The organism is Acidovorax sp. GW821-FHT11A03, from assembly GCF_058809075.1.
Genome location: NZ_JBXASG010000005.1, coordinates 279,884 through 503,861 on the forward strand (window position 1 = coordinate 279,884; position 223,978 = coordinate 503,861).

Here is a 223,978-nt window from a genome sequence, read left to right on the forward strand (position 1 = left end):
GGTCGATGAAGCGCACCGAGATCAACGCGGCGTGCACGGCGATGGACACGCCCAGCGCCAGCTGCAGCGTGCTGAAGGTGCGAAGGAAGGCGGGCAGTTTCATTTCAGGGATGTCCCCGAATCCAACGCGGCCCCCTCGGGGGGCCGGGGCCAGACGGGGCCGGGGAGCGTGGGGGCCATGTTCACGGGGTGGGATTATCAGCGGTGGCGGGTTCGGCCTCGTTCACATCCACGGCGATGGCGATGGGCCCCGCCACGGTGTCGTCTTCTTCCTCGGCGTCCTCCACCGGGCCGTCGTCGCTGCTATCGGCCGGGTCGTCCAGGCGCTCGATCACGGTGCCGTGGATGTCCAGGGTGATCTCGTCCACCTCGCCCAGCTTCACCAGGAGGCGCGCGCCGCGCGGCAGGTTCTGCGCGCCCAGCACCGGGAAGACCAGCGGAATGTCGTCCGCCCGCACCAAAAAGCTGCCGCCCGGGCCTTCCTTGAAGACGGTGGCGTTCAGCTCGGTGATGCCGTGCTGCTCCACATACTTGAGCGTCCAGAAGCGTTCCATGCCGGCCTGGTAGCCGTTGTAGGCGCTGTAGGCACCGTCGAAGCTGCTGATGATGGAGAACAGGTCCGCGTCCTTGGGCTTGAAGGGCGCGGCCAGCGCGGCGGTCTTGCCGTGGCGGGCGCAGGCAATGATCTGCCACTGGTTGACCAGGTCGGTGTAGCGGCGCAGGGGCGATGTGGCCCATGAATACGCCTTCACGCCGATGCCCGCATGCGGCAGTGCCTTGGTGCCCATGCGCACCTTCACGCCCGGCGCCATGCTGGCCTGGCTGCGGTAGATGCCGGGCACGCCCAGCTCGGCCATCCAGCTGCCCCAGGTGCTGTTGGCCACGATCATGGCCTCGGCCACGATGAGGTCGAGCGGCGCGCCGCGCTGGCGCACGCTGATCTGCACTTGTTCATCACCCGTGGGCTCGGCGCCGTTGTTGCCGACCAGGCGGAAGTTGTAGTCCGGCCGGTTGAAGTTCTCGGGCTTGCCGCGCACGACTTCGCGGCGGGCCTTGAGGTCCTTGGCCAGGCGGTGCAAAAATGATAGCTGGGGGCGCAGTTCGGACAAGCGCTGGGGGTCATTTTGATGCTCGAACGCCGGGTTGGACAGCCATTCTTCGGTCACCACCGCATCGAGCTGGTCGTGGCGCAGGTTGGCGACCACGTGCACGCGCTCGAGCTTGGTCTCGGAGCTCTTGAACTCCAGCGTGGCCTCGTCGATGGTCACGTACAGCGACACGGCCGGGTTGGCGCGGCCCTCGTCCAGCGTGTAGGTCTGCACCACGTCGTCGGGCAGCATGGTGATCTTGTAGCCTGGCATGTACACCGTGGACAGGCGCGCGCGGCCGAGCTGGTCGATGGCGCTGCCCGGCTGGATCGCCAGGCCGGGCGCCGCGATGTGGATGCCCAGTACCACGGTGCCCGTGCCCAGGCCCTGCACCGACAGCGCATCGTCGATTTCGGTGGTCTGCGAATCGTCGATGGAATACGCCTGCGCGGGCGACAGCGGCAGCTCGTCCGCAATGGCGGGCGCCGTGACGGCTGGAAAGCCCGTGCCCTTGGGGAAGTTCTCGAACAAGAAGCGCTTCCAGTGGAACTGGTAGGCCGAGTCGATGGCGCCGGCCTTTTGCAGCAGATCGAGCGGTGCGGTGTGCGTGGCGCGGCTGGCGTCCACCACGGCCTTGTATTCGGGCGCGTTCTTGTCGGGCTTGAACAGAATCTTGTAAAGCTGGTCGCGGATGGGCTGGGGGCACTCACCGCGCCCGAGCGCTGCGGCCCATTCGTCGATCTGCGCGAGGACGGCCTTTTTCTTCTCGATGGCCGCCAGCGCCTGCTGCAGGATCTCGGCCGATGCCTTCTTGAACCGGCCCTTGCCCGCGCGGCGGAAATAGTGGGGCGCGTCGTACAGGCGGAACAGCGCACCGGCCTGCTGGGCCAGCGTGGCGTTGTCGGAGAAATAGTCGCGCGCCAGGTCGGCAAAGCCGAATTCGTCCTCGGGCGCGAATTCCCAGGCCAGGTCCAGCTCGATGGTCTCGGCCACGGCCTGGGCCTGGGCGACCAGCTCGGCGGGAGCAGGTTTCTCGAATTTCAGGAGGAGGTTGGCGGCCTTGACCTTGACCCGTTTGCCCGAGTCGAGCTCGACCTGGGCGGAGGTGTCGGCTTCGGACAGGATACGGCCGGCCATGAACTTGCCGGCTTCTTCAAACAATGCATGCATGGCCGGCATTCTCCCATGGGTGCCGGGCGCCGATTGTCAGATCTCCAGGACCAGTCCGGGAGCGAACGCCTTGTTTTCCACCACGCCCTGGGGCGCGTAGCCCCGTGGATTGGCGACGACGCGCGTGGCGCCGATGGTGTAGTCGAAGCTGTCGTGCACGTGGCCGTGCAGCCACAGGCGGGGTTGCCAGCGCAGGATGCGCTCCTCCAGGTCGGAGACGAAGCAGGCATTGAGCGGCGAGCCGGCGAACTGGCTGGCAATGCTGCCGCGCGCCGGCGCGAAGTGCGTGACGACCACGCTGGGGCCGTCAAACGGCTCGGCAAAACGCTCTTCCAGCCAGGCGACGGACTGGTCGAAGAGCATCTGCGACACTGCGGGGGTGAACGGCTGGGGAAATTCGGGCGCCACGCGGATGCGGGTGAAGTCGCGCACCAGTTCCACGGCCTTGGCCAGGGTCTCGTCGCGTTGCTGCGGCGAGTCAAAAAGCCGGTAGTCCGACCACAGCGTGCACCCCAGGAAACGCACGCCGCCGTGGCGCCACTCGCCACGTTCGAGTACCCGCACGCCGCTGCCCTCGGCATGCGCGCGCAGCTGCGCCATGGTGGTCACGAGGTCCGAGCCGTAGAACTCGTGGTTGCCCGCCACGAAGACCGTGGGCAGTTCCAGCTGCCGTGCCCACGCCATGGCCTGCGCGGGCCGCTGCAGGTCTCCGGCCAGCACCACCACGTCGGCGTCGGGCACGGCAAGGGCCAGGGGCTGCACGGACAGGTGCAGGTCGGAAAGCAGGGCGATTCTCATGGGGTGTGCGAGGAAGTTGCCTGGTGGAGATGTTACCGGCGGCCCGGGAGCTCCCGCCGGGCGGGAGGACGGCAGGGCAGGTGCGGGCAGGCGGCGGCGCGCGGGGTGCGAAACCAGCCCCTATGATCCAGGGTCCTTCATGATGGCACGGTTCTATCGACATGCTTTTTGATGCCATTGCCGCACCGCTGGCGTTGCTCGCAGTGGTCTTGCCGTTCCTCTTCGCCTTCACCGACTCTCCGATCTCCAATTTCTGGCCCGTGCTGGTGTCGTGGGTGTGCGTGGCCGTGCTCCTGCTGCTGGGGGCCTGGTCGGTGCACGCGGAGGCACCCCGGCGCGGAGGGCGCGCCTGGTGGGGAATGCTGCTGGCCGGCGGGCTGGGCGCGGCCGCGGTCGTGGCCAGCGCCATCGGACTTGTCCAGTACGTGGCGGGCGATGTGGGCCTGGGCCCCTGGATCCACGCCTCCGTGCCCGGGCAGGCCGTGGGCAATCTGCGCCAGCGCAACCAGCAGGCGACCTTGCTCAGCCTGGGCACATGGGCCTGGCTGTGGTGGGCGCTGCATGCCCGGCCGTCCCACGCAGGGGAACGCGGCGGGGAAGCGCCGGGCCCGGGGCGGTGGCCGCCATCCACCGCGCTCGCGAACGTGCTTGCCGCGGCAGCGCTGGCGGGGATCGCCGTGGGCGAGGCCGCCACGGCGTCGCGGACAGTCGCCGTGCAGTGGCTGCTCATCCTGGGGCTGCTGGTGCTGTGGCGGGGGCCCGGCAGGGGCAGCGCGCTGCGCATGGGCGCCGTGGGGTTTTCGATTTTTCTCGCGGCCGCATGGCTGCTGCCCGAACTGCTCTGGCAGTTCCAGGGCGTCCGTGCAGATGCGCTGTTCCATCGCTTCACTGATGGCGCGCACGCGTGCACCAGCCGCCGGGTGCTGTGGTCCAACATGTTCACCCTGATTGCGCAAAAGCCCTGGCTGGGCTGGGGCTGGGGGGAGCTGGACTATGCGCACTACATCACGCTGTTTCCCGGCGAGCGCTTTTGCGTGCTGCTGGACAACGCGCACAACCTGCCCCTGCACCTGGCCGTGGAGCTGGGCCTGCCGGCGGCCCTGGCGCTGTGCGGGGCGTTCGTGGCCTGGTGCGTGCACGCCCGGCCGTGGCGCGAGACCGATCCCGCGCGCCAGCTGGCCTGGGGTGCCCTGGCGATCATCGGGCTGCACAGCATGCTGGAGTACCCGCTGTGGTACGGGCCTTTTCAGCTGGTGGCCCTGCTGTCGGTGGCGCTGCTGGCCTGGCCGCGGCGGGCGGCGGGCGGCCCCGCGCCGGGGGCGGGGCTTGCGGGGCTGGTGGTGGCCGTGGCGGTCCTCGCCGTGTGCGGCGTTGCCGCCTGGGACTACCACCGCGTGAGCCAGTTCTACAAGCCCAGCGCGCAAAGGGCCCCGGCGTACCGGGATGACCTGCCTGGCCGGGTGTCCTCTTCCGTGATGTTTGCGAGCCAGCTGGACTTCGCGCGCCTCACCACGATGGCGCTCTCGCGGGACAACGCGCAGCAGATGAATGCCCTGGCCCACGAGCTGCTCCATTACTCTCCCGAGCCCCGCGTCATCGAGGCACTGATCGAAAGCGCCGTGATGCTGGGCAAGGACGATGAAGCCGCGTTCCACATGAAGCGCTACCGCATCGCCTACCCGGACGACCATGCCCGCTGGATGGGGGCGGGTGGCGCCGGGGCGTCCCGCGCCCGCTGAGCACAGGCGCCCCCGTGGCGCTGGTGGTCAGGCCAGGCGCAGGAACTGCGCCACCTGGGGCAGGTGGTCGCTGAAATTGGCGAGGGCGTGTTCGCCCCCCTCCTGCACGATCCGCCACGCATGCGGGTAGCGCGCCGCCATTTCCCGCCAGTCCAGCACTTCGTCGCCCTTGGCGATGATGGCCATCTCCGGGGCGGCGGGGGGCTGGTCCGAAGTGTCCAGCGCCCGCAGCTCGCCGATGTACTCCGGCTGGAAGTAGAACCGCTGTGCCGGGTCGTGCCAGGAGGTCTGCTCGCCGATGTGGCGCTCCAGGTCGCGCGCCGGGTGGACGGCGGGGTTGAGCATCACGCTGGGGCAGCCCTTGTGGTGCGCCACCCAGCTGGCATAGAAACCGCCGAGCGACGAGCCGACCACCGCCATGGCCGCGCCGGGCCAGTGGGCGATGCCCTGCGCCACCAGCGCCATCGCCGCCCGGGGCGACGGCGGCAGCTGGGGGCACCAGAAGGTGACGCCCGGATGGTGCAGCGCCACGTACGCCGCCATCTGCCGGGCCTTGGCGGACTGGGGAGAGGAGCGAAAGCCGTGCAGGTACAGGAGGTGGGTGGTGGTCATGGAGGGGGAAAACGACAAGGCAGGGGAATCACTGCTGCAAAGGGCGGTGGCCCAGACATAAGATGCGTGGCATGGGCGCCACACGGTGGAGCCCGCAGCCTTGATCCCACCATGACTGATTTTGCCCCGCTTTCCACCGCCAAACGCTGGGCCCTGGGATCCGCCGAGAAGCCGCCCGCTTCATTGGGGAGGTTCGAGCTGAAAAGGCTTCTGGGCCGGGGCGCCCAGGCCACGGTGTGGCTGGCGCTGGACCCGCGCCTGCAGCGCGAGGTGGCCATCAAGCTCATGCGCCCCGTGCAGGACCAGGACCCGTCGGTGCTCGAACACTGGCTGCGCGAGGCCCGGCACGTGGGGCGCCTCGCGCACCCCTTCATCGTGCCGGTGTTCGAGGCGGACGTGCAGGGCCGCCAGCCCTACATCGTCTTCGAGTACGTGCCGGGCAGGACACTGGCCGAACACCTGGCGCAGCAGGGGCGCTGCACGCCCCACGATGCCGTGGCCCTGATGGTGGACGTGCTCGACGGCCTGCAGGCCGCGCACCAGGCGGGCATCGTGCACCGCGACCTCAAGCCGTCCAACATCATGATCGACGCCCAGCGCCACGCCCGGGTCATGGACTTCGGCATGGCGGCGCCCATGCAGGCCGCGCCGGATGCCCAGATGGCCAGCGGCACCCCGGCCTACCTGGCGCCCGAGGCCGCGGCGGGCGCGGCGCCCGCGCCCGCCATGGATGTGTATTCCGCGGCGCTGGTGCTGGTGGAGATGCTCACCGGCCATCCGCTGGTCCACCAGAAGGACACCTGGCAGGCGCTGTACCACATCGCTAATGAAGCCCTGCAGCTGCCGCAGGACCTGGGCCCGGGCGTGGACGACGGGCTGCGGGCCATCCTGCAGCGCGCCATGGCCCGCGAGCCGGGCGGGCGCTACGCCTCGGCGGCGGAGTTTCGCGATGCCCTGCGCGCCTGGGCCGCGCCCGCGAGCGCGCCCACGGCGGCCAGCAACGCCACGCTCGACTTCCTGCTGCGGCGCATGCGCCACAAGAGCGATTTCCCGGCGCTCTCCGATTCGGTGGCGCGCATCCAGCGCGTCGCCAACTCCGAGGACGACAGCATCAGCGACCTCACGCACGAGATCCTGAAGGATGTGGCGCTCACCAACAAGCTGCTGCGCCTGGTCAACAGCGTGCACTACGCCCATGCGGGGCGCGGCACGATCAGCACCGTGTCGCGCGCGGTGAGCCTGGTGGGTTTCAACGCCGTGCGCAACATGGCGCTCAGCCTGGTGCTGCTGGACCACATGCAGGACAAGGCCCATGCGAGCCAGATGCGCGAGGAGTTCCTGCGCGCCATGATGGCCGGCTCGGTGGCGGCCGAACTGTGCGCATCGGCCCAGGCGGCCGAGGAGGCTTTCATCGGGGCCATGTTCCAGAACCTGGGGCGCATGCTGTGCGAGTTCTATTTTCCGGAAGAGGCGCGGCAGGTGCGCAGCCTGCTGGCGTCGGGCCGCGTGGAAGGCGGCGAAGAAGCCGCCGCGCTGCAGGTGCTGGGCCTGGGGTTCGAGGACCTGGGTGTGGGCGTGGCCCGCGTCTGGGGGCTGCCCGAGAGCCTGCAGCGTTGCATGCGAAAGCCCCTGGGCTCGCCGATGCAGCGCGCCCCGGAGCAGGGGGTGGAGCGCCTGCGGTGGGTGGCCATGGCGGCCAACGAGGTGGCCAGCACGCTGCTGCTGAGCGAGCCGGCCGCGCTGGAAGGGCGCCTTGGCCAGATCGGCACGCGCTATTCGCGCACGCTGGCGTTGTCCGCCGACGCGATCTCCGATGCCACCCTGCGTGCCCGCCACAAGCTGGTGGCGCTGGCCGAGGCGCTGGACCTGCGCGTGGAACCGGGCACGCCCGCCGCGCGGCTGCTGAAGCTGCCGCCCCCGACGGGCGCCGCCATGCCGCAGGACGACCCCCTGGGCTCGCACGAGCTGCGGGCCAGCGAAACCCAGCCGCTGCCCGCGGTGCTCGAGTCCCAGGCCGGCGGCGCGGTGTCGGTGGCGCAGGTCAACGAGGTGCTGGCCGCGGGCATCCAGGATGTCACCAACGCCATGGTCGAGAGCTTTCAGCTCAACGACGTGCTGCGCATGATCCTGGAGACCATGTTTCGCGCGCTGGGGTTCCGGCGCATGGTGTTTTGCCTGCGCGAGGCGCGCACCGACCTGCTGACCGGCCGCTTCGGCCTGGGCGAAGGCAGCGAGGCCGCCGTGCGCGCCATGAAAGTGCCGCTCAAGGCCCAGGGAGACCTGTTCGCCGCCGTCTGCCTGCGCGGCGCCGACACGCTCATCAACGACGCGACCGAGCCCAGGATGCAGTCCCGCCTGCCCGAGTGGTACCGCACGGGGCTCAACGCACCCTCGTTCCTGCTGCTTCCGCTGCAGATCAAGGGCCAGACCTTCGCGCTCATCTACGCCGATCAGTCCATGGCCGGGGGCATCGTCGTGGACGACAAGGCCCTCGGGCTGCTGCGCACCCTGCGCAACCAGGCGGTGATGGCCTTTCGCCAGGCGGGGTGAACGCCGCCTGGTGCGGGCGGGCCCCGGGGCCACGATAATCCCGCGATGTCCGTTGTTTTTGAGAAACCCACGCTCGCCCAGCGTTTTCTTCCCCTGTTTCGCGGGTTCGACCTGCCGCTGCTCCTGGTGGTGGTGCTGCTGGCATGCGCCGGGCTGCTGGCCATGTATTCGTCGGGCTACGACCACGGCACGCGCTTCATGGACCATGGGCGCAACATGCTCATCGCGGGGGCGATCCTGTTCATGGTGGCCCAGGTGCCGCCGCAGAAGATCATGGTGTTCGCCGTGCCGCTGTATGCGGCGGGCGTGGCGCTGCTCGTGGCGGTGGCGCTGTTCGGCATCACCAAAAAAGGCGCGCAGCGCTGGGTCAACGTCGGTATCGTCATCCAGCCCAGCGAAATCCTGAAAATTGCCATGCCGCTGATGCTCGCGTGGTGGTTCCAGAAGCGGGAAGGGACCCTGCGCCCGCTCGACTTTGCCGCCGCGGGGCTGCTGCTGGCCCTGCCGGTGGGGCTGATCATGAAGCAGCCCGACCTGGGCACCTCGCTGCTGGTGCTGGCGGCGGGGCTGTCGGTGATCTTCTTCGCGGGCCTGTCCTGGAAACTGGTGCTTCCGCCGGTGCTGCTGGGGGGCATTGGCGTGCTGGCGCTGGTGCTCCTGGGCGACCAGCTGTGCGCGGACGGCGTGCGCTGGTCGGTGCTGCATGACTACCAGCAGCAGCGCATCTGCACCCTGCTGGACCCGACGCGCGATCCGCTGGGCAAGGGATTCCACATCATCCAGGGCATGATCGCCATCGGCTCCGGGGGCATGTGGGGCAAGGGCTTCATGGCGGGCACGCAGACGCACCTGGAGTTCATCCCGGAGCGCACCACCGACTTCATCTTTGCCGCGTTTTCCGAGGAATTCGGCCTGGCGGGCAACCTTTTCCTGCTGGTCTGCTTCCTGATGCTGGTCTGGCGCGGGCTGTCCATCGCCGCGGGTGCTACGAGCCTGTTCGGGCGCCTCATGGCCGGGGCGGTCTCCATGATCTTCTTCACCTACGCCTTCGTGAACATGGGCATGGTCAGCGGAATACTGCCCGTGGTGGGCGTGCCACTGCCCTTCATCAGCTATGGCGGCACCGCCATGGTCACGCTGGGCCTGGCACTGGGCATCCTGATGTCGGTCGCCCGCGCCCAGAAGCAGGAACCCAAGGACGCGCGTCCCGCGCTGTAGCGCACCGCGCCGGGGCGGCGTGGCCCCGGATGAATCTTGGCAAGGCCCAGGGTCTCTGCCCGGGCGTTGCGTGGGCCGCCGCAAGAGGGTACAAACCGGCAGGCCAACTGTGCCTTGGCCTCAGAGCAACCGAAGGGATTCCCCATGGCGGCGAAGTTCGAGCTGAAGAAGTCGAAGAACGATAAATTTGTCTTCAACCTGCTGGCCACCAACGGCCAGGTGATCCTGACCAGCGAGCTGTACGAATCCCGGGCCAGCGCGCTGGGCGGGATCGAGGCCGTGCGCAAGAACGCGCCCGAGGGCGGCCGGTTCGGACGCCTGAGCGCCAAGGACGGATCCCCTTACTTCACGCTCAAGGCGGGCAATGGCCAGGTCATCGGGCAAAGCCAGATGTACTCCGGCGCCAAGGCGCGGGATGCGGGCATCGAATCCGTGCAGGCGCACGCCTCGCAGGCCGGCCTGGACGATCAGACGGCAGCCTGAGCATCGGGGCGGCCGCGTGATGCGGCATAGGGACATACCGCTTCGTGCCCTGCCGGGCATGGCCGCGCGCCTAAAATGCCCCGATGACTTCCCGCTCCACCACTGCCGCGCCCCAGCGCGCGGCCACCAGCCAGCGCATCGACGTCGCTCGCGAACTGCTGCTGACCCCCTTCGGGCTCGATGAGAGCCATCTCGCACGGGCATTGGCCGAGATCCGCACCCACCAGGTGGACGATGCGGACCTGTACTTCCAGTACACGCGCAGCGAGGGCTGGAGCCTGGAAGAGGGCATCGTCAAGACGGGCTCCTTCAGCATCGACCAGGGGGTGGGGGTGCGGGCGGTCAGCGGGGAAAAGACGGCGTTTGCCTACTCGGACGACATCTCGCAGGCTTCCTTGATGGATGCGGCCCGCACGGTGCGATCCATTTCGTCTGCAGCGCAGGCGGGGAAAGCGCGGGTAGCTACTAAAAAGATAGCTGCTGGCCGCAGCCTGTACCCCGGCGTGGACCCGATCGCCTCCCTGGACAGCACCGCCAAGGTGGCGCTGCTCGAGAAGCTGGAACAGCGCGCGCGCGCGAAGGACCCGCGCGTGGCGCAGGTGATGGCGGGCCTGGCCAGCGAGTACGACGTGGTGCTGGTGGCCCGGGCCGACGGTACGCTGGCGGCCGATGTGCGCCCCCTGGTGCGCCTGTCGGTGACGGTGATCGCCGAGCAGAACGGCCGCCGCGAGATGGGGTCCGCCGGCGGCGGTGGCCGCTTCGGCCTGGCCTACTTCGACGACGAGCAGATGAGCCGCTACGTGGACGAAGCGGTCCATGCCGCGCTGGTGAACCTGGAGTCCCGCCCCGCGCCTGCTGGCGAAATGACCGTGGTGCTGGGCCCTGGCTGGCCTGGCATCCTGCTGCACGAGGCCATCGGTCATGGGCTGGAAGGCGACTTCAACCGCAAGGGCTCCAGCGCATTCAGCGGGCGGATCGGCCAGCGCGTGGCGGCCAAGGGCGTCACGGTGCTGGACGATGGCACCATCGCCGACCGCCGCGGCTCGCTCAACGTGGACGACGAAGGCCACGCCAGCCAGCGCAACGTGCTCATCGAGGACGGCATCCTCAAGGGCTACATCCAGGATTCCCTCAACGCACGCCTGATGGGCGTGGCGCCCACCGGCAACGGCCGTCGCGAGAGCTACGCCCACATCCCAATGCCGCGCATGACCAACACCTACATGCTGGGCGGCGACAAGGATCCCCAGGAGATCGTGGCCAGTATCAAGAAAGGCCTGTTCGCGAGCAACTTCGGCGGCGGCCAGGTGGACATCACTTCGGGCAAGTTCGTGTTCTCCGCCAGCGAGGCCTACTGGGTCGAGAACGGCAAGATCCTCTACCCCGTGAAGGGCGCCACCATCATCGGCAGCGGCCCCGAGTCGCTCAAGAAGGTGACCATGATCGGCAACGACATGCGCCTGGACAGCGGCGTGGGCACCTGCGGCAAGGAAGGCCAGAGCGTACCCGTGGGCGTCGGCCAGCCTACCTTGCGCATCGAGGGGCTGACGGTGGGCGGCACGGCCTGACTGACGGGACAGTATTTTTTCTGACTGCCACCACGGTGTATGCGTGCGCAATCCAGTGGCCTGCTTGCCTTGGAGGGCGCTTTGCCTGAGCGGCCGGTCTTGTTTTCCAATCGGGCTGCATGCTTGAGAAAAAGCCTGAAACCCAAAGGGACGATTCATAGACAGGCTGCTGGTTTTCTGAGGGATCTGGCTTGCCTGTTGGGGCTAGTTCTTCCCGGCGTGGGGGCTCATGCACAAACATGCATGGTGCAGACTGCCAATCCCTCCGCACCAGTCAGGCAGCTGTATGTTGTTGCCGGGCAGTCGAATGCTGTTGGGCTGGCGTCTGTCAGGGACATTGGCGTAGGGAAAAAAAAGTATGCCCATGAAAATACTGTCTACCCCAACGTGAGTGTTTATGGGATCTACGGTGCGCCACCGGGTGTGGCAGGCAATGATGATGCGGTACGCTCCCAGGATGTCAATTGGAGTGATTTTGCAGGATGGGGGGTGGCAAGACCAGGGTTTGGTTATAAGAACTTGACTGGCAGCCCTCATTTTTTCCCATTTGGCACAAAATCAACGGACTTGTTTGGGCTGGAATTGCATCTTGCACAATTTTTAAATGATCAGCCGCCATATGATCATTACATTGCCAAATTGGCGGTTTCAAATACGTCACTGAACTACACCGCATCTGCCGATCATTGGGCTCCAGGCGGCCACCTGTACGTTGAACTGCTGGAGTTGATTGCAAATGCTTATAATTCAAAGCGAATGAATGTACGGATGAGGGTTGCCGGGCTTTTTTTCATGCAAGGTGAAACTGATGCGCTGGATGAAACATGGGCGCGGAGTTATGGAAGTAATCTAAAGAACTTCATCACAAAAATAAGGCGGGATGTGAATGGCATGGGCTGTTCCGATGACCTGGATTTTCCGGTGATTGTTGGGAGAATTCAGGACAATCCTGCCTGGAAATATAGAAAATATGTGAGATCCGCTCAGATGGATGTGGCGCGGAGCTTGCCGCAAGTGGGCGTTGTGGATACGGACGATTTTGCGGAGCATCTTGTGGCCGGAGGGGTTCACTTCAATGAGTATGGTCAATTTCACCTGGGTGCAAGAGCGTATCAGGCGCTTGTGGGCAGGGCTGCGATAGGAAACCTTCAGAGTGTGGTGTGGAAAAAAGTGAAATCCAAACGGCAGAACTCGACTCCCATCACGGAAGCGCTCGAGAGAGTGCCTTGCTGCAAGCCTGGTGATTTGATCGACCGGCAGCTTCAGAAGTACTTCCCCTGGACATACGGATATGGCGGGGCATGCCGAGGCTACGCATGCGCCCCAGTGTATTGAAAGGCCATGTGTAAAATGCGTACATTATTTATGTTTGCGGCACTTGTTCTGGTATTTTGATATAAAGGCTTGTACGTTGTGAATATATTGGGTATATCATCATACTACCATGATAGTGCCGCCGCGCTGTTGCAGTCTGGTCGGATAATTGCTGCGGCGCAAGAAGAACGGTTCACGCGGCAAAAGCATGATGCGCAGTTTCCCAGGCATGCTATTGAATATTGCCTGCAAGAAGCTGGGGTGCGCTCGCATGATCTGGATTCCATCGTATTCTACGATAAGCCTATTTTAAAATTCGAGCGCTTGCTGGATACGTATCTAAGCTATGCACCCCGTGGATTTCAATCATTTGTCACTGCGGTGCCGATATGGTTGAAAGAAAAGCTGTATTTAAAGAAAACTCTCAAGAGGGAGCTTGCCGGCCTGCTGTCGTGCAAGGAATCCGACCTGCCGCCGATCCTGTTTGCAGAGCATCATGAATCGCATGCGGCTTCTGCGTTTTATCCGAGCCCGTACAAGAAGGCTGCGGTATTGTGCCTGGATGGGGTCGGTGAGTGGGCAACTACGTCCGCCTGGCTGGGGGATGGTCCAGAATTGACTCCCTTGTGGCAGATCAATTTTCCGCATTCCCTGGGATTGCTGTATTCTGCGTTCACCTATTACCTTGGGTTCAAGGTGAATTCTGGAGAATACAAGCTGATGGGTTTGGCACCATACGGCAAGCCAACGTATGTCGATCTGATTTTTGATAACCTGATCGATGTCAAGGAAGATGGGTCATTCCGCCTGAATCTGGAGTATTTTGATTACTGCACGGGCCTGCAGATGACCAATCGGAAATTCTCCGATTTGTTTGGTGGCCCGCCCCGTGGTGCCGAAACAGCCCCGACCCAGCGCGACATGGATATAGCTGCGTCCATACAGGTGGTGACGGAGGAGGTTGTACTGAAGTTGGCGAGGCAGCTGCAGAAAGAAACCGGCGCGGAGTACTTATGCATGGCGGGGGGCGTGGCGCTGAACTGTGTTGCGAATGGGCGGTTGCTGCGGGAAGGTATTTTCAAGGACATTTGGATTCAGCCAGCCGCAGGGGATGCCGGCGGAGCGCTGGGTGCCGCTTATGCCGCCTTCCACAAATTCAGAAAAGAAGAACGGAAGTATTTCAACGGAGTGGATCAGATGCAGGGGTCTCTATTGGGGCCCAAGTTCGCGCAGCTGGATATTGTTGAAAAACTGGATGCGCTGGGGGCAAGCTACACGGTCTTGGATCAGACGGGCCTGTACGAAACGGTTGCAGGCTTGCTCGCAGATGAAAAGGTGGTGGGTTGGTTCCAGAACAGGATGGAATTTGGACCAAGGGCGCTGGGCGCCAGATCCATATTGGCGGACCCCCGTTCGACGGCGATGCAATCGCAACTGAATCTGAAGATAAAATTCCGCGAATCATTTCGCCCGTTTGCACCTGCCGTCAAAGAGGAAAATGTAGAAAAATATTTTGATCTTGACCGGCCCAGCCCCTACATGTTGCTTGTTGCACAGGTGAATGAAGATATTCAACGGAAACCCGATGAATCCCTGCAAGGCTTGGCGCAGCTGCATCAGGTACGTTCGGATATTCCTGCGGTAACCCATGTGGATTATTCCGCGCGGGTCCAGACGGTGAGCAGGACGAGCAACCCCGAATTTTACCAGCTTCTGAGCGCTTTTGAGCGACAGACGGGGTGCTCGGTTCTGGTGAATACCTCTTTCAACGTCCGGGGCGAGCCCATCGTGTGCACGCCGGAGGACGCCTATCGCTGTTTTATGGGAACGGATATGGATTATCTCGTATTGGGCAATGTACTGCTGTCCAAGGATGCGCAGAACAATGCGTTGGTAGGTCAGCGCAAGGGTGCGCTCGCCCTGGATTGAGTATTCTTCATATGATGAAAACAGCTCTGGAAAAAAGCATGAATGAGCGCAAGCAGGAGCTGCGCAAATTCGGCTATGTCATGGGGGGCTTCGTTGCCCTGATTTTCGGCTTGCTGCTTCCCTGGTTGTGGTCGGCCAGATGGCCCCACTGGCCCTGGATCGTTGCGGGCATATTTTTCCTGGTAGCTACTGTTTTTCCTGTTGCGCTGCGCCTGGTTTATAAATACTGGATGCGCGTCGGCGAAGTGCTGGGTTGGATCAACACCCGAATCATCCTGGGCATTGTTTATATTTTAGTATTTTCTCCGCTAGGTTTTCTGATGCGTATCCTTGGCAAGGATACGCTGCAGAAGAAGTGGAATGGCGATTTGCAGACATATCGAATTAACAAGATGCCCCGAAAACCTGAACACATGGAGCGCCAATTCTGATGCTGGAACTTATCAAGGAGCTTATTTTATTTTTCCGCGAGCACAAGAGGTATGTGTTGATTCCCGTGCTGGCGGTCCTGTTGCTGCTGGGGGCTCTGCTCGTGTTCGGTCAAGGCTCGGTAATAGCTCCGTTTATTTATACTTTATTTTGAATGATGAAGAAATTTCTATATTTCTTCCTTCCTTCATTTCTGCTGTGCTCGCTGGTGGCTGTCGGATACTGGGCAGGAGGGTATGTCGCGGCGGGAAAATTCGAGCGAACCATTCGCTGGGTGGAACAAGGTGAAACCTTGGCGGGCGTGTTGTCTGCCACCAAGCTGACAGACGAGCAACGCAACAACTATCGCAATGCCTATAGCGACCCGTCTGTCGATACCGGCAAGATCAGCTGGTCGGTTCCTAATCAGCCCACGCCTTTTGTAGGGACGGCCCCGGCACCGGGGCAGCACCACAATGCCCATATCAACTCCTGGCAGATGCGGAGCCAGCAGGAGCTGGTGAATCCGAAGCCCAATGGGTCCTATCGCATTTTCCTGACGGGGGGGTCAACCGCTTTTGGTTCTGGTTCTCCGAGCCAGGAACAGACTATTGGCAGTATTCTTGGTGATCTTCTCAATGCGAATGCAACGGAGAAGGACAAGGCCCGCTTCGAGGTTTTCACGTTCGCGAACCCCGCATGGTCTTCTACCCATGAGCGCATTGCCATTGAGAACTATCTTTCCGAGCTTCAACCAGATCTGGTCATCTCACTCTCGGGAAATAACGATGTTTTCTGGGCTGATGCGGGGCGAAATGTGTTGTGGTTCAGCGCATTCGCCGATGACTACTACCGGTCTCTGGTGAACATTGCCCTGAAGGTGGCTGGAAGGCAGGAGTTGCCCGAGTTGGTCAATGCGCGTCCGGCCGCTCAGCCGGTGTCGCCGCAAATCGTAGCCCGCCGGATTGAAAAGAATGCACGCTTGGGTGCGTATGCACTGCAGGAAGGTAAAGTGGATTGGATATTTTTCCTGCAGCCCACTCTTTCCGTGACGAAGAAGGATCTGACCCAGCGTGAAAGAGACTTCATTTCGGCTTCGAAAGATTATTACATTGACTGCTATAAGGCCATGTCTTCAAATCTCTCGAACCTGAAATTGGATAATTTCACTTTTGTGGATTTGTCCGGCATCTTCGACCGGTACTCGGCGAAGGATGACATGTTCCTGGATCAGTTTCATTTTGGAGACAAGGGCAATGCCGTGATCGCCAAAGCTATTTTTTCTGAAGTGTCCAAAAAGTTGAGTGCGGTGCGGCGGGCGCCATAGCCTCCGCCGGATCGCGTTTTCGCGGCATGGGGCAGGGCTGTTTGTTCTGAGGCCAGAGTGGTGGGCTTCTTGCGAGATTCAATCAAACGACCCGGCTCGCGCACAATACGTCCATGACTTCCACGCGTTTTGGCTCGCAGTATTCGGGCCAGTCGTTCGGTGACCTCAGCCGCTTCTTGCGGGAGGGGGTGGCTGACGAGGAGTCGCGGGAGCTGCGCGAAAGTCTCGGGCTGATGTCGCAACTCATTGACGAGGCCGTCAGGGCCCGGCGGGGAGGCGCTGACCCCCAGGCGATCCTTTCGTGTGTGGCCACGCTGGTTCGGGCGCTGCGCGAACACCAATTGCTTCTTACCGGCCTGGGATCGGCCTGGCACGCACTGTATGAGTTTGGCGCCTATCAGCGTGCGTTGCGGGAATTGCGGAACGCCATTGCAGCCTGGCAGCAGATGTTGGAGCGCCGCAGTGCCAAAGAAGGCGCCAGCTTCGATCACTTCGAACTCCTGGCCTGGCGCACGCTGGGCGAGGCGCTTTTGCTCATCGATATGTATGAACACCAAAGCGATCCCCTCAGTGATCTGCCAGACGCGCCACGGCGCAAGCCGTCCGCCTTGCAGCGCGCACGTGAATGGCTTCGCGGCTGGGGGCGGTAAACCAGAAGCTTGGCCGCGGCCATGCTGCTGACTTGTAGTGAATTCACAACATTTCAAACTTGCTGCACTGCCGCACTCCTGTGCTACATTGGTCGCCATGCAAGTTCGCAGCGCGTTTTATTTTTGGTTTTTTATCTCGGTCCCCGGCGGATGAGAGGAAAACGCGCAAGCTGACACAACCTTCCCATACCAACCGCCGACGCTGCAAAGCCCGGCGGTTTTTGTTTTTCCGCCCTCCCGTTTTCCCATCCACTTCAACTGACTCCACGAGGAAGCAACCATGACGGCCCCTACCACCCCCACCAGCGATGCCTGGTACCGCAGCGTCGAGAAAACCAGCCAGACCGACGACGAACGTATCAAGGACATCACCGTGTTGCCTCCTCCAGAGCACCTGATCCGCTTTTTCCCGATCCGCGGCACGCCGGTCGAGACGCTGATTACCCAGACCCGCAAGAACATCCACAACATCATGGCGGGCAAGGACGACCGCCTGCTGGTCGTCATCGGGCCGTGTTCCATCCACGATCCGGCCGCTGCCCTGGAATATGCACGCCGCCTGATGGCCGTGCGCGCGCAGTACGCCGACACCCTGGAAATCGTGATGCGCGTGTACTTCGAGAAGCCGCGCACCACGGTGGGGTGGAAGGGCCTCATCAACGATCCCTACCTCGATGAGACCTACCGCATCGACGAAGGGCTGCGCATCGCGCGGCAGTTGCTGATCGACATCAACCGACTGGGCATGCCGGCGGGCAGCGAGTTCCTGGACGTGATCTCGCCCCAGTACATCGGCGATCTCATCAGCTGGGGCGCGATCGGTGCCCGCACCACCGAGAGCCAGGTGCACCGCGAACTGGCGTCCGGCATCTCGGCGCCCATTGGCTTCAAGAACGGCACGGACGGCAACATCCGCATCGCCACCGATGCCATCCAGTCGGCCAGCCGGGGCCACCACTTCCTGTCGGTGCACAAGAACGGCCAAGTGGCCATCGTCAACACCAAGGGCAACAAGGACTGCCATGTGATCCTGCGGGGCGGCAAGGCTCCCAACTATGACGCCGCCAGCGTGGCCGCTGCCTGCAAGGACCTCGAGGCCGCCAAGCTGCCCGCCACGCTGATGGTGGACTGCAGCCATGCCAACAGCAGCAAGCAGCATGAAAAGCAGCTGGACGTGGCACGCGACATCGCGGCGCAGCTCGCCGGCGGATCGCGCAGCGTGTTCGGTCTCATGATCGAAAGCCATCTCATCGCCGGTGCCCAGAAGTTCTCGCCCGGCAAGGACCAGCCCGGCGCGCTGGAGTACGGCAAGAGCATCACGGACGCCTGCCTGGGGTGGGATGACTCGCTGGTGTCGCTCTCCGAGCTGTCCGACGCGGTCAAGGCGCGCCGCGCGCGTTGACGGCGGACGGGCCGATGGTCCGCGCCGCAGGCGGGAGGCCCTAAACTGCAAGCCTGTGGCGGCCCGTGCGATGACGCACGGGAAGCACCACGGCTTCAGAAGAAAGGCAAACCATCATGCACAGCGAAGTGTCGGTCCATCTGGCCGGAAACCAGGAATTCCGTTTCGATCTGGAGGGCGCCGAGCCCATGGGCCATGAGGCCGGAAGGCGCTGGCTCGACGACCAGTTCACCGCGCTCGATTGCGAACCCTTGCGCGCCAGCGGCAAGGTGCTGCTGGCCGACAAGGTGCTTACCGTCGCACGCGCGGCAGGGGCCTCGCTCCTGACCGATCCGGCATGGTCCCGCGACTTTGCGCGGGCCGCCAGCGCCGCCCTGGCCAAGCCGGTGGTGCGCGTGGACGTGCCGGGCATGGCCGTGTCGTTCTGACCCTTCTGGATAAAATAGGGCCCTAGCGCTTGTCATACAAGCGCAGGCAGCTATTTATTTTGTAGCAAATCCAGCAGCTTCGCATGGATTCCGCCAAATCCGCCGTTGCTCATGCACACGATGTGGTCACCCGGGCGGGCTGCCGCGGTGACTTGCTGCACCAGGGTGGCGATGTCGCCGGCAGTCTGTGCCCGCAGGCCCGGGCCCACGCCCAGGGGGGCGAGGGCTTCGGCTGCATCCCAGTCCAGCCCGGCCGTGTGGCAGAACGCGAGATCGGCGGGTTCCAGCGCCCACGGCAACTGCGCCTTCATCGCGCCCAGCTTCATGGTGTTGCTGCGGGGCTCGAACACCGCGAGGATGCGCACGCCGTGGCCCAGGCTGCGGCGCAGGCCGTCCAGGGTGGTTCTCAGGGCGGTGGGGTGGTGCGCGAAGTCGTCATACACGGCAATCCCGTGCACGGTCCCGCGCAGCTCCATGCGCCGCTTCACATTCTGGAAGGCCGCCAGTGCCGTGGCCGCCTGCTGGGGGCTGACGCCCACATGGTGCGCGGCGGCAATGGCCGCCAGCGCGTTGAGCTGGTTGTGCACGCCGGTCAGCGCCCATTCCACCCGGGCCACCTTGCGCCCCTGGTGCAGCACATCAAACGCCTGGGGATCGCCCTCGGCCGAAAAGTCGCTGACGGCCTCCCCAAAGCTGGCCACCTCGCTCCAGCAACCCGTGTGCAGCACGCGGGCGAGGCTTTCCTCGAGGCCGTTGACGACCACCCGGCCCGACGGGGGCACGGTGCGCACGAGGTGGTGGAACTGCCGCTCGATGGCTGCCAAGTTGTCAAAGATGTCCGCGTGGTCGAACTCCAGGTTGTTCAGCACGGCGGTGCGGGGCCGGTAGTGCACGAATTTGCTGCGCTTGTCGAAGAACGCGGTGTCGTATTCGTCCGCCTCGATCACGAACAGCGGCGCCGCACCGAGTGGCGAGGGCGCGGGCACCGGGCGCCGGGGTGCGCCCAGCCGGGCCGACAACCCGAAATTGAGGGGTACGCCGCCAATCAGAAAGCCCGGCTGCTGGCCCGCGCTTTCCAGGATCCAGGCCAGCATCGAGGTTGTCGTCGTCTTGCCATGGGTGCCCGCGACCGCGAGCACGTGGCGGCCTTGCAGCACCTGTTCGGCCAGCCACTGGGGGCCGCTGGTGTAGGGCAGGCCGGCGTCCAGGATGGCTTCCATCAGGGGAAACTTGGGCGATCCATCGGGCTGCCGAACCCGGCTGACCACGTTGCCGACCACAAACACATCGGGCTGCAGGTCAAGCTGGTCGGCCCCGAACCCTTCGATCAGGTCGATGCCCAGCGCGCGGAGCTGGTCGCTCATCGGCGGATAGACCCCCGCATCGCAGCCCGTCACCTTGTGGCCCGCCTCGCGTGCGAGTGCGGCGAGGCCTCCCATGAACGTGCCGCAAATGCCCAGTATGTGTATATGCATGGGCGCAGATTCTAAGGTTCAACAGAAAACGGGGCTCCAGCGCTTGGCTGGCAAGCGCAAGAAGCTATGAAAAATATAGTAAATGCGGGTGTGGCCGGAGTGGAGACTAGGGTCAACCCGTAGTCCTGGTGGGCGGTTCGGGCCACAATGCGGTTTCGTTCCTTGCTGCCTTCCCACTGCCATGCACACACCTTTGAGCGACGAAATCGCCCACACCACGGCCCGGCTGGTGGTGGAGGAAGGGCTTGAATGGGGCCCGGCCAAGCGCCGGGCGCTGCGCCAGATGGGGCTGCCCGCCCGCACCCCCCTGCCGGACAACGACCAGGTTGAGGCCGCGGTGCGGGAGTACATCCAGCTTTTCTGTGCCGACACCCAGCCGCGCGAGTTGCGGGCGCTGCGCCAGCTCGCCCTGGTGTGGATGGAGCGCATGGCGGCCTTCCGCCCCCATCTGGCGGGCGCGGTCTGGCATGGAACGGCCACGCGGTTGTCCGATATTTATCTGCAATTGTTCTGCGATGACCCGAAATCGGCAGAAATAGCCCTGATCGACCACCACGTCGACTATGAACCGCGCACGGTGACCGGTTTCCATGGCGAGTCGGTCGAAGCATTGAGCCTGGGCAGCAAATCCCCCGAACTCAATGAGATGATCGGGGTGCACCTGCTGATCTATGACCTTGACGACCTGCGCGGCGCCTTGCGCCCGGACGCGAAGGGACGTGTGCCGCGGGGCGACATGACCGCCGTACGGCGCCTGCTCCAGGAAACCCCAGCCCCATGACGACACCTTCTTCCGATCACCCTGCCTCTGCGGCCCCCGTCCCTGGCACTGCGCCCGCAGCCTCCCGCAGGCGCCTGCTCTATGCGGGCGTGGCGGGCGCCGCCGCGCTGGGCGGCGCGGGCCTGGCCTGGTGGAAATTCCAGCCCCACGCGATGGAGCAGGGGGCCGAGCAAGCGCTCTGGACCATGGAATTCGAAAAACCGGAAGGCGGCTCGGTGGCGCTCAAGTCGCTGGCCGGCAAACCCTTGTTGCTGAACTTCTGGGCGACGTGGTGCCCGCCTTGCGTGGAGGAGCTTCCCATGCTCAATGCCTTCTACCGCGAACATGGAGCGAACGGATGGCAAGTTCTTGGATTGGCCATCGACCAGCCGTCCGCCGTGCGCAAATTCCTGCAGCGCATCCCGCTGGAATTCCCTGTGGGGCTGGCCGGCCTGGGCGGCACGGACCTGGGCAGATCGCTGGGCAATCTCACGGGAGGTTTGCCGTTCACCGTGGTCCTGGGCGGCAGCGGCCGTGTCCTGCACCGTAAAATGGGGCAGATCACCCCGCAGGATCTGCAGCGCTGGGCTGCCTTGCGCTGACCCCTCGCACCGGCCGTCTGGCGGTTCCGCTGGGATATCCGGCGGTTATTGGCATGATGTAGTTCATGAAAAATACCCGTGGAAGACGGTGATAGGCCGAAATTGGAGTAAATTCGCGCCCTATTCAGTTTTATAGCCGTTGGAGCTCCCATGGATCTGCGAAAACTCAAAACCCTCATCGATCTCGTGTCCGAGTCGAACGTATCCGAACTCGAAATCACGGAGGCCGAGGGCAAAGTCCGCATCGTCAAGAGCGTGGGGGGCGTGGTTCAGCAGTATGTGCCCGCCCCGGTGCAGGCGCCTGCCGCCCCCGCACCCGCCGCCGCGCAGGTGGCCGAGCTGCCTGCGCCTTCCGCACCCGCAGCCCCTGCGGGCCACATCGTCAAGTCGCCCATGGTCGGTACGTTCTACCGCTCCTCCAGCCCCGGCGCGAAGGCTTTTGTCGAAGTGGGCAGCCAGGTCAAGGAAGGCGAGACCATCTGCATCATCGAGGCGATGAAGATCCTCAACGAGATCGAGGCCGACAAATCGGGCATGGTCACCCGCATCCTGGGTGAAAACGGCCAGGCCGTGGAATACGGACAGCCGCTGTTCGTGATCGAATAAGGCGCTCATGTTCAAGAAGATTCTTGTTGCCAATCGCGGCGAAATCGCGCTGCGCATCCAGCGCGCCTGCCATGAGCTGGGCGTGAAGGCGGTGATGGTCTACTCCGAGGCCGACCGCGACGCCAAGTACGTCAAGCTGGCGGAAGAAGCGGTGTGCATCGGCCCCGCCCCGTCCCCGCTGTCCTACCTCAACATGCCCGCCATCATCTCCGCCGCCGAGGTGACCGATGCCGAGGCCATCCACCCCGGCTACGGCTTCCTGTCCGAGAACGCGGACTTCGCCGAGCGCGTGGAAAAGAGCGGGTTCCAGTTCATCGGCCCCACGCCCGAGTCCATCCGCATCATGGGCGACAAGGTCTCGGCCAAGCAGGCCATGATCCGCGCGGGCGTACCTTGCGTGCCCGGCTCCGAGGGCGAGCTGCCCGATGACCCGGTGCAGATCCGCCGCATTGCCAAGGCCGTGGGCTACCCCGTGATCATCAAGGCCGCCGGCGGCGGCGGTGGCCGCGGCATGCGCGTGGTGCACACCGAAGCCGCCCTGGTCAATGCCGTGCAGATGACCAAGGCCGAAGCGGGCGCCGCCTTCGGCAATCCTGCGGTGTACATGGAGAAGTTCCTCCAGAACCCGCGCCACATCGAGATCCAGATCCTGGCCGACAAGCACCGCAACGCGGTCTACCTGGGCGAGCGGGACTGCTCCATGCAGCGCCGCCACCAGAAGGTCATCGAAGAGGCGCCGGCACCCGGCATCCCCCGCAAGCTGATCGAAAAGATCGGTGAGCGCTGCGTGGCGGCCTGCAAGAAGATCGGCTACCGCGGCGCGGGCACGTTCGAGTTCCTGTACGAGAACGGCGAGTTCTACTTCATCGAGATGAACACGCGCGTGCAGGTCGAGCACCCCGTGACCGAGTGGATCACCGGCGTGGACATCGTGAAGACGCAGATCATGGTGGCGGCCGGCGAGAAGCTGCCGTTCACCCAGCGCCAGATCGAGATCCGGGGCCATGCCATCGAGTGCCGGATCAATGCGGAAGACCCCTACAAGTTCATCCCCTCGCCCGGGCGCATCACCACCTGGCACCCACCAGGCGGCCCCGGCGTGCGCGTGGATTCACATGCGTACACCAACTACTTCGTGCCGCCCAACTACGACTCGATGATCGGCAAGATCATCGTGCACGGTGACACGCGCGAGCAGGCCCTGGCCCGCATGCGCACGGCGCTGAACGAGACCGTGATCGAAGGCATCAACACCAACGTGCCGCTGCACCGCGAGCTGATGGTGGACGCCAAGTTCATGGCTGGCGGCACCAACATCCACTATCTGGAAGAGTGGCTGTCGCAGCACAAGCGCTGAGATTGCGGCTGCGCACGGTCATTCGCATGCTGGCTCCTGGCGACGGGTGCCAGCATTTCATTTTTTCTGAGAGGCGCCTATGTTTGAGCTGAGCCTGATGTGCCCCGAGGACCGGATCGAAGCGGTCAGCGATGCCCTGGATGCACTGGATGCACTGAGCGTGTCGGTGGAGGATGCCGATGCGCAGACCGATGCCGAACAGGCCCTGTTCGGCGAGCCTGGCATGCCGCCGCCCAAGGATGGCTGGCAGCGCAGCCGGGTGACGGCGCTCTTCCCCTCCGAAGGGGCTGCGCGCGATGCGCAGCAGCTGCTGGCCGTGCAGGACTTCTTTGCCGGCTGCCAGGTCCTGGGTGTGTCCCAGGTGGCCGACCAGGACTGGGTGCGCCTGACGCAATCGCAGTTCGCACCCGTGGACATCACCCCGGACTTCTGGATCGTTCCCACCTGGCATGAACTGCCGGCGCAGGCGAAGCGCAGCATCCGGCTGGACCCGGGCCTGGCCTTCGGCACCGGCACCCATCCCACGACACGCATGTGCCTGCGCTGGATTGCCCGCAACGGTGCCACCGAGTCGTCCATGGGCAATCCGCTGGGCCGGGTTCTGGACTATGGCTGCGGCTCCGGCATCCTGGCGATTGGCGCGGCGAAGTTTGGTGCCACGGACATTGATGCGGTGGATATCGATCCTGCCGCCGTGGAATCCACGGCGCTGAACGCGCAAGCCAATGAGGTGCAGCTGCATGCCGGCCTGCCCGACAAGGCCCGGGGCGCATACCAGACCGTGCTGGCGAACATACTTGCCACCCCCTTGCGGGTGCTCGCGCCCCTCCTGTGCGGGCATGTGATGCCGGGCGGGCACCTGGTGCTGGCGGGCATCCTGGAGCGCCAGGCCGATGAGCTGAAAGAAGCCTATGCACCCTGGATTCGGCTCGAGGTGGCCGACCTGGAGGACGGCTGGATCCTGATGACCGCACGGCGCGACGAGGCGGCGTAGGCAGAGCCACACGCCCGGCGGGGTTGCGTGCGCCGCTATCTACAATCCATCGCTGATGAGCCAGATCACTCGCTGCCCGTCCTGTCTTACCTCCTTCAAGGTGGTGGCAGACCAATTGCGCATCTCCGAAGGATGGGTGCGCTGCGGCCAATGCAAAGAGGTTTTCGATGCGTCGGCGCATCTGCTGCCAGCGGCCCCTCCCGCGCTTTTGCCGGATGTGTCCTTGACCGACGTGCGTCCGCCGCCGGTGCCCGTGGCGCGCAGGGCGGATGCCGAGCGCGCATGGGGCGAGCCTTTCTCTCCACCGCCTGCTTCACCGTCTCCGGCGGTGTCGCCGGCAAGCGGGCCCGCGCAGGCCGCGCTTCCGCAATTGCCCGCAACCCCTGTCCTGGATGTCCCTCAGCCGGCGGTGCCTGCCTTTCTTGCCGCGGTAAGCGGGGACGTGGCTGACGGCGAGGACGCCCGCATGGCGCGCCTGACGCGATTTGCGTGGCGTCCGGAAGATTCTTCGTCGCCTGGCAGTCCCGATGGCGCGGCACCGGCACCGGCTCCGGTGCCGCCTTCCTCCCCCGTGGTCTCGGATCCCTTGCCCGCCGCACGGCCGGATGTGGCCGTTGAGTCCGTGCCGGGCGGGTATGAATTGCCGTACGCCGCGTTGCGAGACCCCGAGGAGGAGCCTGAACCGGTTTCGCCAGCGGCCCTGACCGACATGGGCTATCCAGCGCTCGAGTTGCCTGTGAAACCGGCGGCCGCCTCCGCGCCGGAGGAGGACGGTGGCGTCGAGGTGGCACCCGCCGCGCCGGACGGCGCCGCAGAGCCCCTGCCGCCAGTGGAGTTTGTGCGGGAGTCCGTGGTGCCCGGGCCGGAGGCCTTGGCGCTCGTGGAGGACCGTTCTCCCGCAGCCGTCTTGCTGGCGCCCTCGCGCAATTCGCCCCGGGACGCGCCAGACCTGGATGACGACGAGGACGAGGGAGTGGATGCCGGGCAGGAGGTCAGCTTTGTCGTCGCGGCGCGGCGAAAGGCGTTCTGGCGCAAGCCGATGGTGCGCGTGGGGCTTGCCCTCGTGCTGTTGTTGTCGGTCGCGGCGCTCGCGCTGCAGGTCGCCATTCAGGAGCGTGACCGCGTGGCGGCGATGGATCCGCGCACAAGACCATGGTTGATGGCGTTGTGCGTTCCGTTGCAATGCCAGATTGCGCCGCAGCGCCAGATTGCGGATGTGGTCATCGACAGCTCCTCCTTCAACAAGGCCCGGGGTGACAGCTATCAGCTGGCCCTGGCCATGAAGAGCAAGGCCTCGATACCCCTGGCCATGCCCGCCGTGGAGCTGACCCTGACGGACGCGCAGGACCAGCCCGTTCTCCGGCGTGTCCTGCTGCCGGCCGACCTGGGGGCTCCGATGGAGTTGCCGGCGCGCGGTGAATGGAGCGCCTCGGTGTCGGTGATCGTGACCACTGGCGGGGCGCGTGTGGCCGGCTATCGGCTGCTGGCGTTCTATCCCTGATACTGATTTCTACCAACCTACTTTTCTGATATGGCTGCCCTTATTTGCGGTTCCCTGGCATTCGACACCATCATGACCTTCGAGGGCCGCTTCGCCGAGCAGATACTGCCGGACCAGCTGCACATCCTGAATGTCTCTTTCCTGGTGCCTTCGTTGCGCCGTGATTTCGGGGGGTGCGCGGGCAACATCGCGTACAGCCTCAAGCTGCTGGGCGGCGAACCATTGCCCATGGCGACATTGGGAAGCGACGGAGCGGACTACTTGCAGCGGCTGCGAACGCTGGGCATCAGCACCGAATTTGTGCGGCAAGTGGACGACAGCTTCACGGCCCAGGCCATGATCATGAACGACCGTGACAACAACCAGATCACGGCTTTCCATCCCGGGGCGATGCAGCAGGCGCACATCACGCGCGTTGCCGCGCGCGGAGACATCCGCCTTGGCATCGTCGCACCCGACGGGCGTGAGGCGATGCTGCAGCATGCAGAGCAATTCAAGGCGGCGGATATTCCCTTTGTGTTCGATCCTGGCCAGGGCCTGCCCATGTTCGACGGCAAGGAGCTTGCGCATTTCGTGGATCTTGCCAGCTGGGTGGTGGTCAACGACTACGAGGGGAAAATGCTCTCGCAGCGCACGGGCTGGAGCCTGGCCGACATCTCCCGGCGTGTGCGCGGGCTGGTCGTGACCCTGGCTGCGGAAGGCTGCGAAGTCTGGATTGACGGCGAGCGCGAGCATGTGCCCGCCGCGAAGCCGGCTGCCGTGGTCGAGCCCACGGGTTGTGGCGATGCCTGGCGTGGCGCGCTGTTGTTCGGCCTGGAAAAGGGCTGGCCGTTGGCCCGCTGCGCCGAATTGGGCAACCGGGTCGGGGCCCTCAAGATTGCGCAGCGCGGCCCGCAGAACTACACGCTGGATTTCACCCCCGCGTGAGGGGGTGGTGCCTGCGGGGCAGGCGGGTGGGGGCGGCTTCGGTTCGAGGTGCCGCTTTGCCCGAAGCGCGTGTCTCGGCAGGCATAAAAAAACCCGGTGCAACGGCACCGGGTTGAGCGCGTAATACGTGCTGATTACGGCTTGTTGCCCGTAGGGAAGGGCCAGGCTGCCTGAGGGTTCAGGGTAGTCTGTGCTGCAGGAGCGGCCGCAGGGGCAGGCGCCTTGGGGGCCTTCTTGGCCGGTGCAGCTTTCTTCGCGGGGGCGGCCTTGGCGGGTGCAGCCTTCTTTGCTGCTGCTGCCTTCTTGGCGGGAGCGGCCTTCTTGGCTGGTGCTGCTGCCTTCTTGGCAGGCGCAGCCTTCTTTGCTGCTACTGCCTTCTTGGCGGGAGCGGCCTTCTTGGCTGGTGCTGCTGCCTTCTTGGCAGGTGCAGCCTTCTTCGCTGCTACTGCCTTCTTGGCGGGAGCGGCCTTCTTGGCTGGTGCTGCTGCCTTCTTGGCGGGCGCAGCCTTCTTCGCTGCTACTGCCTTCTTGGCGGGAGCGGCCTTCTTGGCTGGCGCTGCTGCCTTCTTGGCAGGTGCAGCCTTCTTCGCTGCTACTGCCTTCTTGGCGGGAGCGGCCTTCTTGGCCGGTGCAGCCTTCTTTGCCGCTACGGGCTTTGCCGATGCGGCCTTTTTCGCTGGGGCTGCCTTCTTGGCGGCCGTTTTTTTCGCAGTTGCCATCATGTTCTCCTTGGGTCAATTTGCAAAGAGCACTTCGTGTCTGCAGTGGACACGAAGCGATCCATGGCGATGGAGAAAACCCCCATCGCCATGAACACGGGAACGCCCCGCACGGCAACGCTCTGCGGCGCTGTCTGTGTGGGGCGTGGTGTAAAAATCCATGGTGGTGTGATGCGAAAGGCGCTAGTCCCAGGACAGCGCACCACCGGACTGGTATTCAATAACCCGGGTCTCGAAGAAGTTGCGTTCCTTCTTGAGGTCAATCATCTCGCTCATCCACGGGAACGGGTTCTCTTCGTTGGGGAACAGCGTTTCCAGTCCGATCTGCGTGGCACGGCGATTGGCGATGTAGCGCAGGTAGCCCTTGAACATGGACGCGTTCATGCCCAGCACGCCGCGGGGCATGGTGTCTTCGGCGTAGCGGTATTCCAGCTCGACCGCCTTGAGGAACAGCGCCTTGATCTCGGCCTTGAATTCGGCTGTCCAGAGGTGCGGGTTCTCGAGCTTGAGCTGGTTGATCAGGTCGATGCCGAAGTTGCAGTGCATCGACTCGTCGCGCAGGATGTACTGGTATTGCTCGGCAGCGCCGGTCATCTTGTTTTGCCGGCCCAGCGCCAGGATCTGCGTGAAGCCGACATAGAAGAACAGGCCTTCCATCAGGCAGGCGAAAACGATCAGCGACTTGAGCAGCGTCTGGTCGTTTTCGGGGGTGCCGGTGTGGAAGTTGGGGTCCATGATCGCTTCGATGAAAGGGATCAGGAACTGGTCCTTGTCACGGATCGACTGGACTTCGTTGTAGGCGTTGAAGATCTCGGACTCGTCCAGTCCGAGCGACTCCACGATGTACTGGTAGGCGTGCGTGTGGATGGCTTCTTCAAAGGCCTGGCGCAGCAGGAACTGGCGGCACTCGGGCGCCGTGATGTGGCGGTAGGTGCCCAGCACGATGTTGTTGGCGGCCAGCGAGTCGGCGGTCACGAAGAAGCCGAGATTGCGCTTGATGATGCGGCGCTCGTCATCGGTCAGGCCGTTCGGGTCCTTCCACAACGCGATGTCGCGCGTCATGTTCACTTCCTGCGGCATCCAGTGGTTGGCGCAGGTGGCGAGGTACTTTTCCCACGCCCACTTGTACTTGAACGGGACCAGCTGGTTGACGTCGGTCTGGCCGTTGATGATGCGCTTGTCGGCGGCATTGACGCGCCGATGCACTGCAGTGGACTCCGCCACTTGCGGGTCGGCCGCGGCCGTTGCGGTCGCAGCAACGGGGTGCAGCGAGGGGGACTGAAAAGACAGAGGCGGTTGCCCCGCCGGGCGGTTGTTTTGCAGACCGCCGTCCAGTTGATTTTGCGATGAGGGCTTGACTTCTTCGTCCCAGGTCAACATAGATTTTCCAGTGTTCGGATTATGAAAGCAGTGCTGCGAAAAGAAAAGCACTGAAGCGTTGTGTGGCAACGATTTGTTGCTTCACAGCACATGCGCAACGCCTCGGATGTGTCGAGGCGTTGCGCGCGAAGTCCTTATTGGCAGGCTTCGCAGGTTGGATCGTCGATTGCGCAGAACTTGATGTCCGTGGCGGGCAGCGCGGCGGCCTGCGCGGCGGCCGCTGCCGCGGCGGCTTCCAGCGCGCTGGGCTTGGCCTGCGGGGACGCGGAGGCCTGTGGCGCACCGCCGTCGTTGCCGGACGAAACCGCGTTGAGCTGGCGCGTGTTCACGGTGCTCATCTCGACGTGCGTGGCGCTCTGCGTGCGCAGGTAGTAGGTGGTCTTCAGACCGCGCACCCAGGCCAGCTTGTAGGTGTCGTCAAGCTTCTTGCCCGATGCGCCAGCCATGTAGATGTTCAGGCTCTGCGCCTGGTCGATCCATTTCTGGCGGCGCGATGCGGCCTCCACCAGCCAGTGGGGCTCCACCTCGAAGGCGGTCGAATACAGCGCCTTGATGTCTGGCGGCACGCGATCGATGGGGTGCAGGGAGCCCTTGAAATGCTTGAGATCCATGATCATCACGTCATCCCACAGTCCCAGGCGCTTGAGGTCGCGCACCAGGCCGCCGTTGATGACGGTGAATTCGCCCGACAGGTTGGACTTCACGGACAGGTTGCCGAACGAGGGCTCGATCGATGCATCCACGCCGATGATGTTGGAGATGGTCGCGGTGGGCGCGATGGCCACGCAATTCGAGTTGCGCATGCCGTCCTGCGCGATCTTCTTGCGCAGGGCGTCCCAGTCCAGGGTGGAAGAGCGGTCCACTTCCACATACCCGCCCCGGGCATCCGACAGCATGTCCAGCGTGTCGAACGGGAGGATGCCGCGGTCCCACAGCGAGCCCTTGTAGCTGGAGTACTGGCCGCGTTCCCGCGCCAGTTCGGTGGAGGCCCAGTAGGCGTAGTAGCAGATGGCTTCCATCGACTTGTCGGCGAACTCCACGGCCTCTTGCGACGCGTAGGGAATGCGCAGCTCATACAGGCTGTCCTGGAACGCCATCACCCCCAGGCCCACCGGGCGATGGCGCAGGTTGGAGTCGCGCGCCTTCTTGACGGCGTAGTAGTTGATGTCGATCACGTTGTCGAGCATGCGCATGGCGACCTTGATGGTCCTCTTGAGCTTGTCGTGGTCGATCTGGCCGTCCTTCAGATGCTGCAGCAGGTTGACCGAGCCGAGGTTGCACACGGCGGTCTCGGTGTCGCTGGTGTTCAGCGTGATCTCGGTGCACAGGTTGGACGAGTGCACCACGCCGGCGTGCTGCTGGGGCGAGCGCACGTTGCAGGCGTCCTTGAACGTGATCCAGGGGTGGCCGGTCTCGAACAGCATGGTCAGCATCTTGCGCCACATGTCGGTGGCCTGCACCGTCTTGGAAGGCTTGATCTCGCCGCGCGCGGCCTTTTCCTCGTAGGCCACGTAGGCTTTCTCGAAGTCGGCGCCGAAGAGGTCGTGCAGGTCGGGCACGTTGGAAGGGGAGAACAGGGTCCAGGTGCCCTTTTCCATCACGCGGCGCATGAACAGGTCGGGAATCCAGTTCGCCGTGTTCATGTCGTGCGTGCGGCGGCGGTCGTCGCCCGTGTTCTTGCGCAGCTCCAGGAATTCTTCGATGTCGAGGTGCCAGGATTCCAGGTAGGTGCAGACAGCGCCCTTGCGCTTGCCGCCCTGGTTCACGGCCACGGCCGTGTCGTTGACGACCTTGAGGAAAGGCACCACGCCTTGCGATTCGCCGTTGGTGCCCTTGATGTGGCTGCCCAGCGCGCGCACCCGGGTCCAGTCGTTGCCCAGGCCGCCCGCGAACTTGGACAGCAGTGCGTTTTCCTTGATCGACTCGTAGATGCCGTCCAGGTCGTCGGGCACCGTGGTCAGGTAGCACGAAGACAGCTGCGAGCGCAGCGTGCCGCTGTTGAACAGCGTGGGCGTGCTGGACATGAAGTCGAACGACGAGAGCACTTCATAGAACTCGATGGCGCGGGCTTCGCGGTCGACTTCGTTGAGGGCCAGGCCCATGGCCACGCGCATGAAGAAAGCCTGGGGCAACTCGATGCGCGTCTTTTTGACGTGCAGGAAGTAACGGTCGTACAGGGTCTGCAGTCCGAGGTAGTCGAACTTCAGGTCGCGGTCCGCCTGCAGGGCGGCGCCCAGGCGCTGCAGGTCATATTGCAGCAGGCGCTCGTCCAGCAGCTCGTTTTCCACGCCCTTCTTGATGAATTCGGGGAAGTAGTCGATATAGGCTTGTCCCATCGCGCTCTGGGTCACCTCGCGGCCCAGGACTTCGCGCACGATCGTGTGCAGCAGCAGGCGGGCGGTGGCGTAGGTGTAGTCGGGGTCTTTTTCGATGAGCGTGCGGGCCGCCAGGATGGAGGCCTTGTAGACCTCGTCCATGGGAACGCCGTCGTACAGGTTGCGCATGGTTTCGGCAACGATGGGGTCTGCGCTGACGTCCGCGCCAAGATTCACGCAGGCCGACTCGATCAATGCCTGCAGCCGGTGGAGGTCGAGGGCGACGCGTTCTCCGCCGTCCAGCACGTGGAGCAGCGGAGCGGGGGCGGACGGAGCCTGCTGCTCGACCTGGCGTGCACGCTCCTGGGTGCGGCGCTCGCGGTACAGCACGTAGGCGCGGGCAATCTCATGGTGGCCGCCACGCATCAGTCCGAGTTCCACCTGGTCCTGTACATCTTCAATATGAAAGGTGCCGCCTCCGGGGCGCGACCGCACCAGGGCGCGGGTGACATTCTGGGTCAGGGTGTCCACGACTTCGCGCACGCTGGCGGACGCGGCGCCTTGTGTGCCATGCACCGCCAGGAAGGCCTTCATCATCGCCACCGCGATCTTTTGCGGCTCAAACGGCACCACCGCCCCGTTGCGGCGGATGATCTGGTAGTGCGCCAGCGAGTTGGCCGCCGACGTTGGCGCGGGCTGCGAAGCCGGAGCTTGCGCTGGGTTGGCGTGGGTGGTGGAAGGCGTAGTCAAAGCAGCTTGCATGGGTGTCCTCTTCTGTGGGCTGTCTGGGATGTGTGGCGCGGGGCGTGAAGCCGCCGCAAGGTGTGAGTGATGGGCCGGACTTCTGTCTGCCGCACACTATATATGGTGTGTCAGGTGCATTCAAGACACTACCGGTAGTGTACCGCCCCAAACCCCTGGGAAAAGGGAAACAGCATGTTTTCAATGCTGCGAGTTCTTGCGATGACCCCGCTGGAATCCCTTGTCCCACCGAAAAAGCAGCAGCGAATCCGCGCCGCGGCGGGCGATTCGGGCGGTTTTTCTTCGCGAGGCCGCGTGGAGCTTGGCGATGCGGCTTTGTGCGGTTGCACAAAGAAAAAGTTGCTGTGACGCGGCGCTGCGACAGCGCGTTCAGCTGGCGGCCAGGATGGCGGGCCGGGTCGCCGCGGGAAAACGGTGCGGCGGCCAGCGCAACGCCTTTTGTACCTTCACCCAGTCGAAGCCGGGGCCGGGATCCTGCTTGCGCCCGGGCGCTATGTGCTCATGTCCCGCAATGTGCGCGATGGGATAGCGCCGCGCGATGTCCTGGCAGAGCGTGGCCAGCGTCCGGTACTGGGCGGGTTCGAACGCCAGGCCCTCCAGGCCCTCCAGCTCGATGCCGATCGAGTCGTCATTGCACTGGCTGCGCCCGCGGTAGGCCGACTGGCCTGCGTGCCAGGCCCGCAGATCACAATCCACGAACTGCCAGAGCGCACCGGTGCGCTCGATGAAGAAATGCGACGACACCGCCAGTCCGCGGATGCTCTGGTAGTAGGGATGGGCATCCCAGTCCAGGGTGTTGGTGAACAGCTGTTGCACTGCACCCCCCCCGTACTCGCCCGGCGGCAGGCTGATGGAATGCACCACGATCAGGTCGATGGCGGACCTGGCCGCTGCCGGGCGCGTGCCATGGTTGGGGGATGGGAGCCTCGTGGCCGCGCGGTGCCAGCCGCCGTCCCACGGCGGTGGGTCCGCCGGCGCTGCCTCCTCAGCCCACGTCGTCATGCGGGTCCTGGTCGTTGGGCACGGCGATGTTCAGCCGGGCGATCCTGTAGCGTATCTGGCGCAGGCTGATGCCCAGCCGGGCGGCGGTGGCGGTCCGGTTGAAGCCCGCCTCGCGCAGGGCGCGGATCAGGATGTCGCGCTCCTGCTGGTCAAGCCATGCCTGAAGATCGCTGGGCAGCGTCACCAGGCTGCCCGCGCCGGGCGGCGGCGCGGCCGGGTAGGCGCTCTGCGGGTCGGCGGGGGACGGCATCGCGGGCGCCGGCGCCGCCCGTGTCCTCGGGGACTCGGCGGCTCCCCCCGAGGGCCCGTCCACATGCAGCTCTTCCCCATCGCTGAGCGCCACGGCCCGGTGCAGCAGGTTTTCAAGCTCCCGGACGTTGCCGGTCAGCGGGTGCGCGGCGATGGCGTGGAGCGCGCTGTCGGTCAGCGGGGGGACCGGCATGCCCGATTCCTGCGCGATGCGCGAGAGCAGCGCGGCGCACAGCACCGGCAGGTCCTCGCGCCGCTCGCGCAGAGGGGGGATCAGGATCTCGATCACGTTGAGTCGGTAGTACAGATCCTGCCGGAAGCGGCCCGATTGCACATCGGCGGCCAGGTCGCGGTGCGTGGCGCTGACGATGCGCACATCCACCGTCTCCTCCTGCGTCGAGCCCAGGGGCCGCACGCTGCGCTCCTGGATCGCACGCAGCAATTTGGACTGCATGGCCAGGGGCAGGTCGCCGATCTCGTCGAGAAACAGCGTGCCGCCACGGGCCGCCTGAAAGTAGCCGTCGCGATCCTGGGCGGCGCCGGTGTAGGAGCCCTTGCGGGCGCCGAAGAACTCCGCCTCGAGCAGGTTCTCGGGAATGGCACCACAGTTCACGGCCACCAGCGGGCCATCCGCGCGCTGGCTGCTGGCATGCAGGGCCTGCGCCACCAGTTCCTTGCCCGTGCCTGATTCACCGTGAATCAGCACGGGCGCCATGCCGCGCGCGACCTTGGCCACCCGCTGCTTGACGTTGCGGATCGCCTCGGAGGTGCCCACCAGCCGGTCCAGGGCGGTGCCCGCCGCCAGGGGATCCGCGCCGGCCGGCGCCGGCCGGCCTTGCACTCCACCGCTGCGCGCGGCCCGGGGCGCGGGGACACCACCCGTGCCCTGCACCGCGGAGGCGACAACCGATCGGAACTGCTTGAGGTCCACCGGCTTGGTCATGTAGTCGAACGCGCCGGAGCGCAGGGCTTCCACGGCGTTCTCGGCCGACCCGTAGGCCGTCATGACCACGCAGCGTTCGCGGCGCTGCTGGTCACGCAGGTCCTGCAGCAGTTCCATGCCGAACCCGTCGGGCAGGCGCATGTCGGTGATGACGGCATCGAACCGGTGGGCCTTGAGCTGCTCGCGTGCCTCCTGCACGCTGGACGCAGTCTCCACACGATAGCCTTCGCGCAGCAGCGTCAGCTCGTACAAGGTGCGCAGGTCGGGTTCGTCGTCCACGACGAGGATGGAGGCGGCAGGGGCGTTCATGGCAATGCGTTTCAGACCACGATGGTGTCAAACAGCGTGGCGGCTTCGGTGGGGCGTGTGGTGCGGCGAAAGCCCACGGTGAAGGCGTTGCCTCCCACCTCGCCCCGCAGGGTGGTGCGGGTAAGCCGCTGGTAGCTGATGGACGCCCCATGGCGCTGGCACAGCTCGCGGCAAATATACAGGCCCAGGCCGCTGGAGCGGCTTTCGGATGAAAAGAAGGGCTCGAACAGGTGGCGCTCCACCGATTTGTCCATGGGGGCGCCGTCGCTCCAGACTTGCAGGCTGATCTGTCCCGACGGCAGGGCCCGGGTGGTCACCGTGAGCGAATCGGGCTCCTGGCCCATGTAGCGCAGCGCATTGTCCAGCAGGTTCACGAGCACGCGGCGCAGATGCTCCGTGTCGAATTCCACCTGGGTATTGCCCGCTTCGAGCATCACCACCGCGCGGCGCTGCAGGGGGTCCTGCGCCTGCCAGTCATTCCAGACCAGCGCCACGGTTTCATCCAGCGGCAAGGTGGATGCCGGCGCGTGGCTGATCTGGTGCTGCACACGGGCGATGTCCAGCACCTCTTCGGCGATGCGGGCCAGGCGGTCCGCATTCTGCTGCACCATGCGCGCCAGCCGTTTCTGGGCGGGGTCGTGCAGGTCTTCCTCGAGCAGGGCGTTGGCCTGCACGATGGCGGCCAGCGGGTTGCGGATCTCATGCGCCACGGCGGCGGACATGCGGCCCATGGCGGCGAGCTTTTCCGTGCGCAGCCGGGCTTCCATCTCCCGCAGATCGTGCAGGAACATCACGCACAGGCGCTCGGTCTGCGCCTGGCGCGCGGCTTCGCGCGTCGAGGTCAGCCAGGTGCGCACATGCAGTCCGGTGGGGCTCTGTCCAGGATGGAGCAGGTCCACGTCCGCGGTCTGGGAATGTTCCTGGCGGAAAGTCCTCCGTGCCAGGGTGACCAGCGGGTTCCAGGGCGTCTCGGACGACAGGATGAAGGGCAGTTCGGGCAGGGCCGCGCCGCCGAGAAGCTGGAGCCCGGCGGGATTGGCAATGCGCACCACATCGCTTTCGTCCACCACCAGGACCCCGTCGGTGAGGTTCTGGATGACCAGCGCGCTGACCTGGGTCTGCACCCGGGCGGCGACCTGGCTTTGCTGCGCCACTTCCTGCTCGCGGGCCAGGCGGGTCGCGAGCTGGTGCACGAGGTAGCTCACGATGAAGTAGCCCGTGCCAGTCAGCGCGCTTTGCAGGTAGCGCGGCGCATCGTCGCCCGCGGTGCCGGAGCCCATCCACCAGGCCCAGCCCAGCAGCAGCAGCGTCACGCCCGCCGTGGTGCCCAGTGCCAGGGTCAGGGTCCCCAGCACGGCCGCCATCAGGATGGGCAGGCCAAACAGGGGGGTGTAGTTCATGGTGCCCGCATGCAGCAATTGCAGCGCGGCGATGGCGGCGAGGTCCACCCCGATGGAGGGCAGCCATTGCGGGCCGGCCCCCGGCGACGGCGGGCGGTGCCTTGCCAGGATGCGCAGCAAGGTGGTGGCCGCGAGATACAGCGCACACACCACCAGCACGGCCGGCTCCGTGGCCTGGTTGATGGCCTGACCCGCACCTTGTAGCACGAGGAGAGCCAGTGCCACCATGACGCGGCCGGTCAGGAATCCCCGCCACAGCCGCACGAACGGCGCCTCGACCGCGGATGTGAAGGTGCTGGCGGACAGCGCTGGCATGGCCGGTCTCAGGCCGGGCCCAAGCGCCGGTGCTCGGCGCAGCAGTAGGCCTGGGGGCCGACCATCAGCGCTTCGGCCTGGGGAACGTGAACGCCGCAGTGGGCACAGGCAAGCATGTCTTGCGGAAGCGCCAGGGGCGGGGGTCTGGAAGACTCCGCGCCGGTCGCGCGGCGTCCGCGCCAGATACCGATGGCAACGACCAGCACCACCAGCAAGACCAGGTATTTCATGCGTTGCGGCCCAGAACGACTTCCATGACAAAGCGGGATCCCACGTAGGCCAGCAGCAGCAACGCCGAGCCTGCGTACAGCACGCGCACCGCATTGCGGCCCCGCCACCCGAAGCGCGCACGCCCCACCAGAAGGGTGGCGAACGTGAGCCAGGACAGCAGGGAGAACACGGCCTTGTGGTCCCACCGCCAGGCCCTTCCATACAGCGTGTCGCCAAACAGCCAGCCCGCCAGCAGGGTCGCGGTCAGCAGAATGAAGCCCGCGGTCACGAAGCGAAAGGTCAGGCGTTCGAGGGTCAGCAACGGAATGCCGCTGTGCGGGTCTTCGGCCTGCCGGATATGGCGCTCGGCGCGGGTCATGAGCCATGCATGCACCACGGCGGCGCCAAAGAGGCCGTAGCAGGCGATGCCCAGCGCCAGGTGCAGGGGCAGCCAGGCGGAGGCCGCGACATGCAGGGGCTGGCCCGGGAAAACCAAGGCCAGCACCACGGCGATGGCGCCGAGCGCGGCCAGGATCCACCGGGCCTGCATCTGCGGAAACAGCTGCCGTTCCACCGCATACACCGTGAGCACGAGCCAGGCCGTCATCGACAGGGCCGGGGCAAAGCCAAAGCGGGGCGCCTCGCCCCAAAGCCCCCACACCAGCACCGCGCCATGCAGTATCCAGGCGACCAGCAGCGCATTGCGTGCTGCCGCGGCCCCCAGCCGCGAGGCGGCTGCGGCGGGCACCGCGTATGCCACGGCCGCGGCCAGGGCCAGCAGCCAGCTGACGGGGGAAGCACTGGGTAAAATCATGGGTACAGTTTAGCCTTTCGCCCCACCGCCAGCGCCCTGGCGGGCCCGCGTGCACAACGACAGCGTTGATGGCGCGCAGGCAATACCGGAACTTCTCCTATGGCCTCCGCCCTTACCGACAAACTCACGCGCCTCGTCAAGGAGATGCGTGGCCAGGCCCGCATCACCGAGTCCAACGTCACGGACATGCTGCGCGAGGTGCGCATGGCCCTGCTCGAGGCCGACGTGGCCCTGCCCGTGGTGCGCGACTTCATCGCGCGCGTCAAGGAAAAGGCACTGGGCCAGGAGGTGCTGGGCTCGCTCAAGCCGGGCCAGACGCTGGTGAGCATCGTCAACCGCGAACTCGCCGCCACCATGGGCGAAGGCGTGGCCGACATCAACCTGGCTGCGCAGCCGCCGGCCGTGATCCTGATGGCTGGCCTGCAGGGGGCGGGAAAGACCACCACCACGGCCAAGCTGGCCAAGCACCTGATCGAAAAACGCAAGAAGAAGGTGCTCACCGTCTCGGGCGACGTGTACCGCCCGGCGGCCATCGAACAGCTCAAGACGGTGACAAAGCAGGCCGGTGCGGAGTGGTTCCCGAGCACGCCGGACCAGAAGCCGCTCGATATCGCGCACGCCGCGCTCGACTACGCCAAGAAGCACTACTTCGATGTGCTGCTGGTCGATACCGCTGGCCGCCTGGCCATCGATGAAGCCCTGATGAAGGAAATCAAGGACCTGCATGCGGCGCTGAACCCGGTCGAGACCCTGTTCGTGGTCGATGCCATGCAGGGCCAGGATGCGATCAACACGGCCAAGGCCTTCAAGGAGGCGCTGCCGCTCACCGGCATCGTGCTCACCAAGCTCGATGGCGATTCGCGCGGCGGTGCGGCGCTGTCGGTGCGGCAGATCACGGGCGCGCCGATCAAGTTCGCGGGCGTGTCCGAGAAGCTCGACGGCCTGGAGGTGTTCGATGCCGAGCGCCACGCGGGCCGCATCCTGGGCATGGGCGACATCGTGGCGCTGGTGGAGCAGGTCACGGCGGGCGTGGACATGGAGGCAGCGCAAAAGCTGGCGGCCAAGGTCAAGAGCGGTGACGGCTTCGACCTGAACGACTTTCTTTCCCAGATCCAGCAGATGAAGCAGATGGGCGGGCTTTCCAGCCTCATGGACAAGCTCCCGTCCCAGCTCACCGCCAAGGCCGGCGCCATGGACATGGACAAGGCCGAGAAGGACATCAAGCGCAAGGAGGGCATCATCCAGAGCATGACGCCGCTGGAGCGGCGCAAGCCCGACCTCATCAAGGCCACGCGCAAGAAACGCATCGCCAACGGCGCGGGCGTACATGTGCAGGAAGTCAACCGCCTGCTCAAGGAGTTCGAGCAGATGCAGGGCATGATGAAGAAGATGAAGGGCGGCGGCCTGATGAAGATGATGAAGAAGATGGGCGGCATGAAGGGCCTGGGCGGGGGTGGCATGCCCAAGATGCCCTTCTGAGATAGAGGCATTTCGGCCTCTGGCGCTGATGGATAAAGAGCGAAAAGCTATAAAAAATATAGCAAAATAAAAAGCCGGCATGCATGCCGGCTTTTTTTGTGGGCGATGTGATCGCGAGGAGGCGGCGGACTAGGCTGCCTTCAGCATCGGCTGTGCCAGGCGGCTGGCATGCAGCCATGCGCGGCGCAGCACGGGGGGCGACCAGGACTCCTCGGGAATCAGCAGCAGGCGCTGTGCGCGCATCGCCTTGCCCAGCGCGATCTGGCTGGTGAGCACGGCCAGCGGAATCGCCAGCGCCAGGGGCAGGCCCACGGGCATCAGCCACAGGAGGGCGCTGCTGTCGATCAGCGCAACACCCAGCGCCAGCAGGCCGATCACCACGCTCATGGGGGCCAGCTGGCGCACGGCATGGAGCCAGGGCACGGCGTGGGCCTCGCGCGGAGGCGATTTCCATTCCAGCTTCAGGCCCGTGAGCGCGATCAGTACGAACAGCGAATGCGCCAGCATGCGGATGGGGGCCTGCAGGATGGCCAGCACGCTTTCGAGCGCGGCGCTCTTGAGCAGGCTGAAGGCGCCGCCGTACTCCTTTTGCTCGCGGCGCATGAACACCGCGGCCACTCCCAGGATGCGAGGCAGGAACAGCATGCACAGCGTCCATGCCCACAGCGAGAGCAGTTCGGCCGGCAGGATGTGCCAGTCGGCCACGAGCTTGGCGCCCGAGAGCCACAGCGCCGTGCCCAGGGTGAGGAAGGCCAGCCACAATGGGGCCGAGAGGTAGGCCATGGCGCCCGTGATGAACATCGAGCGGTGCACGGCGTGGAGGCCGGGCTCGGCCATGAGGCGAGCGTTCTGCAGATTGCCCTGGCACCAGCGGCGGTCGCGTTGCAGTTCGGCCAGCAGGTCGGGAGGCTGTTGCTCGTAGCTGCCGACCAGGTCGGCCACCAGCCACACGTGGTAGCCCGCGCGGCGCATCAGGGCTGCTTCCACGAAATCGTGCGACATGATGCCGCCCGCCAGACCGCCCTTGCCCTTGATGGGTGCGAGTGCGCAATGCTCCATGAAAGGAGCTACGCGGATGATGGCGTTGTGGCCCCAGTAGTGGGATTCGCCCAGTTGCCAGTACTGCATGCCCAGGGTGAAGAGGCGGCCTGTGACGCGCGAGGCGAACTGCTGCGCGCGGGCGTGCAGCGTGACGTGGCCGATGGCCTGCGTGGCTGTCTGGATGATGCCGGCGCTGGGGTTGGCTTCCATCAGCTTGGCCATCGAGACGATGCAGTCGCCGCTCATCACGCTGTCGGCGTCCAGCACCACCATGTAGCGGTAGTCCTTGCCCCAGCGGCGGCAGAAGTCGGCCACATTGCCGGCCTTGCGGTGCGTGCGGCGGGTGCGCAGGCGGTAGTACACCTGCACTTGCGGCTGCTGGCCGTGCTGGGCGAGGGCATCGCGCAGCGCCTCCCATGCGGCACGCTCGGCCTGGGCGATGGCGGGGTCGTAGCTGTCGGACAGCACGAACACGTCGAAGGTGGCGCCGTGGCCGGTCGATGCGACCGACTCGCACGTGGCCCGCAGCCCGGCAAACACCGTAGCCACATCTTCGTTGCAGATCGGCATGATGATGGCCGTGCGCGCGTCGGGCGCCAGTTCGTGCTCCAGCACGCTGCGCACGGACAGCGCGTGCCGGTCACCGCGCAGCATCACCCAGAAACCCATCAGGCCGGTCAGGAAACCGGTGACCACCCAGGCGGAGAGCAGCGCAAACAGCGCGATCTGGCCGTACCCCAGCCAGGCGTTTTCATAGTCGGGCTGCACGCCCGCAAACAGAAAGCTGGCCAGGGCCGTGGTCAACGCGGTCAGCACGGCAAAGGTCCAGCGGCGGCGCTGCGCGGCGCCCTCCCAGGCCTGGGCCACGGCGGGGGCCGCGGGCAGGGCCGGGTGGGGCGCTGCGCTGCGGCCTGTCAGGCGCAGCAAAAGGGCGGTGCCCATGCTGTTCCAGAAGCCGCGCCAGGGCAACGGTGCCATGGAGCCCCGGTTGACCGGGGGCGCGGTCACGGCATTGGGGTGCCGTTCCTCGCGCAGCGTGCTGCGCGGGATGCCGACAGTCCGGTGCTGCTGTAGGGGGCTTACTCGGGAAGAATGATGTGCGTCCATGTTTCACTCACAGCGTGGTTGTCGTGTTGAAGAAAAGCGCGCAGCTCGATCGGGCGATCGGCCTTTTGGCGCTGTACGCGAACGGTCATGCGCCACTGCTCGGTGGCGGGATTGCGGTAGACGATGTTTTCAAGCACCTTGCCGTTGGCATCGCTGGTCACCACGGCCTTCACGGTGGCGTCGGCGGGCAGGACCTTGAGGGCGGGGCCGTCGAAATCGACCACGTACTGGGCCTGCTGGCGCAGGGCCTCGGCGGTTTGTTTGGTGTAGCCCATGCCCCGGCGCGATTGCGTGGCCCAGGCCCCGGGGGGGCGCTGCTGCTCGTCGCCCTGCCAGCTCAGCTCATAGGCAAATTCCAGGGGCTGGCCGGGGGCCGGCATCTGGGCCGGAACCCAATACGCCACGATGTTGTCGTGCGTTTCGTCGGGGGTGTGGAGCTGCACCAGTTCCACGCGGCCAGCGCCCCAGTCGTGCAGGGGGCGCACCCAGGCGCTGGGGCGGCGCTCATACCGGGCTTCCACGTCCTCATAGTTCGACCACTGGCGGTCGCGCTGCATCAGGCCAAAGCCCTTGGGGTTTTGGGTGGCAAACGATGTGACCAGTGTCTGCCTGGGGTTCTGCAGCGGCCGCCACAGCCATTCGCCCTCGCCCGTGGCGATCATCAGGCCGTCGGAGTCATGCACTTCGGGCCGGAAGTCGTCCTTGCGGGGCTGGTTCTCGCCAAAGAAGAACATGCTGGTCAGCGGCGCGACCCCGAGCGTGGCGATGGGCTTGCCGGAGCCGGGCCGCACAAAAATGCGGCTGCGCACGGTGGTGGTGGTCTGCGCGCCGGGCTGGATGTCGAAGCGGTAGGCGCCGGTGGCGCGGGGCGAATCCAGCAGCGCGTACACCGTGACCTGTGTGGACAAGGGGTCGGGCCGTACCAGCCAGAACTCGGTGAAACGCGGGAACTCCTCGCCACTGCCGCCCACGGTGTCGATGGCCAGCCCCCGGGCCGACAGGCCGTACTGCTGGCCCTTGCCAAGCGCGCGGAAGTAGCTCGCGCCCTGGAAGACCACCAGCTCATCCTTGTAGGCGCTGGAGTTGAGGTGGTTGTGCAGGCGAAAGCCTGCAAAGCCCAGGTCTCCCCAGGCCTCAGGCCGCACCTGGTTCTTGCCATAGTCGAAGTCCGCACGGCTGTAGCCGATGTGGCGCGCGCCCTGCGGCGTGACTTCGTTGATCAGCACCGGCTCTTTCTGGTACAGGCCCAGGTGGAAGAACATGGCCTCGAACGGCAGCTTCTCGGTGCGCCACAGGGCACGGTCGGGGCGCCAGCGGATGTCGCGCACCTGGTCGTAGTTGAGTTTTGCGAGGTCGGCGGGCAGCTTGTCGCTGGATGCGCGATACGGCTTCTGTGCCCGCTCCCGGGCGAGGCGGGTGACGCTGTCGAAATCGAAGCCTTGCGCCTGCGCAGTGCCTGCGAGCAGGGCGGCGGCCAGCGCCATCACGGCCCGCGGGAGGCGGCCGATGGCGCGTGAACGGAGAGAAAAAACAGCTTGCATGCCGGAACTAGGGCAAACCCTGTGCCAGCTTGAAAAAACTGTTCTAAATCAAATGCTTAGGCCATCAATTGCATGTAAGCAGATGTGCAACCCCGCCATGGGAGCCGAAATGCCGTCTTTTTGTCGCCATCTGGCGACAGCGAATGGGGTTGCTGCTAAAAAATCCAGATAAATCAAATACTTAGTCGTGTCGCCCATCGGCGACGTCGTCGTTGTCCGGGGCGTCATTCTTGAAGTTTCCGGGGGTCAGCGCGTGTTTTTGCAGCAGCCGGTAGAACTCCGTGCGGTTGCGCTGCGCCAGGCGCGCCGCATCGGCCACGTTGCCGTCCGTCATCTTGAGCAGGCCCACCAGGTACTCGCGCTCGAAGCGTTGCCGGGCTTCGGCAAAGCTCAGCACCTGGGTGGACGGCGTGCGCAGTGCGCGCTGCACCAGCGTCAGGGGCACCAGAGGGGTGGTGGACAGCGTGCACACCTGCTCGACAACGTTGTAGAGCTGGCGCACATTGCCGGGCCAGGCGGCCAGGGTCAGGGCCTTGAGCGCCTCGGGCGCAAAACCCGACAGGCGCTTGTCGTACTTGCGCGCCAGCTTGTCCAGAAAGTGGTTGGCCAGCAGCGCGATGTCCTCGCGCCGGTCTGCGAGGGTGGGCAGCATCAGCGTGACCACGTTCAGGCGGTAGTACAGGTCTTCGCGGAACTGGGCCGTGGCCATCGCCGCCTCCAGGTCGCGGTGCGTGGCCGAGATGATGCGCACGTTGATCGGGATCGCCTGGCTGGCCCCCACGGGGCGCACCGCGCGCTCCTGCAGCACCCGCAGCAGCTTGACCTGCAGTGCGGGGGGCATGTCGCCGATCTCGTCCAGCAGCAAGGTGCCGCCTTCGGCGGCCTGGAACAGCCCCTTGTGGTTGGTCACCGCGTCGGTGAAGGCGCCCTTGACGTGGCCAAACAGTTCGGACTCCAGCAGGGCCTCGGGGATGGCGCCGCAGTTGACCGCCACAAAGGGGTGGCTCGCACGGGGGCTGGCGCGGTGGATGGCCTGGGCCAGCAGCTCCTTGCCCGAGCCGCTGTCGCCCAGCAACAGCACGCTCGCATCAGACTGGGCCACCATGTAGGCTTCGGCCAGCAGGTCGGTCATGCGATTGGAGCGGCTCACGATCTCGGCGCGCCATGCCTCGTTGGCATGGGCATGTGCCACCGCAGGGGCGCTGAGCGCCAGGGCCTGGGCGATTTTCTCGAGCAGCTCCTTGCCGTCGTAAGGCTTGGTGAGGTAGGTGAACACCCCGCGCGACGTGGCTTCCACCGCATCGGGAATGGTGCCGTGGGCGGTGAGCAGGATGACCGGCAGCGAGGGGTGGCGTGCACGCACTTCGTCGAACAGCGCGAGTCCGTCGCGCCCTGGCAGGCGCACATCGCTCAGCACGAGCTGGGGGCGCGCCATGTCGAGCTGGGCCAGCGCGGCCTCGGCCGAGCCCACGGCCACCACGTCGTATCCGGCGGCATGGAGCCGCAGGGACAACAGCCGCAGCATGTCGGCGTCATCGTCCACCACAAGAATGCGGGCGGCGGGCGTTGCGCGGGAGGGGCGGGGAGCGGCTGCCATGGTCGTTGTCTCGCAAGCTCAGGGTGCCGGGCGCTGCGGGCTGCTGCCTGGGGTTGATGCCGGTGTGGCAGGAAGCGGGACGGGGCGCGTGGTCAGGCTGCGTTCGATGGCGCGCACGGCCTCCAGCCGTTCGTTGAGCTGGTCGTTGCGGCGCTGTGCATCGCGCAGTTGTTGTGCCTGGCGCTCCAGCTGGTCTTCAAGCCGGCGTTGCTGCAGCAGCCGTGCCTCCATGAGGCGCGCCAGGGGATGCAGGGGCTGCGCCGCGGCAGCGGTGTTGCCCATCACGCGCTGCACCAGCCCGAGGGCACGTGCCGTATCGACGGGCTGGCGTGTCTGCGCAAGCGCAACAGCCAGGAGAAGCGGGGTTTCCGCCGTCGCGTCTTCCGCCTCGCCGAGGCGGGCGATTTCCCTGGCCAGTTCTGCAGCGGGCATGCGCAGCGTCCGGTCGGCCTGGGCCAGCACCTGCAGCACCGGTTCGGCGGCCTGGGTTGTGCCGGCGGCCGCGGCCTCGCCCGCCGGGAAGGACTCCGGTGCGTCCGGGGCCGGGGCGGCAACCGCCACGATGGGGGCGGGCGCTCCTGCCGCCGCTGCTGCCGCCTTGGGCGAGGTGGCATTGCAGCCCGTCAGCACGAGCGCTGCGGCCAGCGGCAAGATCCATGCAGGGGAATTCAGCGCTTGCTGGCCGGCAGGGCGGCAAGGGAAACAACTAGGCGGCATGTGGTAGTTCCATGCGAAAAAAGGAGTGGACGCCGTCTTCCACCAGCCGCACGCGGCCACCGTGGGCAACAACGTACTCGTGGACGATGGAAAGCCCGATGCCGGTGCCTCGCACTGCATCGTCGGGCTGGCGTATGCCCCGGTAAAAGGGTTCAAACACGCGGTCGCGGTCGGCGCTGGCCACCCCGGGCCCCTGGTCGGAGACATCCACGCGCACGTGGTCGGCGTGGCGCGAGAGGGACAGCCGCACCGTTCCGCCCTTGGGGGAGAAACGGATGGCGTTGGACAGCAGGTTACTGACGGCCGAGGCGATTTTGTCGGCATCGATCTGCAGGGACACAGCCGGTCCCTCCACCAGCACGCGCAGGCCACGGGCCTGCCATTGCAGGCGCTGGGCCTCCACCTGGGCCTCCAGCAGCGCAAGCAGATCGGTGTCGCGCCGCTGCAGCTGGCGTGCCTCGAACGCCGCGGCATTGAAGCGCAGCAAGGCTTCGATCTCCCCCTGCAGCACCAGCGTGTTGTGGTGCAGGATCTGCGTCACTTCGCGCTGGCCGGCGTTGAGCTCGCCGGTCACGCCGTCCTGCAGCAGCGCCACGCCTTCCCGCAGCGCGGCCAGGGGGGTCTTGAGCTCGTGCGAGACATGGCGAAGAAAGCGGGCCTTGTCGGCGTCCAGCTCCAGCAGCCGCAGCCGCAGCCATTCCAGTTGCTGACCGACCCGGCGCACGTCGTCGGGGCCCGAGATCACCACGGGCGCCTCGAGCTGGTTCTCTCCCAGCCGCCGGATCGTGCCTTCGAGCCGCTTGAAGGGGCGGGCGAGCCAGATGCCCAGCGCCAGGGCCAGCACCAGGGCCAGGACGATCACCCCCACCACCTGGTGGGTCACGCTGCGGCGGCTCGCCTCGACCCGGTCCTGCAGTTCACGGTTGCGTTGGGCATTGATGTCCTGCACCGATTGCGCAATGGTGGTGTGCAGCGCCTCCAGCGTGATGAATTCTTCCGCCACCAGCCGCTCGTTCTCCAGCGCCCGCTCTGGCGGGGCATCGAGCAGATCCTTGACGGCGTCCAGATGCCTGCGCCATTGCGCGGACTGCTCTTCGGGGAGTCCGCCCTTGTGCAGTTGGTCGAGAACGGCCAGCGCCTCCACGGACATCTCGTTGAAGCTGCGGCGCAGCGGCGCGTCCCGCAGCACCAGGGACTGGCGGGCCGCGCGCTCCAGCGCCTGCCCACGCTGGTTCAGCGTTTGGGCGGCCGTGCTCAGGGCTGTTGCCTCCGCGCCGCCGTGGCGGCTTTGCACCATGAGCTGTTCCAGCGTATAGAGCGCCCGCAGGGAGCTCACGCCCAGCAGGCCCGCTATGAGCAGGAACGCCAGGAGCAGCAGTTGCTGAAACGAGAGGCCATGCAGAGGGCCGTCGACCCTCTGCGAATCCGCGTGTGGCAGGTGTTCAGGCATTGCCACGGGTGTCTGCTGCGTCTCAGGCGGCGTATGCCGCCTCGCGGGTGCGCACTTCGCCGCGCAGCGTATAGGCCTTGGCCTCGGTGATCGTTACATCCACCATCTGCCCCACCAGGCGGGGCTGGCCCACAAAGTTGACCACGCGGTTGCATTCGGTGCGGCCCATGAGCTCGGTGGCGTCGCGCTTGGAGGCGCCTTCCACCAGGATGCGCTGCACCGAGCCCACGCGGCTTTCGCTGATGGATTTGATGTTGGCGTTGATGACGCCTTGCAAGTGTTGCAGGCGGCGCAGTTTCACGTCGTGCGGCGTGTCGTCGTGCAGGCCGGCGGCGGGCGTGCCGGGGCGCGGGCTGAAGATGAAACTGAAGCTGTTGTCGAAGTGGATGTCGTCGATGAGCTTCATCATCTTGTTGAAATCGTCCTCCGTCTCGCCGGGAAAGCCCACGATGAAGTCGCTGCTCATGGCCAGGTCGGGGCGGATGGCGCGCAGCTTGCGCACCGTGCTCTTGTATTCCATGGCGGTGTAGCCGCGCTTCATGGCCATCAGGATGCGGTCGCTGCCATGCTGCACGGGCAGGTGCAGGTGGCTGGCCAGCTTGGGCAGCCTGGCGTAGGCCTCGATCAGGCGGGGCGTGAATTCGTTGGGGTGGCTCGTGGTGTAGCGGATGCGCTCGATGCCCGGGATGTCGGACACGTATTCGAGCAGCAGCGCGAAGTCGGCGATCTCTGCCGTGCCGCCCATCTTGCCCAGGTAGGCGTTCACGTTCTGGCCCAGCAGGGTGATTTCCTTCACGCCCTGGTCGGCCAGGCCCGCCACTTCCACCAGCACATCGTCGAACGGGCGGCTCACCTCTTCGCCGCGCGTGTAGGGCACCACGCAGTAGCTGCAGTATTTGCTGCAGCCTTCCATGATGGAGACAAAGGCGCTCGCGCCCTCGACCCGCGCCGGGGGCAGGTGGTCGAACTTCTCGATCTCGGGGAAGCTGATGTCCACCTGGGGCTTGTCCAGGCGTTCGCGCTGGTTCAGCATCTCGGGCAGGCGGTGCAGGGTCTGCGGGCCGAACACCACGTCCACATAGGGCGCGCGCTTGATGATCTCGGCGCCTTCCTGGCTGGCCACGCAGCCGCCCACGCCGATCTTCACGCCGCGCGCCTTCAGGTGCTTGATGCGGCCCAGGTCGCTGAACACCTTCTCCTGCGCCTTCTCGCGCACCGAGCAGGTGTTGAACAGAATGAGGTCGGCTTCGTCCACGTTCTGCGTGGGCTCGTAGCCCTGGGCGGCATTGAGCACGTCGGCCATCTTGTCCGAGTCGTACTCGTTCATCTGGCAGCCGAAGGTTTTGATAAAGACTTTTTTGGCCATGGCGGGCTCGCGATCGGGAAAGGGATAAGGCGGGGCGCCCGGCGCTCCGCAAGCATGCAATCGGCTGCGCCGTTGCGCAGGGCGCAGCCGCCGTGTTACTTCTTGATGGGGTCGGATTCCGCGCGGTAGTTGCGCTCGACCGTGTCACTGCCCTTGCGGGGTTGTTCGGCTTCACCCTGGGTCAGGATCCAGGCGGTGATCAGCATGCCGGTGCTGTTTTCGATGACGTAGTTCACCTTGTAGCTCTGGCCCAGCACCGTGTGCGCCATCACCAGCGTGTTCTGCGGGCTCAGCAGGCGCATGCCGGGTGCCATGCGGATGGTGCGGCCGTTGAGCGTGGCTTCCGACACCGTATTGAGGGTCAAGGTGCCGCGCAGGGCCGCATCAGGGAACGTGCGCATGCCTCCGAGGCCAGGCTGTACCTGGGCGGTGGCGGGCAGAGCGGCGTACACGAGGGCGCAAGCGAGCCCGGCGACGATGTGGTGGCGTAGGTTCCGTGCGGGAACGCGGTGGGGAACAGTGCAGCGATTCATGGTTTACATCCAGGGGCTGAAGGGAGAATTCTAGGGCGGACCTGCCGTTGGGGGTGCGTGAGCCAGCAAACCGTCCGAGGCGGGAAATGACCCCATCGGCTGTGGAGGGGCCTGCGCATTGTCAGGGCCAGCCCAGGCAACACGAAAGCCCGGCACCAAAGAAAAACCCACAGTGGGTTGCCGCACTGTGGGTTGGATGTGGTGGTCGTAGGTGGACTTGAACCACCGACATCAGCATTATGAATGCTGCGCTCTAACCAACTGAGCTATACGACCGTAGCCCCAAATTATAGAACAAAAATTATTGGTGTGTGAAGTTCGCTGTGCGTTTGTTCATGAAAGCGTCCATGCCTTCCTTCTGGTCCTGGGTCGAGAACAGGGCGTGGAAGAGGCGGCGCTCGAACATGACGCCGTCCGACAGGCTGCCTTCGAAGGCGCGGTTGACGGACTCCTTGGCCGCCATCACGGCGATTTGCGAGAAGCCTGCAATGATGATCGCGGCGCCCAGCGCCTCGTCCATGAGCTTGTCGTAGGGCACCACGCGGCTGACCAGCCCGGCGCGCTCGGCTTCCGCGGCGTCCATCATGCGGCCCGTCAGGGCCATGTCCATGGCCTTGGCCTTGCCGACGGCGCGCGGCAGCCGCTGCGTGCCACCCGCGCCAGGGATCACACCCAGCTTGATTTCAGGCTGGCCGAACCGGGCGTTGTCGGCGGCGATGATGAAGTCGCACATCATGGCCAGCTCGCAGCCGCCCCCCAATGCAAAGCCGCTGACGGCGGCGATCACGGGCTTGCGGATGGACCGGATGGCCTCCCAGTTGCGGGTGATGTAGTCGCCCTTGTAGGTGTCCGCAAAGCTGTACTTCGCCATCGCTCCAATGTCCGCGCCCGCCGCGAACGCCTTTTCGCTTCCCGTGACGATGATGCAGCCGATCTTCTCGTCCGCGTCGAAGGCCTTCAGCGCGGTGCCCAGTTCGTTCATGAGCTGGTCATTCAGCGCGTTGAGCTGCTTGGGGCGGTTGAGCGTGATGATGCCAACCTTGTCCGCCTCGGTGCGGACCTCGATGGTTTCGTAGGACATGGAAATCTCCTGGATTTATAGGTGGTTATGACGGCGTGAACGAATATACCCAAGCGAGGCTGCAGCGCGCGGAGGTAGGTAGAACACCGTACCGCGCAGCGGGAATCAGTTCAGCCAGCGCCCCACCGCGGCCGCGTTGGCAACCGACAGGCTGATCGTGTCAGGAACGGCAGGGGCTGGCACGGGGCCGCGGGCGGTTTTTCTGGGCGCGGAGGACGGGCCCCGGGACGGGAGTTCCAGCGCCAGGCGCAGCAGGCGGCCATCGCGCGCCACCAGGGCCGTCAATGCCGTCTCGGTGCCTGCATAGAACGCCACGTCCTCCAGCTTGCTGATGCGCCATCCCTGCTGGTTCACCTCGATGCCCAGCCATTCGTCGCCTGGCGTCATGCCCGCCTTTTCCGCGGCACCGCCGCGCAATACGGTCTTGATGTGCACGCTGTGGCTTTCTCCCACCCGCAGCCCGAGCCGCTGGGCCCATTGGGGTGTTTCGGCCTTGAGGTGCACGCCGTGGGCCGCCAGCAGTTCCGTCAGCGGAAGCTCCGTGGTGCCGTGCACCCACTGCGCCAGTTCAGCATCAAAGGATCGGCCGGCCAGCTCTTCCAATACCGCGCGCAGATCGTCCTCGGCCATGGGGCCGCCATGGCAGCGTGTCCAGAGCGCGCGCATGACCTCGTCCAGGCTGGTCTTGCTTTCGCGGCGCAGGGCGAGGTCCAGGCAAAGGGCCACCAGCGAGCCCTTTGTGTAGTAGCTGACGGTCGCGTTGGGCGTATTCTCGTCCTGGCGGTAGTACTTGACCCAGGCATCGAAGCTGGCCTGTGCCACCGTCTGTACGGCCCTGCCGGGGGTCTGCAGTACCTGGTTGATGGTCTTGGTGACGAGCTTCAGGTATGTGGACTCATCGATCAGCCCCGCGCGGCGCAGCAGCAGGTCATCGTAGTAGCTGGTGAAGCCCTCGAAGAACCAGAGCAGCTGCGTGTAGTTCTCCCGCGAGTAGTCGTGCTCGGTGAACTCGGACGGGCGCAGCCGCTTGACGTTCCAGGTGTGGAAGTACTCATGGCTGATGAGGCCCAGCAGGGTGGTGTAGCCTTCCGCGGCGCGTGTTTCCCCGAGCCGCGGCAGGTCGCGGCGCCCGCAGATGAGCGCGGTCGAGTTGCGGTGCTCCAGCCCCCCGTAGCCGTCGCCCACGGCATTGAGCATGAACAGGTAGCTCCTGAAGGGAGCCTTGCCATCTCCATGCCAGAAGCGGATCGCGGTTTCGCAGATCTTCTGGGTGTCCGCCAGCAGGCGCTTGCCATCAAACGATGGCGCCGCCCCGGCCACCACAAAGCGGTGCGCAATGCCCCCGGCCGTGAACCGGCCGATCCAGAACATGCCCATCTCCACCGGGCAATCGACCAGCTCGTCGTAGTCTTGGGCGGCATACAGGCCAAAGCCCTTTTTGTCGGCCTTGAGCGCGGCAAGCCCGGTGGCGACCGACCATCCGGCCGTGGCGGGCGTGCTGGCGATGTCGAGGGTGTGGCGTTGCTTTTCCTGTCCATGCACGCGCAGGCACAGGCTGGTGCCATTGAAAAAGCCCCGGGATGTGTCGAGCCAGGCCGTGCGCACGGAGGTGTCGTAGGCGCAGACGCAATAGGTCAGCACCAGGGGTTTGTCCACGCTGCAGTCCGCCTGCCACCGGTGCTTGTCCAACTGGATCAGCGCCACCTCGCGCTTGCCCTGGTGGGCCTTGAGTTCCTGCAGGTTCTTGGAGAATTCGCGCACCAGATAGCTCCCCGGAATCCAGACCGGCAGCGAGACCTCCTGCAGGGCCTGGGGACGGGTGATCGTCAGTGCCACGCGAAAGAGATGGGCGTACAGGTCGGAGGGCTCGACGCGGTAGTGGATGGCGGCGGGTTCTGGCGTGCGGGAAGAGGGCATGGGCAGCTGCAGGTTCAGGCTTGCGGGCAGATGGCACAGCCCGTGGGAGAGGGCGTCAACGGCGGCGCAACGCGGGTCAGTTCGCTGCGGAGGGTTCGCTGCTGGCCTCGGCCAGGCGCTTTTCCACTTCCTTCGCACCGATCGCGCCCGGCACGCGGGCCCCGTTGGCAAAGATCAACGTGGGGGTGCCCGTGATCTTGTGCTTGCGCCCAAAGGCCAGATTGCGCTGCAAGGCACTGGTGTCGCAGCTTGCCGCAGCCGCGGGCTTGTCCCGCACCATCAGGTCCTGCCAGGCGGTCACAGGGTCCTTGGCGCACCAGATGTTGCGCGATTTTTCGGCGGAGTCTGGGCTGAGGATGGGGTACAGGAACAGGTAAACCGTCACGTTGTCCACGTTCTGCAGGTCGCGTTCGAAGCGCTTGCAGTACCCGCAATTGGGGTCTTCAAAAACGGCCACCTTGCGTTTCCCGTCGCCCCGCACGATGGTGAAGGCATCCTTGAGGGGCAGGGCGGAGAACTCGACCGCGGTGAGTTTGGCGATGCGGTCTTCCGTCAGGTTGCGGCGCGCCTTCGCATCGATCAGCTCGCCCTGGATCACATAGTTGCCCTTGGCATCGGTGTAGAACAGATCCGTCCCGATGCGCACTTCGTACAGGCCCTTCATGGGCGTGGGGCGCACTTCGTCGATCTTGTCCATTTGCGGAATGCGCTCGGCGAGGGCCTTGCGGATATCTGCCTCCTGCGCGGAGGCGGCAATGCCTGAAGCCAGGGCGGCTGCGGCGAGCAGGGTGGGAATCAGTTTCATGGTGTTCTTGTTCCGGAGATCTGTCGGCCTCCCGGTGGAGGCCGCAATGTGGTCAATGTATTCCCATGGCCTGGCGGGCCACGAAGTTCTTCAAGGGGCCGCTTAGCTCAAAGCCCTTCATTCCCCAGTTGCGCAATGCCTGCAGGGGGCCCTCGTGGCGGGAGAAAAGCTGCTGCAGCCCGTCCGTCGCCAAACCCATCGGCAGGAGCGCGGCCTTGCGCTCCCTTTCATAGCGCCGAAGCAGCCGCACATCCGCCACGCTGCGCCAGTAGTCGCGTCCCTGCAGCATGCCTGCCAGGGCCTGCGCATCGGCCAGGCCCAGGTTCAGCCCCTGGCCCGCCAGCGGGTGCACGTTGTGCGCCGCATCGCCGGCCAGCACCCAGCTGCGCGGGTTCTTGCCGCTGGCGGGCAGGGCCCCGCACCAGCGATCCGCCTTGGCAAGCTGAAGGGGCCAGGCTGCGCGCTCCGCACTCAGCACCAACTTTCCCAGCACCTCCTGGCTGCCCGCCTGGAGCTTTTTCGCGAATTCTTCAGGCGGCAAGGCCATCAGCGGCGCCGCCTGGTCCTGCAAGACGGACCATACAACCGCCACGGAGTTCCCCTGGGGTCCGCCCAAGGGCAAAAAAGCCAGGATGCCGTCGGGCAAGAACCACTGGCGCGCCACCTGTCCATGCGCACGTTCGCACTCCAAGCGGGTGGCGATGGCGTGCTGGGGATAGGGCGTCACCTGAAAATCCACGCCAAATTCTTGGCGCGTGCTGCTGGCGCGGCCCTCGCACACCACCGTCAGCGCCGCGGGCACGGGCGACTCCACCCATTCCACCTGCGGCTGGTAGCGCACGGCTTCCGTGAGGCGTGCTTCCAGGGCGGGCACGTCGACGATCCAGGCCAGGGCATCCACCCCCTGGGTGGCCGCGTCGAAATGGACGGCGCCGTCGTGGTCACCCTGCACCTGCATGGTCCGCACCGGCGTGGCGTGTTGCTCGTCCGGCCAGCTGCGCAGCGATTCGAGCAGATGGCGCGAGGCCGCATTCAGCGCGTAGGCCCGCACATCGGCGGCTGCGGCGCCTCTGGGGCCGGGGGCCGGCAGCAGGGCCACTTTCAGCCGTTCGCGGGCCAGCAGCAGCGCCAGGGTCTTGCCCACGATGCCGGTGCCGCGAATACAGATATCAAAGGTTTGGGCCATGGCGGCATTGTAGGAGGGGGCTTGTGCCCGCGCGCGCAGTGCAGAATCGGGGCCCGCATCCCCGCCCGTTTTTCAAGGAGTACCCCGGCGTGAGCTTCAACCCTGATTCCGATCTGTCGGGCACCATCGCACGGCTGTTCGTCTATCCCGTCAAGTCGTGCGCCGGCATTGAAGTGCAGGAGGCGCTGCTCACGGAGACCGGGCTGGACCTGGACCGCGCCTGGATGGTGGTGGATGCCAAGGGCATGTTCCTGACCCAGCGCGTCCTGCCCCGCATGGCGCTCATCCGGCCGCAGCTCAAGAGCGACGAAATGGTCTTGCGCGCGCCCGGCATGCTGGCCCTGCACGTGTCCATCGATGCGGTCGAGGCGCCTGCCACCGTGACCGTGTGGCGGGATACGGTGCCCGCCTGGGACATGGGCGCGGTGGCCGCCCAGTGGTTCACGGATTTCCTGGGCCAGCCGTGCCGGCTTGTCCGTTTCGACCCTGAGCACCGCCGCCTGTCCAGCATGGAGTGGACGGGGGGGATCGAGGCGCCCAATCAGTTCGCCGACGGGTTTCCCGTGCTGGTGGCCAGCGAGGCTTCCCTGCAGGAGCTGAATGCGCGGCTGCAGGCGGCAGGCCATGCCCCCGTGGGGATGGAGCGGTTCCGGCCCAATGTGGTGCTGGCCGGCGTGGATGCCCATGACGAAGACCGTGTGGACATGATTCGGGTGGAGGCCCCGGAAGGCGGGATCCACCTGCAGCCCGTGAAGCCGTGTTCACGATGCCCCATCCCCGACATCGACCCCGCCACGGCCGAAAGCACCCCCGCAGTGGGCGACATGCTGCGGACCTACCGCCAGGACAAGCGCCTCGATGGTGCGACCACCTTCGGCATGAATGCCATCGTGGCCCGGGGCGCGGGCCAGATGCTGCGCGTGGGGCAGCGGGTGGGGGCGGATCTGCGCTTCGATTGAGGCGCGAACCTGCCCCCGAACGGCGGTTGCCGGCGGGCCCGTAAAATCGGCGGTTTGTCTCCGAATTCCAGAAAGCCCTGCCATGAGCCTCCAATGCGGCATCGTGGGCCTGCCCAACGTCGGCAAGTCCACCCTTTTCAACGCGCTGACCAAGGCCGGCATCGCCGCCGAAAACTATCCCTTCTGCACCATTGAGCCCAATGTGGGCGTGGTGGAGGTGCCGGACCCCCGCCTGCAGCAGCTGGCCAGCATCATCTCGCCCGAGCGCATCGTGCCTGCGATCGTCGAGTTCGTGGACATCGCCGGCCTGGTGGCGGGCGCCAGCCAGGGCGAAGGCCTGGGCAACCAGTTCCTGGCCCACATCCGCGAGACGGACGCCATCGTCAACGTGGTGCGCTGCTTCGAGGATGACAACGTGATCCACGTGGCTGGCCGCGTGGACCCGATCTCCGATATCGAAGTCATCCAGACCGAGCTGTGCCTGGCCGACATGGGCACCGTGGAGAAGGCGCTCAACCGCTACACCAAGGCCGCCAAGTCGGGCAACGACAAGGATGCCGCCAAGCTGGTGGCGCTGCTCACGCGCATCCAGGCCGCGCTCAACGAGGGCAAGCCCGCCCGCTCGGTGGAGATCACCAAGGAAGAGCAGCCCCTGCTCAAGTCCCTGTGCCTGATCACCGCCAAGCCCGCGATGTTCGTGGGCAACGTGAGCGAGGACGGCTTCGAGAACAACCCTTTCCTGGACCGGTTGAAGGAATACGCCGCCAGCCAGAACGCGCCCGTGGTGGCCATCTGCGCCAAGATGGAAGCCGAGATGGCCGAGATGAGCGACGAGGACCGCGACATGTTCCTGGCCGAGATGGGCCAGACGGAGCCCGGCCTGGCCCGGCTGATCCGCGGCGCCTTCAAGCTGCTGGGCCTGCAGACCTACTTCACCGCGGGCGTGAAGGAAGTGCGCGCCTGGACCATCCACATCGGCGACACGGCGCCCCAGGCGGCCGGCGTGATCCACGGCGACTTCGAGCGCGGGTTCATCCGTGCACAGACCATTGCGTTTGAGGACTTCATCGCGCTCAAGGGCGAGCAGGGCGCCAAGGATGCAGGCAAGATGCGCGCCGAAGGCAAGGAGTACGTGGTCAAGGATGGCGACGTGCTGAACTTCCTGTTCAACGTCTAGGGGTTGGGAGGCTGAAAGCTCCGCCGGGCCATGGGCCCGATGGCATCGCATCCCTGCACGGCCCCTGGCATGCAGGGATTTTTTTCGACCGTTCGAAGGGGCCTGCGCGCCCCTGGCACCACCGATTTCTATGAACACTGGAATCCTCTACGCCGCGCTGGCCTATGCCGCCTGGGGCCTGTTCCCGCTGTATTTCAAGCAGGTGGCGGATGTGCCCTCGCTGGAGGTGGTGATGCACCGCACGGTGTGGTCGCTGGTGTTTGTCTTTGGCGTGCTGATGGTGCGCAGGCAATGGTCCTGGATGGGCGCCGTGCTGCGCCAGCCCCGTGTGCTGGGCGCGTTCGTGCTGTCGGCGATGCTGCTGTCGGGCAACTGGCTCACCTATGTGTGGGCGGTGCAGAACCAGCATGTGGTGGATGCCAGCCTGGGCTATTTCATTTTGCCGCTGGTGAACGTGGCGCTGGGCTTCGTGTTCCTGAAAGAGCGGCCTCGCCCGGGCCAGTGGCTTGCGGTGGCCGTGGCTGCCGCGGGAGTGCTGTGGCTTGCGGTGCAGGCGGGCCGCCTGCCCTGGATTGCGCTGGTGCTGGCCCTGAGCTTTGGCTTCTACGGGTTGCTGCGCAAGCTTGCCGTGCTGGGCGCGCTGGAGGGGCTGGCGCTGGAAACCCTGGTGCTCGCGCCGGTGGCCGCCATCATGCTGGGCTGGTGGGCCTGGCAGGGCGAGGGCGCACTGGTCCAGGGGCCGCCAGCCGCCGTGGGATGGCTGTTGCTCGCGGGCCCCATGACGGCCGTTCCGCTGCTGCTGTTTGCCGCGGGTGCCCGCCTGATCCCGATGTCCACCTTGGGCATCCTGCAGTACATCTCCCCGAGCCTGCAGTTTGCGCTGGGCGTGTGGCTGTTCCATGAACCCTTCCAGCCTGCGCGCCTCGTGGGGTTTGTGTTGATCTGGACTGCGCTGCTGGTCTACAGCCTGGAAGGCTGGTGGACACGCCGGCAGGTTGCGGCGGCCTGAAGAGGCATCTTTTTCCGGGCGCAAACAGTGGCCGCAAGGCGGGGTGCGCGGCGCCAAACGCCGCCCGCAGGGTGCGCTGCAGCGCGCGAGCTACTGGAAAACACGGAGCGCTTCCGTGTCAGTTCTGCGTAAGATGCGCGGGCCCGTCTGCCGGGCGTCAGCGCTGGCGGACTGTGTATTTCGGTGAACCTGTCACCCGAACGAACCCGGGCCCACGCCTGCCTCCGCATGTTCTTTGGCCGCAAGAATCCGTTTTCGGCGACGGACGCCTTTCCGCTGTCCGACGCCGTCATGGAATTCGATGACTCATCGTCGGCCATGGCGCGTCCCGCGCGCAGGGCCATGGATGGCCTGGGGCCGCGAAGCGGGCGCAGCGCGGGGCAGAAATGGCGGCTGGCCGGGGGGCTGATCGGCCTGTATGTATTGGCGATGGCCGGGTTCTATGCGCTGGGCATGGTGGATGTGCAGGTGCTCGCCGTCCTGGCCGTATTGGTGGTGCTGGGATGCGGGGCCTTCTGGGGGATTTTCAGTTCGGGCCTGCACAAGAAGGTGCGGCACAGGCACCTGAAGCTGGCCATTGTGGCCACGGCATTGGCCTGCATGGTCGGGGTGTTCTATCTGGCGCCGGTCACGCAGATCCTGCTGGTTCCGTTCACCTTCGTGGCGGTGGCCTACGGGATCTTCACCGTGCCGCGACCCGCGCTGCTGGCGCTGGCGGCCTGCATGCTGTGCCTGTACGCCGTGGTGGTGGGGCTCCATTACGTGGAGCAGAAAAATGACGCGCTGCTGCGCCTGGAAGCGCTGCACTGGCTGGCCCTGGCGCTATCGTTGCCCACCTACATCCTCCTGATGGGCAGGGTCCAGCGCCTCTACCGCAGCCTGTACCACGCCAGCCGGAAGATCAAGAACATCCAGGAAGACGCCCAGCGCGACCCCCTGGTCGGATGTTTCAACCGCCGCTACGTGCTGGCCGCGCTGGAGGAACAAAAGCAGCTGGCGGATGAAAGCGGCATTCCCCTGTGCCTCGCCGTGGTGGATATCGACCATTTCAAGCGCATCAACGATGAACTGGGGCATCTGGGGGGTGACGAGGTGCTGCGCACGTTCGCCCGCGTGGCACAGCAGGGGGTGCGCGCAGGCGATGTGTTCGGGCGCTATGGGGGCGAGGAGTTCCTGCTCATCTTTCCCGCCACATCCCTGCTGCCTGCGCTCAATACCTGCGAGCGCATCCGCGCCCAGGTCGAGATCCATGCATGGGCCGGGCTTCTCAAGGGGCGGGTGACGGTGTCGATCGGCGTGACCCAGTACGTGCTGGGAGAGTCGGTGCTGGAGTTCTTCTCCCGGGCCGATACCGCGATGTACATGGCCAAGGAAGGCGGGCGCAACCAGGTGGTGGTCGAGGAGCCGGTGGCCAAGGAGAACTCGTTGCTGCCGGAATCCGGCCACCACACGCTCCTGTGACATGCAGCGCCCCGGAATCGCGGGCGCATGCCACGAACTGGCCCCCCGTTGGCACCGCCGGGTTTTCCACAAGACCGTCCATCAAGTGCGGCCGGAAGCGAGGGCGACGGCCTTCATGACGTGGTCGACTTCCGCCTCCGCCATGCCCGGAAAAAGGGGAAGCGCGAGCGCCTGCTGGGCGTGTGCTTGGGCGTGCGGAAGGTGCACGCCGGGGAAGCGCTTCAGGTATGCCGGTTGCCTGTGGATCGGGGCGCTGTAGTAGATGCGGGTTTGCACACCTGCTTGCGCGAGGGCCGCGCGCAGCCTGTCACGCTGCGTGCACCGCAGGACAAAGTAGTTCCAGGCGTGTCCTTCGTGATGGCAAGGCAGTGAAATGCCGTCAAGCCCCGCCAGGCCTTCCAGGTAGCGCGACGCAATGCTCTTGCGCTCGTCCAGCCAGCTGTCGAGCTGGCCCAGGCCTTGCACCAGAGCGGCGGCCTGAAATTCATCCATGCGGCTGTTGTAGCCCACGTCGGAATGGCATCCGGCGTGCAGCCCGTGATTGCGCAGCGACATCGCACGCTCGATGAAATGAGCATGGCGGCTGGTCAATGCGCCGGCGTCGCCCGGCGCGCCCAGCGTTTTCGTGGGGTAGAAGCTGAGCGTTCCCAGGTCACCCAAGGTACTGGCCTGCTGCCACCCGCGCTCTTCGGTATGCACCCGCGCACCCAGCGCCTGCGCGGCATCCTCTATCAGTGGCACCCCCATGGCGCGGCAACTTCGTGCGATGGCGGGAATCGCGCTCGCATCGCCAAACAGTGGAACCGCCATGACGGCGCGCGTGCGGGCGGTCATGCAGGCCACAACCTCCTTCTCGCTGCAGAGGAAATCGTGGGCCTGGGAGTCGCACAGAACCGGCACGGCCCCCGCGCGGACCACGGCCTCAAAACAGGCAAAGAACGTGTAGGAGGGAAGAACGACCTCGTCGCCGGGTTGCAGCTCCAACAACCGCAGCGCGAGCACGAGGGCGTCCGTGCCGGAGTTCAGGGCCGCCACTGGCTGGGCTCCCAGCCTGGCGGAGAGTTCGCGTTCAAACTCGTGCACAGCCCTTCCGAGGATGTACTGGCCACTCTGCAGGATATGGGCAAAGGTGGCACCGAGGCTGTCTGCGTTGGAGGGGGTTTGCCAGGGACTGCGAAAAAACGGTACGTTCATAGTCGTGCCGCTATCGCCAGGGCGCGTCGGGCGGCGGTGGCCCCGTCCATGGCGCTGGCCAGGTGCGAATGCTGCCCCGTCAGCACCTCGTGAAAGGCGGTGTACTGCCGGGTGAGTGCGTCCGTCTGGGCAAGGTCCGCGCGGTGCGAGAGGGGCAGCTCGCACATGGCGGCGGCCCCTTGCCAGCGGATGGTGGCGCTGGAAGTGTCCGCGCCATGCAGGGCATGAAAGTCCACGACTGCCGTACCCATCGCCACCTGCGCGGATACGCCTCCCCCATGTTCCTGTACGCCAAGGATGTGAAATGAATCCGGTGCCTGGCAGCGCAGCAGGTGGGCGGCCAGATCCAGGTCATGGACCATCAGGTCCAACACCACGGAGTGGCTGCACCCGGGAAGGCGCGACTGTCGTGAAAACACGATGTTCCCCGGCGTTGTGTCCCAGGGCGCGGGCGTCAGCGCCTGATTGAAGCGCTCGATATGTCCCGTGAAGAGCCGGCGGCGGGTCGCCTGGGCAGCATCGAGCATGGTGTCGATCTCCGCCTCCGAGGTCGCCAGGGGTTTCTCCACCAGCACATCGATCCCCCGGTGCATCAACGCGATTGCAATCTCGGCGTGGGTATCTGCGGGGGTCACCACCGAGGCCGCCTCCACGCCACGGGGGAGGCCATCCAGGGAAGCGATGGCGTTGAATCCATCGGCTTGCGCGGTGTCGCGTGCACCGGGTTGGGGGTCGACCACACACAGCACGTCGAACGCAGGATGTGCCTGGGCACGCAGGGCATGCACGCGTCCAAAGCGGCCATAGCCAATCACTGCGATGCGGGTGCGGTTCGCCATGGAGTCCACTTCAGTGCTGAAGTGCAAAGGACTGCACCAATTGTCGCAGGTGCTGGGCCTGTATGACGTGCTTGTAAATACCGGCCAGACGTCGCTCTTCGCCAATGCGCTCGAAACTGGGCATCGTGTCCGGGACCTTGTCGTCTTCATAGGGGGTGCGGCGCGCTGTGTACAGACACTCCGTGGCGAACGCTTGCTGCCCATAGCCATCCAGCATGGTCTGTAGCTCTTGCTCGAGCACCGGGCTGCAACGCCGGGCGTAGTCTTGCATCTTTGCGAGTTTCTGGGTCAGCTCTGGCGCAGACAGGGTGATCTTGACCTCGGCCTGTTCATCGTAGGCGGGGTCACAGGGGTGGCCGACCAGTGGAATCTCCAGGTTGCGGACCTGCCGTCCGGCCTGCCCCATCTGCCGCACCAGACAATTGGCCAGTACCCGGCACAGGTCGTGCGTTGGGTTGTAGCCCTCCGCCTGGTCGGACACCAGCACATCGATGCCCTCCTGCAGGGCGGCCTGGGTGAGCTGGGTCAGCCAACCGGCAAACGGGGATGGTGCGGTGCCGAGCAAGGCTTGGTACACCGCAGCGTCTGACACCGGCTCCAGCCAGTCGCAGCGCACGCGAACGCCGATGTCGGCGAGCAGATCCTGGGTGTCGCTCAGGCGTGCCTGCCCGATGGAGCCGTCACCGTTCGTCAGGATCACCACATGGGGCTTCACTCGGCGCACCCACTCAAAAATGCGCAGTTCGTGGCCTGGGTGGGCTACCAAAAGAAGAGGCTTCATGGTCGTTGGTGTTTAAGTGCTTCGGTGCGCCCCGAGCCAGCGCAGGGGCGCGGTCAATCGCCAGGACCAGCTGGCACGCAGTGCGCCAATTTGCCGCTCCAGATCTGCCGCCAGAGCCTTCGTGGCCGCCAGCTCCTGCGCCTGTGGAGCGGAGTCGGGGCGGACGTCTGGCGCTGGCGGGGCGGCGATGGGCGATGCCGAACTGCGCAGCGCATTCAGCGATTCGACCCGCTCAAGCAGGATGCCGGTTTGCACCGCCACCTGTGCAACGCCAAACGGCATGAGATTGTCCGCAACATGCTGGGCAAACTCGCGGAGTTCTTCCTGGGGGCTGATCGGGCGGTGGGTCGTTTCGGCATGGACCACGCGTTGTGCCAGGCGCTCCATTGCGTCTGCGGTGGCGGCCAGTGAGACATGCTCGCGCACGTAGGCACTCACGGCCTGCGCATCTGGCGCACAGTAGCGTTGTATCTCCTGCTCGATGGCCTCGCGGTGAATGCGCTGTTGCATCAGCCGGCGCCCAAAGTTCCAGCGATGCCATTCCTTGACGTTGCCTGGCGTGACCAGGCCTGCCAGGCCCGTGCCCTCGTTGAGCAGGATGACCGCACACCCCACCGCCATCGCCTCCATGGCACAGCGGGCCTTGGCAAACACAAGGTCAAACTGTGCCAGGACTTTTTCTGGGGAAGCCTCTTGTCGCCCGACGCCTTTTCCGATCACCTCCAGCGATATGCCAAATGCCGCGCAGGCTGATCGGATGGCTGCGGTTTCTTCGCTCTCCGTGGAGTAATTGCTGAATATCGCCGCGCGCAGCGGTTTGGCGGGCAAAGGTGGGCGAGGGCGGAATCGTTCCAGATCGACGCCATTGGAAATGATTTCTAAAGACGATCGCGGAATGCCATTTTCGAGATACAGGCGCTCCGCACAATTCTCATCCACAGCCACATGTTGCCGAATGCGGGTCAAGCGCGGCGGTTTTCCGTGTAAAGCTGTGCGGTCGTGGCAAATGGATATGGCCGGGGTGGACAGAAAATGCGCCATGCAGGCCACGGTATCGTCGCGCATATTTCCGATAATGATGTCTGGCGTTTCGGACACACAAGACAACTCGGCAACGCAGGCGATACAGCGTGAGCGCAGTTCATCCGCCAGATCACCCATGATGGGGGCATACACCACGACGGAATGGCCACGCTGGTGCAGGGCGAGTGCAAGATCGCGAACAAAAAGCTCTGCACCGCTGCGATATTGCATGCCGCACACTGCAATAAGGATTTGCACAGGGGACCTTTGAACTCTGGGATGTCTGAAGGCGAAGCTGTAGCGGGCGCTTGCCAGTAAAGGAAATGATACGCGATGGGCCTCCAGCATTACTGGCAGCGGCTTTGCAAAGGCCGAGCGGCGCAAGCGCCCTTGCCAGCCCTTCCCCCCATGCCGATCATCGTCGGCTCACCCCGATCGGGGACGACCCTTTTGCGGCTGATGCTGGATGCACACCCTGCGCTCGCCATTCCGCCAGAGACCGGGTTTCTCGCCATGCCCCTGGACGGTTTTGGCACGCCCGATCCGCGCACCTGGTTTTGCAACGCCGTCACGGGCTTTCCGCCCCATGCGCCGGGATGGGCGGACTTTGGCATCGACCGGGCTGCTTTTTCACAGGCTCTGGAATGCGTCGATCCCTTCAGTCTCCCCGACGGTTTCCGGGTGTTCTATCGGATGTATGCGGCCAGGTTCCACAAGACGCGGTGGGGCGACAAGACGCCGCTGTATGGCCTGCACATGCCCTATCTGCAGCAACTGCTGCCGGAAGCGCATTTCATCCACATCGTCCGCGATGGCCGGGCGTGCGCTGCCTCGCTGCGGGATCAGTGGTTTTCACCCGGGAGATCCATGGCTGTCCAGGCGCGGCACTGGCGGGACAACGTCACCACCACAAGAAACAACGGCGCGCTGTGCCAGAACTACCTGGAAATCCGCTACGAAAACCTCATCGCCGACACCGAGGCAGAACTGCGAAGGGTGTGCGATTTCATCCGGCTCGATTTTGATCCTGCCATGCTGGACTACCACACCCGAAGCGGGGAGCGGCTTCAGGAGCACCAAGGCCGTGCGACCGCAGATGGCGTGGTCATCGTGTCCGCCGAGCGGCGGCGGGCGCAGCAGGCCAGAACCCGGCAAGCACCAGACCCCCGTTTGCGGGATGCCTGGCGCGGCATCTTGTCAGCGGACGAGATCCTCGAATTTGAAGAGGTTGCGAATGACTTGCTCAGGGAGCTGGGCTACAACGCCTGATGCTGCGGCCTGCGCCAGCACACATCGCCGCCGCCGTCACCGCACGATGTGCTCGGGCATGAAGTACAGCAGCACGCTGGTCATGACCAGGTAGCGGAAGAACTTGCCCACTGCCATGTACGCCAGGCAGGGCCAGAATGGCAACTTCAACCAACCCGCCACGGCGCACAGCGGGTCGCCCACCACGGGCAGCCAGCTCATCAGGCAGGCGCGTGCGCCAAAGCGCTGAAGCCAGTGGAGTGCGCGCACGTCGGTGGCGTTGCCACGGGCCTTGTCCACCGCCTTGTGGGCGCCTAGGCCCATCCACCAGCTCACACCACCTCCGAGCGTGTTGCCGGCCGTGGCCACCAGGATGGCAGGCCAGAAGAGTTCAGGGTTGATCTTGATCAGGCCGAACACCGCAGGCTCCGAGACCAGCGGCAGCAGCGTGGCCGAGATGAACGAAACGACAAAGACCGTGCTCAGGCCGAACTGCGGCAGCGCAAGCCATTCCAGCAGCTGGTGCATCCAGATTTCCATGGGAGGAAGTGTAGGGCGGCGGCGGCATCGCTTTCATGCCAGGGGGCGCTGTCCTACGCAGGGGTGCGCCATCCGCGCATGGCCGTGGGCGGCGCCTATTTGTACCGTGAAGCAACACCGTCCCTGAATGAATTTACCCCGGGAGGCTTCATGCATTGTTTCGCAATCCCTGCCATCGCCCGCCCGGCACCTGCCGCCGTGCCGGTGGGCACCCGCTGGTCGTCAGCGGCCCTGGCGCTGCTGCTGGCCGCCTGCGTGCACAGCCCGCAGGCGGCGGTGCCCCCTGTGTCTTCTTCGCTGCCGCCGGCTCCGCACGCGCATGCCGGCAGCGGTAGCGGCTGCAGCGAGATGCCCGGTGGGCGCGCCGCGCTGGATGGCGTGGCCCGGGAGCTGCAGGCGCAAGGCATGGCACTTGAAGCCACCTGCCCCGTCGCCGCCGGCGAATGGGTGGTGCGGGTGCGGGTGGTGGACGGCATGAAGGCCAGCAAGGTCGTGCGCGGCCCCCTGGCCGATGGGCACGATGTGGACATGGGCACGCCCGCCGGCGTGAGGCAGGGGGGCGCGGAGCTGGCCGCGCGGGGCTTCTCGCCGGATGTGCTGCACAACCGCCAGTGGCTGCGCACGCTGATGGCGCGCCATGAATTCGACAATGCCGCCGATGCCTGGTGGCGCTTTGCGCAACGTGCCCGGGTTCCTGCACCGACGGCGGAAACCGACCTCGCCGCGCGTTGACCGTGGCGGCCGTGCGTCGCCGCGCCGGAGAGCATCGGGGTGGACAGGGGCGTCATTTCAGTGGGCGTAACATTTCATTTGCTGAAATTTTGAGCAGGTACAATCCTGCCTCCTTTTTCAGCATTCGCTGCTGCACCTACCGCGCCCCTTCATGCACATCGGCCACATTCCTCTGGCGAACCGCTTGTTCGTCGCCCCGATGGCGGGCGTCACGGACCGGCCGTTTCGCCAGCTGTGCAAGGCGCTGGGCGCGGGCTACGCGGTGAGCGAGATGGTGACCTCGCGCAAGGACTTGTGGAACAGCCTCAAGACCTCGCGCCGGGCCAACCATGAAGGGGAGCCCGGGCCCATCGCCGTGCAGATCGCAGGCACCGATGCGCCGATGATGGCCGAGGCCGCGGTCTACAACGTGGAGCGCGGCGCGCAGATCATCGACATCAACATGGGTTGCCCGGCCAAGAAGGTCTGCAACAAGTGGGCGGGCTCCGCCCTGATGCAGAACGAGGCGCTGGCCGTGGAGATCGCCGAGGCCGTGGTACAGGCGTGCGCGCCCTTCAACGTGCCCGTCACGCTGAAGATGCGCACCGGCTGGTGCCAGGAGCACAAGAACGCCGTGGCGCTGGCCCGCGCGTTCGAGGGCGTGGGCATCCAGATGCTCACCGTGCACGGCCGCACGCGCGAGCAGGGCTACAAGGGCCATGCGGAGTACGACACCATCGCGGCGGTGAAGGCGGCGGTGAGGGTGCCCGTGGTGGCCAATGGCGACATCACTTCGCCCGAGAAGGCGCGCGACGTGCTGGCCGCCACCGGGGCCGACGCGATCATGATCGGCCGTGCCGCACAGGGCCGGCCGTGGATCTTCCGCGAGATCGGCCACTTCCTGGCCACGGGCGAGCACCTGGCGCCACCGCTGGTGGCTGAGGTGCGGCGCCTGTTGCTGGACCACCTGCAAGACCACTACAGCCTGTATGGCGAGCTGACCGGGGTGCGCAGTGCGCGCAAGCACATCGCGTGGTACCTGCGTGCGCTGCCCGGCGGCGAGGCCTTCAGGCAACACATCAATACGATCGAGGACTGCGCCGCGCAGTGGCAGGCCGTGGCCGACCACCTGGATGCGCTTGCGCAACAGATGGACCGGCTGCCCGCCGCCACCGGCACGGACGCAGAACCAGAAGAACAAGAGGGAATGGCTGCATGAGCAAGAAACACATAGAAGAATGCGTGCGCGAGAGCCTGCAAGGCTACTTTCGCGACCTGGGCGGAGAGACGCCCGACGGCATGTACGACATGCTGGTGCGCGTGGTCGAAAAACCGCTGCTGGAAGTGGTGATGACCCATGCCGACAACAACCAGTCCCGCGCCGCCGAATGGCTGGGCCTGAACCGCAACACGCTGCGCAAGAAGCTGGCCCTGCACAAGCTGCTCTGACCGGCGCACGATTGCTATTAAATGTATAGCTGTTGGCGCTTATCCATAAAGCGCCAGGCCCTTTTTTCATTCAAACTCTCCCCACCACCACTGCCATGAACGCACTTCTTTCCGTCTCCGACAAGACCGGCATCGTCGAATTTGCACAGGCCCTGCATGCACTGGGCATCAAGCTGCTGTCCACCGGCGGCACCGCCAAGCTGCTGGCCGACCAGGGCCTGCCCGTGACCGAGGTGGCCGAGGTCACCCAGTTCCCCGAGATGCTGGACGGCCGCGTGAAGACGCTGCACCCCAAGGTGCACGGCGGCCTGCTGGCGCGCCGCGAGCTGCCCGAGCACATGGCCGCGCTCCAGGAGCATGGCATCGACACCATCGACCTGCTGGTGGTCAACCTGTACCCCTTCGAGTCCACCGTGGCCAAGGCGGGCTGCACGCTGGCCGACGCCATCGAGAACATCGACATCGGCGGCCCGGCCATGGTGCGCAGTGCCGCCAAGAACTGGAAGGACGTTGGCGTGCTGACCGACGCCTCGCAGTACCCCGCCGTGCTGGCCGAGCTGAAGGAAAACGGCAAGCTTTCCGACAAGCTGCGCTTCGCGCTGTCGGTGGCCGCGTTCAACCGCATCGCGCAGTACGACGGCGCCATCAGCGACTACCTCTCGTCCGTCACCTTCGAAGAGGAAAAGCTGTCCGAAACCTACGTGCCCGCGCGTGCCCAGTTCGCTGGCCAGAGCAACGGCATCTTCACCAAGGTGCAGGACCTGCGCTACGGCGAGAACGCGCACCAGCAGGCCGCGCTGTACCGCGACCTGTACCCCGCGCCCGGCTCGCTGGTCACGGCCGAGCAGGTGCAGGGCAAGGAGCTGTCGTACAACAACATCGCCGACGCCGATGCGGCGTGGGAATGCGTCAAGAGCTTCGAGGCGCCTGCCTGCGTCATCGTCAAGCACGCCAACCCCTGCGGCGTGGCCGTGGGCCTGGACGCGCTCGATGCCTACAGCAAGGCCTTCCAGACGGACCCCACCAGCGCCTTCGGCGGTATCATCGCCTTCAACCGCACGGTGGATGGCGGCGCCGCCCAGCAGATCGCCAAGCAGTTCGTCGAAGTGCTGATGGCGCCGGAGTTCACGCCCGAGGCGCTGGAGGTGTTCAAGGCCAAGGCCAATGTGCGCCTGCTCAAGATCGCCCTGCCGCCGCATGCCGGCAAGGCGCAGCAGCTCACCGACTGGCAGCGGGGCCGCAACGCCATGGACGCCAAGCGCATCGGCTCCGGCTTGCTGCTGCAGACCGCGGACAACCACGAGCTGTCGCTCATCGACCTGAAGGTGGTCACGCACAAGCAGCCCACGCTGGAAGAGATGGAAGACCTGCTGTTCGCCTGGAAGGTGGCCAAGTACGTCAAGAGCAATGCCATCGTCTTCTGCAAGGGCGGCATGACCATGGGCGTGGGCGCCGGCCAGATGAGCCGCCTGGACTCGGCCCGCATCGCCAGCATCAAGGCGGGCCACGCGGGCCTCACGCTGCAGGGCACCGTGGTGGCCAGCGACGCATTCTTCCCCTTCCGCGACGGCCTCGATGTGGTGGTCGATGCAGGTGCGACCTGCGTGATACAGCCCGGTGGCTCCATGCGCGACAACGAAGTGATCGATGCCGCCAACGAGCGCGGCGTGGCCATGGTGTTCAGCGGGGTGCGCCACTTCCGCCACTGATTCGGGCGGCGGGGCGCCATGCAAGAAGCGGCTTCCTGGGAAGCCGCTTTTTTTTTGGGAGGTACTCTCGGAACGGGGAGAGAGTCAGGTTCCGAAGTTCATCGGTAGCCCTACGTAGTTCTCGGCCAGTGAGACCGAGGCTGCGCGCGAGTGCACCAGGTATTCCAGCTCGGCTTCCTGAATCTTCTGGCCGAATTCGCCAGTCTCTGGAAAACGGTGCATCAACGAGGTGAACCACCACGAGAAGCGCTCGGCGCGCCACACGCGGCGCAGGCAGCGGTCGGAATAGGTGTCGATGCCGGCGCTCGACTTCTCGCCGTAGTAGTCGGCGAACGCATTCCACAGGTAGCCCACGTCACTCGCCGCCAGGTTCAGGCCCTTGGCGCCGGTGGGCGGCACGATGTGGGCGGCGTCGCCCGCCAGGAACAGGCGGCCAAAGCGCATGGGCTCGGCCACGAAGCTGCGCAGCGGGGCGATGCTCATCTCCAGCGCCGGGCCGGTGACCAGGTTCTCGCGCGCCTCGGGGTCCAGGCGGTTGCCCAGTTCGGCCCAGAACTGCTCGATGCTCCACTGCTCCACCTTGTCGGTCGATGGCACCTGCAGGTAGTAGCGGCTGCGCGTGTTGCTGCGCATGCTGCACAGCGCAAAGCCGCGCTCGGTGTTGGCGTAGATCAGCTCGTGCGAGACAGGCTTCACGTCGGCCAGCACGCCCAGCCAGCCGAAGGGGTAGACGCGCTCGTAGGTGCGCAGCGCACCCTCGGGCACGCTGGCGCGGCACACGCCGTGGTAGCCGTCGCAGCCTGCGATGAAGTCGCACAGCACCTCGTGCGTCTGGCCGTCCTTCTCGTAGGTCACGCGCGGCTGCTGGCCGTCGAAGTCGTGCACGCTCACGTTCTGGGCGTCGTACACCGTGGTCAGGCCTTCGGCGGCGCGGGCGTCCATCAGGTCGCGGGTGACTTCGGTCTGGCCGTACACCGTCACGCGGCTGCCGCCGGTCAGCGCGTGCAGGTCGATGCGGTGCCGCGCGCCCTTGAACAGCAGCTCGATGCCGTCGTGTGGCAGTCCTTCGGCATGGGCGCGGGCGCCGACACCCGCCTGGTCCAGCAGGTCCATGCTGACCTGCTCCAGCACGCCGGCGCGGATGCGGCCCAGCACGTAGTCGGGGCTGCGCTGTTCGATGATGACGGCGTCGATGCCGGACTTGTAAAGCAACTGGCCGAGCAGCAGGCCGGCGGGGCCTGCGCCGATGATGGCAACCTGGGTACGCATGGTGGACAACCTCACAAAGCAAACAAGGGCGCTGGAAAGCGCTAAGACAACAGCGCCAAGCGTAGGTTGATCCATGTCAACGCGGCGCCCGCCCGGCGCCCTGGCGCGCGGTGGGTGGACGTGATGTGCGATCATCGCGCAATCTTCCACAGCCCCCGGCGCATCGGGCGCCCGCACCCCGGGCATCGACCGGCCGACCATGGACCCCCGCATGACCACCGTTCCCATCGCCAAGGCAGATTTCATCGAAGGCATGGCCAAGGGCCTGGCGGTGCTGGAGAGTTTCGACACCGAGCGCCAGCGGCTCAATGCCACGCTGGCCGCGCAGCGCACCGGCCTCACGCGCGCGGCGGCGCGCCGCCACCTGCTCACGCTGGCGCACCTGGGTTATCTGGAGACGGATGGCAGCTACTTCTGGCTGGCGCCCAAGGTGCTGCGGTTTTCGGGCAGCTACCTGGCATCGGCCCGGCTGCCGCGGGTGCTGCAGCCCACGCTCAACCGGCTGGCGGCACAGACGCAGCAGTCATTCTCGGCCGTGGTGCTGGATGGCGGCGAGGTGGTGATCGTGGCGCGCAGCGGGGTGTACGGCGCGCCGTCGCGCGTGCTGGCCTATGGGCTACACCTGGGGGCGCGGCTGCCGGCGCACCCCACGTCCACGGGGCGCGTGCTGCTGGCAGCCTTGCCACCGGCGGCGCTGACGGCGTGGCTCAAGGCCTGCCCGCTGCACCGGCTCACTCCCCACACCATCACCCAGGTCGGCCCGCTGCGGCAGGTGATTGCCAAGGCGCGGCGCGACGACCATTGCCTGGCGGTGGAGGAGCACGAGCTGGGCGTGCACGCGCTGGCCGTGCCCCTGCGCAATCTGCAGGGCGACACGGTGGCCGCACTCAATGTGGTGGCGTCGCCCAAGCAGGTGGACGAGCGCAGCCTGCAGCGCGACATGCTGCCACTGCTGCAGGAGGCCGCCCGCGAGCTGCGGGGGCTGCTGTGAACGAATGCCAACGTCGAGTTAGCAAGCAGGAATATTCATAAAAATGGCCGATAGCGCTTGATGGGTAAGCGCTGGTAGCTATTATTTTGATAGTTCCTTGAAGACTTCGCGGGCGGCTGCCACGGTGGCGGCGATGTCGTCGGCGGTGTGTGCCGCGCTCACGAAGCCCGCCTCGTACAGCGCCGGCGCGATGTAGATACCGCGATCGAGCAGGCCGTGGAACAGCTGGTTGAAACGCGCGCTGTCGGTCTTGAGCACCTGGGCGTAGTTCTGGGGCAGCTCGGGCATCAGGAAGAAGCCGAACATGCCGCCTTCGCTGTCGGTGCTGAAGGGCACGCCTTCGGCCGCCGCCGCGGCAGCCAGCCCATCGACCAGCGAGCGCGTGGTGGCCGACAGGGCGTCGAAGAAACCCGGCTTCCTGATCTCGCGCAGCGTGGCCAGCCCGCAGGCCGTGGCCACCGGGTTGCCCGACAACGTGCCCGCCTGGTACACGGCCCCCAGCGGTGCCAGGTGTTCCATGATGGCGCGCGGGCCCCCAAAGGCGGCCAGCGGCATGCCGCCACCGATCACCTTGCCCAGCACCGTGATGTCGGGCTTGAAGCCCGGGATGCTCCGGGCGTACACGCTCTGGGCGCTGCCCAGGGCCACGCGAAAGCCCGTCATCACCTCGTCGAGCACCAGCAGCGCGCCGTATTCGGTGCACAGCTCGCGGCAGCGCTTCATGAACGGAACGCTGGCGCGCACCAGGTTCATGTTGCCCGCGATGGGCTCGATCATCACGCAGGCCAGTTCCTTGCCATGCAGGGCAAAGGCTTCTTCCAGCTGGGCGACGTTGTTGTATTCGAGCACCAGGGTGTGCTGCACCACCTCGGGCGGCACGCCTGCGCTGGTGGCGTTGCCGAACGTGGCCAGGCCCGAACCGGCCTTGACCAGCAGGGAGTCGGCATGGCCGTGGTAGCAGCCCTCGAACTTGATGAATTTGCTGCGGCCCGTGGCACCGCGCGCCAGTCGGATGGCGCTCATGCCCGCTTCGGTGCCCGAGCTGACCAGGCGGATCATCTCCATCGAAGGGACGAGGCTCAGGATTTCCTCGGCCAGCTCCACTTCGCGCTCGGTCGGCGCGCCAAAACTGAAGCCTTCGAGCGCTGCGCTCTGCACGGCTTCGAGCACGGCGGGGTGGCCGTGGCCCAGGATCATCGGACCCCAGGAGCCGATGTAGTCGATGAAGCGCTGGTCGTTGGCGTCCCAGAAGTAGGCGCCCTGGGCGCGCTTCACGAAACGCGGCGTGCCGCCCACGGCCTTGAAGGCCCGCACGGGCGAGTTCACGCCGCCGGGGATCAGCGCCTTGGCGCGTTCGAACAGGGGGATGTTGAGGTCAGTGCTTGGTGTCATGGGGTGGCATCACAAAGCCTTCGAGGGCCTGTGCTTCGTCAATCGGGGGTTCTTCTTCATCGCCGTCGGCCTCGTCGTCGTCGGGCTGGGCCCAGAACATGCGGTCGGGCACGATGTGCCCCATGCCGGGGCGAAAGCCGGCGTCCAGGCAGCGGTCGAGGTAGCCCAGGGCCTCGCTGGTGGCCTCGCCCAGGTCGTTGCCGCTGGCCACCAGGGCGGTGAGCGCGGCGGACAAGGTGTCGCCAGCGCCGGAGAAGGTGGCGTCGAACAACTCGAACTTGCCGCTGCCCAGCACGGTCTGGGGCGAGGCCAGCACGTTCTCGACAAATTGCTCGGGCAGCGGAATACCGGTGACCAGGGTGTAGGGCACACCCATCTCGGAGGCGGCCCGGGCGATGTCGCGCGCGGTCGGGCTGCGGTCGCTGGTCCAGTCCGGCAGCAGCCAGCGCCACAGGGTGCTGTGGTTTCCAACCAACACCGAGGTCTGCGGTAACAACAATTCCCGGAAGGCGTCCAGGTACTCGTCGATCAGCTCGTCGCGCCACCAGGACAGATTGGGCATGTAGGCGATCACGGGCACTTCGTCGTAGTCGGTCGTGATCTCGGCGATGGTGCTGATGTTCTCCGGGCTGCCCACGAAACCGACCTTGATGGCCTGTACCGGCAGGTCCTCCAGGACGGCGCGGGCCTGCTCGGCCACGGCCTCGTCGTCAAAACTGAAGTGGTCGAAAATCTCCGCGGTATCGCGGGCGTACGCACCGCAGACCACGGCGATCGGGTGCCCGCCCACGGAGGCGATGGTGGTGATGTCGGCCGTCAGTCCGCCGGCGCCGCTGGGGTCGCTGGCGTTGAAGACGAGCACGCACGCAGGGCTTGCGTCCTCCGAACCGTCATCTTCGAGATCTATGATTTCTGGGGGGGGAGGGGATGCTTTGGCGGTCATGGACCAGATCCTGCTTGAGGGGCGGCACCGGCGCCGTGGCCCGCGGAGATGACTAGATACAATCGTTGCATTCTATGTGAAGGCCCTTTAAGCTGTGACCGACTCTAAAACTTGGATGTGTTTGATTTGCGGTTGGATTTATGACGAAGCAGAGGGTTCACCTGAGCACGGCATTGCACCCAACACTCCATGGGATCAGGTTCCCATGAATTGGACCTGCCCTGAATGTGGCGCCCGCAAGGAAGACTTCGAGATGGTTCAGATTTGAGGCGCACCAGCATCATGTGCTGCCGCGTTGTTTATTTTTCCATCGGGAGCAGTAACAATTGACTACAACAGGCGCATCTTTCAAAGTGCTAGTGGTGGATGACAGCAACACCATCCGTCGAAGCGCCGAGATTTTTCTCAAGCAGGGGGGGCACGAAGTCTTGTTGGCCGACGACGGCTTTGATGCTTTGGCCAAAGTCAACGATTACCAGCCTCAGCTGATTTTCTGCGACATCCTCATGCCCAAGCTCGACGGGTACCAGACCTGCGCCATCATCAAGCGCAACGCCCGTTTTGCAGATACTCCGGTGGTAATGCTGTCTTCCAAGGACGGCGTATTCGACAAGGCGCGCGGGCGCATGGTCGGCTGCCAGGAATATCTCACCAAACCGTTTACCAAAGACCAGCTGCTGCAGGCAGTGCAGCAGTTTGGCAATTCCCAACAAGGAGCGATGTAAATGCCCATCCAGAAAGTACTGGTCGTCGACGACTCGAAGACCGAGTTGATGTTTTTGACGGACCTGCTTCAGAAAAAAGGCATGCAGGTACGCACCGCTGAAAATGCCGATGAAGCCTTTCGCCGCCTGGCGGAAGAAAAGCCCGATCTGATCCTCATGGATGTCGTGATGCCCGGCCAGAATGGCTTTCAACTCACGCGCGCCATCACCCGCGACCCGCTGTATGCCGACGTGCCCATCATCATGTGCACCAGCAAGAATCAGGAAACGGATCGCGTCTGGGGGATGCGGCAGGGTGCGCGGGGCTACATCACCAAGCCCGTCGATCCCGCCGAACTGCAGGCCAAAATCGACGCCCTGAACTGAGGCTGCGGCGCGTTCATGGCCAACCGCGAAGCCCTGCGAGAGCTCCAGACCCGACTTGCCAGCCGCCTTCAGGCCGCAAGAACCGAAGGGACCTCTGTGTCATCCTGGCTGGCTGTCGAGTCCGCCGGGAGTTTCTATTTGCTGCCCCTTGGACAGTCGGGGGAGATTTTCCCCTGGGTCTCGATCCAGGCGGTGCCCTATACCCAAAGCTGGTTCCTGGGCGTTGCCAACCTGCGCGGCGGGCTGGTCGGCGTGGTGGATCTCGCGGGGCTCCTGGGTTCCGCGGCGCCCCGTACCGAACAGGCCCTGTCGGAGGCCAGCCTCCTGGCTTTCAACGCGGCCCTCGAAGTCAATGCCGCTTTGCTGGTGGACCGCCTGGCCGGCCTGCGCGGGACCGATGCGTTCGTGTCCTCCGAGCCTCCGGCCGAGGATTCCCCTGCATTCTTCGGCACCACGTATATCGATTCCAGCGGCGCGCGCTGGCAGGAACTGAACTTGCAGATCCTGTCCCAACATCCCGCTTTCCTGAGCATCAGTGCTTGAGTTTTTCTGTAAGGCTGCACCATGTCCGTCGTCAATCAATTTGGAAAACTGTTCAACCGGAAACCTGCCACACCGGATGCAGGCGCGATTGCCGGCACGGCCGACGACGGGCAGGATATTCTTGCCACGGGTTCGCTGGACGGCGCGCAATTGCGCGACGCGTACCAGGCCGAAGCCATGAACAGTGTTCAGGGTGACCCGGACGGCTATGCCCCCGAGCAGTCTGCCCAGGACGCGGAGGAAGACCTCATCTCCCTGCCACTGCTGGGCCGCTCGACCGCTGCAGCCCACCAGCGCCGCCTGCTCGGCCTGCTGGCTGTGGGCGTGATCGTCCTGGCCTTGATCGCTGCCTGGGTGCTGCGGCAGGCCGACCGCTCCGCGCAGCAGCTTGCTGCAACGGGCCAGTCCCTCATGCAGTCGCAGCGCCTGGCGAAGTCGGTGTCGCAGGCGCTGGTGGGAAGTCCGCAGGCCTTCCCGGACGTGGTGGAAAGCTCCGGCGTGCTGGCGCGCAATGTGCGCGCCCTGAATGCGGGTGATGGCGAACTCGGCGTGGAATCGCTGGGCGAGCCCTACAAGCCCGATCTGGACGCCGTGAACCCGCTCATGGAACGTGCCGAGCGCAATGCCAGCGTGGTGATGGGCCAGCAGAAGATCCTGACGCAGGTGGGGGACGCTCTGCGCACCATCAACCGCCAATCGTCCGACCTGCTGGAAATCGCCGAGACGGTGTCGTCCCTCAAGCTGCAGCAGAACGCGCCTGCCGCCGAGATTTCCGCCGCCGGCCAGCTCGTGATGCTGACCCAGCGTATCGGCAAGTCGGCCAACGAATTCCAGACCATGGAAGGCGTGAGCCCCGAGGCCGTGTTCCTGCTGGGCAAGGACTTGAATTCGTTCAAGGAAATCGCCCAGGGCCTGCTCGATGGCAGCCCTGAACTGCGCCTGGCCGCCACCAAGGATGCCCAGACCCGCGAACAGCTCGAAGCCCTGGTCAAGCTCTATGAGCAGACCCGCACGCAAGCCAGCGCCATTCTGGGCAACCTGCAAGGCCTGGTGTCTGCCCGCGAAGCCCAGTCGGCGATCATTGCCGACAGCGAACCCCTGCGCCGCCAGCTCGAAGGCCTGCAGAGCAAGCTGTCCGCCCAGACGGGTGTGGGCGGTGGACAGCTCGCTGCCCTGGCCCTCGCCGGCCTGTTCGTGATCTTTTGCGGCGTGGGCATCTCGCGCGTGCAGCTGCTGGACAGCCGTGGCCGCCAGGCTGCTGCCGAAATGCAGCAGAAGGACGCCAAGCGCCAGGAGCAGGAAGCCAAGCGCGTCAATGACGCCAACCAGGCCGCCATTTTGCGGCTGATGAACGAACTGCAGTCGGTCGCTGAAGGTGACCTGACCCAGGAAGCCACCGTGACGGAAGACATCACGGGCGCCATCGCCGACTCGGTGAACTACACGGTGGAAGAACTGCGCCAGCTGGTGGGCAGCGTGCAGAACACGGCCACGCGGGTGGCGCAGACGACGGCCCAGGTGGACAACACGTCCACGGAGCTGCTGGCGGCATCCACCGAGCAGCTGCGCGAAATTCGTGAAACCGGCCGTTCGGTGCTCGACATGGCCACCCGAATCAACGAGGTGTCCACACAAGCGCAAGAGTCCGCCACGGTGGCCCGTCAATCGCTGCAAGCTGCCGACTCGGGCCTGCAGGCCGTGCAGAACGCCATCGGCGGTATGAACTCCATCCGCGACCAGATCCAGGACACCTCCAAGCGGATCAAGCGCCTGGGCGAATCCTCGCAGGAGATCGGTGAAATCACCGAACTGATTTCCGACATTACCGAGCAGACGAACGTGCTGGCCCTGAACGCTGCCATCCAGGCAGCGTCCGCCGGTGAAGCCGGCCGAGGCTTCTCGGTGGTGGCCGAAGAAGTGCAGCGACTGGCTGAACGTTCGGCAGACGCCACGCGCCAGATCTCGGCGCTCGTGAAGGCGATTCAGACCGACACGCAGGATGCCGTGGCCGCTATGGAACGCTCCACGCAGGGTGTGGTGGAAGGGGCGCGCCTGTCCGACAGCGCCGGTACCGCACTGACCGAGATCGACCGCGTGTCGCGCCGCCTTGCCGAACTGATTGAGCAGATTTCGTCCTCGACATCCCGGGAAGCCGTTCTGGCCAACGAAGTGGCCGACAACATCCAGCACATTTTTGCGGTGACCGAGCAAACGGGTGAAGGTACCCGAACCACAGCGCAGCAGGTGCGCGAGCTCTCGCACATGGCTGAAGAACTGCGCCAATCGGTGGCACGGTTCAAGATCGCCTGACGCTGTAGTCATCAACCAGCTGGCTCATAGCAGCCGGGGACGAATCCATGTCATCTATTGATGTCAACAATGCACCGGCCGCGGATGGGACCCAGGGAGATCAGGACCTGGGTCCTTTGGCGTGGGTGCTTGACGAACTGCGCAAATCCCTTGACGGTGCTGTCAAGGCCATGCGCCGCTTTGTGCGCGATGCGGAAGCCGCCCGCGAATCGGATCTCGCGGCGCTCGATGCCGGCCCGCTGCGCATTGCCCGGCAGCAGCTGCACCAGGCGTGCGGCGCGCTGGAAATGGTGGGCATGGGCCCGCCGGCGCTGGTCCTGCGGGCCATGGAGTCTGCCGTCCAGAAGTTCGTGCAGCGGCCCGAGACCTGCAGCGACGACGCCGCGGCCGTCATCGAGCGTGCGAGCTTTGCGCTGATCGAATACCTGGAAACCGTTCTGGCGGGCAAGGCGGCTTCGCCCGTTGCGCTGTTCCCCCAGTACCGCGACGCGCAGGCGCTGGCCGGCGCGGACCGCGTCCACCCTGCCGACCTGTGGCCTGTGGAGCGCAGGTTTCGCGAGCCCGAGGGTGCAGTCTCGGTCACGCCGCTGCCGTACGGTCCTGAAGCGCGCGCGCGCCTGGACGCCGCGGTGCTGCGAATCGTCAAATCCGGTGATCTGCGGGCCTCGTTGAGCCTGAGGGACACCTGCCTGGGCTTCGTGGCGGCCCAGCCGGACCGCCAGTCCCGCGCTTTCTGGAAGATCTGCGCGGGCTTCTTCGAGGCCTTTGGCTCCGGCCTGCTGCCCGCGGATGTCTACGTCAAGCGCGTGGCGTCCCGTGTGCTGATGCAGTACGCCACCCTGGCCAAGGGCGACACGACCATTGCAGACCGCCTGGTGCAGGACCTGCTGTTCTTCTGTTCCCAGGCCAGGCCGGCCGATGCGGCCGCCAGCGACGTGCCCTCGCTGCAGGCCGTGCGGCAGGCCTTCGCGCTGGACCGGTTCAAGCCGGTCGACTATGAAGCTGCGCGGTTCGGCCGTTTTGACCCCGCCATGCTGGCGCAGGCACGCAAGCGGATCGCCGCGGCCACCGAGACCTGGTCCGCGCTGGCCGGCGGGGACCGCAACAAGCTCAAGCCCGCGGCGGATCAATTCAGCCTGGTGTGCGACTCGCTGCGCAAGCTGCATCCCGGAAGCGAAAGCCTTGCGCAGGCCCTGACGCGCGCACTGGAATCCACCACCCGTTCCGGCGAACCGCCCTCGGCCGCCTTGGCCATGGAAGTGGCAACCTCGGTCCTGTACCTGCAGGCGGCCTTTGAAGAGCTGGATGCGGGCGACGACCAAATGGAAATCCGCGCGGGCAGGCTCGCGCAGCGCCTGGATGCCGTCGGCGCGGGCGCGGAGCCCGAGCCCCTGGAACAGTGGATGGAGGAGCTGTACCGCCGGGTCAGCGACAACCAGACCATGGGCAGCGTTGTCGACGAACTGCGCTCCACGCTGGGCGAAGCCGAGAAGGCGCTGGATCAGTTTTTCCGCAATCCGCAGGACACGGCGGTCCTGGCGACCGTCCCCGGCCATCTCGCGCAGATGCGCGGTGTGCTGTCCGTGCTGGGCCTGGACCAGGCGTCGCTCGCGGTGGTTCGCATGCGCGACATGGTGGAGCGCCTGCTCATCAACGAGGTGCCCGAGGCCGATCGCCAGGGTGTCTTCGAGAAGCTGGGCAACAGCCTCGGCGCGCTGGGGTTCCTGATCGACATGCTCAGCTACCAGCGCACCATGGCCCGCAAGCTGTTCGTGTACGACGAAGAGCTCGGTGAACTGCGCATCCTCATGGGCAAGACCCGTCCGCGTGCGTCGGATGCCGTGGAAGAGGCGCCAGCCAAGCTGGAAGAGCGGGCCGCCATCCCATTGCCCGACGTGGTGCCACGTTTTCCCGTGCCGGAACCCTTCGGCGAGCCCACGGATTTCGGATCCCTGCCTTCCCTGCCGGACATGCCGTCCGAGGTGGCCCCTGCGCAGCTGGCGCCGGTGGATCCGGGGTCGCTCGCACCCGATATTTCCTTTGATCTGCCCGTCGCCACAGAGGGTGGCGGCGCGCCGGTGCCCCAGGCGGCAGCGCCCGCGCCCGCAGCGGCGCAGGCACCGGAGATCGAGGATGAACTGCTGGAGGTCTTCCTGGAGGAGGCCCGCGAAGTGGTGGTCAATGGCCTGGCCGCCATTGACGTGCTTCAGGATGAGCCGGGCAACCTCAGCGAACAGACCACGCTGCGCCGTGCCTTCCACACGCTCAAGGGCAGTTCGCGGATGGTCGGGCTGAACGATTTCGGTGAAGCGGCCTGGTCCATGGAACAGGTGCTCAACGCCTGGTTGGCAGAGCAAAAGCCGATGCAGCCTAGCCTGCTGCAGCTGTCCGCGGACGCGCTGCGGGCATTCAGCCGCTGGGCGGACGATATCGCCGCGGGCCAGGCTTCGGGCTGGCAGCCAGACGCATTCCGCAAGTCCGCGGATGCCATGCGGCTCGACGGCACCCTGCTGCCGCTGGCCACCCCGTTCGCCAGCGAGGACAGCCCCCCGCAGGCTGCACCCGCGCAGGAGCAGATGCAGGAAGCTGCGGCCCTGGACGGCGTGCCCATCGAATCGCTGGAGCCAGAAGCTGCAGACGCACCACAGGCGGTGGAAGAGGCGCTGGCCATCCCCGACTTCGAAGCCACCGAAATCTTCGACCACGCACCCGAAGTGCCGGCGGATCAGGCCGTGGCCTCCCCCGAGGTGGCCGAGGAGATCGATTTCTCCGTGTTTGCAGCCGCGCTGGACGAAGCGCCCGCAGACGCCGCGGTGATCGACCCTTCCAGTGCCGACTTCGTGCTGGATCTCGAACTGCCCGACCTGGAACCCGCCGTGGCGGCGCCTGAGGCCGAACTTCCGGCGCCAGCGCCCGCGTTGTCCGACGAACTGACTGAGGACGAAGTGGCCGGGCTGCTGTCGGCGCAATCCCTGGATGCCGCCGAGCCGCTGGAAGCCCCGGAGCCGGTGGAACTGGAGGCGCTGGAGCCATTGCCGGAGGCCGGTGCGCCCGAGCCCGAAGCCCTCGTGCCTGCCGAAGCGGTGGAAACCGTGGACCCCGAGCCCGTTGCTGCAACGCCGGAACTGGCCGAGGCCCTGCCGCTGGAAGACAGCAGCAGCGACGAAGCGGTCAAGGTGATCGACACGCTGCGCATTGGCATTCCGCTCTACAACGTCTATCTGAACGAAGCCGATGAGTGGTCCCGCCGCCTGGTGACCTGCCTGCAGGAATGGTCGCTGGAACTGCACGAGCCCCTGCCGGACATCGCGGTGGCGTTGTCGCACTCGCTCGCGGGCAGCTCCGCCACCGTGGGCTTCAATGCCCTGTCCGAAATGGCGCGCGTACTGGAGCATGCGCTCCAGCACGTGACATTGCAGTCCGGCGGCACCCAGGAACAGGCCCAGGCCTTCATGGCGGCGGCGGAAGATATCCGCCGGTTGCTGCACCAGTTCGCGGCCGGTTTCCTCAAGGAGCCCAGCCAGGAAGTGCTGGAGCAACTGCGCCAGATCCTGCAGACCGAGGTGGACAACACCCTGTCGCCGCCCGAAGAAGATGCGGAAGCCGCAGACGGGCTGGTGGCGGAGCCGGTGGCACCGATCGGCGCGGAAGCCGCGCAGCCGCTGCCCCCAGCCGAACCCGTACCCGATGTCCCCGCCGAGCTGACGCCCATGCCGGTCCCCAAGGGGCATGTGGCGCCCGCGCTGTCCGCCGTGGTGCACGACCACGACCAGATGGTCGACGACGCGATTGCCCATGCCGTGGCGCTGGGTTCGGACGTGGATGACGACATCGATGCGATCGACGTCATCGATCCGGACCTGTTTCCGATCTTCGAGGAAGAGGCCGCGGAACTGCTGCCGCAGCTCGGTGGAGCCCTGCGCCAGTGGGCTTCGCGCCCGGACAACCTGGGTGCGCGCAGCGAGGTGCTGCGGGCATTGCACACCCTCAAGGGCAGCTCGCGCCTGGCGGGTGCCATGCGTTTGGGCGAAATGGCCCACCGCCTCGAATCCGCCATCGAGCAACTGGACGCCGAGACGGTCACCTCCGACCAGATCGAGCCCCTGCAGGCCAGCTTTGACGGCCTGCAGGCCAACTTCGAAGCCCTGCGGACCATTGGGCAGAGCCCCGCCGACACGGTGGTGTCGCTGCCGGTCGAGGCCGTGCGCGCCAGTTCCCCGGTGGACCTGTCGGCAGTGCCGGTGGATGCGCCTGCACAGGCGCTGGCAACGCCGCCATCGGCGCCTGCCGTGCGCCTGCCGGCACCCTCCCAGCTTGCGCCGCTGCGCGTGGCGTCCAACCAGTCGGTGCGTGTGCGTGCGCAGCTGCTGGACCGCCTGGTGAATCAGGCGGGCGAAGTGATGATCAGCCGATCGCGCCTGGACGTGCGGCTGGGCCAGTTCCGCAGTTCGCTGGCCGACCTGTCGGGCAATCTGGACCGCCTGCGCCAGCAGCTGCGGGACATCGAGGTGCAGGCCGAATCGCAGATGCAGTCGCGCCTGGCCCTGTCCAAGGATTCGGCCGCTGGTTTCGATCCGCTGGAGTTCGACCGCTTCACCCGCGTGCAGGAACTCACGCGCATGATGGCCGAGTCGGTGAACGACGTGGCCACCGTGCAGCGCAACCTGCAGCGCACCATGGAAGGCGCCGAAGACGACCTGATCGCCCAGGGCCGCCAGGCGCGCGAACTGCAGCGCGACCTGCTGCGCACCCGCATGGTGGAGTTCGAAGGCATTGCCGAGCGCCTGTACGCCGTGGTGCGCCAGGCCTCCAAGGAAACCGGCAAGCAGATCAAGCTCGATATCACCGGCGGCTCCATCGAGATGGACCGTGGCGTGCTGGACCGCATGACCCCGGCGTTCGAACATCTGCTGCGCAACTGCGTGGCCCACGGGATCGAGAACCCCGAGGACCGGGTCGCCGCGGGCAAACCGGCGTCCGGCACCATCACGGTGGATCTGCACCACGAAGGCAACGACGTGTCGGTGGAGTTCCGTGACGATGGCGCTGGCCTGAACCTGCCGCGCATCCGGGAAAAGGCACTGTCCCAGGGCCTGATCGAACCCGATGCGCAGTTGAGCGATGCCGAAGCGGCCAACCTGATCTTCACGCCCGGTTTCAGTACCGCCAGCGAAGTGACCGGCCTGGCGGGCCGGGGCATCGGCATGGACGTGGTGCGCTCGGAGATCAATGCACTGGGCGGGCGCATCGAGACCTCGACCGAGGCCGGCAAGGGCGCTGCCTTCCGCATGGTGCTGCCACTGACCACGGCGGTGACGCAGGTGGTGATGCTGCGTGCCGGCGATCTGGCGATCGGCGTGCCCGCCAACGTGGTCGAGATCGTGCGGCGCACCTCGGCGGCAGACCTTGAAGTTGCATACCGTACCGGCCATTTCGACGATGGCACGGAGCAGTTGCCGTTCTTCTGGGCCGGGGCGCTGCTGCAGGCTTCTGCGCGCAGCAACGAGCCGGCTGGCAAGACGCGACCTGTGGTGATTTTCCGCAGCGCATCGCAGCGCATCGCCATGCACGTGGACGAAGTGCTGGGCAACCAAGAAGTCGTGGTGAAGAACCTCGGGCCCCAGTTGTCCCGCCTGCCGGGCCTGGCGGGCATGTCGGTGCTGGCCTCGGGTGCCGTGGTGCTGATCTACAACCCCGTGGCGCTGGCCACGGTGTACGGCGATCAGGTGCGGGCAGCCCATGTGGATCTGCCTCCCGTGCTGGAGGCCGATGGTTCGGGCGCTGGCGGCAAATCCGTGGTGTCGCTCCAGCTGGCGGGCCCCAGCCAGGTGCCCCTGGTGCTGGTGGTGGACGATTCGATCACGGTGCGCCGCGTCACGCAGCGCCTGCTGCAGCGCGAAGGCTACCGTGTGGCGCTGGCCGCCGACGGCCTGCAGGCGCTCGAGCGGCTGCAGGAAGAGCGTCCCACGGTGGTGCTGTCGGACATCGAAATGCCCCGCATGGACGGCTTCGACCTGGCGCGCAACATCCGCGCGGACGGTGCGTTGCGCGACCTCCCCATCATCATGATCACGTCGCGCATCGCCGAGAAGCACCGCGAGCATGCCATGGAGCTGGGCGTCAACCACTACCTGGGCAAGCCGTACTCCGACGAAGAACTGCTGAGCCTCATTCAGCACTACGCACGCATCGCGGCGACCGCAGAGGCCTGACCACCATGCACGCGGACTGCTGGCCTGCCCTTGCCCGGCAGGCCTGTGGCCTGCCAGCGGCAGGGCCGCTTCCGGCCACTGAATTGCGCCTCTTGCTTCCGGGCTTGTCCTGATGGAAGCGGCCGCAACACCATCTCCCGACCCTCGCCTGCTGGCCTGCCTGGCCGTGGTGGTGCGGGAGCGGGCGTCTGATCTTTTCATCATGGCGGGAGCGCCGCCCACGCTCAAGCGGCAGGGCGTCTTCGTGGCCATCGGGCAGCAGGTGCTGTCGGCGGACGACGTGCGGCAGATGGCCTACTCCATTCTTCGCGAAGCGCAGCGGCAGGAGTTCGAATCCACCATGGAGTGCGACCTCTCCCTGCAGGCGGCGGAGGGCGAGCGGTTCCGCGTGAACGTGCACCGGCAGCGGGGGCAGGTGGGCATGGTGATCCGCCATGTCATTGCCCGCATCCCCAGCCTGGAGGCGCTCGGCCTTCCGCCCGTGCTCAAGCAGCTGGCGTTCCTCAAGGGCGGGCTGGTTCTTACCGTGGGGTCTGCGGGCTCGGGCAAGACCACCACGCTCGCTGCGCTGCTGGACCACCGCAACCTCCACGTCGGCGGGCATATCCTGACCGTGGAAGACCCCATCGAATACCTGCATGCCCACAAGAAATCGCTGATCACGCAGCGCGAAGTGGGGCTGGACACGCTGTCCTACGACGAGGCGCTGCGCCGCGCGATGCGCGAGGCCCCCAACGTGATCATGATTGGCGAAATCCGCGATCGGGCCACCATGCAGCATGCGCTGCACTATGCCGAGTCCGGCCACCTGTGCGTGTCCACCTTGCATGCCAACAACGCCAACCAGGCGGTGCAGCGGATACTGAACTTCTTCCCCGAGGATGCCCACCGCCAGTTGCTCATGGACTTGTCCCTCAATCTGCGCGCGGTGGTGGCGCAGCGGCTGGTGCCGGGGCTTTCGGGCAGCCTGGTGCCCGCCACCGAGATCATGCTGCTCACGCCCTACGTGGCCGAGCTGATCCAAAAGGGCCAGATCGACGAGCTCAAGACCGCCATCACCCGCAGCGGCGAGCAGGGCATGTGGAGTTTCGACCAGTCGCTGCTGGCCATGGTCGAGACCGGGGCGATATCGCCCGAAGAGGCCATTGCCAACGCCGACAATCGCACCGACGTGCGCCTGCGCCTGCGGCTTGCGGCGGGTGCGTCGCTGGGCGGCGAGGGCATGCAGATGAGCCCGGATGACCCCGCGCCGGGAGAACCCCCACCCGCCGCGCTCCGCTGAGGCAGAAGGGGCAGGGGTCAGGCGGAAGCCGCCTTCACCACCGCATACCGCTCCAGGGTCCGCTGCCGCGCGGCAGCGTGCTCCACCACGGGCAGCGGATAGTGGTCCCCCAGGCGGATGCCCGCTTCCTGCAATTCCAGCGGCTGTGCCAGCCAAGGGGCATGCAATGCCTTGGTGGCGAGCCGGGCCAGCTGCGGCAGATAGCGGCGGATGAATCGGCCCTCCGGGTCGAACTTCTCGCTCTGGCTGACCGGGTTGAAGATGCGAAAGTACGGCTGCGCGTCGCAGCCGCTGGAACTGGCCCACTGCCAGCCGCCGTTGTTGGCGGCCAGGTCGAAGTCATTGAGGTGCGTGGCAAAGTAGGCTTCGCCCCGGCGCCAGTCAATACCCAAGTCTTTGACCAGAAAGCTCGCCACCACCATGCGCAGGCGGTTGTGCATATAGCCCGTCTGGTTGATCTGCGCCATGGCGGCATCTACCAGCGGATAACCCGTGCGCCCCTCGCACCAAGCGGCAAACAGGGCGTCGGCCTCGGGGCCGGACTCCCACTGGATCGCGTCATACGCGGGCTTGAAACTGCGGCCCACCACATGGGGGTGGTGGTGCAGGATCTGAAAGTAGAAGTCCCGCCAGATCAGTTCGCTGAGCCAGGTCGTAGCGCCCGGGTTGCCTTGCAGCATCAGCCCGTGCGCGGTGCGCGCGAGCAGGCGCGGCGAGATGGTGCCAAAACGCAGGTGCACGCTGAGGTAACTCGGCCCTTTGAGCGCCGGAAAGTTGCGCGTGTCCTCGTACCGCTCAATGCGGCCGAGAAAATCGTCGAACAACTGCTGTGCGCCGCTGGCACCGGTCGGCAGCTTGAGCTGCGACAGGGCCGTGGCCTCGAAACCCAGCGACGCCAGGGTCGGCACCGCTTGGCAGTGCTCCTGCGGGCGGGGGGCCAGGCGGTGTGCATGGCGTTCCACAGGGTAGCTTGTGAGTTGAAAGGCATCCACCTTGTTGAGCCAGGCGTTCTTGTAAGGGGTGAACACGCTGTACGGGTTGCCGGTTTGCGTGAGCACCTCGCTGCGTTCCAGAATGGTGTGGTCCTTGAAGGTGTGAAAGGCCCTTCCGGCAGTGGCCAGCTGTGTGCGCACCTGGCTGTCGCGTTCCAGGGCTTGGGGCTCGTCATCGTGGTTGACAAATACAGCTTGCACGCCCAGCGCGTTGGCCAGTGCCGGAATCGCATCGCTGGCCACCGCGTGCAGCACGATAAGGCCACCCTGTGCATGCCTAGAAAGCATGCGCAGCGTTTCATCCAGCTTCACCAGCGACTCGCGGATGAACTCCACCCGCCGGTCAGTCCGGGGCAGGGCATTCAGGATCTCGCGGTCAAAAACAAAGGCGCAATGCACCTGCTGGCACTGCGTGAGTGCGCGGTACAGGGCGGCCTGATCGTTCGCGCGCAGGTCGCGGCGGAACCAGACAAGACCGCAGGGGTAAGAAGGCTCGGAGGATGGGGCCATGTTCACCGTTAAAATTGCCGGATGTCTTTCGATTCTGCGCCCATCAACCTGACGCATCACTTCCTGATCGCGATGCCCGGTCTGGAAGATGAGTCTTTCTCGCGCAGCGTCGTTTACCTGTGCGAGCACAGCGAACGCGGTGCACTCGGCCTCATCATCAACAAGCCTTCGGACATCACCCTCAAAGGCCTTTTTGACAAGGTGGACCTGTCCTTGCGGCGTGAAGACCTCACCAAGGAGCCCGTGTTCCAAGGCGGCCCGGTGCAGACCGAGCGCGGCTTTGTGCTGCACGAGCCTATGCTCATGGACAGGGCCGAAACCGATGAATCGGTCTATGCCTCCACCATGACCATCCCTGGCGGGCTGGAGATGACCACTTCCAAGGACGTACTCGAAGCGCTGTCCACGGGCGCAGGCCCCCGCCGCGTGCTCATCACGCTGGGCTACTCGTCGTGGGGCGAGGGCCAGCTCGAGTCCGAGCTGGCCGAAAACGCCTGGCTCACCGTGGCGGCCGACCTGTCGGTGATCTTCGACACCCCGGTGCCCGAGCGCTACGACCGCGCCTTGTCGCTGCTGGGCCTCAAGGCCTGGATGCTGTCGCCCGAGGCGGGGCACGCATGACCGGCTTGCCCGCTCAGCCCGCCGTTCCCGCGCACTTCCAGACCTTTCTTGCTTTCGACTTTGGCCTCAAGCGCACGGGCGTGGCCACGGGCAACCGCATGCTGCGCAGCGCCGCGCCGCAAGCCACGATCAAGGCCGAAGGCGACGCGCGTTTCGTTCAGGTCGCGCAGCGCATCAAGGAATGGCAGCCCGACGCGCTGGTGATCGGCGTGCCCTACCACCCCGATGGCGCGAGCCACGAGAACACCGAACGTGCGCTCAAGTTCGGGCGCCAGCTGCGCGGCCGCTTCGGCCTGCCGGTGTTCGAGGTGGACGAGCGCTACAGCACCACAGAGGCCATCGCCGGCGGTGCCAAGGATGCGGACGCCGCTTCGGCCTGCATCATCCTGGAACAGTTTTTGAGGAACCTCCCATGAGCAGCAACCCATCCCCCGGCGCGTCCGGCAGTCTCGTGCTGGATGCCGAGGCCCTGTACCGCGAGCTTTTGCGCGGCGTGCGCAGCCTGTGGACCCCCACGACGCGCCTGGCGGGCATCGCCTCGGGCGGTGCCTGGCTGGCCGAGCGCCTGCAGAAGGACTTGGGCCTGGAGGGCGCGCCCGGCGTGTTGTCTTCCGTGATGCACCGCGACGATTTCGCCCAGCGCGGCCTCTCGGCCAGTGCGCAGACCTCGCTGCCGTTCGACGTGAACGGCGCCGACGTGCTGGTGCTCGACGACGTGCTCTACACGGGCCGCACCATCCGCGCGGTGGTTAATGAGCTGTTCGACTACGGCCGCCCTGCCAGCGTGCGCCTGGCCGTGCTGGTGGACCGGGGCGGGCGCGAGCTGCCCGTGCAGGCCGACTTCGCCGCGGCCCGCGTGGCCTTGCCCGCCGCCCAGTCGCTGGCCCTGGCGCGTGGCGACAGCGGTACCTTCCACTTCCAAGTCAAAGAGGCCTGACCGTGCTGAAGAAGCGCAACCCCCAACTCAACGGCAACGGCGAACTCATCCACCTGCTGTCCATCGAGGGCCTGCCGCGCGACATCGTCACGCACATCCTCGACACGGCCGCCAACTTCGTCTCCGTCAACGACCGCGAGGTCAAGAAGGTGCCGCTCTTGCGCGGCAAGAGCGTGTTCAACCTGTTCTTCGAGAACAGCACGCGCACGCGCACTACGTTCGAGATCGCGGCCAAGCGCCTGTCGGCCGACGTGATCAACCTCGACATCGCGCGCAGCTCGGCCAGCAAAGGCGAATCCCTGCTCGACACCATCGCCAACCTCAGCGCGATGGCGGCTGACATCTTCGTGGTGCGGCACAGCGAATCGGGCGCGCCCTACCTCATTGCCCAGCACGTGGCACCGCATGTGCACGTGATCAACGCGGGCGACGGCCGGCATGCCCATCCCACGCAGGGGCTGCTGGACATGTACACCATCCGCCACTACAAGAAGGATTTTTCCAACCTCACCGTGGCCATCGTGGGCGACGTGCTGCACTCGCGTGTGGCGCGCTCCGACATCCATGGCCTGACCACGCTGGGCTGCGCCGAAGTGCGCGTGGTGGGGCCGCGCACCCTGGTGCCGTCCGACATGGCGCAGATGGGCGTGCGTGTGTGCCACACGCTCGAAGAAGGCATCAAGGACGCGGACGTGATCATCACGCTGCGCCTGCAGAACGAGCGCATGAGCGGCGCGCTGCTGCCGTCGAGCCAGGAGTATTTCAAGAGCTTCGGCCTCACGCAGGACAAGCTGCAGCTGGCCAAGCCCGATGCCATCGTGATGCACCCCGGCCCCATCAACCGGGGGGTCGAGATTGACTCCGCCGTGGTCGATGGCAAGCAGAGCGTGATCCTGCCGCAGGTGACTTTCGGCATCGCTGTGCGCATGGCCGTCATGTCCATAGTGGCGGGGAACGAGGCGTGATGCCCGGAATGAATACTCCTGTTTTCATAGCTGCTAGCGCTTATCCAATAAGCGCTAGCAGCCAATTTGGCTTCAAATCATGAAGATACTGATCCAGAACGGCCGTGTGATCGACCCCGCTTCGGGCCTCGACCAGACCTGTGACATCGCCATCGCGGCGGGCCGCATCGTCGGCGTCAACCGCGTGCCGCCCGACTTTGCGCCCAAGCGCGTGGTGGACGCCACGGGCTGCATCGTGCTGCCCGGCCTGGTGGACCTGGCCGCGCGCCTGCGAGAGCCCGGCCATGAGCACGAGGGCATGCTCGAATCCGAGATGGCGGCCGCCGTGGCCGGGGGCGTGACCAGCCTGGTGTGCCCGCCCGATACCGACCCCGTGCTCGACGAGCCGGGCTTGGTGGAGATGCTCAAGTTCCGCGCCGAGAAGCTGCACCAGTCGCGCCTGTTCCCGCTGGGTGCGCTCACGCGTGGCCTCGCCGGCGAGGTGCTGACCGAGATGGCCGAGTTGACCGAATCGGGCTGCGTGGGCTTCGGCCAGGCCGAAGTGCCCCTGGCCAGCACCCAGGTGCTGCAGCGCGCGCTGCAGTACGCCGCCACCTTTGGCTACACCGTGTGGCTGCGCCCGCAGGAAATGCACCTCGGCAAAGGCGTGGCCGCCAGCGGTGCGCTGGCCACGCGCCTGGGCCTGTCGGGCGTGCCCGTGGCAGCCGAGACCATTGCGCTGCACACCATCTTCGAGCTGCTCAAGACCACCGGTGCGCGCGTGCACCTGTGCCGCCTCAGCAGCGCGGCCGGTGTCGAGCTGGTGCGCCGGGCCAAGGCCGAGGGACTCAACGTGACCTGCGACATCAGCATCAACACGCTGCACCTGACCGAAAACGACATTGGCTTCTTCGACAGCCGCGCGCGCTTGACGCCCCCGCTGCGCCAGCAGCGCGACCGCGATGCCCTGAGCGCGGCGCTACTGGATGGCACCGTCGATGCGCTGGTGTCCGACCACACCCCTGTTGATGAAGACGCCAAGACCCTGCCGTTCGCCGAGGCCGAACCCGGTGCCACGGGTCTGGAGCTGCTGCTGAGCCTGGCGCTCAAGTGGTCGCAGGACAGCGGCGTGCCGCTCGTGCGCGCGCTGGCCACGGTCACGTCCGAACCCGCGCGCGTGCTGGGCAGTGCCCTGGGCACGCTGCAGGCCAGCGTGGGCCAGATCGTCGAAGGCGGCGTGGGCGACCTGTGCATCTTCGACCCCCAGGCCGCGTGGACCGTGCAGGACGATGCGCTGCGCAGCCAGGGCAAGCACACGCCGTTTTCCGGCTACGAGCTGCCAGGCCGGGTGCGCATGACGCTGGTGGGCGGGCAGGTGGCGTACGGGTGACCCCCCTGTGCCGCTTCGCGCCATCCCCCGAGGGGGACGCCGCCGGTGGTCCGGCAGGGCCGGTTCCACGGTGGCACCGGCATCGGCCAGGCCCGTTGCGTGGGCCATGGGCATGGCGAATCGCCACGGACGGCTGAGATGAGGCATCTGCGCGCCTGCTGGCGCCTGCTGCGCCTGCTGGGCCACATCGCCAAGGGGCTGGCCATCGTGGCGCTGCGTTTTCCGGCGCTGTCGCCCGATCAGCAGCATGCGCGGGTGCAGGTGTGGTCGCTGCAACTGCTGGCCCATGCCGGCATCAGCCTGCGCATCGTGGGGCAGCCGCCAGTGGCGGGGCCGGTGATGCTGGTCGCGAACCACATCTCGTGGCTTGACATTCCCGTGATGCACGCGGCCCGGCATTGCCGCTTCGTGTCCAAGTCCGACGTGCAGGGCTGGCCGCTGATCGGCACGCTGGCCACCGCCGCCGGCACCCTCTACATCGAGCGTAGTTCGCGCCGCGATGCGCTGCGCATGGTGCGGTCCATGCACGAGGCGCTGGAGCGCGGCGAGGTGCTCGCGGTGTTTCCCGAGGGCACCACGGGCGATGGCCGCGAGATGCTGCCGTTTCATGCCAACCTGCTGCAGGCCGCCGTCACCGCCAGCGCGCCGGTGCAGCCCGTGGGCCTGCGCTTTGCCGACAGGGCCACCGGCGCCACCAGTTTCGCGCCCAGCTACATCGGCGACGAGACCCTGGTGGGCTCGATCTGGCGCACGCTGTGCGCGCCGTCCATCGACGCCGTGGTGCACTACGGCGACCCGCAGCCGGCCGAAGGCCGCGACCGGCGCGCATGGGCGCAGCACCTGCACGACACCGTCGACCAGTTGCGGAAAACCTGAGGCGGCGGCAGCGGCGGGCGGGCCAGGCGCGCCGCTCCTCCCGCGTGCGCGGCGCGCAAGCGGGGTGGTTCTGCGGCCCAAAAACGTGCATATTCCACGTTTGCGGCGGCGACGGTGTGGCAACAGCGCCCAATTGCGGGCAATTTCCCGTATCGTCCGCGTCTTTCGGCCTGCGGCACGACGGCAGCAGGCACCACTCACACTGCCGGGAGGGCACCATGAACCTGATTGAGCGCGCCAAGAGCATTCTTCTGCAACCCAAGGAGACCTGGGTCGCCATCGAATCCGAATCCACCGATGCGGCGACCCTGTTCACCCGCTACTACATGATCCTGGCCGCGATCCCGGTGGTCTGCGGCTTCATCGGCCTGTCGCTGATCGGCTTCGGCGGCTTTGGCGTGACCGTTCGCGTGCCCCTGGTTTCCGGCCTGGTGAACATGGTGGTGTCGTACGTGCTCAGCCTGGTGGGCGTGTTCGTGCTCGCGCTCATCATTGATGCGCTCGCCCCTGCGTTCGGGGGGCAGAAGAACCAGATCCAGGCCCTCAAGGTGGCGGTCTATGCCAGCACGGCCGCCATGCTGGGCGGGGTGTTCAGCCTGCTGCCGGCGCTGGCCATGCTGGGTTTGCTGGCGGCGCTGTATTCCATCTACCTGCTCTACACCGGCCTGCCCGTGCTGATGAAGAGCGCACCGGAGAAGTCGGTGGCATACACCGTGGTCGTCATCATCGCGGCCATCGTCATGGGCGTGGTCATCGGTGCCGTCAGCTCGGTCTTCATGCCCGGTGGCGGAAGCCTGTTCGGCGGCGCCGCGGCGCCTGCCGTCACCCTGAACACGCCCAAGGGGTCGGTGTCCATCGACACCGCCGGCCTGGAAGCTGCCGGCAAGAAGATGGAAGAAGCCGCGCGCCAGCTGGAGCAGGCCCAGAAGGGCCAGGACCCCGCCGCCATCGCGGCCGCCACCGGCAAGGCCGCAGCGGCCGCGGCGGGCGCGCTGGGGGGCGGCCAGGCCATTGCCGCGCAATCGCTCAAGGCCGCGCTGCCCGAAAGCCTGGCGGGCCTGCCGCGCACCGGCTTCGACGTGCAGGACGGCGCGGCGCTGGGCCTGCCCACCAGCCAGGCCAGCGCGCAATACGGCAGCGACAGCAAGCAGGTGCGCCTGGAGATCACCGACATCGGCGGCCTGGGCCAGATGGCGGTGATGGCCATGGGCATGGCCCAGGGCGAGAAGGAAGACCAGACCAGCGCCGAGAAGACGTGGCAGGAGGGCGGCCGCACGCTGCACCAGCGCTACGAGAAGGACGGCAGCCATGCCGAGTTCAAGGCCATCCTGAAGAACGGGCTGGTGGTCAGCGTCGAGGGCGACCACATGGGCGTCAAGGACTTGCGGGGCATCCTGGGCCAGGTGGACCTCAATGGCCTGGAGGGCCTGCAGCGCAAGGGCAAGTCCTGACGCCCCGGCGTACGCGGCGCACGCCCCGGGCATGGGCACCGTGCCCCCTGCACAGGCAAGCCGGCACGCGCCGGCTTTTTTTCGTGTCCGGGCCTGCGAAGCAACCGGTGTCCGCGCGCTAGACTGGCGGGCAGGCGCGGGCCCTGCCGGTTCGTTTCCCTTGCCGGTGCGGCCGGACGCTGCGCGCCGCCAGATCTTCCTGCCCCTTCCCATGCCTGCTCCCACCCTTGCTTCCCTGTACCAGCGCGCCATGGGCCCGGCCTTCGGGCGCCTGGCGCCTGCGCTGGCGCGGTTTCACAGCCTGTCGGGCCGGCACAGGCTTCGGGGCAAGGTGGTGGTCGAGGCTCCGGCGGGCGCGATGGGCCGCCTGCTCGCGTGGGCGCTGGGGGCGCCACTGCGCCCGGTCCAGGGCGACATCGTCTTCGAGCTGGATGCCACTCCCGGCGCCGAGGTGTGGACGCGTTGCTTCCCCGCGCGGACCATGCGCTCCACCCTGCGCGAATCCGGTGGCCGGGTGGTGGAGCATCTGGGGGCCGCGCGGCTGGGCTTCGTGCTCGATGAACAGCAGGGCCGGCTGGTCATGCGCTTGCAGCACCTGCATTTCCTGGGCATCCCTTGCCCCGCGTGGCTGCGCCCGCGCGTGGTGGCCGAGGAGACCGGGCGGGGCGATACCCTGCATTTCCACGTGCAGGCCACCGTGCCGTGGGTGGGGCGGGTGGTTCACTACCGGGGCCACCTGGTCGTGCCAGCCACCGAGGGGCTTCCTCCATGATCGTGGTGTTCGACGCGCAGTGCCTGCTGTGCAACGGCTGGGTGCGGTTCCTGCTGCGGCACGACCGCGCGGGGCGCATCCGTTTCGCCTCCATGCAGGGCGCCACCGGCCGGCGGCTGCTGGCCGGCGCGGGCCTGCAGGTGGATGGGCTGCAGACCCTGCTCGTCATCGAGGGTGGCCGCAGCTGGCAGCACACGGCGGCCATCCTGCGCGTGCTGCACCGCCTGGGGTGGCCCTGGCGCCTGGCCTGGTTGGGATGGCTGGTGCCCGCGCCCGTGCGCGACGCGCTCTACCGCCGGGTGGCGCGCAATCGCTACCGGATATGGGGGCGCTCCGAGACCTGCCTGGTGCCCGCGCCCGGGATGGCCGCGCGGTTCCTGGACTGACGCGGCATCGGGCCGCGCACGCCGTCACTCGCGGGGAAAGGTCACCACATGGTCCACCTGCGCGCGGATGCCGATCCATTCGCCCAGGGCGTGGTCGTGGTGGCTGGGCACGTGGGCCAGCATGGTCTGGCCGCTGGCCAGGCGCAGCGTGTAGAGGAATTCGGCGCCCCGGAACGACTTGCGCACGATCTGCGCCTGCACCGGCGCATCGTCGTCGTGCACGATGTCGTCGGCGCGCAGCAGCACATCGCATTCGCCGCCGGGGTAGCTGCCGGGCAGGGGGCATTCGTCCAGGTCGGTCAGTTCGCCCAGGGGCGTTTGCGCCACCACGTTGTTGCCGCGCTGCACCAGCGTGGCGGGGGCGAACACGCCGTGCCCGATGAAGTCGGCCACGAAGCGCGTGGCGGGGCGGTGGTACAGGGTGTACGCGTCGTCCCACTGGTGCAGGCGGCCCTCGTGCATCACGCCGATCACATCGCCGATGGCAAAGGCCTCGAACTGGTCGTGCGTGACGAACAGCGCCGTGGCGCCCGCGGCCTTGAGGATGCCGCGCACCTCGTGCGCGAGGCGCTCGCGCAGGTCCACGTCGAGGTTGGAGAAGGGCTCGTCCAGCAGCATGAGCTGCGGGCGCGGCGCCAGGGCGCGTGCCAGCGCCACGCGCTGTTGCTGGCCTCCGGAGAGTTCGTGCGGAAAGCGGTTCTCGCTGCCTTCCAGCCCCACCAGCTGAAGCACCTCGGTCACGCGCGCGGCCTGCTCGGCCCGGGGCAGCGCGTGGATGCCGAACGCCACGTTGCGGCCCACCGACAGGTGCGGAAACAGGGCGTAGTCCTGGAACACCATGCCGATGCGCCGCAGTTCGGGCGGCACGCTCAGCGCGGCACTGCTCACGAGGCCCTTGGTCAGCCGGATTTCGCCGCCGCTCACCGGCTCCAGCCCCGCCACCGCGCGCAGCAGCGTCGTCTTGCCGCAGCCCGAGGGGCCGATCAGCACGCCGATATCGCCTGCGTGCAGGCCCAGCGTGACACCTTGCACCGCGGCCTGCGCACGGCCCGCATAGCGCACTTCGAGTTGGGAGACCTCAAGAAACATGTCTGCATTTTATGGGGTAGGGGAGTGAATGCTTAAAATTCGCATTTGCATTCCTGAGCGTTGCCCGGTTGCCGTCCGTGCGGGTGTGCGTTTTCTTCCCACCCCCTCTGCCGAGCTCCCGCCCCTTGCGCCGCACGCCCTTCGCCTTTCGCACCATTCCCCTGGTCCTGTTCGCAGGCTTTCTGGCATTGCCCGTGCTGGCGGTGCTGGCCTCGTGGTTTCCGTTCTCCCCCTCGGGCCCGGGCGACGCCCAGGCCGGGGCCATCCTGCGCGAGATGGCCGCCACCGTGCTGCCCGGCTATGTGTGGACCACATTGCAGCTGAGCGTGATGGTAGCGCTGGGCGCCGCCATCGTGGGCACCAGCGCCGCGGCGGCCGTGACGCTGTTCGACTTTCCCGGCCGCCGCACCCTGGAGTGGCTGCTGCTGCTGCCGCTGGCCATGCCCGCCTATGTGACGGCCTACGCGTACACCGACTTCCTGCAGTTCAGCGGCCCCCTGCAGGTGGGCCTGCGCAGCACCTTTGGCCTCGAAGGCCGCCTCCTGCCCGAAGTGCGCAGCCTGGGCGGCGCGGTGTGGGTGTTCATCTTCTCGCTGTACCCGTATGTCTACCTGCTGGCGCGCACGGCGCTGGGCGAGCGTGCCGCGCACCTCATGGAGGCCGCGCGCCTGCTGGGCGCGCCGCTGCCGCGCCGCATCCGCGCGGTGGCCCTGCCGCTGGCGCGCCCCGCCGTCGCCGCCGGCGTGGCGCTGGTGCTGATGGAAACCCTGGCCGACTTCGGCGTGGCGAGCTATTTCGGCATCCAGACCTTCACTACCGGCATCTACAAGGCCTGGCTGTCCATGGACAACCGCCTGGCGGCCGCGCAACTGGCCACCATGCTGCTGGTGGTGGTGATGGTGCTGCTGCACATGGAGCACCGTGCGCAAAAGCGCATGCGTTTTGCCACCGGCGGCGGGCGAGCGGGCTCGGCCGAGGCGCAGCCCCTGGCGCTGCGCGGAGCGCGCCGCTGGGCGGCATGGGCGGTCTGCACGGTGCCGGTGGTCATGGGTTTCGTGGCGCCAGTGGCCTTCATGCTGCGGCCGCTGGCGGCCGACTGGTCGGTGCTGCCGTGGGAGCGCTTCATGGAATGGGCCTGGCACAGCGTGCGCCTGGGCGGCATCACGGCCGCGCTGGCGGTGGCCATCGCGCTGGCGCTGGCCTTTGCGGTGCGCCGCCAGCCCGACCCCGTCACGCGCGGCGTGGTGCAGCTGGCCAGCGTCGGCTATGCGGTGCCGGGCGCCGTCATCGTGGTGGGCCTGCTGCTGCCCGTGGGCTGGCTGCAGGCGGCCATGCCGCAGTGGGGCGTGGGCGCGCTCGTCACCGCCACGGCGTTTGGCATCGTCTGGGCCTACCTCGTGCGGTTCTGCGCGGTGGCCCTGCAGTCCATGCAGAGCGGCTACGCGCGCATTCCGCTCAGCCTGGACGACTCGGCCCGCATGCTGGGTGTCGGCAGCCGCGGGCTGCTGGCGCGCGTGCACTGGCCGCTGCTCAAGCGTTCCACCGCCGCCGCCGCGCTGCTGGTGTTCGTGGACGTGATGAAGGAGCTGCCCGCCACGATGGTGCTGCGCCCCTTCAACAGCGACACCCTCGCCGTGGTGGCCTACCAGCTGGCGCGCGACGAGCGGCTGGGCGAGGCGGCCTTGCCGTCGCTGGCGCTGGTGGCGGTGGGGCTGGTTCCCGTGATTTTGCTCAGCCGCACCCTGCGCAGCCGGGCCTGAGGCCGTCAGCACTTTCCGGGCGCCTGCGCAATGAACAAAGCCGCCCGAGGGCGGCTTTGTTCATGGGGCATGTGAGCAGTGCCCGGGCGCTCGTTCATTCGCTCCAGTCGGCGTGCTTCTCGCACAGCTTGTTGGTTTCCTTGCCCTTGCGGGTTTCGGAGAAGGTCACCAGGTTGCCCTTGAAGTCCTCGGGCGTTTCGTTCCACATGCAGGTGCACCACGCCTGGGCCTTGGTCTGGCCCTTGATGGGGCTGGCTTCGTTACCACCCTGGTAGACCTTGGCGGAATGGCTCAGGCACTGGCGAAACTGCGCGTCGCCCGCGGGTGGGCGGTTGTAGTCATCTGCGGCGTGCACCGCGCTGCTGGCCGAAAGAACAAGGGCCAGGGCGGCGAAGAGGGGGGAGATTTTCATGGCGCAGATTCCCCGTGCGGGGGGATGAAGAAGAGAGGGCAGGGATGGACACTGCCGCCCGCGAAACAAGGCGGCATCGTCAGTGTAACCATTAGATACATTTTTGGAGTCCGCCCTGCGGCTTTATCTTTGCGGGCCCTGCCGCGTGGCGGCTTGCAGACGGTGGGCGTGCCGCCCCTGGCATGTTCTCGCACCCGGTTGCCGGGCGCGCCACCACCAGCATGGGCATTGTTTGCTATTAATAGAATAGCTGTCAGCGCTTTACCCATGAGCGCTTGCGAGCCATTTTGCTCAAAACCCGGCGGGTGGTGCGCCGTGCCCGCGCACCACCGTCCGCAGGGCCGGTGATGCGGGAAGGCCCCCCGGTTCAGGCCTGTGTGTAGGCGGTCTTCACCGTTGTGTAGAACTCGGCGGCGTAGCGGCCCTGCTCGCGCGGGCCGTAGCTGCTGCTCTTGCGGCCGCCGAAGGGCACGTGGTAGTCCACGCCCGCCGTGGGCAGGTTCACCATCACCATGCCGGCTTGCGCGTGGCGCTTGAAGTGCGTGGCGTGCTTGAGGCTGGTGGTGGCGATGCCGCTGGCCAGACCGAAGGGCGTGTCGTTGGCCAGGGCCAGCGCTTCGTCGTAGTTCTTCGCGCGCAACACGCTCACCACGGGGCCGAAGATCTCTTCGCGGTTGATGCGCATGCCAGGCGTGGTCTCGGTGAACAGGGCCGGGCGGAGGTAGAAGCCGGGTGCGCCGTCGGCGTTCTTCTCCAGGGCCTCGCCGCCGTAGGCGAGCTTGGCCCCCTCCTGCCGGCCGATGCCGATGTATTCCAGGTCCTGCGCCAGCTGGCGGTCGTCCACCACGGGGCCGATGTCGGTGCCGGCCTTGCGCGCGTCGTCCACCTTCAGGGTCTTCATCTTCTCGACCATGGCGGCCACGAAGCGGTCGTGGATGCCCTCGGTCACGATCACGCGGCTGCTGGCGGTGCAGCGCTGGCCGGTGGAGAAGAAGCCGCTGTTGACGGCGGCGCCCACGGCCACGGCCAGGTCGGCGTCGTCCAGCACCACGAAGGGGTTCTTGCCGCCCATCTCCAGCTGCACCTTGGCGCCGCGCGGCACGCAGGCCGCCGCCACGCGCTGGCCCGTGCCCACCGATCCGGTGAAGCTCACGCCCGCGATGCGCTCATCTTCCAGCAGCACCTGGCCCACGTCCGAGCCGCGGCCCATCACCAGATTGAACACGCCGGCCGGCAGGCCCGCGCGGTGCAGGATGTCGGCCAGCGCCCAGGCGGAGCCGGGCACCACTTCGGCGGGCTTGAACACCACGCAGTTGCCATAGGCCAGTGCCGGGGCGATCTTCCAGGCCGGGATGGCGATGGGGAAGTTCCACGGCGTGATGATGCCGATCACGCCCAGGGGCTCGCGCGTGATCTCGATGCCCACGCCGGGGCGCACGGACGGCATCACTTCGCCACCGGGGCGCAGCGCCTCGCCGGCGAAGAACTTGAAGATGGCGGCCGCGCGGCCCACTTCACCAATCGCCTCGGGCAGCGTCTTGCCCTCTTCGCGTGCCAGCAGGTCGCCGAGCTCGGCCTTGCGGGCGATGATCTCGTTGCCCACCGCGTCCAGGATGTCAAAACGCTGCTGGGGCGTGGACACGCTCCAGGCCGGGAAGGCCGCGTGGGCTGCCGACACGGCCTCCAGCGCCTGCTCGCGGCTGGCCACGGCGTAGTCGCCGATCACGTCGCGGGTGTCCGAGGGGTTGGTGTTGCTATAGGTACGGACGCCGTCTGTCCAGGCGCCGCCGATCAGGTTTGCATGCATGGCTGTGGTGGGTTGGTGAGTGAAGTGAAAAGGGTGTGCGGAAGGCAGTGCCTGCCCTCGGCGGAATGCCGCGCCGCGCCCAGGGCCCGTGGCGGGGCGCCGACGGGCTGTGGCTGCGCAGCGTACCGCAAGGCCGGGTGGCGGTGGCGCGGCGCGGGCAGCTCGCCCGCAGGTGCCGGCCGCCATCTGCCATCGTGCGGCCAACGGGTTTGAAAGTCTTGTTGTATGTCATCGTACAACATTTTAGACCTCTCAGACCTGCGGGTTAGTACTGATGAGACAACCGGGCACTTCGCATCTGGCAGAGGAGAGGGCCGATGCCCACGGCGCGGGCGCGTCAACTCGCCTCGGCCTGCGCGCGCCGCCTGCGCTCGCGGCTGTTGGCCAGATGGGTGCGCATGGCGGCCCGCGCGGCGTCGGGGTCCTGGCCCACGATGGCGTCGTAGATGCTTTCGTGTTCGCCATTGACGCGGCGCAGGTACTGGCGCCGTTCATCGTCCCCCGAATCCGGTGAGGCCAGCCGCGCGCGCGGGATGATCATGCTGCCCAGCGTGCCCATCAGTTCGGCGAAATGGCTGTTCTGCGTGGCGCGCGCAATTTCCAGGTGGAACTGGAAATCCGCCGCCACCGCGTCGCGGCCGGCATCCACGGCGGCGGCCACCGCATCAAGCGCCTCGCGCATGGCCTTCAGGTTGGCCTCGGTGCGGCGCTGGGCGGCCAATGCGGCCGCCTCGGTTTCCACGCCGATGCGCAGCTCCAGCACCGCGATCACGTCGCGCAGCGTGCTGAACTGGTCGGGGGTGATCTTGAAGCCCGGTGCCTGCCCCAGCCCCAGCACAAAGGTGCCGATGCCGTGCCGTGTTTCCACCAGGCCGGAGGCCTGCAGCTTGGAAATCGCCTCGCGCACGACGGTGCGGCTGACGCTGAACTCGGCCATGATGGCCGCTTCGGTGGGGAGCTTGTCGCCCAGTGCCAGGCTGCCATCGCGGATGCGGTCCCCCAGGGAATCGACCAGTTCCAGGGCCAGGGTGCGGGGCTTGCGGCGAAGCGCGGTATCGGTGTTCATCTCTTGGTGTTATCCCTATGTGGCGCCGTGGGGAGAAGCAGTACATTGCATTTTTGTTGTACGACAACTGATGACGTTCAACAGAATCTGTTGCCACTGTACCAAGAACCCCCGCCTTTGTAACCGCCATGCCTTGCCATCCCACCCCCATCCGTTTCCAACGCTTGTTACTGACCGGGGCGGCCGGGGGGCTGGGGCGCGAGCTGCGCACGCGCCTGAAAGCCTACTGCGGTACCTTGCGCCTGTCCGACGTGGCCGACCTGGGCCAGGAAGGCGCGGGGGAAGAGGTGCGCCCCGCGCGGCTGGAGGATGCCGGTGCCATGCTCGCGCTGCTGGAGGGCGTCGACGCCGTGGTGCATCTGGGCGGCGTGTCCACCGAACAGCCCTGGGAGCCGATCCTGCAGGCCAACATCATCGGTGCCTACAACCTGTATGAGGCGGCGCGCAAGCAGGGCGTCAAGCGGGTGGTGTTCGCCAGTTCCAACCACGTCACCGGCTTCTACCGGCAAGACGAGGTGGTGGGCCTCAAGGACCCGGCCCGGCCCGACGGCCTGTACGGCCTGTCCAAGGCGTTTGGCGAAGACCTCTCCCGTTTTTACTTCGACCGCCATGGCATCGAGACGGTGTGCCTGCGCATCGGCTCCTCGTTCCCGGAACCCCGCAACCGCCGGATGCTCGCCACCTGGATGAGCTATGACGACCTGGAGCGCCTGGTGGTCGCCAGCCTGACCGCTCCGGTGGTGGGCCACAGCACCATCTACGGCATGGGCGACAACACCACCACCTGGTGGGACAACACGCTGGCGCGCCACATCGGCTACCGGCCGCAGGACAGCTCCGAGCCCTTCCGCGCCAAGGTCGAGGCGGCCGACCCGCACCCCGACCTGACCGACCCCGCCGTGATCTACCAGGGCGGCCCGTTCGTGCGCACGGGTCCCTTCGAATGAGCGCCCCGATGACGTCCCCCGTGGACCTGCTGCTGCCCCACCACCGCGACCAGGTGGGCGAAAGCCCCGTCTGGAGCCCCGCCGAGCAGGCGCTCTACTGGGTGGACATCGAAGGCCGCCAGCTGCACCGCTGGACCTATGCGGACCAGCGCGTGCAAAGCTGGGAGACGGTGGAGCGCCCCGCCTGCATCGCGCTGCATGCGGCCGGCGGGCTGATCGCAGGCATGGACACGGGCGTCTTTCACCTGCAGCCCCAAGTGGGGGGCACCCTGGCCGCCACCCTGCTGGCCGGCGTGGACCACCCCCGGCCCGGCATGCGCTTCAACGACGGCCGCTGCGACCGCCAGGGCCGCTTCTGGGCGGGCACCATGGTGCGCGACATGTCGCTGGCGCAGGCCGCGGGCAGCCTGTACCGCATGGACGGACAGCGCGGCCTGTCGGCACCGCAGGTGCAGGGACTGGTCACGCAGAACGGCCTGGGCTTCAGCCCCGACGGCAAGACCCTGTACCTGAGCGACAGCCACCCGAGCGTGCAGCAGATCTGGCAGTTGCCGCTGCACGACGATGGGTCCCTGGGCGAGCGCTCGCTGTTCGTGGACATGCGCGATCTGCCCGGCCGGCCCGACGGCGGCGCGGTGGATGCCGACGGCTGCTACTGGATCTGCGGCAACGACGCTGGCGTGGTGCACCGCTTCACGCCCGACGGCCGGCTGGACCGGTCCATCGCCGTGCCCACCAGCAAGCCCTCGATGTGCAGCTTCGGCGGCCCGGGGCTGGACGTGCTGTTCATCACCTCCATCCGCCCCGGGCAGCCCCAGGGCGACGGCGTGGCGCTGGGCGGCGCCATTTTTGCCACCCGCCCCGGCGTGGCGGGGTTGCCGGAAACACCCTATCGGAGCGCCTGAAGACAACAGGCTTCGGAACTCTCCCCCATTCACAACACTTCAACCCAGGAGACAACCATGAAAATTCCCCAATTGATGGGCCGCGTGGCGTTTGCCGCCAGCATCGTGCTCGGCGGCCTCACCGCGCAGGCCACGGAATTCCGCTCGTCGGACATCCACCCCGAGGACTACCCCACCGTGCTGGCCGTGCGCCACATGGGCGAGACACTGTCCAAGGCCACGGGCGGCAAGCACAGCATCAAGGTGTACGCCAAGGGCTCCCTGGGCATCGAGAAGGACACCATCGAGCAGACCAAGCTGGGCGCCATCGCCATGACGCGCGTGAACGTCGCGCCCATGAATAACATCTGCCCCGCCACCATGGTGCCCACCATGCCCTTCCTGTTCCGCGACAAGGAACACATGCGCAAGGTCCTCGACGGAGCCATCGGTGACGAGATCCTGAAGGACTGCGAATCGCAGGGCTTCGTGGGCCTGGCCTTCTACGACAGCGGCGCGCGCTCGATCTACACCGTGAAGAAGCCCGTCAAGACCCTGGCCGACGTCAAGGGCCTGAAGGTGCGCGTGCAGCAGAGCGACCTGTGGGTGTCCCTGCTCGAGGCCATGGGCGCCAACGCCACCCCCATGCCCTTCGGCGAGGTCTACACCGCGCTCAAGACCGGCCTGGTGGACGCCGCCGAAAACAACTACCCCAGCTACGAAAGCTCGCGCCACTTCGAAGTGGCCAAGTACTTCAACAAGACCGAGCACTCGATGGCGCCCGAGATCCTGCTGTTCAGCAAGCGCGTGTGGGACACGCTGAGCGCCGACGACCAGAAGGCCATCCGCGCCGCCGCCAAGGAATCGGTGGGCTTCATGCGCAAGATCTGGGACGAGCGTGAAGAAAAGTCCCTGGCCACCGTCAAGGCCGGCGGCGCACAGATCGTGGAGATCGACAAGGCGGCCTTCAAGACCGCGATGAAGCCGGTGTATGACAAGTTCCTGAAGGACCCCAAGCTCCAGGACATGGTCAAGCGCATCGACGCGGTGCAGTAATCCTGGCGTTCCATGCCGCAGGGCCGTGCGTCCTGCGGCGGGTCCCTCCTTCCGTCTTCCGAATGTTCTCTATGTACACGCGTCTTTGCGCCTTCATCGCGCGCTCTTGTCTGCAACTGGGGGTGGCGGGGCTGGTGCTGCTGGTCTGCGCCGTGCTTTACCAGGTCATCGGCCGCTACATCTTCAACAACACGCCGACCTGGGCCGAAAGCGGCGCGGTGCTGCTGGTGTTGTACGTCACCATGCTGGGCATGGCGGTGGGTGTGCGTGACGCGGGCCATATCGGCCTCGAATCGTTCCTGGTACTGGCGCCCGACTGGCTGCGCCACAAGCTGGAAATCGTGATCCACGTGCTGGTGCTGGTCTTCGGCGTGGTCATGGCCTGGAACTGCGGCGTGCTGGCCGAGTCCGTGGCGCCCTACAAGATTCCCACGCTCGGCATCTCCGAAGCGTTCAAGTACGTTCCCCCCGCGCTCGCTGGCGTGCTGGTGGCGATGTTCTCCCTGGAGCACATCATCGCCCTGGTCCGCGGGACAGAGGTCGAGCCCGCCTGGCATTGAGATGAAGCACACCCCCCTGAGCGCTTTCAGCGCTTCCCCCCGCTCTCGCATGGCTGCGCCACGCGGGCAGGGGGACGCAGCCCTCGCGGCGGGGCGGCCCTGGCTCGGCTGCCCTGGCCTGGGTCACGCCCGCCGCATGCGGAGCGCCCCGGGGACGATCGAAGCAATCCCAGCGTACCGCCCAGCACCCTAACGTTCCTGTAAAGATTCCACCATCATGGCGTTGACCATTCTGTGCGTGACCTTCACGCTCCTGCTGCTGCTGGGCGTGCCCGTGGCGTTTTCCATCGGCCTGTCGTCGCTGGCCACCATCCTGTATGAAGGCCTGCCGCTGGCCGTGGGCTTCCAGCAGATGATTTCGGGCATGAATCCGTTTTCGTTCCTGGCGATCCCGTTCTTCATCTTCGCGGGCGAGATCATGATGTACGGCGGCATCGCCGACCGCATCGTGGACTTTGCCAAGAGCGTGGCCGGCCATGTGCGCGGCGGTCTGGGCATGAGCAATGTGCTCGCCTGCACGCTGTTCGGCGGTGTGTCGGGTTCGCCCGTGGCCGACGTGTCCGCCATGGGCGCCGTGCTCATCCCGCAGATGAAGAAAGAGGGCTACCACGCCGACTATGCGGTGAACGTGACCACGCACGCCTCGCTGGTGGGCGCGCTCATGCCCACGTCGCACAACCTGATCATCTTCACCTTGGCCGCGGGCGGCAAGGTGAGCATCGCGGCGCTGATCCTCGCGGGCATCGTGCCGGCGCTGCTGCTCACGGTGTGCAATCTGCTGGCGGCCTACCTGGTGGCCGTCAAGCGCGGCTACCCTGCGGGCACTTTCCCCGGCTGGGAGATCGTGTGGATCTCCTTCAGAGCGTCAGTCCCCGGGCTGGCGGTGGTGGTCATCATCATCGCGGGCATTCTGTCGGGGGCGTTCACGGCCACCGAATCTGCCTCGGTGGCCGTGGTGTGGGCCCTGGTGCTGTCGGTCTTCGTCTACAAGAAGCTCACGCGCGAACAGTTCCTCAAGGCCGCCTCCAAGGCCGTCAAGACCACGGGCACCGTGCTGCTGCTGATCGGCATCTCGTCCATGTTCGGCTACCTGATCGGCCTGTACGGCGTGGCCGAGCTGACGGGCGATGCGCTCAAGTCCATGAGCACCTCGCCCTGGGTGATCTTCCTGTGCGTGAACATCATCCTGTTCGTGCTCGGCACCTTCCTGGACATGGCGGCCACCATCCTCATCTGCACGCCCATCTTCCTGCCCATCTGCCAGCAATTCGGCATGACCACCGAGCAGTTCGGCATCGTCATGCTCATCAACTGCGCGCTGGGCCTGAACACGCCGCCGGTGGGCACCACGCAGTTCATCGGCTGCACCATCGGCGGCATCTCCGTGGGCGAGGTGATGAAGACCATCTGGCCGTTCTACAGCGCACTCATCGTGGCGCTGATGCTGGTGACCTACGTGCCTCAGTTTTCGATGTGGTTGCCGGACCTGGTGCTGAAGGCCGGTGGATGAGCACGGCCGTGCAAAACACGAAGCGGACATGAAGTGAACGACCCGATGCGAGAACCCCTCACCATCCGCATGCACGCGGACGACAACGTCGCCATCGTCGCCAACGACGGTGGCCTGCCCGCAGGCACGGTGCTGCCCGAGGGCGTGCCGGGCGCGGGCGTCACCCTGCGCGACAAGGTGCCCCAAGGCCACAAGGTGGCGTTGACGGACATGGCCGAAGGGGAGGTGGTGCGCCGCTACAACGTGCCCATCGGCTACGCGCTCAAGCCCATCCCGGCAGGCAGCTGGGTGCACGAGCGCCTGCTGCAGATGCCTTCGGCCCGCGCGCTGGAGGGCCTGCCCATGGCCACCGTGAAGCCGCCCGTGCTGGAACCGCTCACGGGCTACACCTTCGAGGGCTACCGCAACGCGGACGGCTCGGTGGGCACGCGCAACATCCTGGCCATCACCACCACCGTGCAGTGTGTGGCGGGGGTCGTGGCCCTGGCGGTGCGCCGCATCAAGACGGAGCTGCTGCCGCTGTACCCGCAGGTGGATGACGTGATCGGCCTGGAGCACACCTATGGCTGCGGCGTGGCCATCGATGCGCCCGACGCCATCATCCCCATCCGCACCCTGCGCAACATCAGCCTCAATCCCAACTTTGGGGGTGAGGTCATGGTGGTGAGCCTGGGCTGCGAAAAGCTCCAGCCCGACCGCCTGCTGCCCCCGGGCAGCTTTCCCATCAGCGACGAGCGTGATGCGGCGCTGGGCCCGGAGACCGTGTGCCTGCAGGCCGAAGAGCATGTGGGCTTCATGTCCATGCTCGACCACATCGTGCAAAGCGCGCGCCCGCACCTCACGCGGCTGAACGCCCGCCGCCGCGAGACCCTGCCCGCCAGCGAGCTGGTGCTGGGCGTGCAGTGCGGCGGCAGCGATGCGTTCTCGGGCGTCACCGCCAACCCGGCCGTGGGCTTTTGCGCCGACCTGCTGGTGCGCGCCGGCGCCACCGTGATGTTCAGTGAAAACACCGAGGTGCGCGATGCGGTGGAGCAGCTCACCAGCCGCGCCGCCACGCCCGAAGTGGCCCAGGCCATCGTGCGCGAACTGGGCTGGTACGACCAGTACCTCGACCGGGGCCGCGTGGACCGCGCCGCCAACACCACGCCGGGCAACAAGGCGGGTGGCTTGTCCAACATCGCCGAAAAGGCCATGGGCTCCATCATCAAGAGCGGCACCGCTCCGATCTCGCACGTGCTGGCCCCCGGCGAGAAACTGCGCCATGACCAGCGCGGCCTGGTGTACGCCGCCACGCCCGCCAGCGACTTCATCTGCGGCACGCTGCAACTGGCCGCTGGCATGAACCTGCACGTGTTCACCACCGGCCGGGGCACGCCCTACGGCCTGGCCGAATGCCCCGTGGTCAAGGTGGCCACGCGCACCGACCTGGCCCGCCGCTGGAATGACCTGATGGACATCAACGCCGGCAAGATCGCCGACGGCGAGGCCAGCATTGAAGACCTGGGCTGGGAGATGTTCCACCTGCTGCTCGACGTGGCCAGCGGTCGCAAGAAGACCTGGGCCGAGCAGTGGAAGCTGCACAACGCGCTGGTGCTGTTCAATCCCGCGCCGGTGACTTGAAGTGACACCCCCTGAGTCGCTTCGCGCCTTCCCCCTCTCTCGCATTGCTGCGCAATGCGGGAGGGGGACGCTCCCAGCGCGGCGGGGCGGCCCTTGCACGGGAGCTCTGGCTTGGCTCGCGCCCGTTGCATGCGGCGGGGTGACACATAGGTAAATAAATCATTGAAATGTCGTTCTTGCAGCCTGCGTCCCTGAGCGCTTGAACACCCCTCAACAGCCCGTCTTAGCGCGGGCTGTTTCACTAGAGAGACACGATTTCACATGGGTCACACCCGATTTTCCGACCGCAAGGTCGTCGTGGCGCTGGCGCTGCTGTGCTGCCTGCTCTGGGGCAGCTCGTACCCTGCCATCAAGACCGGCTACGCCTGGTTTGGCATTGCCAGGAGCGACATTCCCTCGCAGCTGGTATTCGCCGGCTGGCGCTTCCTGGGGGCGGGGCTGATCCTGCTGGCCTGGGCCGTGGCCATGCGCAAGGTCGTCTGGAGCCTGGGCTTGGCAGCAGGGCGACAGCTGGTGGTGCTGGGCCTGGCGCAGACCACGCTGCAGTACGTGTTCTTCTACGTGGGGCTGGCGCACACCACCGGGGTCAAGGGTTCGATCATGAATGCCACGGGCACGTTCTTCAGCGTGCTGCTGGCGCACTGGGTCTATCACAACGACCGACTGAGCCACGCCAAGCTCTGGGGCTGCCTAGTGGGCTTTGTGGGCGTGATGGTGGTCAACCTGGGGCGCGGCACGCTGGACATGGACTTCACGCTGCTGGGCGAAGGCTTCGTGGTGATCGCCGCCTTCGTGCTGGCCGCGGCCAGCATCTACGGCAAGCAGGTGTCGCAGCGCATGGACTCTGTGGTGATGACAGGCTGGCAACTGGGACTGGGTGGCGCCGCGCTGCTGGCCCTCGGCTGGGGCCTGGGGGGCTCGCTCTCGGGCTGCACCTGGGGCTCGGCCGCGCTGCTGGTGTACCTGGCGCTGTTGTCGTCGGCCGCGTTCTCGCTGTGGAGCATCCTGCTCAAACACAACCGCGTGAGCCAGGTCACGGTGTTCAACTTCACCGTGCCGATCTTTGGCGCGGCGCTGTCGGCACTGTTTTTGGGCGAGGCGCTGTGGGAGTGGAAGAACCTGCTGGCCCTGGTGCTGGTGTGCGCGGGCATCTGGCTGGTGACGCGCGATGCGCCAGCCGCGCCACCCGCCGCCAAATAGAGGCCCCCTAAACTTGCGGCCATGGCTTACTCCCTTTCCCGCGAAGCGTTTCAACAAGAGCTCCACGGCCAGCGCACCGACCTGTTCACCCTGCGTGGCGGGGGCGGGCTGCAGGTGGCCGTGAGCAACTACGGCGCCCGCCTGGTGCAGGTGGCGGTGCCCGACGGGCAGGATGGCCTGGCCGATGTGGCGCTGGGCTACGACAGCCTGCAGGGCTACCTGGACGGCCAGCTCTCCATGGGCGCATTGATCGGGCGCTGGGCCGGGCGTTTGCGCGCAGGCAAGCTGACCCTGCCGGATGGTTCGCTTTTGCAATTGCCCACCAACAGCGGTCCCCACCACCACCATGGCGGTCCCCGGGGCAGCCGCTTCCAGGTGTTTGCGGTGGAGGAGGTGCGGGCCGATGCGCTCACCCTGGGCCACACCTTTCGCACCGAAGACGACGGTGTGCCGGGCACGGTGCGCCTGCAGCTTCGCTTGCAGGTCACGGCCGACAACGCGCTGCACATGGCCTGGACGGCCGAGGCGCTGTACGCACCCACCGTGCTGAACCTCACCGGGCATGCGTTCTTCAACCTGGCGGGCCGTGGCAGTACCCACGGCCACACCCTGCAGGTGCCCGCCAGCCGCTATGTGCCGCTGGCCGCCGACGTGTGCCCCACGGGCGCGCGGGCTGGCGTGCAGGGCACGCCATTCGACTTTCGCAAGGCCCGCCATGTGGGCGACGCTGTGGCGGCGCCCAGCGAACAACTGGCCCAGGCCGGCGGGCTGGACCACTACCTGGTGCTGGACGAGCCGGATGCATCCCGTGCGCCGCCCGTGTCATCCATCACCCCGTCGGGCCTTCGGCTGGCCGCGCTGCTGAGCGAGCCCGTCAGCCGCCGTGCGCTGGAGGTCTGGAGCACAGCGCCCGGCGTGCAGGTCTATGCGGGCCATGGCCTGAAGGCGGACCCGGCGCGGGACCGGGGCCGTGGCGCGCAGCAGGGCAACTGGCTCTGGCAGCCGGGTGACGGTATCTGCCTGGAACCCATGGAGTACCCTGATGCGCCCAACCACGCGGCCTTTCCCATGCGCTGGTTGGCGCCCGGGGAGGTGGTGCGGGGCGCGATCGTGTACCGGTTTCGCGGCCTCTGAGCGCGGTGGCCGGCGAGGGCCCCGATTTTCGGCAGGTCGCGCTACCATGCCACCTGGCTTTCAACCGAGGTCGCTCATGGATACAACCGTTGCACCCAGCACTGACTGGAAGGAAGTGGTGGCGCCCGACGAAGCCCGGCGCTTTGCCGGGTATGCCCGCCAGTTCGCCGAACTACAGGCGCGCAAGTCGCACAAGTACGGCAACGGCCGTGGCCTGCACCGCAAGCAGCTCACCGCCGCGCGGGGCCAGCTGCAGGTGCTGGGCGATCTGCCTGCGTTTGCGTCCCACGGGCTGTTTGCCCAGCCCGCACAGTACGACGTGCGGGTGCGGCTGAGCAATGGCGGCATGGACAAGGCCTCCGACCGCAAGCCCGACATCCGGGGCTTTTCGTTCAGCGTGCTGGGGGTGAAGGGCGATTCCGCCCTGGGCAACGGGCCCGCCAAAAGCCAGGACTTCACGCTCATCAACCAGGAGAAGTTCGCCTTTCCCCAAAGCGGCGAGTTCGTGGACTTTGTGGTGGCTGCCTCGCATGGCGGCGGCGCGCTGATCAAGTTCCTGGTGCAGCGCCACGGGCTGCTGGGGGCCGCCAGGCAGATCGCCAAGACGGCCAAGACTTTCGGCCGGCCCTTCGGCGGCTTTGCCGCCCATGCCGTGCACAGTGCCGCGCCCATCGCGTGTGGGCCCTATGCGGTGCGCGTGCGTCTGGTGCCCCATGTCGCCAATGGCGCGCCGGTCACCCAGGTGCAGGACGATTGGAACGCCGAGTTTTCGGCCCGCCTGCGCCAGCAGGACCTGGTGTGGGACCTGCAACTGCAGCCCTTCGTGGACGAGGCCACCACCCCCATCGAAGATGCCAGCGTGGACTGGCCCACACCCTACACCACCGTGGCCCGGCTGACCCTGCCCCGGCAGGATCCTGCGGCCGACCCCGCGCTGGCTGCCGAGGTGGAGGCCGCCGTGTTCGACCCCTGGCAGGCACTGGCGGCGCACCGGCCGCTGGGCGACGTGATGCGCGCCCGCAAGGTGGTGTACTTCGAGAGCCAGAAGGGGCGCGGGGCCTCATAGTCTGCGGCTTTTTTTGCAGGGAGCCCCGCCGTCCACGGCGTCCGCTCCGTGCCACCGGAGCGCCCCGGAGTGCCTCTAAGTTTCGTCTAAGTGTTGGTGTCCACACTGCCCTCCATCGCAACTCCGATTGGAAAGGCACCACACCATGAACACGACCACGCTGACCTCCAACCCCCGCCACCTCATCCTGGCCCTGGTGGCCGCAGGGGCGGTGGGCGCCACGGGCGCGGGCCTCATCACCGGGCACCAGGCACGCGCTTTGACCCCCACCGCGCCCATCGTTGCGCAGACCCCGGCAGCCCCCGGCGGCGCGCTGCCCAGCTTTGCCCAGATCACCGCGCAGAACGGCCCGGCCGTCGTCAACATCAGTGTCACGGGCAGCACCAAGACGGCGATGGCCAGCGACGAAGACGACGATGAAGGGCAACCCGCCGCGCGCCAGCGCCGGGGCCCGCAGATCGACCCGAACGATCCGTTCTACGAGTTCTTCCGCCAGTTCGGTTTTCCCGGCGGGGGTGCGCAGGGCCAGCCCAACGTGCCCACGCACGGCCAGGGCTCGGGCTTCATCGTGAGCCCCGACGGCCTGGTGCTGACCAACGCCCATGTGGTCAAGGGCGCGAGCGAGGTCATCGTCAAGCTCACCGACCGGCGCGAGTTCCGGGCCAAGGTGCTGGGCTCCGATCCCAAGACCGACGTGGCCGTGCTCAGGATCGACGCCAAGAACCTGCCCACCGTGCGCCTGGGCAGCACGCGCGACCTGCAGGTGGGCGAATGGGTGCTGGCCATCGGCTCGCCCTTCGGCTTCGAGAACAGCGTGACGGCGGGCGTGGTCAGCGCCAAGGGCCGCTCGCTGCCCGACGACAGCCTGGTGCCCTTCATCCAGACCGATGTGGCCGTGAACCCCGGCAACTCGGGCGGGCCGCTGTTCAATGCGCGCGGCGAGGTGGTGGGCATCAACTCGCAGATCTACAGCCGCTCGGGCGGCTACCAGGGCGTGTCGTTCTCCATCCCCATCGAGCTGGCCGCCAAGATCAAGGACCAGATCGTCGCCACCGGCAAGGTGCGCCACGCGCAATTGGGCGTGGCCGTGCAGGAGGTGAACCAGGCGTTTGCCGAATCGTTCGCGCTCGACAAGCCCGAGGGCGCCCTGGTCGCCAGCGTCAGCAAGGGCAGCCCGGCCGACAAGGCGGGCCTGCAGGCCGGCGACGTGATCCGCCAGGTGGACGGCCAGCCCATCGTGGCCTCGGGCGACCTGCCCGCCTGGGTGGGGCAGGCGCAGCCGGGCCAGCAGGCCAGGCTCTCGGTGTGGCGCCAGGGCAAGCCGCTGGAGCTGACCGCCACGCTGGGTGATTCCAGCGACAAGGCCAGCAAGCAGGCGCGCAACGACGATGCCGTGGGCAAGGGCCAGCTGGGGCTGTCGCTGCGCCCGCTGGACCCGCAGGAGCGCCGCGAGGCGGGCGTGGGCGAGGGCCTGGTGATCGAGCAGGCGCGGGGCCCCGCCGCGGCGGCCGGTGTGCAGCCCGGCGACGTGCTGCTGGCCATCAACGGCGCGCCGGCCCGGAACATCGAGCAGGTGCGCACGGCCATGGCCAAGGCGGGCAAGTCGGTGGCGCTGCTCATCGAGCGCAACGGCGACAAGATCTTCGTGCCGGTGCGCCTGGGGTAAGCCGTGGGGGAGGCCCGCCGTCGGAAAAGATCCTGCGGCGGGCTGCGCGCATCAGCGCGGCAGCGCCTCCACTTCCTTGGTCCAGCGGTCGATCAGGCGCCTGCGCTCTGCGGCCTTGCCGTATTTCTCGAAGTCGTATTTGATGAGCTTGACGTTGTCCAGCGTCGGGATGCGCGGGTCCATCTTGAAGCTCTTGTTGGCGGGCACCTGGTAGCTGCCGACCTGGGCGCCCACGGCCTGGCCTTCGGGGCTCATCAGCCAGTCGTAGTATTTCTTGGCGTTCTCCATGTTGCGCGCGCCTTTCACCAGCGCGATGCCGCCCACCTCGTAGCTGGTGCCTTCGCAAGGCGCCTGGGTCTTGACCGGGTACTTGTCGGCCTTCCACTTCTCGAAGTTGAACATGAAGGTGATGCCCACGCCCACCTCGCCCTTGGCCACGTTGGGTGCCTGCGCCTGGCCGCTGCGGGTGTAGGTGGTGGTGTTCTTGTGCAGCGCCTTGAGGTAGTCGAAGGCCTTCTCCTCGCCCATGAGCTGCACCAGCCCCGCGATCACCGTGTAGGCCGTGCCGCTGGAGGCAGGGTGCGAGATTTCCACTTCGCCCTTGTACTGGGGCTTGATCACATCGGCCCAGCACTGCGGCTCGGGCAGCTTTTTCTTCTTGAGCGTCTCGGTGTTGTAGCCAAAGCCGATGGCCGAGCTGTAGAAGCCCCCCACCTGGTGGCCCGACATCGCGTACTGGCGCACGCTCCAGCCGTGCAGGTCATGCAGGTAGGCCGGGCGGTATTCGGCCAGAAGGCCCTGCTCGGCCGCTTGCAGGAAAGGGTCGCCCGTGCCGCCCCACCAGATGTCGGTCTTGGGGTTGTTGGCCTCGGCGCGCAATTGGGCCGCGATCTCGCCCGTGCCTTTGTGGGCCTGGTTGACCTTGATGCCGGTCTTCCTGGTGAACTCCTTGGCGGCGGCTTCGCACCAGGGGGCGTCGGTGCTGCACAGCGCGTTGACCGCGCCCTGTGCCTGGGCGCCTGCCGACAGCGCGGCCAGCACGGCCGCGGCGGAAATGAACCGAATCTTGTGGAATGCCATCGATCTTGCTCCTTGTTCTCTGTTGGTATGGATCGAACTGAGGGTCGGGCAGTGGGCCCGACGCACGATGATTGTGACAGTGATGTGACAGAAAAACGGCGAACGGGATGCTCCGCATTGCGGTGGGCCGTGGCGCCACCGCTATCCTTTGAGGGGCGATTCCCCTCGATCCATTGAACCCATTGCCATGCGCCTCCTGCTTGTTGAAGACGACCCCATGATCGGCGAAGCCGTGCAGGACCTGCTGCGCGCCGAGCACTACGCCGTGGACTGGGCGCGCGACGGCGATGCGGCCGACACCGCTTTGCGCACCCAGCCCTACGACCTTGTGCTGCTGGACCTGGGCCTGCCCAAGCGCGATGGCCTGGCCGTGCTGCGCGACCTGCGGGCCCGCAAGAACCGCACCCCCGTGCTGGTGGCCACCGCGCGCGACGCCGTGGCGCAGCGCATCGAAGGGCTCGACGCCGGGGCCGACGACTACGTGCTCAAGCCCTATGACCTGGACGAGCTGCTCGCCCGCATCCGCGCGCTGCTGCGCCGCGCCGCCGGGCGGGCCGAGCCGGTGTACGAGCACAAGGGCGTGTGCATCAACCCCGCCACGCGCGAGGCCACGGTGCAGGGTGTTCCCGTCGTGCTCTCGGCGCGCGAATGGGCGGTGCTGGAGCCGCTCATCGCCCGGCCCGGCATGGTGCTGTCGCGCCAGCAGCTCGAAGACAAGCTCTACGGCTGGGGCGACGAGGTGAGCAGCAACGCGGTGGAGGTCTACATCCACGGCCTGCGCAAGAAGCTCGGCGCGGAGGTGCTGCTCAACGTGCGCGGCGTCGGCTATCTCGTACCCAAGGCATGACCCGCAAGCTCACCCAGGCCCTCCAGGGGCTGCTTCCCCGATCCCTGCGCATGCGGCTGCTGGTGTTTCTGCTCGCGGCCATCGTGCTGGCCGGGGCGGTGCAGGGCGCGCTGGCCTACCGGGGCGCGCTCGCCGAGGCCGATGCGCTGTTCGATTACCACATGCAGCAGACCGCGCTGGCCCTGCGTTCGGGCCTGCCGGTGGATGCGCAGGGCCTGGGGCCGGGCCTGGACCCCGAGGACGAGAACCACGAATTCATCGTGCAGGTGTGGACCAACGAGGGCCTGCGCATCTTTGAATCGGCCGTGGGCGCGGCCCTGCCGCAGATCGCCGTGCTGGGCTTCACCGACGTGCAGGCGCGCGGCGGCACCTACCGGGTGTTTTCGATGCAGACGCGCTCGCAGGTCATCCAGGTGGCGCAGAACATGGCCGCGCGGCGCGACATGGCCCGCAGCCTGGCGCTGCGCACGCTGGCGCCGCTGGCCATCATGGCGCCGCTGCTGGTGCTGGCCGTGTGGTGGGGCGTGAGCCGCTCGCTGGCCCCAGTGGAGCGCGTGCGCCGGCAGCTGGCCCAGCGGCAGGCCGACGATCTCTCGCCGGTGAGCGACGCGCAGCTGCCCGACGAAGTGCAGCCGCTGGTGAGTGAACTCAACCTGCTGTTCGAACGCGTGCAGCGCGCCTTCACCGCCCAGCAGCACTTTGTGGCCGATGCGGCGCACGAGCTGCGCTCGCCCCTGGCCGCGCTGCGCCTGCAGCTGCAGGGCCTGCAGCGCGCGGGCGACGATGTGGCGCGCGCCGCCGCCATCGAACGCCTGTCCGCCGGCATCGACCGTGCCACGCGCCTGGTGGAGCAACTGCTCACCCTCGCCCGGCAAGAGGCCGGAACGGCCGCCACCGACCCCGTGGACCTGCGCGCCGTGGCCCAGCTGGCCCTGGCCGACGTGGCCCCCGCCGCCCAGGTGCGCGGCATGGATGTGGGCCTGCTCGATTCCGACGCCGCCACCGTGCCCGGCAACGCCGAGGCCCTGCGCATGCTGGCGCGCAACCTGCTCGACAACGCCATCAAATACACCCCGCCCGGCGGCCGGGTGGACCTGCAGGTGCGCGCCGACAACGGCCATGCCATGCTCACGGTGGAAGACAGCGGCCCGGGCATCGCCCCCGAACACCGCGAGCGCGTGATGCAGCGTTTTGTGCGCGAAACCGCCGATGGCGCTCCCGGCAGCGGCCTGGGCCTGGCCATCGTGCAGGCCATCGCGCAAGGCCATGGCGCCACCGTGCAACTGGGGGCCTCGCCGCGCCTGGGCGGCTTGCTGGTGACCGTGCGGTTTGGTGCAGGTCTGCTGGCGGCAAACCCCCTGGACGCAGGCGCCATGGGTTGATGGTGCTTCAAATTTAATAGCTTTTGGCGCTTGATGGATAAGCGCTGAGGGCCAAAAACACTCAAAATCTGAAGGCTGGAGGTGTCCGCAGACACCGTCGCCTCTGCGCCAGGCCCCGTGGGCGCGCCGCCGCACAATGCGCAGGCGCCGCACCCACTGTGGCGCCCTGTCTCCCATTGCCCAAGGAAGCACCCGCATGCACTTCATCGTTCTCGGCGCAGGCGCCATTGGCTGTTATGTGGGGGGGCGCCTGGCAGCGCACGGCCAGCCGGTCTGCCTGGTGGGGCGCCCGCATGCGCTGGAGCCCATCGCCCAGCAGGGCTTGAAGGTGACGGACCTGGACGGGTTCGACCGCACCGTGCCCGTGTCTGCGCTGCGGCTGGCCCCCACGCTGGCCGACGCCGCCCCCGGCGCCGACAGCATCATCCTGCTGTGCGTCAAGAGCGGCGCCACCGAGTCCGCCGCGCGCGAACTGGCGGCGGCCTGCGCGCCCGGCACCCCCGTCATCTCGCTGCAGAACGGCGTGGACAACGTGGCCCGCGTGGCGGCGCTGGCCCCCGGCCTGAACGTGCTGGCGGGCATGGTGCCGTACAACGTGGTGCTGCGTGGCGCCCAGGTGCACCGCGCCACCGCGGGGCATCTGCAGCTGCAGCGCGACGCCGCCACCGAGCGCATCGCGCCGGTGTTCGATGCGGCGGGCCTGGCCACCGTGCTGCCCGCCGACATCCGCGCGGTGCAGTGGGGCAAGCTGCTGCTCAACCTGAACAACCCGGTCAATGCGCTGTCGGACCTGCCCTTGCGGCAGGAACTGCTCGACCGCGACTGCCGCCGCGTCTTCGCCGCCCTGCAGACCGAGGCGCTGCGCGTGATGGCGCGCGCGGGCATCACCCCCGCCCAGGTCACCGCCGTGTCGCCCACGCTGCTGCCCCATGTGCTGCGCCTGCCCAACTGGCTGTTCGCCCGGCTGGCCAAACGCATGCTGCAGATCGACGCCAAGGCGCGCTCGTCGATGTGGGACGACCTGGAAGCCGGGCGCGTGACCGAGATCGATGCGCTCAGCGGCGCGGTGGTGCGGCTGGCGGCGCAGCATGGGGCACGGGCACCGCTCAACGCGCGCATGTGCGAACTGCTCGGCGGCCCGCGCCAGCGGCTGAGCGGCAAGCAGATGCGGCGGGCGCTGGGGCTGTGACCAGTCAGGCCAGCGCCTTGTCCAGCGGCACCCGCAGCCCCGACTTGAGGCTGCCCAGCGCCACCGAGGTGCGAAAGCGCCGCACATTGTCATCCCCCTCGAACAGCCGCTGCGTCAGGGCCTCGTAGTCCGCCATCGACGCCACGGTGACCACCAGCAGGTAGTCGGCCTCCCCCGTCACGCTGTAGCACTGCTGCACCGCGCCCTCGGCCGCGATGCGCGCGCGCAGCGGGGCGGTGCGGTCGGGGCGCTCGTTCTCCAGGTGCACCTCCAGCACGATGGTCAGCGGCATGCCCACTTTCACCGGGTCGAGCACGGCCACGTTGGCGCGGATGACGCCGCTGTCGTGCAGCCGCCGGATGCGCCGCTGCACGGCGGGCGCCGACAGGTTCACCGCCTGCGCAATCACCCGCTGGGGCGTGGTGTTGTCGGTCTGCAGGATGTCCAGGATCGCGAGGTCGAAGCGGTCGAGCGGGGGCGGGGTGGGCATGGAATCCTCTCAAGCAGCGAGCGAAAGTTGCGTGCACGGCCCGAAATAAGAGAAAAAAGCACGCACAGGTCGAACTATATTTTTACCTATGACCGCGTCGCGCTTTCAACGATTCTTTCCCTTCCTGGCTGTTCTGGGCTCCGTCACCGCCCTGGGCATTGGCACATCCTGGGCCAAGCAGCTGCTGTTTCCCGCCGTGGGCGCGCAGGGCACGACCGCCTTGCGCGTGGGTTTTTCCGCCGTGCTGGTGCTGCTGCTGTGGCGGCCGTGGCGCTGGCGGCTGTCGCGCGCGGATGCCGCAGCCCTTGCCTGCTATGGCGCGGCGCTCGGGGGGATGAACCTGATGTTCTACATGTCGCTGCGCACGCTGCCGTTTGGCCTGGCCGTGGCCATCGAATTCTCGGGGCCCCTGGCGGTGGCCATCTGGTCGTCGCGCCGCGCGGTGGATTTCGTGTGGGTGGCCCTGGCGATGGCCGGGCTGGGCATGCTGCTGCCGCTGGGGCTCAACGGCAGCACCCTGGACCCGGTGGGGGTGCTGTATGCCCTGGGCGCGGCCGTGTTCTGGGCGCTGTACATCGTGTTCGGCAAGCGCGCCGGGCACCTGCACGCGGGGCATTCGGTATCGCTGGGCCTCCTGGTGGCGGCGCTGGTGGTGGTGCCGGTGGGCGTGGCGCATGCGGGCGCTGCGCTGCTGTCGCCGGCCTTGCTGCTCATCGGGGTGGCGGTGGCGGCGGTCTCCAGCGCCATTCCGATCTCGCTGGAGATGATGGCGCTCAAGCGCCTGCCCAAGGAGGCTTTCGGCATCATGATCAGCATGGAGCCCGCCGTGGCCGCCGTGCTGGCCGTGGGCCTGCTGGACGAGCACCTGAGCCTGCTGCAATGGCTGGCCATCGGCTGCATCGTGGCGGCGTCGATGGGAAGCGCGTTCACGGCGGGGCGGTCCGCCGCACCGGGGCACGCCGCGCCGCATCCGGCCTGACACGGCGGGCGTTGCCCGCCGCGACGGTTCCGTCGCGGACAGGCTCCAATCTGGCGGGCGCGGCCCTCTCTCCGATCCCTTGCCCACCCGACGGCGGCCCGGCGCGGGGCGATGCCTGGGTTGTGTTACCGCGATTCCCACACCCGAACCTCGCGGTGGCCTACGTCATCGCGCCGCCGCCTTTTCTACCGTGGAAGCCATGGAGGGATGGCACGCTGGCATCCCCGATGCCCGCCCGGGCGCGGCCCCGCGCCGGGGGCAGGAGCGGTGGCCGTCCGCTGGACGCTGCACCGATCGATATACCCACCACAGTCCCTACAGGAGTCGCCCATGCGCATTCCCCCGCTGCCCCAATCCGAAGTCGACGAGGCTGAACGCAAGGTCAGCGCCATCCTGGAAGACCTCGAAGAAACCACCGATTCCGATGTCAAGGACATCGACCTGGAAGACGTCGTGGAAACCGATACCGCCAGCGGCAAACCCGCCGTGCACCAGACCGTGGACATCACCGTCCAGCCGCGTGCCCGGCGCAAGTGGCTCAAATGACGACCACGCCCCAGGAGATGGGTGGCCTGCGGTGGGCCTGCCTGCCCGCCGGTCACCCGGTGGCCGAACCCCGGCCTTCGCGCCACTGCAGCACACGCGCCACCAGTTCGGCATAGCCGGGCTCGGCGTGCGCCAGCAAGGGCAAGCCCGTCTCTCGCACCGAGTGCCCGACTGCCGGGGCCCACTGCGGGGTTCCAGGTTCTGCCTGGCGGCGGGCCATCTTTGCCAGCACCAGTTCCTGGCCCCAGAAGTACACCTGCTGCGCGTGCACGTTCGATTGCATGCGCTGCACATTCGCCAGGGCCTGGGGTTCGGCCAGCCCGAGCCAGATGTCGGCATACAGAAAATCGACGGGCGCGCCCTGGGGTTGCCATTGCAGCGCATCGGACTGAACCAGTGCCACCTTGCGCGCGGCGGCATCGGGCAGCCCCTCCAGCACACGGCACAGGCCAAACAGCTGCAGCACGTCCTGGTCTCGCTCGACCACCGTCACGCGGTCCACCGCCGGCTGCAGCGCCATGTTGGCCGCAACCCAGCCCATGCCCAGCCCCATCACGACGACGTGGCCGCGGACATGGCGCAAGGGCAGCTCCTGGCTTTCGATTTCCATGGGCGAGAGCGACATCCAGGTGTCCCACCCGCCCTTGCCGTTCTCGCGCATCAGCACGGCTGAACCCGAGGCGACACACGGGCCGCTGTGGTAGCCGCAGTCCAGCCCGACGCCGCCACGCCTGATCCGCCAGGGGCCCACGGCACCATCAGGGTAGTGCGGCGTGTGCCAGGGCGATGTGAAGACGGGCAACCCGAGCGCTTGCGCCAGCACGCTGGCGGAAGGCTCTGAAAAGGAAGCGGCGGGCAGAGGAGGGGATGGTGGCGGTGTGGACACGCGGCTATCTTAGAGGACGCCTTCGTGGCCAGAAGCAGGGCGCGGTGGTCCAAGATCGGCCCCCGCCCGGACGTCTTTCACGCCTGGGGCCGTGCCTTGGTTGCGAGTGTCCGGGTTCAGATGCGCGCGATGGGCCGGGTCGAGCACGGCATCCGGCCTGGCGCGTGGTGCTTTCAGCTACGGCTCTCCCATCGGAGTGCATCCTCTGGCGGGCTTGGTTTGTGGCCCGCCTCCTACGGCAGCACGCCACGGTACGGCGCCCAATGGGTTTTCTGCCCAAGGAGCGCACCATGGCCACCGACCCCAACGAACACCCCGCCCACCGAGTCCCCGAGGAATTTCCTCTGCCCCCGGGCGATCTGCCGCCCAGCACCGAACCGCCGACCCTGCCACCACAACCGCAGCTGCCCGATGGCTCCGGTCCAGATCCTTACCAGGGCGAAGTTGAGAACGAGGACGATGACCCGGTCGGCAAGCCGCCGAGGATGTGAGCCGATAGCCGCCCTGGCGCTCCGCCTGAACGAGGGGGCCGGCTCCACCAAGCCTGCGCAGCCCTGACGGCGCTTGTATCTCGGCAACCAGGGCACATGCCTCTCCTCGGGCGACTGTGACGCTGGGTGTGGGTGACGCCATGCGTACGGTGAGGCCTAAAGCAATCTTGCACCGTAGACCGCGGCAGGGCGCGGCCCCGCTCTCGAAGAATGGCGGGCTGTCAGCTGCCAGGCGGCTGATGCAGGGGCAGGCCTTCAGCTGTGGTGATCGGAGTTGGCGCGGTAAGTGATCCAGCCCGCGGTAGTCGGCACGCCGCCCGGACGATCTTTTGGATGGCTGCGACCTTCCAGCACAGGCACCTCGTCAAAGTCGAACGGGCTGAGCCCATCGATGCAGGCGACGTTCACACCATACTGCGTGGGCACGGAACGCCGGGAGTGGAAGGTGTATATCCCGCACACGGAGCAGAAATAGTGCTTGGCCTGTCCGGTGTTGAATTGATAGAGCGTCAGTTTGTCCTCACCCGCATGCACATGAACGTCATCCAGGTTGACAGAGACTGCTACCGCGCCCCGCATGCCGCAGTACGAGCAGTTGCACCGGCGCGCACTGCGCAATCCATCGGTCAAAAGCAAAGTGAACTTCACGGCGCCGCAATGGCAACTGGCGTGAAGCTCTTTGCGGCCGTCGAAATCAGCTGGGGTCAAAATCGCCTCCACTAACGAATCAGCACATGAACAGATGAGCCATCCGGATCGACTGGCGCAACGCCAGGTCCGCTCCTGGCCGGATTCTGCCCGATGACGAACGGTGCGGCGCCCGCGGCGCCTAGGTTCGAGCTGGCGGCATCTGGTCGAAAGCCGAGAGCGGCATTTCCGTCCCGTCATGAGCGACCACCACGCCTGCCGTGGAATCGGAAATCTCAATCGGACGGCTCCAGAACTCACTCTTGGGAGGTGGCTCCTTCCGATTCTGGTCCGCAACGGCGCCATAGCATCGGGTGATGTACAAGTCCTCTGCCTGCTGGGCTGTGAGGATGATCTTCTGGGGGTACTTGTTTTCGTGGTCACGCCAGTGGGTGCGGAACGCGTTCGAGATGCGGCGGAATACATCCAGCATGCCTGGGCGATAAGGGGGGAGGTCAACAATGTTCTGGGCTGCCATGGGTTCGATTTTGCCCATGAAACCCGGAAGAAAAAAAAGCCCGCACTCAGCGGGCTTTAACTTGCTCAAGGCAAGGAGGGGAGGGTTGTCGCAGAGGAGGGCGACGGAGCAATCGTACGGGGGCTGACGGTCTGCTTTTGTCAGACAACGCCGCATGAATCCATGGCGGGCTGGGGGAAGGAGCGCCGTCTCAATGCCCGTAGGCGCGGGGCCAGCCAAGCGGCGAGGGCAGGCGCAAGCGGGCTGCAGCTGTGGGAGTTACGGGTCGATCTCACTGCCGTACCGTGGTGCTCCCACAATGTCACCGGGAACGGATCGTTGGGCGTAAGCCGTTGATTCACGAGGGGGCTCGTGGTTTCGACGGCTCTCACATTCTGCCCACCAAGTCGCATGAATACTCACTTCTAGGAAGCACACACGCCGAGGGCTTGGGCCTGTATCTCGAAATCGCCAAGGCTGGCGGGCGCTACTGGCGCATGAAGTACCGCTTCGCCGGAAAAGAAAAGCGCCTGGCCTTTGGCGTGCACCCCGACATCAGCCTGAAGATAGCCAGGGAGTCCGCCAGCAAGGCCCGCAAGCTCCTTCAGGACAACCAAGACCCGGGGAGGCCCGCAAGGAGCAAAAGGCCCGGGTCGTCCACGAAAACCGCAACACCCTCGAAGCCGTGGCCCGCGACTGGATCGAACACCAGTCAGCCCGTTGGGAGCCGGTCACCATGGGCCGCATACAGGCCTCACTCGAAAACGATATCTTTCCCGCGCTGGGTTCGCGCCCCATGGCCAGCCTGAAAGCCCGGGACGTCATGGATGCAGTCAAACAGGTGGAAGCACGCGGCGCGGCCGATCAGGCCGACCGCGTGCTGCAGCGCGTGAAGGCCATCTACCGCTGGACCGTCACGCACCAGCGCATCGAGACCAACCCCATGCTCGATCTGGTGCCCTCGGAAATTCTCAAACCCCGCACGGTCCAACACCGGGCCGCCCTGGCGGAAAAAGAGCTGCCCGAGTTCATGCGCAAGCTCGCTGCCTATGACGGGGCCTCGAGCATCGTGCTGGGCCTGCGCATGCTCATGCTCACGGCCTGCAGGCCCGGGGAAGTGCGCGGCGCGCGCTGGGTGGAGTTCGACCGCAAGGCGGCCCTGTGGACCATCCCAGATGAGCGCATGAAGATGCGCGAGGAACACCGGGTGCCCCTGTCCAAACAAGCCCTCGAAGTGCTGGACAAGATCGACGCCATCAGCGGCGGCCGCGAGCTGGTGTTCCCCAGTCCCTACTACCCTAGCAAGCCACTGAGCGAGAACACCTTCAACTCAGCGCTCGCGCGCATGGGCTACAAGAGCATCGCCACGGCCCACGGATTCCGGGCCTTGTTCTCGACCGTGGCCAACGAGCACGGGTGGAACCCGGATGTGATCGAGAGGCAGCTGGCGCACCGAGAGCAGAACGAGATCCGGGCGGCGTATCACCGGACCACGTACATGGCGGACAGGACGAAGTTGATGCAGTGGTGGGCGGATTTCTTGGGGGGAATGCGGTCGACGCGCCCTTAGGGGGCGCATGTCCTCTGGTGATGTTGTTCGCTTGGTCAGTCACTGTGGGGCGCTGAGGGCTGCGGGAAAAACACACGGTGGGACTAGAAATTCGGCAACACGTGCTTAGCATAGCGATATGAACGACCAAAATGCCTCCGCGATCCCAATAGTAAAAGTTGACCCGAATGAACATGTGCGGGAGTACCTCAACTATTACATCGAGTTCAAACACGCGCCTCACTACGCAGTTCTTTTAAAGGGGGTGTGGGGTATCGGGAAAACCTTCCTGATTCGGCAGATTCTGGATGCCTACTATGCAGAAAAAGAAAGCACGTATATCTACGTGAGCCTCTATGGGTTGTCGAGCTATGAGGATTTGGATCGTGCACTCCGCAATGCCATCTATCCCATATTGGACAACAAAGCAACGGTTGTTGGCACGAAAGTGGCCAAAGCTGCGCTGGGATTTTTAAAGGTAAACACAGACCTTAACTTAGGAGACTTTACGTCAAAGTTCAAGGATGCGCTCTATGTGTTTGATGATCTGGAGCGTTGCGCACTTCCCATGCAAAAAGTGATGGGGTATATCAATGAGTTTGTTGAGCACGACAGTTGCAAGGTCGTGATCATTGCCAATGAAGAGGCCATTAAGGAAAAAACTGATTACTTCGAAAGGCGTGAAAAAACTGTGGGCAAAGTGCTGGAGGTTCAGTCATCAATCGATGATGCCCTCAAATTTTTCCTGTCCAAGGTTGAAGACTCTGACACACGGGCCCTTTTGAGTGCAAGCACAGATCAAATAGTCGTTCTTTTTGCACAATCAGGCTTACATAATCTTCGCATTCTTCAGCAAACCTTTTGGGATTTCGAACGCCTGTACAAAATCATCGCCCCCACGCACCGCAAGAGCGAAGCAGGCATGGGGGTCTTATTGAGTTTTTTCTTTGCGTTCTCGTTTGACGTCAAAGCTGGAAAGCTTACCGACAAAGACGTTGCGACACGATACAGCTACCAATGGTTCAGCTTCTTCGCAGAAGAGCCGAAGGAGGGAGCAGTGCCCACAAGCATGCAGCAATCTATTGTCCGCTATCCCCGAGTCGATCTGACCGATGCAATCCTATCCACTGAAATCCTCACCGATATCCTATTCAAGGGGTTGCTTCGCCAGGATTCCATCAATTCGTGCCTTGCGGAAAGTCATCATTTCCAGAAGGCTTCCGAGCAATCGTCATGGCGATTGGTGTGGCACTTGATGGACGTATCCGACGACGTTTTTGCCGCGGCGTTGACGAAGATGGAAGAGCAATTTTTGAAGCATGAATTTGTCATTATTGGTGAAGTGCTTCACGTGTTCGGCCTTCGCTTTATGTGCGCAACTGATGGTCTTCTAGACATCACGCGCGAACGAGCTTTTGAGCAAGGCAAGGCTTACATAGACCACCTTTTCATAAATGGCAAGCTTGATACAAGAAAGCCAGGAATATTGCTCGATCGAGATAGCGGTCACGATGGCCTGGGCTTCCAAGAAGCACGTTCAAGTGACTTCAAAAATCTAGTGGCCTACTTATCCGAGAAATGTGATGAAGCGCAAAAAAATCAATATGCCGTATGGGGACAAGAAATATTGACTGACATGAGAAACAACGCCGATATTTTTTCAAAAATTGCGACGCAACAGGGTGTCCCAAACCTCTATTGCCGTATCCCAGTTCTCTCTACCATCGAGCCCGCGCAATTTGTACACACTTGGCTTGAAATGGACCTGGATGCTCAGAATAAGGTAGGCGTAGCGCTGGAGGGACGGTATGAATTTGACATGCTTTTGCGGGACCTGAAGGATGAATTTTCCTGGCTTCAAAAGATTAGCGTTGAATCTGAGAATCAGCTCGGGGATAAGGCTCGACCAACCCGCGTTCGATTCGGCAGGATTTTGGATTACTCCGTAAAAAAGATTCTGCGGAAACACCAGTTCGCGATCTCATCGGAGTAGCGATTGCAGGTTGAGGTTCACAGTCTCCAGCACGCGAGACGGTGTTTACTTTGTCAAACCTTGGTCGCTTAGTCATTTCACCGGCCCTCACGGACTCATGGTGGGACATGGACCTACCAAAGGTCATTTAAACGGGCATTTTTTGGCGCCCGTAGACAGTGAAACGCCGTATAGATTTTTACCATGGTCACCCACTTAGAGCCCTCGCGGCGGCCCTGCTAGCCCATCTGGGGGCCTCAGACAGCCCGTACGTATTGAGAGGCCCCTTACCTTCAAGCAGAAGCGGGGGCGCGCAGTGGAGACCCCGCCTCACCTGCCCGCTAAATAGACCGATTGTGCTGACCCCGCCGACTGTGGACTTTGCGAGGTGTGGTGCGGCTTTGCGGCCAATTTTCGAGCGGCTTCGAGTGCCCGGATTTGACGGCTTTTGTCTGACCACTTTTGCGCGAATTCGAGTGCCGAGTTACGTTACGGGACTTATGCTGGCTGCGCGTCAAAATCCGGCCAGGAGCGGACCTTCAATGCGTCAACCCAATTTTTCAGTCCAATGCGCCCCTTGACATATTTCTCTCTCGTATCAAACGGTTCACTAGTGCGGCACGGAGAACAAGATGTGATGGTTCCTTGGTGGAGCTTTACGAAGACAGTTCTGGCGGCAGCGTCTCTGTCACTGGTGCGTGATGGGATTGTTCGACTCGATGACGTAGTCCTTGAAGGTCCGTTCACGTTGCGTCAGCTGCTGAGACATGAAGCCGGGCTGGCTGACTACGGTGAACTTGTCGAGTACCACGCTGCCGTTGCTCGCGGCGATGCGCCCTGGCAGGCGGATGAAATGTTGCAACGCCTCGATGCCACGAGGTTGCGTTATGCCCCTGGAGTGGGGTGGCAGTATTCGAACGTCGGCTACTTGTACGTAGCGAGATTTATCGAGCGTGCGACAGGTCTCGCACTTGAGGAAGCGCTTATGCAACAAGCGTTGGCGCCCTTGGGCCTGCTGAGAGTTCGTAGCGCAAAAACGCCAGCTGACTTGGAAGGCGTGTGCATGGGGGCCATTTCGACTTATGACCCGAGATGGGTTTATCACGGCTTGCTTGTTGGTTCTCTCTCCGACGCTGCCCTCTTTCTAGACCGCCTGATGGCTGGACACCTTCTGCCTGATTTGCTGGTGCAGGAGATGCAAGCTGCACGCGCCCTTGGCGGACCTCTTCCTGGGCGCCCATGGAAGTCGCCGGCATACGGCCTCGGGCTGATGCAAGGCGTGTTGCATACGGGGCTAACATTGTGTGGGCACACCGGTGCTGGGCCGGGCAGCGTGGTGGCCGTCTATCGCAGAACCAACGGCTCTAACACGGCGACTTGTGCTGTCTTTCACGCAGGTTCCGACGAAGGCCTTGCAGAGGAGGAGGTCGTCAAGCGGTTGTCGGCGTCCCTGAAGTCTGGTGATTGACGATGCGTGTCCTCTTAGCGTCTGCTTTCAAAAAGCGAATATGACAGCTTTGGGCCCTGAGCCGCCGTTGGACAAAATTACCCCATAGCATCCGTTGATTCTCTAGCCGCTACCTTGCAATCCAAACCGCGCTGCCTAAGCGTCCGGTGCCAGCCTACTGGCAAGCTATAGTTTGCTGAGTTGATGCTTGCCGGGTTTGTCAGAATTTTATCCCTGTGCTTTTGAATAGCGCACTGACCGCAAGCCCAAGCTGCAAGCCACGTCCAGGAGAAACCAGTGTCCAGAATATCCCGCACGGTCCAGTTTATCCCGCAGGTTTTGCGGGATACATCACGTTAGAGCTCTCATCCGATGCCCACACCAGAACGCATACTCGCTTCGTTGCGCGGTAACACTCACCCTGACGCAATGGTCCTGGTTCAGCTCGCAGAAACAGGCTCTGACCTCCAGAAAGCTCATTTGCCAGAGTTCGCATTCGAGGTTGAGAGTGAGACAGTAGCTCAAGCCATTGCTAACGAGCTCGCTGGCTTGAACTTTGATGTTGAGCTGCATTTGCCGCAGGTAGAAGAAGATGAGAACCCCAACCACTGGGTGATCGCCAAGCGAACCATGATCCTTGAGTTGGCAGTCGTGTGTGAGCTGTCTGCACAGTTCGAGGCTCTGGCAGCAAAGCACAGCGCTAGCTACGACGGTTGGGGGGCGGAGATCGTGGAATGACTGGCCAGCTGAATCTCGCTCTAGCACGCGCGCGCTTTGACCTGTCGGTCAATTCGTGCGGCCAAAGGAAGGCCGCTTACTTCGTCCGTTGGGGTCTACTTTCACTAGCCGCGACCGGCTGCTTATGGCCGAATGACGACAATGAAAAAAAGGCCCCGACATCACTGCCGGGGCCTTTTGCTTTTCAGCGCCAGGGCACGCGCCCGGCTCGCTTCATCGCCACGTCAGGCGGCCGCCTCCGCCCGCTGCAACTGAAGCGCCTGCACCGGCGTGAGGTACGCGCGCCCCGCGAACGCCCCCAGCTCCAGCACGCCCAGCGGCTCCACCTCGGGCTGCTGCTGCGCCTCCGGTCGCTCCAGCGCCACGGCCGACAGGCGCTGCCAGATGAACTTCATGCGGTAGGCCCGCGCATCGTCCGAACAACGGTCAACGCCCAAGGGGTCGGGTACATGCACCATCAGCGCCATGGCCCGCGTGAGCGCCTCCTCGCAATCCGCCAGGGCCTTGCAGGCCTCCAGCCGCGCATAGGCGGCATCGTAGGTATTCGCATAGCGCTCCGCTGCGCGGGATGCGGCGGCCTGAATGGGCAGCGCCGTGCGCTCCGAATCGGCCAGCGCATCGCGCAATTCCTCGGCGATGGCCAGCGCATCGTTCTTCGCGAACAGCGCCTCCTTGACCGCCTTGGTCTTTCGGCGCGGCTGGGGGCATATCCGTGCCGAACTGGGGGCACATCTGGCCGCAGCGTGGTGGGTTCGGTGGGTTTCAGGGGCCTGTTTTGGCCCGCTGGCGCGCGGAAAACACCCCTGGGGCCGTCCTTGGCCATGGGGGGCATCTGGCCCCCGGGTGGGGGCATAAATGAAATGTGCCCCCACTTTTGAAAAATGTGCCCCCAAATGTGCCCCCAATTCGCGCGGATGGGGGTGGACGGGTCTGGACGGGTGCGGACAGCTAAGATGCTGATTTCAAAGGAGAAATAAAAAAGTCCGGAAGAGTTTGGACTCTTACGGACTGGTCACTGGTCCCCTCGACAGGAATCGAACCTGTATCTAGCGCTTAGGAGGCACTCGTTCTATCCATTGAACTACGAGGAGGCAGCCGCGCATTGTAGTGGGGCCGCGCGTGCCTTCCCGGAGGTGGGGCCTCAGTCGTACTTCACCGTGTAGATGATGTCCACCGCGCTCTTCTCGCCGGTCTGCCCGCGCAGCGTGAGGCGGCGCGAGAGGTCGTAGAAGATGTACAGCGTGCCCAGCGTGCCCGACAGGCTGCGTTCGTAGGTCACGTACAGGTCCTTGGACAGGCGCTTGCCGAAGGTGAGGGCGGCGGCGCTGGCGTCTTCGCCGGAGCCGGGGCCCTTGAAGCCGATCTCGTCCAGGCCGACCCGGCTGGCCATGTTGGCCGCCGTGTTGTTGTTGCCGCCCCTCCCCAGCAGCGCCAGCGCGGCCTGCTGCAGCACGGCGGCCTCGGCGCCGCCCGCGGCTGCGTTGCGGCCCAGCACCACCCACGAGAGTTTTTCCGCGTCGGGCAGTTCGGGGTCGGAATACAGGCGCACGCGGGGGGCCTGGGCGCTGCCCGTGACCTGCACGCCCGCGCGCACGCTGATGTTGGGGCGCAGCGCGAGGATGTCCAGCGACGGGTTGTTGTACGGGCCGTTGAAGCGGATGAGCCCGGTCTCCACGTCCAGCATCTGTCCCCAGGCCCGGTAGCGGCCTTCCTCGGTGCGCACCTCGCCCGTCACGCGGGGTGGGGCGCCGGGCACGGCGCTGCTGCGGATGTCCACCTCGCCCGTCAGCCGGGTGGTGATGCCATGGCCGCTCAGCGCGAAGTCGCGGCCCAGGTTGAGGGTGACCGCGATGTCGGGCGGCTTGGCGGTTTCTGCCTGCGCCGCCACCTGGCTGGCCTTCGCGGCGGCCTGCGCCCTGGCCTGGTCCTCGCGGTCCTTGGCGGCCGAGCGCACGACGACGTCCGAGCCCAGGCTGGGGGCGTTTTCGTCGGGCAGGATGATGGTGGCCCGGTCGGTGGTGAGCTTGCCGCGCAGGCTGATCTGGCCCTGCTGCAGCTGGGCCTGCAGCTGGCCCGACACGCTGATCTGCCGGTCTGCGCGCACGAGCACCTGCAGGGCCTTGGCTTCCGCCTGAAAACCCATGGCAATGCCCGAGAGGCCGTTGGCGGCATCGCCCCAGGTGATGCGGCCGGTGCCGGTGAGGGTGCCGCCGTCCTGCGGCGCGGCCGTGCGGTTGCCGCTGAAGCCCGCGATGCGCGCGCCGCTGCCGCGCCCGCCCTGCAGGCGGAACTCGGTGATGTCGAGCTGGTTGCCTTGCAGCGTGGCACGCAGGCGGCCGCCCTGCAGGTCCACGCCGTCCACGGCGGACCGCACCGCCAGGTCGTCCGCGCCCAGGGTTCCCGACCAGCGCGGCGCGTTGCGGGTGCCCGACAGGGTGGCGCTCGCGTCCAGCGTGCCGCGCACGCGCCAGCCGGGCGGGGCCAGGGCCGACCACACGCCCACGTCGGGCAGGCGCGCGCGCAGCGTGCCAGCCAGTGGCGCATCCGGTGCCCAGGCAAGGCTTGCGGTGCCGGTGCGCTGTGGTGCGTCTGCCGCGCCCGGCCGAGCGGGTGCGGGGGGCGAGGCGGCCGCGGGCCCCGCGAGCGACAGGCGGGTGTTCACGCTGGCGTCGATCTCTCCGGCGCGCTCGCTCATCCACCGCACACGCGCCCGCAGGGCTTCGCCGTCCAGATCGAGGGTGGCCTCGGCCTCGCGCACACCCGCTGCCGTGCCTGCTCCCGCCGGTGCTGCCGAGGCCTCGGTGGCGATCGCGGTGGCGGCGCCCGCGCCCTTGCCCTGGCCGCTGCTCTGCACGGCCGTCACGGCGGTGGGGTCTCCGGCCAGGATGCGCAGGTCGCCGCTGGCCCGGCGCAGGCTGGCGCTGGCGCGCGGGTTGGCCGTGGTGGTGTCCACGTTCCACTGGCCGTCCAGCAGGATGCTGCTGGCCAGGCCCATGCGGGCCAGCAGGGGCTGGGCCGTGCGGCCCGCGGCGGCAGGGGTGTCCCCCGCGCCCAGCGCGTCGACCCAGGCCATGGGCAGGCCTTGCAGCGTGCCCTGGGTCTGCACCCGCAGCGCGGGCCCGGAGGCCACGCGCACGGGCTGCCAGCGCAGGACCACGGTGCCCGGCAGCGGGCCGTTCAGGCGGGCCTGGCCTGCGGAGGTTTCAACCGACAACGGGGCGGTGCCCGGGGTTCGTGCGGTGATGTGCAGTGGTTCGAACAGCTGCAGGGTCCATGGCCCGGGGCGCTGTGTGTCCTGCGCCTGCAGGCGCATCTCGCCGACCTGTACCTGCCACTGCGCGGGGGCGGCCAGCCCGCCGGTCAGGCGGGTCTGCAGCGCAAGGCGGTGGGCCTGTGCGCCCTGGGGCGCATCCATGCGGGCCTCTCCTTGCAGCGACAGCGCGGCTTGTGCGAGGGTGCCGGAAAGCTCGGCCTTCACGGCGCGCAGCTGTACCGCGGTGGCGCCCCGGCCGGTACCTGGCGCGGGCGGCAGCGACAGTTCCATGTGCGCGGTGCCAAGGGTGGCCTGCAGCTCGAAGGTGTCCTTGCCCGCTGGCGGCGCACTGCCGCCGCCGGCCGCCTGCAGCTGGCGCACCAGCGTCTGCCAGCCACCTTTCCAGCGGGCGGTGAGCTGCCCCGCGCCCTTGGCGGAGATGCCCTGCATGGCGCCTTGCAGCGTGCCGCCCGCCAGCGGCAGGCTGGCCAGCCAGCGCTGGGTGGTGTCGATGTCGCTCCACTGCACCTGCAGGTCGCCGCCGCCGGCGAGCGGCGCGGCATGGCCCTGGGCACGGGCGGTGGCGCCGGGCACTGTCAGCACCATCTGGCCCTGTACGGAAGGCGGCCCGCCGAGCGCGATGCGCAGGTCGGTGGCCTCGGCGCGCGCCTGCAGGGCGTCGAGCAGCAGGCGTTCGAGCCGCAACGTGCCGCCAGTGCCGGCCTGCGGGGGCGGGGCGGGCTGCCAGTGGCCTTGCGCGGTGAAGGTGTTGATGCGCAGGGCGGAAGCCCGGCCGCCCGCCGCCCGGCTGCCCGCCGCGGCGGCGCGGATGTCCGCCGTGAAGCGCACGGTGTCGCCCTGCGCCGTCTGCGCGCTGAGGCGGCCCGCCAAAGGGGCGGCCGCGAAGGCGGTGTGCAGTGCATCGGGGCGCAGGTTGCGCACCTGGGCCTCGCCTTCCATCGCGTGGGTGGCCGGGGTGTAGTGGCCCTGCAGCGTCACCGTGCCATCGCCGGCCGAGGCCGTGGCGGCAGGCACGGTCCAGCGGGTGCCGTCATAGCGGGCATCGGCCCGCAGGGCCGTCAGGGGCAGGCGTGCCTGGTCCCAGGGGCCTGGGAGCTCGTTGTGCAGCTGCGCTTGCACCGACCAGTGGGTGCCGCCGCCTGCCGGTCCTGGCCCCGCCTGCACGGTGCCGTGCAACTGGGTCGCCGGCGCCTGGGGCCAGAGCGCCGCGAGGTCGATGGCGTGCAGCGTGGCGCTGGCCGCCTGCAGGGGCTGGGTCGCCCAGGGCGCGAGCGTGGCCTGCACATCGGCCTGCATGGGTTGCGCTGGGGCGGGGGCGGGCGCCTTGGTGGGCGGCGCTGGAGCCCGGGGTCCCCGCGTGCCCGGGGCTGGCGTGGGCGTGGAGGTGCCGGGGGAGGGGCTTACACGCGCTTGCAATTGCAATCGCGCCGCAGCGGTAGCCAATGTGCCCTGCAGCGTGGCGTGCGCCTGCACCTGCATGGCGGGTTCGCCGCCAGGCACGGCGGTGTGCACGGTGCCATCCACGCTGGCATCCAGTGCCATGGGGGCCTGTGCGCCCAGGGTGGCCCGCGCGCTGTAGCGGCCCTGGGCCAGCTCCACGCTGTCGATGTTCAGGCGGTGCTCGCGGCCGTCAAACCGGTAGTCGCCCGCCAGGCCCAGCGCTTGCACGGCGGGCGATCCGGCCCATTGCAACTGGTCGACACGAAACGGCACGCCGATGTGCAGCGGCAGCACAAGCTGCGTGAGGGGTGTGGCGGGTTCGGCATCGGGCTGGCTGCCCTGCGGCGTGATCTGCACGCGCGCGGCATGCACTTCGCCCAGTTCCAGCCGCCACTGCAGCAGGGGGGCCAGCTGCCAGCCCAGGCGGATGTCGGTGACCTCGACGGCCAGGGCCGGGCTGCTCCAGCGCAGCCAGCCGATGTGCCCGCCCTGGCGCAGCGATCCGGTGACCTCGCGGCTTTCCAGCTGCTGGCCGGCCGGCAGGTAGCGGGCCGCCCGCGCGAGCGCCGTGGCCAGCGAGGTGCCGCTGCCCGTCCACCACCACACCGCCGCCACGGCGGCGATCATCAACGCCACCAGGGCCACCAGAAGCCAGCCCGCGGCCCGCGCGGCGCGGCGCGCGCGCCGGGCTGGCGGGCGCGGCCCGGAAGACGACGCCCCGGCGCTGAAGTCCGAGGAGCGGGCGTGGGGCTTGGGGGTGTCGGGGTGCATCCGCCCGGCCATCAGAAGCTGAAACCCAGCCGCAGGTGCAGCCGCAGTTCCTTGGTTTTCACGCCGTAGGCCAGATCGGCCTGCAAGGGGCCCACGGGGCTGCGCCAGCGCACGCCGGCACCCACGCCCACGCGCGGGTCCAGGTCCCCCATGCGGTCCGCCACGGCGCCCGCGTCCACGAACAGGGTGCTTTCCCAGTCGGTCATGGCGCCGCCGTAGACGATGGGCCGCTGCCATTCGACGCTGCCCACGGCCAGGTAGCGGCCTCCATAGAGCTGGCCGTTGTCCGTGCGCGCACCGATGCTGCGGTACCCGTAGCCGCGCACGGTGGTGTCGCCACCGGTCAGGAAAAGCTGGGTGACGGGAATCTGCGCGCCATCGCGCGCCACCACGGCGCCGGCTTCCGCCCGCAGCGCCACGCGGGCGCTGCGGGCCACGCCCGCCGCGTCCTGCACGCGCCCCGCCGGGAGGAACGATTGCCACCGCACCAGCGTGCGCACGAACGGGTCGCGCTCGGGCCGCAGCGTGGTGCCCAGTCCCAGTTCCACGGCAATCCCGTGGCCCCGCGTGGGGGCCGTGGGGTTGTTGAAGTAGCGGCCTGTCCACCCGTAGTTCACGCTGACGGCCGTGCCCGATGGCGGGGCGTTCAGGCCCTGGCTGTTGGCGTAGTCGTACTGCAGGAAGTAGTTGCGGTCGATGTGCTTCGTGCTCTTGCTGCGCCCCGAGCGCAGGCGCCCGCTGTTGACTTCGTAGTCGCCCGTCGATTCACGCTGCAGCTGGCCGCCCGCGAACCAGCGCCAGCCCCGGTTGTCTGGCAGGTCGGTCCATTCGGTGCCCGCGAGCTTGGTCTCCCGGTCCAGCGACAGCTTGCTCACGGCGCGCCATCCCAAGCCGGGCAGCTGGTTGTGGATGTGCTCCAGGGACAGGCGTGCGCCGCTGTCGGTGGAGAAGCCGGGCCCGAACACGAGCTTTTGCAGCGGGGCTTCGCGCACCTGGGCAACGATGGGCGCGGCCTGGGGGTCGGTGCCCTCGGTGTCGAGCGTGAGGAACACCGCGTCGTAGTAGCCGCTGCTGGCCAGGCGCAGCTGGGCGTCCAGCAGTTCGGCCTCGTCATAGACCGCGCCCGTGGGCAGCCGCGCCAGGCGCCGGGCGCCGTCAGGGTCGTAGCGTTGGCTGCCATCGACCCGCAGTGGGCCGAAGCGGTAGACCGGCCCGGGGTCGTAGGTCACGCTCAGCCTGGCTTCGTGCTTGTCGGCATCCACCTGCGCGCGGCTGCTGGCAATGCGCGCGGTGGGGTGGCGGCGGGCCTGAAGCTGGCGCAGGCCGTCGGTCTTCGCCGAATCCCAGGCCGATTGGGTGAATGGCTGGCCGGGCGAGAGGGACCAGTCGCGCTGCACGCGCTGCTGCTGGCGCAGGCTGGCCTTCGTGTCGGCAGCGTCGTTTTCCTGCGCCTGCGTGCCGGCGATGGCGGGGCTGGCGGCGCCCGCGAAGTCGATGTCCGCGCTGGCGATGCGGGTCTGGGGCCCCGGCTCCACGGTCACCGTCACGGTGCGCGGCGCGGTCTTGCTGTCGGGGGTGTCGGTCAGCTCCACCGTGATGGTCGGGGCGAAGTAGCCCATGGTGCCCAGCAGTTCGCGCGCATTGGCGTCGGCCGCGCCCAGCAGGCGCTGCAGCTCGTTGGCGTGCAGGTCGGGCAGATTGCGAAAGCGCTGCAGCTCCAGGTGGCGCTCCAGCGTCTCGCGCACGCTGTCCGGGGCCTTGACCTGCACGTTGAACGACGGCGCATCCGATGCGGCGATGACCGGCGCGGGCGCCGAGGCGTCGCGTTCCTCCGCGCGGGGCAGCAGGCTGCAGCCCTGCAGGGCCAGCGCTCCGAAAAGCAGCAACGCCGGCCACGGGGCCGGCGTTGGAGATGTGGCGGTAGGGCGCGGGATGCTGAAATGCACGACAGGACGGTATATGGAGTGGAACGTGGCCCGCAGGCCTTGCCCCGCCACTATGCACCGAAAATAAGACCGCCTGTGTCAGACAGTTACGCGCGATGGACCGGTGCGCGCCGCGGGCGCCCCTGCCTACTTGGACAGCAGCCGCATCGTCTCTTCGAGCCCCTTGAGCGACAGCGGGTGCATGCGGTTGCCGACGAGCTGCTGGATGATGCTGATGCTTTGCCGGTATTGCCACACGCCCTGGGGCTCGGGGTTGATCCACGCGTGCTTGGGGAAGGCGTGCGTGAGGCGCTGGATCCACTCCGCCCCCGCCTCCTCGTTGTTGTATTCCACGCTGCCGCCGGGCTGCAGGATCTCGTAGGGGCTCATGGTCGCGTCGCCCACGAAGATCAGCTTGTAGTCCTTGTTGTACTTGCGGATGATGTCCCAGGTGGGAAACTTCTCCGCGAAGCGGCGGCGGTTGTTCTTCCACATGAAGTCGTACACGCAGTTGTGGAAGTAGTAGAACTCCAGGTGCTTGAACTCCGTCTTCACGGCGGAAAAGAGTTCCTCCACGCGTTGGATGTGCTCGTCCATGGTGCCGCCCACGTCCATCAGCAGCAGCACCTTCACGTTGTTGTGGCGCTCGGGCACCATCTTGATGTCGAGGTAGCCCGCGTTGGCGGCCGTGCTGCGGATGGTGTCGGGCAGGTCCAGCTCCAGCTCGTGCCCCTCGCGCGCGAACTTGCGCAGGCGGCGCAGGGCCACCTTGATGTTGCGCGTGCCCAGCTCCTGCTGGTCGTCGTAGTCCTTGTAGGCGCGCTGCTCCCACACCTTCACGGCGCTCTTGTTCTTGCCTGCGCCGCCGATGCGCACGCCCTGCGGGTTGTAGCCGCCGTGGCCAAACGGGCTGGTGCCGCCCGTGCCGATCCACTTGCTGCCGCCCTCGTGGCGTTCCTTCTGCTCTTCGAGCCGCTTCTTGAGCGTCTCCATGAGTTCGTCCCAGCCCATCTTCTCGATGGCTGCTTTCTGTTCAGGCGTGAGCTCGTTCTCCAGGATCTTGCGCAGCCAGTCGGCCGGGATCTCCTTGGTGAAGTCGGCCACCATCTCCACGCCCTTGAAGTAGGCGCCGAAGGCCCGGTCGAACTTGTCGTAGTGCTTCTCGTCCTTCACGAGCGTGAGGCGCGAGAGGTTGTAGAAGTCGTCCAGGCTCCAGGCATCGTCGGACTTGGGGCCCACCACGCCAGCCTGCAGGGCTTCGAGCAGGGTGAGGTATTCCTTGACCGATACCGGCAGCTTGGCCGAGCGCAGGGTGTAGAAGAAGTCGATGAGCATGGTTCTGGCCTCCAGCGGTTACTGGGAAAGCGTGTGGCGCTCTAAAAGGTATAGCAGCTGCGCCTTGGCTTCGGGCCATTCGCCCGAGCGCATGCTGTACATCACCGTGTCGCGGACGGTGCCGTCGCGGCGCAGGGCGTGGCCGCGGATCACGCCGTCCTTCCTGGCGCCCAGGCGCTCGATGGCTTTTTGCGAGGCGAAGTTGTAGTTGTCGGTGCGCCAGCCCACCACATGGCTGCCCAGCGTGTCGAAGGCGTGGCCCATCATCATCAGCTTGCACGTCGTGTTGACGTGGGTGCGCTGCACGCTCTGGCGGTACCAGGTGTAGCCGATCTCCACGCGCTTCACCGCGGGCAGGATGTCGTGGTAGCTCGTGGAGCCCAGGACCTTGCCGCTGGCATCCTCCACCACGGCGAACGCGAAGCGGTTGCCGTCCTCGCGCATCCTGAGCGCCATCTCGATGTAGGCACGCGTGTCCTGGGGCTCGGGCACCGAGGTGACGCGCAGCTTCCACAGTTCGCCATCGGCGGCGGCGGCGGCCAGGCCGTGTTCGTGGGACAGCGCCAGGGGTTCCAGGCGGATGCCGCGGTCGCGCAGGGTGACGGGTTCTACAAAGGCCATGTGTCGTTGCCCTTCATCAGTCCTTGGAAGGCTTGTTGCGCCGGTGCGTCTGCCAGCGCCGTGCCGCATGCAGGCCCAGGCCGCCGCCCAGGCCCACGAGGGCAATGCCCCCCAGCGCCTTGTTGCCGTAGCCCGGCGCGAAGATGTCCAGGCCCAGCCACTGGCCCAGCCAGAAACCGGCGAGGGCGCCGCCGACAAAGCCGATGGCGTCGGCGATGCCGTCCATGAGGGAGGGGGTGGTGGGTGCGGCCATGGCGGGGGGACTACCGGTTCCGCTGGTTCATGAACACCAGCTTTTCGAAAAGGCTCACGTCCTGCTCGTTCTTGAGCAGCGCGCCCACCAGCGGCGGCACGGCCACCTTGTTGTCGGCGCTTTGCAGCGCGGTCAGCGGAATGTCTTCGGCCACCAGCAGCTTGAGCCAGTCGAGCAGTTCGCTGGTCGAGGGCTTCTTCTTGAGACCAGGCAGGTTGCGCACGTCGTAGAACGTCTTCATCGCCACGCCCAGCAGCTCGCTCTTGAGCGTGGGGAAGTGCACGTTGACGATCTGGCGCATCGTGTCGGCTTCGGGGAACTTGATGAAGTGGAAGAAGCAGCGGCGCAGGAACGCGTCGGGCAGCTCCTTCTCGTTGTTGGAGGTGATGAACACCAGCGGGCGGTGCTTGGCCTTGATGAGCTCGCGCGTCTCGTAGCAGTAGAACTCCATGCGGTCGATCTCGCGCAGCAGGTCGTTCGGGAATTCGATGTCGGCCTTGTCGATCTCGTCGATGAGCAGCGCCACGGGGCGGTCGGCCGTGAAGGCCTGCCACAGCACGCCCTGGATGATGTAGTTGCGGATGTCCTTGACGCGCTCGGCGCTGTCGCCATCGCCCAGCTGGCTGTCCCGCAGGCGACTGACCGCGTCATACTCATACAGGCCCTGCTGCGCCTTCGTGGTGGACTTGATGTGCCATTGCAGCAGCGGCATGTCGAGCGCCTGGGCCACTTCCTCGGCCAACATCGTCTTGCCGGTGCCCGGCTCCCCCTTGATGAGCAGCGGGCGTTGCAGGGTGATGGCCGCGTTCACGGCGAGCATCAGGTCTTGGGTGGCGACGTAGTTCTGGGAGCCTTGGAATTTCATGGGGGCGAATCACCGGATCGTTGATGAATGGGCTTGACAGGCGCTGGCTATAATCGGCGGTTGATCAGAGCCCAGAGCTGAACTTCCACGAGATTGTGCGCGCAAAATGAACAAAACGCTGACCACGCTATTTGCCCTGGCTGTCGCTTCCGTGACCGCCCTGTCCCATGCCCAGGAAGCCAAAGGCGACGTGGAAGCCGGCAAGCAGAAGATTGCCATGTGCATTGGCTGCCACGGCATTCCGGGCTACCAGGCCAGCTTTCCCGAAGTGCACAAGGTGCCCATGATCTCGGGCCAGAGCGCCAAGTACATTGCCTCGGCGCTCGTCGCCTACCAGAAGGGCGAGCGCAAGCACCCCACCATGCGCGGCATCGCGGATTCGCTGAGCGAAAAGGACATCGCCGACGTGGCCGCCTACTATGAGCAGCATGGCAAGACGGGGGCCGAACTGCCCGCCAAGCCCGGCCGCGAACCCAGCGTGCAGGTGGCCGAGCTTCTGAAGAAGGGCGCCTGCGTTTCGTGCCACGGCGACAACTTCGCCAAGCCCATCGACCCTTCGTACCCCAAGATCGCGGGCCAGCACGCGGACTACCTCTTCGTGGCCCTCAAGTCCTACAAGGCCGAGAAGAACCCCAACGTAGGCCGCAGCAACGCCATCATGGGCGGCGTGGCCAAGCAGTTCACCAATGCGGAGCTGAAGGCGCTGTCGGGCTACATCAGCGGCATCGACGGCGACCTGCACGTGGTGCCGCAATCGCGCTTCCGCTGAGCGCTGCGGTGTGCCACCAAGAAGACGCCCCTCCTGCGAGGGGCGTTTTTGTTGGTGGCGGGGCATGACGGGCGGCTGAGGGTCAGCTTCGGCACGGGACGCTGGTATTTTTGAACGGTTGCATCGATCCAGGCGGAGACACGATGGGCTATCTCGACTCGCATTCTCTGCACCGGCTGAGCCACGCGACGCTGCTGGTGCATTCGACACGGGACCCGAACGACCTGTCGAACAACCTGCTCCAGGCGCTGCGCAGCGTGGTGGGCGGAGACATCTTCGTTGTCGACTGGCGCAACTGCACGCCGACGCTGCGCACCCTGTATGCGCCGGAGCGCGCCGTGTCGCGCGAAATCAACGAGGCCGTCCATCAGCACCTTGGCGACAATCCCGGCTACGGCAAGCGCCGCGTGCCGATGAGCATTTCCGACCAACTCTCGCCGACGGCGTGGAGCCGGTGTGCGCTGAACGCGGAGGCCTATGGCCGCGTCGGCCAGAAGGATGGGCTGGGCCTGGACATCGACCTTGGCGAAGGGCGCATGCTCACGCTCAATGTCACGCGCGCAACGCGCGGCTTCGGCGACCCCGAGCGCACGTCGCTCGCGCTGCTGGAAGGCCACATCCGCCAGACGCTGGGCCGCCTGCAGGCCCGCAGCAGGCGCCGCCACATCGCGCACCGGCTGCACGATCGCGCCTTGAGCGAGCGCCAACGCGAAGTGCTCGTGGCGGTGGCCCATGGCGCGACCAACGCCGAAGTCGCGGCAAGGCTCGGCATCCGCCCGGGTACCGTCAAGCGCCATCTCGAGGACATCTACGTCAAGACAGGCGTCGGCAGCCGGCACCAGCTCGCCGGTTGGCTGGCTGACGAATAGGCGCGCGTGGTCGTGTGCCGTCGGCACATGACCGGCGAGCTCCCCTCCCCTACGATTCATCGCGATGCTGCGGCGGGCCGTGATCCGCTGCCAAAACCGAAGACAGGGGATGAGATGGGCAGGAGTGTCTGGCACCTGAAGGGCGCGTTGTGCCTGTTCGCCGCCGTGTGCGCGGCGCTGGTCCTGGGGGGCTGTGCCATCGTCGTGCAGACGCAATGGATCGAGGCGCCGCTGGTCGCGGACGCGAGTCTGCGGGGATCGGATTACGCACCGAGCAATCCCGATGGCCTGCGGATCAATGAACATCAGCAGGCGGTCGTCCGCTTCTCGCTCGATACGCTTCCCAACGGCAACATGGTCCTGGTGTCGCGGGCGGGCTCCGGTCAGCCGCTCCAGGTGGGGCCGTCCGCCTATGCGCTGACCGCGGACAAGATCGCCAGGGCCAGGATCGTCGTCTATGTCCAGAACGTCCGGGTGGCCGGCAGCGTTGCGTTGGTTCCCCTCGAAGGCAATGGCTGCTGGCCGCAGGAAAGCGTGGCGCCTGCATGCGTGGAGGGCCCGCCGACGCCTGGCGTCGACCCGGACTACCAGGCCGGAAGCAGCGTGCGCAAGCCGGTGGCCATTCGCCAACCGGGCTTTCGGAGCTTCGACGCCACCGACATCGTCAAGTCGTGGGTGGACGGCAGCCGCGCCAACAACGGCATCAAGATCGTCAGCGTCCCAGGTGCCGATGCGTCCCATGCCGACTTCGATGTCGCGGCGAAGGAATCGAGCCCGGGCAAGACGCTGGTGCCGCATTCCGTCCAGTTGTTGATCACGCTGTCGGATTTGACGGGGGTGTCATCGAATGCCGCATCGTCGTCCCAGATCCAGGAGAGCGCTCCCGGTGCGGCGGATGCGGGCCGTGCCGATCTGCGGCTGAGCGGCACGGCCGGAAGCCGCGGCGTCGCGCTGCTCAAGACGCCGGAGCTTCCTTTTGTGGTCCGCAGCATCATGCAGTATTCCTCCACGCCGCTGCAGGCCAGCCTCGTGACCTATGCCAGCAGCGTTTCGCAACCGGCCACGCTGCGGCTCTCCCCGGCCGAGGACTTCGACGCGGGCACCGTCTCCTGGAACACCCAGCCCGCGTGGGACGACGCCCGGGCGGCGACGGCGCCTGTGGCGGGCCCGGGCGCGGTCAGCGTGTTCGATTTCAGCCGCAACTACGCGGAGCTGCTGGCGGACGAACAGAATGCGAACCCCGGCACGACGGATTCCGCGCTGCCAGGCTATGCGGCCGCACTCGAGCCGGACGCCGGCGCTCTCGCCACCGTCGATGGTGTGCCGAACAGCACCACTGCGCGCGCGCCGCGGGCAACACTGGTGTACAAGACCCCCGAGGCGCTCCAGGGTCCGCTGGCTATTTTTCAGGGCGTGAGACTCTTCGATCCCGACGACGCGGGCCCCTGGGGCTGGGAGACCGCCTACATGCCGGCCTCGCAGTCGTTCAGCATGCGCATCGGCCAGCCCTCCTCTCCGTTTGGAGTGCGGCCGCAAACGGTGTGGAGCGACACCCACGCCATCGGCTTTCTTTCTGTGCCCGTCAACGTTGCGGCGCCCGGCACGGGCGCGAGCGCGACCTTCCCTTCCGGGAGGAATACCTTCGAGACGATGGGCTCCGACAACTGGACCCCCGTCGTGCCCACGGCCAATCGTGTCGTCGGAAGCTACCTCGTGCACATCACGATGCCGGGGCACAACGCGCGCTTTGATCTGCAGTTTCACAACCTGCCGCTTCCGGTGCCCGCATTGCAAGGGCCGTCCACCGTGCTGCTGCCCGCGGGACAAACGGCGGTTTCGCTGCCTGCGACGGCCCCGGCCGATCCTGCCGCAGGATTCGTATTGGCGGTGGACGATGCCGTCGTCAACGCCCATATCGACAACACGACGAAATGGAGGATCACGAGCTCGGTGGCGGGCGACGTCCTGCCTGGCGTGATCGCGCAGAGCGATGGCAGCGTGGGCTGGCCCATCGGCTTTGCCGCGGCCGGGCCGCGGACGCTGACCGTGACGAGCCAGGGCGATGCCTCGGTCCGGGCATCGATGCAGACGACGGTGCAACAGCAGTCGAGCGTGCGCCTGGCTCAGCCGCTGGCCGGAGCCACGTTCGTCTACGGCCAGGCGATCACGCTCCTGGCCGAAGTGACGGGGGGAGCGGGGCCGCCGGCCGGCAGCGTGCACTTTTCCGATGGCGCGGCGACGGACCTTGGCGATGCGGGGCTTGATGCCTCCGCCAGGGCGGCTCTCGCGCGCCAGTTGCCCGTTGGACGGCACGACGTCCAGGCGGCCTATGCAGGCGACACCGCCAGCTTCACGCTGCCTTCGGTGTCCAATCCGGTGGCCATCGAGGTCCTGCCAGCTTCGACGGGTATCGCCCTGGGGGCGGTGGGACCGGTCGGTCTGGGTGGTTCGGTGACGGTGTGGGCGACGCTGGCGGTGGCCGCGCCGGGGGGCGGCACGCCGACGGGAACGATCACGATCACGAACACCACCGACGGCCTGAGCTGCAGCTACGCGGCGGCCGCGGCGGCCGCGGCGGCGCCAGGCTGCTCACTGCGGCCGAAGGGCTCTGGCACGAAGGCGCTGACCGCGAGCTACTCCGGCGACGGCAATTTCCTGGCAAGCAGCGCGGCGGGGACCCTGGTCGTGAGCGCATCGCCCACCCCGGTGCCGGTGCCCCTGTTCTCGCGGGAAGGGCTCGGGCTGCTGGTGCTGCTGCTGGCCGGCACCGCGCTGGCGCACAAGGCGCGCAAGCCCGGGCGCTGAGCGGGGAGGGTTCAGCGCCGCATGCGAATTTGCATGCAGCCGGGCAACCAGGCGGGAAGCCCAGGACAGGGCTGCAGCATGGCGAGGCGAACCAACGACGCCATGCGGCTGGAGGCCAATCCGTCTCAGTCCCGCGTGGCCCGCCGCTGCACGCAGGCGATGTAGGCCTCGCCGTCCGGCGGGCGGCCGGCGCGCTGGCTTTCCCACAGCATCTCGCCCAGGCAGTCCATGGCGGCGTGGTGCGCATCGTGCAGCGAGTCGAGCCGCGCGGTCAGCAGCTCCACCGCCTGGCGGATGCCGCGCGGCTGGTCGATGCTGCACTGCTCGCTGATCGACAGGTGCATGGACAGGTGCAGGAAGGGGTTGGTCTGGCCCGGCGTCTCGTCGTAGTTGCGCGCCACGGCGGCATCGGCGTCGGACAGGTCGGTGTGGTACTCGGGGTGCTCGGCGATCCACAGGCTGGCCAGCGTCTCGATGGCTTCCATGGGCGCGCCGGCCTGGGTCTTGGCGTGCACCCCGCAGAGAAAGCGGCGCACGTCGGCTTGGGAGGGGCTGAACATGGGGCGTGAGCGTAGCACGCAGCCCTGGCGCACAGGGCGTGCAGGGTTGCACGCGGCGCCGGAGTGCGGCTGGCGCGCCGGGGCGGGTGCGCGACGCGCGGCAGCGGCGGTGTCCTACGCGGGCGCGGCGGGAGCTGCCCTACATTGGCGATGCGCAGGGACAGGGAGCCGGGCCCGCTCTGCCGCAGTCCCTGAATACCCGGTGTTGGGAGATCTGTCATGAATGCAATGCGAATCGTTGGTGTGCTTTTGTTGGTGCTGGGCTTGGCAGGTTTTCTGACGGGGGGCTTCAGCTTCACCAAGGACACCACGCAGGCCAAGCTGGGCCCGCTGGAACTGACGGTCAAGGAAAAAGAGTCCGTCAACATTCCCCAGTGGATGAGCCTGGGGGCGATGGTGCTGGGCGGCGTGGTGCTGGTGCTGGGCTTTCGCAAGAACTGAGCCTTCACCACCCCAGCGTGGGCGCCCTGTGCGCGCAATGCCCGTGCCGGTGCCAGGCTGGCACCGGCGTGAAGCCGCCCGGCGGCCGCCGGGCCCCGGGCTTCACTCGCCCCGGCCGCGCGGCGCACCCATCATGCGCGAGATGGTCTTCGCGGCGCGCAGCAGCGCGGGCAGCAGGCTCTCCTGCATCATGGCCGCGCTGGTGCGGTTGGCCTGCCCGCTGATGTTGAGCGCCGCCACCGTCCGCCCCGTGCGGTCGGCCAGTGGCGCGGCGATCGAGATCAATCCTTCCTCCAGCTCCTGGTTCACCAGGCACCAGCCCTGCTGGCGTGCCTCGCGGATGCGCGACAGCAGCGCGGGCAGCTCGGTGGTGGTGTGCGCGGTGAAGCGCTCCAGCGGATGCTGCGCCAGGCGGGCCTCCAGCTCCTCATCGGGCAGCCCGGCCAGCAGCACGCGGCCCATCGAGGTCCAGGGCGCGGGCAGGCGCGAGCCCACGCCCAGGTTCGTGCGCATGATCTTGTGCGTGGGCACGCGCAGCACGTAGACGATGTCGAGGCCGTCGAGCACGGCGGCCGAGGACGACTCGCGCACTTCTTCCACCAGGTCCTCCATCACCGGCTCGGCCAGGTTCCAGATCGGCAGCGATGAAAGGTACGCAAATCCCAGGTCCAGGATGCGCGGGCTCAGCCGAAAGAGCTTGCCGTCCGTCTCCACATAGCCCAGCGTCTGCAGCGTGAGCAGGATGCGGCGCGCACCCGCGCGCGTGAGGCCCGCACGGGCCGCCACTTCGCTCAGCGTCTGCTGCGGCGTGGCCGCGCTGAACGAGCGGATCACCTCCAGCCCGCGCGCGAACGACTGCACATAGCTGTCGCTGGGCTTGGGGTCTTTGGCGTCAGGGGTTTGGATATTCATACGTGCGCCTACTATAATTCTTTATGCGAACATTTGTTCTATAAGCGAACAAATTGAAACCGAAGATCAAGCAAATCACGAAAGCGTTTCGATGATCAACAAACTGGCGGACTCGGTGGCCCAGGCCCTGCAAGGGGTGAAGGATGGTGCCACGGTGTTGATAGGCGGATTTGGCACGGCGGGCATTCCGGGTGAGCTCATCGACGGGCTCATCGCCCAGGGCGCCCGGGACCTGACGGTGGTGAACAACAACGCCGGCAATGCCGACCAGGGCCTGGCCGCGCTGCTCAAGGCGGGGCAGGTGCGCAAGATCATCTGCAGCTTTCCGCGCCAGGTCGACAGCTATGTGTTCGACGACCTGTACCGCAGCGGCAAGCTGGAGCTCGAGCTCGTGCCCCAGGGCAACCTGGCCGAGCGCCTGCGGGCGGCGGGGGCGGGCATCGGCGCCTTCTTCTGCCCCACGGCTTACGGCACCGAGCTGGCCGCCGGCAAGGAAACGCGCGAGATCAACGGCAGGCACTACGTGCTCGAATTCCCCATCCACGGCGACGTGGCGCTGATCAAGGCCGAGCAGGGCGACCGCTGGGGGAACCTCACCTACCGCATGTCGGCCCGCAACTTCGGGCCGGTGATGGCCACCGCCGCCAAGACCACCATCGCCACCGTGCACGAGGTGGTGGAGCTGGGCGCGCTGGACCCCGAGGCCATCGTCACCCCCGGCATCTACGTGAGCCATGTGGTCAAGATCGACCGCACGGCCACGCAGGCGGGTGGTTTCAAGAAATCGGCATGAAATCGGCCTCTACCGCACAAGGATAAAGCGTGAGCAGCTATCAAAAGCGTAGTAAAGAAGAACTGGCGAAACGGGTGGCGCAAGACATCCACGACGGCGCCTACGTCAACCTGGGCATCGGCCAGCCCACCCTGGTGGCCAACCACATTCCCGCGGGCCGCGAGGTCATCCTGCAAAGCGAGAACGGCATCCTGGGCATGGGCCCGGCGCCGGCTGCGGGGCTGGAGGACTACGACCTCATCAACGCCGGCAAGCAGCCGGTGACGCTGCTGCCCGGCGGCGCGTATTTTCACCACGCCGACAGCTTCGCGATGATGCGCGGCGGGCACCTCGATATCTGCGTGCTGGGCGCCTTCCAGGTCAGCGCCACGGGCGACCTGGCCAACTGGAGCACCGGCGAGCCCGGCGCCATCCCGGCCGTGGGCGGCGCCATGGACCTGGCCATCGGCGCCAAGCAGACCTGGGTGATGATGGACCTGCTGACCAAGCAGGGTGCGAGCAAGATCGTCGAGCGCTGCAGCTACCCGCTCACCGGTGTCGCGTGCGTGAAGCGCATCTACACCGATCTGTGCACACTGGCCTGCACGCCCACGGGGCTGCAGCTCATCGACACCGTGCCGGGCCTTTCCCACGCCGAACTCGAAAGCCTGGTGGGCCAGCCCATCCGTCCGGCGGCCTGAGCACCCGCGGGCGCCCCGAATCCCTTCCCTTTTCAACGAGCCGATCCACCGAGATCCGAGGAGACAAAAAACATGACCACCCAAGCCTTCATCTGCGACGCCATCCGCACCCCCTTCGGCCGCTACGGCGGCGCATTGAGCAGCGTGCGCACCGACGACCTGGGCGCCATCCCCATCAAGGCGCTGATGGACCGCAACCCCGGCGTGGACTGGGCCGCGGTGACCGACGTGCTCTACGGCTGCGCCAACCAGGCCGGCGAGGACAACCGCAACGTGGCCCACATGAGCAGCCTGCTGGCGGGCCTGCCCATCGACGTGCCCGGCGCCACCATCAACCGCCTGTGCGGCTCGGGGCTCGACGCCGTGGGCACCGCCGCGCGCGCCATCAAGGCGGGCGAGGCGGGCCTGATGATCGCGGGCGGCGTGGAGAGCATGAGCCGCGCGCCCTTCGTCATGCCCAAGGCAGAAAGCGCCTTCAGCCGCAACAACGCGGTGTACGACACCACTATCGGCTGGCGCTTCATCAACAAGCTGATGAAGGAAAAGTACGGCGTGGACTCCATGCCCGAAACCGCCGAGAACGTGGCCACCGACTTCGGCATCGAGCGCGAGGCGCAGGACCGCATGGCGCTGCGCAGCCAGCTCAACGCCGTGGCGGCCATCAAGGACGGCCACCTGGCGCGCGAGATCGTGCCCGTGCACATTCCGCAAAAGAAGGGCGACGCCATCGTCGTCAGCCAGGACGAACACCCCCGCGAGACCAGCCTGGAAGCGCTGGCCAGGCTCAAGGGCGTGGTGCGGCCCGATGGCACGGTGACGGCGGGCAACGCGTCGGGCGTGAACGACGGCGCCTGCGCGCTGCTGCTGGCCGATGAAGCCCATGCCGCCAAGTACGGCCTCAAGCCCCGCGCCCGCGTGGTGGGCATGGCCGTGGCCGGTGTGGCGCCGCGCATCATGGGCTTTGGCCCCACGCCCGCCACGCAGAAGGTGCTGGCGCAGACGGGCCTGACCATCGACCACATGGACGTGATCGAACTCAACGAAGCCTTTGCCGCGCAGGGCCTGGCCGTGCTGCGCGCCCTGGGCCTCAAGGACGACGACGCGCGGGTGAACGCCTGGGGCGGCGCGATTGCGCTGGGCCACCCGCTGGGTGCCAGCGGCGCGCGGCTGGTCACCACCGCCGTGAACCGCCTGCACGAGCATGCGGGCCAGTACGCGCTGTGCACCATGTGCATCGGCGTGGGCCAGGGCATCGCCATCATCCTGGAGCGCGTGTGACAGTGGCCTCTGCAGTGACTTCCTCCACCCCCGTCACCGTCGTCACCGGTGCCAGCAACGGCATCGGCCGCGCCATTGCCGAAGCCGTGCTCGCCCAGGGCCGCGCCGTGGTCAATCTGGACTACGTGCTGCCCACGTGGAGCCACCCGCTGCTCACCTCGTACCAGGGCGACCTGACCGACGAGGCATCGACCCGCGAGCGCGCGGCAGAGATCGCCGCCAGGCACAACGTGACCGCCCTGGTGAACAACGCGGGCGCGACGCGCCCCGGCACCATCGACACCGCCACCACCGCGCAGCTGGACGACGTGGTGGGCCTGCACCTGCGCGCGCCCATGCTGCTGGTGCAGGCCTTTCTGTCCACGCTGCGGGCCTGCGGCCAGGGCCGCATCGTCAACATGTCGTCGCGCGCCGCGCTGGGCAAGGGCGACCGCGTCGTCTACTCGGCCACCAAGGCCGGGATGATCGGCATGACGCGCACGCTGGCCATGGAACTGGGGCGCGACGGCATCACCGTCAACGCCATCGGCCCGGGGCCGATCGCCACCGAACTGTTCCGCCAGAGCAACCCCGAGGGCGCGCCGCAGACCGAGCGCATCCTGAACAGCATCGCGGTGGGCCGCATGGGCACGCCCGACGACGTGGCGCGCGTGGCGCTGTTCTTCCTCTCGCCCGACAACGGTTTCGTGACCGGGCAGGTGTTGTACGTGTGCGGTGGTACCACGCTCGGCGTGGCACCTGTCTAGCCACCTGAACGCATTTTCACTGCAGCCCTGAAGGGGGCGCACTCCCTGTTCTCGCCCGGAGGCCTTGGCGCCCGGTTGAGGCCATGGCGCGGCGGATGCCGCGCTCGTGACACCCATTTCATCCACCTTCCTGAAGGAGACAAACCATGACCTGTTCCATCCACACCACCCGCCGCTTTGCGCTGTCGGCCGCTGCCTGCGCGGGCATCGCCGCCATCGCCGTTGGTGGCCTGCTGGGCAGCAGCGCAGCCATGGCCCAGGCCTATCCCACCAAGCCCGTCACCATCGTCGTGCCCTTCGCGGCCGGCGGCACCACCGACATCCTGGCGCGCATCATCGGCCAGGCGCTGACCACGGAACTCGGCCAGTCGGTCATCGTGGACAACCGCGCGGGCGCGGGCGGCAACATCGGCGGCGCGCTGGCGGCCAAGGCCCCGGCGGACGGCTACACGCTCTTCATGGGCACGGTGGGCACGCATGCCATCAACGCCGCGCTGTACAAGAAGATGCCCTTCGATCCGATCAAGGACTTCGCGCCGCTCACGCGCGTGGCCAATGTGCCCAACCTGCTGGTGGCCAACCCCGCACAGCCCTACAAGAGCGTGAAGGAGCTGATCGCCTACGCCAAGGCCAACCCGGGCAAGGTGAACTTCGGTTCCTCGGGCAATGGCAGCTCCATCCACCTGTCGGGCGAGCTGTTCAAGAGCCTGGCCAAGGTGGACATGGTGCACGTGCCCTACAAGGGCAGCGCACCGGCGGTGACCGACCTGCTGGGCAACCAGATCGGCATCATGTTCGACAACATGCCCTCGGCCATCCAGCACGTGCGCAGCGGCAAGCTGGTGCCGATTGCCGTGACCACCGCCAAGCGCTCGCCCGAGCTGCCCAACGTGCCCACCATCGCCGAAGCCGGCGTGCCCGGCTACGAGGCCACGTCCTGGTTCGGCATGTTCGCGCCCGCCGGCACGCTCGCACCGGTGCTGGCCCGGCTCAACACCGCGCTGGCCAAGGTGCTGAACCAGGCCGAGGTGAAGAAGAAGATCAACGAGCAGGGCGCCGAGACGTACAGCGAAACGCCCGAGCAGTTTGCCGCCTTCATCCAGGCCGAGTCCGTGAAGTGGGGCAAGGTCGTCAAGGAATCCGGCGCGAGTCTGGACTGATCTGCGCCTTCGATCATTGAAGCTACTAAATTGATAGCTGCTGCCGCTTGCTGGGCAAGCGGCAGCAGCTATTTTCTTTTCATGCCCAGACGGGTAGGGTGCAGGTGGCCGTGATCATTGCACGCGGTACACCCGCCCCGTCTGCGCGCCTTCCACGCTGCGCTGGTAGCCGCGCGCGGCGCGCTCGGCAGACACCGTGTCGAAGCCGGGGAAGAACGGCCCGTACACGCCCACCGATTCCGTGAGGATGGTGGGGCTCACGGCGTTGATGCGCAGGCCGCGTGGCAGCTCGATGGCGGCGGCGGCCACGAAGCCTTCGATGGCCGCGTTCACCGCCGTGGCGCTGGCTCCGTTGCGGATGGGCTCGATGGACAGGATGCCCGCGGTCAGCGTGATGGAGCCGCCATCGGTCAGGTACTTCTGGCCGATCAAAGCCAATTGCACCTGGCCCAGCAGCTTGTCCTGCAGCCCCAGGTTGAACTGCTCGGGCGTCATGTCGGCCAGCGGGCCGAAGTGCAGGTTGCCGGCGGTGCTGATGATGGCATCGACCTGGCCCACCGCCTCGAACAGCCTGGCGACCGAGCCCGGCTGGGAAAAGTCTGCGCGGTGCGTGCCGCTGCTGCGGCCCACGGTGATCACCTCGTGGCGCGCGCCCAGGTTGGCCAGCACGGCCTGGCCGATGGTGCCGCTCGCGCCGATGAGAAGAATCTTGGACATGGTGTTTTCCTTTGCTTGAAAAAGAACGGGTGGAGGAACAGACAGGCACCGATTCTTTTGCGAATCAATCAATGCATAAAGTACATTGAAGTTCTTCTTGTGCTAACCATTGATTAGGAATCAGCCCATGGACAAACTGCGCAACATGGAAGTCATGGTGGCCGTGGTCGAAGCCGGCAGCTTCGCCGCCGCCGCGCGCCAGCTCCAGGTGTCGGCCGTGATGGTGGGCAAGCACATCCAGCAGCTCGAAACCCACCTGGGCGCACGCCTGTTCCAGCGCAGCACGCGCCAGAACAGCCTGACCGAGGTGGGCGCTGCGTTCTACGAAGACAGCAAGCGCGTGCTGGAGCAGGTGCGCTGGGCCGAGTCCGCCGTGGAGCGCAGCCGCGCCGTGCCGCAGGGCCTGCTGCGCGTGAGCGCGCCGTTCACGCTGGGCAACCACGTCATCGCGCCGCTGGTGGCCGACTTCCTGCAGCGCCATGACCAGGTGCGCGTGGACCTGCAGCTCACCGACAGCGTGGTGGACCTCGCGGGCGAGGGCTTCGACGTGGCCGTGCGCATCGGCCAGGTGGTGGATGAGGGCCTGGTGGCGCGCCCGCTGCGCCCCTACCGCATGGTGATCGCGGCCGCGCCGGCGTACCTGCAGCGCCATGGCACGCCCGGGCGCGCGGACGACCTGGCCCGCCACCAGTGCCTGAGCCATTCGGTATGGCAGCGCCGTGTGGAATGGACGCTGCGCGATGGCGACGCGGAGTTCTTCTGGCCCGAGAACGCGCGTTTTGTGTGCAACCAGGGCGATGGCCTGCGCCAGGCCGCGCTGCGCGGCCTGGGCCTGATCATGCAGCCCGAGGTGCTGCTGGCCGACGACCTGGCCAGTGGCGCCCTGGTGCCGGTGATGCAGCACTGCCTGCCCGCGGCGCGCGCCGTGCAACTGGTCTATGCGCCGGACCGGCGGCAGCTGCCCAAGCTCGCGCGGTTCGTGGAGCATGTGGTGGGAGTGATGGGCATCGCGGGCGATGCTGCCGCGCCGCGGGCGTAGCCCTTCCCCATGCCATGGGCGGCTACCCGGCGTGGTCTGGCGATGCGGCCATGGCGAGGCGCCCGTGTTCGCCGCGCGCCGCCGGTGCCGAGGGCCTGCGCACCTGCAGGCCGTGACAGCGGCCACCACGGCGGCCCTGGCCGCCGGGCGGGCTAGGCAGGGCCCGTGGGGCCTATCTTGAACACCCCGCTCACCCGCGCGCAGGGCACGCCATCGGCCGTCACCAGGCCCTGCGCGAACACCAGCGAGCGGGTGACGCGCAGCGGCTCGGCCTCGCCCTCCACCCAGGCGCCCAGCGGCGCGGGGGCCAGGTAGTCGATCTGCAGGCTGATGGTGGGCAGGAAACGGCCGGCCACCTCGGTGCTCTTGCGGTGCACCGACAACGGCAGCAGCATGTCGCAGAAGCTGGCCATCATGCCGCCGTGCAGGTTGTTCATGGGGTTCACATGGCGGTGCTCCACGCGAAAGCCGAATTTCACCACCGCACCTTCGTGCCACAGGTACAGCGGGCCGTTGTGCTCGATGAACGGGCCGCCCGAGGGCAGGGCCGCGAAGCCATCAGGGACTTGGGGCGCGGTGCCCGGTGCCGCCAGCGGGGCCTGCGTCATCGCGCCGCCTCCTGCTCCACGTCGCTCGCAAAGCTCGCGCCGTGCAGCGCGCTCGTGGTGCCGCCACCGAGCCAGCCGCCGTACACGGCCTGGAAGTCCGCCACGATCCGCGCCAGCGGCATGTCGTCGAAAGCGCCGCGCTGCAGCACGTATTCCATGTGGCGCTGGCCGGTCTTGTCGAACGGGTGGTAGATCGAATCGTTCTCGCCATCGAACTCCAGCGGCAGCAGGCCAAAGCGGTCGCACAGCTCGATGTTGAAGGCGGGCGTCGCCTTGCGCCACTGGCCGTCGAGCCAGATGTCGGTGTAGCCGTGCCAGATGAAGAGGTCGGTCTTCATGGTCTCGCGCATGCGCTCGGTGCTGAGGTGGTTGCGCACATCGGCAAAACCCATGCGCGCGGGAATGCCCGCCGCGCGGCACGCGGCGGTGAGCAGCGCGGCCTTGGGCACGCACCAGCCATGGCCCTGGGCCAGCACGGTGCTGGCCGCCATGCCGTGCGGCGACAGGTCGATGCGGTACGGGTCGTAGCGAAAGCCGTCGCGCACGGCCAGGTACAGGGCGACGGCGCGCTCGCGGTCGGTGGCGCCGCGCGCATGCTTGGCCGCGAAGGCCTGGATGGCGGGGGCGTCGCTGTCGATGAGCGCGGTGGCGCGCAGGGTGGCGGGGGTGGGGTGGTCCGGGGTCATGGTCTCGATACTCCTCGCGGCCCAGTGTGCAGGCCGCGCCGGTGCAGGGCTGTCACGGTGGTGCCACGCGGCACAGTGTGCCGGATCGGCGGCCGGGATGGCGGCCTCTGGTTTCTTGTCACACCCGCCAGGCGGGCAACTGCCAGTTGCGCCACAGCGCCAGCCCGCGCAGCCCGGCCGTGAGCAGCACGCAGGCCACGAGCGGAGCCCAGTCCGGCGCCTGCACCTGGCGCAGCGCCACGTCGGCCCAGCCGCCCGCGAAGGCGCACAGTGCGTAGGGGCGGTGGTCGCTGAAGGCCTGGGGCACCTCGTTGCACAGCACATCGCGCAGCACGCCGCCAAACACGCCCGTGGTCACGCCCATCATCACGCTGATGATGGGCGGCATGCCGATGGCGGTGGCGATGTCCACGCCCACCGCCGCGAACAGGCCCAGGCCAATCGCGTCGGGCAGCAGCATGGCGCGCTCGGTGGGCTGAAAGTGGCGCTGGCGCATGAACAGCATCGCGCCCACGCACAGGGCCAGGATGCCCCAGACAAAACCGGTGTGGCGTATCCAGAAGAAGGGCCGCTGGTCCAGCAGCAGGTCGCGCAGCGTGCCCCCGCCGAAGGCCGCGACGAACGCCACCACACACACGCCCACGGCGTCGAGCCGCTTGCGCGCGGCGGCGATCACGCCCGAGAGGGCAAACGCGATGGTGGCGGCCACTTCCAGGAAGAAGCGCAGGGTGTGCACCCAGGGGGCGTCGAGCAGCTGATCCATGGGCGCGATTGTGCCGTGGCGTTGCAGGCGCTGGCGGCGGCGTGTGGCGCCTGCCTGTGTCGCCTTTTGCTATTGAATGTATAGCTATTGGCGCTTGTTGGCAAAGCGCCGGGGCCTGTTTTTATCAAAAAAAAATGCACCGGCGCCCCAGGGTGCCGCGCGCCCGGGGCTTCAGGGCGCCGCACCCCACGCCCGAAGCAGCTGCCAGGCCAGCGCCAGCCCACAGCCCGTGGCGCCCAGCGCGCCCAGGCGGCGGCTCCAGCGCAGGCTTGCGGCGGGCCACTGGTTCATCGCCAGCACCAGCAGCCAGCCCAGCACCATCCATGCCGCCACCACCAGCGCCAGCCCCGCGGCCAGCCCGGCCGCCGCCGTGGCCGCCAGGGCCTGCAGCGCCAGCGTGCCCAGGGCCACGGCCCAGCTGCGCAGCGATGTCGGCGTGGCGGCCGCGCCGTCCCCCCAGGCGCGGGTGGGGACCGCGCGCGCCCAGGTGGTCAGCGCCGTCAGCGAGGCCAGCGCGGCACACACACCGGTGAGTTCGTTCATGCGGCCTCCGGAGGGCGGTGGTCTGGGGCCGGGGCGGGCTTGTGGCGTGCCCCATGGCCCGCCCGCCGCCAGCGCAGCGCCCGCCGCACGCGCAGCAGCAGCAGCGGCGCGCCCGCAGCCAGGGCGCACAGCACCGACGCCACCGCCCACTGCGCGAGCCCGGCCTTGGCCGCCAGGCCGCCATAGGCCAGCGCGGCCAGCGCCCACAGCAGCGCGGTGGCGCGGGGCGCCCAGTGGCGCAGCGTGGCGGCGGGCAGGGCCACGAAGAAGGCGAGCAGCAGGCCCAGCATGCCCGAGGACCGCGCGGGTTCGGTGGCCACGATGTGGGCCAGGCGGAACGATTCCAGCGCCAGCAGGCCGCTCAGCCAGAAGGGCAGGTGCGCAGGCACACCGAATCGGGGCCATCCGCGCGGATGCCAGCGCGGGCGGGGGGCGATGGGGTGCGCCGCCGTGCCCGAGGTGGCCACGGCGGTGTGGCGCGCGGGTTTGCGCCGGTGCGCCTGCACCCGCTGCGGCCCGATGAAGGCGGCGATGCCCGCACACGCCAGGCCCACGGCCACCAGGCTGGCGCCCATGCCCAGGGCCTGCGCGCTGCCCAGCACCAGCCCCACGGTGCCGGCCACGGCCAGCATCGCGCCCGCACCGCACAGCGCCACCCGCCACAGCGCGAGCGCGCGCAGGGCCCAGGCGGCGGCCACCGACATCAGCAGCCACGCCCCGACGAGTACCCACACCGCCCACACCGGGCGCTGCGCCAGCGACGGCAGGCCCGCCGGCCCCCACAGGTGCACGAACAACGCCACGGTGAGCGCGGCGGGCGTGGTGGCGTGCAGGGCCAGGAAGAAGCGTTGCATGGTGCGGGCGGGAGAAACCAGAAAAGAAGGGGGAAACGAGGCGGGGCTCAACCCGCCGCCGCGATCCCGCTGGCCGATGCGCCCTGCGCGGCCTCGGCCTCGCGCCGGCGCTGCTGGCGCGCATCGAGCCAGATCAAGGTGCCCGAGATCGACAGGAACGCGGGCGTCATGCCCAGCAAGAAATACAGCCACTTGAGCGCCAGCCCGCCGAAGTCGCCAAAGTGCAGCGGCTCCATGAGGCCGTTGACCAGCGACCAGAATCCCGCCGTGCGCGGGTCGTGCACCTTCCTGGGCACGCCGGTGGCGGCGTGGATGTCCACCCGCGCGGTGCTGGCCAGGTGGCCGCCCAGGTTGCCGGTGAAGCTGGCCTCGGCGGTGTCGGTGCCCCAGCGGCGCATCGACACGTAGCGCGCCTCCAGCCCCGGCACGGCCTGCTGCGCGGTGGCGTACAGGGCATCCAGCGACTGCATGCGCACGGGCTCGGCGGCATCGCCAGCGGCCTTGCGCGCGGGCTTGGCGGTGGCTGCGACTTCGGTGCTGCTGGTGGTCACGTATTTGTAGCCCTGCTCGAACAGCGGCGCCAGGCCCATCCAGGCCCCCGTGGTGGCGATCAGGATGTGAAAGCCCAGGCCCCAGATGCCCGCGGACTTGTGCAGGTCGGACATCACCACGCGAAAGCTGCGGCCCCAGCGCTGGGTGAACAGCTCGGCCAGGATCTTGCGGTGGATGACGATGCCCGTGACGATGAGCACCAGCATCGCGGCGCCCAGAAAGCCCACGATCCAGCGCGGCCCGAAGAACAGGAACACGTGCAGCATGCGCAGGTACTGGCCGAGCTGGCTGTCCACCGGGCCCACCACCGTGCCCGTGTCCGAGCGCAGGGCCACCTTGGTGCGCGTGTTGGCCGGCGCGCCGCGCTCGCGCACGAAGGCGAAGTAGCTCGGGTTGACCGCGTCGGGCAGCGCGATGGTCTCCACCGTGGCGCCGGGGTAGCGGGTGTGCAGCTGCGTCAGCACCGCATCCAGCGACGCGGGCGTCGCAGAGCGCGGCAGCTGCGCCAGCGACGGGTTGGCCCACAGGTCGATCTCGTTCTTGAACACCACCACCGCGCCCGAGAGGCACACGATGAACATCAGCAGCCCCGTGACGATGCCCGCCCAGGAGTGCAGGACGAAAAGGCGGTTCAGGGTGCGCTGGCTGGTCATGGTCGGCTCGCGGTGGCGGGGCGATGGCGCTGCGTCAGAAGAAGTACGTCACGCCCAGGTTGAAGCTGCGCGGCAACGCGGGCGAGACCACGTTGGCGTTGATCGCGCCGTCGTAGTACGCCTTGTTGAACACGTTCTTCACCCCCGCCGTCACGCGGTAGTTGTCGCCCGCGTAGCTGATGGACGCATCGGCCACCACATACGACGGCAGCGTGAAGGGATACGAGCCGATCTGCTCGCTGACGTAGCGCCCGCCCATGCCCAGCGTGATGCGCTGGTGCTGCGGCAGCTTGTAGGTGGCCCAGGCCGTGAGCGTGTGGCGCGGCGTGAGGTTCAGCGGCAGGCCCACGATGGCGGCGTTGTTGTCGCGCGTGACCTTGGTCTGTGTGTAGGTGTAGGCGCTGGTCAGCTTCCAGCCGTTCTTGAGGTCGGCGCCCAGCTCCAGCTCCAGGCCGCGCGCGCGCTGCTGGCCGGTCTGCACGCTGAAGCCGGTGTTCACGGGGTCGGCGGTGGTGACGTTCTCGCGCACCAGGTCGAACACGGCGAGCGCGCCGGTGAGCTGGCCATTGGGCGACTCATACTTCACGCCGGCCTCCCACTGCTTGCCGGTCTCGGGCACGAAGTTCGATCCCGCAAAGGTCAGGCCCGATTGGGGCAGGAACGATTCGCCGTAGCTGCCGTACGCGGCCCAGCCGGGCTTGAACTCGTACACCAGGCCGGCGGACAGCGTGGTGGCGCTGTCCTTCTGGCGTGTCTGCGTGTTGGCCACGCGGTTGTTCGTGTCGTTGTTGGACCAGTCGCGGCGCAGGCCCACCAGGGCCGTCCAGCCCTGGCCGAACTTGATCTGGTCCTGCGCATACAGCCCGGCCACGGTGAGCTTGGCGGGCGCGTCGCTGGTCAGCGCCGTGGGGCAGGTGGCCTGCATGCCGTAGACGGGCGCGAACAAGTCCAGCGCGCCGATGCGGCAGGTGCGGCTGGCCAGCAGGCTGTGGCCGCTGCGCACGTCCAGGCCCGTGACGAGCTGGTGCTTGGCGCCCAGCGCCTCGAAGCGCGTGAGCATCGAGGTGTCGGTGGCCAGCAGGTCATAGTCCATGTACTGGCGCGACGCCTGGCGGTTCTGCAGCCGCTGGTTGGCCTGCAGCGCCTGGTTGGAGACGAAGTTGCCCGTGCCCTTCTCGGTCTCGTAGCGCACGTTCTGGCGGAACGTCATCGCGTCGGACACCTTGTGCTCCAGCGCATAGCCCAGCGTGGTGCTCTCCACGTCGTACACGCCAAAGGCAGGATCGCCCGTGAACAGCGTGCGCGACAGGGTGCCGTTGCGGTTGGGCAGCAGCGTGCCGTAGGGCGTGATGCCCTGCTGGCGCATCCACTCGCTGCGGCTGTAGGTGGCGAACAGCACCAGGTCGGTCTGCGCGCCGAGGTCGATGGACAGCGACGGGGCGAACCACCGGTCCTTGCGGTAGACGAACTGCGTGGGGTCGTCGGCGTTGGACACCTGGGCATTGATGCGCAGCGCCGTCTTGCCCGATTCGGACAGCGGCTTGTTCACGTCGGCCTGCAGCGTGCGCTGGCCGAAGCTGCCCACCTCGACGCCCACTTCGTTCAGCGCATCCTTCTTGGGCCGCTTGCTCACCGCGTTGACGATGCCGCCGGGCTGCACCTGGCCGTAGAGCACCGACGCCGAGCCCTTGAGCACCTCGAAGCGCTCGTAGCCGTAGGGCTGCAGCTTGGCCCACATGCCGGGGCTTTGCACCAGGCCATCGACCAGGATGGATTCGGTGGAGCGAAATCCGCGGATGTTGATGTCGTCAAAACCCCGGCGCCCGAAGTTGACGGGGCTCACGCCCGCCACGGTCTGCAGCGCCTGCTGCACGTTGGTGATCTGGCGCGACTCCATCTGCTCGCGCGTGACCACGCTCACGGACTGCGGGGTCTCCAGCCGGCGCATGGGCGCCTTGCCGGCGGTCTGGGCCTCGACGGGCGCAAAGCCCATGTCCTTCTCGGTGCTGGCATTGATGCGCACTTCCTGGAGCTGCGGCGCGGCCACCTGGGCGGCGGCCGCCGGTGCATCGGCGTCCTGCTGTGCCACGGCGGCCTGGGCGAGGCACAGGGCCAGCGGGGTCAGGGCAAACACCCCGGCCTTGCGGGCCCAGGGGTACGGGGAGGAAGAGGGGGCGAGCGAAGAGCGCGGCGAGAAACGGGCCGCGCGCGAGGGCTGAGAAGACATGGGAGTCCCGATGGAGAGAAAGCCGAGGGCGGACAAACGCTGAAGGCGCTGGCTCGCGTGGCTTTTCGGGACGCTGGCTGGCAGGAGGGGGTATTCTAATGCGAATGGTTATCGTTTGAGAGGTGGCCATGCAAGCGGCGCCGCAGTGCGCGTTGCGCGGTTCCGCCGGACGGCAATGGCGCGCCGCGCCCTTTGGCACTGATTTACGCTCCCTTTGGCACTAAATTGCGCTGGCTTTGGTACTAGGTTTAAAGTGCCTAGCTGCACGATTCACCATAGATAGGCCCACGGCGATCCAGCTTTCTGATTCAATCAGACGCGCCTCTATTCCCGACTGACCCAAGGAGGGAATGCCATGCGCCGCAGACTGTTCTTAGCGCCGTCCTCTCTAGATTGTGAAACAGCTCACCACAAAACGATGACGTTCGACACTTCGCGTCGCCAACATCATTGCTGGTGGTCTGACTGCTAGGATTGCTCAATCGAGTCGCATGTTTAAGGGGGAGCTATGGCAGTAAAACACAGGGAGACAGTCAATCTCGATGCTTTGATTCCAAGAGATGACGTGGAGGCGAAGAAGCCCAAGTCTGGGAAGGGCGTCATTCAGGTGACCGAGCTGGAGTTGGGCCGTCACTTCTACGGGTTGCTTCGCAAGCCGTTGTTTCAACGCGAGACGAACGATTGGAGTGTCGACAATGTTGTGTCGTTGGTCCGTAGTTTCCGCAACGGACACCTGATCCCTGCCGTCATTTTGTGGTCCGCAGATGGCTCCACGTTTGTCATTGACGGCGCTCACCGCTTGAGCGTGTTCGTAGCGTGGGTGAATGACGATTACGGCGATGGTGCTCTGTCTCAGGCCTTTTTCAAGCACCAAATTCCAAAGTCTCAGCGAACTGCAGCTCATAAATGCCGAGTACAGATTAAAGACGAGGGCCTGGAATATGCAGAGTTGCAGAAACTGACCAAGCTGCCCACCCGAACTCCAGAGCAGCTCGAATGGAGTACGAACATTGCTCAGCCTGTCGAAACTCAGTGGGTCGTTGGCGATGCGGATGTGGCGCTTCAGTCTTTCCTGGATATCAACCAGCGGTCGGTTGAGATCGATCCCACCGAGCGCTACATGATTGAGGAGCGAAAGGCATCAACTGTAGTAGCTGCCAGAGCGTTGGTGAGCGCTGGACGTGGCCATGCCTATTGGGGGGCTTTCGAGCCAGAGCATGTTATCGATATCGAGCAATATGCGACGAAAATCTACGACGCAATCTTCGAGCCTGAAAGTGCACTGCCGCATACGCATGCCGAACTACAGCCTGCGGGCATGGCGCAGACGGCAAGTGGCCTACGTATGGCGATTGAGCTGGTTAATGTTGTCACAGGTACCAAGGGAGGCTTGAAAAACGTCCCCCCCGACCACGATGGCAGCCAGACGTCTAGGGTCCTTGCGAAGGTTTGGGGCGTGGTTAAGTACGTCGCCGGTGATGAACCGGCATCTCTAAGCATGCATCCGGCCATCTATTTTTGGGGAACAACTGGAAACCATCGTCCCAGCATGTTCCTTGCAGTGGTGTCGTTTGTTCAAGATCTAATCGAATCGAACGAATTGGTGAAGTTCACCCAGCACAGAGCAGCATTGGAAGAAATGCTTATTGGCCGAGGCAATCTTGGTCAACAGATCTTGTCCCGTTACGGCGGATGGAAGCGCAGTCTCGAACCGATCAAGACACTTCTGCGAAAAATTCTAGATGGCCTAGCAGAGGGCAAGTCGGAGGCAGAAATTCTTAACGAGCTTTCATCCGCTACACCGGACTCTTTTAGAGAGGCATCAGAGCGTTCGGATGCGTGGAAGGAGACGCGCAGCGCCGCGCGAATAAAAGCGAGTTTGGCGATAGCACCACGGTGCGCCATTTGCAAGGCGCGATTGGTTCTCGCTCACGCGAGTGATGACCACATAAAGCGCCGATCCGACGGCGGTCATTCGGGTTCGGACAATGCGCAACTAACCCATCACTACTGCAATCACGGCTTTAAGGAGTACTTTGCGCAGCTAGGCAGGCCGCTTCCGATGATCGCAATCCCTGCCTAAGGGTTTTCCTATGTCGCGGGTATGAAAGCGCACATGGCGCTCTCGGTCGATGTTCTGGAGGTTTGGTTCGCCAGCGTCGGCGCATTCCAGTATGCGTCCAACCTCGATGTGCTGAGGTGACGCCCGACCACATCAAGCTCGGGCATTGTGAATAACTTCATCCACCAGCTCTCAGGCCGTTGATTTAAATAGGTTTTTTCGCGGGAAGGTCTATGACGCCCAGCCTTTGTATGCCCCCACCTTGCTCGTACACGCCCGTTGCAGAGCCATGTGGCCCCGACAAGCCTCAAACATTGGCCTTCTCAATGAACACGACGCTGTCCGGCCCTGCAACCATTTCCTTCCACCCCAGGCCCATCTGAACCCAGACGCGGCCCATTTCGGCCGTTTTGGCCCTACGGGCCGCCCATTGTGCGCCAAAGCATCCGGCAACGCCCATGCGCCCCGAATCGGCCGCAAACCCGCGCCAGCATTAGCGAGGCCTAAACTTATCCACAGCCCCTGACCGTGCCAATTCGAGCACCTCCCCACTCGGCCACGCATCGCCGCAAAGACCGACCGCTTGCGGGCGCGCATGACCGTGCTCCCTCCCGCGCGGCAATCGTCGGTTTTTTGCTATTGAATGAATAGCATCTGGCGCTTGATGGATCAGCGTCAAGGCCTGCTTTTGTCCACATCCTGGGCGCTGGCCGCCCCGTCGGCGCTCTGCGGGCTCCCGGGCTCGCCATATCCGGGGTACGCGCCCCCCGCCGCCCCCAGCGCCGCGCTCTCCTGCCGCTCCTTGGCCATCTGCTCGGCGAACTGGTTGCGCCCCTCGCGCGCCACCGCGATGAACTTGGCGCGGTCCTTGTAGTGCGGGTACATGCGGTCGGCCAGGGCGATGTTGTGGGTGCGAAAGCGCCGGGTGATGGCCGTGGCCTCGGCGGGCGCCAGGCCCATCAGTTCCAGCACCGTGTGCGCGCTTTGCAGGCTGGACTCGAACAGTTCGCGCTGCACCAGCGTCACACCCAGGTCGCGCAGCTTGTTCCAGTGCGTGACGTCGCGCGCGCGGGCCACCACCTGCAGCTGGGGGAAGTGTTCGCGGGCAAGCTTGGCGATCTTGAGGGACTGCTCGGCATCGTCCACGGCGATGACCAGGATGCGGGCGTGTTCGGCGCCCGCGATGCGCAGCAGGTCGAGCCGCGTGGCGTCGCCATAGAACACGCGGTAGCCGAAGGTGCGCGCCACTTCCAGCATCTCCACGCTGTGGTCCAGCACGGTGGTGCGCAGGCCCTGGGCCAGCAGCACGCGCGAGACGATCTGCCCGTAGCGGCCGAAGCCCGCGATGATGATGGGCGCCTCCTGGGGCTCGGAGATTTCCTCGGCCCGGGGCTCGGACTTGAGCTGGGCGTAGCGGCGCAGCAGCACGCGGTCCAGCAGCACCAGCAGCAGCGGGCTGATCAGCATCGACAGCGCCACCGCGCCGATGAGCAGCGAGGCCGTCTCGGCCGGGAACACGCTGGCACCGGCGGCGGCCTGGAACACCACGAAAGCGAATTCGCCGCCCTGGGCCAGCAGCAGCGTGAACACCGGGCGCTCCTGGTACGGGATGTTGACCAGCTTGGCCAGCGTGTAGATCACGATGGCCTTGGCCGCGAGAAAGCCGACCAGGATGGCGGCCATGAGGCCCGGCGAGCGCAGGATCACGCCGAAGTCGATGCTCATGCCCACGGCGATGAAGAACAGCCCCAGCAGCAGGCCCTTGAAGGGCTCGATGTCGGCCTCCAGCTCGCGCCGGTACTCGCTGTCGGCCAGCAGCACGCCGGCCAGGAAGGCGCCCAGCGCCATCGACAGACCCACCATCACCATCAGGTAGGCGATGCCCACCACCAGCAGCAGCGCGGCGGCAGTGAAGATCTCGGGCGTGTTGCTCTTGGCGATCCAGCGCAGCACGGGGCGCAGCAGCAGGCGCCCGCCCAGGATGATGGCGGCGATCACGCCCACGATCTTGAGAACCTCGAGCGCCATCTCGCCCGGCGTGTGGCCCGCGCCGTCGCCCGCAGCGGCGCCCAGCACCGGCAGCAGGGCCAGGATGGGGATGGCCGCCACGTCCTGGAACAGCAAAATCGAAAAGCCCGCCTGCCCGCTCTGGGTGCGCATGAGGTTGCGCTCGGCCAGCGACTGCAGCGCGATCGCCGTGGAGGACAGCGCCAGGCCCAAAGCGCCCACCAGGCTCACGCGCCACGGCAGGCCGGCGAGGGCGCCCAGCGCGAACAGCACGGCCGCGCAGCCCAGCACCTGCGCGGTGCCGGTGCCGAAGATGGGGCGGCGCAGCGCCCACAGGCGGCTCGGTTGCAGCTCCAGCCCCACGAGGAACAGCATCAGCACCACGCCGAATTCGGCGAAGTGCAGGATGTCCTGCACGTTGCTCACCAGCCCCAGGCCCCAGGGCCCGATGGCGATGCCCGCCGCGAGGTAGCCGATGATGGCCCCGAGGCCCAGCGCCTTGGCGATGGGCACGGCCAGCACCGCGGCGGTGAGGTACAGGAAGCCGTAGGTGAGCCAGGTGGGGGCGTGTTCCATAGAGGGGGATGCGGGCGATGGCGTGGGGGAAGGGGCGTCGCGGGGATGCGGGCGTGGGCGTGTCAGGATTCTGGCACCGTCCCGGCGATGTGGAGAGGCTTGCGAGGCATGTTGTTGCGGCGCTTCACTTTTAATAGCATCTGGCGGTGGTGGGACAAGTGCTGGAGGCGCTCTTCGTGCATGCCATGGCGGCGGCGCGGGCGCGTTGTTAAGATGCGTGCCCTTCTCGGATTACAGGCGCGGTGTTTCATGGACTTGCAGACTTGGCTGGCTTTTTTCGCGGCGTCGTGCCTGATCGCGGTGTCGCCGGGCTCGGGGGCCGTGCTGTCGATGAGCCATGGCCTGTCGTTCGGCGTGCGCAAGACGGGTGCCACCATCTTCGGCCTGCAGCTGGGTCTGCTGCTGATCCTGCTGATTGCCGGGGCGGGCGTGGGGTCGCTGCTGCTGGCGTCCGAGGTGGCCTTCAGCGTCGTCAAGGTGCTGGGCGCGTGCTACCTGATCTATGTGGGCTTCAACCAGTGGCGCGCGGGCGACGCGTCGCCCGTGCAGGGCGATGAGGAAGCACCGGCGGGCACCTGGCAAAAGCGCTGCCTCACGGGCTTCCTGACCAACGCCACCAACCCCAAGGGCATCATCTTCATGGTGGCCGTGCTGCCCCAGTTCATGACCGACACGCGCCCGCTGTGGACGCAGCTCCTGGTGATGGCCGCCACCACGGTGACGGTGGACGTGGTGGTGATGCACGGCTACGCTTTCGGGGCCAGCGCCCTGCGCCGCCTGATGCGCAGCGCGCGTGCGGTGCGCGCGCAGAACCGCGTGTTTGGCGGCCTGCTGATGGCGGTGGGCGCGGGGCTGTTCTTCGTCAAGCGTGGCGGCCAGCACGCCTGAGGTGGCCCCAGCGTGTTGCTGATGCTTTGATTTTGATAGCTGCTGGCGCTTGTCCATCAAGCGTCAGGGGCTGATTTGGCTTGTATTTTCATGGATGCGCGGATTCCAAGGAGGTTGTCATGCCAGTAGTTGTTGTCGCCAACCCGAAGGGCGGCGTGGGCAAGTCCACGCTGTCCACCAACATCGCGGGCTACTTTGCGAGCCAGGGGCATCCCGTGATCCTGGGCGACACCGACCGGCAGGAGTCCGCCAGGCTCTGGCTGGGCCTGCGCCCGCCGGCCGCGCGCCCCATCGGCGCCTGGGACGGCCTCAGCTCGGACGTGATCAGCCGCCCGCCCAAGGGCACCACGCATGCGGTGCTTGATACGCCCGCCGGCCTGCACGGCTGGCGCCTGAACGACATGCTCAAGCTGGCCGACAAGATCATCGTGCCGCTGCAGCCCAGCGTGTTCGACATCTTCGCCACGCGCAGCTTCCTGGACCAGCTGGCCGAGCACCGCCACGCGGCGGGCGTGCCCGTGGGCATCGTGGGCATGCGCGTGGACGCGCGCACCAAGGCCGCCGAGCAGCTGCATCACTTCGTGGACAACCTGGGGTTTCCGGTGCTGGGCTACCTGCGCGACACGCAGAACTACATCCACCTGGCGGCGCATGGCCTCACGCTGTTCGACGTGGCGCCGGGCCGTGTGGCGCGCGACCTGGAGCAATGGCAAGGAATCTGTACGTGGCTAGACACATGACCCCCCCTGAGGCGCTGCGCGCCTTCCCCCGAGGGGGACGCCACCCCTGGACTGGCAAAGCCAGATCCACGGTGGCACTGGCCTGGGGAGTGCCAGTTGCTGGCGTTGTGTGCCAGATGGGCGCACGGTGTCCCGTGCCAGACAAGGCGCGCACGGCTGCGGCGCTACATTGGGGTGATGAAAATCTTTCGCTCCTACTCCGAAGTCAGCGCCTGCGTGGGCCAGGAGGTCGCCGTGACCGACTGGATCACCATCACGCAGGAACAGGTCAACCTGTTCGCCCAGGCCACGGGCGACCACCAGTGGATCCACGTGGACCCCGAGCGTGCGAAAGCGGGGCCGTTTGGCGCGCCCATTGCCCACGGGTTTCTCACGCTGTCGCTGATTCCGCAGTTCTTCGAGGCGGGCCTGACCATCGAGGGGGCGCGCATGGGCGTGAACTACGGGCTCAACAAGGTGCGCTTCACCGCGCCGGTGCCGGTGGGAAGCCGCCTGCGCGCGCGCCTCACGCTGCAGGCGGCCGAGCCGGTGGCGCCCGATGGCATGCAGATGACGTGGCTGGTGACCGTGGAACGCGAGGGCAGCGACAAACCCGTGTGCGTGGCCGAATCGCTTGCGAGAAATTTCGGGGCACCCGCCTGAGCCTGGCCGCTCGCGGGCAGGAGGTCTGACCCATGGACCGCCTGCAAGCCATGAAGGTGTTCGAGCGCGTGGTGGAGGAGGGCGGCTTTGCCGCCGCCGCCCGGGCCATGGACATGTCGCCCCCCGTGGTCACCCGCATGGTGGCCGAACTGGAGCAGCACCTGGGCACGCGCCTGCTGCAGCGCACCACCCGCAAGCTGGCCCTCACCGATGCGGGCGATGCCTACCTGCAGCGTGTGCGCACCATCCTGCACGAGATCGATGACGCCGAGGCGGCCGCCGCCGCGAACACGCGCGACCTGCGCGGCACCATCCGCATCGTCGCGGCCCCGGTGCTGGCCACCAACTTCCTGGCGCCCATGGTGGCGCTGTGGCATGCGGAGTTCCCCAAACTGCTGCTCGACATCGACCTGGACGCCTATGCCTCGGCGCGGGTGGACGAATACGACGTGACCATCATGGTGGCGGGCGAGGACTTCGACGCCAACATCGTGGCGCGCCCGCTGCTGAAGGGCGAGGCCATCGTGGTGGCGTCGCCCGACTACCTGGAACGCAAGGGTATTCCGCGCGAGCCGCAGGACCTGCTGCAGCACGACTACCTGCGCGACTCGGGCATGGCCGCCCGTTCCCAGACGGGGCCTGGCCGCAAGCTGCGCCTGCAATCCCTCTCCGGCAATCTGCCGGCCCAGGAAATCGACATGCCGGCGGTGCTGCAGTCCGTCAGCACCGAGCTGCTGCTGCGCGCGGCGGTGGACGGCGCGGGGGTGGCGGTCACGTCGCGCCTGCTGGCCGAAGAACACCTGGCCCGCGGAGAGCTGGTGCACATCCTGCCCGCGTGGATCTTTTCGCGCTACACCATCTATGCCGCGCTGCCCTCGGGCCGCATGCTGCCCGCGCGCACCAAGGTGTTCCTGGACTTCCTGAGCGAGCAGGTGCCCCTGGCCATGGCCGAACAGCGCGGGCAGGCAGGCTAGCGGGCTGGCTGGGGCGGCGGTTTCCGCTCTGGTGGCCGGGCCATGTTCCCCCGGCCGGCCGCAGGCGGCGATGAACGGCCTGCGTCAGCCCAGCTGGGCGAATCCGCTGATGATGGTGCCTTCTGGCTCGACGGTGATCTCGCCATCGGGCATCGCAAAACTGTTCTGGCGCCAGGCCTCGAACACCGTCACCGCCACGGCGTTGGACAGGTTCAGGCTGCGCTGGCCCGCCACCATCGGCAGCCGCAGGCGCTGCGCGGGTGGGAAGCTGTCGCGCAGCTCGGGTGGAAGCCCCCGCGTCTCGGCGCCAAACACCAGCCAGTCGCCCGGCAGGAAACAGGTGGAGTGCACCGGCTGGGAGCCGTGGGTCGTCATGGCGAACATGCGGGAGGGGTCGGGCTGGGCATCGCGCAGGAAGGCGGTCCAGCCGGGGTGGATCTGCACCTGGGCGTACTCGTGGTAGTCGAGCCCCGCACGCCGCATCTGCCTGTCCTCCATCGTGAACCCCAGGGGCTCGACCAGGTGCAGGGTGCACCCGGTGTTGGCCGCCAGGCGAATCACATTCCCGGTGTTGGGCGGGATCTCGGGTTCGACGAGGACGATATGGAACATGCTGGCTATTGTCATCGCCCGGCGTGTGAGTTGAGCAACCGCTCGTAATCAAAAGTATCCCGCTAGTCCAGCCCCGTGCGCGCGAGGACTGCGCAGGTGACATGCGCCACGCCCGCCTCGCGCAGTGCCAGCGTGGCGGCCTGCATCGTGGCGCCCGTGGTCATCACATCGTCGACCAGCACCACGCGCTGGCCCCGCAGGGCCGCCGCATGCGCGGGCTCGATGGCAAACGCACCCCGCAGGTTGCGCAGGCGCTGCGCCCGAGGCAGTCCGCTCTGTGCCTCGCTGGCGTGCAGGCGCAGCAGGGTCCGGGTGTCGCTCCTGGGGCCTGCCAGATGCCTTGCGAGGAGCGCGGACTGGTTGAATCCCCGCTCGCGCAGGCGCTCGGCCGACAGCGGTATCGACAGCACGCGGTCCGCCGCGTCCAGGGCCGGTTCCATCCAGGGCGTGCTGCGCATCAGCGTGGCCAGGGCCCTGGCCCACCCGGGGTCACCCCGGAACTTGAAGTGCGCGAGCGCGTCGGCCCATGGGTAGGCGTAGTCCACGGCGGCCACGCAGGCATCGAAGCTGGGCGGGCTGTGCACGCAGGCGCCGCAGACGGCGACCCCCGGGGGGACCCGCAGGGCGCAGCGCTGGCAGCGTGTGGCGGGCTGGGCAAAGCGCGCCGCGCAGGCATTGCAGATCCGCTGCGACGGCCATGCATGGCAGACGGCGCACTGGCTGGGCACCTTGTCCGCCCAGGTGCGAAGAGGGCGCGAAATCCCTAGCAAGCCCGTGAAAAGCATGAATCAATATACTCGCCCGTCCTGCCATGCCCTCCGAGCGTCCCCCCACCATTGATCCCGTTGCTGCGGCCCGCTGGCATGCGGCGGCCCCTGCGTTGTCCCCCTGGCTCCATGAGGAGGTGGCGCGCCGCATGGAGGACCGCCTGCAGTGGATCCGCCAGGCTCCCGAATCGTGGTGCCATTGGGATGCGGTGCGCGGAGGGCTGCACGCACATACGCTGGTGAGCGCACGCTTTCCCAAGGCACGCTGCCAGATCTACGAGACGGCCGCGCATTGCCAGGAGGTGGCGCGGCAGGCCCTGGCCAGGCCCTGGTGGAGTCCCGCCCGCTGGGGCGCCGGCAACCCGCAGCTGGGTGCGCCGGCGGATGCGAGCGTGCAGATGCTCTGGGCCAACATGGCGCTGCACACGGCAGCGGACCCGCAGGCGCTGATCGCGCAATGGCACCGTGCCCTGGCCGTGGATGGCTACCTGATGTTCTCGTGCCTGGGCCCCGACACGCTGCGCGAGCTGCATGCGGTGTACGCCGAGCTGGGCTGGCCTCCTGCCGGGCATGCGTTCACGGACATGCACGACTGGGGGGACATGCTGGTGCACGCGGGCTTTGCCGAGCCTGTGATGGACATGGAGCGCATCACGCTGACCTTCGCCACCCCGCAGCGGCTGGTGCGGGAGTTGCAGGAACTGGGCTGCAACCTGCACCCCGCGCGTTTTGGCGCGCTGCGCGGGCGGCGCTGGCGCGAGCGGCTGTACGAAGCGCTGGCGCACCGGCTGGCGGACCCCGGCAACGCAGGGCAACTGGCGCTGACCTTCGAGATCATCTACGGGCATGCGTTCAAGCCCGCGCCGCGCGTGCGCGTGAGCCCTAGCAGCGCCGTGTCGCTGCAGGACATGCGCACCATGCTGCGACAGGGCGGCAAGGAGAGCTAGTCTGTAACTCCGTGTCAATGACATGGAACAAGGCACGCTACAATTCCGGGTTATTGAGATTTCGGGCATCTTCCCGCGCAACCTTGCAGGCTGTGCCTGTCGCGGCAACGCATGGCAGGCACCTTTCAGCCGGCAGTCTTGTGAGCACTTCTGGTGACGGGCTTGGTTTTTCGTTTTGCCACGGTGTCGGGTCAGCGCATCGACTGGCGTCTCGTTCGCAATTGCTCGGTCACGCCGGCGCAACTGGGTTGGACGTACCTGTCGCTGTGCCTGGTGTCGCTGGGTATCGCGGCTTTCTTCTGGATGCTCGGTGCCCGTCTGGTCATGCCCTTCGCATGGCTCGAAATCGTGGCTGTAGGAATTGCATTCGCCATGTACGGTCGCCATGCGGCGGATGGCGAGAGGATTTCACTGCAGGGCTCGCGCCTCGTGGTGGAACTGGAGACAGCAGGCAAGCTGGAGCGTGCCGAGTTTGACCGGAGCCGGGTTCGCGTAGAACCCAAGACCGGAGACCGTTCGCTGATCATGCTGTCTGCGCAGGGCCGTTCGGTCGAAGTGGGGCGCTACGTGCGCCCCGAGCTTCGGCCGGTCCTGGCATCGGAGATCCGCATGGCCTTGCGCGCCGCCTGACCCCACGCAGGCGCGCGAAAGGGATTGGTTAAATTGAGGCTTAGAAGTAAGTGAGAACTATGAAGAGCATTTCCAACAAGCTGGCTTCTCTGCTGCTGATTGCCGGTGCATGGGTGGGTTCCGCAGCCCATGCCGTTCAGGACCTGCCTGGCGGCCCCGCAGTCAACCAGCTGAACCTGGCGCCGCCCGTCACCAAGATCGCAGAAGAGCAGCATTTTCTGCACTGGATGATGCTGATCATCTGCACGGTGATCTTTGTTGCAGTGTTCTCCGTGATGTTCTACTCGATCTGGAAGCACCGCCGTTCCAAGGGCGCCAAATCGGCCAATTTCCATGAGTCCGTGACGGTGGAAGTGGTGTGGACCATTGTTCCGTTCATCATCGTGATCCTGATGGCCCTGCCCGCCACGAAGGTGCTGGTGGCCCAGAAGGACACGACCAATGCCGACCTCACCATCAAGACCACGGGCTACCAGTGGAAGTGGGGCTACGACTACATCACCGGCGAAGGCGAGGGCCTGGCCTTCATCTCCACGCTGGACAGCAGCCACCGCGTGATGTCCGACAGCGGCAACGTCAAGGACGCCCCTGCCAACTACCTGCTGAAGGTGGACAACCCGATGGTGGTGCCCGTGGGCAAGAAGGTCCGCATCATCACCACCGCCAACGACGTGATCCATGCCTTCATGGTGCCCGCCTTCGGCATCAAGCAGGACGCGATCCCCGGCTTCGTGCGCGACACCTGGTTCCGCGCCGAGAAGATCGGTGACTACTATGGCCAGTGCGCCGAACTGTGCGGCAAGGAACACGCCTACATGCCCATCCATGTGAAGGTCGTGTCCGCCGAGGACTACACCGCCTGGGTGGGCGAGCAAAAGAAGAAGGCAGCGGCCAAGCTGGACGACCCCACCAAGGTGTGGACCCTGGACGACATCATGAAGCGCGGCGAGAAGGTGTATGCGGCCAACTGCGCGGCCTGCCACCAGGCCAACGGCAAGGGCGCCGGTCCCATCAAGCCGCTGGACGGCTCGGCCATCGTGCTGGATGCGGACCACGCTAAGCAGATCCAGGTCGTGCTCAAGGGCGCGGCCAATGGCGCGATGCCTGCATGGGCTCAGCTGAGCGATACCGACATCGCCGCAGTGGTGAGCTACACGAAGAACTCCTGGTCCAACAAGACCGGCCAGCTGGTGCAGCCTGCTGAAATCGTGGCCCAGCGTGGCAAGTAATCATCGCCCTATCGTATTGAGGAATCCAAAATGAGCGCAGTTCTCGACAACCACGGGCACGCGGGCGATCACGCACACGACGGCCACGACCACCACCATGGCCCCACCGGCTGGCGCCGCTGGGTGTTCGCCACCAACCACAAGGACATCGGTACCCTGTACCTGCTGTTCGCCTTCGCCATGCTGATGGTCGGCGGTGTCCTGGCACTGCTGATCCGCGCCGAGCTGTTCCAGCCCGGCCTGCAGCTGGTGAACCCCGAGCTGTTCAACCAGCTCACCACCATGCACGGCCTCATCATGGTGTTCGGCGCCATCATGCCGGCCTTCGTGGGCTTCGCGAACTGGATGATCCCGCTGCAGATCGGCGCATCCGACATGGCCTTCGCGCGCATGAACAACTTCAGCTTCTGGCTGATGATCCCCGCGGCCATCATGCTAGTGAGCTCGTTCTTCATGCCCGGTGGCGCACCCGCCGCCGGCTGGACGCTGTACGCGCCGCTGACGCTGCAGATGGGCCCCTCCATGGACGCCGGCATCTTCGCGATGCACATCCTGGGTGCCTCGTCCATCATGGGCTCGATCAACATCATCGTGACCATCCTGAACATGCGCGCGCCCGGCATGACGCTGATGAAGATGCCCATGTTCGCCTGGACCTGGCTGATCACCGCCTACCTGCTGATCGCCGTGATGCCCGTGCTGGCTGGCGCCATCACCATGACGCTGACGGACCGCCACTTCGGCACCAGCTTCTTCAACCCCGCCGGCGGCGGTGACCCGGTGATGTACCAGCACATCTTCTGGTTCTTCGGCCACCCCGAGGTGTACATCATGATCTTGCCGGCCTTCGGCATCATCAGCCAGATCGTGCCCGCGTTCGCACGCAAGAAGCTCTTCGGCTACGCCTCCATGGTGTACGCGACCTCCTCCATCGCCATCCTGTCGTTCATCGTGTGGGCGCACCACATGTTCACGACCGGCATGCCCGTGACGGGCCAGCTGTTCTTCATGTACGCCACCATGCTGATCTCCGTGCCCACGGCCGTGAAGATCTTCAACTGGATCGCCACCATGTGGCGCGGCTCCATGACGTTCGAGACCCCCATGCTGTTCGCCGTGGGCTTCATCTTCGTGTTTACCATGGGTGGTTTCACTGGCCTGATCCTGGCCATGGCGCCCATCGACATCCAGCTGCAGGACACCTACTACGTGGTGGCCCACTTCCACTACGTGCTGGTGGCCGGCTCGCTGTTCTCGATGTTCGCGGGCGTGTACTACTGGCTGCCCAAGTGGACCGGCGTGATGTACTCCGAAACGCGCGGCCAGATCCACTTCTGGTCCTCGCTGATCTTCTTCAACATCACCTTCTTCCCGATGCACTTCCTGGGCCTGGCCGGCATGCCACGCCGTTATGCCGACTACCCGATGCAGTTCGCCGACTTCAACGCCATCGCTTCGGTGGGCGCGCTGGGCTTCGGTCTCGCGCAGGTGTACTTCTTCGTGGCGGTGATCATCCCCGCCATGCGCGGCAAGGGCGAGAAGGCTGCGGCCAAGCCCTGGGACGGCGCCGAAGGCCTGGAATGGGAAGTCCCGTCGCCAGCACCTTTCCATACGTTCGAGAATCCCCCCAAGCTGGACGCCACGGCCACCCGCGTGATCGGCTGAACATCATGCCCATGACACCCGAACAGAAAAAGAGCAACCTGCGGATGGCGCTGATCCTGGCGTCCGTCGCGGTGGTGTTCTTCGTCGGGTTCATGGTCAAGGTCGTTCTGCTGTCCCGCTGAGCCCGCACCTGCCATGAGCCTGCACCGCGAAAACGCCAAGATGGTCGGCAAGCTGGTCGTGATCGCGGCCGGCATGTTCGCCTTCGGCTATGTGCTGATCCCCATCTACAAGCACATCTGCGAGATGACGGGCATCAACATCCTGTCGCTGTCCGAGCGGCAGGTGCCGGGCAACGGCGTGGCCGGCAAGGATGTCAAGGTACCGGGCAACACGCAGGTGGACAAGACCCGCACGATCACGGTGGAGTTCGACGCCAACGCGCGCGGCCCGTGGGATTTCAAGCCCGCCCAGCGTTCGGTGCAGGTGCACCCGGGCGAGCTGACGACCGTGATGTACGAGTTCCAGAACGTGCAGAACCGCCGCATGGCTGCGCAAGCCATACCGAGCTATGCACCGCGCCAGGCCGCGGCGCACTTCAACAAGCTGGAGTGCTTTTGCTTCAACCAGTACACGCTGGAGCCTGGAGAAAAAAAGGAATGGCCCGTGGCATTTGTGATTGATCCGCGTATTTCCAAGGACGTGACGACCATCACGCTGTCCTACACGTTCTTCGAGGTGGGTGGCAAGACGCCGGCAGCACCGCAGTCCACTGCCGCCGTGGGCCTGTCCGCGCCCCTGGTCTCTCCAGCGGCGGGAGCGGGTTCATGAATACGCCAGTGGAGCAGCCGGTGGTGAAGCCCCACGAGCGCAAGGGATCGCTGCTGCGCACGGTGCGGGCGGTGGCCTGGTCGCTGATAGGTCTGCGCAAGGGCAGCGAGTACCAGCAGGATGTCGAAAAGCTCAACCCGCTGCATATCATCGTGGTGGGGCTGGTGGCCGTCTTTCTGCTGGTGATCGGCCTGATCGCGTTGGTGAACTGGGTCGTGTGAATGGGTTGCTGGAACCGTATCCGCAACAACAAAGCCGAAAACAAAGATTTTGAGAGTCAGGAGCTGAAATGAGTGCATCAACCCACGGCGGAACCCCGTACTACTATGTACCCGCAGAGTCGCGTCATCCGGTGATGGCGGCAACCGGTCTGTTCTTCGTCATTCTGGGCGCGGGCCAGTGGATCAATGGCCACGACTGGGGCAAGTATTCCCTGGCACTGGGCCTGGTGTGGTGGCTGTTCACGCTGTACCAGTGGTTCGGCGATGCGGTGCGCGAGAGCGAAGGCGGCCTGTACGGCCACAAGATCGACCTGTCGTACCGCTGGAGCATGAGCTGGTTCATCTTCTCGGAAGTGATGTTCTTCGGCGCGTTCTTCACGGCACTGTGGTGGGCGCGTTCGCACTCGGTGCCCGCTCTAGGCAGCCTGGACAACGCGCTGCTGTGGCCCGATTTCAAGGCGGTCTGGCCCAGCCTTGCCGCCGGTGCCACCGCCTCGCCGGCCGGCATCGTCGAACCCTTCCAGACCGTGGGCCCCTTCTGGCTGCCCACCATCAACACGGCGCTGCTGCTGACGTCGGGCGTGACGCTGACCATTGCCCACCATGCATTGCGCGAAAACCACCGTGGCAAGACCATCGGCTTCATGTGGGCCACGGTGCTGCTGGGCTTCGTGTTCCTGCTGGTGCAAGGCTACGAGTATTTCCATCTCTACACCGACCTGAACCTCAAGCTCAGCTCCGGCGTGTTCGGCTCCACGTTCTTCATGCTCACGGGCTTCCACGGTTTTCACGTGTTCCTGGGCATGCTGATGCTGCTGGTGATCACGCTGCGCCTGCAGAAGGGACATTTCACCGCGGACAAGCACTTCGGCTTCGAAGGCGCCGCGTGGTACTGGCACTTCGTGGACGTGGTGTGGCTGGGCCTGTACGTGCTGGTCTACTGGATGTAACCAGGCACGCTGCCAACAAAAAAGCGCCTCGCGGCGCTTTTTTTGTTGGCAGGGCCAGGGCGGGATGAGAAGGGGGTATGCGGGGGCTTGGGCCACTGCCGCTTCATGGCCCCGGTCAACGGGAGGCCGGCAGGCCGGTGGGCTGGATGTAGCCCAGTTTCCACGCCACCAGGATGCACAGGAAGAGCACGATGGAGAGCCCCACGCGCACCGCGAGTGCCTTGGCCATGTGGCTGCCCTTGGCCTTGTCGTTGCGGCCATTGCGCATCATGAAGAACAGGGCGGAGGCCAGGCTGGCCAGAATGGCGATGAACGCCACCACTACGAGGTATTTCATGGAGAACATTATCCTGTGACAGTGTCACGTCGTCCCCTGGGCCTGCGTTTCTGGCTGATCACCCTTGCTGCGGTGGCCGGCATGCTGGCCACGGCCTCGCTCGGCCGCTGGCAGCTGTCGCGCGCCGCGGAGAAGGAGGCCCTGCAAGCCATGCTGGAGGAGCGTGGCCGCATGCCCGCCGTCGACGCCCCAACGCTGCTCGCGGCCGCGGCGCAGCCGGATGCGGCAGCGCTCGTGCACCGTGCCGTGGTGCTGGAAGGCCGGTGGCTGCCGGAGCACACCGTGTACCTTGACAACCGCCAGATGCACGGCCGCCCCGGGTTTTTCGTGCTGACACCGCTGCAGCTGGCCGAAGGCAGCGGCGCGGTGGTGCTGGTGCAGCGTGGCTGGGCCGCCCGCAACTTCCAGGACCGCACGCAGCTGCCGCGGGTGCAGACCGCGCAGGACCAGGTGGTGCGCGTGCAGGGCCGCGTGGCGCTCCCGCCTTCGCGCCTGTATGACTTCCAGGGGGCCGATAGCGCACAGGGGTCTTCCCGCATCCGGCAAAATCTCGACCTGGCAGCGTTCCGCACCGAAACCGGTCTTGCGCTCGCCAACCTCACGGTGTTGCAGACGGGCGAAGCAGGCGAGGGGCTGCAACGCGACTGGCCCGTGGTCGGCGCGGGCGTCGACAAGCATTACGGTTACGCATTTCAATGGTTCGGGCTCTGCGGCCTGATTGCACTTCTCTATGTCTGGTTCCAAATCGTCCGACGCTTCATTCGCCCGCGCAGCCAGCCTGCCGCCTGAGGCCCATGGGGACCACCCTCTGGGCCTTACCGTGCACACGCTGCCCCCGGCGGACGGCGCCGTGGCCACGGCCCAGCGTGCCCGCCATGGGCGATGGAAGATGTTCGGCGTCCTGCTCATCTGCGCGGCCCCGGTCATCGCCTCGTATTTCACCTACTACGTGGTTCGCCCCGAGGGCCGCCGCAACTATGGCGAACTGATCGACCCCCAGCGCACCATGCCGCGGGTCGACGCCACGTCGCTGGACGGCAATGCCGTTTCGCTGGCGTCTCTGAAGGGGCAGTGGCTCCTGGTCAGCGTGGCGGGCGGTGCCTGCGACGCGGACTGCCAGAAGCACCTGTACCTGCAGCGCCAGCTGCGCGAAAGCCTGGGCAAGGAAAAAGACCGGGTGGACTGGGTCTGGCTGGTGAATGATGCCGCCAGCGTGCCCGCCGAGCTCGCGCCCGCCCTGCAGAAGGCGACGGTGCTGCGGGTGGATGGCGCCGCGCTGGGCGCCTGGCTGGCCCCCGCCGAAGGCCATCGGTCCGCCGAGCACCTGTATGTCGTGGACCCGATGGGCAACTGGATGATGCGGTTTCCTGCGGCGATGGACACGGCCGGCGCGGCCAAGGCCAAGCGGGATCTTGAACGCCTGTTGCGCGCGTCGTCTTCCTGGGATGAAGCCGGACGCCCCGGAAAGCCGTGATGGACGCCCAGCCGCTCTACGATCTGGCGCCCATCGCCCGGCTCATGCTGCTGGGCGTGCTGATAGCGCTCGGCCCCCTGGCCTGGGTCGGCCTGCGCAACCGTGGCAGCTCTCCCATGCGGCGCCTGCAGGCGCTGACCGTGCTCACCCTGTTCCTGACCTTTGACCTGGTGCTGTTCGGCGCCTTCACGCGCCTGACCGATTCGGGCCTGGGCTGTCCTGACTGGCCCGGCTGCTACGGCAGCGCCAGCCCCGTGGGCGCGCACACCGAGATCTCCGCTGCCCAGCAGGCCATGCCCACCGGCCCCGTGACCCATGGCAAGGCCTGGGTCGAGATGATCCACCGCTACCTGGCCACCGGTGTGGGCGTGCTCATCATCGTGCTCACCGTGTCGGCCTGGGTGCAGCACCGCAAGGCCCGCCGCGACGGGGGCGAGGGGCCTCCCGTCAGCCCGTGGTGGCCCACCTTCACGCTGTTCTGGGTCTGCCTGCAGGGGGCCTTTGGCGCCTTGACGGTGACGATGAAGCTGTTTCCAGCCATCGTCACGCTGCACCTCATCGGGGGGCTGGTGCTGCTGGCGCTGCTGTGCGTGCAGGCGGTTCGCCATACCCACCGCGCCCAGGGCCGCACGCCCGTGCGCCTCTCGACGGGGCTGCGCTGGGGCCTGGTCGCCACCAGCTTGCTCGTGGCCCTGCAAGTGGTGCTGGGCGGATGGGTCAGCACCAACTACGCGGTGCTGGCGTGCACCACCTTTCCCACCTGCCAGGGGAGCTGGTGGCCCGAGATGGACTTTGGCCAGGGTTTCCAGGTCTGGCGCGCGCTGGGCATGCTGCAGGATGGCAGCCACATCAGCTTCGCCGGTCTCACGGCCATCCACTATGCGCACCGGTTGATGGCCTATGCAGTGCTCGCAGCGTTGGGCATCGTGTGGTGGGGCCTTCGGCGGGCGCATGTGTTGCCCGCCCAGTGCCGCTGGCTGGCGGGGCTTGCGCTGCTGCAGCTGGCCACGGGCCTGTCCAACGTGGTTCTGGACTGGCCGCTGGTGGCCGCCGTCCTGCACACCGGCGGCGCCGCGGCGCTGGTGGTGGTATTGACCTGGGCCCTGGTGTCCAGCCGCGCGGCATCCGCGCCCCAAGAGTTTTCCGCGCCATCGGGCGCATCGAGAGTGTCCGCATGAGTGCTGCTGCCCCCGCCGTTGTTTCCCCGCCCTCGCGCCTGTCACAGTTCTATGCGCTGACCAAGCCCCGTGTGGTCCAGCTCATCGTCTTTTGTGCGCTCATCGGCATGGTTCTGGCCGTGCCTGGGCTTCCTTCCGCACCGCAGCTGGGGCTGATGGCCCTGGCCTGCGCGGGCGTGTGGCTGGTGGCCGGCGCGGCAGCCGCTTTCAACTGCATCGTGGAGCAGGGTATCGACGCCAAGATGAAGCGCACCGCCTGGCGCCCCACGGCCAAGGGAGAACTGTCCAACGCGCAGACGCTGCTGTTCTCGGCCGTGCTGTGCGCGGCGGGGTCCGCGCTGCTGTATTTCTGGGTGAACCCGCTCACGATGTGGCTCACGTTCGCCACCTTCGTGGGCTATGCGGTCGTCTACACGGTGATCCTCAAGCCCCTCACGCCGCAAAACATCGTGATTGGCGGCGCGTCCGGCGCCATGCCCCCCGTGCTGGGCTGGGCGGCCATGACGAACGATGTGGGACCGGAAGCGCTCATCCTGTTCCTCATCATCTTCCTGTGGACGCCTCCCCACTTCTGGGCGCTGGCCCTGTACCGGGTGGAGGACTACCGCAAGTCCGGCCTGCCCATGCTGCCGGTGACGCATGGCAACGAGTTCACCCGCCTGCAGGTATTCCTGTACACCCTGATCCTGTTCGCGGGCTGCCTGATGCCCTTCGTCTACGGCATGAGTTCGTGGATCTACCTGGCCGCCGCCGTGGTGCTGAGCGCAGGCTTTTGCGGCTACGGCTTCGCGCTGTGGCGCAACTACTCGGACGCGCTGGCGCGCAAGACCTTCCGCTTTTCCCTCATTCACCTGAGCGCTCTGTTTGCAGCCCTCCTGGTGGACCATTACGTGCTGTGAACCCGACCATGCCCATGCTCAAAAGAAGTGCTCTTAAAACGATAGCTGTTGCCGCTTTGTCCATAAGCGCTGCGGGCATTTTCAGTGCCTGTTCCGAGAAAAAGGCAGAGTTTCGCGGCGTGGACATCACCGGCGCGGACTATGCCCGCGACATCCCCTTGACCGACCACAACGGCCAGGCGCGCCACATCAAGGACTTCGCGGGCAAGGTGGTGGTGGTCTTCTTCGGCTTCACGCAATGTCCCGACGTGTGTCCCACTTCCATGCAGGAGCTGGCCGAGGTCAAGAAGATGCTGGGCAAGGACGGCGACCGCCTGCAGGGCATCTTCGTGACGGTGGACCCCGAGCGCGACACGCCGGAGGTGCTCAAGGCCTACATGGCCAACTTCGACCCCAGCTTCCTGGCGCTGTACGGCTCGCCCGAGCAGCTGGCAGCCGTCGCCAAGGACTTCAAGATCTACTACAAGAAGGTCGACGGCAAGACACCCACCAGCTACACCATGGACCATTCGGCGGGCAGCTATGTCTATGACCCGGCAGGGCGCTTGCGCGTCTACAACCGCTATGGCAGCGGAGCGCAGGCCCTGGCGTCCGACGTGAAGGCGCTGCTGGCGGAAGCTGGCTGACCGGATGTGCCGCCGGGCGCTGCTGGCGCCTGCTCCGGCTTTTTGTCGTGGATTTGCCTCACGTCCGGGGGCAGGAACGCGACATACGTCACATTCGCGGCAAGTTGCAGGCCCTGGTTGGGGCCATCTGGATGCCAATGCCCGCGTGATTCTCTAGAGTGGCCCCAGGGCCTGTGCCGCCGCTGGCGGATGGCTCCATGCGATGCGCCTTGCCCCCGTGCGCGGCAAGGTGCTCTGGTGACATCCATTTTTCAAAGGAATCTGGCATCGATGCGCTTGTACGTAGACGCCACCCGGCGCAACCGCCTGCCATTGTGGCGGGGCGGCGGGGACGGGCCTGGCCGGGCCCGACGCGATGAAGGATGAAGAAGGACCTGGGGTGATGGCCGCGGCACCCCTTTCACCGGCCGACGAGGGCGCGCTGATCCTGGCCGCCACGAACGCGGCCCCCGATGGCATCCTGCTGGTGGACCGCGGCGGCCGCATCGTCATGGCCAACGCGGCCATGGAGTCCATCTCCGGCTATGCGGCCGATGAGCTGTGCGGCAGCCCCGTCAGCCTCCTGCTGCAGCCCGCCTTGCGGGAAGCGCATGGACGCCATCTGGACAGCTACTTCCAGTCGCCGTCGCGCCGGCCCATGGGGATGGGGCGGGATCTGTGGATCGCCCGCAAGGACGGCCGGTCCGTGCCGGTGGATATCGCCCTGGGCTACACCGACGCGCAGGGCGGCACGGCCGTGGCCTTCGTGCGCGACATCTCGGAGGTGCGCAGGCTGCAGGCCCAGATGCACTTCCAGGCCACGCACGACACCCTGACCGGCCTGGTCAATCGCTGGCAGTTCGGCCAGCGGCTGGAGCAGGCCATTGCCGAAGCGGCGCTTGGCGGCCATTCCTTTGCGCTGCTGGTGCTGGACCTGGACGACTTCAAGGCCGTCAACGATGGCTATGGACACGCCGCGGGGGACCGGGTGCTTGTGGAAGTGGCGCGCAGGCTCAAGAGTGTCCTGCGCGGCGGCGATACGCTAGCACGGCTGGGCGGGGACGAATTCACCGTGCTGCTGCCGCAGATCGCGCAGGTCCGCGACGTGGAACAGGTGGCCGCCCAGGTCCTCGCGGCGCTGTGCCAGCCCTTTCAGATGCATGGCTTTGAACTCGATTTCGGCGCGAGCCTGGGAATTGCCGTGTACCCGCGGGACGCGCAGGATGCGCCCACTCTCATGCGCTATGCCGACATGGCGATGTACCACGCCAAGGAGTCCGGCCGCGCGAACTACGCGTTCTACGAGCCGCCGCTGGGCGCCCGCATGGCGGAGAAGCTGCAACTGCACGAGCGCCTCAAGCTGGCCCTGGCCTACGGCGGGCTCCATCTGCACTACCAGCCGCAGGTGGAGGTGGGCAGCGGCCGCATCCAGGCGGTGGAGGCGTTGCTGCGGTGGACCGATCCCCAGCTGGGCGAGGTTCCCCCGGCCCGTTTCATTCCCGTGGCGGAGGCGACGGGCCTGATCCTTGCCGTGGGTGCGTGGGTGATCGGCACGGCGTGCCAGCAGATCGCCGAATGGGACCGGGCGGGCCTGCCGCTGCGCGTGGCGATCAACTTGTCCGCGCAGCAGCTGCGCCAGACCGACCTGGTGGAGCAGATCGAACGCAGCCTGGCCCTTCATGGCGCGCGGCCCGACCTGCTGGAGATCGAGGTGACCGAATCCGAGGCCATGGCGGACCCTGCGCAGGCCCGCGATGTGCTGTGCCGCCTGCAGGCGCTGGGCGTGTGCATCGCCCTGGACGACTTCGGCACGGGCCATTCATCCCTGGCGTACCTGAAGCACTTGCCGGTCTCCCGGATCAAGATCGATCGCGAGTTCATCCACCCTCTGCTGCACAGCAACGGCGATGCGGTCCTTGTGCAGGCCATCATCGTGCTGGCCAAGACACTGGGCTTGCACGTCGTGGCCGAAGGGGTCGAAACTGCGGAACAGCTGGGCCTGCTGGCGCAGTACGGCTGCGATGCCTACCAGGGGTGGCTGTACTCCCGGGCGGTGGCGCCAGCCCACGTCGCGCAGCTTCTGCTGGCGCAACGGGCGAGCGAGGATTCCGCCGTTCTGTAAGGGCTGCGCGCGCGGAGGCTAGGTGCCGGCTTGTTGCGCCGGGCCGCCCGCCAGCCCGATCAGGACATCGCGCTGGATTTCACAGTGCCAGCGGTCGCGGCGCACCAGCCCATGGCGCAGCGCGAGCTGGCGCAGCGTGCGCGCAATGGTTTCCCGGGTGGTGGAGAGAAGATCGGCCAGCACCTGGTGGCTGGGCAGCCGCACCAGGGAGCTGCGCTGCAGGTTGGCCAACTGGAGCAGGGTGGCCGCCAGCTGCCCCGTCACCCCACGGATGCGGGCGATGCGTGCCCAGTCGGCCAGGCGGGCGTTCGTGTGGGCGTAGCTTTGCGCAAGCCCCCGCAGCAACTCGGAATCCAGCAGCCCCTGCTGGAGGACCGCCTCCACGGGCACCTCGCAGATGCGCCCCGCGGTCAGCGCCCGGCAGGACACGGCGGCCGGTTCCTGCACGAGCGCCGTCGAGCCCAGGGGCTGCCCGGCGCCGAACAGGCCGATCGGCCGCTCCACGCCGTCCTCGCCGCTGCACAGCACCACGACGATGCCGGTCTTGACGATCTTGAACGTCTTCTGCCCCGATTGCCCCTGCCGCAACAGCAACTCGCCCTTGCGCACCGGACGCTCCACCAGAAGGGGCTTCCAGCCAGCGCGCCGTTTTTCGTCTTGCCGGCCCAGCAGGCACTGCTGCTGTCCTGCGCACAGGCAGCACCCGCCACCGGAAGGCAGGGATGGGGTGGTACGGCAATGGGGCATGCGGGCGTGGGGTTCCGGGGCGGCAGGGCCCGGAACAAAAAACCCGGGCAGGATCCATGGACCTTACCCGGGTTCATGGCGCGCTGCAACAAAATGTATGCCGCCCGCCGATGGCCTGTGGGACTCTACTCCGCCTTGATCCCGCGCATCGCAATCACGCCGCCCAGCAGGCTGGTGTCGGCCTTGATGCGGTTGGCCAGCCCCTCGGGCGAGGTGCCTGCCACCTGCCATCCCTGCTGAAAGAGCTTGTTGCGCATGTCTTCGCTGCGGGCGATCTCGCTGATCACGGCGGCCAGCTTGGCCTGCAGTGGCTTGGGCATCGTGGCCGGCGCGGCAAACGCATTCCAGATTTCCAGGTTGAAGCCCCGGATACCGGCTTCCGACAGGCTCGGGATGTCGGGTGCCAGCGGGCTGCGGCCCGCCGAGGTGACGCCGATGGCGCGCAGCTTGCCGGCGCGCACCTGGGCCTGGGCGAGCGCCGGGGGCAGCAGCGCCATCTGCAGCTGGCCGCCCAGCATGGCATTGGCGACTTGCGGGTAGCCCGGATACGGGACGTGCACGGGGTTGATGTTGCTGCGCGACTTCAGCAGCTCGGTGCCGATGTGGCCCACGGTGCCCACGCCCGGCGTGCCATAGCTCCATTTGTCGCCGCCGTTGCGCGCCGCCACGAAGAAGTCGCGCGCGTCGCTGTTGGCGGGTACGCCCGGCTGCGTGACGGGCGCGGTCAGCACCAGGGGCGACGTGCCGATGAGGCTGAGCGGCGCCAGGTCCTTGAGCGGATCGTAGGGCACGGCAGGGTTGATCATCTTGGCGATGGTCATGTTGCCGTTGATCATCAGGCCGATGGTGTGGTCATCGCGCGCCTTGGCCACCGCGTCGGCGCCGATGTTGCCGCCTGCCCCCACCTTGTTTTCCACGATCACCGGCTGGCCCAGGGCCTTGGACAGGGGTTCCGAGAAAGCGCGCGCGGTGAGGTCGGGCGAGGTGCCGGCCGGAAAGCCCACGATGATCTTCAGCGGCTTGTTCGGCCAGGCCTGCGCGGCCGCGGCGGGGGCCGAAGGCCTGGCGGTGTTCTGGGCGAGTGCCCAGGGGGATGCGGCGGCCAGGGCGATCAGCAGCGATGCGCGGCGGGAAACGGGGCGTGACATGGGGTGGGTCTCCTCCAAAAAAAGTTCGGGGCCATAACGACAAGGGGCCCCAGAACTGGGGCCCCTCGAGGCAACTTCTGCAGAAGCGGGATATTAACGCGCCCCCGCGGGCATTCAGGCGTACTCGGCCAGCGCCTTCTTCATCTTCTTCATGGCGGCCACCTCGATCTGGCGGATGCGCTCGGCGCTCACGCCATAGACCGCGGCCAGTTCATGCAGCGTCATGCCGCCCGTGCCGTCGTCGTTGACCTTGAGCCAGCGCTCTTCCACGATGCGGCGGCTGCGCGCGTCCAGGCTGTCCAGCGCCGTGGCGATGCCGTCGGTGGCGAGCGCATCGCGCTGGCGCGACTCGATCATGGCAGTGGGCTCATGCGAGGCATCGGCCAGGAAGGCAATGGGGCCAAACGCCTGTTCGCCATCGTCCGAAGGTGCAGGGTCGAGCAGCACGTCGCCACCGGACATGCGGGTTTCCATCTCGATGACTTCTTCACGCTTCACGTTGAGCTGCGCGGCCACGGTGTCGATTTCCTGCTCGGACAGCGTGTCCCGGTGCGTCGCGGCATCCGCGGCGGAAGCATCGGCCTTGAAACCCTGCTTCATCGAGCGCAGGTTGAAGAACAGCTTGCGCTGGGCCTTGGTCGTCGCGACCTTGACCATGCGCCAGTTCTTCAGGATGTATTCGTGGATCTCGGCCTTGATCCAGTGCATGGCATAGCTCACGAGGCGCACGCCCTGGTCGGGGTCGAAACGCTTCACGGCCTTCATCAGGCCGACGTTGCCTTCCTGGATCAGGTCGCCATGCGGCAGGCCGTAGCCCAGGTACTGGCGCGCAATCGACACCACGAGGCGCAGGTGCGACATCACCAGCCGTCCGGCGGCGTCCAGGTCGTTGTGGTCCTTGAGCTGGCGTGCGTACGTCTGCTCTTCTTCGTGGGTGAGCAGCGGCAGGCGGTTGACAGCGGAAATGTAGGCATCCAGATTGCCCAGCGGGGGCACCAGCGCCCAGGGGTTGGCGGGCGCCAAAGTCGTCGTCGCGGTTCCAGATTGAATGTTCATTCCGGGAATCCTTTCCTCTAAGCCATGATGTTAGCACTCTCTATGAGTGAGTGCTAAACCCGGAGTTCCCCTCCGGTTGTTCGGGGCGACGGCCTCTGCGCGCGCGGTGGGTTTCCCTCTCGCTGCCGGGCCTGCCGCAGGTAGAGAGATGCACCAAGTACATTGATTTCAAAAGAAATTTCTGTAATTTCCGAGGCCGCAAGGCATGCATTGCTCGTGGTGAGAGTGTGTTTCGGGCACATGGTTCCTGCGCCGTGCGGTCCGGGTTCTCGGCCCATGGGCGTGCAGTGGGAGGTGGGGCCGCCTGTGGAGCTGTCCGTGGAGGGCCCAGGGGGTTTTCCTGCGGCTGGCGCTCGGTAGGACGCTATGGCAGACTGCAGCGCCCAACTTCGGGAGACGCGCATGACCGAGCCGACCGCCCTTTGCGACATTCTCGTTGTCACCACCACGGTGGCCACCGAAGCGGAAGCGCGGCGGCTGGCGCAGCTGGTCTTGCAGGCGCGGCTGGCGGCCTGTGTGCAGGTGGAGCCGATCACGGCCTACTTCCGCTGGCAGGGCGCCTCGCAGGAGGACCGTGAGCTCCGGCTGGTCTGCAAGACCGTGGCGCGCGCGCTGCACCCGCTGTTGGCGCTTTTGCGGGCGCAACATCCTTATGCGCTGCCGCAACTGGTGGTCCAGGCGCTGCAGGGGTCTACAGAATATGCCGGCTGGGTGGATGCGCAGGTGGCCCATGCCACGGTGCTGGCCTGACTGCGGGGGCATCCGCCGTTTTTCCAGCCTCCTGGGCGGCAGGTGCAGGTTCCTGCCTGGCCCCTGTGGCTGGGCTGGCTACACGCTCAGGTCGATCTGCTGCACCGTGCCCGCGCTGCCGTCGTCTCGCAGGTAGACGCTGGTGGAGCGCACGGCGCCCAGGCTGCCGTTGTCGGCGCTGCGCAGGGCAAAGGGCGTTGCCTGGGCGCTGAGCTGCACCGCGCCCACGCCCAGCTCCTGCAGGGTTTGCAGGCGGCCCGTGCCATCCGCATCCGGGGTCCACACGCGCAGTTGCTGGAAAACGGGGTCGGCCTCGTCGATCCAGCCGTTGCCGTCGCTGTCATGCCGGGCCAGCTCCGAAAAGCCGTTCCCCGTGCCCGGGCCGAAGAGTTCCAGGCCGTTGTCGATGCGTGCGTTCTGGTTGTTGTCCAGCGCCAGGTAGCCCCGGTTCCCGGCCAGCAGGGGCACCTGTTCGGTCTGCCCGTCGCCGTCCAGGTCGAAGGCGAAGCGCAGGTCCTGTAGCTGCGCGGCGGTGCCGTCGAAGTTGATGACCAGGGGGTCCACCGCCACGGCATCGCCCAGCCGCAGGCTGACGGAGGATTCCTCGCGGTAGCTGCGCTGCATGTCCAGCTGCAGCGTGAACTGGATCTCCCGGCCATCGGCGGTGCGCACGGTGCCCGCCGCCGCGAACTGGGTGCGTTCGGTTTCCTCCAGCACCTCGCGCTGTTCGTAGATCACGCCAAAGCCCGCGCGCTGGCGGGGGGCCTCCGTGGTGCCGTCCCCGGCGGAGGGCGCAGCGGGCACGGGCTCGGCGGGCGCCTCGGCGGCCTTGGGCCCGGCATACACGCGAACCAGCACGCCGGTCATGCGTTCGATGAGGTCGCGGATCATCGCGAGCTGGGGTGTCAGGCCTTCGTCGGGGTCGCGCGTGGGGCGCGGTTCGACGGAGGCCGAGGCAGCGGCCGCGTGGGCGGCCTGGGCCAGGCGGGCCGCGCTGGAGATCTGGGGCGGCGGGGCCTGGCGGGCGGCGGGCGTGCCCGGAGGGCGCTCGCCCACCCACATTTCCAGGCGGCTTGTCTGGCTGTGCATGCGCGTGGCGGCATGCCGGGCCTGCATCTGCAGGGTGGACGACTCGATTTTCATGGGGCACCTCCATGGTTTCCACGGAGGCGCGGCGCGGGGCCGACTGTCGTGGCCTTTGGTTATCGGCATTTGCGTGCGGCAACTTGAATGCCATCGCGGCGCCGGTCTGGCGCGAGGTCAGCCGGGGGCCTTTGCGGGGCCCAGTGCCTCCAGCGCCGCCCGTTCAAAGTCTTCCAGTGCCAGCGGCCTGCCAAACAGGTAGCCCTGAAACGCCTTGCAGCCGTGCGCGAGCAGGAACTGGTGGTGCGCCGCCGTTTCCACCCCCTCGGCGATCACGTCCAGGCCCAGGCTGCCCGCCAGGGCGATGATCGAGCGGGCAATGGCCGCGTCGCTCGGGTCCAGCAGCACGCCGCGCACGAAGCCCTGGTCGATCTTGATCTGGTCCAGCGGCAGGCGCTTGAGGTAGCTCAAGGACGAGTAGCCCGTGCCAAAGTCGTCGAGCGAAAAGCCCAGCCCATGGGCCTTGAGCGCGCGCATCGTCGCGATCACGTTGTCCACGTTGTCGAGCAGCAGGCTTTCGGTCAGCTCCAGCTTGATCCGTGCCGGATCGGCCCCCGTCCGCTGCAGCAGCGCGAGCACCTGGGCCACGAAATCGTCCTGCAGGAACTGGCGCGCGCTCACGTTGATGGCGACGTTCAGGTGGGCAAACTGCGGGTGCTGGCGCCACCGGGCCTGCTGGCGCAGTGCGGTTTCCATCACCCAGTGGCCCAGGGGCAGGATCAGGCCGGATTCTTCCGCCAGGGGGATGAACTCGGACGGCGGGACCATGCCCTGCACCGGGTGCCGCCAGCGCACCAGTGCCTCTGCGCCGGTCACCCGCCCCTGGTCGTCCACCTGGGGCTGGTACAGCAGCAGGAACTGCGACTGCCGCAGTCCGGTGCGCAGCTCCGCCTCCAGCAGCGCACGGCGGTTGACGGCCTGCTGCATGTCGGGGTCGAAAAAGCGCAGGGTGTTGCGGCCCGCGTCCTTGGCGCGGTACATGGCCATGTCCGCCTGCTTGAGGACTTCGTCCACGGAGTCGCGGTGGTCGCGCAGGAGCGTGACGCCGATGCTGGCCGTGAAATGGTGTTCGTGCCCCGCCAGCTGGTAGGGCTGGCGCAGCTGGGTCAGGATGAGTTCTCCCAGCGTGCGCGCCTGCGCCGCGGCTTCCGGCGGGTCGCTGCTGAGGTTCTGCAGCACCACCACGAATTCGTCGCCTCCCAGGCGGGCCACGGTGTCCTGTTCCCGCACGCAGCCGGGCAGGCGCAGGGCGACTTCCTTGAGGAGCAGGTCCCCCACCTCATGCCCCCGGGTGTCGTTGAGCGTCTTGAAGTTGTCCAGGTCCACGAACAGCACGGCGGTGGTCAGGCCCGAGCGCGCGCCGTTGGCCAGCACCTGCTGCAGCCGGTCCACCAGCAGGCGCCGGTTCGGCAGCTGCGTGAGCGCGTCGTAGAACGCCAGGTAGCGGGCCTCGTCCTCCGCGGCCTTGCGCCCCGAGATGTCGATGTCGATGCAGAACATCTCGGGCGGATGCCCGGGCACCTGGATGTAGGCGTGGCTGGAGAACACGTCCACGGGCGAGCCGTCCTTGCGCCGCAGTTGCAGTTCGCCCGCCGGGATGACCTCGCCCGTGGCGAACATGTGGCGCATGTGCCCGCGCACGGTGTCGGCCATGGCCGGCGGGATGATGAGGTCCAGCAGGTTGCTGCCCAGTGCTTCCTCGGCGGTGTAGCCGTAGAGCTGCTCGGACGCCCGGTTCCAGTAGCTGGTGGTGCCGTCCTCCAGATAGCCCTGCACGGAGATGGACGGAATGTTGCGCAGCAGCGAGCGAAAGCGCAGCTCCGATTCGCGCAGCGCGCCCTCGGCGAGCTTGCGCTTGGTGATGTCGCGCGCCAGGAAGACCACGGCCGCCTGGCCGCCCACCTGCACGCCCAGGGGCTGGGCGCGCCCTTCGAAATGCCGTGGGCCCGAGAGCGTCTGCATCTCGTACTCCATGCTGTGCGTCTGGCCCGACTGCAAGGTATTGCGGATCAACTCCAGGAAGCTGTCGGCCTGTGGCGCGGGCAGCACGTCATGCAGCCGCTTGCCAATCAGCTGGGGCGGGCTGGCCGCCAGGGGTGCGTCGTCGGGCGAGAGCACCTCCACATACCGCCCACGGGCGTCCAGCACGAGCAGCACGTCGGGGATCGCCTGGGCGATGGCGCGCAGGCGCGCCGCCGTGCCATGCAGCGCGCGCTCGGTGGCCAGGCGTTCTTCCACATCGCGCAGCAGCAGGCCCAGCACCACCGTGGCGGGCGTGAAGGTCAGCAGGAAAGGCACGGCCAGGGTCTGGTTGATGCGCTGGACGGCCTCGGCGGGAAGCAGCTGGAACAGGGCGACGACTGCGGTGTGCAGCAGCAACCCGAACAGGGCCAGCGGAACGGGCTCCACCCCCAGGCGCCCGCGCGCGCGGCCTTCGCGGTAGACCAGGCCCAGCGTGGTGCACAGCGCAATCACCAGCAGGCCCACCTCGGCGCCGGCGCCCCCCAGCCAGAGACGTCCCGTGGCGGCCATGGCGGCGGCGATGCAGGCCACCAGCGGGCCCCCGAACAGGCCCGCCATGCTGAGCACGACCGAGCGCGCATCGAAGATCACGCCCGGCATCAGCACCACGGGGGTGAGCATGCCCACCACGCAGATGGAGCCAAAGAGGATGCCGGAGAAAACCTGCCCGGTGCGCGGGTGCCGGCGCCAGACGCGGATGTTGAACCCATGCAGGAAGCACAGCGCCAGCAGCAAGGCAACACCTTTGACCAGCTCAATGAACATGGGCGTCCGCGCCTTTCCTGGGGAAAGCCCATCATGGGGGAATTGCTGCCGTTCGTAAACGTGAAAATGGCCCCGAGGGGGCCATGGATCGCGGTTGCGGGCGGGTTTTCAGGTCAGCAGGGCCTGCGCGAATTCGCGCGCGTTGAAGGTCTCCAGGTCTTCGAGCTTCTCGCCCACGCCGATGAAATACACCGGAATGGGGCGTTCCTGCGCGATGGCCGCCAGAACGCCGCCCTTGGCCGTGCCATCGAGCTTGGTCACGATGAGGCCCGTGAGCTGCAGCGCATCGTCGAACGCGCGCACCTGGGCCAGGGCGTTCTGGCCGGTGTTGCCGTCGATCACCAGCAGCACCTCGTGCGGCGCCGTGGCATCGGCCTTGGTGACCACGCGGCGGATCTTTTTCAGCTCTTCCATCAGGTGCAGCTGCGTGGGCAGGCGCCCGGCGGTGTCCACCAGCACCACGTCCTTGCCGCGCGCCTTGCCGGCCGTGACCGCGTCAAAGCTCACGGCGGCCGGGTCGCCGCCTTCCTGGCTCACGATCTCGACCGTGTTGCGGTCGGCCCAGACGCCCAGTTGCTCGCGCGCGGCGGCGCGGAAGGTATCGGCGGCCGCCAGAAGCACGGCCGCACCTTCGCCGGCCAGGTGTTTGGTGAGCTTGCCGATGGAGGTGGTCTTGCCCGCGCCGTTGACGCCCGCCACCATGATCACGGTGGGGGTGTGCTCGCCAATGACCAGCGCTTTTTCGAGCGGGCGCAGCAGGTCGGCGAGGGAGTCGGCCAGCAGGCCCTTGACGGCGGCGGGGTCGGTGGTCTTGCTGTCCTTCACTCTGCGCTTGAGGTCGGCCAGCAGGTGCATGGTGGCCTTCACGCCGGTATCGGCCATGAGCAGGGCCTCTTCCAGCTCTTCATACAGCGCATCGTCGATCTGCGTGCCAGTGAACACCGTGGTGATGCTGCTGCCCGTCTTGCGCAGCCCGGCCTTGAGGCGGTCGAGCCAGCCCTTGCGTTCCACGGGGGCGGCCGGCGCAGGTGCCGGTGCGGCGACGGGGGGGGCTGCCACTGCCACGGGCGCCGGCGGCGGGGCCTGCACCGGCGCTGCCACGGCCACGGGGGCCAGCGGCGGAACCGCGGCCGGTGCGGGCACGGGCGTGGGGGCCGCCTCGGGCGCCTTGGGGGCGAACGGGTTGCGCAGCCAGCCAAAAGCGGCCGGCGCCGCGGCGGGAGCTTCTGCGGGCGCTGTCGCGGGCGTGGTCACCTGCGCGGGGGCAGGCGAAGGCCCTGGCGGCGGCTGATGCACCGCCGGAACTGCCGTGGCCGGCAGGACGGAAGTGGGGGGAGCGGCAGGTGCTGGAGCGCCGGACGACATGGCCGGGGAGGGCGCATCGGACGGTGCGGGCGTCGATGGCGGAGCGGCGGGCTTTTTCTTGAAAAAACTGAACATTGGTGGGTTCTTAGAATCATCCATTCTATGAAACGTGCTTTCACCCTACTGGGCCTGCTGGCCTGCCTCTCGTCCGGGGCTGCCTTCGCGGCAACCACCCCGGTGTCCCAACCCTCCGATGCGCCTTCTTCCCCGCCGTCCACCACGGCCTCTGGCGCGCAGCAGTTCACCCTGAGAAACGGCATGCAGCTCATCGTGCAGCCCGACCGGCGCGCCCCCACGGCGGTGCACATGGTCTGGGTGCGCGTGGGCTCCATGGACGAAGTGGACGGCACCACGGGCGTGGCGCACGTGCTCGAGCACATGCTGTTCAAGGGCACCAAGACGTTGCCGCCGGGCGAGTTCTCGCGCCGCGTGGCCGCCCTGGGCGGGCGGGAGAACGCGTTCACCAGCCGCGACTACACGGGCTACTACCAGCAGATCCCGTCCAGCCGGCTCGAAGACGTGATGAAGCTCGAATCCGACCGGTTCGCCCACAACCACTGGCCGGATGAAGAGTTCAAGAAGGAGCTGGAGGTGGTGAAGGAAGAGCGCCGCCTGCGCACCGAGGACCAGCCCCGCGCCATGCTGGCCGAGCAGCTGTTTGCCGCCACCTTCACCGCGTCGCCCTACCGCCGCCCCATCGTGGGCTGGATGAGCGACCTCGATGCCATGACGCCGAACGACGCGCGCGCCTTCTACCGCCAGTGGTACACGCCCACCAATGCCGTGGTGGTGGTGGCGGGCGACGTGGACCCCGTGCAGGTGCGGGCCCTGGCCGAAAAATACTACGGCGGCATCCCCGCCCATGCGCTGCCCGAGCGCAAGCCGCGCGCCGAGCCCGCGCAGCAGGGCCTGCGCCGCATCGCCGTCAAGGCGCCGGCCGAGCAGGCGTATGTGGCGCTGGCCTTTCGCACCCCCAGCCTGGACCGCGTGGAAAACCTCACCGACACCGACCGCGACGCCCTCGCGCTGATGGTGCTGTCGGCGGTGTTCAGCGGCTACGACGGCGCGCGGCTCGACCGTGCGCTCACCCAGGGCGAGAACCGCGTGGCCGACAGCGCCAACAGCAGCGCCATGGTCACGGGGCGCGGCCCCAGCCTGTTCATGCTCAGCGGCGTGCCCGCCGCGGGCAAGACGGCCCAGCAGGTCGAAGACGCCCTGCGCGCCGAGGTGGCCCGCGTGGCCCAGGGTGGCGTGAGCGAGGCCGAACTCGCGCGCGTCAAGACGCAGTGGATCGCCTCCACCGTGTACGAGCGCGACTCGGTGATGAACCAGGCGCAGGAGCTGGGCGGCAACTGGGTGCAGGGTTTTCCGCTCGACGCCAACGAGCGCCTGCTGGAGCTGCTGCGCACCGTGACGCCCGCCCAGGTGCAGGCCGTGGCCGCCAGGTATTTTGGCGACGACCAGCTCACCGTGGCCACCTTGCTGCCACAGCCCCTGGATGCCCCCCGCGCCCGCCCCACGCTGCCGCCCGGCGCCGTGATCCGTTGAACCCGCCCTGGGCCCCTTGCACATGATTACTATCAAAAATATAGCTGCTCGCGCTTTGTTGATAAGCGCTGGAGTGGTTTTTTATTCAAACTCTGCCTGGGCGTTGCTGCCCATCCAGCACTGGACGGAGCCCAGCGGCGCCAAGGTCTACCTGGTCGAAAGCCCCGTAATCCCCATGGTGGACGTGCAGATCGACTTTGACGCCGGCAGCCGCCGCGACCCGGCGGGGCAGGCGGGCCTGGCCAGTGCCATGGCCGCCATGGCCAGCAAGGGCGTGAAGGCCCTGGGCAACGAGCCCGCGCTGGACGAGAACGGCCTGGGCGAGGCCTGGGCCGACCTGGGCGCGAACTTCGAGGCCGGCGCCGAGAACGATGCGCTGCACTACTCGCTGCGATCGCTCACCGACCCGCCGCTGCTCGACAAGGCCGCCCGCCTGGCCGCGCGCCAGATCGGCGAGCCCAGCTGGCCCGCCGACGTGTGGCCGCGCGACCGCGCCCGCTGGATCGCCAGCCTGAAGGAGGCCAACACACGCCCCGCCACCGTGGCGGGGTATGCATTCGCCTCGGCGGTGTACGGCAGCCACCCGTATGGCGTGCGCACCACCGAAGACACGCTGATGCGCATCAACGTGGCGGACATGCAGGCGTTCCATGCCCAGCACATCGCTGCCTGCCGCGCCAAGGTGAGCATCGTGGGCGCCGTGTCGCGCGCGCAGGCCCAGGCGCTGGTCGCCACGCTGCTGTCGCGCCTGCCCGCCGCGTCGGGCTGCGCGCCGCTGCCGCCCGTGGGCGAGATCAGCGCGCTGGCCGCGCCGGTGGAGCAGAACGTCCCCTTCACCTCGGCTCAGGCCCATGTGCTCATCGGCCAGCCGGGCTTCCAGCGCCGCGACCCGGACTTCCTCGCGCTGCTGGTGGGCAACCACATCCTGGGCGGCGGCGGTTTTGTCTCGCGCCTGACCAGCGAGGTGCGTGAAAAGCGCGGCCTCAGCTACAGCGTCTACAGCTACTTCGCCGCCGGCATGCATGCGGGTGCCTTCACCGTGGGCCTGCAGACCCGCCCCGACCAGGCGGCCCAGGCCGTGAAGGTCTCGCGCGACGTGATCGCGCGCTTCGTGGCCGAAGGCCCCACCGAGGCCGAACTGCGCGCCGCCAAGGACAACCTCATCGGCGGCTTCGCGCTGCGCATCGACAGCAACAAGAAACTCCTGGGCAACGTGGCCAACATCGCCTGGAACGAACTGCCGCTGGACTACCTGGACCAGTGGTCCAGGAAGGTGGAGGCCCTGACCGTGGCCGACGTGCGCGCCGCCATGGCCAGGAAGCTGCAACCCGAGCGCATGGTGACCGTGGTGGTGGGGGGCAAGCCATGAGCCGCTCGACCCTGAAAACCACCGCCATCAACGCCGAGATCCGCAAGGCACAGGCCGCTGCGGCCACCCCCCCGGCGGCCGCCACCGGCAAAAAGGGCGCGCCCAAGGACAAGGCGGCCCCGGCCGCTGCGCCCAAGGGCGCGGGCGAAATCCGCATCATCGGCGGGCTGTGGAAGCGCACCCGACTGCCCGTGGCCCAGCGCCCCGGCCTGCGCCCCACGCCCGACCGCGTGCGCGAGACCCTGTTCAACTGGCTCGGCCAGGACCTGGCGGGCTGGCGCTGCCTGGACGCCTTCGCGGGCACCGGCGCCCTGGGGCTGGAGGCCGCATCACGCGGTGCCAGCGCCGTGCAGCTGGTGGAAAGCGACGCCGCCCTGGTGGCCCAGCTGAACACCCTGCAGCAGCGCCTGCAGGCCACCGCCGTGCGCGTGCAGCGTGGCGACGGCATCGCCGCCCTCAAGCAGGCCGCGCCCGCCAGCATCGACCTGGTGCTGCTGGACCCGCCGTTCGACAGCGACCTGTTCGGCGCCGCCCTGCAGGCCGCCGCCAAGGCGGTGGCCGCCGATGGGTTCGTGTACCTCGAGGCACCGCGCGCCTGGGCCGATGAAGAGCTGGCCCCGTGGGGACTGGCTGTGCACCGCCACCTCAAGGCGGGTGCGGTGCACGCCCATCTGCTGCGGCGCGGCGCCTGAAGCCTCCGCCTGGCCCCGCCAGGCCTTTCAGGCCGGAGCCCAGGCCGCACACCCGCGCGCCGCCGGGGCACTGCCACGCCCGCCGGGGACAGGGGCGCGAACGTCCATGTTGCAGTGCACTGCATAATGCGCCCACGCGGCCCGCCAGGTGGGGCCAACGACCCTTCCGCCAGACAGGAGACAACCAGCCATGGCCCAGAACGTGCTCGCCGTATACCCCGGAACCTTCGACCCCATCACGCTGGGCCATGAAGACGTGGTACGCAGGGCCACCCAGTTGTTCGAACGCGTGATCGTGGCCGTGGCGGCGGGCCACCACAAGAAGACCCTGTTCACCCTGGAAGAGCGGATCGACATGGTCCGCGAGGCGGTCAAGGGCTACCCCCAGGTGCAGGTCGAGGCCTTCTCGGGCCTGCTGCGCGACTTCGTGGTGGAGCGCGGCGGCAAGGCCATGGTGCGCGGCCTGCGCGCCGTGACCGACTTCGACTACGAGTTCCAGCTCGCGGGCATGAACCGCAGCCTGATGCCGCAGGTGGAAACCGTGTTCCTCACCCCCAGCGACAAGTACCAGTTCATCAGCAGCACCTTCGTGCGCGAGATCGCCGTGCTGGGTGGCGAAGTGCACAAGTTCGTGTCGCCCTCGGTGCAGGAGCGGCTGGCCGAGAAGGTGCGCACCCTCACGCCACCGTGATCGCTCTGGGTCAATCGGGCCCTGGCGCTTGATGGACAAGCGCTGAGTGCTATTGATTGAATAGCACTATGTTCTGGCTGCGCCGCCCGTTCATGGCAGCGCCCGGAGCTGGCGGGCCACATCCACCGCCTCGGCCTGGAGCGCCTCCAGCATGGGCGCCACCTCGGGCAGGGGCGGGCGGTACAGCGGCAGCACGCACGCCACGCTGAACGGGATCGAAAACGCCAGCCGCCGCACCACCAGCCGGCCGCCGGAGCCGGCCGCCGCCAGGGCGGTCAGCGGGTTGACGATGGCCAGTCCCAGGCCGTGTTCCACCATCGCGCACACGGCGGCGGCGCTGTGGGTTTCCATGCGCAGGGTGCGCGGCACGGCGGCTTGCGCAAAACGCGCGTCGATGAGGCGGCGGTAGGGGTCGTCGGCCGACAGGCTCACGAAGGGCTGGTCCGCAAAATCCTCCAGATGCAGCACGGGCCGGCGCGCCAGGAGGTGGTCCGCCGGCACCACGGCCACTTCATCCAGGGTCAGCAGCACCTCGGCGCGCGTGCCCGGCGGGGCGGCGGCCTGCTCGCACAGGCCCAGGTCAAAGCGCTGGGCGCTCATCCATTCCTCCAGCAGCGGGGACTCCTGCGGCGTGACCGACAGGCGCGCGTGCGGGTGTGCCTGCAGCAGCCGCGCCGCCGCGCCCGGCAGCAGGGCGTGCGCCAGCGCGGGCAGGCACAGCACCGACAGCTGCACGGCATCGGGGCGGCCCAGCGCCACGGCGCGGTCCACCACGCGCTCCAGGCCCTGCCAGGAGCGCTGCACCTCGTCCCACAGCGCGAGCGCGCGCGCGTTGGCCCGCAGCCGCCCTTGCACGCGCACGAACAGCGCATAGCCCAGCAGCGATTCCAGGCGCGCGAGTTCGCGGCTCACGGTGGGCTGCGAACTGTGCAGCAGGCTGGCCGCGCCGGTCGCGCTGCCCGCGGCCATCACGGCGCGGAACACTTCGATGTGCCGGTGGGTGATGCGGCGGGCCAGGGGGGAGATGGCGGCATCGGTCATGGGTAGAGCATATCCAGAATGAATGGATGCTGTAAATCAAGGCATTCGACCAAATGGCGGGAAGGGGGCATCATCCAGCCTTCACACCGCATCCTGCCTTGGGAATCCGCATGTCCAACCCTTTCTCCCCCGCCCAGCTCTGGGCCCTGGCCGACCAGTTCGGCACCCCGCTGTGGGTGTACGACGCGGCCACCATCCGCCAGCGCATCGCGCAGGTGTCCAATTTCGAGACCGTCCGCTTCGCGCAGAAGGCCTGTTCCAACATCCACATCCTGAAGCTCATGCGCGAGCAGGGCGTGAAGGTGGACGCCGTCTCGCGCGGCGAGATCCTGCGCGCGCTGGCGGCGGGCTATGTGGCCGGCGGAGAGCCGTCGGAGATCGTCTTCACCGCCGACCTGTTCGACGCCGCCACGCTCGACTGCGTGGTGGAGCACGGCGTGCCGGTCAACGCGGGCTCCATCGACATGCTGCACCAGCTGGGCGCGCGTTCGCCCGGCCATGGCGTGTGGCTGCGCATCAACCCCGGCTTCGGCCACGGCCACAGCAACAAGACCAACACGGGTGGCGAGCACAGCAAGCACGGCATCTGGCACACCGACCTGCCCGCGGCGCTGGCCGCCATCGCGCAGCACGGCCTCCAGCTCGTGGGCCTGCACATGCACATCGGCTCGGGCGTGGACTACAGCCACCTGGCGGAAGTCTGCGGCGCCATGGTGGGCCTGGTGCGCACCACCCACGCGGCCGGGCACGACCTGCATGTCATCTCGGCCGGCGGCGGCCTGTCCATTCCCTACCGCAGCGGGGACCCAGTGGTCGACACGCAGCACTACCACGGCCTGTGGGACGCCGCGCGCCAGCAGGCCGAGGCGGTGGTGGGCCACAAGCTGGGCCTGGAGATCGAACCGGGCCGCTACCTGGTGGCCGAATCCGGCGTGCTGCTGGGCGAGGTGCGGGCCGCCAAGAACGCGGGCAACAACCGCTTCGTGCTGGTCGATACGGGGTTCAATGAGTTGATGCGCCCCTCGATGTACGGCAGCTTCCACGCGATGGAGCTGCTGCGCCGCGATGGCACCACCGCCGCCGCCCAGCCCACCGTCGTGGCCGGGCCGCTGTGCGAATCGGGCGACGTGTTCACGCAGGGCGATGGCGGCGTGGTGCTGCCGCGCGACCTGCCGGCCGCGCAGGTCGGCGACCTGCTGGTGATCCACGACACGGGCGCGTATGGCGCCTCGATGTCCTCCAACTACAACACGCGCCCGCTGATCGCGGAGGTGCTGGTGGACGGCGGCCAGGCGCGCCTGATCCGCCGCCGCCAGACGGTGGACGAGCTGCTGGCGCTGGAGCTGGGACTGTAGAAGGCTGGCGCGGCCGCCGCGCGCAGCGGCCGGGACGGCGGTGCGAAGGAAGGGAATGAAAGACGGCGGCGCCTTTGCGGCGCGGCCCGCGCCGACACCTGGTAGGCACGGGACTACGGCCACGCGCAGCGCTGGCGCACAGGGCGGGGGGAGGCGGGGCCCTAAGGTAGAGCCATCCACATTTCTTCATCCCTTCAAGGAGATCACCATGCCTATCATCTTGTGGCTGCTCGGCGTCCCGCTGTCGGTTGTTCTGTTGCTCATGCTGTTTGGCGTGTTCTGACCTCTGCGCAATCCATGTAAAAAGCCGCGTGCGCCCCAGGGCGCACGCGGCTTTTGTTTTGCGATAAGGGTGTGCGGCGCTGGGGGCGGTACGGCCGGCCCTTGCCGGGCAGGCGCCTGCCGCGCGCCGTTCGACTACACCAGTTCGGCCGCGGGCCCCCGGCCCATCAGCGCCGCCACGGCGTCCGCGGGCTGGATCTGGCCGTCCAGCAGCGCCACCGCGGCGCGGGTGATGGGCATGTCCACCCCCAGCATGGCGGCCCGCTGCGCCACGGTGCGGGCGCTGTAGACGCCTTCCGCCACGTGGCCCAGCGACTCCACCGCCTGCGCCAGGGTGCGGCCCTGCGCCAGCAGCATGCCCACGCGGCGGTTGCGCGACAGGTCGCCGGTGGCGGTCAGGACCAGGTCGCCCAGGCCCGACAGGCCCATGAACGTGTCCGGCCGCGCGCCGAGCGCCAGCCCCAGCCGGGTCATTTCGGCCAGGCCGCGCGTGATGAGGGCGGCACGGGCGTTGAGCCCGAGCGCCAAGCCGTCGCACAGGCCCGTGGCGATGGCCAGCACGTTCTTCACGGCGCCACCCACTTCCACGCCCACGATGTCCTCGTTGGCGTACACCCGCACGCTGGGGCTGTGGAACGCGCCGACCAGCGCGTCCCGCACCCGCGCGTGCGGGCTGGCCGCCACCAGCGCGGTGGGCTGGCCCAGCGCCACTTCCTGCGCAAAGCTCGGACCGCTGAATACACCTGCTATTAAATCAGGAGCTACTTGCGCTTGTACTTCATGTGCCAGCAGCCCAAAGGATGCCGAACCGGCACCGGGAGGCATCGCCTCGAAGCCCTTGCACAGCCAGGCCACGGGCGCCGTGCATCCCCGCAGCGCCTGCAGCATGCCGCGCAGCGCCGCCATGGGCGTGGCCACGATGACGAGGTCGGCATCCGGCAGCAATGCGCCAAAGTGGCCGTCGGCGATGGAGAGAGAAGGGGGAAAGTCGATGCCCGGCAGATAGCGCGCGTTCTGGCGCGCCGCGCGCATGGCGTCTGCCTGGCCCGCGTCGCGCGCCCAGAGCGTGACCGCATGGCCGGCAGGGTGCTGGGCCGCGCTCATGGCGAGGGCGGAACCCCAGGCACCGGCACCCAATACTATGATTTTCATAGCTGCTTGCGCTTATTCATCAGGCGCTGGAGGCCAAAAAGTCTTTGATTCGATGATCTCCGCGCTACGCCTCGCCCGCGGCCTGTGCCTGCGGCGCGGCCCAGGCGGGGTAGCCGCGGAACTGGCTTTGCCAGGCCGCCGGCCGCGTCCCCCTCCCGAGCGCGCAGCGCGACGAGAGAGGGGGAAGGCGCGAAGCGCCTCAGGGGGCTCTTCTTATTGCGTGATGATGGGCGAAGCCTGGCCGGCGGCCTGGGCTTGCTGCTGCTCGTACATGGCCTGGAAGTTGATTTCGGCCAGGTGCACGGGCGGGAAGCCGGCGCGGTTGATCAGGTCGGCCACGTTGCCGCGCAGGTAGGGGTACACGATCTGCGGGCAGGCGATGCCCATGATCGGGCCCATCTGGTCTTCCGGCACGTTGCGGATCTCGAAGATGCCGGCCTGCTTGGCTTCGACCAGGAACACTGTCTTGTCCTTGATCTTGGTCTGCACGGTGGCGGTCACGGCCACTTCGAAGATGCCTTCGGCCACGGGCGTGGCTTCCACGCCCAGCTGGATGTCGACGTTCGGCTGCTCTTGCTCCAGCAGGATGCCGGGGGAATTGGGCTGCTCGAGCGACATGTCCTTGAGGTAGACGCGCTGGATCTGGAACACGGGATTTTCTTGGTCGGCCATGGTGAAGTCTCTTTGCTCTAACGGAATTTCTAGCAAAACAAAACCCGCCCGGGAAAAGCTCCCGCAGCGGGCACATGGGGCTGCATTATGCAGCGCCCGCGGTGGGGGTCAGGCGGCGCCCAGCAAGGGCATGAGCTCGCCGCGGCTGTCCAGCGCCACCAGATCATCGTGGCCGCCCACATGGGTTTCACCGATGTAGATCTGCGGCACCGTGCGGCGGCCGGTGATCTCCATCATGTGGACGCGCGCGGCGGGGTCGGTGTCGATGCGGATTTCCTCGATCTGCTCCACGCCCTTGGACTTGAGGATCTGCTTGGCCCGGATGCAGTAGGGGCAGACGGCGGTGGTGTACATCTTCACGGGTTGCATGGCGGACCTTCCTCTTTCTTCCTGTGGGGCTAAAAATCAGTGGCAAGACTATCGCGGACCCAATAACTGGGGGCGGATCAGGCTTTTTCCACAGGCAGGCTGGCTTCGCGCCAGGCCTTCAGGCCACCAGCGAGCGACTGGGCGTTCTCGTAGCCCAGCTTCTTGGCAATGGCCACCGCGCGGTTGGCGCGGGCGCCGCTCGCGCAGACCAGCACCACGGGCAGCGCCTTGTTCTTGACCACCGTGGGCAGGCGCTCTTCGAGCTGGCCCAGCGGCACGTTCCTGGCGCCGTTCACATGGCCGGCGGCGAATTCCTCGGTCTCGCAGACGTCGATGACCACCGCTTTTTCGCGGTTGATGAGCTGCACGGCCCGCGCGGGTGTCAGCGAGCCGCCACTGGCGTTCTTGAGGACCGGCCACAGCAACATGCCGCCCGAAGCCAGTGCAACAAAGATCAGATACCAGTTGTCGATAATGAATTTCACGAAGATTCCTTGGGTTGGCGAACGGCGTAATTCTAGAATGCTGGGTTTTGGCCCGCATTTCTTTGACCCGCCTTTCCTGGGGAAACCATGTACAAACTCGTCCTGATCCGCCACGGCGAATCCACCTGGAACCTTGAAAACCGCTTTACCGGCTGGACCGATGTCGACCTCACGCCCACGGGAGTTTCCCAGGCCATGTCCGCCGGCAAGCTGCTCAAGGCCGAGGGCTACGAGTTCGATCTGGCCTTCACCAGCGTGCTCAAGCGTGCCATCCACACCCTCTGGTACACGCTGGACGAGATGGACTGCACCTGGCTGCCGGTCGTCAAGGACTGGCGCCTGAACGAGCGCCACTACGGCGCCCTGCAGGGCCTGAACAAGGCCGACATGGCCAAGCAGTATGGCGACGAGCAGGTGCTGGTCTGGCGCCGCAGCTACGACACGCCCCCGCCGGCCCTGGAGGCCACGGACCCCCGCAGCGAGCGTGGCGACCGCCGCTACGCCGCGCTGGCCGAGGGCAGCGTGCCACTGACCGAATGCCTCAAGGACACCGTGGCGCGCGTGCTGCCCTTCTGGAACGACGCGATGGCGCCGGCCATCCGCTCGGGCAAGCGCGTGGTGCTGGCCGCGCACGGCAACTCCATCCGGGCGCTCGTCAAGTACCTCGACGGCATCTCCGAGTCCGACATCGTCGGCCTGAACATTCCCAACGGGATTCCACTGGTATATGAACTCGACGCCGACCTGAAACCCATCCGCCACTACTATCTGGGTGACGCGGAAGCGGCCGCCAGGGCCGCGGCCGCCGTGGCATCGCAGGGCAAGGCGTAAAGCTCGCGTAAAGACGGGGAAAACCCGCCATCTTCTCCTGCCAAAGTGAGTGCCCGTGCGGAACCGCGGCGGGTTCGGCCCTTCCAAGGTGTATATTGATTCGAAGCGGTAAAAGGTGTTGTATGGGCCACAAACTTAAAATTGCAGGATGGGTGTCGGTGGGGGTGGTGGCCGGAGCGCTCACCACGGTGTCCCTGCAGACGGTGGCGCGCGGCGCCATGACGCCACTGCCCCTGGAGGAAATCCAGCAGCTGTCGGCGGTGTTCGGCCTGGTGAAGACCGACTATGTCGAGCCGGTGGACGACAAGAAGCTCATCACCGACGCCATCTCGGGCATGGTCGCCAGCCTGGATCCGCACTCCCAGTATTTCGACAAGAAGTCCTTCAAGGAATTCCGCGAGGGCACGTCGGGCCGCTTCGTGGGCGTGGGCATCGAGATCACCCAGGAAGACGGGCTCATCAAGGTCGTCTCGCCCATCGAGGGCTCCCCGGCGTTTCGCGCCGGCCTCAAGACCAACGACCTGATCACCAAGATCGACGAAACGGCGGTCAAGGGGCTGTCGCTCAACGACGCCGTCAAGCGCATGCGCGGCGAGCCCAACACCAAGGTCACGCTCACCATCTTCCGCAAGGACGAGAACCGCTCGTTCCCGGTGACGATCACGCGCGAAGAGATCAAGACCCAGTCCGTCAAGGGCAAGGTGGTGGAGCCCGGATACGCCTGGATCCGCCTGTCGCAGTTCCAGGAGCGCACGGTCGATGACTTCGTGCGCAAGGTGGAGGAGGTCTACAAGCAGGACCCCAACCTCAAGGGCCTGGTGCTGGACCTGCGCAACGATCCCGGTGGCCTGCTGGACGCGGCCGTGGCCGTCTCGGCGGCTTTTTTGCCGGAGAACGTCACGGTGGTCACGACCAACGGCCAGCTGGCGGACAGCAAGGCGACCTACAAGGCATCGCCGGACTACTACCAGCGCCGTGGCGGCGGCGACCCGCTGCGCCGCCTTCCCCCGGCCCTCAAGTCCGTGCCCCTGGTGGTGCTGGTGAACGAAGGCTCGGCATCCGCCAGCGAGATCGTGGCCGGCGCGCTGCAGGACCACAAGCGCGCCACCATCATGGGCAGCCAGACGTTCGGCAAGGGGTCGGTGCAGACGGTGCGTCCCTTGGGGCCTGATACCGGCATCAAGCTGACCACGGCACGCTACTACACGCCGAGCGGCAAATCGATCCAGGCCAAGGGCATCGTGCCCGACGTGATGATCGACGAGTCCGAGGAGGGCAACATCTTTGCGGCCCTGCGCATGCGCGAGGCCGACCTCGACAAGCACCTGGGCAGCGGCCAGGGCGAGGAAAAGAAGGACGAGGCCCGTGAAAAGGCCCGCGAGGATGCGCGCAAGCGCATGGAGGACGAGGCCAAGAAGCCTGCTTCCGACCGCAAGGCGCCCGAATTCGGTTCGGACAAGGACTTCCAGCTGGTGCAGGCGCTGAACCAGCTCAAGGGCCGCTCCGTGCTGGTCAGCAAGACCTTGACGGAACGCAAGGAAGAAAAGAAAGAGAATTGAGCTTTCTTTCGCTCGTGGTCTGATCGGCTCCAAGCCGGATTCCAGCGGAATCCGGCTTTTCCTTTTGTGCCTTTGACTTTGCCCTTGGCTGTGTTCACTTTTCTGCTTGAGATTCCTTCATGACCGACGACCAGCTCCTGCGGTACTCGCGCCACATCCTGCTCGATGAGATGGGCATCGAAGGGCAGGAGCGGGTGCTGGCGGCGCATGCCCTCATCATCGGCGCGGGCGGCCTGGGTTCGCCCGCCGCGCTGTACCTTGCCTCCGCTGGCGTCGGGCACATCACGCTGGTGGACGACGATGTGGTCGACCTCACCAACCTGCAGCGGCAGATCGCCCACACCACGGCGCGGGTCGGGCAGCCCAAGGTGGCCTCCGCGGCCGCCGCCATGGCTGCCATCAACCCCGGGGTACGGGTCACGGCGCTCCAGGCGCGGGCCGATGCCGGCGTGCTCGATGCGCTCGTGCGCGAAGCCACCGTGGTGCTCGATTGCAGCGACAACTACGCCACGCGCCACGCCATCAACGCGGCGTGCGTCGCCCATGCCAAGCCGCTGGTCGCGGGGGCGGTGATCCGGTTCGATGGGCAGATCACGGTGGTCGATCCACGTGCCGCGCAATCCCCCTGCTATGCCTGCATCTTCCCCCCGGAGGCCGAATTCGAGGAGGTGGCCTGTTCGACCATGGGCGTGTTCGCTCCGCTGGTGGGGGTGGTCGGGGCGATGCAGGCGGCGGAGGCGCTCAAGCTGCTGGCCGGCATCGGCACTTCGCTGGCTGGCCGCCTGCTCATGTTGGACGGCCGGTCCATGGAGTGGAGCACCATGCATGTAGGGCGCGCACCCGGCTGCCCCGTGTGTGTTGCGCGGTAGGATTCCTCCTACAACCGCCGCGTGTGGCGGCTGGCAGAATCACGGCATCACAGCATCTAAATTCGAGGCTCGATCAGCGCAACTGTGCACCGGTCGCGAAACTGGACCCCTTCCGTGAAACTCCGCACCTATATCGTTGAAGACAACGCGACCATCCGTGAGAACCTGATTGGTACTCTCGAAGAGTTGGCGTCCGTAGAGGCGGTGGGAGTGGCGGAGACGGAAGACGAAGGCAAGAGCTGGCTGGCCGCGAACAGCGGGCAGTGGGACCTGGCCATCGTGGACCTGTTCCTGCGCCAGGGCAGCGGCCTGGGGGTGCTGGCGGCCTGCCGCGACCGCAAGCCTGGCCAGAAGATGGTGGTGCTCAGCAACTATGCGACACCCGACGTGCGCATGCGCTGTGCGCAGCTGGGCGTGGACGCGGTGTTCGACAAATCCAATGAAATCGACGCGCTGGTGGACTACTGCATCCAGCACAGCGGCCCCGTGCCCCTGGACTCCAACCCCCCCATGCCGGCATCTGGCCAAGCTGCGTGAACCCGCCGCGGCGGGGCTGCACGCCGGGTCCAGGCTTCACACCTGAACCTCCATGCCCCGCCGGACCCGAATCATGACCCCGGACTGAGGCCACTGTTCCATGTCAGTCAATCAGGCGGTTCTTGAGCGCGTAGTAGGTCAGATCGCTGTTGGAGGACAGGCTCATCTTTTCCATCAGACGCGTCCGGTAGGTGCTCACCGTCTTGACGCTCAACGACAAGGCCTTGGCGATGTCGCCCGCCGTCTCGCCCTTGGCAAGCTTGAGGAACACCTGGAACTCGCGCTCCGACAGCTGCTCGTGCGGCGGGGCGTCGTCCTTGCGGTTGAGCTGCTGGGCCAGCAGTTCGGCCACGGCGGGCGTGAGGTAGCGCCGGCCCAGCGCGATGGTGCGGATCGCTTCCACGATTTCCGAGGGCTCGCATTCCTTGTTCAGGTAGCCGCTCGCGCCCTGGCGGATCAGGTTGATCGCGTAGTGTTCTTCGGGATAGCCGCTCAGGATCAGGATGCCCATGTCCGGCGCCTTGGCGCGCAGCATGGCCAGCGCATCCAGCCCGCTCTGGCCGGGCATCGACAGGTCCATCAGCAGCACGTCGATTTCCTTGTTGCGCACGAGGTCGATGGCTTCGCGGCCGTTGGCGGCCTCGCCCTCCACCCGCAGATCCACGTGCTCCGACAGAAATTGCCGCAGCCCGGAACGAACAATCGCGTGGTCATCCACAATGCCAATCTTGATCATCGATCTTTCTTTCGCAGGGCGGTGGTGCCGCGCCTGATGTTTGTTGGTTGCACAGGTTCTTCGGCATGCCACACCCTGATGGGGTGTGGCGGCGGCCGGGTCCTCAGACATTATCCAGAATACCGCGTATGAGCCTCAAAGAAAACACCCGCATCTGGCTTCCCAAGGTTCGCAAGATGGCGTTGAGCCTGCCGATGGCGCTGCTGGCGGCCATGGTGCTGGTAGGGATCAATGAAACGGGGCATATGCGTTCGCAGGATGCGGTCGAGCAGATGACGCACGGCCAGAACACGCGCAAGGCCGTCAATACCCTGCTGCAGAGCATGCTGGACGCGGAGACAGGCCAGCGCGGCTACCTGCTCACCGGCAACGAGACCTACCTGGAGCCCTACGACAAGGCCGTGGCCAGCGTGCAGACCAATCTGGACGGGTTGCGCGAACTGTTCATGGATGCCCCCGACGACATGCAGGAGTTCGCACTGCTGTCGCGGCAGATCTCCCGCAAGCTGGCGGAGATGGAGCTGAGCCTGCGCCTGCGCCGGCAGGGCAATGAGGACGCCTGGAAATTCATCCTGCACACCGACGTGGGCAAGGAGCACATGGAGGCGATCCGCAAGCATGCGCTGGAGCTGATCGCGCGCAGCGACCGGCATGTCAAGCAGGGCCAGGAGCAGATCGAGCAATCGCTCATGCTGTCGCGCATCGGCATCGCCACGGTCACCGTCATCGGGCTGCTCGCGTTCTACATGTACCTTCGCCAGGCGCAGGCGCTGCAGGTGGTCAACCTGCGCGAGCAGGCCCTGCTCGAGCGCGAGCGGGATCGCCTGGAGGGACTCGTGAGGGACCGCACCGCAACGCTTTCCGAACTGGCCAACCACCTGCAGCAGGTGCGCGAAGAGGAGCGCGGGCACCTCGCGCGCGAGCTGCACGATGAACTCGGCGCGCTGCTCACGGCGGCCAAGCTGGACGTTGCGCGGCTCAAGTCCAAGATCGATGCCACCGTGCCCGAGGTGGCGGAGCGGCTCAAGCACCTGACCGAAACGCTCAACAGCGGCATCGCGCTCAAGCGGCGCATCATCGAGGACCTGCGGCCTTCATCGCTCTCCAACCTCGGGCTGACCGCGGCCATTGAAATCCTCACGCGCGAATATGCCGAGCGCGCCGGCATCGAGGTGGAGACCAGCCTGGAGGCGGTGCAGTTGCCCGATGCCTCGCAGCTCACGGTGTATCGCATGGTCCAGGAGGCCCTGACCAACATCGGAAAGTACGCGAAGGCCAGCAAGATCCTGGTGTCGGTGCACGGCTATCCCACCCATGTGGCGGTGCAGGTGCGCGACGACGGGGTCGGCTTCGACCCGGCGACGGTGCGCCCCACGTCGCATGGCCTGTCCGGCATGCGCCACCGCGTGGAGTCCGCGGGCGGCCGGCTGTCGATCACCTCGCGCGCGGGCAGCGGCACCCTGGTCTCCGCGGTGCTGCCGCTGCAGCACCGCTCCGCGGACGCGCCCAAGCCCCCCGCACTGGACGTGTGACGCACCCTCAGCGCGGTGCATCCGCGGGGGCGCGGTGCCCTCGCCAGGCCTTCTTCCATCCGATTGGCCTCGCGCACGCGGTACCGCCGACGTGCCCCGCCTCTCGGGGCCTGTAGTCCTTTCGTTTTTTTGCATCCGCTGCCCGGGCGTGCCCAGGCGGGGGATGCGCGCTGCATTGCCACCCGTGCGCGGGCGGCAGGGCTTCGTCCTACAGCGGGCGCGCTGCACCGCCGACAGGCCCGCGCGCCAGGGACCGGCATCTTTGAAGCGGCAGGCTTCCTACAGTGGACCCCAGGCGCTGAATTTCTTGTGCCCTGACCCGCCGGCACACACCGGCCCCTACAAAAGGAGAAGGAAATGTTGCATTACGCAGTTGTTTTTCTGGTGATCGCGTTGATTGCAGCCCTTTTCGGCTTTGGCGGCATTGCTGCCGGGGCCGTGGGCATCGCCAAGATTCTGTTCTTTGTCTTCGTGATCATGGCTGTCGTGACCTTTGTCCTGGGGCTGCTCAAGAAGGGCTGATGCCCGTTGCCGTGAAACCAGCCATTCCCGCATACACCATCCAAGGAGTTCCCCAATGAGTATCCAGACCGCCACCGACAAAGTTGCCAGCAGCGCCCGCCATATCGCCGACGATGTGCTGCAGAGTGCGCAAGACGCCGTACAGTCCACGCGCAATGCCGCCAACAACTCCCTGGAAAAAGCCGAAGAGGGCGTGCGCAACCTGCGCAGCCAGGCCGACCCGGTCATTGACGACCTCGCGGCCCGCGCCCAGGAACTCGCGGCACGCAGCATCGACTATTGCGCCGAAACGAGCGCGCGGGCCCGCCGCCAGATGCAGCAGGCCGCGGAGGCCACCAACAAGTACGTGGCCGAGCAGCCCGGCAAGTCGCTGGTGATCGCCGCCGCCTCGGGCGCCGCGCTGGCCACGCTGGTGCTGTGGATGTCGCGCCGCCGGCACGCCGCATACTGACCTGTCAGCCCGGCTTGCAGGTCGGCCGTTGAAGGGTGACACTTTGTCCCCACCGCGGCCGCCCCGCCAGCATCATCCATCAGGCACCAGAAATCGAACCGTACAGTCCGCCGGTCGCGGAGGGTGCAACAGACCGGCAGATTGCAATTTTCCAGCACCCGCGTTCCCAAACCATTCTTCTAGAAGGACAACACCATGAAATACGCACGTGCCCTCGCTTTTGCCGCAGTCGCCGGCATCACCATCGTCACGGCCACCGGCTGTTCGGTGGCCCGCAACCAGCAGACCATGGGCTCCTATGTCGATGATGCCGGTATCACCACCGCCGTGAAGGCCAAGATGGCGGAGGACAAATCCGTCTCCGCCACCTCCATCAGCGTGGAAACGCTGAACGGCACGGTACAGCTGTCGGGCTTTGCCAAGTCGCAGACCGAGAAGAACCAGGCCGAGGCCATCGCGCGCAACACCAAGCATGTGCGCGAAGTGCGCAACAGCATTGTCGTGCGTCCCTGATCGTTGAACGGACGGCATGAACCCGGGGCAGGCGGCTCGCGCCACCTGCCGGCCGGGGCCAGGGAGCAGGTTCCAGGAATGACCTGGAACCTGCTCTTTTTCATTGGGAATCCCGATCCGGGCCCGGCGCCGCCTGCGGCGCGCGGCGAACCTGGCGGCCATGCCCCCACACGGACGCCCCACTGGGTATAAGCTCGGCACCATGCGCGTATTCAATTGCGACCATTGCGGTCACCTGGTGTTTTTTGACAGCGTGCAATGCCTGCACTGCGGCAGCACGCTGGCATTCCTGCCAGACCAGCTCGCCATGGCCGCCCTGGCGCCCGCGCCGCAGGACGGCCCGGGCCTGTGGCGCCGCATGGGCGAGCGCGGCACCGCGAACTACAGCGGGCGGCTGTACCGCATGTGCCACAACCACACGGAGTACCAGGCGTGCAACTTCGCGGTGCCCGCCAACGACTATGCCGACCTGTGCGCCTCGTGCCGCCAGACGCGCATCCTTCCCGACCTCTCGGAAGCCGCCAACCTGGGGCGCTGGAAGCAGATCGAGGCGGCCAAGCGCCAGCTGTTCTACACGCTGGCGCGCCTGGGGCTGGAACCCGTCCCCGGCCGGTACGGGCCGGTCTTCGAATTCCTGGCCGACCTGCCCGGCGGTCCCGCGATCCTCACCGGCCATCTGGGCGGCACCATCACGCTCAACGTGGCCGAGGCGGACGACGACGAGCGTGCCCGCCGCCGCATTGCGCTGGGCGAGCCCTACCGCACGCTGATTGGCCACCTGCGGCATGAATCCGGCCATTTCTACTGGGACCAGCTGGTGCGCGATGGCGGCCGCATCGACGCCTTCCGCAATGTATTTGGCGACGAGCGGCAGGACTACGCCGCCGCGCTAGACGCGCACTACGCCCGGGGCAACGAGCTGGGCGACTGGGCCGCGCGCCATGTGAGCGCCTATGCCGCGGCCCACCCGTGGGAGGACTGGGCCGAAACCTGGGCCCACTACCTGCACATGATCGACCTGCTGGAGACGGCGGCCAGCTACCAGGCGGGCGTGACGGTGCCCGACCCGCATGCCGCCATCCGCCACCATGTCACCGACCCCTTTGCCACGCCGCGCCCCGCGTTCCAGGACATGGTGCGCCAGTGGGTGCCGCTGACCCTCATGCTCAACAGCCTGAACCGCAGCCTGGGCCAGCACGATGCCTACCCGTTCGCGCTGTCCTCCGGCGCCATGGTCAAGCTGCGTTTCGTGCACGATCTGGTGCAGGCGCAGGCCCCCCAGGGCGGCGTGCAGGCGGTGCCGTCCGAGGCGCTGTAAGCCCGCCGCGCAGCCGGTCCTGGCGTCCGCGCGGCCTCCCGCCAGCGCCGCGGCCTGCACGCCCGCGTGTTTCTTGCGACACTCCGGGGCCATGAACAACACCCCCTTGCATGCCTTCGACCCTCCCCAGCTCGTTCTGATACCCGGCCTGGCCGGTGATGCCACCATGTGGCAGGCCCAGCTGCCGGCCCTGCCGGCCGCGCTGCGCCCCGTGGTGGCCACGGCCCACGCGCGGCCCGACGCGCAGCGCATTGAAGACATGGCCGCGCTGGTGCTGGCCGAGCATCCCGGGGCCTTGCTGCTGTGCGGCGCCTCGATGGGCGGGATGATCGCCATGGAGGCCGCGCGCCAGGCGCCCGGGCGCGTGGCCGGCCTGGCGCTGCTGGGCACCACGGCCCGGCCGGAGACGCCCGACATGCGCGCGCTGCGCGAAGCCGCGATGGAACTGTTCGCCCAGGGCCGCTTGCGCGAGGTGATCGAGCCCAACGTGGCGTTTGCCTTTCACCCGGCCAATGCGGCACGGCCCGCGCTGGTGCAGGCCTACCTCGACTTCGTGCTGCGCGCCGGCGCGCAGCAGCTGGTGCGCCAGAACCGCGCGGTCATCCACCGGCCCGATGCCCGGCTGCACCTGCCGCGCGTGGCCTGCCCCACGCTGGTGGCGTGTGGCGCCGCCGACCAGCTCACACCGCCCGAATGCTCCGAAGAGATCGCGGCGCTCATCCCTGGCGCCCACCATGCCGTGCTGGCCGAATGCGGCCACATGCTCACCATGGAGCAGCCCGAGGCCGTCAACCGCCTGCTGCTGGAATGGATCGCGCGGGGTGGCTGGGGGAATTGATTTCTCATGAAATTGGCCTCTGGCGCTTGATGGGAAAGCGCTAAGTGCTATGAATTCAGGAGCTAATCAGAACTCCAGGTTGTCGATGAGCCGCGTGCCGCCCAGGCGCGCCGCCCCCAGGGCGACAAGCATGCCCGGCCCGTCCTGTGCCGTGGGCGGCTGCAGGTCGGCGCGGCGGCGCACGGTGAGGTAGTCGGGCTGCCAGCCGCGTGCGCGCAGGGCATCGACGGCCTGTTGCTCCAGCGCCGCGCCTGCGGCTGGCGGCCGGGCAGTCCATTGCCCCGCCAGCTGCCGGAGCGCCTGTGGCAGGGCCACGGCCTCCTGGCGTTCCTCGCGGCCGAGGTAGCCGTTGCGCGAACTCAGCGCCAGCCCATCCGCCGCGCGGCAGGTCTCGCCCGCCACGATGTCGATGGGCAATGCGAACTGCCGCACCATCTGGCGGATCACCATGAGCTGCTGGTAGTCCTTCTTGCCAAACACCGCCGTGCCGCCGCTCTGGCCCAGCACGCAGGCGAACAGCTTCATCACCACCGTGCCCACGCCCACGAAGAAGCCGGGGCGGAACTGGCCTTCGAGCATGTCGGCCAATGCGGGATCGGGGTGCACCTTGAAGGTCTGGGGCTCGGGGTACAGGTCGGCCTCGCGCGGGGCGAACAGCACGTCGCAGCCCGCGGCCCGCAGCTGCGCGCAGTCGGCCTCCCAGGTGCGGGGGTAGCTGTCGAAGTCCTCGTGCGGCAGGAACTGCAGGCGGTTCACGAAGATGCTGGCCACGGTCACGTCGCCCAGGGGCCGGGCCTGGCGCACCAGGGCGATGTGCCCGTCGTGCAGGTTGCCCATGGTGGGCACGAAGGCGGGGTGGCGGCGGGCGGCGAGGGCCTGGCGCAGGTCGGCGATGGAGTGGGCGATCAGCATGGGGCGGGAGTGCGTCTGTTGAAAAATCCGGGGGGGGGGCGCTTACCAGGCGTGTACCGCGTTGTCCGGGAAACGTCCCTGCTTGACAGCCTGCACATACGCCTCCATGGCGCCGCGCACGCTGCCCGCGTCCGACATGAAGTTGTGCACGAACTTCGGCATTTTTCCGAGGTTCATGCCCAGCATGTCGTGCAACACCAGCACCTGGCCGGCCGTGCCGTTGCCCGCGCCGATGCCGATGGTGTGGCAGCGCGGCAGCTCGGCCGTGAGGGCCGCGGCTAGCGCGGCGGGCACCATCTCCAGCACCAGCATGGCGGCGCCTGCGTCCTGCAGTTCGTGTGCTTCTTGGCGCAGCGTGCGGGCGTCGTCGTCGGTTTTGCCCTGCACGCGGTAGCCGCCCAGGGCATGCACGGTCTGCGGCGTGAGGCCCAGGTGGGCGCACACCGGCACGCCGCGCTGCACCAGGAACTCCACCGTGGGCGCGGTCCAGCCCCCGCCTTCGAGCTTGACCATGTGCGCACCCGCCTGCATCAGCACGCAGGCGCTGCGCAGGGCCTGCTCGCGGCTCTCGGCATAGGTGCCATACGGCAGGTCGGCCACCAGCCAGGCCGTGCCCTGCACGCGGTGCAGGCCGCGCGCCACGCTGGCCGTGTGGTAGGCCATGGTGTCCAGGCCCACGCCCACCGTGCTGGGCAGGCCCTGGCACACCATGCCCAGCGAGTCGCCCACCAGGATGCATTCCACCCCCGCCGCATCGGCCACGGCCGCGAAGGTGGCGTCATAGGCGGTCAGCATCGTGATCTTCTCGCCCGCCGCGCGCATCTGCGCCAGGCGCGGCAGGCTCACGGGGCGGCGCTGGGGCAGGGGCGATGCGGGCGGCAGGGTACCGTAGGGCGTGGCGGAAACGGTGCTGGTGGCAGTCATGGGGCATGCATGGACAAAAATTGCCGCGAGTCTATGCGACCAATAATGGGTGTACTTATTGGTTGCCGGCGCGGTGGGAAACGGCCTGCGCTGGCGCAGTGGCCTTTGGGTTCCCGGTATGCTCCCGCCCCATGACGCTTTCGAACCAACAGTCCATGGACCATGATGTGGCGGCCCTGGCCCAGGCCGATGTGGCCCGCGCCCTGGCGGAAGACGTGGGCGCAGGTGACCTGACCGCCGGCCTGATCGACCCCGCCCGCCGCGCCCGCGCGTGCATCCTGGCGCGCGAGTCCGCCGTGATCTGCGGCGCGCCCTGGGCCGAAGCCGCCTTGCGCGCGCTCGACCCCACCATGGGGATCATCTGGCATGTGGCCGAGGGCCAGCGCTGCGCGCCCGACCAGGTGGTGCTGGAACTCACGGGCAATGCCCGCGCGCTGCTCAGCGCCGAGCGCACGGCGCTCAACTTTCTGCAGCTGCTGTCGGCCGTGGCCACCAAGACCCGCACCTATGTGGATGTGGTGGCCGGCACGCGCGCCCAGATCGTGGACACGCGCAAGACCCTCCCCGGCCTGCGCCTGGCACAGAAGTACGCCGTGCGCGTGGGCGGTGGCACCAACCACCGCATCGGCCTGCACGACGCGGTGCTCATCAAGGAAAACCACATCGCCGCCGCCGGTGGCGTGACCGCCGTGCTGAAAGCCGCGCAGGCTGTGGCCGCGCAAGCCACGTTCATCGAGATCGAAGTGGAAACGCTGGCGCAGCTGGCCGAGGCGCTGGAAGCCGGCGCCAGGATGGTGCTGCTCGACAACATGCCCCTGCCCACGCTGCGCGAGGCCGTGCGCATCAATGCCGGACGCGCGATTCTGGAAATCTCCGGCGGCGTCACGCTCGATGGCCTGCGCGCGCTGGCAGAGACCGGCGTGGACCGCATCTCCATCGGCACGCTGACCAAGGACGTGAAGGCCACCGATTTTTCGATGCGCCTGCAGGAGCTGTCATGACCACCACCACCGCCGTGCTGAACCGCATCGATGTGGAATACGAGCAGCCGCTCGGTACCCAGGAGGGCTCCGTCTGCTCCATGAAACACGCCTGGGCCCGCGTGCCGCCCGAGCCCACTGCACCTGAGCGCGCCGCGCTCAAGGAGAGGATCCGCCGCCTGCTCAAGGAGAAGAACGCGGTCATGGTGTCGCACTACTACGTGCACCCCGACCTGCAGGACCTGGCGGAGGAAACCGGTGGCCTGGTGAGCGACTCGCTGGAGATGGCGCGCTTTGGCCGCGACCACGCCGCGCAGACGCTGGTGGTGAGTGGCGTGCGCTTCATGGGCGAGACGGCCAAGATTCTGAGCCCCGAAAAGACGGTGCTCATGCCGGACCTCGATGCGACCTGTTCGCTCGACCTGGGCTGCCCCATCGACGCATTCAGTGCGTTCTGCGATGCCCATCCCGACCGCACCGTGGTGGTCTACGCCAACACCAGCGCGGCCGTGAAGGCGCGCGCCGACTGGCTGGTGACTTCGAGCTGCGCGCTCGACATCGTGGGGGCCCTCAAGGCCGCGGGCCAGAAGATCCTGTGGGCGCCCGATCGCCACCTGGGCGCCTATATCCAGCGCGAGACCGGTGCAGACATGGTGTTCTGGAACGGCGCCTGCATCGTGCACGACGAGTTCAAGGCCTTCGAGCTGGAGGCGCTCAAGAAGGAGCACCCCCGCGCCAAGGTGCTGGTCCACCCCGAGAGCCCTGCGGACGTGATCGCCCTGGCCGATGCGGTGGGCTCCACCAGCGCCATCCTCAAGGCCGCGCGCGAGATGGATGCCACCGAATTCATCGTGGCCACCGACAACGGCATGATGCACAAGCTGCGCACGCTCAACCCCGGCAAGGTGTTCATTGAGGCGCCCACCGCCGGCAACAGCGCCACCTGCAAGAGCTGCGCGCACTGCCCCTGGATGGCGATGAACGGCCTGGCCGACGTGGCGCGGGTGCTGGAGACCGGTGCCAACGCGGTCCATGTGGACCCCGCCCTGATTCCGCGCGCGCGCCAGCCGATTGACCGCATGCTGGCCTTCACCGCCGCGCTCAAGAACGGGCAGCCGGCCAGCGCCCTGGTGCCGCACCTGGGCGCTGCCTGACAGTACCACCCGCAGGGCCGATCTGCTTTGATTTTGATAGCTGTCAGCGCATGAAATACCTGCGCTAGCGCCCGTTTTGACCATCACTTCCCGCATCGACTTCACCCAGCCGCTGGATGCACGCGCCCCGCGCCTGCGCCACGCCTTCGGCACACCCCGCGAGGTGCTCGTGGCCCACGCGCTGCCCCAGGTGCGCGGCGTGCTCGACGCCGTGCACGCCGCTGCGCGGCAGGGCCGCTGGTGCGTGGGCCATGTGCGCTACGAGGCGGCCGCCGCGTTCGATGCGGCCTTGCAGACCCACGCGGCCGACGGACCGCTGGCCTGGTTTGCCGTGCACGACGCGCCGCTGCCCTGGCCCGAAGGCGCGCAGGGCCCCGCGGCGCAGCCTCCTGCTCAGGTGGCATGGACCGGCAGCCCTGACCGCGCCTCGTTCGATGCCGCGCTGGCGCGGATCCAGCAGGCGATCGCGGCGGGCGAGCTGTACCAGGTCAACTACACCGCGCCCCTTCATGGCACGCTTCAGGGGTCGGCGCAGGCACTGTTTGCCGCGCTGTTGCGCGCCCAGCCCGGCGGGTATGCGGCGCACATCGACGCGGGGCCCGAGCAGGTGCTGTCGGTGTCGCCCGAGCTGTTCTTCGACTGGCGGGATGCCCCCGATGGTGGCGCCTTCCTGGCCCGGCCCATGAAGGGCACGGCCCCGCGCGGAGCCACCCCCGAAGAGGACGCGGCCCAGGCCGAGCACCTGCGCACGGCGCCCAAGGAGCGGGCCGAGAACGTGATGATCGTGGACCTGCTGCGCAACGACGTGTCGCGCATTGCGCTGCCGCACAGCGTGCGCGTGCCCGCGCTGTTCGCCACCCAGGCCCTGCCCACGGTGTGGCAGATGACCTCGGACGTGACGGCCCGCACGCGGCCCGGCACCACGCTGGCCGATGTGTTTGCGGCGCTGTTCCCGTGCGGCTCGGTCACCGGCGCACCCAAGGTGCGCGCCATGCGGATGATCCGCGCGCTGGAGCCCGCGCCGCGCGGCGTGTACTGCGGCGCGGTGGGCGTGGTGCGCCCGGCCGGCCCGCCCGACGCGCAGGGCCGGCACGCGGTGGCCGCCACGTTCAACGTGCCCATCCGCACCGTGGTGCTGCGCAGCGGGAGCGGCGGCGACGGCGAGGAAGGCCCGGCCGTCCACGCCACCTGCGGCATTGGCAGCGGCATCACCTCGGGCGCGCTGGCCGATGCCGAGTGGAGCGAGTGGCAGCACAAGCGGGCCTTTGCCGAGCGCGCCAGCCAGCCCTTTGACCTGCTTGAAACCCTGGCGCTGGAGGCCGGCGCCTTCCGGCACCTGGCCGACCACCTGGCGCGCCTGGAGAAGACCGCCGCGCACTTTGGCGTGCCCTGGGATGCGAAAGCCGTGTCGCAATGCCTGCGGGCGCTGGCCGCCGCACACGCTGCGGGGGCCTGGCGGGCGCGCCTGCTGCTGGACGCCACCGGCACGCCCCGGGCCGAGGCCTTTGCGCTGCAGCCCACGGCCGCACCCGTGCGCCTGCAGCTGGCCACGCGCCCGCTGGCGGAGGCGCACGGCGAATTCGTGCGCCACAAGACCACGCGCCGCGCGCACTATGCGGCGTTGGCGCCCACCACGCCCGGCGTGTTCGACACGGTGCTGTGGAACGCGGCGGGCGAGATCACCGAAAGCACCTTCGGCAACATCGCCGCGCTCATCGATGGGCGGTGGGTGACGCCGCCCCTGTCCTGCGGCCTGCTGCCCGGCGTGGGCCGCGCCGTGGCATTGCGCGAGGGGCGCGTGGTGGAGGCCGTGCTGCGCGTGTCTGACGTGCCCCGGGTGCAGGCCTGGGCCTTCCTCAACAGCCTGCGGGGCTGGCTGCCGGCCACGCTCGAGGGCTGATCGGCGCCGGCGCCCAGCGTGGTGGTGGGGGCCGGGCTGGCGGAGGATTCAGCGCCGGTTCAAAGCCGCTCTTTGGCGTAGGAGCCCCGGTCCATGTCCACCACTTCCACGCTCAGCTGCACCATCACGCCCTGGGGGCGGGGTGTGCGTTCGCGCAGCACGGCGGCGATGCGCCCGGAGAGTTCTTTCTTGGCCTCGGGCGTGCGGCCCGAGAGCAGGCGCAGCTGCGCGTGCACGAACGCGCGCTGGGTCGGTGCGGTGCCGATCTCGAAGCTGTCGGCCACGATGAATCGGGTCTTCAGATCGGCCTCGTCCTGCACCTCGGGATGGGCGCACAGGGTGGCGTTGAGCGCAGCCAGGGTGTCCGCCTCGGGATAGTGGGGCAGGTTGCTGGAGTATTCGACGGTGAGATGGGGCATGGGATTCGTGATTCCGTTCTGGGCGGGGCACGCACTGTGCGCGCCGCGCCAGTTTAAGGGCGCGGGTTCACCGCCGGGCGCGCGGGGGCTTGCGCCGGTCAGGTTCCCAGGCCGGCCCCGGCCCGGGGGCGACGTTCCAGCCCTCGCGGGCGTTCGCGTGCGCTTGAAGGCCGGTGGCGAATGCGGGGCGGCCGCTCCTTGTTGACACGGCACCAGGGCCATGCGCGATTTGTGTTGCCGCGGAGCGGCCCGCCTGCTCAGAATCCGGGCGGCCCCGCGCTCACTGTGCGGGGCCCGCGCCGTGTGCCGGTTCGCAGGTTCCTGCCGTGCCGCCAGGAACATTGCCAGGGTGCTGCAACCCGTGGCGAACCGTGGCGCATGCGGCGGACGTGCAGGTGGGCAGCGGCTTTTCCTCAACCGTGTTCAGTAAAACCATGACATACCAAAAAATGATCCGACACACCGCTCTCGCCGTCCTGGCGCTGTGCGCCGCCACCGGGGCTGGCGCGCAATCGCCACCGCACTGGGAGTACAAGGGCAAGCACGGCGCCACGCACTGGGGCGCGCTGGAGGCGGGCTTTGAAGCCTGCGCGCGGGGTGCGGCGCAAAGCCCCGTGGACATCCGCAAGACCGTGAAGGAGGCGCTGCCGGCGCTCGAGTTCCAGTACACGCCCGGGGCGCCCACGCTGGTCAACAACGGCCACACGGTGCAGGTCAACATGCCCGCCGGCAGCAGGCTCGTGGTCAACGGCAGGGCCATGGAGCTGCTGCAGTTCCACTTCCACACCCCCAGCGAGGAAGCCATTGGCGGCAAGCGCGCGGCCATGGTGGCGCACTTCGTGCACAAGGGCGAGGACGGCGGGCTGGGCGTGGTGGCCGCGCTGATACAGCCCGGCAAGCCCAATGCCGCGTGGGCTCCCATCTTTGCGCACCTGCCGCGCACCGGCGAGCAGGTGACGGTGCAGGGGCTCACCCTGGACGCCAGCGCCCTGTTGCCCGCCAGGAAAGGCTACTACAGCTTTGACGGCTCGCTGACCACGCCGCCGTGTTCCGAAGGCGTGCAGTGGATGGTGCTCAAGGAGCCCGTGAAGCTCGGCGCCCAGCAGATCAAGGCGTTTCGCCAGCTGTACAACGCCAACGCGCGGCCGTTGCAGCCGCTCAACGGGCGCGTGGTCAGGGAAAGCGCCTGACGGCCACTCCGGGGGACGGCGCTCCAGGGGGGCGCGGGGAGCACCGGCGGCGCCTGCCCTCAGCCGCTGACGGCCGCGCGCGCGCCGCTGGTGCCAGTGGCTGGCGGCTGCCGGGCGGCCACGTGGCGGGCCGCCGGGACCGCGTGGGCCGCATGCGCGGCCAGGGCGGCCAGCAACCGGTCCACATCGTGGGCCGTGTGGGCGGCCGACAGCGCAATGCGCAGCCGGGCCGTGCCCGCGGGCACGGTGGGCGGGCGGATGGCGGGCACCCACAGGCCCTCGCGGCGCAGGCTTTCCATCGCGGCCAGGGCGGCTTCGTTGCTGCCGATCACGAGTGCCTGCACCGCCGTGTGGGATGGCAGCAGTTGCCAGCCCAGTCCCGGGGGCAGCGTGGCCAGGCCTTCGCGCAGTTGCGCAATGCGCTGGCGCAGCCCCTCCCGCAGCTCGTCGGCGGCCGCCATCAGCTCCAGGCTCTTGCGCAAGGCGCTCGCCAGCAGGGGCGGCGCGGCGGTGGCGAAGATGTAGGTGCGCGTCTTCTGCAGCAGCCATTCGATGAGTGCCGCGTCGCCCGCCACGAAGGCGCCGGCGACGCCCGCCGCCTTGCCCAGCGTGGCCATGTAGAGCACGCGGCGCGACGCGGCGGCACCCGCCAGCCCCGCGTGCGCCAGGCTGCCGCGCCCCTGCGGCCCGAGCACGCCAAAGCCATGGGCGTCGTCCAGCAGCAGCAGGGCGTCGTAGCGCTCGCACAGCGCCAGCAGCGCCGGGATGTCGATCAGGTCGCCATCCATGCTGAAGACGGCATCGCTGACCACCAGCTTGCGCCGCGCGGGGCTGGCGGCCAGCGCGGCTTGCAGTGCCGCCAGGTCGGCATGCGGGTAGCGGTGGATGGTGGCGCGTGACAGCCGCGCGCCATCGATCAGGCAGGCATGGTTGAGCGCATCGGAAAACAGTGCGTCGCCCGCGCCCACCAGGGCGGGGATGATGCCGGTATTGGTGGCATAGCCCGCGTAGAAGTACAGCGCCCGGGGCAATTGCACGAAGGCGGCCAGTTCCTGCTCCAGCGCCGCGTTGGCGGCGCTGTGCCCGCTGACCAGGGGCGAGCCGCCCGAGCCCACGCCAAAGGTGTGCGTGGCCTCGCGCGCGGCCTCGGCCAGCGCGGGGTGGCCGGCCAGGCCCAGGTAGTCGTTGCTGCAGAAGGCCAGCATGGATTGCCCGTCCACCAGCAGGTGGGCACCCCCTGCGGGCTGCACCACGCGGCGGCGGCGCAGCAGGTGGGCGCGCTCGAGGTCGGCGATTTGCCCTGGGATCTCGTCCAGCCAGGACGCGCAGGAGGTCGGCGCGGTCATAGCCACTCCCCGGGAAGCTCGAACACCAGGCCGCGCGCGTCGGGCAGTTCCTGGTAGGGCACCTCGGCCAGCAGCGGCGCGCCCAGGCGTTCCCGCAGGTAGGCGATGTTCTCTTCGGCCGCGTCCATGCCAGGGTCCACGCGGTTGGCCACCCAGCCGGCCAGCGCGAGGCCGCGCGCGCGGATCGCCTCGGCCGTGAGCAGCGCGTGGTTCAGGCAGCCCAGCCGCAGGCCCACCACCAGCACCACGGGCAGGGCCAGGGCCTGGGCCAGGTCGGCGCCGGTCTCGGTGTCCGACAGCGGCACGTGGAAGCCGCCCGCGCCTTCGACCACCACCGCATCGGCCTGGGCCGCCAGGGCCTGGTAGCTGCGCACGATGGCCGCGATGTCGATCCGCACCCCGGCGCGCGCGGCGGCGATGTGGGGCGAGAGCGGATCGAGCAGCAGCACGGGGTTGTCCAGCTCGGGCGCCACGGCCAGCGTGGAGGCCGAACGCAGCGCGATCGCGTCCTCGCTGGCCCAGTCCTCGCCCCAGGGCACCACGCCCGCGGCCACCGGCTTCATGCCGACCACGCGGCGGTGGTGTGGCGCCAGGGCGTGCAGCAGGCCGGTGGACACCAGCGTCTTGCCGACGCCCGTGTCGGTGCCGGTGACAAAACATCCAATCATGGGGTCTCCTCCTGCAGGGTGGCGTTCAGTGCGCCCAGCGCGCCCTCGGCGAGGCGCTGCACGGCCTCTTCGTCGAGCACATAGGGTGGCATCGCGTACAGCGTGTGGCCGATGGGGCGCAGCACCAGCCCCCGCGCCATGGCGTGCTGGTGGTAGCGGCGTGCGAAGTCGGGCAGCGTGGTGTCGATGTCCCAGGCCCAGATCATTCCCAGGCGCCGCGCGTGGCGCACGCGCGGATGGCGGGTGAGCGGCATGCAGGCCGCGTCGATGCGCAGGGCCAGGGCCGCGTTGGCGTTGAGGGTGTCGAGCTGGCCGAACAGCTCCAGCGTGGCCAGCGCCGCGCGGCAGGCCAGCGGGTTGCCGGTGTACGAATGCGAGTGCAGAAAGCCGCGCGCCACATCGTCGTCGTAGAACGCGGCATACACCGCGTCGGTGGTGAGCACGGCCGACAGCGGCAGCGTGCCGCCCGTGAGGCCCTTGGACAGGCAGATGAAGTCCGGCCGGATGCCCGCCTGCTGGTGGGCGAACATCGTGCCCGTGCGGCCAAAGCCCACGGCGATCTCGTCCACCACCAGGTGCACCTCGTAGCGGTCGCACAGCGCGCGCGCCAGGCGCAGGTACTCGGGGCTGTGCATCGCCATGCCGGCGGCGCACTGCACCAGCGGTTCGACGATGAGCGCGGCGGTGCTCGCGTGGTGCTCGGCCAGCCAGGCCTCGAGCGCCTGGGAACTGCGACGCGCCACGTCCTCGGCGCTTTCGCCGGGCGCCGCGCCGCGCGCATCGGGGCTGGGCACGGTGGCGGCCAGGCGCACCAGCGGCGCGTAGGCCTCGCGGAAGATCGCGATGTCGGTCACGGCCAGCGCGCCCACGGTCTCGCCGTGGTAGCCACCGGCCAGACCCACAAAGCGGCTCTTGGCGGGGCGACCCATGTTGCGCCAGTAGTGCGCGCTCATCTTCAGGGCGATCTCGGTGGCCGCCGCGCCGTCGCTGCCGTAGAACGCATGGCCCAGGCCCGTGAGCGCGGAGAGGCTTTCCGACAGCTCCACCACCGGCGCATGCGTGAAGCCGGCGAGCATCACGTGGTCGAGCCGCTCCAGCTGGTCGGCGAGGGCCGCCTTGATGTGCGGGTGGCTGTGGCCAAAGAGGTTGACCCACCAGGAGCTGATGCCGTCGAGGTAGCGCCGGCCTTGCGTGTCGTAGAGCCAAGGCCCCTGTGCGCGCGCGATGGCCACGGGCGGCTGGGCCTCGTGCCGCTTCATCTGCGTGCAGGGGTGCCAGACGCTGGCGAGGCTGCGGGCCACCAGGCCGTCGTGCAGGGGCTGCATGTTCATCACAGGGCCTGTGTGGGCACGGCGTGGCGCAGTCCGGTCTGGCGGTTGTGTTCGTCCACGAACACCAGTTGCGGCTGGTGCGTGGGCACCTGGTCCTCATGCACCTGGGCGAAGGCCGCGATGATGATGAGGTCGCCCACGGCGGCGCGGCGCGCGGCCGAGCCGTTCACCGAGATCATGCCGCTGCCGCGCTGGCCCTTGATGGCGTAGGTGATGAAACGCTCGCCGTTGTTGATGTTCCAGACGTGGATCTGCTCGTTCTCGGCGATGTTGGCTGCTTCCAGCAGGTTTTCGTCGATGGCGCAGGAGCCTTCGTAGTGCAGCTCGCACTGGGTCACGGCGACGCGGTGGATCTTGGATTTGAGCAAGGTACGGAACATCGGGCTTCCTTGGGTGAAGTCGGTGGCGGCGCGGGCGGGGTCTGCCGGCGGGGCAGGTGGTGTGTCAGCGCGCGGGCAGGTCGAGCAAGCAGCTGTCGCCCAGCGCGTCGCGCCACACGCGCACGCGGCTCACGCGCGGCTGCAATTCGGCGGGCAGCGCCTGGGCGATGAAGACGCACAGGTTCTCGAGCGTGGGCGTGCCCAGGCCCGGCACGTCATCCAGCATGTGGTGGTCGAGTTGCCCGCGCACCACCTCCAGGCCCCGGCGCAGCAGGCCCAGGTCCAGCACCATGCCAGTGGCGGGGTCGCGCGGGCCGCTGAGCGAGACCTCGGCGTGGTAGGTGTGGCCGTGCACGCGGCGGCTGCCTTCGGCCTCGATCTCGCGGCGCAGGGTGTGGGCGGCGTCGAAGAAGAAGCGCTGGGAAATGGTGAACAACATACGGAAATCAACAACAAAAATGCCGCATCACCGGATGCCGGTGAGCTTGTGGGTCTGCAGGCTCAGGCGCCATGCGGGGTGCGCCAGGCAGGCGTCGATGCAGGCGGCGGTGTTCTGGCGCTGCAGCAGGCCGTCCATGGGCTGCAGGAAGCGGTGGGTGAACTGGGTGTCCTGCTCCAGCGCCCGCAGGTCGAACCCGGGCTGGGGCCACACGAGTTTCAGCTCCTGTCCGCTGCGCTGGACCCACGGTGCACCGGCCTTGGGGCTGATGCACAGCCAGTCGATGCCCTCGGGCGCTTTCACGGTGCCGTTGCTCTCCACGGCGATGCGGAACTGCTGGGCGTGCAGTGCGTCGATGAGTTCAGCGTCCACCTGCAGCAGGGGCTCGCCACCGGTCAGCACCACCAGCCGGTGGCCTGCGCCGGCAGGCCACTGCGCGGCGATGGTGTCGGCCAGCAGCGTGGCGGTGTCGAACTTGCCGCCCAAAGTGCCGTCGGTGCCCACGAAGTCGGTGTCGCAGAACTGGCAGATGGCCTGCGCGCGGTCCTGCTCGCGGCCCGTCCAGAGGTTGCAGCCCGCAAAGCGGCAGAACACGGCAGGCGTGCCTGCCTGGCCGCCTTCACCTTGCAGGGTGTAGAAAATTTCCTTGACGCTGTAGGTCATCGGAGCACCGGAGGGACGAGGATGGTGGGCGCTGCGGGCGCGGCGACTTCCGGGTAGTCGCGGCTGAAATGCAGGCCCCGGCTTTCGCGGCGCAGCTGGGCGCTTTTCACGATCAGGTCGGCCACCTGCACCAGGTTGCGCAGCTCCAGCAGGTCGCGCGTGATGTGGAAGTGCGCGTAGAACTCCTGGATCTCGCCCTGCAGCATGGCGATGCGGTGCGCGGCGCGCTCCAGGCGCTTGTTGGTGCGCACGATGCCCACGTAGTCCCACATGAAGCGGCGCAGTTCGTCCCAGTTGTGCGAGATGACGACGGACTCGTCGGCGTCGGTCACGCGGCTGTCGTCCCAGGCGGGCACGGCGGGCAGATCGGCGGTGGGGGCCGTGGCAATGGCCTGGGCGGCAGCGCGTGCGAACACCATGCATTCGAGCAGCGAGTTGCTGGCCAGCCGGTTGGCGCCGTGCAGGCCGGTGCAGGCCACCTCGCCCACGGCGTACAGGCCGGGCAGGTCGGTGCGGCCGGCCAGGTCGGTCAGCACTCCGCCGCAAGTGAAGTGGGCCGTGGGCACCACGGGGATGGGCTCTTTGGTGATGTCGATGCCCAGCGCGGCGCAGTGGGCCAGGATGTTCGGAAAGTGTTCCTGCAAGAACGCGGGGCTCTGGTGCGAGATGTCCAGGTGCACGCAATCGAGGCCGTGTTTCTTCATCTCGAAGTCGATGGCGCGGGCCACCACGTCGCGCGGGGCCAGTTCGGCGCGCGGGTCATGGTCCAGCATGAAGCGCGTGCCGCCCGCCGAGGGGGGTAGCAGCAGCCTGCCGCCTTCGCCGCGCACCGCCTCGCTGATGAGGAAGGACTTTTCGTGCGGGTGGTACAGCCCCGTGGGGTGGAACTGGATGAACTCCATGTTCGCCACGCGGCAGCCCGCGCGCCACGCGGCGGCGATGCCGTCGCCCGTGGCGGTGTCGGGGTTGGTGGTGTACAGGTACACCTTGCCCGCGCCGCCCGTGGCCAGGATGGTCTGCGGCGCGCGGAAGGTCACCACCTCATCGGTGTCGCTGTCCAGCGCATGCAGGCCGAGGCACCGGTGGCCGGGCAGGCCCAGCTTGCGCGTGGTGATCAGGTCCACCAGCGTGTGCTGCTCGAACAGCGTGATGCCGGGCGTGGCGCGCACCACGTCGATCAGCGTGCGCTGCACCGCCGCGCCGGTGGCGTCGGTCACATGGGCAATGCGGCGCGCGCTGTGGCCGCCTTCGCGCGTGAGGTGCAGCTGGTCGCCTTCGAGCGTGAAGGGAACGCCCAGCTGGCGCAGCCAGGCGATGGAGGCGGGGGCGTTCTCGACCACGAAGCGCGTGGTGGCCAGGTCGCACAGGCCCGCGCCCGCCACCAGCGTGTCTTCGATGTGGGCGGCAAAACTGTCGTCATCGGCCAGCACGGCGGCAATGCCGCCCTGGGCCCAGCCGCTCGATCCATCCTGCAGCGTGCGCTTGGTGATCACGGCCACGCGGTGCGTGGGGGCCAGGTGCAGCGCGGCCGAGAGGCCTGCGAGGCCGCTGCCTACGATGAGAACGTCGAAGTCGTGGGATGCCATGGAAGGTGTCAGTTGCCGTTGAAGTGGGCGCGGCTCCCGGCCGGGGCCACCGTGAAGCCGGCTTTGCCAGGCCACCGGTGGCGTCCCCCTCCCGCGCAGCGAGAGAGGGGGAAGCGGCGCAGCCGCTCAGGGGGTGTCATGCCGGTACATAGGCGAGGCGCACGTAGATGGGTGCGAAGGCCTCGGCCTGCGTGATCTCGATCAGCGTCTCCTTGGCCAGCTCCAGCAGGGCGATGAAGGTCACGACCAGCACGGTGCTGCCTTTTTCGGGCTCGAAGAGTTCTTCAAACTCCACGAAGCGGCGGCCCTGCAGCGTCTTGAGCACCATGCTCATGTATTCGCGCACGCTCAGCTCTTCGCGCGTGATCCTGTGGTGCTGGACGAGCTTGGCGCGTTTCAGGATGTCGCGCCAGGCGTCCTGCAACTCCACCACGTGCACGTCGGGAAAGCGCGGCTGCAGGCTTTGTTCGATGTAGACCTGCGCCTTGAGGAAGTCGCGCCCGTACTGCGGCAACTGCCCCAGGCGGGCGGCCGCCATCTTCATCTGCTCGTATTCGAGCAGGCGGCGCACCAGCTCGGCGCGCGGGTCTTCGGGCTCCTCGCCCTCGGCCTGCTTCTTGGGCGGCAGCAGCATGCGCGACTTGATCTCGATCAGCATCGCCGCCATCAGCAAATACTCGGCCGCCAGCTCCAGGTTGCGGCTGCGGATCTCGTCCACATACGCCAGGTACTGCTTGGTGACCCCCACCATGGGGATGTCGAGGATGTTGAAGTTCTGCTTGCGGATCAGGTACAGCAGCAGATCGAGCGGGCCTTCGAAGGCTTCAAGGAAGACTTCGAGCGCATCGGGCGGGATGTACAGGTCCGTGGGCAGGGCGAACAGCGGCTCGCCATACAGGCGCGCCAGCGCGACCTGGTCGACCACGTCGGGCATGCCGCCCGCGTTCCGCGCGGCCGCGCCCGCCGGATCATCGGACGCCTCGGGCACGCGCGCGGTGGTCATGGATATTTGCTATTGAAAATATAGCTATCAGCGCTTATTGATCAAGCGCTGGGGGCCAATTTGATGCCCGGGTCGGCTCAGTCGGCGTTCGTCTGGTAGACGTAGGGCTTTTGCTCGACCTGGGCTTCGCGGTACTCCCCCCAGATCTTGCGGTCCACCTGCTTGTCCCACAGCAGCGCGCGGCCGGCCAGCTGCTGGCTTTCCAGCTCGGGCTTGCTGGCCTTGAGCTGGTTGATGAACTGGGTGGCATCGGATTGGTAATCGGGGCGGCGGAAAATGGACATGGACTGTTAACCTCTTTGCCGTGGATTTTACCGGGACCGACTCATGCCCTTGATATATCGCGCCGCCGCCCTGGCGGCCGCCACTTTTTCGTTGCTGGCGCTTGCCGCCTGCGACCCGCAACGCATCAGCGAACTCAAGGAGGGCGTCTCCACCGAGGCCGACGTGCGCGACCGCTTCGGCGCTCCCGAGAACGTGTGGGACGAGCCCGGCGGCGCGCGCACGTTCGAATACAACCGCCAGCCCGCCGGACAGGTCAACTACATGATCACCATCGGCGCCGACGGCCGCATGACGGCGCTGCGCCAGGTGCTCACCCCCGAGAACTTCGCGCGCGTGGTGCCCGGCATGCGCATGGACGAGGTGCGCCGCCTGCTGGGCAAGCCCGCCAAGGTCACGCCCTATGAACTGAAGCGGGAAACCCATGCCGACTGGCGCTACCTGGAGGCACCCAACCAGGCCAAGGTGTTCACCGTGGTCCATGGGCCCGACCAGTTCGTGCTGCGCACCCAGACGGGGGCCGACCTGGAGGCGCCGGAGTTCAAGGGCGGCAAGTAGCCGCGCGGCGGGTCACACCGGCAGGTCCTCCAGCCCCTGCGCCGCCAGCCGGGCGGCAAAGCCCGAGCGCTCGATCAGCGAGCGCGGTTGCTCGTGCAGGTGCACCAGGCGCAGCCGCCCGCCGCGCGCGGCCACGGCCTTGAGGATCTGCGCCAGCGCGTCCAGCCCCGTGGTGTCCAGCGCCACCAGCTCGCTAGCGTCCAGCACCACGTCCATGCCGGGCGGGCCGGTCTCCACGGCCTGGAGGATGGGGTCGATCTTGGCGGCGGCGCCGAAGAACAGCGCGCCATGCAGGCGCCAGGTGGCCGTGGGCCGCCCCTGGAACGGGGCGCCTTCGGGCGGCTCCGGCTGGCGCACCACGCGAAAAAGCCCGCTCATGCGCCGCACGAACAGCGCGCAGGCCATGAAGAGGCCCACCTCCACCGCCACCGTGAGGTCAAACACCACGGTGAGGAAGAACGTGCCCAGCATCAGCAGCCGGTAGTGGTTGCTGAAGTGCTTGAGGCGCACGAACTCATGCCACTCACCCATGTTCCAGGCCACGTACAACAGGATGCCCGCCAGCACCGCCAGCGGAATGTGCAGCGCCAGCGGGGCGGCCACCAGCACGACCACCAGCAGCGTGAGCGCATGCACCATGCCCGCCACGGGCGAGGTGGCGCCCGCGCGGATGTTGGTGACGGTGCGCGCAATGGTGCCGGTGGCGGGCATGCCGCCGAAGAACGGCACCACCAGATTGGCCAACCCCTGGGCCACCAGCTCCTGGTTGGGGTCGTGTTTTTTGTGGTGCGGGTCGGTGGCCAGCTGGTCGGCCACGCGGGCGCACAGCAGCGATTCGATGGCGCCCAGCAGCGCGATGGTGAGCGTGGGCGTGACCAGCAGGCGCACCGTGTCCCACGAAAAATCGGGCAGCGCGAACACCGGCAGCGCCTGCGGAATGCCGCCAAACCGCGAGCCGATGGTCTCCACCGGAAACTCCATCGCCCAGGCCAGCAGGCTCAGCGTGACCAGCGCCACGACGGGCGCGGGCACGCGCGCGAAGCTGCGCACGGTGTGGCGCTCCAGCACCTGCATCACGGGCGAGCCCTTCATCATCAGCCTGGGCCAGACGAACAACCCGGCCACGCAGGCCGCGCCCAGCCCGAAGGCATAGGGGTTGAGGCTGTCCGCGTGCCGCGCCAGCGCATCGATCTGCGAGAAGAAATTGCCCGGCATGCGGTCGATGGACAGGCCCAGCCAGTCCTTGACCTGCGACAGCGCGATCAGCACGGCAATGCCGTTGGTGAAGCCGATCACGATGCTCACCGGCACGAAACGCACCAGCGTGCCCAGCCTGAAGAGCCCCAGCAGCACCAGCAGCGCGCCCGCGCAGGCGGTGGAGATGAGCAGGTTGGCCACGCCGTAGCGCTCGACGATGCCGTAGACGATGACGATGAATGCGCCCGCCGGTCCGCCGATCTGCACGTTGGTGCCCCCCAGGGCGGAGATCAGGAAGCCCGCGATGATCGCCGTCCACAGCCCCGCCTCGGGCTTGAGGCCGCTGGCGATCGCGAACGCCATGGCCAGCGGCAGCGCCACGATGCCCACCGTCACCCCCGCGCCCACATCGGCCAGCCAGCGGCCCTTGTCGTAGCCGCGCAGCGCATCGAGCAGGCGGGGGTGGAAGGCGAGTGAAAACTGCATGGTGGCGGGCACTTTCTTTTCGGCGGCTCTGCTGCGGCCCAGGGCCCCGGCACCGCCGGGATGCAGCCACCACCGCCATCAACGCGGGGCAGACTTCAGTGTAGTGAGCCGGGTGCGCAGCGCAATGGGGCGAAGCCGGTGCGGTCGCCAAGCACATTGCGTGCCGAATGTGCCCGTTGCCAGGGGCCGCGCGGGGGGGCGGGTTGTGGATGGAACTTTAAAATTGATAGCAAACTATTGAACTACAACCAGCGGTAGCAGCCGGAAATTCTTCGAATTCTGCCCGCTCAGGGATGGACATCGGGCGTGGAGCCCGCGCTCCCTGGCATATTGCTTGCTGTTCTTGCACGGCCATCCCGGCCCCCGCTCCGCGCGGATTGATGTGATGCCAGCGTGATCCCCTCCATGACCGACACCCCCGCCAATGACTCCAGCGCCGCTGGCGATGCCCATGCCGACGCCTCCACCCTGCGCCATGGTGCGTTCGAGGATGTACAGGCCCTGTTCGCCGGCACGCTGTTCGTGGCCATGGCGCTCATGCTGTTCAACCAGGCGGGGCTGCTGGTGGGCGGCACGGCGGGCGCGGCGTTTCTGCTGCACTACGTCACGGGCATCTCGTTCGGCAAGCTGTTCTTCGCGGTCAACCTGCCGTTCTACTGGTTTGCCTGGACGCGCATGGGGCGCGAGTTCACGGTCAAGACCTTTGTCTGCGTGGCCCTGCTGTCGCTGCTGACCGAGCTGTTCCCCCATGTGATGCACGTGGACTACCTGAACCCGCTGTTCGCATCCTTGCTGGGCGGGCTGCTGCTGGGCACGGGCTGCCTGTTCCTGGCGCGCCACCGCTCCAGCCTGGGCGGGGCCACCGTGGTGTCGCTGTACCTGCAGGCCCGCTACGGCATGCGCGCGGGCAAGGTGCAGATGATGATCGACGGCACCGTGGTGCTGCTGGCGCTCTTCGTGGTGCCGGTGGACCGCGTGGCGTATTCGGTGCTGGCCGTGCTGGTGATGAGCGGGTTCCTGTGGATCAGCCACCGGCCGGGGCGGTACGTGGGGCATTGAAGGCGGCGCTCAGAACCGGTAAAGCCAGCCCGCCG

General features: G+C 67.0%; 210 protein-coding genes and 2 tRNA genes (2 of these 212 cut by a window edge). 121 read left to right on the plus strand and 91 right to left on the minus strand.

The window, feature by feature from the left end; all coding sequences use genetic code 11:
• The 3 genes from AC1RVY_RS14505 to AC1RVY_RS14515 all read right to left on the minus strand — a co-directional run.
• On the minus strand, positions 1-103 hold the 5' portion of the coding sequence (locus AC1RVY_RS14505) for a TonB family protein (protein ID WP_492806935.1). It extends 758 nt beyond the left edge of the window; 103 of the gene's 861 nt are visible here — the first part of the coding sequence; it begins with the start codon at positions 101-103; the stop codon falls past the left edge of the window.
• Positions 104-182: 79 nt separating this feature from the next.
• Positions 183-2,258, minus strand: coding sequence for a ribonuclease catalytic domain-containing protein (locus AC1RVY_RS14510; protein WP_218296081.1), 2,076 nt, complete (start codon positions 2,256-2,258; stop codon positions 183-185).
• A gap of 36 nt (positions 2,259-2,294) precedes the next feature.
• Positions 2,295-3,056 carry a metallophosphoesterase gene (locus AC1RVY_RS14515; protein ID WP_492806936.1) on the minus strand — a complete coding sequence of 254 codons (762 nt, stop codon included), beginning with the start codon at positions 3,054-3,056 and terminating at the stop codon, positions 2,295-2,297.
• Positions 3,057-3,217: 161 nt separating this feature from the next.
• On the opposite strand from AC1RVY_RS14515, the gene AC1RVY_RS14520 reads away from it, so the two are divergent.
• The gene (locus tag AC1RVY_RS14520; RefSeq protein ID WP_492806937.1) at positions 3,218-4,795 is read left to right on the plus strand and encodes a Wzy polymerase domain-containing protein; all 1,578 of its coding nucleotides are present in this window, start codon (positions 3,218-3,220) and stop codon (positions 4,793-4,795) included.
• Between the two features lie 27 nt (positions 4,796-4,822).
• Here the strand turns inward: AC1RVY_RS14520 and AC1RVY_RS14525 are convergent, their stop codons facing one another.
• On the minus strand, positions 4,823-5,407 hold the full coding sequence (locus AC1RVY_RS14525; protein ID WP_492806938.1) for a YqiA/YcfP family alpha/beta fold hydrolase: 585 nt from the start codon (positions 5,405-5,407) through the stop codon (positions 4,823-4,825).
• Between the two features lie 111 nt (positions 5,408-5,518).
• Here AC1RVY_RS14525 and AC1RVY_RS14530 point away from each other — a divergent pair, with 111 nt between their 5' ends.
• The 12 genes from AC1RVY_RS14530 to AC1RVY_RS14585 all read left to right on the plus strand — a co-directional run bounded on the left by AC1RVY_RS14530 (position 5,519) and on the right by AC1RVY_RS14585 (position 18,684).
• Positions 5,519-7,957, plus strand: a complete 2,439-nt coding sequence (locus AC1RVY_RS14530) for a protein kinase domain-containing protein (RefSeq protein WP_492806939.1) — start codon at positions 5,519-5,521, stop codon at positions 7,955-7,957.
• Positions 7,958-8,002: 45 nt separating this feature from the next.
• The gene (gene rodA / locus AC1RVY_RS14535) at positions 8,003-9,175 is read left to right on the plus strand and encodes a rod shape-determining protein RodA (RefSeq protein ID WP_492806940.1); all 1,173 of its coding nucleotides are present in this window, start codon (positions 8,003-8,005) and stop codon (positions 9,173-9,175) included.
• A 144-nt stretch (positions 9,176-9,319) separates the two neighbouring features.
• On the plus strand, positions 9,320-9,658 hold the full coding sequence (locus tag AC1RVY_RS14540; RefSeq protein ID WP_492806941.1) for a YegP family protein: 339 nt from the start codon (positions 9,320-9,322) through the stop codon (positions 9,656-9,658).
• 83 nt (positions 9,659-9,741) lie between these two features.
• A complete protein-coding gene (tldD, locus tag AC1RVY_RS14545) occupies positions 9,742-11,226 on the plus strand; it encodes a metalloprotease TldD (RefSeq protein ID WP_492806942.1) in 1,485 nt (494 codons plus the stop codon).
• A gap of 39 nt (positions 11,227-11,265) precedes the next feature.
• On the plus strand, positions 11,266-12,561 hold the full coding sequence (locus tag AC1RVY_RS14550; protein WP_492806943.1) for a sialate O-acetylesterase: 1,296 nt from the start codon (positions 11,266-11,268) through the stop codon (positions 12,559-12,561).
• Positions 12,562-12,639: 78 nt separating this feature from the next.
• On the plus strand, positions 12,640-14,469 hold the full coding sequence (locus AC1RVY_RS14555; RefSeq protein WP_492807112.1) for a carbamoyltransferase family protein: 1,830 nt from the start codon (positions 12,640-12,642) through the stop codon (positions 14,467-14,469).
• 14 nt (positions 14,470-14,483) lie between these two features.
• Positions 14,484-14,900 (plus strand): SxtJ family membrane protein, encoded by a 417-nt coding sequence (locus AC1RVY_RS14560; RefSeq protein WP_492806944.1) that lies wholly within the window; start codon positions 14,484-14,486, stop codon positions 14,898-14,900.
• Positions 14,900-15,052, plus strand: coding sequence for a DUF5989 family protein (locus tag AC1RVY_RS14565; protein ID WP_218296070.1), 153 nt, complete (start codon positions 14,900-14,902; stop codon positions 15,050-15,052). The genes AC1RVY_RS14560 and AC1RVY_RS14565 overlap by 1 nt, the downstream gene beginning before the upstream one ends.
• 3 nt (positions 15,053-15,055) lie before the next feature.
• Positions 15,056-16,204, plus strand: a complete 1,149-nt coding sequence (locus tag AC1RVY_RS14570) for an SGNH/GDSL hydrolase family protein (RefSeq protein ID WP_492806945.1) — start codon at positions 15,056-15,058, stop codon at positions 16,202-16,204.
• A 113-nt stretch (positions 16,205-16,317) separates the two neighbouring features.
• Entirely contained in the window at positions 16,318-16,854 is a 537-nt protein-coding gene (locus AC1RVY_RS14575; RefSeq protein WP_218339694.1) for a hypothetical protein, read from the plus strand.
• 280 nt (positions 16,855-17,134) lie between these two features.
• Positions 17,135-18,256 (plus strand): 3-deoxy-7-phosphoheptulonate synthase, encoded by a 1,122-nt coding sequence (locus tag AC1RVY_RS14580; RefSeq protein ID WP_218339693.1) that lies wholly within the window; start codon positions 17,135-17,137, stop codon positions 18,254-18,256.
• 116 nt (positions 18,257-18,372) lie between these two features.
• On the plus strand, positions 18,373-18,684 hold the full coding sequence (locus AC1RVY_RS14585) for a hypothetical protein (RefSeq protein ID WP_218339692.1): 312 nt from the start codon (positions 18,373-18,375) through the stop codon (positions 18,682-18,684).
• Between the two features lie 50 nt (positions 18,685-18,734).
• Here the strand turns inward: AC1RVY_RS14585 and mpl are convergent, their stop codons facing one another.
• Positions 18,735-20,159 (minus strand): UDP-N-acetylmuramate:L-alanyl-gamma-D-glutamyl-meso-diaminopimelate ligase, encoded by a 1,425-nt coding sequence (gene mpl, locus AC1RVY_RS14590; protein WP_492806946.1) that lies wholly within the window; start codon positions 20,157-20,159, stop codon positions 18,735-18,737.
• A gap of 181 nt (positions 20,160-20,340) precedes the next feature.
• Between mpl and AC1RVY_RS14595 the strand changes: the two genes are divergently transcribed.
• The 7 genes from AC1RVY_RS14595 (at position 20,341) to AC1RVY_RS14625 (ending at position 26,906) form a co-directional block, all read left to right on the plus strand.
• A complete protein-coding gene (locus AC1RVY_RS14595; protein WP_218296064.1) occupies positions 20,341-20,940 on the plus strand; it encodes a hypothetical protein in 600 nt (199 codons plus the stop codon).
• Positions 20,937-21,521 (plus strand): TlpA family protein disulfide reductase, encoded by a 585-nt coding sequence (locus AC1RVY_RS14600; RefSeq protein WP_369643331.1) that lies wholly within the window; start codon positions 20,937-20,939, stop codon positions 21,519-21,521. The genes AC1RVY_RS14595 and AC1RVY_RS14600 overlap by 4 nt, the downstream gene beginning before the upstream one ends.
• Before the next feature lie 150 nt (positions 21,522-21,671).
• Positions 21,672-22,127 carry an acetyl-CoA carboxylase biotin carboxyl carrier protein gene (accB, locus tag AC1RVY_RS14605; RefSeq protein WP_492806947.1) on the plus strand — a complete coding sequence of 152 codons (456 nt, stop codon included), beginning with the start codon at positions 21,672-21,674 and terminating at the stop codon, positions 22,125-22,127.
• Between the two features lie 7 nt (positions 22,128-22,134).
• Positions 22,135-23,484 (plus strand): acetyl-CoA carboxylase biotin carboxylase subunit, encoded by a 1,350-nt coding sequence (gene accC, locus AC1RVY_RS14610; RefSeq protein ID WP_218296061.1) that lies wholly within the window; start codon positions 22,135-22,137, stop codon positions 23,482-23,484.
• Positions 23,485-23,563: 79 nt separating this feature from the next.
• Entirely contained in the window at positions 23,564-24,478 is a 915-nt protein-coding gene (gene prmA / locus AC1RVY_RS14615) for a 50S ribosomal protein L11 methyltransferase (RefSeq protein ID WP_218296060.1), read from the plus strand.
• Between the two features lie 55 nt (positions 24,479-24,533).
• Entirely contained in the window at positions 24,534-25,979 is a 1,446-nt protein-coding gene (locus AC1RVY_RS14620; protein ID WP_492806948.1) for a zinc-ribbon and DUF3426 domain-containing protein, read from the plus strand.
• Between the two features lie 30 nt (positions 25,980-26,009).
• On the plus strand, positions 26,010-26,906 hold the full coding sequence (locus AC1RVY_RS14625; RefSeq protein ID WP_218296058.1) for a carbohydrate kinase family protein: 897 nt from the start codon (positions 26,010-26,012) through the stop codon (positions 26,904-26,906).
• A 134-nt stretch (positions 26,907-27,040) separates the two neighbouring features.
• On the opposite strand, the gene AC1RVY_RS14630 is transcribed toward AC1RVY_RS14625, so the two are convergent.
• The 3 genes from AC1RVY_RS14630 to AC1RVY_RS14640 all read right to left on the minus strand — a co-directional run bounded on the left by AC1RVY_RS14630 (position 27,041) and on the right by AC1RVY_RS14640 (position 32,082).
• Positions 27,041-27,625 (minus strand): histone, encoded by a 585-nt coding sequence (locus tag AC1RVY_RS14630; protein WP_218296057.1) that lies wholly within the window; start codon positions 27,623-27,625, stop codon positions 27,041-27,043.
• A gap of 183 nt (positions 27,626-27,808) precedes the next feature.
• Complete coding sequence (locus AC1RVY_RS14635) at positions 27,809-29,005, minus strand: ribonucleotide-diphosphate reductase subunit beta (protein WP_492806949.1); 1,197 nt, start codon at positions 29,003-29,005, stop codon at positions 27,809-27,811.
• A gap of 134 nt (positions 29,006-29,139) precedes the next feature.
• Positions 29,140-32,082 carry a ribonucleoside-diphosphate reductase subunit alpha gene (locus tag AC1RVY_RS14640; RefSeq protein WP_218296055.1) on the minus strand — a complete coding sequence of 981 codons (2,943 nt, stop codon included), beginning with the start codon at positions 32,080-32,082 and terminating at the stop codon, positions 29,140-29,142.
• A gap of 174 nt (positions 32,083-32,256) precedes the next feature.
• Between AC1RVY_RS14640 and AC1RVY_RS14645 the strand changes: the two genes are divergently transcribed.
• Complete coding sequence (locus AC1RVY_RS14645) at positions 32,257-32,430, plus strand: hypothetical protein (protein ID WP_218296054.1); 174 nt, start codon at positions 32,257-32,259, stop codon at positions 32,428-32,430.
• Positions 32,431-32,451: 21 nt separating this feature from the next.
• Here AC1RVY_RS14645 and ampD read toward each other — a convergent pair whose 3' ends face one another.
• The 5 genes from ampD to AC1RVY_RS14670 are packed head-to-tail and all read right to left on the minus strand — an operon-like array spanning position 32,452 to position 37,324.
• A complete protein-coding gene (gene ampD / locus AC1RVY_RS14650; protein ID WP_492244561.1) occupies positions 32,452-33,084 on the minus strand; it encodes a 1,6-anhydro-N-acetylmuramyl-L-alanine amidase AmpD in 633 nt (210 codons plus the stop codon).
• Entirely contained in the window at positions 33,068-34,585 is a 1,518-nt protein-coding gene (locus AC1RVY_RS14655; RefSeq protein WP_369643325.1) for a sigma-54-dependent transcriptional regulator, read from the minus strand. The genes ampD and AC1RVY_RS14655 overlap by 17 nt, the downstream gene beginning before the upstream one ends.
• Positions 34,586-34,596: 11 nt before the next feature.
• The gene (locus tag AC1RVY_RS14660) at positions 34,597-36,300 is read right to left on the minus strand and encodes a two-component system sensor histidine kinase NtrB (RefSeq protein ID WP_492806950.1); all 1,704 of its coding nucleotides are present in this window, start codon (positions 36,298-36,300) and stop codon (positions 34,597-34,599) included.
• A gap of 8 nt (positions 36,301-36,308) precedes the next feature.
• Positions 36,309-36,530, minus strand: a complete 222-nt coding sequence (locus AC1RVY_RS14665) for a PP0621 family protein (protein WP_218339682.1) — start codon at positions 36,528-36,530, stop codon at positions 36,309-36,311.
• Positions 36,527-37,324: a cytochrome C assembly family protein gene (locus AC1RVY_RS14670; protein ID WP_218339681.1), complete on the minus strand. Its 798-nt coding sequence runs from the start codon at positions 37,322-37,324 to the stop codon at positions 36,527-36,529. Before AC1RVY_RS14670 ends, AC1RVY_RS14665 begins: the two co-directional genes overlap by 4 nt.
• Positions 37,325-37,423: 99 nt before the next feature.
• Here AC1RVY_RS14670 and ffh point away from each other — a divergent pair, with 99 nt between their 5' ends.
• Positions 37,424-38,803, plus strand: coding sequence for a signal recognition particle protein (gene ffh, locus AC1RVY_RS14675; protein ID WP_218296048.1), 1,380 nt, complete (start codon positions 37,424-37,426; stop codon positions 38,801-38,803).
• Positions 38,804-38,932: 129 nt separating this feature from the next.
• Here the strand turns inward: ffh and mdoH are convergent, their stop codons facing one another.
• The 12 genes from mdoH to AC1RVY_RS14735 all read right to left on the minus strand — a co-directional run bounded on the left by mdoH (position 38,933) and on the right by AC1RVY_RS14735 (position 53,144).
• Entirely contained in the window at positions 38,933-40,951 is a 2,019-nt protein-coding gene (mdoH, locus tag AC1RVY_RS14680) for a glucans biosynthesis glucosyltransferase MdoH (RefSeq protein WP_492244555.1), read from the minus strand.
• Complete coding sequence (locus tag AC1RVY_RS14685; protein ID WP_492807114.1) at positions 40,924-42,435, minus strand: glucan biosynthesis protein G; 1,512 nt, start codon at positions 42,433-42,435, stop codon at positions 40,924-40,926. Before AC1RVY_RS14685 ends, mdoH begins: the two co-directional genes overlap by 28 nt.
• Positions 42,436-42,673: 238 nt before the next feature.
• The gene (locus AC1RVY_RS14690) at positions 42,674-44,089 is read right to left on the minus strand and encodes a sigma 54-interacting transcriptional regulator (protein ID WP_492806951.1); all 1,416 of its coding nucleotides are present in this window, start codon (positions 44,087-44,089) and stop codon (positions 42,674-42,676) included.
• 18 nt (positions 44,090-44,107) lie between these two features.
• Positions 44,108-44,740 (minus strand): hypothetical protein, encoded by a 633-nt coding sequence (locus AC1RVY_RS14695; protein WP_492806952.1) that lies wholly within the window; start codon positions 44,738-44,740, stop codon positions 44,108-44,110.
• A 55-nt stretch (positions 44,741-44,795) separates the two neighbouring features.
• A complete protein-coding gene (locus tag AC1RVY_RS14700) occupies positions 44,796-46,256 on the minus strand; it encodes a sensor histidine kinase (protein WP_492807115.1) in 1,461 nt (486 codons plus the stop codon).
• Positions 46,257-46,278: 22 nt separating this feature from the next.
• The gene (gene miaB / locus AC1RVY_RS14705) at positions 46,279-47,622 is read right to left on the minus strand and encodes a tRNA (N6-isopentenyl adenosine(37)-C2)-methylthiotransferase MiaB (protein ID WP_492806953.1); all 1,344 of its coding nucleotides are present in this window, start codon (positions 47,620-47,622) and stop codon (positions 46,279-46,281) included.
• A gap of 95 nt (positions 47,623-47,717) precedes the next feature.
• A complete protein-coding gene (locus AC1RVY_RS14710) occupies positions 47,718-48,155 on the minus strand; it encodes a hypothetical protein (RefSeq protein WP_218296044.1) in 438 nt (145 codons plus the stop codon).
• Between the two features lie 199 nt (positions 48,156-48,354).
• Positions 48,355-48,431 (minus strand) — tRNA-Met (locus AC1RVY_RS14715).
• Positions 48,432-48,456: 25 nt separating this feature from the next.
• Positions 48,457-49,236 carry an enoyl-CoA hydratase gene (locus tag AC1RVY_RS14720; RefSeq protein WP_218339678.1) on the minus strand — a complete coding sequence of 260 codons (780 nt, stop codon included), beginning with the start codon at positions 49,234-49,236 and terminating at the stop codon, positions 48,457-48,459.
• Between the two features lie 105 nt (positions 49,237-49,341).
• Entirely contained in the window at positions 49,342-51,153 is a 1,812-nt protein-coding gene (locus AC1RVY_RS14725) for a M61 family metallopeptidase (protein ID WP_369643321.1), read from the minus strand.
• Positions 51,154-51,229: 76 nt separating this feature from the next.
• Entirely contained in the window at positions 51,230-51,958 is a 729-nt protein-coding gene (locus AC1RVY_RS14730; protein WP_218296041.1) for a DsbC family protein, read from the minus strand.
• 52 nt (positions 51,959-52,010) lie between these two features.
• Positions 52,011-53,144 carry an FAD-dependent monooxygenase gene (locus AC1RVY_RS14735; RefSeq protein WP_492806954.1) on the minus strand — a complete coding sequence of 378 codons (1,134 nt, stop codon included), beginning with the start codon at positions 53,142-53,144 and terminating at the stop codon, positions 52,011-52,013.
• A gap of 89 nt (positions 53,145-53,233) precedes the next feature.
• Between AC1RVY_RS14735 and AC1RVY_RS14740 the strand changes: the two genes are divergently transcribed.
• The 4 genes from AC1RVY_RS14740 (at position 53,234) to AC1RVY_RS14755 (ending at position 57,750) form a co-directional block, all read left to right on the plus strand.
• Positions 53,234-54,103, plus strand: coding sequence for an MOSC domain-containing protein (locus AC1RVY_RS14740; protein ID WP_492806955.1), 870 nt, complete (start codon positions 53,234-53,236; stop codon positions 54,101-54,103).
• 82 nt (positions 54,104-54,185) lie between these two features.
• Positions 54,186-55,280, plus strand: a complete 1,095-nt coding sequence (gene ychF / locus AC1RVY_RS14745) for a redox-regulated ATPase YchF (protein ID WP_218296038.1) — start codon at positions 54,186-54,188, stop codon at positions 55,278-55,280.
• 130 nt (positions 55,281-55,410) lie between these two features.
• Positions 55,411-56,289 carry an EamA family transporter RarD gene (gene rarD, locus AC1RVY_RS14750; protein ID WP_492806956.1) on the plus strand — a complete coding sequence of 293 codons (879 nt, stop codon included), beginning with the start codon at positions 55,411-55,413 and terminating at the stop codon, positions 56,287-56,289.
• Positions 56,290-56,517: 228 nt separating this feature from the next.
• On the plus strand, positions 56,518-57,750 hold the full coding sequence (locus tag AC1RVY_RS14755) for a GGDEF domain-containing protein (protein ID WP_492806957.1): 1,233 nt from the start codon (positions 56,518-56,520) through the stop codon (positions 57,748-57,750).
• Positions 57,751-57,831: 81 nt separating this feature from the next.
• Here the strand turns inward: AC1RVY_RS14755 and AC1RVY_RS14760 are convergent, their stop codons facing one another.
• The 4 genes from AC1RVY_RS14760 to AC1RVY_RS14775 are packed head-to-tail and all read right to left on the minus strand — an operon-like array spanning position 57,832 to position 61,818.
• A complete protein-coding gene (locus AC1RVY_RS14760; protein ID WP_492806958.1) occupies positions 57,832-58,944 on the minus strand; it encodes a DegT/DnrJ/EryC1/StrS family aminotransferase in 1,113 nt (370 codons plus the stop codon).
• Complete coding sequence (locus AC1RVY_RS14765; protein WP_369643314.1) at positions 58,941-59,783, minus strand: Gfo/Idh/MocA family protein; 843 nt, start codon at positions 59,781-59,783, stop codon at positions 58,941-58,943. The genes AC1RVY_RS14760 and AC1RVY_RS14765 overlap by 4 nt, the downstream gene beginning before the upstream one ends.
• A gap of 10 nt (positions 59,784-59,793) precedes the next feature.
• A complete protein-coding gene (locus tag AC1RVY_RS14770; protein ID WP_492806959.1) occupies positions 59,794-60,564 on the minus strand; it encodes a hypothetical protein in 771 nt (256 codons plus the stop codon).
• A gap of 12 nt (positions 60,565-60,576) precedes the next feature.
• The gene (locus AC1RVY_RS14775; protein ID WP_492806960.1) at positions 60,577-61,818 is read right to left on the minus strand and encodes a glycosyltransferase family protein; all 1,242 of its coding nucleotides are present in this window, start codon (positions 61,816-61,818) and stop codon (positions 60,577-60,579) included.
• Between the two features lie 177 nt (positions 61,819-61,995).
• Between AC1RVY_RS14775 and AC1RVY_RS14780 the strand changes: the two genes are divergently transcribed.
• Positions 61,996-62,856 carry a sulfotransferase family protein gene (locus tag AC1RVY_RS14780; protein WP_492806961.1) on the plus strand — a complete coding sequence of 287 codons (861 nt, stop codon included), beginning with the start codon at positions 61,996-61,998 and terminating at the stop codon, positions 62,854-62,856.
• A gap of 36 nt (positions 62,857-62,892) precedes the next feature.
• Here AC1RVY_RS14780 and AC1RVY_RS14785 read toward each other — a convergent pair whose 3' ends face one another.
• The gene (locus AC1RVY_RS14785) at positions 62,893-63,375 is read right to left on the minus strand and encodes a YqaA family protein (RefSeq protein WP_369643310.1); all 483 of its coding nucleotides are present in this window, start codon (positions 63,373-63,375) and stop codon (positions 62,893-62,895) included.
• Between the two features lie 150 nt (positions 63,376-63,525).
• On the opposite strand from AC1RVY_RS14785, the gene AC1RVY_RS14790 reads away from it, so the two are divergent.
• The 4 genes from AC1RVY_RS14790 to purH all read left to right on the plus strand — a co-directional run bounded on the left by AC1RVY_RS14790 (position 63,526) and on the right by purH (position 67,244).
• On the plus strand, positions 63,526-64,107 hold the full coding sequence (locus AC1RVY_RS14790) for a M15 family metallopeptidase domain-containing protein (protein WP_218339672.1): 582 nt from the start codon (positions 63,526-63,528) through the stop codon (positions 64,105-64,107).
• A 151-nt stretch (positions 64,108-64,258) separates the two neighbouring features.
• Positions 64,259-65,305: a tRNA dihydrouridine synthase DusB gene (gene dusB, locus AC1RVY_RS14795; RefSeq protein ID WP_218339671.1), complete on the plus strand. Its 1,047-nt coding sequence runs from the start codon at positions 64,259-64,261 to the stop codon at positions 65,303-65,305.
• The gene (locus AC1RVY_RS14800; protein ID WP_218296033.1) at positions 65,302-65,535 is read left to right on the plus strand and encodes a Fis family transcriptional regulator; all 234 of its coding nucleotides are present in this window, start codon (positions 65,302-65,304) and stop codon (positions 65,533-65,535) included. The genes dusB and AC1RVY_RS14800 overlap by 4 nt, the downstream gene beginning before the upstream one ends.
• 95 nt (positions 65,536-65,630) lie before the next feature.
• Entirely contained in the window at positions 65,631-67,244 is a 1,614-nt protein-coding gene (purH, locus tag AC1RVY_RS14805; RefSeq protein WP_369643308.1) for a bifunctional phosphoribosylaminoimidazolecarboxamide formyltransferase/IMP cyclohydrolase, read from the plus strand.
• Between the two features lie 84 nt (positions 67,245-67,328).
• Here purH and pobA read toward each other — a convergent pair whose 3' ends face one another.
• Positions 67,329-68,513 carry a 4-hydroxybenzoate 3-monooxygenase gene (gene pobA / locus AC1RVY_RS14810; protein ID WP_369643307.1) on the minus strand — a complete coding sequence of 395 codons (1,185 nt, stop codon included), beginning with the start codon at positions 68,511-68,513 and terminating at the stop codon, positions 67,329-67,331.
• A gap of 211 nt (positions 68,514-68,724) precedes the next feature.
• Here pobA and AC1RVY_RS14815 point away from each other — a divergent pair, with 211 nt between their 5' ends.
• Positions 68,725-69,504 carry an IclR family transcriptional regulator domain-containing protein gene (locus tag AC1RVY_RS14815; RefSeq protein ID WP_218296030.1) on the plus strand — a complete coding sequence of 260 codons (780 nt, stop codon included), beginning with the start codon at positions 68,725-68,727 and terminating at the stop codon, positions 69,502-69,504.
• An 81-nt stretch (positions 69,505-69,585) separates the two neighbouring features.
• Here the strand turns inward: AC1RVY_RS14815 and hemL are convergent, their stop codons facing one another.
• The gene (gene hemL, locus AC1RVY_RS14820) at positions 69,586-70,896 is read right to left on the minus strand and encodes a glutamate-1-semialdehyde 2,1-aminomutase (protein ID WP_218296029.1); all 1,311 of its coding nucleotides are present in this window, start codon (positions 70,894-70,896) and stop codon (positions 69,586-69,588) included.
• Positions 70,880-71,839 carry a bifunctional hydroxymethylpyrimidine kinase/phosphomethylpyrimidine kinase gene (gene thiD / locus AC1RVY_RS14825; protein WP_218296028.1) on the minus strand — a complete coding sequence of 320 codons (960 nt, stop codon included), beginning with the start codon at positions 71,837-71,839 and terminating at the stop codon, positions 70,880-70,882. The genes hemL and thiD overlap by 17 nt, the downstream gene beginning before the upstream one ends.
• Positions 71,840-71,933: 94 nt before the next feature.
• Here thiD and AC1RVY_RS14830 point away from each other — a divergent pair, with 94 nt between their 5' ends.
• From AC1RVY_RS14830 to AC1RVY_RS14860, 7 genes are all read left to right on the plus strand, one after another.
• Positions 71,934-72,107, plus strand: a complete 174-nt coding sequence (locus AC1RVY_RS14830; protein ID WP_082836248.1) for a rubredoxin — start codon at positions 71,934-71,936, stop codon at positions 72,105-72,107.
• A gap of 58 nt (positions 72,108-72,165) precedes the next feature.
• Positions 72,166-72,564, plus strand: a complete 399-nt coding sequence (locus tag AC1RVY_RS14835; protein WP_005796099.1) for a response regulator — start codon at positions 72,166-72,168, stop codon at positions 72,562-72,564.
• Complete coding sequence (locus AC1RVY_RS14840; protein WP_010459520.1) at positions 72,565-72,930, plus strand: response regulator; 366 nt, start codon at positions 72,565-72,567, stop codon at positions 72,928-72,930.
• A 15-nt stretch (positions 72,931-72,945) separates the two neighbouring features.
• Positions 72,946-73,473 (plus strand): chemotaxis protein CheW, encoded by a 528-nt coding sequence (locus tag AC1RVY_RS14845; RefSeq protein ID WP_218296027.1) that lies wholly within the window; start codon positions 72,946-72,948, stop codon positions 73,471-73,473.
• Between the two features lie 21 nt (positions 73,474-73,494).
• Positions 73,495-75,783: a methyl-accepting chemotaxis protein gene (locus AC1RVY_RS14850; protein WP_218296026.1), complete on the plus strand. Its 2,289-nt coding sequence runs from the start codon at positions 73,495-73,497 to the stop codon at positions 75,781-75,783.
• A 47-nt stretch (positions 75,784-75,830) separates the two neighbouring features.
• A complete protein-coding gene (locus AC1RVY_RS14855) occupies positions 75,831-81,995 on the plus strand; it encodes a hybrid sensor histidine kinase/response regulator (RefSeq protein ID WP_492806962.1) in 6,165 nt (2,054 codons plus the stop codon).
• Positions 81,996-82,107: 112 nt separating this feature from the next.
• Positions 82,108-83,277, plus strand: coding sequence for a PilT/PilU family type 4a pilus ATPase (locus tag AC1RVY_RS14860; protein ID WP_492806963.1), 1,170 nt, complete (start codon positions 82,108-82,110; stop codon positions 83,275-83,277).
• A gap of 17 nt (positions 83,278-83,294) precedes the next feature.
• Here AC1RVY_RS14860 and AC1RVY_RS14865 read toward each other — a convergent pair whose 3' ends face one another.
• A complete protein-coding gene (locus AC1RVY_RS14865) occupies positions 83,295-84,779 on the minus strand; it encodes a cryptochrome/photolyase family protein (RefSeq protein WP_492806964.1) in 1,485 nt (494 codons plus the stop codon).
• 21 nt (positions 84,780-84,800) lie between these two features.
• On the opposite strand from AC1RVY_RS14865, the gene AC1RVY_RS14870 reads away from it, so the two are divergent.
• The 9 genes from AC1RVY_RS14870 to AC1RVY_RS14910 all read left to right on the plus strand — a co-directional run bounded on the left by AC1RVY_RS14870 (position 84,801) and on the right by AC1RVY_RS14910 (position 92,156).
• Entirely contained in the window at positions 84,801-85,400 is a 600-nt protein-coding gene (locus AC1RVY_RS14870) for a YqgE/AlgH family protein (protein ID WP_492806965.1), read from the plus strand.
• Positions 85,397-85,816, plus strand: a complete 420-nt coding sequence (ruvX, locus tag AC1RVY_RS14875) for a Holliday junction resolvase RuvX (RefSeq protein WP_492806966.1) — start codon at positions 85,397-85,399, stop codon at positions 85,814-85,816. Before AC1RVY_RS14870 ends, ruvX begins: the two co-directional genes overlap by 4 nt.
• Positions 85,813-86,337, plus strand: coding sequence for a bifunctional pyr operon transcriptional regulator/uracil phosphoribosyltransferase PyrR (gene pyrR, locus AC1RVY_RS14880; protein WP_218296021.1), 525 nt, complete (start codon positions 85,813-85,815; stop codon positions 86,335-86,337). Before ruvX ends, pyrR begins: the two co-directional genes overlap by 4 nt.
• A gap of 2 nt (positions 86,338-86,339) precedes the next feature.
• The gene (locus AC1RVY_RS14885) at positions 86,340-87,302 is read left to right on the plus strand and encodes an aspartate carbamoyltransferase catalytic subunit (RefSeq protein WP_218339666.1); all 963 of its coding nucleotides are present in this window, start codon (positions 86,340-86,342) and stop codon (positions 87,300-87,302) included.
• A gap of 79 nt (positions 87,303-87,381) precedes the next feature.
• On the plus strand, positions 87,382-88,671 hold the full coding sequence (locus tag AC1RVY_RS14890; protein ID WP_218296019.1) for a dihydroorotase: 1,290 nt from the start codon (positions 87,382-87,384) through the stop codon (positions 88,669-88,671).
• A gap of 138 nt (positions 88,672-88,809) precedes the next feature.
• Positions 88,810-89,547, plus strand: coding sequence for a lysophospholipid acyltransferase family protein (locus AC1RVY_RS14895; RefSeq protein ID WP_218339665.1), 738 nt, complete (start codon positions 88,810-88,812; stop codon positions 89,545-89,547).
• Between the two features lie 218 nt (positions 89,548-89,765).
• Positions 89,766-90,998 carry a Yip1 family protein gene (locus tag AC1RVY_RS14900; protein WP_492244543.1) on the plus strand — a complete coding sequence of 411 codons (1,233 nt, stop codon included), beginning with the start codon at positions 89,766-89,768 and terminating at the stop codon, positions 90,996-90,998.
• Between the two features lie 211 nt (positions 90,999-91,209).
• On the plus strand, positions 91,210-91,770 hold the full coding sequence (locus AC1RVY_RS14905; RefSeq protein ID WP_218296016.1) for a DUF4166 domain-containing protein: 561 nt from the start codon (positions 91,210-91,212) through the stop codon (positions 91,768-91,770).
• Positions 91,767-92,156 carry a thiol-disulfide oxidoreductase DCC family protein gene (locus AC1RVY_RS14910; RefSeq protein ID WP_492806967.1) on the plus strand — a complete coding sequence of 130 codons (390 nt, stop codon included), beginning with the start codon at positions 91,767-91,769 and terminating at the stop codon, positions 92,154-92,156. Before AC1RVY_RS14905 ends, AC1RVY_RS14910 begins: the two co-directional genes overlap by 4 nt.
• Before the next feature lie 24 nt (positions 92,157-92,180).
• Here the strand turns inward: AC1RVY_RS14910 and AC1RVY_RS14915 are convergent, their stop codons facing one another.
• Positions 92,181-93,245, minus strand: a complete 1,065-nt coding sequence (locus tag AC1RVY_RS14915; protein WP_218296014.1) for an ABC transporter ATP-binding protein — start codon at positions 93,243-93,245, stop codon at positions 92,181-92,183.
• 125 nt (positions 93,246-93,370) lie between these two features.
• On the opposite strand from AC1RVY_RS14915, the gene AC1RVY_RS14920 reads away from it, so the two are divergent.
• Positions 93,371-95,005 (plus strand): ABC transporter permease, encoded by a 1,635-nt coding sequence (locus AC1RVY_RS14920; RefSeq protein WP_492806968.1) that lies wholly within the window; start codon positions 93,371-93,373, stop codon positions 95,003-95,005.
• A 94-nt stretch (positions 95,006-95,099) separates the two neighbouring features.
• Here AC1RVY_RS14920 and AC1RVY_RS14925 read toward each other — a convergent pair whose 3' ends face one another.
• The 3 genes from AC1RVY_RS14925 to AC1RVY_RS14935 form a co-directional block, all read right to left on the minus strand.
• On the minus strand, positions 95,100-95,417 hold the full coding sequence (locus AC1RVY_RS14925) for a hypothetical protein (RefSeq protein ID WP_218296012.1): 318 nt from the start codon (positions 95,415-95,417) through the stop codon (positions 95,100-95,102).
• Between the two features lie 367 nt (positions 95,418-95,784).
• Positions 95,785-97,224 (minus strand): aldehyde dehydrogenase family protein, encoded by a 1,440-nt coding sequence (locus AC1RVY_RS14930; RefSeq protein ID WP_218296011.1) that lies wholly within the window; start codon positions 97,222-97,224, stop codon positions 95,785-95,787.
• A 337-nt stretch (positions 97,225-97,561) separates the two neighbouring features.
• A complete protein-coding gene (locus tag AC1RVY_RS14935; RefSeq protein WP_218296010.1) occupies positions 97,562-98,290 on the minus strand; it encodes a FadR/GntR family transcriptional regulator in 729 nt (242 codons plus the stop codon).
• 128 nt (positions 98,291-98,418) lie between these two features.
• Here AC1RVY_RS14935 and AC1RVY_RS14940 point away from each other — a divergent pair, with 128 nt between their 5' ends.
• The 10 genes from AC1RVY_RS14940 to AC1RVY_RS14985 all read left to right on the plus strand — a co-directional run bounded on the left by AC1RVY_RS14940 (position 98,419) and on the right by AC1RVY_RS14985 (position 109,933).
• Positions 98,419-99,237, plus strand: a complete 819-nt coding sequence (locus tag AC1RVY_RS14940) for an NAD-dependent epimerase/dehydratase family protein (protein WP_492253821.1) — start codon at positions 98,419-98,421, stop codon at positions 99,235-99,237.
• 8 nt (positions 99,238-99,245) lie between these two features.
• Positions 99,246-100,142, plus strand: a complete 897-nt coding sequence (locus AC1RVY_RS14945) for an SMP-30/gluconolactonase/LRE family protein (protein ID WP_492806969.1) — start codon at positions 99,246-99,248, stop codon at positions 100,140-100,142.
• 57 nt (positions 100,143-100,199) lie between these two features.
• Entirely contained in the window at positions 100,200-101,177 is a 978-nt protein-coding gene (locus AC1RVY_RS14950; protein ID WP_218296007.1) for a TRAP transporter substrate-binding protein, read from the plus strand.
• A 71-nt stretch (positions 101,178-101,248) separates the two neighbouring features.
• On the plus strand, positions 101,249-101,737 hold the full coding sequence (locus AC1RVY_RS14955; protein ID WP_218296006.1) for a TRAP transporter small permease: 489 nt from the start codon (positions 101,249-101,251) through the stop codon (positions 101,735-101,737).
• A 217-nt stretch (positions 101,738-101,954) separates the two neighbouring features.
• Positions 101,955-103,247 carry a TRAP transporter large permease gene (locus tag AC1RVY_RS14960; protein ID WP_218296005.1) on the plus strand — a complete coding sequence of 431 codons (1,293 nt, stop codon included), beginning with the start codon at positions 101,955-101,957 and terminating at the stop codon, positions 103,245-103,247.
• A gap of 45 nt (positions 103,248-103,292) precedes the next feature.
• Entirely contained in the window at positions 103,293-104,867 is a 1,575-nt protein-coding gene (gene garD / locus AC1RVY_RS14965) for a galactarate dehydratase (protein ID WP_492807117.1), read from the plus strand.
• Positions 104,868-105,128: 261 nt separating this feature from the next.
• Entirely contained in the window at positions 105,129-106,067 is a 939-nt protein-coding gene (locus AC1RVY_RS14970; RefSeq protein WP_492806970.1) for a DMT family transporter, read from the plus strand.
• Between the two features lie 21 nt (positions 106,068-106,088).
• Complete coding sequence (locus tag AC1RVY_RS14975) at positions 106,089-107,201, plus strand: aldose epimerase family protein (RefSeq protein ID WP_492806971.1); 1,113 nt, start codon at positions 106,089-106,091, stop codon at positions 107,199-107,201.
• Between the two features lie 76 nt (positions 107,202-107,277).
• Positions 107,278-108,267 carry a catalase family protein gene (locus AC1RVY_RS14980; protein WP_492806972.1) on the plus strand — a complete coding sequence of 330 codons (990 nt, stop codon included), beginning with the start codon at positions 107,278-107,280 and terminating at the stop codon, positions 108,265-108,267.
• Positions 108,268-108,412: 145 nt separating this feature from the next.
• A complete protein-coding gene (locus AC1RVY_RS14985) occupies positions 108,413-109,933 on the plus strand; it encodes a DegQ family serine endoprotease (RefSeq protein WP_492806973.1) in 1,521 nt (506 codons plus the stop codon).
• A gap of 51 nt (positions 109,934-109,984) precedes the next feature.
• Here AC1RVY_RS14985 and AC1RVY_RS14990 read toward each other — a convergent pair whose 3' ends face one another.
• Positions 109,985-111,013, minus strand: coding sequence for an ABC transporter substrate-binding protein (locus AC1RVY_RS14990; protein ID WP_218295999.1), 1,029 nt, complete (start codon positions 111,011-111,013; stop codon positions 109,985-109,987).
• A gap of 187 nt (positions 111,014-111,200) precedes the next feature.
• Here AC1RVY_RS14990 and AC1RVY_RS14995 point away from each other — a divergent pair, with 187 nt between their 5' ends.
• The 3 genes from AC1RVY_RS14995 to AC1RVY_RS15005 all read left to right on the plus strand — a co-directional run bounded on the left by AC1RVY_RS14995 (position 111,201) and on the right by AC1RVY_RS15005 (position 114,431).
• On the plus strand, positions 111,201-111,860 hold the full coding sequence (locus tag AC1RVY_RS14995; protein ID WP_218295998.1) for a response regulator transcription factor: 660 nt from the start codon (positions 111,201-111,203) through the stop codon (positions 111,858-111,860).
• The gene (locus AC1RVY_RS15000) at positions 111,857-113,242 is read left to right on the plus strand and encodes an ATP-binding protein (RefSeq protein WP_492806974.1); all 1,386 of its coding nucleotides are present in this window, start codon (positions 111,857-111,859) and stop codon (positions 113,240-113,242) included. The genes AC1RVY_RS14995 and AC1RVY_RS15000 overlap by 4 nt, the downstream gene beginning before the upstream one ends.
• A gap of 196 nt (positions 113,243-113,438) precedes the next feature.
• Complete coding sequence (locus AC1RVY_RS15005; protein ID WP_492806975.1) at positions 113,439-114,431, plus strand: 2-dehydropantoate 2-reductase; 993 nt, start codon at positions 113,439-113,441, stop codon at positions 114,429-114,431.
• A gap of 4 nt (positions 114,432-114,435) precedes the next feature.
• Here the strand turns inward: AC1RVY_RS15005 and AC1RVY_RS15010 are convergent, their stop codons facing one another.
• Positions 114,436-114,921, minus strand: coding sequence for an Lrp/AsnC family transcriptional regulator (locus tag AC1RVY_RS15010; protein WP_218339647.1), 486 nt, complete (start codon positions 114,919-114,921; stop codon positions 114,436-114,438).
• Positions 114,922-115,009: 88 nt separating this feature from the next.
• On the opposite strand from AC1RVY_RS15010, the gene AC1RVY_RS15015 reads away from it, so the two are divergent.
• Both AC1RVY_RS15015 and AC1RVY_RS15020 read left to right on the plus strand, forming a co-directional pair.
• Positions 115,010-115,900, plus strand: coding sequence for an EamA family transporter (locus AC1RVY_RS15015; protein WP_218295994.1), 891 nt, complete (start codon positions 115,010-115,012; stop codon positions 115,898-115,900).
• A gap of 330 nt (positions 115,901-116,230) precedes the next feature.
• Complete coding sequence (locus AC1RVY_RS15020; RefSeq protein WP_218295993.1) at positions 116,231-116,446, plus strand: hypothetical protein; 216 nt, start codon at positions 116,231-116,233, stop codon at positions 116,444-116,446.
• A 52-nt stretch (positions 116,447-116,498) separates the two neighbouring features.
• On the opposite strand, the gene AC1RVY_RS15025 is transcribed toward AC1RVY_RS15020, so the two are convergent.
• Entirely contained in the window at positions 116,499-117,332 is an 834-nt protein-coding gene (locus tag AC1RVY_RS15025; RefSeq protein ID WP_492806976.1) for a hypothetical protein, read from the minus strand.
• A 290-nt stretch (positions 117,333-117,622) separates the two neighbouring features.
• Between AC1RVY_RS15025 and AC1RVY_RS15030 the strand changes: the two genes are divergently transcribed.
• Complete coding sequence (locus tag AC1RVY_RS15030; RefSeq protein ID WP_218339646.1) at positions 117,623-117,823, plus strand: hypothetical protein; 201 nt, start codon at positions 117,623-117,625, stop codon at positions 117,821-117,823.
• Between the two features lie 255 nt (positions 117,824-118,078).
• On the opposite strand, the gene AC1RVY_RS15035 is transcribed toward AC1RVY_RS15030, so the two are convergent.
• Positions 118,079-118,531, minus strand: a complete 453-nt coding sequence (locus AC1RVY_RS15035) for a GFA family protein (RefSeq protein ID WP_492244531.1) — start codon at positions 118,529-118,531, stop codon at positions 118,079-118,081.
• Between the two features lie 121 nt (positions 118,532-118,652).
• Positions 118,653-118,988 (minus strand): hypothetical protein, encoded by a 336-nt coding sequence (locus tag AC1RVY_RS15040; protein WP_492806977.1) that lies wholly within the window; start codon positions 118,986-118,988, stop codon positions 118,653-118,655.
• A 287-nt stretch (positions 118,989-119,275) separates the two neighbouring features.
• Here AC1RVY_RS15040 and AC1RVY_RS15045 point away from each other — a divergent pair, with 287 nt between their 5' ends.
• The 5 genes from AC1RVY_RS15045 (at position 119,276) to AC1RVY_RS15065 (ending at position 124,673) form a co-directional block, all read left to right on the plus strand.
• Positions 119,276-119,776 carry an Arm DNA-binding domain-containing protein gene (locus tag AC1RVY_RS15045; RefSeq protein WP_492806978.1) on the plus strand — a complete coding sequence of 167 codons (501 nt, stop codon included), beginning with the start codon at positions 119,276-119,278 and terminating at the stop codon, positions 119,774-119,776.
• The gene (locus AC1RVY_RS15050; RefSeq protein WP_492806979.1) at positions 119,704-120,537 is read left to right on the plus strand and encodes a tyrosine-type recombinase/integrase; all 834 of its coding nucleotides are present in this window, start codon (positions 119,704-119,706) and stop codon (positions 120,535-120,537) included. Before AC1RVY_RS15045 ends, AC1RVY_RS15050 begins: the two co-directional genes overlap by 73 nt.
• Positions 120,538-120,655: 118 nt before the next feature.
• The gene (locus AC1RVY_RS15055) at positions 120,656-122,509 is read left to right on the plus strand and encodes a P-loop NTPase fold protein (protein ID WP_492806980.1); all 1,854 of its coding nucleotides are present in this window, start codon (positions 120,656-120,658) and stop codon (positions 122,507-122,509) included.
• 616 nt (positions 122,510-123,125) lie between these two features.
• Complete coding sequence (locus AC1RVY_RS15060; RefSeq protein ID WP_492807119.1) at positions 123,126-123,956, plus strand: serine hydrolase domain-containing protein; 831 nt, start codon at positions 123,126-123,128, stop codon at positions 123,954-123,956.
• A gap of 408 nt (positions 123,957-124,364) precedes the next feature.
• Positions 124,365-124,673: a ribonuclease E inhibitor RraB gene (locus AC1RVY_RS15065; protein WP_492806981.1), complete on the plus strand. Its 309-nt coding sequence runs from the start codon at positions 124,365-124,367 to the stop codon at positions 124,671-124,673.
• 224 nt (positions 124,674-124,897) lie between these two features.
• Here the strand turns inward: AC1RVY_RS15065 and AC1RVY_RS15070 are convergent, their stop codons facing one another.
• The 8 genes from AC1RVY_RS15070 to AC1RVY_RS15105 all read right to left on the minus strand — a co-directional run bounded on the left by AC1RVY_RS15070 (position 124,898) and on the right by AC1RVY_RS15105 (position 135,157).
• A complete protein-coding gene (locus AC1RVY_RS15070) occupies positions 124,898-125,299 on the minus strand; it encodes a hypothetical protein (RefSeq protein ID WP_492806982.1) in 402 nt (133 codons plus the stop codon).
• 390 nt (positions 125,300-125,689) lie between these two features.
• Positions 125,690-125,764: transfer RNA gene (locus tag AC1RVY_RS15075), tRNA-Arg, on the minus strand.
• A gap of 50 nt (positions 125,765-125,814) precedes the next feature.
• Positions 125,815-130,158, minus strand: coding sequence for a translocation/assembly module TamB domain-containing protein (locus AC1RVY_RS15080; RefSeq protein WP_492806983.1), 4,344 nt, complete (start codon positions 130,156-130,158; stop codon positions 125,815-125,817).
• Positions 130,159-130,169: 11 nt separating this feature from the next.
• Complete coding sequence (locus AC1RVY_RS15085; protein WP_492253812.1) at positions 130,170-132,104, minus strand: autotransporter assembly complex protein TamA; 1,935 nt, start codon at positions 132,102-132,104, stop codon at positions 130,170-130,172.
• Positions 132,105-132,230: 126 nt separating this feature from the next.
• Positions 132,231-133,418, minus strand: a complete 1,188-nt coding sequence (locus AC1RVY_RS15090; RefSeq protein ID WP_218295980.1) for a vWA domain-containing protein — start codon at positions 133,416-133,418, stop codon at positions 132,231-132,233.
• An 18-nt stretch (positions 133,419-133,436) separates the two neighbouring features.
• Complete coding sequence (locus AC1RVY_RS15095) at positions 133,437-134,039, minus strand: GNAT family N-acetyltransferase (protein ID WP_492253811.1); 603 nt, start codon at positions 134,037-134,039, stop codon at positions 133,437-133,439.
• A gap of 16 nt (positions 134,040-134,055) precedes the next feature.
• Positions 134,056-134,292, minus strand: coding sequence for a hypothetical protein (locus tag AC1RVY_RS15100; RefSeq protein ID WP_218339591.1), 237 nt, complete (start codon positions 134,290-134,292; stop codon positions 134,056-134,058).
• A 10-nt stretch (positions 134,293-134,302) separates the two neighbouring features.
• Positions 134,303-135,157, minus strand: a complete 855-nt coding sequence (locus tag AC1RVY_RS15105) for an AAA family ATPase (protein WP_218295977.1) — start codon at positions 135,155-135,157, stop codon at positions 134,303-134,305.
• A 106-nt stretch (positions 135,158-135,263) separates the two neighbouring features.
• Here AC1RVY_RS15105 and AC1RVY_RS15110 point away from each other — a divergent pair, with 106 nt between their 5' ends.
• From AC1RVY_RS15110 to AC1RVY_RS15120, 3 genes are all read left to right on the plus strand, one after another.
• The gene (locus AC1RVY_RS15110) at positions 135,264-135,926 is read left to right on the plus strand and encodes a c-type cytochrome (protein WP_218295976.1); all 663 of its coding nucleotides are present in this window, start codon (positions 135,264-135,266) and stop codon (positions 135,924-135,926) included.
• A gap of 143 nt (positions 135,927-136,069) precedes the next feature.
• Positions 136,070-136,795, plus strand: coding sequence for a helix-turn-helix transcriptional regulator (locus tag AC1RVY_RS15115; RefSeq protein WP_218339588.1), 726 nt, complete (start codon positions 136,070-136,072; stop codon positions 136,793-136,795).
• Positions 136,796-136,822: 27 nt separating this feature from the next.
• A complete protein-coding gene (locus AC1RVY_RS15120; protein ID WP_492806984.1) occupies positions 136,823-139,600 on the plus strand; it encodes an Ig-like domain repeat protein in 2,778 nt (925 codons plus the stop codon).
• A gap of 125 nt (positions 139,601-139,725) precedes the next feature.
• On the opposite strand, the gene AC1RVY_RS15125 is transcribed toward AC1RVY_RS15120, so the two are convergent.
• Complete coding sequence (locus tag AC1RVY_RS15125; protein ID WP_218295973.1) at positions 139,726-140,160, minus strand: DUF1841 family protein; 435 nt, start codon at positions 140,158-140,160, stop codon at positions 139,726-139,728.
• Between the two features lie 219 nt (positions 140,161-140,379).
• Here AC1RVY_RS15125 and AC1RVY_RS15130 point away from each other — a divergent pair, with 219 nt between their 5' ends.
• A complete protein-coding gene (locus AC1RVY_RS15130; protein WP_029413244.1) occupies positions 140,380-140,601 on the plus strand; it encodes a hypothetical protein in 222 nt (73 codons plus the stop codon).
• Positions 140,602-140,703: 102 nt separating this feature from the next.
• Here AC1RVY_RS15130 and AC1RVY_RS15135 read toward each other — a convergent pair whose 3' ends face one another.
• The gene (locus AC1RVY_RS15135; protein ID WP_218295972.1) at positions 140,704-141,513 is read right to left on the minus strand and encodes an IclR family transcriptional regulator domain-containing protein; all 810 of its coding nucleotides are present in this window, start codon (positions 141,511-141,513) and stop codon (positions 140,704-140,706) included.
• 91 nt (positions 141,514-141,604) lie between these two features.
• On the opposite strand from AC1RVY_RS15135, the gene AC1RVY_RS15140 reads away from it, so the two are divergent.
• The 5 genes from AC1RVY_RS15140 to AC1RVY_RS15160 all read left to right on the plus strand — a co-directional run bounded on the left by AC1RVY_RS15140 (position 141,605) and on the right by AC1RVY_RS15160 (position 146,170).
• Positions 141,605-142,306 (plus strand): 3-oxoacid CoA-transferase subunit A, encoded by a 702-nt coding sequence (locus AC1RVY_RS15140; RefSeq protein WP_218295971.1) that lies wholly within the window; start codon positions 141,605-141,607, stop codon positions 142,304-142,306.
• Positions 142,307-142,335: 29 nt separating this feature from the next.
• Positions 142,336-142,986 carry a 3-oxoacid CoA-transferase subunit B gene (locus AC1RVY_RS15145; protein WP_218339585.1) on the plus strand — a complete coding sequence of 217 codons (651 nt, stop codon included), beginning with the start codon at positions 142,336-142,338 and terminating at the stop codon, positions 142,984-142,986.
• Between the two features lie 72 nt (positions 142,987-143,058).
• Complete coding sequence (pcaF, locus tag AC1RVY_RS15150; protein WP_492246401.1) at positions 143,059-144,264, plus strand: 3-oxoadipyl-CoA thiolase; 1,206 nt, start codon at positions 143,059-143,061, stop codon at positions 144,262-144,264.
• 14 nt (positions 144,265-144,278) lie between these two features.
• Complete coding sequence (locus tag AC1RVY_RS15155) at positions 144,279-145,010, plus strand: SDR family NAD(P)-dependent oxidoreductase (protein WP_492806985.1); 732 nt, start codon at positions 144,279-144,281, stop codon at positions 145,008-145,010.
• Positions 145,011-145,156: 146 nt separating this feature from the next.
• On the plus strand, positions 145,157-146,170 hold the full coding sequence (locus AC1RVY_RS15160) for a Bug family tripartite tricarboxylate transporter substrate binding protein (protein WP_492806986.1): 1,014 nt from the start codon (positions 145,157-145,159) through the stop codon (positions 146,168-146,170).
• 114 nt (positions 146,171-146,284) lie between these two features.
• Here AC1RVY_RS15160 and AC1RVY_RS15165 read toward each other — a convergent pair whose 3' ends face one another.
• Complete coding sequence (locus tag AC1RVY_RS15165; protein WP_218295966.1) at positions 146,285-146,887, minus strand: short chain dehydrogenase; 603 nt, start codon at positions 146,885-146,887, stop codon at positions 146,285-146,287.
• Between the two features lie 127 nt (positions 146,888-147,014).
• Here AC1RVY_RS15165 and AC1RVY_RS15170 point away from each other — a divergent pair, with 127 nt between their 5' ends.
• Complete coding sequence (locus AC1RVY_RS15170; protein ID WP_492806987.1) at positions 147,015-147,926, plus strand: LysR substrate-binding domain-containing protein; 912 nt, start codon at positions 147,015-147,017, stop codon at positions 147,924-147,926.
• 152 nt (positions 147,927-148,078) lie between these two features.
• Here the strand turns inward: AC1RVY_RS15170 and AC1RVY_RS15175 are convergent, their stop codons facing one another.
• The 7 genes from AC1RVY_RS15175 to AC1RVY_RS15205 all read right to left on the minus strand — a co-directional run bounded on the left by AC1RVY_RS15175 (position 148,079) and on the right by AC1RVY_RS15205 (position 154,812).
• Complete coding sequence (locus AC1RVY_RS15175; RefSeq protein ID WP_492806988.1) at positions 148,079-148,534, minus strand: PaaI family thioesterase; 456 nt, start codon at positions 148,532-148,534, stop codon at positions 148,079-148,081.
• A complete protein-coding gene (locus tag AC1RVY_RS15180; RefSeq protein WP_492806989.1) occupies positions 148,531-149,220 on the minus strand; it encodes a transglutaminase-like domain-containing protein in 690 nt (229 codons plus the stop codon). Before AC1RVY_RS15180 ends, AC1RVY_RS15175 begins: the two co-directional genes overlap by 4 nt.
• 118 nt (positions 149,221-149,338) lie before the next feature.
• Positions 149,339-149,983, minus strand: coding sequence for a trimeric intracellular cation channel family protein (locus AC1RVY_RS15185; RefSeq protein ID WP_369643204.1), 645 nt, complete (start codon positions 149,981-149,983; stop codon positions 149,339-149,341).
• A 171-nt stretch (positions 149,984-150,154) separates the two neighbouring features.
• The gene (locus AC1RVY_RS15190) at positions 150,155-150,526 is read right to left on the minus strand and encodes a hypothetical protein (RefSeq protein ID WP_492806990.1); all 372 of its coding nucleotides are present in this window, start codon (positions 150,524-150,526) and stop codon (positions 150,155-150,157) included.
• On the minus strand, positions 150,523-151,380 hold the full coding sequence (locus AC1RVY_RS15195; protein ID WP_492806991.1) for a hypothetical protein: 858 nt from the start codon (positions 151,378-151,380) through the stop codon (positions 150,523-150,525). Before AC1RVY_RS15195 ends, AC1RVY_RS15190 begins: the two co-directional genes overlap by 4 nt.
• A 47-nt stretch (positions 151,381-151,427) precedes the next feature.
• Entirely contained in the window at positions 151,428-152,585 is a 1,158-nt protein-coding gene (locus AC1RVY_RS15200; RefSeq protein ID WP_492806992.1) for a PepSY-associated TM helix domain-containing protein, read from the minus strand.
• 34 nt (positions 152,586-152,619) lie between these two features.
• Complete coding sequence (locus AC1RVY_RS15205) at positions 152,620-154,812, minus strand: TonB-dependent siderophore receptor (RefSeq protein ID WP_492806993.1); 2,193 nt, start codon at positions 154,810-154,812, stop codon at positions 152,620-152,622.
• 508 nt (positions 154,813-155,320) lie between these two features.
• Here AC1RVY_RS15205 and AC1RVY_RS15210 point away from each other — a divergent pair.
• On the plus strand, positions 155,321-156,895 hold the full coding sequence (locus AC1RVY_RS15210) for an HNH endonuclease family protein (protein WP_492806994.1): 1,575 nt from the start codon (positions 155,321-155,323) through the stop codon (positions 156,893-156,895).
• A gap of 654 nt (positions 156,896-157,549) precedes the next feature.
• Here AC1RVY_RS15210 and kefC read toward each other — a convergent pair.
• The gene (gene kefC / locus AC1RVY_RS15215; protein WP_492806995.1) at positions 157,550-159,457 is read right to left on the minus strand and encodes a glutathione-regulated potassium-efflux system protein KefC; all 1,908 of its coding nucleotides are present in this window, start codon (positions 159,455-159,457) and stop codon (positions 157,550-157,552) included.
• Between the two features lie 249 nt (positions 159,458-159,706).
• Between kefC and AC1RVY_RS15220 the strand changes: the two genes are divergently transcribed.
• The 4 genes from AC1RVY_RS15220 (at position 159,707) to AC1RVY_RS15235 (ending at position 162,701) form a co-directional block, all read left to right on the plus strand.
• Complete coding sequence (locus AC1RVY_RS15220; protein WP_218339573.1) at positions 159,707-160,345, plus strand: LysE family translocator; 639 nt, start codon at positions 159,707-159,709, stop codon at positions 160,343-160,345.
• A gap of 119 nt (positions 160,346-160,464) precedes the next feature.
• Positions 160,465-161,085, plus strand: a complete 621-nt coding sequence (locus AC1RVY_RS15225; RefSeq protein WP_492806996.1) for a nucleotide-binding protein — start codon at positions 160,465-160,467, stop codon at positions 161,083-161,085.
• A gap of 177 nt (positions 161,086-161,262) precedes the next feature.
• The gene (locus AC1RVY_RS15230) at positions 161,263-161,727 is read left to right on the plus strand and encodes a MaoC family dehydratase (RefSeq protein ID WP_094291360.1); all 465 of its coding nucleotides are present in this window, start codon (positions 161,263-161,265) and stop codon (positions 161,725-161,727) included.
• A 32-nt stretch (positions 161,728-161,759) separates the two neighbouring features.
• Entirely contained in the window at positions 161,760-162,701 is a 942-nt protein-coding gene (locus tag AC1RVY_RS15235) for a LysR family transcriptional regulator (protein ID WP_218295955.1), read from the plus strand.
• A gap of 84 nt (positions 162,702-162,785) precedes the next feature.
• Here the strand turns inward: AC1RVY_RS15235 and AC1RVY_RS15240 are convergent, their stop codons facing one another.
• Both AC1RVY_RS15240 and AC1RVY_RS15245 read right to left on the minus strand, forming a co-directional pair.
• The gene (locus AC1RVY_RS15240) at positions 162,786-163,313 is read right to left on the minus strand and encodes a tRNA (cytidine(34)-2'-O)-methyltransferase (protein ID WP_218295954.1); all 528 of its coding nucleotides are present in this window, start codon (positions 163,311-163,313) and stop codon (positions 162,786-162,788) included.
• Positions 163,314-163,375: 62 nt separating this feature from the next.
• Positions 163,376-164,098 carry a ComF family protein gene (locus AC1RVY_RS15245; RefSeq protein ID WP_369643197.1) on the minus strand — a complete coding sequence of 241 codons (723 nt, stop codon included), beginning with the start codon at positions 164,096-164,098 and terminating at the stop codon, positions 163,376-163,378.
• A 26-nt stretch (positions 164,099-164,124) separates the two neighbouring features.
• On the opposite strand from AC1RVY_RS15245, the gene AC1RVY_RS15250 reads away from it, so the two are divergent.
• The 8 genes from AC1RVY_RS15250 (at position 164,125) to AC1RVY_RS15285 (ending at position 170,493) form a co-directional block, all read left to right on the plus strand.
• On the plus strand, positions 164,125-165,027 hold the full coding sequence (locus AC1RVY_RS15250; protein ID WP_218295952.1) for a class I SAM-dependent methyltransferase: 903 nt from the start codon (positions 164,125-164,127) through the stop codon (positions 165,025-165,027).
• 153 nt (positions 165,028-165,180) lie between these two features.
• The gene (locus AC1RVY_RS15255) at positions 165,181-165,657 is read left to right on the plus strand and encodes a DUF2244 domain-containing protein (RefSeq protein WP_218295951.1); all 477 of its coding nucleotides are present in this window, start codon (positions 165,181-165,183) and stop codon (positions 165,655-165,657) included.
• Between the two features lie 59 nt (positions 165,658-165,716).
• Complete coding sequence (coxB, locus tag AC1RVY_RS15260) at positions 165,717-166,886, plus strand: cytochrome c oxidase subunit II (protein WP_218295950.1); 1,170 nt, start codon at positions 165,717-165,719, stop codon at positions 166,884-166,886.
• A gap of 30 nt (positions 166,887-166,916) precedes the next feature.
• Positions 166,917-168,551, plus strand: a complete 1,635-nt coding sequence (gene ctaD, locus AC1RVY_RS15265; RefSeq protein WP_218295949.1) for a cytochrome c oxidase subunit I — start codon at positions 166,917-166,919, stop codon at positions 168,549-168,551.
• Between the two features lie 11 nt (positions 168,552-168,562).
• Positions 168,563-168,673, plus strand: a complete 111-nt coding sequence (locus AC1RVY_RS15270) for a cytochrome oxidase small assembly protein (protein WP_218296306.1) — start codon at positions 168,563-168,565, stop codon at positions 168,671-168,673.
• A 13-nt stretch (positions 168,674-168,686) separates the two neighbouring features.
• Complete coding sequence (locus tag AC1RVY_RS15275; protein WP_218295948.1) at positions 168,687-169,322, plus strand: cytochrome c oxidase assembly protein; 636 nt, start codon at positions 168,687-168,689, stop codon at positions 169,320-169,322.
• Entirely contained in the window at positions 169,319-169,543 is a 225-nt protein-coding gene (locus tag AC1RVY_RS15280) for a DUF2970 domain-containing protein (protein WP_218339572.1), read from the plus strand. The genes AC1RVY_RS15275 and AC1RVY_RS15280 overlap by 4 nt, the downstream gene beginning before the upstream one ends.
• Before the next feature lie 68 nt (positions 169,544-169,611).
• Positions 169,612-170,493: a cytochrome c oxidase subunit 3 gene (locus tag AC1RVY_RS15285; protein WP_218339571.1), complete on the plus strand. Its 882-nt coding sequence runs from the start codon at positions 169,612-169,614 to the stop codon at positions 170,491-170,493.
• A gap of 115 nt (positions 170,494-170,608) precedes the next feature.
• Here AC1RVY_RS15285 and AC1RVY_RS15290 read toward each other — a convergent pair whose 3' ends face one another.
• Positions 170,609-170,830: a twin transmembrane helix small protein gene (locus tag AC1RVY_RS15290; RefSeq protein WP_218295945.1), complete on the minus strand. Its 222-nt coding sequence runs from the start codon at positions 170,828-170,830 to the stop codon at positions 170,609-170,611.
• 15 nt (positions 170,831-170,845) lie between these two features.
• Between AC1RVY_RS15290 and AC1RVY_RS15295 the strand changes: the two genes are divergently transcribed.
• The 6 genes from AC1RVY_RS15295 (at position 170,846) to AC1RVY_RS15320 (ending at position 177,108) form a co-directional block, all read left to right on the plus strand.
• The gene (locus AC1RVY_RS15295) at positions 170,846-171,619 is read left to right on the plus strand and encodes an SURF1 family protein (protein WP_492806997.1); all 774 of its coding nucleotides are present in this window, start codon (positions 170,846-170,848) and stop codon (positions 171,617-171,619) included.
• The gene (locus tag AC1RVY_RS15300) at positions 171,561-172,304 is read left to right on the plus strand and encodes a redox-active disulfide-containing membrane protein (protein ID WP_492806998.1); all 744 of its coding nucleotides are present in this window, start codon (positions 171,561-171,563) and stop codon (positions 172,302-172,304) included. The genes AC1RVY_RS15295 and AC1RVY_RS15300 overlap by 59 nt, the downstream gene beginning before the upstream one ends.
• Positions 172,304-173,482, plus strand: a complete 1,179-nt coding sequence (locus AC1RVY_RS15305) for a COX15/CtaA family protein (RefSeq protein WP_492807000.1) — start codon at positions 172,304-172,306, stop codon at positions 173,480-173,482. The genes AC1RVY_RS15300 and AC1RVY_RS15305 overlap by 1 nt, the downstream gene beginning before the upstream one ends.
• Complete coding sequence (gene cyoE / locus AC1RVY_RS15310; RefSeq protein WP_218295941.1) at positions 173,479-174,381, plus strand: heme o synthase; 903 nt, start codon at positions 173,479-173,481, stop codon at positions 174,379-174,381. The genes AC1RVY_RS15305 and cyoE overlap by 4 nt, the downstream gene beginning before the upstream one ends.
• Before the next feature lie 8 nt (positions 174,382-174,389).
• Entirely contained in the window at positions 174,390-175,007 is a 618-nt protein-coding gene (locus AC1RVY_RS15315; protein WP_492807002.1) for an SCO family protein, read from the plus strand.
• 382 nt (positions 175,008-175,389) lie between these two features.
• Entirely contained in the window at positions 175,390-177,108 is a 1,719-nt protein-coding gene (locus AC1RVY_RS15320) for a putative bifunctional diguanylate cyclase/phosphodiesterase (RefSeq protein ID WP_369643192.1), read from the plus strand.
• An 18-nt stretch (positions 177,109-177,126) separates the two neighbouring features.
• Here AC1RVY_RS15320 and AC1RVY_RS15325 read toward each other — a convergent pair whose 3' ends face one another.
• The 3 genes from AC1RVY_RS15325 to rpoH all read right to left on the minus strand — a co-directional run bounded on the left by AC1RVY_RS15325 (position 177,127) and on the right by rpoH (position 180,059).
• Complete coding sequence (locus AC1RVY_RS15325; protein WP_369643191.1) at positions 177,127-177,855, minus strand: Crp/Fnr family transcriptional regulator; 729 nt, start codon at positions 177,853-177,855, stop codon at positions 177,127-177,129.
• 125 nt (positions 177,856-177,980) lie between these two features.
• Positions 177,981-179,003: a Bug family tripartite tricarboxylate transporter substrate binding protein gene (locus tag AC1RVY_RS15330; RefSeq protein ID WP_218295937.1), complete on the minus strand. Its 1,023-nt coding sequence runs from the start codon at positions 179,001-179,003 to the stop codon at positions 177,981-177,983.
• A 114-nt stretch (positions 179,004-179,117) separates the two neighbouring features.
• The gene (rpoH, locus tag AC1RVY_RS15335; protein WP_218295936.1) at positions 179,118-180,059 is read right to left on the minus strand and encodes an RNA polymerase sigma factor RpoH; all 942 of its coding nucleotides are present in this window, start codon (positions 180,057-180,059) and stop codon (positions 179,118-179,120) included.
• 402 nt (positions 180,060-180,461) lie between these two features.
• Here rpoH and cutA point away from each other — a divergent pair, with 402 nt between their 5' ends.
• Positions 180,462-180,809, plus strand: coding sequence for a divalent-cation tolerance protein CutA (cutA, locus tag AC1RVY_RS15340; RefSeq protein ID WP_492807005.1), 348 nt, complete (start codon positions 180,462-180,464; stop codon positions 180,807-180,809).
• A 78-nt stretch (positions 180,810-180,887) separates the two neighbouring features.
• Here the strand turns inward: cutA and AC1RVY_RS15345 are convergent, their stop codons facing one another.
• The 3 genes from AC1RVY_RS15345 to ftsY form a co-directional block, all read right to left on the minus strand.
• The gene (locus AC1RVY_RS15345) at positions 180,888-181,952 is read right to left on the minus strand and encodes an SPM autocatalytic domain-containing protein (protein WP_492807006.1); all 1,065 of its coding nucleotides are present in this window, start codon (positions 181,950-181,952) and stop codon (positions 180,888-180,890) included.
• A gap of 117 nt (positions 181,953-182,069) precedes the next feature.
• Positions 182,070-184,739: an EAL domain-containing protein gene (locus tag AC1RVY_RS15350; RefSeq protein ID WP_492807008.1), complete on the minus strand. Its 2,670-nt coding sequence runs from the start codon at positions 184,737-184,739 to the stop codon at positions 182,070-182,072.
• Between the two features lie 108 nt (positions 184,740-184,847).
• Positions 184,848-186,179, minus strand: coding sequence for a signal recognition particle-docking protein FtsY (ftsY, locus tag AC1RVY_RS15355; protein WP_492807010.1), 1,332 nt, complete (start codon positions 186,177-186,179; stop codon positions 184,848-184,850).
• A gap of 27 nt (positions 186,180-186,206) precedes the next feature.
• Here ftsY and AC1RVY_RS15360 point away from each other — a divergent pair, with 27 nt between their 5' ends.
• The 4 genes from AC1RVY_RS15360 to coaD all read left to right on the plus strand — a co-directional run bounded on the left by AC1RVY_RS15360 (position 186,207) and on the right by coaD (position 190,404).
• The gene (locus AC1RVY_RS15360; RefSeq protein ID WP_492807012.1) at positions 186,207-187,652 is read left to right on the plus strand and encodes a M16 family metallopeptidase; all 1,446 of its coding nucleotides are present in this window, start codon (positions 186,207-186,209) and stop codon (positions 187,650-187,652) included.
• Between the two features lie 22 nt (positions 187,653-187,674).
• Positions 187,675-189,021: a M16 family metallopeptidase gene (locus AC1RVY_RS15365; RefSeq protein ID WP_218295923.1), complete on the plus strand. Its 1,347-nt coding sequence runs from the start codon at positions 187,675-187,677 to the stop codon at positions 189,019-189,021.
• On the plus strand, positions 189,018-189,713 hold the full coding sequence (gene rsmD / locus AC1RVY_RS15370; RefSeq protein WP_218295922.1) for a 16S rRNA (guanine(966)-N(2))-methyltransferase RsmD: 696 nt from the start codon (positions 189,018-189,020) through the stop codon (positions 189,711-189,713). Before AC1RVY_RS15365 ends, rsmD begins: the two co-directional genes overlap by 4 nt.
• 190 nt (positions 189,714-189,903) lie before the next feature.
• Positions 189,904-190,404, plus strand: coding sequence for a pantetheine-phosphate adenylyltransferase (gene coaD, locus AC1RVY_RS15375; protein WP_218295921.1), 501 nt, complete (start codon positions 189,904-189,906; stop codon positions 190,402-190,404).
• Positions 190,405-190,494: 90 nt separating this feature from the next.
• Here coaD and AC1RVY_RS15380 read toward each other — a convergent pair whose 3' ends face one another.
• Positions 190,495-191,445, minus strand: a complete 951-nt coding sequence (locus AC1RVY_RS15380) for a LysR family transcriptional regulator (RefSeq protein WP_492807014.1) — start codon at positions 191,443-191,445, stop codon at positions 190,495-190,497.
• A 110-nt stretch (positions 191,446-191,555) separates the two neighbouring features.
• Between AC1RVY_RS15380 and lysA the strand changes: the two genes are divergently transcribed.
• Positions 191,556-192,800 carry a diaminopimelate decarboxylase gene (lysA, locus tag AC1RVY_RS15385; protein WP_492807015.1) on the plus strand — a complete coding sequence of 415 codons (1,245 nt, stop codon included), beginning with the start codon at positions 191,556-191,558 and terminating at the stop codon, positions 192,798-192,800.
• 417 nt (positions 192,801-193,217) lie between these two features.
• Here lysA and AC1RVY_RS15390 read toward each other — a convergent pair whose 3' ends face one another.
• From AC1RVY_RS15390 to AC1RVY_RS15405, 4 genes are all read right to left on the minus strand, one after another.
• Entirely contained in the window at positions 193,218-194,234 is a 1,017-nt protein-coding gene (locus AC1RVY_RS15390; RefSeq protein ID WP_492244454.1) for an NAD(P)H-dependent glycerol-3-phosphate dehydrogenase, read from the minus strand.
• A gap of 213 nt (positions 194,235-194,447) precedes the next feature.
• Entirely contained in the window at positions 194,448-194,906 is a 459-nt protein-coding gene (secB, locus tag AC1RVY_RS15395; protein WP_218295917.1) for a protein-export chaperone SecB, read from the minus strand.
• Positions 194,907-195,014: 108 nt separating this feature from the next.
• On the minus strand, positions 195,015-195,275 hold the full coding sequence (grxC, locus tag AC1RVY_RS15400) for a glutaredoxin 3 (RefSeq protein WP_218295916.1): 261 nt from the start codon (positions 195,273-195,275) through the stop codon (positions 195,015-195,017).
• Between the two features lie 77 nt (positions 195,276-195,352).
• Positions 195,353-195,760, minus strand: a complete 408-nt coding sequence (locus tag AC1RVY_RS15405; RefSeq protein ID WP_218339557.1) for a rhodanese-like domain-containing protein — start codon at positions 195,758-195,760, stop codon at positions 195,353-195,355.
• Between the two features lie 87 nt (positions 195,761-195,847).
• Here AC1RVY_RS15405 and gpmA point away from each other — a divergent pair, with 87 nt between their 5' ends.
• From gpmA to AC1RVY_RS15425, 4 genes are all read left to right on the plus strand, one after another.
• Positions 195,848-196,591 (plus strand): 2,3-diphosphoglycerate-dependent phosphoglycerate mutase, encoded by a 744-nt coding sequence (gene gpmA, locus AC1RVY_RS15410; protein ID WP_218295914.1) that lies wholly within the window; start codon positions 195,848-195,850, stop codon positions 196,589-196,591.
• Between the two features lie 122 nt (positions 196,592-196,713).
• Complete coding sequence (locus AC1RVY_RS15415; protein WP_218295913.1) at positions 196,714-198,150, plus strand: S41 family peptidase; 1,437 nt, start codon at positions 196,714-196,716, stop codon at positions 198,148-198,150.
• Positions 198,151-198,269: 119 nt separating this feature from the next.
• Complete coding sequence (locus AC1RVY_RS15420) at positions 198,270-199,019, plus strand: HesA/MoeB/ThiF family protein (protein ID WP_218339556.1); 750 nt, start codon at positions 198,270-198,272, stop codon at positions 199,017-199,019.
• 114 nt (positions 199,020-199,133) lie between these two features.
• Positions 199,134-199,556 (plus strand): response regulator, encoded by a 423-nt coding sequence (locus tag AC1RVY_RS15425; RefSeq protein WP_218295911.1) that lies wholly within the window; start codon positions 199,134-199,136, stop codon positions 199,554-199,556.
• Positions 199,557-199,659: 103 nt separating this feature from the next.
• On the opposite strand, the gene AC1RVY_RS15430 is transcribed toward AC1RVY_RS15425, so the two are convergent.
• On the minus strand, positions 199,660-200,292 hold the full coding sequence (locus AC1RVY_RS15430) for a response regulator (protein ID WP_100409415.1): 633 nt from the start codon (positions 200,290-200,292) through the stop codon (positions 199,660-199,662).
• Positions 200,293-200,420: 128 nt separating this feature from the next.
• On the opposite strand from AC1RVY_RS15430, the gene AC1RVY_RS15435 reads away from it, so the two are divergent.
• From AC1RVY_RS15435 to AC1RVY_RS15460, 6 genes are all read left to right on the plus strand, one after another.
• Positions 200,421-201,824, plus strand: a complete 1,404-nt coding sequence (locus tag AC1RVY_RS15435) for a sensor histidine kinase (RefSeq protein WP_218295910.1) — start codon at positions 200,421-200,423, stop codon at positions 201,822-201,824.
• Positions 201,825-202,181: 357 nt separating this feature from the next.
• Positions 202,182-202,346, plus strand: a complete 165-nt coding sequence (locus AC1RVY_RS15440) for a DUF1328 domain-containing protein (protein WP_010463174.1) — start codon at positions 202,182-202,184, stop codon at positions 202,344-202,346.
• A 55-nt stretch (positions 202,347-202,401) separates the two neighbouring features.
• Positions 202,402-202,797, plus strand: coding sequence for a hypothetical protein (locus AC1RVY_RS15445; protein WP_218295909.1), 396 nt, complete (start codon positions 202,402-202,404; stop codon positions 202,795-202,797).
• A gap of 195 nt (positions 202,798-202,992) precedes the next feature.
• Complete coding sequence (locus AC1RVY_RS15450; RefSeq protein WP_218295908.1) at positions 202,993-203,310, plus strand: BON domain-containing protein; 318 nt, start codon at positions 202,993-202,995, stop codon at positions 203,308-203,310.
• A gap of 202 nt (positions 203,311-203,512) precedes the next feature.
• Positions 203,513-204,628, plus strand: coding sequence for a zinc-binding metallopeptidase family protein (locus AC1RVY_RS15455; RefSeq protein WP_218295907.1), 1,116 nt, complete (start codon positions 203,513-203,515; stop codon positions 204,626-204,628).
• Between the two features lie 91 nt (positions 204,629-204,719).
• Positions 204,720-205,466, plus strand: a complete 747-nt coding sequence (locus tag AC1RVY_RS15460) for an alpha/beta fold hydrolase (RefSeq protein WP_492807021.1) — start codon at positions 204,720-204,722, stop codon at positions 205,464-205,466.
• A gap of 66 nt (positions 205,467-205,532) precedes the next feature.
• On the opposite strand, the gene panC is transcribed toward AC1RVY_RS15460, so the two are convergent.
• Together panC and panB are read right to left on the minus strand one after the other, a co-directional pair.
• Complete coding sequence (panC, locus tag AC1RVY_RS15465; protein WP_218295905.1) at positions 205,533-206,378, minus strand: pantoate--beta-alanine ligase; 846 nt, start codon at positions 206,376-206,378, stop codon at positions 205,533-205,535.
• A 42-nt stretch (positions 206,379-206,420) separates the two neighbouring features.
• Complete coding sequence (panB, locus tag AC1RVY_RS15470) at positions 206,421-207,302, minus strand: 3-methyl-2-oxobutanoate hydroxymethyltransferase (protein ID WP_218295904.1); 882 nt, start codon at positions 207,300-207,302, stop codon at positions 206,421-206,423.
• Between the two features lie 131 nt (positions 207,303-207,433).
• On the opposite strand from panB, the gene nadC reads away from it, so the two are divergent.
• The 3 genes from nadC to AC1RVY_RS15485 all read left to right on the plus strand — a co-directional run bounded on the left by nadC (position 207,434) and on the right by AC1RVY_RS15485 (position 211,336).
• A complete protein-coding gene (gene nadC / locus AC1RVY_RS15475) occupies positions 207,434-208,303 on the plus strand; it encodes a carboxylating nicotinate-nucleotide diphosphorylase (RefSeq protein WP_492807023.1) in 870 nt (289 codons plus the stop codon).
• Positions 208,300-209,436, plus strand: coding sequence for a quinolinate synthase NadA (gene nadA / locus AC1RVY_RS15480; protein ID WP_492807024.1), 1,137 nt, complete (start codon positions 208,300-208,302; stop codon positions 209,434-209,436). Before nadC ends, nadA begins: the two co-directional genes overlap by 4 nt.
• Positions 209,437-209,512: 76 nt before the next feature.
• Entirely contained in the window at positions 209,513-211,336 is a 1,824-nt protein-coding gene (locus tag AC1RVY_RS15485; protein WP_492253768.1) for a chorismate-binding protein, read from the plus strand.
• Between the two features lie 59 nt (positions 211,337-211,395).
• On the opposite strand, the gene AC1RVY_RS15490 is transcribed toward AC1RVY_RS15485, so the two are convergent.
• Positions 211,396-211,755, minus strand: a complete 360-nt coding sequence (locus AC1RVY_RS15490) for a 5-carboxymethyl-2-hydroxymuconate Delta-isomerase (protein WP_492807026.1) — start codon at positions 211,753-211,755, stop codon at positions 211,396-211,398.
• A gap of 449 nt (positions 211,756-212,204) precedes the next feature.
• On the opposite strand from AC1RVY_RS15490, the gene AC1RVY_RS15495 reads away from it, so the two are divergent.
• Complete coding sequence (locus tag AC1RVY_RS15495; protein WP_492807028.1) at positions 212,205-212,945, plus strand: carbonic anhydrase; 741 nt, start codon at positions 212,205-212,207, stop codon at positions 212,943-212,945.
• Between the two features lie 59 nt (positions 212,946-213,004).
• Here AC1RVY_RS15495 and bioF read toward each other — a convergent pair whose 3' ends face one another.
• From bioF to AC1RVY_RS15540, 9 genes are all read right to left on the minus strand, one after another.
• On the minus strand, positions 213,005-214,291 hold the full coding sequence (bioF, locus tag AC1RVY_RS15500; protein WP_492807030.1) for an 8-amino-7-oxononanoate synthase: 1,287 nt from the start codon (positions 214,289-214,291) through the stop codon (positions 213,005-213,007).
• Entirely contained in the window at positions 214,288-214,959 is a 672-nt protein-coding gene (gene bioD / locus AC1RVY_RS15505; protein ID WP_492807032.1) for a dethiobiotin synthase, read from the minus strand. Before bioD ends, bioF begins: the two co-directional genes overlap by 4 nt.
• Positions 214,956-216,284, minus strand: coding sequence for an adenosylmethionine--8-amino-7-oxononanoate transaminase (gene bioA, locus AC1RVY_RS15510; protein ID WP_492807121.1), 1,329 nt, complete (start codon positions 216,282-216,284; stop codon positions 214,956-214,958). The genes bioD and bioA overlap by 4 nt, the downstream gene beginning before the upstream one ends.
• Positions 216,285-216,289: 5 nt before the next feature.
• The gene (gene panD, locus AC1RVY_RS15515) at positions 216,290-216,670 is read right to left on the minus strand and encodes an aspartate 1-decarboxylase (protein WP_218295898.1); all 381 of its coding nucleotides are present in this window, start codon (positions 216,668-216,670) and stop codon (positions 216,290-216,292) included.
• Positions 216,671-216,734: 64 nt separating this feature from the next.
• Positions 216,735-217,109 (minus strand): 6-carboxytetrahydropterin synthase, encoded by a 375-nt coding sequence (locus AC1RVY_RS15520; RefSeq protein ID WP_218295897.1) that lies wholly within the window; start codon positions 217,107-217,109, stop codon positions 216,735-216,737.
• Positions 217,110-217,136: 27 nt separating this feature from the next.
• On the minus strand, positions 217,137-217,772 hold the full coding sequence (gene queE / locus AC1RVY_RS15525; protein ID WP_218295896.1) for a 7-carboxy-7-deazaguanine synthase: 636 nt from the start codon (positions 217,770-217,772) through the stop codon (positions 217,137-217,139).
• On the minus strand, positions 217,769-219,358 hold the full coding sequence (gene nadB / locus AC1RVY_RS15530; RefSeq protein ID WP_492807035.1) for an L-aspartate oxidase: 1,590 nt from the start codon (positions 219,356-219,358) through the stop codon (positions 217,769-217,771). The genes queE and nadB overlap by 4 nt, the downstream gene beginning before the upstream one ends.
• A 136-nt stretch (positions 219,359-219,494) precedes the next feature.
• Complete coding sequence (locus AC1RVY_RS15535) at positions 219,495-220,361, minus strand: segregation and condensation protein A (protein WP_492807037.1); 867 nt, start codon at positions 220,359-220,361, stop codon at positions 219,495-219,497.
• A 77-nt stretch (positions 220,362-220,438) separates the two neighbouring features.
• On the minus strand, positions 220,439-220,645 hold the full coding sequence (locus AC1RVY_RS15540) for a DUF3460 family protein (RefSeq protein WP_218295893.1): 207 nt from the start codon (positions 220,643-220,645) through the stop codon (positions 220,439-220,441).
• Between the two features lie 43 nt (positions 220,646-220,688).
• On the opposite strand from AC1RVY_RS15540, the gene AC1RVY_RS15545 reads away from it, so the two are divergent.
• Positions 220,689-221,201, plus strand: a complete 513-nt coding sequence (locus AC1RVY_RS15545) for an outer membrane protein assembly factor BamE (RefSeq protein ID WP_218339548.1) — start codon at positions 220,689-220,691, stop codon at positions 221,199-221,201.
• Between the two features lie 12 nt (positions 221,202-221,213).
• Here the strand turns inward: AC1RVY_RS15545 and AC1RVY_RS15550 are convergent, their stop codons facing one another.
• Entirely contained in the window at positions 221,214-222,884 is a 1,671-nt protein-coding gene (locus tag AC1RVY_RS15550) for a SulP family inorganic anion transporter (RefSeq protein WP_492807040.1), read from the minus strand.
• Positions 222,885-223,289: 405 nt separating this feature from the next.
• On the opposite strand from AC1RVY_RS15550, the gene AC1RVY_RS15555 reads away from it, so the two are divergent.
• Positions 223,290-223,943, plus strand: a complete 654-nt coding sequence (locus AC1RVY_RS15555) for a YitT family protein (RefSeq protein WP_218295890.1) — start codon at positions 223,290-223,292, stop codon at positions 223,941-223,943.
• Positions 223,944-223,952: 9 nt separating this feature from the next.
• Here AC1RVY_RS15555 and AC1RVY_RS15560 read toward each other — a convergent pair whose 3' ends face one another.
• Positions 223,953-223,978: the 3' end of a MipA/OmpV family protein gene (locus AC1RVY_RS15560; RefSeq protein ID WP_492807042.1), read on the minus strand. The gene runs 769 nt beyond the window's last position; the window shows 26 of its 795 coding nt (coding positions 770-795); its start codon lies beyond the right edge, outside the window — the gene reads right to left on this strand; it ends in the stop codon at positions 223,953-223,955.

Bases quoted from the DNA above. Each gene is read 5' to 3' on its own strand.
- AC1RVY_RS14510 (WP_218296081.1), bottom strand. From the start codon at position 2,258: ATGCATGCATTGTTTGAAGAAGCCGGCAAGTTCATGGCCGGCCGTATC.
- AC1RVY_RS14515 (WP_492806936.1), bottom strand. From the start codon at position 3,056: ATGAGAATCGCCCTGCTTTCCGACCTGCACCTGTCCGTGCAGCCCCTG.
- AC1RVY_RS14520 (WP_492806937.1), top strand. From the start codon at position 3,218: ATGCTTTTTGATGCCATTGCCGCACCGCTGGCGTTGCTCGCAGTGGTC.
- AC1RVY_RS14525 (WP_492806938.1), bottom strand. From the start codon at position 5,407: ATGACCACCACCCACCTCCTGTACCTGCACGGCTTTCGCTCCTCTCCC.
- AC1RVY_RS14530 (WP_492806939.1), top strand. From the start codon at position 5,519: ATGACTGATTTTGCCCCGCTTTCCACCGCCAAACGCTGGGCCCTGGGA.
- rodA (WP_492806940.1), top strand. From the start codon at position 8,003: ATGTCCGTTGTTTTTGAGAAACCCACGCTCGCCCAGCGTTTTCTTCCC.
- AC1RVY_RS14540 (WP_492806941.1), top strand. From the start codon at position 9,320: ATGGCGGCGAAGTTCGAGCTGAAGAAGTCGAAGAACGATAAATTTGTC.
- tldD (WP_492806942.1), top strand. From the start codon at position 9,742: ATGACTTCCCGCTCCACCACTGCCGCGCCCCAGCGCGCGGCCACCAGC.
- AC1RVY_RS14550 (WP_492806943.1), top strand. From the start codon at position 11,266: ATGCGTGCGCAATCCAGTGGCCTGCTTGCCTTGGAGGGCGCTTTGCCT.
- AC1RVY_RS14560 (WP_492806944.1), top strand. From the start codon at position 14,484: ATGAAAACAGCTCTGGAAAAAAGCATGAATGAGCGCAAGCAGGAGCTG.
- AC1RVY_RS14565 (WP_218296070.1), top strand. From the start codon at position 14,900: ATGCTGGAACTTATCAAGGAGCTTATTTTATTTTTCCGCGAGCACAAG.
- AC1RVY_RS14570 (WP_492806945.1), top strand. From the start codon at position 15,056: ATGAAGAAATTTCTATATTTCTTCCTTCCTTCATTTCTGCTGTGCTCG.
- AC1RVY_RS14575 (WP_218339694.1), top strand. From the start codon at position 16,318: ATGACTTCCACGCGTTTTGGCTCGCAGTATTCGGGCCAGTCGTTCGGT.
- AC1RVY_RS14580 (WP_218339693.1), top strand. From the start codon at position 17,135: ATGACGGCCCCTACCACCCCCACCAGCGATGCCTGGTACCGCAGCGTC.
- AC1RVY_RS14585 (WP_218339692.1), top strand. From the start codon at position 18,373: ATGCACAGCGAAGTGTCGGTCCATCTGGCCGGAAACCAGGAATTCCGT.
- mpl (WP_492806946.1), bottom strand. From the start codon at position 20,159: ATGCATATACACATACTGGGCATTTGCGGCACGTTCATGGGAGGCCTC.
- AC1RVY_RS14595 (WP_218296064.1), top strand. From the start codon at position 20,341: ATGCACACACCTTTGAGCGACGAAATCGCCCACACCACGGCCCGGCTG.
- AC1RVY_RS14600 (WP_369643331.1), top strand. From the start codon at position 20,937: ATGACGACACCTTCTTCCGATCACCCTGCCTCTGCGGCCCCCGTCCCT.
- accB (WP_492806947.1), top strand. From the start codon at position 21,672: ATGGATCTGCGAAAACTCAAAACCCTCATCGATCTCGTGTCCGAGTCG.
- accC (WP_218296061.1), top strand. From the start codon at position 22,135: ATGTTCAAGAAGATTCTTGTTGCCAATCGCGGCGAAATCGCGCTGCGC.
- prmA (WP_218296060.1), top strand. From the start codon at position 23,564: ATGTTTGAGCTGAGCCTGATGTGCCCCGAGGACCGGATCGAAGCGGTC.
- AC1RVY_RS14620 (WP_492806948.1), top strand. From the start codon at position 24,534: ATGAGCCAGATCACTCGCTGCCCGTCCTGTCTTACCTCCTTCAAGGTG.
- AC1RVY_RS14625 (WP_218296058.1), top strand. From the start codon at position 26,010: ATGGCTGCCCTTATTTGCGGTTCCCTGGCATTCGACACCATCATGACC.
- AC1RVY_RS14630 (WP_218296057.1), bottom strand. From the start codon at position 27,625: ATGGCAACTGCGAAAAAAACGGCCGCCAAGAAGGCAGCCCCAGCGAAA.
- AC1RVY_RS14635 (WP_492806949.1), bottom strand. From the start codon at position 29,005: ATGTTGACCTGGGACGAAGAAGTCAAGCCCTCATCGCAAAATCAACTG.
- AC1RVY_RS14640 (WP_218296055.1), bottom strand. From the start codon at position 32,082: ATGCAAGCTGCTTTGACTACGCCTTCCACCACCCACGCCAACCCAGCG.
- AC1RVY_RS14645 (WP_218296054.1), top strand. From the start codon at position 32,257: ATGTTTTCAATGCTGCGAGTTCTTGCGATGACCCCGCTGGAATCCCTT.
- ampD (WP_492244561.1), bottom strand. From the start codon at position 33,084: ATGACGACGTGGGCTGAGGAGGCAGCGCCGGCGGACCCACCGCCGTGG.
- AC1RVY_RS14655 (WP_369643325.1), bottom strand. From the start codon at position 34,585: ATGAACGCCCCTGCCGCCTCCATCCTCGTCGTGGACGACGAACCCGAC.
- AC1RVY_RS14660 (WP_492806950.1), bottom strand. From the start codon at position 36,300: ATGCCAGCGCTGTCCGCCAGCACCTTCACATCCGCGGTCGAGGCGCCG.
- AC1RVY_RS14665 (WP_218339682.1), bottom strand. From the start codon at position 36,530: ATGAAATACCTGGTCTTGCTGGTGGTGCTGGTCGTTGCCATCGGTATC.
- AC1RVY_RS14670 (WP_218339681.1), bottom strand. From the start codon at position 37,324: ATGATTTTACCCAGTGCTTCCCCCGTCAGCTGGCTGCTGGCCCTGGCC.
- ffh (WP_218296048.1), top strand. From the start codon at position 37,424: ATGGCCTCCGCCCTTACCGACAAACTCACGCGCCTCGTCAAGGAGATG.
- mdoH (WP_492244555.1), bottom strand. From the start codon at position 40,951: ATGGACGCACATCATTCTTCCCGAGTAAGCCCCCTACAGCAGCACCGG.
- AC1RVY_RS14685 (WP_492807114.1), bottom strand. From the start codon at position 42,435: ATGGCGCTGGCCGCCGCCCTGCTCGCAGGCACTGCGCAGGCGCAAGGC.
- AC1RVY_RS14690 (WP_492806951.1), bottom strand. From the start codon at position 44,089: ATGGCAGCCGCTCCCCGCCCCTCCCGCGCAACGCCCGCCGCCCGCATT.
- AC1RVY_RS14700 (WP_492807115.1), bottom strand. From the start codon at position 46,256: ATGCCTGAACACCTGCCACACGCGGATTCGCAGAGGGTCGACGGCCCT.
- miaB (WP_492806953.1), bottom strand. From the start codon at position 47,622: ATGGCCAAAAAAGTCTTTATCAAAACCTTCGGCTGCCAGATGAACGAG.
- AC1RVY_RS14710 (WP_218296044.1), bottom strand. From the start codon at position 48,155: ATGAATCGCTGCACTGTTCCCCACCGCGTTCCCGCACGGAACCTACGC.
- AC1RVY_RS14720 (WP_218339678.1), bottom strand. From the start codon at position 49,236: ATGTCCTACGAAACCATCGAGGTCCGCACCGAGGCGGACAAGGTTGGC.
- AC1RVY_RS14725 (WP_369643321.1), bottom strand. From the start codon at position 51,153: ATGCCCTCTTCCCGCACGCCAGAACCCGCCGCCATCCACTACCGCGTC.
- AC1RVY_RS14730 (WP_218296041.1), bottom strand. From the start codon at position 51,958: ATGAAACTGATTCCCACCCTGCTCGCCGCAGCCGCCCTGGCTTCAGGC.
- AC1RVY_RS14735 (WP_492806954.1), bottom strand. From the start codon at position 53,144: ATGGCCCAAACCTTTGATATCTGTATTCGCGGCACCGGCATCGTGGGC.
- ychF (WP_218296038.1), top strand. From the start codon at position 54,186: ATGAGCCTCCAATGCGGCATCGTGGGCCTGCCCAACGTCGGCAAGTCC.
- rarD (WP_492806956.1), top strand. From the start codon at position 55,411: ATGAACACTGGAATCCTCTACGCCGCGCTGGCCTATGCCGCCTGGGGC.
- AC1RVY_RS14755 (WP_492806957.1), top strand. From the start codon at position 56,518: ATGTTCTTTGGCCGCAAGAATCCGTTTTCGGCGACGGACGCCTTTCCG.
- AC1RVY_RS14760 (WP_492806958.1), bottom strand. From the start codon at position 58,944: ATGAACGTACCGTTTTTTCGCAGTCCCTGGCAAACCCCCTCCAACGCA.
- AC1RVY_RS14765 (WP_369643314.1), bottom strand. From the start codon at position 59,783: ATGGCGAACCGCACCCGCATCGCAGTGATTGGCTATGGCCGCTTTGGA.
- AC1RVY_RS14770 (WP_492806959.1), bottom strand. From the start codon at position 60,564: ATGAAGCCTCTTCTTTTGGTAGCCCACCCAGGCCACGAACTGCGCATT.
- AC1RVY_RS14775 (WP_492806960.1), bottom strand. From the start codon at position 61,818: ATGCAATATCGCAGCGGTGCAGAGCTTTTTGTTCGCGATCTTGCACTC.
- AC1RVY_RS14780 (WP_492806961.1), top strand. From the start codon at position 61,996: ATGCCGATCATCGTCGGCTCACCCCGATCGGGGACGACCCTTTTGCGG.
- AC1RVY_RS14785 (WP_369643310.1), bottom strand. From the start codon at position 63,375: ATGGAAATCTGGATGCACCAGCTGCTGGAATGGCTTGCGCTGCCGCAG.
- AC1RVY_RS14790 (WP_218339672.1), top strand. From the start codon at position 63,526: ATGCATTGTTTCGCAATCCCTGCCATCGCCCGCCCGGCACCTGCCGCC.
- dusB (WP_218339671.1), top strand. From the start codon at position 64,259: ATGCACATCGGCCACATTCCTCTGGCGAACCGCTTGTTCGTCGCCCCG.
- AC1RVY_RS14800 (WP_218296033.1), top strand. From the start codon at position 65,302: ATGAGCAAGAAACACATAGAAGAATGCGTGCGCGAGAGCCTGCAAGGC.
- purH (WP_369643308.1), top strand. From the start codon at position 65,631: ATGAACGCACTTCTTTCCGTCTCCGACAAGACCGGCATCGTCGAATTT.
- pobA (WP_369643307.1), bottom strand. From the start codon at position 68,513: ATGCGTACCCAGGTTGCCATCATCGGCGCAGGCCCCGCCGGCCTGCTG.
- AC1RVY_RS14815 (WP_218296030.1), top strand. From the start codon at position 68,725: ATGACCACCGTTCCCATCGCCAAGGCAGATTTCATCGAAGGCATGGCC.
- hemL (WP_218296029.1), bottom strand. From the start codon at position 70,896: ATGACACCAAGCACTGACCTCAACATCCCCCTGTTCGAACGCGCCAAG.
- thiD (WP_218296028.1), bottom strand. From the start codon at position 71,839: ATGACCGCCAAAGCATCCCCTCCCCCCCCAGAAATCATAGATCTCGAA.
- AC1RVY_RS14840 (WP_010459520.1), top strand. From the start codon at position 72,565: ATGCCCATCCAGAAAGTACTGGTCGTCGACGACTCGAAGACCGAGTTG.
- AC1RVY_RS14845 (WP_218296027.1), top strand. From the start codon at position 72,946: ATGGCCAACCGCGAAGCCCTGCGAGAGCTCCAGACCCGACTTGCCAGC.
- AC1RVY_RS14850 (WP_218296026.1), top strand. From the start codon at position 73,495: ATGTCCGTCGTCAATCAATTTGGAAAACTGTTCAACCGGAAACCTGCC.
- AC1RVY_RS14855 (WP_492806962.1), top strand. From the start codon at position 75,831: ATGTCATCTATTGATGTCAACAATGCACCGGCCGCGGATGGGACCCAG.
- AC1RVY_RS14860 (WP_492806963.1), top strand. From the start codon at position 82,108: ATGGAAGCGGCCGCAACACCATCTCCCGACCCTCGCCTGCTGGCCTGC.
- AC1RVY_RS14865 (WP_492806964.1), bottom strand. From the start codon at position 84,779: ATGGCCCCATCCTCCGAGCCTTCTTACCCCTGCGGTCTTGTCTGGTTC.
- AC1RVY_RS14870 (WP_492806965.1), top strand. From the start codon at position 84,801: ATGTCTTTCGATTCTGCGCCCATCAACCTGACGCATCACTTCCTGATC.
- ruvX (WP_492806966.1), top strand. From the start codon at position 85,397: ATGACCGGCTTGCCCGCTCAGCCCGCCGTTCCCGCGCACTTCCAGACC.
- pyrR (WP_218296021.1), top strand. From the start codon at position 85,813: ATGAGCAGCAACCCATCCCCCGGCGCGTCCGGCAGTCTCGTGCTGGAT.
- AC1RVY_RS14890 (WP_218296019.1), top strand. From the start codon at position 87,382: ATGAAGATACTGATCCAGAACGGCCGTGTGATCGACCCCGCTTCGGGC.
- AC1RVY_RS14895 (WP_218339665.1), top strand. From the start codon at position 88,810: ATGAGGCATCTGCGCGCCTGCTGGCGCCTGCTGCGCCTGCTGGGCCAC.
- AC1RVY_RS14900 (WP_492244543.1), top strand. From the start codon at position 89,766: ATGAACCTGATTGAGCGCGCCAAGAGCATTCTTCTGCAACCCAAGGAG.
- AC1RVY_RS14905 (WP_218296016.1), top strand. From the start codon at position 91,210: ATGCCTGCTCCCACCCTTGCTTCCCTGTACCAGCGCGCCATGGGCCCG.
- AC1RVY_RS14910 (WP_492806967.1), top strand. From the start codon at position 91,767: ATGATCGTGGTGTTCGACGCGCAGTGCCTGCTGTGCAACGGCTGGGTG.
- AC1RVY_RS14915 (WP_218296014.1), bottom strand. From the start codon at position 93,245: ATGTTTCTTGAGGTCTCCCAACTCGAAGTGCGCTATGCGGGCCGTGCG.
- AC1RVY_RS14925 (WP_218296012.1), bottom strand. From the start codon at position 95,417: ATGAAAATCTCCCCCCTCTTCGCCGCCCTGGCCCTTGTTCTTTCGGCC.
- AC1RVY_RS14930 (WP_218296011.1), bottom strand. From the start codon at position 97,224: ATGCATGCAAACCTGATCGGCGGCGCCTGGACAGACGGCGTCCGTACC.
- AC1RVY_RS14935 (WP_218296010.1), bottom strand. From the start codon at position 98,290: ATGAACACCGATACCGCGCTTCGCCGCAAGCCCCGCACCCTGGCCCTG.
- AC1RVY_RS14940 (WP_492253821.1), top strand. From the start codon at position 98,419: ATGCCTTGCCATCCCACCCCCATCCGTTTCCAACGCTTGTTACTGACC.
- AC1RVY_RS14945 (WP_492806969.1), top strand. From the start codon at position 99,246: ATGACGTCCCCCGTGGACCTGCTGCTGCCCCACCACCGCGACCAGGTG.
- AC1RVY_RS14950 (WP_218296007.1), top strand. From the start codon at position 100,200: ATGAAAATTCCCCAATTGATGGGCCGCGTGGCGTTTGCCGCCAGCATC.
- AC1RVY_RS14955 (WP_218296006.1), top strand. From the start codon at position 101,249: ATGTACACGCGTCTTTGCGCCTTCATCGCGCGCTCTTGTCTGCAACTG.
- AC1RVY_RS14960 (WP_218296005.1), top strand. From the start codon at position 101,955: ATGGCGTTGACCATTCTGTGCGTGACCTTCACGCTCCTGCTGCTGCTG.
- garD (WP_492807117.1), top strand. From the start codon at position 103,293: ATGCGAGAACCCCTCACCATCCGCATGCACGCGGACGACAACGTCGCC.
- AC1RVY_RS14970 (WP_492806970.1), top strand. From the start codon at position 105,129: ATGGGTCACACCCGATTTTCCGACCGCAAGGTCGTCGTGGCGCTGGCG.
- AC1RVY_RS14975 (WP_492806971.1), top strand. From the start codon at position 106,089: ATGGCTTACTCCCTTTCCCGCGAAGCGTTTCAACAAGAGCTCCACGGC.
- AC1RVY_RS14980 (WP_492806972.1), top strand. From the start codon at position 107,278: ATGGATACAACCGTTGCACCCAGCACTGACTGGAAGGAAGTGGTGGCG.
- AC1RVY_RS14985 (WP_492806973.1), top strand. From the start codon at position 108,413: ATGAACACGACCACGCTGACCTCCAACCCCCGCCACCTCATCCTGGCC.
- AC1RVY_RS14990 (WP_218295999.1), bottom strand. From the start codon at position 111,013: ATGGCATTCCACAAGATTCGGTTCATTTCCGCCGCGGCCGTGCTGGCC.
- AC1RVY_RS14995 (WP_218295998.1), top strand. From the start codon at position 111,201: ATGCGCCTCCTGCTTGTTGAAGACGACCCCATGATCGGCGAAGCCGTG.
- AC1RVY_RS15000 (WP_492806974.1), top strand. From the start codon at position 111,857: ATGACCCGCAAGCTCACCCAGGCCCTCCAGGGGCTGCTTCCCCGATCC.
- AC1RVY_RS15005 (WP_492806975.1), top strand. From the start codon at position 113,439: ATGCACTTCATCGTTCTCGGCGCAGGCGCCATTGGCTGTTATGTGGGG.
- AC1RVY_RS15010 (WP_218339647.1), bottom strand. From the start codon at position 114,921: ATGCCCACCCCGCCCCCGCTCGACCGCTTCGACCTCGCGATCCTGGAC.
- AC1RVY_RS15015 (WP_218295994.1), top strand. From the start codon at position 115,010: ATGACCGCGTCGCGCTTTCAACGATTCTTTCCCTTCCTGGCTGTTCTG.
- AC1RVY_RS15020 (WP_218295993.1), top strand. From the start codon at position 116,231: ATGCGCATTCCCCCGCTGCCCCAATCCGAAGTCGACGAGGCTGAACGC.
- AC1RVY_RS15030 (WP_218339646.1), top strand. From the start codon at position 117,623: ATGGCCACCGACCCCAACGAACACCCCGCCCACCGAGTCCCCGAGGAA.
- AC1RVY_RS15040 (WP_492806977.1), bottom strand. From the start codon at position 118,988: ATGGCAGCCCAGAACATTGTTGACCTCCCCCCTTATCGCCCAGGCATG.
- AC1RVY_RS15050 (WP_492806979.1), top strand. From the start codon at position 119,704: ATGGGCCGCATACAGGCCTCACTCGAAAACGATATCTTTCCCGCGCTG.
- AC1RVY_RS15055 (WP_492806980.1), top strand. From the start codon at position 120,656: ATGAACGACCAAAATGCCTCCGCGATCCCAATAGTAAAAGTTGACCCG.
- AC1RVY_RS15060 (WP_492807119.1), top strand. From the start codon at position 123,126: ATGGTTCCTTGGTGGAGCTTTACGAAGACAGTTCTGGCGGCAGCGTCT.
- AC1RVY_RS15065 (WP_492806981.1), top strand. From the start codon at position 124,365: ATGGTCCTGGTTCAGCTCGCAGAAACAGGCTCTGACCTCCAGAAAGCT.
- AC1RVY_RS15080 (WP_492806983.1), bottom strand. From the start codon at position 130,158: ATGCACCCCGACACCCCCAAGCCCCACGCCCGCTCCTCGGACTTCAGC.
- AC1RVY_RS15090 (WP_218295980.1), bottom strand. From the start codon at position 133,418: ATGCTCATCGACTTCTTCTACACCCTGCGCTCGGCCAAGCTGCCGGTA.
- AC1RVY_RS15095 (WP_492253811.1), bottom strand. From the start codon at position 134,039: ATGGCCTTTGTAGAACCCGTCACCCTGCGCGACCGCGGCATCCGCCTG.
- AC1RVY_RS15100 (WP_218339591.1), bottom strand. From the start codon at position 134,292: ATGGCCGCACCCACCACCCCCTCCCTCATGGACGGCATCGCCGACGCC.
- AC1RVY_RS15105 (WP_218295977.1), bottom strand. From the start codon at position 135,157: ATGAAATTCCAAGGCTCCCAGAACTACGTCGCCACCCAAGACCTGATG.
- AC1RVY_RS15110 (WP_218295976.1), top strand. From the start codon at position 135,264: ATGAACAAAACGCTGACCACGCTATTTGCCCTGGCTGTCGCTTCCGTG.
- AC1RVY_RS15115 (WP_218339588.1), top strand. From the start codon at position 136,070: ATGGGCTATCTCGACTCGCATTCTCTGCACCGGCTGAGCCACGCGACG.
- AC1RVY_RS15120 (WP_492806984.1), top strand. From the start codon at position 136,823: ATGACCGGCGAGCTCCCCTCCCCTACGATTCATCGCGATGCTGCGGCG.
- AC1RVY_RS15125 (WP_218295973.1), bottom strand. From the start codon at position 140,160: ATGTTCAGCCCCTCCCAAGCCGACGTGCGCCGCTTTCTCTGCGGGGTG.
- AC1RVY_RS15130 (WP_029413244.1), top strand. From the start codon at position 140,380: ATGAATGCAATGCGAATCGTTGGTGTGCTTTTGTTGGTGCTGGGCTTG.
- AC1RVY_RS15135 (WP_218295972.1), bottom strand. From the start codon at position 141,513: ATGAATATCCAAACCCCTGACGCCAAAGACCCCAAGCCCAGCGACAGC.
- AC1RVY_RS15140 (WP_218295971.1), top strand. From the start codon at position 141,605: ATGATCAACAAACTGGCGGACTCGGTGGCCCAGGCCCTGCAAGGGGTG.
- pcaF (WP_492246401.1), top strand. From the start codon at position 143,059: ATGACCACCCAAGCCTTCATCTGCGACGCCATCCGCACCCCCTTCGGC.
- AC1RVY_RS15160 (WP_492806986.1), top strand. From the start codon at position 145,157: ATGACCTGTTCCATCCACACCACCCGCCGCTTTGCGCTGTCGGCCGCT.
- AC1RVY_RS15165 (WP_218295966.1), bottom strand. From the start codon at position 146,887: ATGTCCAAGATTCTTCTCATCGGCGCGAGCGGCACCATCGGCCAGGCC.
- AC1RVY_RS15170 (WP_492806987.1), top strand. From the start codon at position 147,015: ATGGACAAACTGCGCAACATGGAAGTCATGGTGGCCGTGGTCGAAGCC.
- AC1RVY_RS15175 (WP_492806988.1), bottom strand. From the start codon at position 148,534: ATGACGCAGGCCCCGCTGGCGGCACCGGGCACCGCGCCCCAAGTCCCT.
- AC1RVY_RS15180 (WP_492806989.1), bottom strand. From the start codon at position 149,220: ATGACCCCGGACCACCCCACCCCCGCCACCCTGCGCGCCACCGCGCTC.
- AC1RVY_RS15185 (WP_369643204.1), bottom strand. From the start codon at position 149,983: ATGGATCAGCTGCTCGACGCCCCCTGGGTGCACACCCTGCGCTTCTTC.
- AC1RVY_RS15190 (WP_492806990.1), bottom strand. From the start codon at position 150,526: ATGAACGAACTCACCGGTGTGTGTGCCGCGCTGGCCTCGCTGACGGCG.
- AC1RVY_RS15195 (WP_492806991.1), bottom strand. From the start codon at position 151,380: ATGCAACGCTTCTTCCTGGCCCTGCACGCCACCACGCCCGCCGCGCTC.
- AC1RVY_RS15200 (WP_492806992.1), bottom strand. From the start codon at position 152,585: ATGACCAGCCAGCGCACCCTGAACCGCCTTTTCGTCCTGCACTCCTGG.
- AC1RVY_RS15205 (WP_492806993.1), bottom strand. From the start codon at position 154,812: ATGTCTTCTCAGCCCTCGCGCGCGGCCCGTTTCTCGCCGCGCTCTTCG.
- AC1RVY_RS15210 (WP_492806994.1), top strand. From the start codon at position 155,321: ATGGCAGTAAAACACAGGGAGACAGTCAATCTCGATGCTTTGATTCCA.
- kefC (WP_492806995.1), bottom strand. From the start codon at position 159,457: ATGGAACACGCCCCCACCTGGCTCACCTACGGCTTCCTGTACCTCACC.
- AC1RVY_RS15220 (WP_218339573.1), top strand. From the start codon at position 159,707: ATGGACTTGCAGACTTGGCTGGCTTTTTTCGCGGCGTCGTGCCTGATC.
- AC1RVY_RS15225 (WP_492806996.1), top strand. From the start codon at position 160,465: ATGCCAGTAGTTGTTGTCGCCAACCCGAAGGGCGGCGTGGGCAAGTCC.
- AC1RVY_RS15230 (WP_094291360.1), top strand. From the start codon at position 161,263: ATGAAAATCTTTCGCTCCTACTCCGAAGTCAGCGCCTGCGTGGGCCAG.
- AC1RVY_RS15235 (WP_218295955.1), top strand. From the start codon at position 161,760: ATGGACCGCCTGCAAGCCATGAAGGTGTTCGAGCGCGTGGTGGAGGAG.
- AC1RVY_RS15240 (WP_218295954.1), bottom strand. From the start codon at position 163,313: ATGTTCCATATCGTCCTCGTCGAACCCGAGATCCCGCCCAACACCGGG.
- AC1RVY_RS15245 (WP_369643197.1), bottom strand. From the start codon at position 164,098: ATGCTTTTCACGGGCTTGCTAGGGATTTCGCGCCCTCTTCGCACCTGG.
- AC1RVY_RS15250 (WP_218295952.1), top strand. From the start codon at position 164,125: ATGCCCTCCGAGCGTCCCCCCACCATTGATCCCGTTGCTGCGGCCCGC.
- coxB (WP_218295950.1), top strand. From the start codon at position 165,717: ATGAAGAGCATTTCCAACAAGCTGGCTTCTCTGCTGCTGATTGCCGGT.
- ctaD (WP_218295949.1), top strand. From the start codon at position 166,917: ATGAGCGCAGTTCTCGACAACCACGGGCACGCGGGCGATCACGCACAC.
- AC1RVY_RS15270 (WP_218296306.1), top strand. From the start codon at position 168,563: ATGACACCCGAACAGAAAAAGAGCAACCTGCGGATGGCGCTGATCCTG.
- AC1RVY_RS15275 (WP_218295948.1), top strand. From the start codon at position 168,687: ATGAGCCTGCACCGCGAAAACGCCAAGATGGTCGGCAAGCTGGTCGTG.
- AC1RVY_RS15280 (WP_218339572.1), top strand. From the start codon at position 169,319: ATGAATACGCCAGTGGAGCAGCCGGTGGTGAAGCCCCACGAGCGCAAG.
- AC1RVY_RS15285 (WP_218339571.1), top strand. From the start codon at position 169,612: ATGAGTGCATCAACCCACGGCGGAACCCCGTACTACTATGTACCCGCA.
- AC1RVY_RS15290 (WP_218295945.1), bottom strand. From the start codon at position 170,830: ATGAAATACCTCGTAGTGGTGGCGTTCATCGCCATTCTGGCCAGCCTG.
- AC1RVY_RS15300 (WP_492806998.1), top strand. From the start codon at position 171,561: ATGTCTGGTTCCAAATCGTCCGACGCTTCATTCGCCCGCGCAGCCAGC.
- AC1RVY_RS15305 (WP_492807000.1), top strand. From the start codon at position 172,304: ATGGACGCCCAGCCGCTCTACGATCTGGCGCCCATCGCCCGGCTCATG.
- cyoE (WP_218295941.1), top strand. From the start codon at position 173,479: ATGAGTGCTGCTGCCCCCGCCGTTGTTTCCCCGCCCTCGCGCCTGTCA.
- AC1RVY_RS15315 (WP_492807002.1), top strand. From the start codon at position 174,390: ATGCCCATGCTCAAAAGAAGTGCTCTTAAAACGATAGCTGTTGCCGCT.
- AC1RVY_RS15320 (WP_369643192.1), top strand. From the start codon at position 175,390: ATGGCCGCGGCACCCCTTTCACCGGCCGACGAGGGCGCGCTGATCCTG.
- AC1RVY_RS15325 (WP_369643191.1), bottom strand. From the start codon at position 177,855: ATGCCCCATTGCCGTACCACCCCATCCCTGCCTTCCGGTGGCGGGTGC.
- AC1RVY_RS15330 (WP_218295937.1), bottom strand. From the start codon at position 179,003: ATGTCACGCCCCGTTTCCCGCCGCGCATCGCTGCTGATCGCCCTGGCC.
- rpoH (WP_218295936.1), bottom strand. From the start codon at position 180,059: ATGAACATTCAATCTGGAACCGCGACGACGACTTTGGCGCCCGCCAAC.
- cutA (WP_492807005.1), top strand. From the start codon at position 180,462: ATGACCGAGCCGACCGCCCTTTGCGACATTCTCGTTGTCACCACCACG.
- AC1RVY_RS15345 (WP_492807006.1), bottom strand. From the start codon at position 181,952: ATGAAAATCGAGTCGTCCACCCTGCAGATGCAGGCCCGGCATGCCGCC.
- AC1RVY_RS15350 (WP_492807008.1), bottom strand. From the start codon at position 184,739: ATGTTCATTGAGCTGGTCAAAGGTGTTGCCTTGCTGCTGGCGCTGTGC.
- ftsY (WP_492807010.1), bottom strand. From the start codon at position 186,179: ATGTTCAGTTTTTTCAAGAAAAAGCCCGCCGCTCCGCCATCGACGCCC.
- AC1RVY_RS15360 (WP_492807012.1), top strand. From the start codon at position 186,207: ATGAAACGTGCTTTCACCCTACTGGGCCTGCTGGCCTGCCTCTCGTCC.
- AC1RVY_RS15365 (WP_218295923.1), top strand. From the start codon at position 187,675: ATGATTACTATCAAAAATATAGCTGCTCGCGCTTTGTTGATAAGCGCT.
- rsmD (WP_218295922.1), top strand. From the start codon at position 189,018: ATGAGCCGCTCGACCCTGAAAACCACCGCCATCAACGCCGAGATCCGC.
- coaD (WP_218295921.1), top strand. From the start codon at position 189,904: ATGGCCCAGAACGTGCTCGCCGTATACCCCGGAACCTTCGACCCCATC.
- AC1RVY_RS15380 (WP_492807014.1), bottom strand. From the start codon at position 191,445: ATGACCGATGCCGCCATCTCCCCCCTGGCCCGCCGCATCACCCACCGG.
- lysA (WP_492807015.1), top strand. From the start codon at position 191,556: ATGTCCAACCCTTTCTCCCCCGCCCAGCTCTGGGCCCTGGCCGACCAG.
- AC1RVY_RS15390 (WP_492244454.1), bottom strand. From the start codon at position 194,234: ATGAAAATCATAGTATTGGGTGCCGGTGCCTGGGGTTCCGCCCTCGCC.
- secB (WP_218295917.1), bottom strand. From the start codon at position 194,906: ATGGCCGACCAAGAAAATCCCGTGTTCCAGATCCAGCGCGTCTACCTC.
- grxC (WP_218295916.1), bottom strand. From the start codon at position 195,275: ATGCAACCCGTGAAGATGTACACCACCGCCGTCTGCCCCTACTGCATC.
- gpmA (WP_218295914.1), top strand. From the start codon at position 195,848: ATGTACAAACTCGTCCTGATCCGCCACGGCGAATCCACCTGGAACCTT.
- AC1RVY_RS15415 (WP_218295913.1), top strand. From the start codon at position 196,714: ATGGGCCACAAACTTAAAATTGCAGGATGGGTGTCGGTGGGGGTGGTG.
- AC1RVY_RS15420 (WP_218339556.1), top strand. From the start codon at position 198,270: ATGACCGACGACCAGCTCCTGCGGTACTCGCGCCACATCCTGCTCGAT.
- AC1RVY_RS15430 (WP_100409415.1), bottom strand. From the start codon at position 200,292: ATGATCAAGATTGGCATTGTGGATGACCACGCGATTGTTCGTTCCGGG.
- AC1RVY_RS15435 (WP_218295910.1), top strand. From the start codon at position 200,421: ATGAGCCTCAAAGAAAACACCCGCATCTGGCTTCCCAAGGTTCGCAAG.
- AC1RVY_RS15440 (WP_010463174.1), top strand. From the start codon at position 202,182: ATGTTGCATTACGCAGTTGTTTTTCTGGTGATCGCGTTGATTGCAGCC.
- AC1RVY_RS15445 (WP_218295909.1), top strand. From the start codon at position 202,402: ATGAGTATCCAGACCGCCACCGACAAAGTTGCCAGCAGCGCCCGCCAT.
- AC1RVY_RS15450 (WP_218295908.1), top strand. From the start codon at position 202,993: ATGAAATACGCACGTGCCCTCGCTTTTGCCGCAGTCGCCGGCATCACC.
- AC1RVY_RS15455 (WP_218295907.1), top strand. From the start codon at position 203,513: ATGCGCGTATTCAATTGCGACCATTGCGGTCACCTGGTGTTTTTTGAC.
- AC1RVY_RS15460 (WP_492807021.1), top strand. From the start codon at position 204,720: ATGAACAACACCCCCTTGCATGCCTTCGACCCTCCCCAGCTCGTTCTG.
- panC (WP_218295905.1), bottom strand. From the start codon at position 206,378: ATGCTGATCGCCCACTCCATCGCCGACCTGCGCCAGGCCCTCGCCGCC.
- panB (WP_218295904.1), bottom strand. From the start codon at position 207,302: ATGACTGCCACCAGCACCGTTTCCGCCACGCCCTACGGTACCCTGCCG.
- nadC (WP_492807023.1), top strand. From the start codon at position 207,434: ATGACGCTTTCGAACCAACAGTCCATGGACCATGATGTGGCGGCCCTG.
- nadA (WP_492807024.1), top strand. From the start codon at position 208,300: ATGACCACCACCACCGCCGTGCTGAACCGCATCGATGTGGAATACGAG.
- AC1RVY_RS15490 (WP_492807026.1), bottom strand. From the start codon at position 211,755: ATGCCCCATCTCACCGTCGAATACTCCAGCAACCTGCCCCACTATCCC.
- AC1RVY_RS15495 (WP_492807028.1), top strand. From the start codon at position 212,205: ATGATCCGACACACCGCTCTCGCCGTCCTGGCGCTGTGCGCCGCCACC.
- bioF (WP_492807030.1), bottom strand. From the start codon at position 214,291: ATGACCGCGCCGACCTCCTGCGCGTCCTGGCTGGACGAGATCCCAGGG.
- bioD (WP_492807032.1), bottom strand. From the start codon at position 214,959: ATGATTGGATGTTTTGTCACCGGCACCGACACGGGCGTCGGCAAGACG.
- bioA (WP_492807121.1), bottom strand. From the start codon at position 216,284: ATGCAGCCCCTGCACGACGGCCTGGTGGCCCGCAGCCTCGCCAGCGTC.
- panD (WP_218295898.1), bottom strand. From the start codon at position 216,670: ATGTTCCGTACCTTGCTCAAATCCAAGATCCACCGCGTCGCCGTGACC.
- AC1RVY_RS15520 (WP_218295897.1), bottom strand. From the start codon at position 217,109: ATGTTGTTCACCATTTCCCAGCGCTTCTTCTTCGACGCCGCCCACACC.
- queE (WP_218295896.1), bottom strand. From the start codon at position 217,772: ATGACCTACAGCGTCAAGGAAATTTTCTACACCCTGCAAGGTGAAGGC.
- nadB (WP_492807035.1), bottom strand. From the start codon at position 219,358: ATGGCATCCCACGACTTCGACGTTCTCATCGTAGGCAGCGGCCTCGCA.
- AC1RVY_RS15535 (WP_492807037.1), bottom strand. From the start codon at position 220,361: ATGACCACCGCGCGCGTGCCCGAGGCGTCCGATGATCCGGCGGGCGCG.
- AC1RVY_RS15540 (WP_218295893.1), bottom strand. From the start codon at position 220,645: ATGTCCATTTTCCGCCGCCCCGATTACCAATCCGATGCCACCCAGTTC.
- AC1RVY_RS15545 (WP_218339548.1), top strand. From the start codon at position 220,689: ATGCCCTTGATATATCGCGCCGCCGCCCTGGCGGCCGCCACTTTTTCG.
- AC1RVY_RS15550 (WP_492807040.1), bottom strand. From the start codon at position 222,884: ATGCAGTTTTCACTCGCCTTCCACCCCCGCCTGCTCGATGCGCTGCGC.
- AC1RVY_RS15555 (WP_218295890.1), top strand. From the start codon at position 223,290: ATGACCGACACCCCCGCCAATGACTCCAGCGCCGCTGGCGATGCCCAT.